Origin of the sequence: Streptomyces sp. NPDC091292, from assembly GCF_044757265.1 — a bacterium.
Classification (GTDB): domain Bacteria; phylum Actinomycetota; class Actinomycetes; order Streptomycetales; family Streptomycetaceae; genus Streptomyces.
On record NZ_JBIVUQ010000008.1, the window covers coordinates 115,344 to 341,058 of the forward strand.

Consider the following 225,715-nt stretch of genomic DNA (forward strand, 5'->3'; position numbering starts at 1 on the left):
AGGATCACCAGGTCACGGGACATGACCTCGGACAGCTGCGTGAAGCGGTCCACGCCGGTCAGGTCCTCGTCGGTGACGACACCGACCGGGCGGTGCTGCTCGTCCACGACCACACCGGCGTTGTGCGCGCGCTTGGGCAGCAGCGCGAGCGCGTCCGCGACCGTCTGGTGCGGGGCGAGCACGATGGGGGTGTCCAGGACGAGGTGGCGCTGCTTGACCCAGGAGATGACGTCGGTGACGACCTCGATCGGGATGTCCTGCGGGATGACGACGAGTCCGCCGCGCCGGGCGACGGTCTCGGCCATCCGGCGGCCGGCGATCGCGGTCATGTTCGCGACGACGAGCGGGATGGTGGTGCCCGTGCCGTCCGGCGACGCCAGGTCGACGCCCTGCCGGGAGCCCACCGCGGAACGGCTCGGCACCATGAAGACGTCGTCGTACGTCAGGTCGTACGGAGGCTGGAGGTCATTGAGGAAACGCACGTGCCGCTCATCCCAGTCGATCAGAGGTGGCCCCCGGACAGGTCAGCCGGGGGGAAGAGCACGTACTTCAGTGTCCCATGGCGGCGGGAATGCCCATTCCGGGACGATCATCCAGGCGTCGCCGACCCGCCGTCGTCGGATCCTCCAGGATCGCGGCCCGGGTCGCGGCCCGGGTCGCCGAGGGCGAGCAGGATCTCCATCCCGGTGTCCTGGCCACGCCAGTACGCGACGGCGTCCGCGAAGACCTCCTGTGCGGTGCCCCACTCCTCGGGCCGGGCCTGCGCATACGTCTGCCAGCCCGTGACGAGGAGGACCCGGCCCTGAGCGGGCGGGGCCCAGGACAGGTCGGTGAGGCAGTCGGCGAGCGCGTCCCAGTTCCGGCCGAACCAGTCGGGCAGGTCGAGGGCGCGGGCGCAGCGCTCCATGAAGGCGGCCTTGTCGGCGACGCCCCGGAGGTCGAGCCGTGTCGTGGTCCAGTCGCTCGCGCGCAGTGCCTGGGTCAGGGTGGGCCCGGCCGTCATCGCAGTACCGCCTTGAAGGACGCGTAGTGGTCGTCGGTGTAGTAGATCTCGCCGCCGTCACCGCTGACGAGGCGCCGCGCGCCCCGGTCCCGGGAGCCGGGCGTGGGAACGGTGTACTCGTGGTAATACCCGCGCTGGTGCTGTGGCAGCAGCCGCTCGAAGTTCCCGAAGACCGCACCGTCCTTGGCGTACGGGAACGGGCCGCCCTTGTCGATGAGGCGGAGGGTGTCACGGGCCTCGGCGGGCAACCGGTCGGCGGCGACGGTGGCCATGCCGTGCGCCCAGCCGGGGGCGGTGACGGAGGAGGCGGCCGGTCCGGCGCCCTTGTCGGCGGCGCCGCATCCCACCAGTCCACCGGCGAGACCGGCCAGGGCCATCAGGAAGATCAGGACGATCGGGAGGGAGTGACGGACACTCCGCGCGGACGGGCTCCGGGCCGACTTCAGCACCATGACACCGTTCTTCAGCACCATGACACCGATGCTGGCACGCACCCCCGCGTCCGGCCCGTCATCCCTCGCCGTCGGGGTCCTCGCGGGCGAGCGCGGGGCGCGGCGGGGGTCCGGCCGCCATCAGGTAGTCCGCCGCGGCGGTGTCCGTGACGAGGCTGGTGACCAGGCCCGAGCGGAGCACCGCGTCGATCGCGGGGGCCTTGCGCTGCCCGCCCGCGATGGCGATGACCTCGGGGATACGGCGCAGCCGGTCGGCCTCGACCGTTATACAGCGCTCCCCCAGGTCCCGCCCGATCCGGCGGCCCTCCGCGTCGAAGAGGTGCGCCGACATCTCGGCGGCGACCCCGAGCGAGGCGTAGTGGGAGCGCTCCTCGTCCGTGAGCATGTCGTGGACGGTGGAGATACCGGCCTCCCAGGAGCCGATGGAGACGCAGGCGACGGTCACCTTGTCGAAGTACTCGAAGGCGCGGGCGATCCCGGTCTGATGGCGCAGCGCGGTGGCGGTGGCCGCGTCGGGCAGCAGCATGGGCGCGTAGATGGGGTGGGCGTCGCCGCCGGACACCTGGGCGGCCCTGCGGACCGCCTCGACGGAGCCGCGCTCGGCGGTCCCGGCGTCGTAGACACCCGTGAGCTGCACGACCGTGCAGGGCGGCAGCCGGTCGAGCGCCGCCGCCATGTGGATGGTCGAGCGGCCCCAGGCCAGACCGAGGACATCGCCCTCCGCGACCAGCTCACCGAGGAGGTCGGCGGCGACCTCGCCCAGGTTCTCGGGGTCGGGCGACTCCTCGGCCTCGGCGGGTGACTCCACGACCACGGCGTGCCGCAGGCCGTAGCGGGCGCGCAGCATGTCGGAGCGCTCCGCGTCCAGCTCGGCGGGTACGCGGATCTCGATGCGGACGAGATCGCGCTCCAGAGCGGTCTCCAGGACCCGGGCCACCTTGAAGCGGCTCACGCCGAACTCCTCGGCGATCTGGATCTTGGACTTGCCCTCAAGGTAGAAGCGGCGGGCCATGGCCGCCGCCTGCACCAGCTCGGCGGGTCCCATCCGCAGAGCTGATCGGCCCGCCGACAAGCCAGTCACGGCTTTCTCCTCACTGCTGTTCACAACCTGGATTCGCCGTTCATCCTTGCAGATCCGGCGTACTTGATCAGCCCTGAAGGACGGCGTTCACGTTCCCGTGGCTCAGTGGTCGCATGCCCATGCCGCGCCCGCGGTGGCCACCTCCGCACGGGTGCGCAGTGCACGTACCGCGTCGGCGGGGTCGGCGGCGCCGTACACCGCGGAGCCCGCGACGAAGACGTCCGCGCCCGCCTCGGCGCACCTCTCAATGGTGGAATCCGAGACTCCGCCGTCCACCTGGAGCCACAGCTCCAGGCCGTGCTTGGTGATCAGCTCCCTGGTCCGGCGGATCTTCGGCAGCATGATGTCGAGGAACGCCTGCCCGCCGAAGCCGGGCTCGACCGTCATGACCAGCAGCATGTCGAGTTCCGGGAGCAGATCCTCGTACGGTTCGATCGGGGTTGCCGGCTTCAGCGCCATGGAGGCGCGGGCGCCCTTGGCGCGGATCTCCCGCGCCAGCCGCACGGGCGCCGCCGCCGCCTCGACGTGGAAGGTGACCGACCCGGCGCCCGCCTCGATGTACTGCGGGGCCCAGCGGTCGGGGTCCTCGATCATCAGATGGCAGTCGAGCGGGGTGTCCGTGGCGCGCGCCAGGGACTCCACCACCGGGACCCCGAGGGTGAGGTTGGGGACGAAGTGGTTGTCCATCACGTCGACGTGGAGCCAGTCGGCGCCCTCCACCGCGCGCGCCTCATCGGCGAGACGGGCGAAGTCGGCGGAGAGAATACTGGGATTGATCTGCGCGGCCATGCCTCAAGCCTGCCATGCCCGACGCACCTCGCCCGCGTCGGTCCGTACCAATCCTTTACTAAGACACTGCGTGCCGCGCCACCTGGTTGGTACGGGGGGATATGGCGACGAATACGGCACGGGGTGCCATCTCTTGTCGCGTATGCGCAGCCGGACACACGTCCGCCCCGGCCGGGCGGTGCGCGGCCGGGGCGGACTTCTTACAGGTGATCAGGCTCGGAGCGAGTCGATCGCCTGGTTGAACGTCTTCGACGGGCGCATCACGGCCGCCGCCTTGGCCGGGTCGGGCTGGTAGTAGCCGCCGATGTCGACCGGGGAGCCCTGGACGGCGATCAGCTCGTCGACGATGGTGCTCTCCTGCTCGCCGAGCACCTTGGCGAGCGGCGCGAACGCCTCGGCGAGCTGGGCGTCGCCGGTCTGCCGGGCCAGCTCCTGCGCCCAGTACAGGGCGAGGTAGAAGTGGCTGCCCCGGTTGTCGATGCCGCCCAGCTTCCGGCTCGGCGACTTGTCCTCGTTGAGGAAGGTGCCGGTGGCGCGGTCCAGGGTGTCGGCGAGCACCTGTGCGCGGGCGTTGCCGGTGGTGGTCGCCAGGTGCTCGAAGCTGACCGCGAGCGCCAGGAACTCACCGAGGCTGTCCCAGCGCAGGTAGTCCTCCTTGACGAGCTGCTGCACGTGCTTGGGGGCGGAGCCGCCGGCGCCGGTCTCGAAGAGCCCGCCGCCGTTCATCAGCGGGACGACCGAGAGCATCTTCGCGCTCGTGCCCAGCTCCAGGATCGGGAACAGGTCGGTCAGATAGTCACGCAGCACGTTGCCGGTGACGGAGATCGTGTTCTCGCCCCGGCGGATGCGCTCCAGCGAGAACGTGATGGCGTCGACCGGGGCCAGGATCTCGATCCGCAGACCCTCGGTGTCGTGCTCCGGCAGGTACCGCTTGACCTTCTCGATCAGCTGGGCGTCGTGCGCGCGGCCCTCGTCGAGCCAGAACACGGCCGGGTCACCGGTGGCGCGGGCGCGGGTGACGGCGAGCTTGACCCAGTCCTGGATCGGCAGGTCCTTGGTCTGGCACATCCGGAAGATGTCACCGGCGCCCACGGCCTGCTCCAGGACCACGTTCCCGGCCGTGTCCACGACACGCACGGTGCCGGTGGTGGCGATCTCGAACGTCTTGTCGTGGCTGCCGTACTCCTCGGCCTTCTGCGCCATGAGACCGACGTTCGGCACCGAGCCCATGGTCGACGGGTCGTACGCGCCGTGGGCGCGGCAGTCGTCGATGACGGCCTGGTAGATGCCGGAGTAGCTGCTGTCGGGGAGCACCGCGAGGGTGTCGGCCTCCTCGCCGTCCGGGCCCCACATGTGCCCGGAGGTGCGGATCATGGCCGGCATGGACGCGTCCACGATGACATCGCTGGGGACGTGCAGGTTGGTGATGCCGCGGTCCGAGTCGACCATCGCGAGCGCGGGGCCCTCGGCGATCTCGGCCTCGAAGGACGCCTTGACCGCGGCGCCGTCGGGCAGCGTCTCCAGGCCCTTGAGGATGCCGCCGAGGCCGTCGTTCGGGGAGAGCCCGGCGGCGGCCAGGGTCTCGCCGTACGCGGCGAACGTCTTCGGGAAGAACGCGCGCACCACATGGCCGAAGATGATCGGGTCGGAGACCTTCATCATCGTCGCCTTGAGGTGCACCGAGAACAGGACGTCCTCGGCCTTGGCACGGGCGATCTGCGCGGTCAGGAACTCACGCAGCGGCGCGACACGCAGCACGGACGCGTCGACGACCTCGCCCGCGAGCACCGGCACGGACGCGCGCAGGACGGTGGTGGTGCCGTCGTCCCCGGCCAGCTCGATGCGGAGCGCACCGGCCTCGGTGACGACGGCGGACTTCTCGGTGGAGCGGAAGTCGTCGGTGCCCATGGTGGCGACGTTCGTCTTCGACGCGGACGACCAGGCGCCCATGCGGTGCGGGTGCGCCTTGGCGTAGTTCTTCACCGACGCGGGCGCGCGGCGGTCGGAGTTGCCCTCGCGCAGCACCGGGTTCACGGCGCTGCCCTTGACCTTGTCGTAACGGGCGCGGATGTCGCGCTCCTCGTCGGTCTTCGGGTCGTCCGGGTAGTCCGGCAGCGCGTAGCCCTGCGCCTGCAGCTCCGCGACGGCCGCCTTCAGCTGCGGGATCGACGCCGAGATGTTCGGCAGCTTGATGATGTTCGCGCGCGGCGTCTTGGCCAGCTCGCCCAGCTCGGCGAGAGCGTCATCGATACGCTGCCCTTCCTGGAGATACTCCGGGAAACCGGCGATGATCCGCCCCGCCAGCGAGATGTCACGGCTGTCCACCGTGACCCCGGCGGTCGAGGCGTACGCCTGGATGACGGGCAGGAACGAATACGTCGCCAAGGCCGGGGCCTCGTCGGTGTGCGTATAGATGATGGTCGAGTCAGTCACCGGGTGCTCCGCTCCACTCCACGTCTGCGACATTTCCACGTCTGCAACATTGCTCGACATCAAGATATCCCGACCCCCACCCACTCTCGACAGGGCCCTGTCGGCCGCACATCGCGAGACACGCACCGGCTCGATACGACCGGCCTGATGCGACCGGCTGGATACGACCAGGGGCCGATTGGCGCACCGGAAGGTGTCCCGAGGTTCTGGCAACCCCGGATTGGCATATGCATGAACCAGCGAAGGCGGCTGAAAAGGGAGAACCGCGTGACACCCCGAAGCAGTGAAGCGATCCCGTGCCCGTTCGACTTCAGCGAGGGACTGGACTTCGACCCCGCACTCGCGGCGCTGATGGCCCGCGACTCGCTCCCCCTGATCAGACTTCCGTACGGCGACCGCGACGCGTGGCTCGTCACCGGGTTCGACAGCGTGCGCCAGGTGACCAACGATCCCCGGTTCAGCCGGGCGGAGATCACGGGATGCGACTATCCGCGGCTGACGCCGGAACCCATCGTCTCGCCGGAGTCGATCAATGTGATGGACCCGCCGGACAGCAGCCGCCTCAGACGCCTGGCGTCGCAGGCGTTCACCACCCCGCACGTGGACCGGATGCGGCTCGACATCTCCCGGCTCGCCGACACCCTCCTCGACGAGATGGCCGGCCAGGGGCGCCCAGCGGACCTGGTCCGCCATCTGTCGAACCAGCTCCCGCAGCTGACGATCTACGACGTCCTGGGGATCGCGCGCGACGACTGGCCCCGGATGCAGCGCTACACCCACCAGCTCCTCGCCACAGGTCCGGGCAGCCGCGAGACCGCCGCGAGCGCCAAGGCGGAGCTGCGGAGCTACTTCGGCGCCCTGGTCGCCGAGCGGCGGCGCTCCCCGGGGCAGGACCTGATCAGCGCACTGGCCGCGGCCAAGGACGGCGAGGACGCGCTCGACGACGGGGAGTTGGCGGTCATGGCCCTGACGCTGGCGCTCAGCGGCCAGGACACCGCCACCTGCCAGATCAGCAACATCGCGTACGTGCTGCTGACCCGCCCCGACCTGATGCGCCACCTCAGGAACCGCCCGGAGACACTGACCGACGTCCTGAACGAACTGCTCCGCGTCATCCCCTTCCGCAAGGGCGTCGGCATTCCCCGCGTCGCCCTGGCGGACGTGGAGATGGACGGCGTACGGATCAAGGCCGGCGACTTCGTCCATGTCTCGTATCTGACGGCGAACCACGACCCCGCGCGCTATCCGGACCCGCACGCCATCGACCCGGACCGGCCGCCCGCCCCGCACATGACCTTCGGCTGGGGCGGACACCGGTGCATCGCCGTCCCGCTGGCCATGGCCGAGCTGGAGGTCGCGATCGGACGGCTCCTGGAACGGTTCCCGGCGCTGCGGCTCGCGGTCCCCCCGGACCGGATCCGCTGGGACACGCACACGATCCGGCGCTTCCCGCTGGAGCTGCCGGTGACCTGGTAGCCGCCGTGGATGGGTCCGCCGTGGCTCAGTCCGTGCGCCGCAGCAGCGCCAGGTACATCGCGTCCGTGCCGTGCACATGCGGCCAGAGCTGGATGTCGGGCCCGTCGCCGAGCGCGGGGACGCCGGGCAGCAGCGGGCGGGCGTCGATCAGTTCGGCGCCGCCCCGGTGGGCGAGGACGTCGTCCACGACGGCCCGGGTCTCCGCGAGATGCGGGGAGCAGGTCGCGTAGCCGACGACTCCGCCGACCCGGGCGGCGTCCAGCGCGTTCTCCAGGAGGGACCGCTGAAGCGGCGCGAACCCGGCGAGGTCGTCGGGGCGCCGCCGCCAGCGGGCCTCGGGACGGCGGCGCAGGGCGCCGAGCCCGGTGCACGGCACGTCGACCAGGACCCGGTCGAAGGAGCCGGGCCGCCACGGCGGGCGGGTCCCGTCGGCGGCGATGACCTGGTACGGGCCCGGGTTGCCCGCGAGCGCCTGGGCGACGAGCCCGGCGCGGTGCGGCTGCTTCTCGGCGGCGAGCAGCGCGGCGCCGCGTTCGGCGGCGATCCCCGCGAGCAGCGCGGCCTTGCCACCGGGGCCGGCGCAGCCGTCGAGCCACCGCTCGTCGCGGCCTTCGACGGGCGCGTGCGCGAGGGCGAGCGCGACGAGCTGACTGCCCTCGTCCTGGACACCGGCCCGGCCTTCGCGCACCGCGTCGAGCGCGCCGGGCTCCCCGCCCTCGGTGAGCCGCACGGCATACGGCGACCAGCGGCCCGGCAGCGCCCGCTCGCCGAGGCCGTCGAGCAGTTCACCGGCGCCGATCCGGCCCGGCCGGGCGACGAGGGTGACCTCGGGCCGCTCGTTGTCGGCTTCGAGCAGCTCCTCGATCCCGGCCCGGCCGCCGCCGAGCGCGTCCCACAGCGCCGACACGACCCAGCGCGGATGCGAGTGGACGACGGAGAGATGGTCCTCGGGGTCCTCGTCGTACGGGGGCGCGACCAGCTCCAGCCAGCCGTCGAGGTCGTTCCCCGCGATCTTGCGGAGCACGGCGTTGACGAATTTGGCGCGGCCGTCGCCGAGGACGACCCGGGCCAGCTCGACGGAGGCGGAGACGGCGGCGTGCGAGGGGATACGGGTGCCGAGCAACTGATGGGCGCCCAGGCTCAGGACGTCCAGGACGGGCGGGTCCACCTCGCGCAGCGGCCGGTCGACGCAGGCCGAGATCACGGCGTCGTAGGTGCCCTGGCGGCGCAGCGTCCCGTACACCAGCTCGGTGGCGAGGGCGGCGTCCCGGTCGTCGAAGCCGCCCTTCTCCCGGGCCCTGCGCAGCAGCGGCGGAAGGACGAGATTGGCGTACGCGTCCCGCTCGTCGACGGCCCGCAGCGCCTCGAAGGCGAGGATCCGAACGGGGTCCTTCTTGGGGCGGCGGTAGGGCTTGCCGCCCTGTTTGCCGGGGTGGCGACGCGGCTGCTCGTTCACGAAAAGGTGCTCCGGGGAAGAGGGGACGTGCACCGACCAGCGTACGTCGTGGCCGGGCCTCGCCCGCTCTCCCCCGGAGCACCGTCTTCTACGGGCCTTCTACAGTGAGCCCAGCCGCTCCAGTGGGAACGGCGGCCGGGCCAGCGGCAGCACCGCGAGCCGGGTCAGCGGCAGTGCGTTGTCATCGCCGGCGGTGCGGTTGGCGTGCAGGACACCGCAGCCGGTGCAGCGGTGCACGAGCACCCACTCGCCGTCCCCGCGTACGGATATGGCGAGCGGTTCCATCCGGGCGCCGCAGTCGGCGGCCCGGTCGCCGGGGGTGTCGTCGAGGTGACGGCTCCACAGGCAGTTCGGGCAGTGGTTGCGGTGACCGGTGCCGGCCGCGGTCATGGGCACGTCGAGGCCGCAGTGAAGACAGCGGAAGGACTCGGCGCGCGCCTCGACACGGGCTCTCGCGGAGGTGTTACGGACTCTTCGCGAGGTGTCCCCGGATCGTGCCGGGGTGCCGGACGCTCTGTCGGGATTTCTGTCAGCGTTTCTGTCTGGGGTTCTTCTGGTGGTGCGGGACATCGTGGAAACGACTCCTGGGCGCTACGGAACGGACACGGGCAGCTGCCTTCCGGCACATGCTCAAATCCGCCTCGCTCCCGGGCAGTTCACACCGCGGTGACGGGTTCCCTCCCTCGGACGCGAGAACGGTCCCGTGGGGCCCGGGGCATACAACACCACCTTCTGGTTCGGATCAGACTCTCCGATGAGACCCCGGCACCGCCCTCCACGGCAACTCATTTACGGGCGTCCGCGAACACTCCGCGAACCGTCAGCGCACCCCCAACTCCTCGCCCTCGGCGATCCGTACCCCCCGCGCCCAGTCCGCCGCACGCATCGGCTTCTTGCCCTGCGCCTGGACCCACAGCAGCTCCACGGCGAACGAGCCCGTGCCCACGTACACATTGTTCTTGCCGACGGACAGCGCGCCGGGTGCGAGATCCGTGCGGTCCGGGGCCAGGGTGACCTGGATCAGCTTGAGCCGTTCGCCGCGGAACACCGTCCAGGCACCGGGCGCGGGCGTGCAGCCGCGCACCACGCGGTCCACCCGGAGCGCGGGCGCCGCCCAGTCGACGTGGGCGTCGTCGACGGTGATCTTCGGCGCGGTCGTGATGCCGTCGGCGGGCTGCGGTACGGCCTTGAGGGTGCCGTCCTCAATGCCGTCCATGGTCGCGGCGAGCAGTCCGGAGCCGGCGAACGCGAGCCGGGTGAGCAGGTCGCCGCTGGTGTCGGTGGGCCGGACCTCCTCGGTGACCGTGCCGAAGACCGGGCCCGAGTCGAGGCCCTCCTCGATCAGGAAGGTCGAGGCGCCGGTGATCTCGTCGCCGGCCATGACCGCGTGCTGCACAGGTGCGGCGCCACGCCAGGCGGGCAGCAGCGAGAAGTGCAGATTGACCCAGCCGTGCACCGGGACGTCGAGGGCGACGCGCGGCAGCAGCGCACCGTACGCGACGACCGGGCAGCAGTCGGGCGCGATCTCGCGCAGCCGTGCGAGGAACGCCTCTTCGCGTGGCCTCCCCGGCTTCAGCACCTCGATCCCGGCCTCTTCGGCGCGCTGCGCGACGGGGCTCGCGACGAGATGGCGACCGCGTCCCGCGGGTGCGTCGGGACGGGTGACGACGGCCGCCACCTCGTGCCGGCCGGAGGCGATCAGGGCGTCCAGGGCGGGTACGGCGACCTCGGGGGTGCCTGCGAAGACGAGCTTCATCGGTGGCTGTCGGCCTCTCGGGCAAGGTTCGTGACGGGCAGCGCACCAGTCTATGGGCGCACGGCGCGGGGTACGCCGGGGGCGTACGGGCGCCCGCGCGCCCTGCGCATATGCCCTTGCGCCCCGGCACCGTGACCACATACCGCGTGAAGCGTTGGTCAAGAAAGAGTTGACAACAGCGGGTCGCGGTCGCGGCCCGATCCCCTTTCACCGCCGGTTCGAGAGGCTTGTTCATGGCCGACCACGCCACCCACGACGCACAGGCACGGGCCAGCCTGCACCTGTTGGTGCGGGACATCGAGCGGGTCCGCCGACAGGTGGACGCGCTGCGCACCCTCACCGCCCAACTGGGCAATGTCTACCGCCCGCGCCGCTCCGGCCCGTCCACGGGCTTCGTCGTCTACGGCCGGGCTCCCGCTCCCACCGTCCGGCTCGCCCAGGAGCTGCGGGACAGCGTCGAGACCCTGGTCACGGCGGCCGTGGACTTCGACCGTTCGCTGGGCTTCTCGTGGGACGCGGTGGGCTCGGCGCTCGGCGTGACGAAGCAGGCGGTGCACCGGCGGTACGGGGCGCGGCGGGCGGCGGCGCAGGCAGCGGCGGACGCCGAGCGGGCGACCGAGCGGACCCCCGAGCCGTCGGGCTCGCGTCCGGTCGGCGTCGGGGCCCCGCTCCCGTCGGTCCCCGCCGCCCGCTCCATGCCGACGCAGCCCCTGTCGGGCAGCCCCACCACCCTCCGCGACGACCCCCGCCCGGGAGCCTTCCCCGGCCCCCGCAACGGCTGACGCCACCGCAGAGCGGCTGCTGGGACAAGAGCGACCCAGCAGCCCGCGGGGGCCGGGCGTACTCCTACGGGCCGGCGAGCCCGTTCCCGCTATCCGATGTCGGGCGGATCGATCCGTACCCGCACCGCTCCCCCGTTCCCCCCGGCGCCCCGCGCCGCCAGTGCGGCCTGGGCGACCTTCAGGGCGGTGGCCAGCGCGGCGCCGCTCCCCCGTGGCACCCGCACCAGCGCCCGCTCCCATCGCTCCCCGGGCGGGGGCGCCCCGACCCGCCGCGCGGCCGGGCGCCCGGCCTCCACGACGGGCAGCGGTACCGGGCCCAGCACCTCGGCGTCGGCCGGGAGTTCGACCGAGGCGAGGAAGTCCGCCACCGCTTCGGGCGGTCCGGAGACCGCCGCCATCCGTGACACGGGCGGGAACCCCAGCTCGGCCCGCTCCGCCAGCTCCCGCACGGCATGGCCCACCGGGTCCCACCGCACCAGCGCCTGCACGGGCCGCAGCGTCGGCTCGGCGACGACCACGACGGTGCCGCCCGCGCCCTGGTCCCGTACCAGCGAGGCGGCGCCGATCCAGTGCCGCAGCGCTTCCTCGCCCGCGCGCAGATCGGGCCGGCCGAGCATCGCCCACCCGTCGAGGAGCAGCGCGGCGGCGTACCCGCCCTCGGCGACGGGTTCCGCGCCCGGTGTGCTCACGACGAGGGCGGGGGCGTCCGGAACGGTGTCCAGGATCTGTTCCCGCCCCGATGTCCGCACCGGCACCGCGGGAAAGGCCCGGCCCAGCTCCTCGGCCGTGCGCCGGGCGCCGACCACCTGGGCCCGCAGCCGGAACCCTCCGCACTCGGGGCAGTGCCAGCCGCCCTCCTCCCGCCCGCACCATCCGCACCGCAGCGCGGCGGTGCCGTCCCGCGCCTCCAGCGGTCCGGCGCAGTGCCGGCACCGGGCGGGCTCCCGGCACCGCTCGCAGGCGAGCCGGGGTACGTAACCACGCCTGGGCACCTGGACGAGGACCGGTCCGTGCCGCAGGCCCTCGCGGGCGGCCTGCCAGGCGAGGCTGGGCAGCCGGGCGGCGCGCGCGGCCTCGTCGCGCGCGAGGTCGGCGTCGCCCACGGTGCGCACCAGCGGCGCGGCGGCCCGCACCTGTGCGCGGTCGGCGACGAGGGGTCGCGCCCAGCCGCTCTCGACGAGCTGGGCGGCCTCGACGGTGCAGCCCACGTCACCGAGCAGGAAGCCGCTCCGGTCGTGCGCGGCGCGCAGCAACAGCACTTCGCGCGCGTGGGGTTGGGGCGCGTGCGGCTCGCTGTGGCTGGAGTCGCCGTCGTCCCAGATCGCGACCAGGCCGAGGTCCCGTACCGGCGCGAACATGGCGGCGCGGGTGCCGACCACGGCCCGCACGGAACCGCGCCGCACGGCGAGCCACTGCCGGTACCTCTTCTCGGGCCCGGCGTCGGCGGTGAGCACGGCGTGGTGTCCCGGTCCGAGGAGCGCGGTCAGCGCGGCGTCGACGCGGGCGACGACCCGGCCGTCCGGTACGACGACGAGCGCGCCGCGCCCCGAGGCGAGCGTCGCGGCGACGGCGCGGGCGAGTTCGTCGGCCCACAGGGGCCCCGGAAGCGCGTTCCACACGGCGCGGGGCGCGCCCCCGGTCGCGAGGGCGTCCAGGAAGGCGGGCCCTCGTCCGTACCGCGCCCAGGACCCGGGGTCGGGTGCCGGGGGCGGCGGCAGGGGGTCGGGGGACGGCTTGCCCTCCGCGCGGGCGTTGCGCGGCGGGACCGCGAGCTGGAGGACGTCGGCGAGGCTTCCCGCGTACCGGTCGGCGACGGCCCGTGCCAGGGCGAGCAGTTCGTCCCCGAGGACCGGCTCGGGCGACACGACCTGGGCGAGCGCGGCCAGCGGCCCGGAGTACTCCGATACGGCGACCCGCTCCACGAGGAACCCGTCGACCAGACCGCCGCCCTCGCGCCGCCCGTCCCGCACCTGATGCCGCCCGGCCCCGAACCGCACCCGCACCCGCACCCCGGGCTGCGCCTGCTCGTCCAGCTCGGCGGGGACGGCGTAGTCGAAGTACCGGTCGAGATGCAGCACACCCTTGTCCACGAGCACCCGCGCGACAGGCAGCTCGCCGGCCAGCGCGGCCCCCCGCCAGGTCCGCGGCTTGGCCCGAGGCACCTTGGCCTGCCGCACACTCTCCCGAATCAAAGCCAACTGCTCAGGCACACCCCCACCACCCCCCTGCCCCTGCCCGTCACCGCTGCTCACACCAGCATTCCTACCAGACGGCTCGGACAGTGGCGGGGCGTGTTCCGGGCGCCGACGCGTCGAGGCCGGACACCCCCGCGGGGATGTCCGGCCTCGTGGTACGACGCGGTCGCGGCGGGCGGCTACAGCCCCGCCGCCTCCCGCAGGGCGTCCACCCGGTTCGTCGTCTCCCACGTGAAGTCCGGGAGTTCGCGGCCGAAGTGGCCGTACGCCGCGGTCTGGGCGTAGATCGGGCGGAGCAGGTCGAGGTCGCGGATGATCGCGGCGGGGCGGAGGTCGAAGACCTCGGCGATCGCGGACTCGATGCGCTCCGTGTCGACCTTGTTCGTGCCGAAGGTCTCCACGAACAGGCCCACGGGCTCGGCCTTGCCGATGGCGTAGGCGATCTGGACCTCGCAGCGGGACGCGAGACCCGCGGCGACGACGTTCTTGGCGACCCAGCGCATCGCGTACGCGGCGGAGCGGTCCACCTTGGACGGGTCCTTGCCGGAGAAGGCGCCGCCACCGTGGCGGGCCATGCCGCCGTAGGTGTCGATGATGATCTTCCGGCCGGTGAGTCCGGCGTCGCCCATCGGGCCGCCGATCTCGAAGCGTCCGGTCGGGTTCACCAGGAGGCGGTAGCCCTCGGTCTCCAGCTTGATGCCGTCGTCCAGGAGCGCCTTCAGCTCCGGCTCGACGACGAACTCGCGGATGTCGGGGGCGAGCAGCGAGTCGAGGTCGATGTCCGACGCGTGCTGCGACGAGACCACGACCGTGTCGAGGCGGACGGCCTTGTCGCCGTCGTACTCGATGGTGACCTGAGTTTTGCCGTCGGGCCGCAGGTAGGGGATGGTCCCGTTCTTGCGGACCTCGGACAGGCGCCGGGACAGGCGGTGCGCGAGGTGGATGGGGAGCGGCATCAGCTCGGGCGTCTCGTCGCACGCGTAGCCGAACATCAGGCCCTGGTCGCCGGCGCCCTGCTTGTCCAGCTCGTCGCCGCCCTCACCGCGCGACGCGCCCTCGACGCGCTTCTCGTACGCCGTGTCGACGCCCTGCGCGATGTCGGGGGACTGGGAGCCGATGGACACCGACACGCCGCAGGAGGCGCCGTCGAAGCCCTTCTTCGATGAGTCGTAGCCGATCTCAAGGATCTTGTCGCGCACCAGCTGCGCGATCGGCGCGTACGCCTTCGTCGTGACCTCTCCGGCCACATGCACCTGGCCGGTGGTGATCAGCGTCTCCACGGCGACCCGGGAGGTCGGGTCCTCCCGCAGAAGCGCGTCGAGAATGGTGTCGCTGATCTGGTCAGCGATCTTGTCGGGGTGACCCTCGGTCACGGACTCCGAGGTGAAGAGACGGCGGGACACATCGCTCCCTGGGGTTGCAGCGGCTGCTGGCTGTTCATGGGCGGACCGGCCGGAGGCTGCGCCCGGCGTGGTCCGACTTCAGTTTATCGGTCGCGCTCGTCCGCCGGACCAGGTGTCTCGCCACGTGGGAGCCCTGTGACCTGCGGCACTGGCATTCTGCGGTACTGCGTACTCCTCCACCAGACGGAAATCCGGATTCTAGGGGGGTCACCCGTATCCGGTGGCCGTATCCGGCGGAGCGGTCTCGATTCTTACCCAGGAGGCGTCGTTCACGCACCGGGCGCGCCGGTCGCACCGCCGGTCAGCCGCGCGACGACGAGGTCCCAGACGGTGTCGGCGAGGTCTTCCTTCGGGCCGTACGGGACGGGGGTCTCGGTGCCGTCGGCGCCGAGCACGACGGCCTCGTTCTCCTCGGCGCCGAAGGTCTTGCGCTCCCCCACCTCGTTGACGACGAGCAGGTCGGAGCCCTTGCGCCGGAGTTTGGCGCGGCCGTTGCCGAGGACGTCGTCGGTCTCGGCGGCGAATCCGACGATCACCTGCCCGGGGCGCGGGCGGTCCCCGGAGATCTCGGCGAGGATGTCCGGATTACGGACCAGCGCGACGGCTTCGGGCTCCTGGCCGTCCTTCTTCTTGATCTTCCCGGTGGCGTACACGGCGGGGCGGAAGTCGGCCACGGCGGCGGCCATCACCACGGCGTCGGCGTCGGCGGCGGCCTTGAGTACGGCCTCGCGGAGCTGGACGGCGGTGCCGACGGGGACGATGTCGACACCGGCCGGGTCGGGCAGTGCGGTGGTGTTGGCGGCGATCAGGGTGACACGGGCGCCCCGGGCGGCGGCGGTACGGGCGAGCGCGTAGCCCTGTTTGCCGGAGGAGCGGTTGCCGAGGAAGCGGACGGGGTCGAGGGGTTCGCGGGTGCCGCCCGCGCTGATGACGACATGGCGCCCGGCGAGGTCGGGTTCGCGGACGCCGCGTACCAGGATCCGGCGGCAGAGGGCGAAGATCTCGGCGGGCTCGGGGAAGCGGCCCTTGCCGGTGTCGACACCGGTGAGGCGGCCGACGGCGGGCTCGATGACGACGGCGCCGCGCCCGCGGAGGGTGGCGACGTTCTCCTGGGTCGCGGGGTGTTCCCACATCTCGGTGTGCATCGCGGGCGCGAAGACGACGGGGCAGCGGGCGGTGAGGAGGGTGTTGGTGAGCAGGTCGTCGGCGAGGCCGTGGGCGGCCTTGGCGAGCAGGTCGGCGGTGGCGGGGGCGACGACGACGAGGTCGGCGCCCTGGCCGATGCGGACGTGCGGGACCTCGTGGACGTCGGACCAGACCTCGGTGGACACGGGGTGCCCGGAGAGCGCCGACCAGGTCGCGGCGCCGACGAAGTGCAGCGCGGCGTCGGTCGGCACGACCCGTACGTCATGGCCCGACTCGGTCAGCCGGCGCAGCAGCTCGCACGCCTTGTACGCGGCGATGCCACCGCTGACCCCCAGAACGACCTTCGGTTGGTCCACCGTCTCTCCCCAGGCTCGGCTTCGCATACGCGCGCGGTGACGCCCGTACTCACCCATGACACACCACGGGCCCGGCGGTCGCGCCGCCGGGCCCGTGGGGAAGGTGCGAAAACTACTGAGCGGGGCCTTCGACGGCCTCGGAGGTCAGCAGACCCGCGTTGATCTCGCGCAGGGCGATCGAGAGCGGCTTCTCGTGGACATGCGTGTCGACGAGCGGACCGACGTACTCCAGCAGGCCCTCGCCGAGCTGGGAGTAGTACGCGTTGATCTGGCGCGCACGCTTGGCCGCGTAGATCACGAGGCTGTACTTCGAGTCCGTGGCCTCAAGCAGCTCGTCGATCGGCGGGTTGATGATGCCCTCGGGCGCGGTAATGGAAGAGGACACGCTCTACCTTCCGAAAAGGGGGGGGTGGGATCAGAAAAGATCACACTACGTCCATCAAGGCTAGCAGCTCACGCGCCACGTCCTCGACGGAGGTGTTGACGAGGGTGGTGTCGAACTCGGATTCGGCGGCCAGCTCGACCCGGGCGGCGGCGAGGCGGCGCTCGATGACGTCGGGCGCCTCGGTGCCCCGGCCGGTGAGCCTGCGGACCAGCTCCTCCCAGGAGGGCGGTGCGAGGAAGACCAGCTGGGCCTCGGGCATCGACTCGCGGACCAGGCGGGCGCCCTGGAGGTCGATCTCCAGGAGGACGGCCTCGCCGGCGTCGAGGTGGGCGTGGACGGCGCCGCGCGGGGTGCCGTAGCGGTTGCCCGCGAACTCGGCCCATTCGAGCAGTTCGCCATTGGCGACGAGCTTGTCGAACTCCTCGTCGGCGACGAAGAAGTACTGCACGCCGTGCTTCTCGCCGGGGCGGGGCTTACGGGTGGTGGCCGACACCGAAAGCCATACCTCGGGGTGTGCTTTGCGCAAATGCGCGACGACCGTGCTCTTGCCGACCCCGGAGGGGCCGGAGAGCACGGTCAGCCGCGGACGTACGTCCGGGGGTACGGGGGACGTCCCCCGGGATGTTGCAGCCATGGAGCGATTATCCAGGTTCTCGGGGGTGCCCGGGAACGTCAGGCGGGGCCCCCGCCGAACTCGCGCTCCAGGGAGGCGATCTGGTTGGAGCCGAGGCCCCGTACGCGGCGGCTCTCGGAGATGCCGAGCCGCTCCATGATCTGCTTGGCGCGGACCTTGCCGACGCCGGGCAGGGACTCCAGGAGGGCGGAGACCTTCATCTTGCCGATGACGTCGTTCTCCTGGCCCTGCTTGATGACCTCGTGAAGGGAGGCGCCGGAGTGCTTGAGTCGATTCTTGACCTCGGCCCGCTCCCGGCGAGCCGCGGCGGCCTTTTCGAGCGCGGCTGCGCGCTGTTCAGGGGTAAGGGGCGGAAGAGCCACGCCTACGTCACCTCGGATGTCGAACTGTCGGATACGGACCGGTGAGGAACCTAGTCGCCCCACACCTGGGGAGCAACGAGCAACGCTCTCGCCCGTTTCTCCCCCACTGCCTGGAGGGCGTGGGAGGTGCCCTCACTCGACGGAGACTAGCGGCCAGGACCCTCGGAGTCAGCGAGAACAACGGAAAAGTCCTGGTCAGCCTCAATCTAGCTGGACATTCTGGGGCAAAAAGCCCCGGATTCGGGGAGGGATCCGACCAGGACACCCGTGCGACACGGCCCGCGCGCGTCCGACACGGCACGAAATTCGAAGGCTGCCCAACCCCGGACCCCCCGAAACGCGCGCCGCACGACCCACCTACGCCTCGCGCAGCGCCTCCCGGACCTCCTCCGCGAAACGGGCCGCCGAGATCCGCAGCGCGCTCACATCAGGACCGTGGCGCAGGACCCCCCGGCTGACACTCGGCACCACATTGCGCACCGACCGCCCGAACACCCCCGGAAGGTCCGCCGGGGTCGCGCCCTGGGCACCGATACCGGGCGCGAGGAGCGGTCCGTCGACGGCGAGGTCGTACGAGGACAGATCGCCGAGGGTGGCGCCGACGACCGCGCCGAAGGAGCCCAGGGGCGCGCCGCCCGCGATCTCGGGGGCGTTCTCGGCGGCGAGGTGGGCGAGGATGCCCGCGCCGACGGTCCGGCCGTCCGCCCCGCGCGCGTGCTGCACCTCGGCGCCCTCCGGGTTGGAGGTGAGAGCGAGCACGAACAGTCCGGCGCCGCTCTCGCGCGCGAGGTCGACGGCGGGCCGCAGGGAGCCGTAGCCGAGGTAGGGCGAGACGGTGAGCGCGTCGGCGAACAGGGGGGCGCCCTTGCTGAGGAACGTCTCCGCGTAGGCGCTCATCGTCGAGCCGATGTCGCCGCGCTTGGCGTCCAGGACGACGAGGGCGCCCGCCGCGCGCGCGTCCTCCACGGTCCGCTCCAGGACGGCGATGCCCCCGGAGCCGAACCGCTCGTAGAAGGCGCTCTGCGGTTTCAGCACGGCGACCCGGTCGGCCAGCGCCTCGACCACGGTCCCGCTGAACCGCTCCAGACCGGCGATGTCGTCGCCGAGCCCCCAGTCGCGCAGCAGGGACGCGTGCGGGTCGATGCCGACGCACAGCGGCCCGCGCGTGTCCATCGCGTGCCGCAGCCGCGTACCGAAGGGAACGAAGGCGTCCGACGGGTCTGTGGGGCTCATGCGGGTGTCCTTACGTCGGCGCCGACGGCCTCGGCGAGTGTGGCGTACGGGGAGGTGCGCAGGCGGGCGGCGAGGCCCCGGTGGATCGCTCGGGACCAGAAGGGACCTTCGTAGACGAAGGCGCTGTAGCCCTGGACCAGGGTGGCGCCGGCCAGGATGCGCTGCCAGGCGTCCTCGGCGTTCTCGACGCCGCCGACGCCGACCAGGGTGATGCGGTCCCCCACGCGCGCGTAGAGGCGCCGCAGCACCTCCAGGGAGCGGGCTTTGAGGGGGGCGCCGGAGAGGCCGCCCGTCTCCCGTACGAGGGCCGGGTCGGAGGTCAGGCCGAGCCCTTCGCGCGCGATGGTGGTGTTGGTGGCGATGATGCCGTCCAGGCCGAGGGCGACGGCGAGGTCGGCGACGGCGTCGATGTCCTCGTCCGCGAGGTCGGGCGCGATCTTCACCAGGAGCGGTACGCGGCGGCCCGGCACGCTGCGGTCGGCGGCCTCGCGGACTGCCGTGAGCAGCGGGCGCAGGTGGTCGACTGCCTGGAGGTCGCGCAGGCCCGGTGTGTTCGGCGAGGAGACGTTGACGACCAGGTAGTCCGCGTGGCGGGCGAGGCGTTCGGTGGACTTCACGTAGTCCGCGGCGGCCTCCAGTTCGGGGACGGTCTTGGTCTTGCCGATGTTGACGCCGACCGTCGTCCGGAAGACGGGCCTGCGGGTCGCGAGGCGCTCGGCGACGGCCGTGGAGCCCTCGTTGTTGAAGCCCATGCGGTTGACGAGGGCGCGGTCGGGGACCAGCCGGAACAGTCGGGTACGGGGGTTGCCGGGCTGTGCTTCGCCGGTGACGGTGCCGATCTCGACGTGGTCGAAGCCGAGCATCGCCATCCCGTCGATCGCGACGGCGTTCTTGTCGAAGCCCGCGGCGAGCCCGAACGGGCCGTGCATGCGCAGCCCGAACGCCTCGGTGCGCAGCTCCCGGTGGCGGGGCGCGAGCAGGGCGGCGAGGAGGGTGCGCAGGACGGGGACGCGGGCGGCGAGCCGGATCCAGCGGAAGGCCAGGTGGTGGGCGCGCTCGGGGTCCATCCGGCGGAAGACGAGGTCGAAGAAGAGTCGGTACATGGCGGTGTCCTCGTGAGGGGTGGCCTCGCGGCCTCAGGAACGGAGGGTGGCCTCGTGGAGAGGGGGACACCGTTTCCGGTGTCCCCCTGGGAAATGACTAGTCGCGGCCCGCGGTCAGATGTTCCGCGTGTTCCTGGAGGGAACGGACGCCGACGTCGCCGTGGTTGAGCGCGTCGATGCCCTGGACGGCGGCGGCGAGCGCCTGCACGGTCGTCAGGCACGGCACGGAGCGCGCCACGGCGGCCGTCCGGATGTCGTAGCCGTCGAGCCGGCCGCCGGTGCCGTAGGGCGTGTTGACGATGAGGTCGACCTCGCCCTCGTGGATGAGCTGGACGATCGTCTTCTCGCCGTTCGGGCCTTCGCCCTCGCTCTGCTTGCGCACGACGGTGGCGTTGATGCCGTTGCGCTTGAGGACCTCGGCGGTGCCGGAGGTGGCGAGCAGTTCGAAGCCGTGGGCGACGAGTTCACGCGCGGGGAAGATCATCGAGCGCTTGTCCCGGTTGGCGACCGAGATGAAGGCGCGGCCCTTGGTGGGCAGCGGCCCGTAGGCACCGGCCTGCGACTTGGCGTACGCCGTGCCGAAGACCGAGTCGATGCCCATGACCTCGCCCGTCGAGCGCATCTCGGGGCCGAGGACCGTGTCGACGCCGCGGCCGTGGATGTCGCGGAACCGTGACCACGGCATGACGGCCTCCTTGACGGAGATCGGCGCGTCCAGCGGGAGGGTGCCGCCGTCGCCGTGGGCGGGGAGCAGTCCTTCGGCGCGCAGCTCCGCGACGGTGGCGCCGAGCGAGATCCGGGCGGCGGCCTTCGCCAGCGGCACCGCGGTCGCCTTCGACGTGAAGGGGACGGTGCGCGACGCGCGCGGGTTGGCCTCCAGCACGTAGAGGATGTCCCCGGCCAGCGCGAACTGGATGTTGATCAGGCCCCGGACGCCCACCCCGCGCGCGATGGCCTCGGTCGAGGCGCGCAGCCGCTTGATGTCGAAGCCGCCGAGGGTGATCGGGGGCAGGGCGCACGCCGAGTCGCCGGAGTGGATCCCGGCCTCCTCGATGTGCTCCATGACACCGCCGAGGTACAGCTCCTCACCGTCGTACAGCGCGTCCACGTCGATCTCGATGGCGTCGTCGAGGAAGCGGTCCACGAGGACGGGCCGGGTCGGCGAGATCTCCGTGGACTCGGCGATGTACGACTCAAGCCGGGCCTCGTCGTACACGATCTCCATGCCGCGCCCGCCGAGCACGTACGAGGGCCGGACCAGGACCGGGTAGCCGATCTCGTCGGCGATGGCCTTGGCGCCCGCGAAGGTGGTGGCGGTGCCGTGCTTCGGCGCGGGCAGGCCCGCCTCGGCCAGCACCTGTCCGAAGGCGCCGCGGTCCTCGGCGGCGTGGATGGCCTCGGGCGGGGTGCCGACGACGGGGACGCCGTTGTCCTTGAGCGCCTGGGCGAGGCCGAGCGGGGTCTGGCCGCCGAGCTGGACGACGACTCCGGCGATGGGCCCGGCCAGGGACTCGGCGTGCACGATCTCCAGGACGTCTTCGAGGGTCAGCGGCTCGAAGTACAGGCGGTCGGAGGTGTCGTAGTCCGTCGAGACGGTCTCCGGGTTGCAGTTGACCATCACGGTCTCGTAGCCCGCGTCGTGCAGCGCGAAGGAGGCGTGCACGCACGAGTAGTCGAACTCGATGCCCTGGCCGATGCGGTTGGGCCCGGACCCGAGGATGATCACTGCGGGCTTCTCGCGGGGCGCGACCTCGGTCTCCTCGTCGTAGGAGGAGTAGAAGTACGGGGTCTTCGCGGCGAACTCGGCGGCGCAGGTGTCGACCGTCTTGTAGACCGGGCGTACGCCGAGCGCGTGCCGCACCTCGCGGACGACGTCCTCGCGCAGGCCCCGGATCTGGGCGATCTGGGCGTCCGAGAAGCCGTGCCGCTTGGCCTCCGCGAGAAGGTCCGGGTGGAGCTTCTCGGCGGCGGCCAGTTCGTCCGCGATCTCCTTGATCAGGAAGAGCTGGTCCACGAACCAGGGGTCGATCTTGGTGGCGTCGAAGACCTCGCCGGGGGTGGCGCCGGCGCGGATGGCCTGCATGACGGAGTTGATACGTCCGTCGGTCGGCCGTACGGCCTCTTCGAGGAGCTGCTTCTTGTCGCCGGGCTCGCCGGTGAACGTGAACTGCGAGCCCTTCTTCTCCAGGGACCGCAGGGCCTTCTGAAGGGCCTCGGTGAAGTTGCGGCCGATGGCCATGGCCTCGCCGACGGACTTCATGGTGGTGGTCAGCGTGGAGTCGGCCGAGGGGAACTTCTCGAAGGCGAAGCGGGGTGCCTTCACCACGACGTAGTCGAGGGTCGGCTCGAAGGAGGCCGGGGTCTTCTCGGTGATGTCGTTGGGGATCTCGTCGAGGGTGTAGCCGACGGCGAGCTTCGCGGCGATCTTCGCGATCGGGAAGCCGGTCGCCTTGGACGCGAGCGCCGAGGACCGGGAGACGCGCGGGTTCATCTCGATGACGATGACCCGGCCGTCCTCGGGGTCGACCGCGAACTGGATGTTGCAGCCGCCGGTGTCGACGCCGACCTCGCGGATCACGGCGATGCCGATGTCCCGCAGGATCTGGTACTCGCGGTCGGTGAGCGTCATCGCCGGGGCGACGGTGATGGAGTCGCCGGTGTGGACGCCCATCGGGTCGAAGTTCTCGATGGAGCAGACGACCACGACGTTGTCGTGCTTGTCGCGCATCAGCTCCAGCTCGTACTCCTTCCAGCCGAGGATGGACTCTTCGAGAAGCACCTCGGTGGTCGGCGACAGGGTGAGGCCCTGTCCGGCGATGCGGCGCAGCTCTTCCTCGTCGTGCGCGAAGCCGGAGCCCGCGCCGCCCATGGTGAAGGAGGGGCGGACGACGACGGGGTAGCCGCCGAGCGTGTCGACGCCGCCGATGACGTCGTCCATGGTGTGGCAGATCACCGAGCGGGCGGACTCGCCGTGCCCGATCTTCGCGTGGACGGCTTCCACGACCTCCTTGAACAGCTCGCGGTCCTCGCCCTTGTTGATGGCTTCGACGTTGGCGCCGATCAGTTCGACGCCGTACTTGTCGAGGGTGCCCGCCGCGTGCAGGGAGATGGCGGTGTTCAGCGCGGTCTGGCCGCCGAGGGTGGGCAGGAGCGCGTCGGGCCGCTCCTTGGCGATGATCTTCTCGACGAACTCGGGGGTGATCGGTTCGACGTAGGTGGCGTCGGCGATCTCCGGGTCGGTCATGATCGTCGCCGGGTTGGAGTTGACGAGGATCACCCGCAGGCCCTCGGCCCTGAGGACGCGGCACGCCTGGGTGCCGGAGTAGTCGAACTCGGCGGCCTGTCCGATGACGATCGGTCCGGAACCGATGACCAGGACGGACTGGATATCGGTGCGCTTAGGCACGCTGGCCCTCCCTCAGGACGGTGTCCATCAAAGACGTGAAGCGGTCGAACAGGTAGGCCGCGTCGTGCGGGCCCGCCGCCGCTTCGGGGTGGTACTGGACGCTGAACGCCGGCCGGTCGAGGAGCCGCAGCCCCTCCACCACCTGGTCGTTCAGGCAGACATGGGAGACCTCGGCGCGGCCGTAGGGCGTGTCGCTGATCCGGTCGAGGGGCGCGTCGACGGCGAAGCCGTGGTTGTGCGCGGTGACCTCGACCTTGCCGGTGGTCCGGTCCTGCACGGGCTGGTTGATGCCCCGGTGCCCGTACTTCAGCTTGTACGTGCCGAAGCCGAGGGCGCGGCCGAGGATCTGGTTGCCGAAGCAGATGCCGAACAGCGGGGTGCCCCGGTCCAGGACCTCGCGCATGACGGCGACGGCGTGGTCGGCGGTGGCGGGGTCGCCGGGGCCGTTGGAGAAGAACACGCCGTCCGGCGCGGTGGCGTACACGTCGTCGGCGGTCGCCGTGGCAGGCAGCACGTGCACCTCGATGCCGCGCTCGGCCATGCGGTACGGGGTCATGCCCTTGATGCCGAGGTCGACGGCGGCGACGGTGTAGCGGGCGGTGCCGAGCGGCAGGGGCGCGCCGTCGGGGCCGAGCGCCGGGACGACGTACGGCTCCTTGGTGGCGACCTCGGCGGCGAGGTCGGCGCCCGCCATCTCGGGGGCCTGGCGGACCTCGGCGAGCATGGTGCCCTCGTCGGGCAGGGCGTTGCCGGAGAAGATGCCGACGCGCATGGCGCCGCGCTCACGCAGATGCCGGGTGAGGGCGCGGGTGTCGACGCCGGAGATCCCGACGACGCCCTGCGCGGCCAGTTCCTCGTCGAGGGAGCGCCGGGAGCGCCAGTTGGACGGCGTGCGCGCGGGGTCGCGGACGACATAGCCCGCGACCCAGATGCGCCGGGACTCGGGGTCCTCGTCGTTGACGCCGGTGTTGCCGATGTGCGGGGCCGTCATGACGACGACCTGGCGGTGGTACGAGGGGTCGGTCAGCGTCTCCTGGTAACCGGTCATGCCGGTGTTGAAGACGGCTTCCCCGAAGGTCTCGCCGACGGCTCCGTAGGCGCGGCCCCGGAAGACGCGGCCGTCCTCAAGTACGAGTACGGCGGGAGCCTTGGCTCCTCTGGTGGGGGTCGGCTGCGGTTGCGCGCTCATCGGTCGGCGCCTTCCGTGGTGGGGTCCATGGTGTGGTCTGCGGTGGGTGTCAGGGCGGTGAGGGCTTCGACCCAGGCGGGGTGCTCGGCGGCCCGGTCGGAGCGGAAGCCGGAGTCGATCAGCCGGTCGCCGTGCTCCCAGGTGACGACGAGGAGTCCGCCCTCGGTGAGGACCTTGCCGGCGATGCCCTTGTCGAGCCGGGCGCCGCGCAGCCGGTCCGCCGGGACGAAGAAGTCGGCGGCGCCGGGGCGTACGACGTCGAGGCCCGCGTCGGTGAGGGTCAGCTCGGCGCGCGAGCGGGTGCCGAGGCCGTGCGCCACGATCCGGTCGAGCCACTGCCCGGCGGTGGTCGAGCCGTGGTAGCGACCGCTCATGGCCAGTGTCGCCGGGCCGGTCTCGGACGGCACGCCCGGCAGCTCGGGAAGGTCGCTCTGGAGGGTGGCGCGCCACTTCCAGCCCTCGCGCATCAGCCAGTAGACGAGCGCGACGAAGAGGGCGAGTCCGACGAGCCAGCCGATGCGGGCGGCCCAGTCGGTGACGTCGGCCGACTTCTGCTCGGCGGCGAGCGCGGCGAGCGCTTCGACGTTGCGGAGGGGTGTGTGAGGTGTCACGCGAGCTTCCCGTCGACGAGCGTGGCGCGGCCCCGCAGCCAGGTGTGGGTCACGCGCCCCGGCAGCTCACGACCCGCGTAGGGGGTGTTGCGGCTGCGGGAGGCGAAGCCCGCGGGGTCCACGGCCCCACGGTATGCCGGATCGACCAGGGTGAGGTTGGCGGGCTCACCCTCCGAGACGGGCCGGCCGTGTCCGCTCAGCCGGCCGATCTCGGCGGGCCGCAGCGACATGCGGTCGGCGACGCCCGCCCAGTCGAGGAGGCCGGAGTCGACCATGGTGTGCTGCACGACGGAGAGCGCGGTCTCCAGGCCGACCATGCCCATGGCGGCGGCGGCCCACTCGCAGTCCTTGTCCTCGTGCGGGTGCGGGGCGTGGTCGGTGGCGACGCAGTCGATGGTGCCGTCGGCCAGGGCCTCGCGCAGCGCCATCACGTCGGCCTCGGTGCGCAGCGGCGGGTTGACCTTGTACACGGGGTCGTAGCTGCGGACGAGTTCGTCGGTGAGCAGCAGGTGGTGCGGGGTGACCTCGGCGGTGACGTCCCAGCCCTTGGACTTGGCCCAGCGGACCAGTTCGACGGATCCGGCCGTGGAGAGGTGGCAGATGTGGACGCGGGAGCCGACGTGGGCGGCGAGCAGGACGTCGCGGGCGATGATCGACTCCTCGGCGACGGCGGGCCAGCCGCCGAGGCCCAGTTCGGCGGAGACGACGCCCTCGTTCATCTGGGCGCCCTCGGTGAGCCGGGGCTCCTGCGCGTGCTGGGCGACGACGCCGCCGAACGCCTTCACGTACTCCAGGGCGCGCCGCATGATCACGGCGTCGTCCACGCACTTGCCGTCGTCCGAGAAGACCATGACGCCGGCGGCGGAGTCGTGCATGGCGCCGAGTTCGGCGAGCTTCTTGCCCTCCAGGCCGACGGTGACGGCGCCGACGGGCTGCACATCGCAGTAGCCGTGTTCGCGGCCCAGGCGCCAGACCTGCTCGACCACGCCCGCGGTGTCCGCGACGGGGAAGGTGTTGGCCATGGCGTGCACGGCGGTGAAGCCGCCGGTGGCGGCGGCCCGGGTGCCGGTGAGGACGGTCTCGGAGTCCTCGCGGCCCGGCTCGCGCAGATGGGTGTGCAGGTCGACCAGGCCGGGCAGCAGGACGTGTCCCTCGGCCTCCACGACGGTGGCGCCGTCGGCGTCGATGCCGTCGCCCACGCGCGCGATGGTCCCGCCGTCGATCAGTACGTCCCGAGGCTCGCCGCCGAGCACCTTCGCACCACGGATCAGGGTCTTGCTCATGTCGCTTACTTCTCCTCGGTACGGGTGTGGGTGACGGCGGGTTCGTTGCCGCCGAGCAGCAGATAGAGGACCGCCATGCGGATGGAGACACCGTTGGTGACCTGCTCGACCACGGTGCAGCGCGGGGAGTCGGCGACCTCGGCGGTGATCTCCATCCCGCGGACCATCGGCCCGGGGTGCATCACGACGGCGTGCTCGGGCATCCTCGCCATCCGGTCGCCGTCGAGCCCGTAGCGGCGCGCGTACTCGCGCTCGGTGGGGAAGAACGCGGCGTTCATCCGCTCGCGCTGCACCCGCAGCATCATTACGGCGTCCGACTTGGGCAGCACGGCGTCGAGGTCGTACGAGACGTGGCAGGGCCAGCGCTCGACGCCGACGGGCACCAGGGTGGGCGGGGCGACGACGGTGACCTCGGCGCCGAGGGTGTGCAGCAGGTCGACGTTGGACCGGGCGACGCGGCTGTGCAGGACGTCGCCGACGAGGGTGATGCGCTTCCCGGCGAGGTCCTTGCCGATCCCCTCGTCGCGGCCGACGAGCCGGCGCCGCATGGTGAAGGCGTCGAGGAGGGCCTGGGTGGGGTGCTGGTGGGTGCCGTCGCCCGCGTTGATGACGACGGCGTCGATCCAGCCGGAGGTGGCGAGCCGGTAGGGCGCTCCGGAGGCGCCGTGCCGGATGACGACGGCGTCGACGCCCATCGCCTCCAGGGTCTGCGCGGTGTCCTTCAGGGACTCGCCCTTGGAGACCGACGAGCCCTTGGCGGTGAAGTTGATGACATCGGCGGAGAGCCGCTTCTCGGCCGCCTCGAAGGAGATCCGGGTCCGGGTCGAGTCCTCGAAGAAGAGGTTGACGACGGTACGGCCGCGCAGGGTCGGCAGTTTCTTGATCGGCCGGTCGGCGACCCGGGCCATCTCCTCGGCGGTGTCGAGGATCAGGACGGCGTCGTCGCGGGTGAGGTCGGCGGCCGAGATGAGATGACGCTGCATCTTTCAGGCTCCGTAAGGCAGTTCAGGACATCGTGGGCCCGGGGGTCGTCCCCGGTGGGGCACGGCGGAGGGGCGCGTGCGGGTGCGTACGGCGGCGGTGCGGGCGGGTCCGTGTCACCGGACGGGCCGGGGGGCCGTACGCGCGGGGCTACTGCTCGCCGACGGGCGCGGGCGACTTCAGACCGAGCAGGACGGTGTCGCGGCCGTCCTCCTCGGCGAGCTGGACCTTGACGGTCTCGCGCAGCGAGGTGGGGAGGTTCTTGCCGACGTAGTCGGCTCGGATGGGCAGTTCGCGGTGGCCGCGGTCGACCAGGACGGCGAGCTGGACGGCGCGGGGGCGCCCGATGTCGTTCAGGGCGTCGAGCGCGGCGCGGATGGTGCGGCCCGAGAAGAGCACGTCGTCGACGAGGACGACCAGGCGGCCGTCGATGCCGTCGGCGGGGATCTCGGTGCGGGCCAGCGCGCGCGGGGGGTGCATGCGCAGGTCGTCGCGGTACATGGTGATGTCGAGGGAGCCGACCGGCACGGCGGCACCGGTGATCTCGGCCAGTTTGGCGGCGAGCCGCTGCGCGAGGTGGACCCCGCGGGTGGGGATACCGAGAAGCACCACGTCGTCGGCGCCCTTGGCGCGTTCGACGATCTCGTGGGCGATGCGGGTCAGGACCCGTGCGATGTCGGGGGCCTCAAGAACGGGGCGGGCGGCATCGGGGCTGCTCGTGTCCGGGTTGATCCTGTCCGGGCTGTTCGCGTTCGGGCTGTTCACATCCATGGGAGCCATGGGAAACAGACCTCCTTCTCCGCCTCACGGGACGGACCTTAAAGGACGTCGGATTTGCGCCACTCAGATTAGCAGGCCGCCTGTTCCCCCTGTTCACCCCCTCACCGTGCGCCTCGGGCCGGGGCAGGGAAGAGTCGGTGCTGACCATTCGGCTTGACGCATGCAAGTCACGCTGCGTAACCTCACAGTGAGTCACCAGCCGCGCGGCCCAGCCGCTCGATGACACAGTGTCCGGGAGCTATATGTCCAGCGAATACGCCAAACAGCTCGGGGCCAAGCTCCGGGCCATCCGCACCCAGCAGGGCCTGTCACTCCACGGCGTCGAGGAGAAGTCCCAGGGACGCTGGAAGGCCGTCGTGGTCGGGTCGTACGAGCGCGGGGACCGTGCCGTGACCGTGCAGCGCCTGGCCGAGCTGGCGGATTTCTACGGTGTGCCGGTGCAGGAACTGCTGCCGGGCACCACTCCGGGCGGGGCCGCAGAGCCGCCGCCGAAGCTCGTTCTGGACCTGGAGCGGCTGGCACATGTGCCGGCCGAGAAGGCGGGCCCGCTGCAGCGGTATGCCGCCACGATCCAGTCCCAGCGAGGTGACTACAACGGCAAGGTGCTGTCGATCCGCCAGGACGACCTGCGCACCCTCGCCGTCATCTACGACCAGTCGCCGTCCGTCCTCACCGAGCAGCTGATCAGCTGGGGCGTGCTGGACGCGGACGCGCGCCGTGCGGTGGCCCACGAGGAGGGCTGACACCCCACCGCTCACCTGAAGAAACGTGCCGCCGGGCGGCGACAAGTCACCCGATCGGCGTAACGACCAGGGAGGGCCCGCAGCATCTCGCTGCGGGCCCTCCCTGGTCGTTCTCCCGTGCTCCGGACAGGTCCGGTCGGATCCGGTCAGGATCCGGTCAGGCCTCCTCGCGCCGAAGGCTCGGCTTGAGGTCCTTGAACCGGCCCAGGAGTCCGTTGACGAAGGCGGGTGAGTCGTCCGTGGAGAACTCCTTGGCGAGCTGCACTGCCTCGTCGAGCACCACGGCGTCGGGGGTCTCGTCGACCCAGATCAGCTCGTACGCCCCGAGCCGCAGGATGTTGCGGTCGACGACGGGCATCCGGTCCAGCGTCCAGCCGACCGCGTACTGCGAGATCAGCTCGTCGATGCGGGCCGCCTGGGTGGCGTACCCCTCGACGAGCTGCATCGTGTACTCGCTGACCGGCGGCTGCCGGGTGTCGGTCCGCGAGTGCCGGATCCAGTCCCCGAGGACCGTGACGACGTCGGCGCCGCGCTGGTCGCCCTCGAAGAGGATCTGGAAGGCACGCTTGCGGGCCGTGTTACGAGCAGCCACGGTTAGCTGTTCACCCGGCCGAGGTAGTCGCCCGAGCGCGTGTCCACCTTGATCTTCTCGCCGCTGGTGATGAAGAGCGGGACCTGGATCTCGTACCCGGTCTCCAGCTTGGCGGGCTTGGTGCCGCCGGTGGAGCGGTCGCCCTGGACGCCCGGCTCGGTCTCCGCGATGACCAGCTCGACGGCGGCGGGCAGCTCGACGTAGAGCACCGAGCCCTCGTTCTGCGCGACGACGGCCTCGAAGCCCTCGATCAGGAAGTTGGCGGCGTCGCCGACGGACTTGCGGTCGACGTGCAGCTGGTCGTACGTGTCCATGTCCATGAAGACGAAGTACTCGCCGTCCATGTACGAGAACTGCATCCCGCGCTTGTCGACAGTGGCCACCTCGACCTTGACACCGGCGTTGAACGTCTTGTCCACCACCTTGCCGGACAGCACGTTCTTCAGCTTGGTGCGGACGAAGGCCGGGCCCTTGCCTGGCTTGACGTGCTGGAACTCGACGACGGACCAGAGCTGGCCCCCGTCGAGCTTGAGCACCATGCCGTTCTTGAGGTCATTCGTGGAAGCCACGGTTGCGGAATCTCCTGGACTGACGTGGACGACCAGGGCGCCCGCGTCCGGCTCCTCAGCGACGGCTGAGGCTAGAGCGCGAGCAGCTCCTTGGTCGTGATGGTGAGTAGCTCGGGTCCGCCGTCCGCCTCGGGGCGGACGACGAGCGTGTCATCGATCCGGACTCCGCCCCGGCCAGGGAGGTGAACCCCCGGTTCGACGGTGACCGGCACACAAGCGTCCAGTTTACCCATGGCCGCGGGGGCGAGCTGCGGCTCCTCGTCGATTTCGAGTCCGACACCGTGTCCGGAGACGGGTGCGAGGCCCTCACCGTGCCCCGCCGAGCCCAGTACTTGGCGGATCGCGCGGTCGACGTCGCGGCAGGCGGCGCCGGGCACCAGGGCCTCGCGTCCGGCGCGCTGAGCGGCGAATACCAGGTCGTACAGCTCGATCTGCCAGTCCGCGGGCGAGGTGCCGATGACGAAGGTACGGCCGATCTCGCAACGGTAGCCGCGGTAGGTGGCGCCGAGGCAGACGGAGAGAAAATCACCCTCCTCGACCCGGCGGTCGGTGGGGCGGTGGCCGCCGCGTCCGGCGTTGGGTCCGGTGCCGACGGCGGTGGGGAAGGCCGGGCCGTCGGCGCCGTGGTCGACGAGGCGGCGCTCCAGCTCCAGCGCGAGATGGCGTTCGGTGCGGCCGACGAGGATCGATTCGAGGAGTTCGCCGAGCGCCTGGTCGGTGATCTCGGCGGCGATCCGCAGACAGGAGATCTCCTCCTCGTCCTTGACGAGCCGCAGCTGCTCGACGGCGCCGCCGAGGTCGCCGAGGCGCAGCCGGGGCGCGACGGAGCCGAGTGCGCGGTGCCGGGCGACGGTCAGATGGTGCTCCTCGACGGCCAGGGACTCCACGCCGAGCGAGGCGGCGACTCCGGCGGCGGCGACGGCCGGATCCCCCGCGGGCGCGGGCAGCAGACGGGTGCGCAGGGTGTCGTCGGGGCGGCCGGGGGCGGTCTGTCCGGCGGGCGGTGCCGCGCACAGCAGCAGGTCCTCTCCCCCGCCCACGAGGAGGACGGCGCCCTCGGGCGCGGGTCCGGCGAGATAGCGGACGTTGGCGGGCCGGGAGACCAGAGCCGCCGCACTGCCGCCCGCCGCGCACCGCTCGCGCAGCCGCTCCCGGCGGACCGCGTACACCTCTGACATGACCCGAGCCTACGAGCGCCGCCGGAAGTCGGCCCGGTCAGTGCGTCCGACCGGGCGGCGGGAAAGCGCCGGGGAGCGTGGTGAGGAGTGCCGCGAGGGCGGGTGCTACGGCGGTGAGGACGGCCGGGTCACCACTGCGGGGGGCTGGCGATGGAGCGGGCCAGTACGTCGTCGAGGACGCGGGCGGTGGCCGGGACGTCGAGCTGGGAATTGTCGATGATCGGCAGCCCCGATCCGTACCAGCCGGCCATCCGGCCATGGATACGGGCGACTTCCTCGTCGGTGAGGCGGCGGTTGCCGCTGCGCTCGGCGTTGCGCTCCAGGACGATCTCCAGGCCCGGCAGCAGGACGACGGGCAGCAGCCCCGGTCCCACATGCCGTTTCCAGCCACCGAGCCCGACGACGGGCCGGTCGGGGAAGACGGCGTCGTCGAGGATGCACGAGATGCCGTTGGCCAGGAAGTTACGGGCGGCGAAGCCGCAGGTGCGGCGGGCCAGGCGGTACTGGGCCTCCGAATGGTCGTTCCACCCCGACTGCGGGTCGGCGAAGCCGGAGCGCACCCATTCGCGGACGTCGTCCAGGCTGATGTGCGCGGTGGGGACGCGGCGGTGGTCCGCCCAGTACTTGGCGACGCTGGTCTTGCCCGCGCCGGCCGGCCCGATGAGCAGCACGGCGAGGGTGATCCCGGCCAGGTCGGTGCCGCCGGGGGCGGGCGGCGGACTCGGCATGGCCACGGGTCCGCCGGGCGGCAGCTGCATATGTCCGGTGGTCTCGGGCGAGGGGGGTATCGGCCCGTACGGCGGGCCCGCGTGGTGCTGCGGGGCCGGTGCCCGGGGCGGGGTGCCGGGGGCGGGCGGGCGGCCGGGGACATGGGGCGGTGCGGGCGCGTGCTGCGGGGCGCCGGCCTGCGGCGGGGCGCCCGGCGCCGGGGGGTGCGGTGCGGGGGCGTGCGGCCGGGGTGCCGGGGAGTGGGGCGGTGGGGGGCTGCCGGGCGCTCCGGCGGTTCCCGGTGGCGGGCCCGCGGGGGCGGGGCCCGGGTGTCCTCCCGGGTGGTGCGCGGCCGATGACCAGCCGTCGGCCGGTCCCTGCCCCGGTCGGTGGGGCGGCGGCAGCGGAGACCCCCCTGCGTGCTGCATCCGGTGCCACTCCGTCTCGTACAGGCAACTGGCGCTGGCGAACGGGCCGTACAGCCCCGGTCCGCTACCGAACGGTACCTGCCCCGGCCGCCGTTGTGTGAACGGCCGGGGACACCGCGAAGTGCCCGGAAGCCGGGTGGCTTGTTCCCTTCGGTCGCGACCGCCGACGATGCGGTCGCGTACCGCCGGTTACTCGGCCGTTTCTTCTGCCGCGGCTTAACCGGATCACCCGGCCCACTCGGACTGCCCGGCCTACGGGGACTGCCTGGCCTACTTGCCGACTTCGCCGTAGGCGGCGAGCAGGACGGCCGGGTCGGGGCCCTCCAGGACGGTGGGCTTGGCGAGGCCGTCGAGGACGATGAACCGCAGCAGGTCGCCCCGGGACTTCTTGTCGACCTTCATGGTCTCCAGGAGCTTGGGCCACTGGTCGTAGCGGTAGCTGACGGGCAGTCCGACGGCTTCCAGGATCGTGCGGTGCCGGTCGGCCGTCGCGTCGTCAAGGCGTCCGGCGAGACGGCCGAGTTCGGCGGCGAAGTGCATCCCGACCGCGACGGCGGCGCCGTGCCGCCACTGGTAGCGCTCGTTCTTCTCGATGGCGTGCGCGAGGGTGTGACCGTAGTTCAGGATCTCCCGCAGCCCGGACTCCTTCAGATCCCCGGACACCACCTCGGCCTTGACCTTGATGGACCGCTCGATCAGCTCGGAGGTGTGCGGCCCCGCGGGGGTGCGGGCGGCTTCCGGGTCCTCCTCGATCAGGTCGAGGATCACGGGGTCGGCGATGAATCCGGCCTTGATGATCTCGGCGAGCCCGGACACGTAGTCGTTCACGGACAGCGAGTCCAGGGCGGCGAGGTCGCACAGCACACCGGCCGGCGGGTGGAAGGAGCCGACGAGGTTCTTGCCTTCGGCGGTGTTGATCCCGGTCTTGCCGCCGACCGCCGCGTCCACCATGCCGAGCACGGTCGTCGGTACGGCGATCCAGCGCACCCCGCGCAGCCAGGTCGCCGCGACGAATCCGGCGAGGTCGGTGGTGGCGCCGCCGCCGACCCCGACGATGACGTCGCTACGGGTGAACCCGGACTGGCCGAGCGCCTTCCAGCAGTACGCGGCGACCTCGGCGGTCTTCGCCTCCTCGGCGTTGGGCACCTGGATGGCGACGGCATCGAAGCCCTGGTCGGCGAGGTCCGCGCGCAGCGCCTCGCCGGTGCCTTCGAGCGCTTCGGGGTGGATCACGGCGACGCGCTTGGCCCGGCCGCCGATCAGCACGCCCAGCTCACCGAGCAACTGGCGTCCGATCAGCACCTCGTAGGGCTCGGTGCCGGCGGTACCGCCGATCTGGATCCGGGTGAGTGCCTGCTCGGTCATTCCTTCTCCTGCCGGGGTTCCGCGTCGTGGTCCGGATGCTGGTCGCCGGGTCCTGCCGCCTTCAGCTCCAGGGCGTCGAGGACCGCGTGGGCGACCTCGTCGGGGGTGCGGCCGTCCGTGGCGACGACGGCCCGTGCGACGTCGGTGTAGTGGTGGCGGCGCGCTTCCATCAGTTCGCGCCACTGGCGGCGCGGGTTGACGGCGAGCAGCGGGCGGGCCACGTTCAGGCCGGTGCGCTTCACGGCCTCCTCGACGTCCATCGACAGATAGACGACGGGGTGCGCGGCGAGCAGGGCGCGTGTGTCGGCGTCGAGGACGGCGCCGCCGCCGAGCGAGAGGACGCCCGGATGGTCCGCGAGGGCGGTACGGACGGCTTCCTTCTCGGCGGCGCGGAAGTAGGGCTCTCCGTCGTCCACGAAGATGTCCGAGATGGGGCGGCCCTCGGCGGTCACGATGTCGTCGTCGGTGTCGCGGTACGCACAGCCCAGCCACTCGGCGAGGAGTGCGCCGACCGTGGACTTGCCCACGCCCATCGGCCCGACGAGGACGACGGCGGGCCCGGTCACGGCGGTCACCGGATGTGCAGGTTGTCGAGGTACGAGCGGACGTTGCGCCGGGTCTCCGGGACGCTGTCGCCGCCGAACTTCTCGGCGACCGCGTCGGCGAGGACCAGCGCCACCATCGCCTCGGCGACGATGCCGGCCGCCGGGACCGCGCACACGTCGGAGCGCTGGTGGTGGGCCTTGGTGGCCTCGCCGGTGGAGACGTCGACGGTGGCGAGGGCGCGCGGCACCGTCGCGATGGGCTTCATCGCGGCCCGTACGCGCAGGAGTTCACCGGTGCTCAGGCCGCCCTCGGTGCCGCCGGAACGGCCGGTCGAGCGCCGGATGCCGTCGTCCGTGGAGACGATCTCGTCGTGCGCCTGCGAGCCGGGGACCCGGGCGAGGCCGAAGCCGTCGCCGACCTCGACGCCCTTGATGGCCTGGATGCCCATGAGCGCGGCGGCGAGCCGGGCGTCGAGGCGCCGGTCCCAGTGCACATGAGAGCCGAGGCCGACCGGGACACCGTACGAAAGGACCTCGACGACGCCGCCGAGGGTGTCGCCGTCCTTGTGGGCCTGGTCGATCTCGGCGACCATCGCCTTCGACGCGTCGGCGTCGAGGCAGCGCACCGGGTCCGCGTCGAGCTTCTCGACGTCGGCGGGTACGGGGAGGACGCCGTACGGGGCCTTCGCGGACGCCAGCTCCACGACGTGGCTGACGATCTCGATGCCGGCGGTCTCCTTGAGGTAGGAGCGGGCCACCGCGCCGAGCGCGACGCGGGCCGCGGTCTCCCGTGCGGAGGCGCGCTCCAGGATCGGGCGGGCCTCGTCGAAGCCGTACTTCTGCATGCCCGCGAGGTCGGCGTGGCCGGGCCGGGGGCGGGTGAGCGGGGCGTTGCGCGCGAGCTGGTCGAGTTCGGCCGGGTCGACCGGGTCGGCGGACATGACCTGTTCCCACTTGGGCCACTCGGTGTTGCCGACCATGATCGCGATCGGGGAGCCGAGGGTGAGGCCGTGCCGGACGCCGCCGAGGAACGTGACCTGGTCCTGCTCGAACTTCATCCGGGCGCCGCGTCCATAGCCGAGGCGGCGGCGCGCGAGGTGGTCGGCCACCATCTCCGTGGTGATCGGGACGCCGGCGGGAAGTCCCTCCAGCGTCGCCACCAGTGCGGGGCCGTGCGACTCCCCCGCGGTCAGCCAGCGCAACCTGCTCAACGGTGCTCCTCTTGCTCGCGCCTGGATCGTGCGGCGGCGCGGCCGGGGTACGCACCCCTGCCCCGCCCCCTCGATCCTCCCACGTCCGGGGAAGAGCCCACCCACAAGGTCCACCACGCGGACAGCGCGGAGGCCGTCCCGGGGCGGGGAAAGGACCGGTCAGCGGTCCTTCAGGGCGCGCTCCCCGGCGTGCCGCATCGCCGCCAGTGGTCCCGTCGCCACGCCGGTCATCTGCTCCACCTGGAGGACGGCCTGGTGGACGAGGAGGTCGAGCCCGCCGACGACCGCTCCGCCGTACGCGGACCACCGCGCCGCGAGCGTGGTGGGCCACGGCTCGTAGAGCACGTCGAAGAGGGTGGCGGGCCGGCCCGGCACCTCGGCGGCGAGGGCGTCCGTCGCGCCCGCGGGGGTGGTCGCGATCACCAGCGGGGCGCGCAGCGCCTGCCCGGCGTCCGCCCAGTCCGCCGTCCGTACGTCGAGATCGAGCCGTTCGCCCCACTGCCGCATCTCGGCGGCCCGCTCGGGCCCCCGGACATAGGCGACGACCTCACCGGTGCAAATCCGGGCCAGGGCGGCGAGCGCCGACGACGCGGTGGCCCCGGCGCCGAGCACGGCGGCGCTCTCCACGCTCTCGACCCCGCGCTCCCGCAGCGCCGCGACCATCCCGGGGACATCGGTGTTGTCGCCGGTCCGGCGCCCGTCCTCGGTGAAGACGACGGTGTTGACGGCCTCCACGGACGCCGCGGTCGGGGTCACCGCGTCGAGGAGCGGGATGACGGCCCGCTTCAGCGGCATCGTGAGCGACAGTCCGGCCCACTCCTCGCCGAGCCCGTCGAAGAACCCGGGCAGCCCGGCCTCGTCCACCTCGAAACGGCCGTACGTCCAGCCGTCGAGGCCCAGCTCCTCGTACGCGGCCCGGTGCAGCACCGGGGAGAGGGAGTGCGCGATCGGCGAACCGAGCACGGCGGCCCTGCGGCGCTTCACGCGCACGGTTTCGTCGGCCCGCTCCCTCTCCCGCTCCCGCTCAGCCGTCGTTCTGCCGTCGTTCATTGAATTCCTGGACCAGTTTCTCGTGCTCGGCCAAGGTCGTCGTGAATTTGGTCGTCTTTCCGTCGATGGAGATGAAGTACATCCAGTCGCCGCCATCGGGATCGATTGCCGCCTTGAGCGCATCATCGCCCGGGTTGCCGATCGGCCCCGGCGGCAGCCCCGTATTCACATAGGTGTTGTACGGGTCCTGGAAGTTCCGGATTTCCTTCGTCGAAATGTCGATCTTGCTCTGACCCTTGGCGTAGTTGTACGTCGAGTCGAATTCGATTTTCCCGTTGCTGGAGGTGTTCGTCTCCTTGAGGCGGTTGTACACGACGGCGGCCATCTTCTTGAAGTCGTCGTGCGTCATGCCTTCGGCCTGCACCAGGCTCGCGACGGTGACGAGCTGCATCGGGTCCTTCAGACCGACACCCGCGGCCTTCTTCGCCACGTCGTACTCTTCGTACTTCGCCTTGGCCTGCGCCACCATCTTCTTCAGCACGTCGGCCGGCTTCATACCCTTGGCCACGGGATAGCTGGCGGGGTAGAGGAATCCTTCCAGCGGATCCTTTATGTCCTTGTTCGTATTCGCCCAGGACGGGAGTCCGAGAGACTTGAGATCCTTCTTCGCGACGTCCTTCGTGGTGCCTTCCGGCAATTGGAGCCGCTTGTCGATCTCCTCGTACACCCAGGCGTTCCTTCGGCCTTCCGCGATGATGAGGTTGTTACGGCTCTTCGGGTTGAGCATCAACGCGACGGCGCTGTCGGCGGACATCTGTTTGTTCATGGTGTAGACGCCGGCCTGGATCGAGTTGCCCTTCGGGTTCTGCGCCTGCGCGGCCACGAACGCGTCCACGCTCTTGACGACGCCGGCCTCCTTGAGCCGCTGCCCGATGGTGTAGCCGAGCGCGCCCTTGGGGATTTCGACGACGACGGTCGTGGAGGTTCCGTCGCCCGCGAAGTCCGGGGCCTTGCCGAACTTGTGCTGGTAGAACTGGTAGCCGAAGTAGCCCACACCGCCGAGTCCGCCCCCGAAGACCAGGGTGACGACCAGGCAGGCGCAGCCGCTGCGACGCTTCTTCCCTTTGCCTTTGCCGCCGCGCCCGCGCCGGTCCCCGCGTCCGCCGCGCCGGCTGCGGGACTCGTCCTCGGCGTCGTCGTCCTCGTCCTCGCCGGAGAAGAAGGCGTGTTCGCCCTGGTCGGGTCCCGGATCCCAGTCCGGCTCGGGTTCGGGGGCGGGCTTGCGCCGGGCGGGCGGCTCGGGCGGCGGGTACGCGTCGGGGGTGCCGTAGTAGTCGGGGTGCTCGCCGGTGTATCCGGGGTGCCGTCCGCCGTAGGGGTCGGCGGGGTCGGCGCCGTACGGCAACTGGCCGTGGCTTCCGGTGTCCCAGGTGCCCTGGTACTGCTGGTCGTACCCGGTCTGCTGCTGGCCCTGGACCGGGTGCTGACCCTGGGCCTGATGCTGACCCTGGGCCTGATGCTGCCCGGTGCCCCACTCGTCGTACTGCTGCTGCGGCTGCTGGGGGTGTTGCGGCTGCTGAGGATGCTGGGGCTGCTGCGCCTGCTGACCGTAGTGCTGCTGCTCGTACTGCTGCGGCTGCTGCTGCGGGTACTGCTGCCCCTGCCCCTGCCCCTGCTGGGGATACCCCTGCTGCGGATACTGCCCCTGGGGCTGCTGCTGCTGGTGCGGCTGCTGCGGATACTGCTGCTGCGGCTGGCCGCCGTAGGGCGCCTGGCCGTCGGCCACCTGCTGCCCTCCCCATCCGATGTCCCCGTACAACGGGTCCTCCGGATGCCACGGTTCGGAGCCTGGGCCCCGGCCATACTCAGTCATCGATCCCCTAGAGCCGCGAGGCGGCGGCTGCTGCTGGGCGCGGGGCACGGCATCGCATCCACCTCTTGCTGTGCGGCGGCTGTTCGAACACCGCCGCATCGCGCGGAACGTTACCGTATCGCGATCAGATGACCACTTCGACGCCCTCACCCGGCGGATTGCCTGACGCCCGTTCGGACTCCAGGGCGCTCTGGAGGATGACGACGGCCGCCACCTGGTCGATCACCGACCGCCCCTTCTTCGCGTTCACGCCCGAAGCACGCAGCCCCTGACCGGCCGTCACCGTGGTCATCCGCTCGTCCACGAGCCGGACCCCGACGGGCGCGATCCCCCGGGCGAGTTCCCCGGCGAACGCGCGGACCTTGACCGCGGCCGGTCCCTCGCCCCCCTTGAGGGAGCGCGGGAGTCCGACCACGACCTCGATGGGCTCGTACTCCTCGACGAGTTGACGCAGCCTCCGGTGGGCGGCCGGGACATCGCGTCCCGGCACGGTCTCCACCGGGGTGGCGAGGATCCCGTCGGGGTCGCAGGAGGCGACCCCGATCCGGGCGTCCCCGACGTCGATCGCGAGGCGCCGGCCGCGGCGCATCAGGAGGCGGTGTCCGCGACGAGGCGTTCGACGGCGTCGACGGCGTCACCGATCGCGGCCGGGTGCTGGCCGCCGCCCTGGGCGACGTCGGGCTTGCCGCCCCCGCCGCCGCCGAGGGTCTTCGCGGCCGTACGGACCAGGTCACCGGCCTTGAGCCCGCGCTCGCGCGCGGCCTCGTTGGTGGCGATGACGGTCAGCGGCTTGCCGCCCACGGCGCTGAACAGGGCGACAACGGCGGGGCGTCCGCCCTGGATACGGCCACGCACGTCGAGGACGAGGCGGCGCAGATCGTCGGCGGTGGTGCCGTCGGGGACCTGGCCGGTCACCAGGGCGACACCGCGGACGTCCTTGGCGCTCCCGGCGAGACCGGCGGCGGCCTGGAGGACCTTCTCCGCGCGGAACTTCTCGATCTCCTTCTCGGCGTCCTTCAGCTTGGCGAGCATGCCGGCGATCTTCTCGGGCAGCTCCTCGGAGCGGCCCTTCACCAGCTCCTGGAGCTGGGCGACGACCGTGTGCTCGCGGGCCAGGAAGTTGTAGGCGTCGACGCCGACCAGGGCCTCGATACGCCGGACACCCGAGCCGATCGAGGACTCTCCGAGCAGCTTCACCAGGCCGAGCTGGGCGGTGTTGTGGACATGCGTACCGCCGCACAGCTCCTTGGAGAAGTCGCCGATGGTGACGACCCGCACCCGCTCGCCGTACTTCTCGCCGAACTCGGCGATGGCGCCCTGCTTCTTGGCCTCGTCGATGCTCATGACCTCGGCCTGGACGTCCAGCTCGCGGGCCAGCACCTCGTTGATCTTCTGCTCGACGTCCCTGAGGACCGTGCCGGGCACGGCGGACGGGGAGCCGAAGTCGAAGCGGAAGCGGCCGGGCTGGTTCTCGGAGCCGGCCTGGGCGGCCGTCGGGCCGAGGGCGTCGCGCAGCGCCTGGTGCGTGAGGTGCGTGGCGGAGTGGGCGCGGGCGATGGACGTACGGCGGCGGGTGTCGATCGTGGCGTGCGCGGCGGCACCGACGGTGACCTCGCCGACCTGGACGACGCCCTTGTGCACGTACACCCCGGGGACCGGCTTCTGACAGTCGCGGACCTCGACCACGGCGCCGGTGTCGAGCCGGATGCGGCCCGTGTCACCGATCTGCCCGCCGCCCTCGGCGTAGAACGGGGTGCGGTCGAGGACGATCTCGACCTCGTCGCCCTCGGTGGCGGCGGGTGAGGAGACGCCGTCGACCAGGATGCCGACGACGGTGGACTCGCCCTCGGTGTCGGCATAGCCGATGAAGTCGGTCGCGCCGGAGACGTCGGCGATGGCGCGGTAGGCACCGAGGTCGGCGTGGCCGGTCTTCTTGGCGAGGGCGTCGGCCTTGGCGCGCTCCCGCTGCTCCTTCATCAGGCGCCGGAAGCCGCTCTCGTCCACGGAGAGGCCCTGTTCGGCGGCCATCTCCAGGGTGAGGTCGATCGGGAAGCCCCAGGTGTCGTGGAGCAGGAACGCCTTGTCGCCGGCGAGTACCGTGCCGCCGCCGGCCTTGGTGTCGGTGACGGCCGAGTCGAGGATGTTGGTGCCGGCCTTGAGGGTCTTGAGGAAGGCGGCCTCCTCGGCGAGGGCGACGGTCTCGATGCGCTGCCGCTCGCCCTCCAGCTCCGGGTACTGCTCGCTCATCGACCGGATGACGGTGTCGACCAGCTCGCCGGCGACGGGTCCGGTGGCGCCGAGCAGGCGCATATTGCGGATGGCGCGGCGCATGATGCGGCGCAGGACATAGCCCCGGCCCTCGTTGCCGGGGGTGACGCCGTCGCCGATGAGCATGACCGAGGTGCGCATGTGGTCGGAGACGACGCGCAGCGAGACGTCGCTGGTGTGGTTCTCGCCGTACCGCACGCCGGTGAGGGCGGTGGCCTTGTCGATCACGACCCGTGAGGTGTCGATCTCGTACATGTTCTGGACGCCCTGGAGGATCATCGCGAGGCGTTCGAGGCCGAGGCCGGTGTCGATGTTCTTGCTCGGCAGGTCGCCGAGGATCTCGAAGTCCTCCTTGCCGGTGCCCTCGCCCCGCTCGTACTGCATGAAGACGAGGTTCCAGATCTCTACGTACCGCTCGTCGTTGACGGCGGGGCCGCCCTCTTCGCCGAACTCGGGGCCGCGGTCGTAGTTGATCTCGGAGCAGGGGCCGCAGGGGCCCGGGACACCCATGGACCAGAAGTTCGGGCCCATGCCGAGGCGCTGGATGCGCTCGGCGGGGACGCCGATGGTGTCGCGCCAGATGCGCTCGGCCTCGTCGTCGTCCTTGTAGACGGTGATCCAGAGCCGCTCCGGGTCCAGGCCGTACCCGCCGTCCGCCTGCGAGCTGGTCAGCAGCTCCCAGGCGTACTTGATGGCGCCTTCCTTGAAGTAGTCGCCGAAGGAGAAGTTGCCGCACATCTGGAAGAAGGTGCCGTGCCGGGTGGTCTTGCCGACCTCTTCGATGTCCGGCGTGCGGACACACTTCTGCACGCTGGTCGCGCGGTCGTACGGGGGCTTGACCTCGCCGAGGAAGTACGGCTTGAAGGGGACCATGCCCGCGGGGACGAGGAGCAGCGTCGGGTCGTCCGCGATCAGCGACGCCGACGGCACGACGGTGTGCCCGCGCTCCTCGAAGAAGCGCAGCCAGCGGCGACGGATTTCAGCCGACTCCATCAGTGGTCCCCATTTCTGGTCGTTCCTTTGTGCGAGTACGTATGTCCGATGGCGCGGGTCCCGGCGGGCCGGCCCTGGAGTGCGGCGGTGGCGCGCTGCGGGGGCAGCTCGCCGTCGACCGGCGCGTCCAGGCCGAGCGCCTCGCCCAGCTCCGCCTCGCGCTGGACCATGCCGTCGCGGACGTCGAGGGCGAAGTCCTTGAGGCGGTGGCCCGCGTCGAGCGCCTTGTTCGCCGCTTGCGCGGCAAGGCTCTCCGGGGTGAGCTGCCGGAGCTTGCTGTGCACCTTGGTGGTGGCCCAGACGCCGGCTGCGGCGCCCGCGGTGAACCAGAACGTACGGCGGAACATCGCTGCGTCAGTCCTTCTTCCGCTTGCCCCGCCGCCCGGTCGGGACGGCTCGGCCCACGATCACGGTACGCCGGGACGGCTGGGTGGGCGGGTTCGTCGCGGGTGCGCTCTTGCGGCCGATGGCCCGGCGCACTCCATAGCCGAACGCCGCGACCTTGACCAGCGGGCCGCCGAAGGTGGAGGCGACGGTGGAGGAGAGCGCGGAGGCGTTCGACGTGACTTCCTGGACGTCGGACGCGATGGCGTCGACGCGGTCGATCTGGGTCTGTGCGGAGCGCACGGCCATGGAGGCGTCAGCGAGGAGCGGTACGGCCTGGTCGGTCACGTCCGCGACGAGTTTGGTGGTCGCCCTGAGCGTCTGGGCCAGCCTCGCCAGCGCCACGGCGAGGAAGGAGACCAGGATCGCCCAGAAGACGGCCACCAGAATCCCGGCAACCTCTCCACCCGACACGGTGCACCGCTCCTTGAGACTTCGGCCCCGGAACCTGGGATCCAGGGCGCTGTGAACATCGAAAAGTGTTTCCCGAGCCTATCGCGCCCATCGCGCCGCTCCCTACCGGATTACCGGCGGCGGGCGCGGGGAGTTGGCGCGAAGCGATTGTACGGAGTGTTTACACGCGGGTACGCTCCGTACCTCATGCGACGCTCTCGGCGCCCAGGCTCCTGGACGAACGATTCTGCACGGCTTTCAGGGACTTCACGGATCTCCACGATGAACAGCGGTCTCCCGTTGGAACTCAACGCCTTTGTCGGACGCTCCACCGAACTCGCGGGCCTGGCGGACGCGCTGACGGCCTCTCGCCTGGTGACCGTCACCGGGGTCGGCGGGGTCGGCAAGTCGCGCCTGGCCGCGCACGCGGCGGCGGGCCTCGCCCCGCGCGACGGTGTGCGACTGGTCGAACTGGCGCCGGTACGCGGCACGGAGCTGGTGGAGTACGCGGTCCTGGAGGCGCTGGGACTCACCGATCACACGTCGCGGCCGGCCCGTGAGGTGCTGCTCGACTGGTTCGCGGACCGTGAACTGCTTCTCCTGGTCGACGGGTTCGAACATGTGGTGGACTCCTGCGCGGCGCTGCTGCGGGAACTGCTGGGCCGGGCGCCGGGGCTGCGGGTCCTGGCGACCGGGCGCAGACCGCTGGCGGTCACCGGTGAACAGGTGTTCCCGGTGGGTCCGCTGCCGGAGCGGGACGCCGTCGCGCTGTTCGTGCGGCGCGCGACCGCGGTGGTGCCGGGCTTCGCGCTGGACGACGGCAACCGTCGTGACGTGGAGGACGTGTGCCGCCGTCTCGACGGCATTCCGCTGGCGGTGGAGCTGGCCGCGGGCCGTCTTTCCGCCCTGTCGCCGGGTCAGGTGCTGCACCGTCTGGACGACCGGTTCCGGCTGCTGACGGGCCGTGGCCGGGGTGCGCTGCCCCGGCACCGGACGCTGCGTACGGCGATCGGCTGGAGCCATGAGCTGTGCACGCCGGAGGAGCGGTTGCTGTGGGCGCGGCTCTCGGTGTTCTCGGGGCCGTTCGACCTGGAGGCCGTCGAGTACGTGTGCAGTGGTGACGGGCTCTGCGCGGACCAGGTGCTCGATGTGCTGACCGAGCTGATCTCGCAGTCCGTGGTGGGCCGCGAGGACGGTCCGGCGGGGGCGCGTTACGCCATGCTCGACACGGTGCGCGCGTACGGCGCCGAGTGGCTGGAGGCGACGGGGGACGCGGCCCGGCTGCGGCGCCGGCACCGGGACTGGTTCATGGGCCTTGCGACCTGGTGCGAGCTGGACTGGTTCTCGCCCCGGCAGGCGGAGGTCGCCGCGCGCGTGGAGGCGGAGCTGCCGAATCTGCGGATCGCCCTGGAGTTCTCGCTGAACGAGCCGGGCGAGGCGCATCTGGGTCAGCATCTGGCGGGGACGCTGTGGTTCTACTGGGTGGGCTGCGGGCGGCTGTCGGAGGGCCGGCACTGGCTGGAGCGGAGCGTGGAACCGGACGACGGGTCCGGGCCCGGCGCCGCCGACGACTACACCGAGGCGCGGCTGAAGGCGCTGTGGGTGCTCGGGTATGTCGCGATCCTCCAGGGCGACGTGGTGCCCGCGCTCGCCGCGCTGCACGAGTGCCGGGCGGAGGCGGAGCTGACGGGCAACGCCACGGCGGTCGCCTATGTCGAGCACCGCACGGGCTGTCTGGCGCTGGTCACGGACGACGCCCGGCGCGCGGAGGAGCTGCTGCGTTCGGCGCTGGGCCAGTACCAGGAGATCGGCGAACTCAACAGCAATGTGCTGATGGCGCAGGTCGAGCTGGCGATGTCGCTCGTCTTCCAGGGCGACGTCAAGGAGGCGGTGGGCCTGTGCGAGGACGTGCGGCGGGTCTGCGAGGACCACGGCGAGCGGTGGACCCTCGCGTACGCCCTGTATGTCCTGGGGCACGCGGCCTGGGCGTCCGGCGATCTGGGGCAGGCTCGGCGGCTGCTTGAGGAGTGTCTGGCCATCGACCACGCGTTCCACGATCTGCTGGGCACGGTCCTGGCCGTGGAACTGCTCGCGCTGATCACGGAGTCGGAGGGCGACCCGGTGGAGGCGGCGGTGCTTCAGGGCGCGGCGGCCCGCATGTGGCCGTCGGTGGGCCTGCCCCTGTTCGGCTCGCAGCACTACAACGCGCCGCACGAACTGTGCGAGGAGCGGGCTCGCGCGCGGCTGGGCGACGTCCGGTACGACGAGTGCGTACGGGCGGGGGCGCGGCTCGGTACGGACGCGGCGGTGGCGCGGGCGCTGGGCAGGGGTGGGGAGCGGCCTCACCGGGCGCTGCCCGGACCGCGTGCACAGGCGCCGGGGTCCCCGGGAACGCGAGAGCCCTCCGCCTCCCCGGCTCCGAAGAGCGGGGAGACGGCGGGCTGAGGCGCTAAGGCTGGTACCGCGTCCGGGTCAGCGGGCGTAGTACTCGACGACGAGCTGCTCGTCGCAGATCACCGGGATCTCCTTGCGCTGCGGGTCGCGGTCCAGACGGAACGCGAGCGCGCGCAGGTTGACCTGGAGGTAGCGCGGGGTCTCGCCGTCGGGGGCGAAGCCGCCCTCGCGGGAGACCTGGAACAGCGACTTCTCGCGGGACCGCTCGCGGACCATCACGACATCGTCGGGACGGACGCGGAAGGACGGCTTGTCGACCTTCTTGCCGTTGACCTCGATGTGGCCGTGGACGACCATCTGGCGGGCCTGGTAGATGGTGCGGGCGATGCCCGAGCGCAGGACGAGCGCGTCGAGGCGGCGCTCCAGCTCGATGATCAGGGCCTCACCGGTCTTGCCCTGGACCTTGCTGGCACGCTCGTACGCACGCACGAGCTGACGCTCGGAGACGTCGTACTGGGCGCGAAGGCGCTGCTTCTCCAGCAGTCGGACCTTGTAGTCCGAGTTCTGCTTGCGGCCACGGCCGTGCTCACCCGGGGGGTAGGGACGGGCCTCGAAGTACTTGACGGCCTTCGGGGTCAGCGCGATGCCGAGGGCACGCGACTTCTTGACCTTGGGGCGGGACTGGTTCGTCACGAACCGAACCTCTCTTGTCTGTGAAAAATCGGCTTCACCAGGGTTAGGGAGGTCGCATCCGCAGCCTGGGGAAACCCGTCGTGACCTGCCGTTTCGGGCCGGTCGGGCGGGCAGCCGCTCCCCTGGTCTGGGCACATACGTGCAGCACGCGAGTGGCCCACCGACCGCCGTGGGTACGGGGTGGTGGGCTGCCCGCGACACCGTTCGACGGTGCGCGACGCTCCTGGATCACCCGGCCCGGGGGCCGGGGCTCCGGCTGCTTGTCCCGTTCTGGTGATGCCGGTCGGAACCGGACACGGGACGCAGCGCTGCGGGAGAGTTTACCGGGTCGGCGGGGTGGTGCGGACCGGGTGCCCGTCAGTCGCCAGCCGTGCGTCGTGCCCGTCAGTCGTCCGTCGTCCCCGGCTGCTCGCCCTTCAGTCGCTCGCGGACCCGCTCGACCACATCCGCGTACCGCGCCTCGGCGCCGTACCGCGTGGGCCGGTAGTAGCGCCTGCCCTCGACGGCCTCCGGGGCATACCGCTGGGCCGCGATGCCGCCCGGGACGTCGTGCGGGTACACATAGCCCTGGGCGTGGCCGAGTTTGGCGGCGCCTTTGTAGTGGCCGTCGCGGAGGTGGGGCGGTACGGGTCCGGCGAGGCCCTTGCGGACGTCTTCCATGGCGGCGCCGATGGCGAGGGTCGCGGCGTTGGACTTCGGGGCGAGGGCGAGGGCGATCGTCGCGTGGCTGAGGGTGAGCGCGGCCTCGGGGAAGCCGATGAGGGCGACGGCCTGGGCGGCGGCGACGGCGGTCGGCAGCGCGGTGGGGTCGGCGAGGCCGATGTCCTCACTGGCGGAGATCATCAGGCGCCGGGCGATGAACCGGGGGTCCTCGCCCGCCTCGATCATGCGGGCCAGGTAGTGCAGGGCCGCGTCGACGTCGGAGCCCCGGATGGACTTGATGAGGGCGCTCGCCACGTCGTAGTGCTGGTCGCCGTCCCGGTCGTACTTCACAGCCGCCCGGTCGACCGACTCCTCCAGGGTCTGGAGGGTGATCTCGGGCTCGCCCTTGGCGATCGCGGCTCCGGCACCGGCCTCCAGGGCGGTGAGGGCGCGGCGGGCGTCGCCGCCGGCGATGCGCAGGAGGTGCGCCTCGGCACCGTCGGCGAGCGTGACGGCTTCGCCGAGGCCGCGCTCGTCGGTGAGGGCGCGGCGGAGCAGTCCGCGCAGGTCCTCGTCGGTGAGGGGTTCGAGGGTGAGCAGGAGGGAGCGGGACAGGAGCGGGGAGATCACCGAGAAGTACGGGTTCTCGGTGGTGGCGGCGATGAGGGTGACCCAGCGGTTCTCGACGGCGGGCAGCAGGGAGTCCTGCTGGGCTTTGCTGAAGCGGTGGATCTCGTCCAGGAAGAGGACCGTCTCCTTGCCGTACCCGCCCGTGGCCCTGCGGGCGCCCTCGATGACCGCGCGGACCTCCTTGACGCCCGCGGTGATCGCGGACAGCTCCACGAAGCGTTTGTTGGTGGCCTTGGAAACGACATAGGCGAGGGTTGTCTTGCCGGTGCCGGGCGGGCCCCAGAGGATCACCGACGAGGGTCCGGCGGGGCCGCCGCCGCCTTCGCCGACGAGGCGGCGCAGGGGGGCTCCGGGCTTGAGCAGATGCTGCTGGCCGACGACCTCGTCAAGGGTGCGCGGGCGCATACGCACGGCCAGGGGGCTGCTCGCCGGGTCCTTCTCCTGGCGTTCTTCGGCTGCGGCGGTGAACAGATCGGGCTCCACGTGCTGAACCCTATGTCACCCCACCGACAGTCCGGCCGGGCCCCGGATTCCGGGGCCCGGCCGGGCCTTACGCGCGCGTGGGGCGGTCGGTTCAGCTGGTCCAGAAGTCCCACCAGCGGGTCAGGATCAGCATGCCGATGATCCCGACGTGCAGGACGGGGAGGACCCAGGTGAACTCGCCGAAGAAGCTCCGCAGCCAGCCTGGTGCCGGGATGAATCCCTTGCGGATGTTGAAGGAGGTCACGTACCAGAACATGACGATGGTGGCGACCCAGGCGAGGCAGCACCACAGGCACAGGGAGCTGATGCGGTAGAGGGACTGGTACTGGAGCCAGGTGCAGAAGCCGACGCCGAAGAGGGTGCCGGCGTTGAAGGTGAGCCAGTACCAGCGGGGGAAGCGGGCACGGCCCAGCAGGCTCATGCCTACGCAGATCACGACGGCGTAGGCGGCAAGACCCAGCATCGGGTTCGGGAACCCGAACGCCGACGCCTGCTCGCTCTTCATGATGTTCCCGCAGGACACCACCGGGTTCAGGCTGCACCCCGGCGTGAAGTTCGGGTCTTCGAGCAGCTTGAACTTGTCGAGCGTGATCACCCAGGACGCGAGCAGCCCCGCCGCACCCGTGATCACCAGAAGCAGCGCGAGGGCATGGCTCCCACCGACCGCGCCGGACGGGGCTTCCGGCCCGTCGGGCGTGGAGGAGGCGCTGTTGCCTGCGGTCGTCGTCTTGGTCATCACGCCGTTCCGTCATTCGAGTGGTCGCCGGGGCACGGTCATTGTGCCGTACGCGGACAGGTGTCCACCGTTCGATGGACATAAGAAGGTACGTCCGGAGGTCCCGGAGCCCCGGATTCGGCGGGAGGCTCCCTGACATGACGGAAAGTGCCATGAGAAGCACCACGGAACGCGCCGCCGAGCGCACCGGGGAGCGCGCGACAGGGACCGCGGCGGGGCTCGCGGTGGACGTACGGGGACTGCTCAAGCGCTATGGCGAGGTGACCGCCGTGGACGGCGTGGATCTCGCGATCCGGGAGGGCGAGGTCTTCGGCATCCTCGGCCCGAACGGCGCGGGCAAGAGCACCACCGTCGAGATCCTTCAGGGCAACCGCACCCGCGACGGGGGGCAGGTGCGTGTGCTCGGAAGTGATCCCGGGACGGCGGGCCGGGAGTGGCGCGCGCGGGTGGGCGTCGTCTGGCAGGACGAGTCGGCGCCCGCGGAGCTGACCGTCCGCGAGACCGTGCGCCACTTCGCCCGCTACTACCCACGGCCGCGCGACCCGGAGGAGGTCGTCGCGCTGGTCGGTCTTGAGGCGAAGGCGGGCAGCCGTGTCAAGGCGCTCTCGGGCGGCCAGCGGCGACGGCTCGACGTGGCGCTCGGTGTGATCGGCGGGCCCGATCTGCTGCTGCTCGACGAGCCGACGACCGGGTTCGACCCGGCGGCCCGCCGGCAGTTCTGGGAGCTGATCCGGCGGCTCGCGGACGAGGGCACCACCATCGTCCTGACCACGCACTACCTGGAGGAGGCGGAGGCGCTCGCCGACCGGCTCGCCGTGATCGCGAAGGGCCGGGTCGTCGCCGAGGGCGAACCCGCGGAGCTGCGCCACCGGTACGGGTCGGATGCCACCGTGGAGTGGCAGGCGGACGACGGATCACCGCGCGCGGAGCGGACGACGACCCCTACGCGGACGGTCGCGGAGCTGGCGCGCCGGTTCGACGGGGAGATCCCGGGGCTTCGGGTGAGCCGCCCCACCCTGGAGGACGTGTATCTGCGGCTCACGGGACAGGAGGAGCAGGCATGAGCGGCACAGGCGTGAGCGGCACGGCCATCGACACGGCGGCCGACGCCGACCGTTCCCGTACGGACCGGTTGCCGAGCGCCTGGAGCCTGGGTCTGGCGCGCGGGGCGCTGGAGGTGAAGCAGTTCTTCCGGCTGCGCGAGCAGGTGGTGTTCACGTTCGCCTTCCCGATCGTGTTCCTGTTCCTGTTCGCGTCGATCTTCGCCGACACCATGGAGAACACCGGCTCCACGGCGTCCCAGCACTATGTGGCGTCGATGATCGCCTCGGGGATCATGGCGACGAGCTTCCAGTCGCTCGGCATCTCGATCGCCGTGGAGCGGGACGAGAAGGCGCTGCGCAGGCTGCGGGGCACCCCGATGCCGCCGGCCGCGTACTTCCTCGGCAAGATCTGGCTCGTCCTGGTGACCGGCGTCCTGGAGACGGCGCTGCTGCTGCTGTTCGGTACGACGGTCTACGACCTCGACCTGCCGTCGACCGCGGACAAGTGGCTGACCTTCGGCTGGATCTTCGTCCTGGGGCTGACCGCGTGCGCGCTGCTCGGGATCGCGGTGAGCAGTGTGCCCAGGTCGGCGAAGAGCGCGAACTCCGTGGTCGTGCTGCCGTTCCTGGTGCTCCAGTTCATCTCCGGCGTCTACATCCTGGTGGACACGCTTCCGCACTGGATGCTGGGGATCGGGGCGCTGTTCCCGCTGAAGTGGATGGTCCAGGGGCTGCGCGGGGTGTTCCTGCCCGAGACCGCCGCCGTCCTGGAACCGGCGGGCAGCTGGGAGTTCGGCCATATCGCCCTGGTGCTCGGCGCCTGGTGCGTCGGAGGATTGCTCCTGTGTCTGCTGACCTTCCGGTGGAAGAACCGGGGCGAGAACTGACGGCCGGTTCCCCGGCGGCTCCCAGGGGCGCCGACGCGTACGGCCTGCGTCGGCGCCCCTGGGACGCGTACTTCGCCGTCGTCTGGGCCGCCACGGTGGTGTTCACGCTGAGCGCCCCGGAGCCGGACCTTCCGATCCGGCTGACCGCCGCCGGCGTGTTCACGCTGCTCGTGCCCTGGTACATCGGGGCCGGGCGGCGCACGCTGGGTGTGCCCGACAGCGACCCGGAGCGTCCGAGGCGCGCGGTGCGGTACATCGCCGGGGCCGTGGTCCCGTTCGTGGTCGCGGCGGCGCTGGTCGGCGAGGTCCGGCTCGCGACCTTCGCGCTCGGGCCGCAGTGCTTCATGCTGCTGACGCTCCGCCAGGCGATGGTCGCGGTGACCGTCTTGAATGTGGTGCCGGTGACGGGGTGGGCGCTCCTGTGGCGCCCGCCGTGGGAGTCCGTCTTCTTCAACTCGGTCTTCGCGCTGGTCACGCTCACGTTCTCGGCGGTGATGGGCGCCTGGGTGATCCGGATCATCGACCAGAGCGTCCATCGCGCCGATCTCATCGCCGAACTGGCGGCGAGCCGGGAGGAGATCGCGCGGCTGTCGGCGGTGCAGGGGGCGCTGGCGGAGCGGGAGCGGATGTCCCGCGAGATCCATGACACGCTCGCGCAGGGGTTCACCAGTCTGGTCATGCTGGTACAGGCCGTCGAGGCGGAGCTGGACCACGACGTGCCGCAGGCCCGCCGCCATCTGGGGCTGATGGCGGAGACGGCGCGGCAGAACCTCGCCGAGGCCCGCGCCCTGGTCGCCGGGCGGGCCCCCGCCGACCTGGACGACGGCTCACTGCCGGACGCGCTGCGCCGTCTCGCCGCCCGGCACGAGGCTCCGGCCCGGGTCGAGGTCACCGGCCGGGCACGCCCCGTACCGGCCGGCCTTGAGGTGGTGGCGCTGCGCTCCTGTCAGGAGGCGCTGGCCAATGTGCGCAAGCACGCGGGCATCGGCGCCGCCGTGACCCTGACCCTCGACTACGCGGACGACGCCCTGACCGTCGGCGTACGCGACACCGGCCGCGGCTTCGCGCCCGAGGCCCCGGAGCACGACGGCTCCGCAGCGGACGCCACGCGCGCGGGATACGGTCTGCGGGGGCTGCGGGCCCGTGCGGCCGAGGTCGGCGGCCGGGCCGATGTGTTCAGTGTGGTCGGCGAGGGCACGACCGTGATCGTCCGGCTCCCGGTACCCGCGGCGCCGGAGCCGGGGACCGCACCGGAGTCCCCGTCCGAAAGGAGCGCGCCGTGATCCGTGTCGTCCTGGCCGACGACCACCCCGTCGTCCGTGAGGGGCTGCGCGCGATGCTGAGCGCCGAGCCCGATCTCGATGTCGTCGGCGAGGCGTCGAACGGGCCGCGCGCCGAGGCGCTCGCCGCCGAACTGCGGCCGGACATCGTCCTGATGGATCTGCGGATGCCGGGCGGTGACGGCGTCGACGCGATCGTACGGATGTCGGAGGCCGGGCTGCCGTGCCGGGTGATCGTGCTGACCACGTACGAGTCGGACCGGGACATCCTGCGGGCGGTGGAGGCCGGGGCCGCGGGCTATCTGCTCAAGGACATGGCGCGGGGTGAGCTGGCCGACGCGGTACGGGCCGCGGCGCGCGGTGAGACCGTGCTCGCGCCGTCGGTCGCCGCCCGGCTCGTCGACCAGCTCCGCACCAGGCCGCAGCGGCCCCGGCTCTCGGAGCGTGAGACCGCCGTACTGCGACTGGTCGCCGAGGGCTGCACCAACGCGGAGATCGGGCGCCGGCTGCACATCGGCGAGTCGACGGTGAAGACGCATCTGCTGCGCGCCTTCGGCAAGTTGGGCGTGGACGACAGGACGGCGGCCGTGACGAGCGCGATGCGCCACGGCCTGCTCTGACTCCACCCTTGCACCGGGCCCCCGTACCCGTATCCGCGTGAACGAGGGGGCCGGGCGGCGCACGCCACCCGGCCCCCTCGACGGACTTCCAGGAACCCGCTCAGGCGAGCAGCGACCGCAGCTTGTCCACGACCGCGTCCAGCGCGACCGCCTCCTGCTCGCCGGACTCCATGTCCTTGAGCTGCACGACGCCCTCGGCGAGATCCCGCTCACCGGCCACGACCGTGTACCGCGCGCCGCTGCGGTTGGCGCTCTTCATGGCCGACTTCAGCCCCCGGCCGCCGTACGAGAAGTCGGCGGCGACGCCCTTGCGGCGCAGCTCCGTCACCGTCGCGAACAGGACCCGGCGGGCCTCCTCGCCGAGCGGTACCGCGAACACGCTGGTCGCCGGGGGGAGTTCGAGGGTGATGCCCTCGGCCTCCAGGGCCAGGACCGTACGGTCCACGCCGAGCGCCCAGCCGACGGACGGCAGCGAGGGGCCGCCGATCATCTCGGACAGACCGTCGTACCGCCCGCCGCCGCCCACCGCGGACTGGGCGCCGAGACCGTCGTGGACGAACTCGAACGTCGTGCGTGTGTAGTAGTCGAGCCCGCGGACCAGCCGGGGATCGTCCTCGTACACGACGCCGGCGGCCGTGATCAGGGCGCGGACCTCGTCGTGGTAGGCGCGGCACGCGTCGCACAGGTAGTCCACGAGGAGCGGTGCGCCCACGAGCTGCTTCTGCACGTCGTCGCGCTTGTCGTCGAGGACCCGCAGCGGGTTGATGTCGATCCGCCGCCGGGTGTCCTCATCCAGGTCGAGCCCGCGCAGGAAGTCCTGGAGCGCGGTGCGGTAGACCGGGCGGCACTCCTTGTCGCCGAGCGAGTTCAGCAGGATGCGGAAGTTCCTGAGGCCGAGCGAGCGGTACGCCTGGTCCGCCAGGATGATCAGCTCGGCGTCGAGCGCCGGGTCCTCGGCGCCGATCGCCTCGGCACCGACCTGCGAGAAGTGGCGGTAACGGCCCTTCTGGGGGCGCTCGTAGCGGTAGTAGGAGCCCGAGTACCAGAGCTTGACGGGCAGGTTGCCGAGCTTGTGGAGGTTGGCCTCCAGGGCCGCGCGCAGCACGGACGCGGTGCCCTCGGGGCGCAACGCAAGCTCGGAGCCGCCCTTGGTGGTGAGGGTGTACATCTCCTTGGTGACGATGTCGGTGGACTCACCGACACCGCGCGCGAACAGTTCGACGCTCTCGAAGCCGGGTGTCTCGATGTAGCCGTATCCCGAACTGCGCAGGGGCGCCGCGATGGCTTCGCGCACCGCGAGGAAGGCGGCGCTCTGCGGCGGGATCAGGTCGTACGTGCCCTTGGGGGCCTTGAAGGTGCTCACGGAAGGTCTCGTCACATTCCTCGTCGAGGAGCCGGGTCGCCGGCTCCCTGGCCGGCCGCCACCTGCCGCAGATACGGGTTGGCGGCGCGCTCACGGCCGATGGTCGTGTGGTCGTTGTGACCGGGCAGCACCACGGTCGAGTCGTCGAGCGGCAGGCACACACGGGCCAGCGACGCGACCATCTCGTCCATGTCACCACCGGGGAGGTCGGTGCGTCCGATGGAGCCGGCGAACAGCAGGTCGCCCGAGAAGAAGACGGACGGGACGTCCGTGGACTCGGGCACCTGGAAGGTCACCGACCCCTTGGTATGGCCGGGCGCGTGCGCGACGGAGAAGTCGATGCCCGCGAGTCTCAGCGCGGCGCCGTCGGTCAGCTCCCGCACGTCGTCGGGCTCCCCCACGGTCAGCTCGCCCATCAGCGGCATCCCGATGGAGCGGCCGAGTGCCTTCTCGGGGTCGCTCATCATGTACCGGTCGCTCGGGTGGATCCAGGCCGGGACGTCATGCGCTCCGCAGACCGGGACGACCGAGGCGACATGGTCGATATGGCCATGGGTGAGGAGGACGGCGACGGGCTTGAGCCGGTGCTTGGCGAGGGCGTCCTCGACTCCCTGAGCGGCCTGGTGGCCCGGGTCGATGATCACGCACTCCTCGCCTGCGGCGGGGGCGACCAGATAGCAGTTGGTGCCCCAGGCCCCGGCGGGAAAACCGGCAATGAGCACGATCGTCCTTCGGTTCTCGTCCGGTGGTTCTCGTCCGGTGTACCGGACCGCGGCACCTCGTCCGGAGAGGGTGCGGCGGATCAGAGCCTACCGGCGCTGCCGATTACACAGCGAACCCATATACGGTACGGGACACACGCAGGCGGTCAGGCATTCGAGACGTACGAGGAGACAACCCGGTGGTCACCCAGGATCAGCGGCGGCGGCAGCTCGCCCGGGAGAAGTTCTTGCGGCAGCAGCAGCGGCGCGAGGGCGCGCGGCGCAGGGCGCGAACCCGTAACGCGGTGATCGGAGCGGCCCTGGCCGTGGTCGTCGCGGGCGGTGCGGTGTCGTATGCCGCGGGAGCGTTCGACGCCGACAAGAAGAAGGACACGGCGGGCTCCGAGCCCAGCGCGACTCCGAGCAGCAAAGCCCCGGAGGACCCGTGCGAGAAGGCGGCGCCGGGCGACGTGAAGAAGCTCAGCTACAAGAAGGAACCGGCGCTCACTGTCGACAAGTCGGCCTCGTACACGATGAAGCTGGCGACGACGTGCGGTGACATCGACATCGCGCTGGACGCGAAGAACGCCCCGCGCACGGTGAACTCGTTCGACTTCCTCCTCAACAAGGGGTATTTGGACCACACGAAGTGCCACCGCCTCACCACGGCGGGCATCTTCGTGCTCCAGTGCGGCGACCCCGAGGGCAGCGGCATGGGCGGGCCCGGCTACACGATTCCCGACGAGAACCTGAAGGACAAGCGCCTGAAGGGCAATGTGTACCCGGCGGGCACGGTCGCGATGGCCAACCAGTACAACGGCCAGACGAAGGAGGGCCGCGACACCGGTGGCAGCCAGTTCTTCCTCGTCTATCAGGACAGTCAGCTTCCGCCTGACTACACACCGTTCGGCACCATTTCCGATTCGGGTATGAAGGTCCTGAAGAAGATCGCGGACGCCGGTGAGAACACCGGCCAGGGCGACGGCGGGCCGAACGCGACGGTGGTCATCGACAAGGCGACCGTGGTGAAATCCTGACCGCCCAGCGCGTAATTTCGGTCGCGCGGGATGCGGACAGCCGCCCCGCCGGTCGCCTAGATTGGCCGTGACGAAACTGTGGACGATGCCCGGGGGCCGCAGAGGTCCCCGCGGGCATCATGTGGAGGAGGCGCTGTGAGCAGCGACCCGTGGGGCCGCGTCGACGAGACGGGGACCGTGTACGTGCGTACGGCCGACGGCGAGCAGGTCGTCGGTTCCTGGCAGGCCGGCTCTCCGGACGAGGCCCTGGCCTACTTCGAGCGCAAGTACGAGGGCCTGGTCGTGGAGATCGGCCTCCTCGAACGTCGGGTGAAGACCACCGATCTGTCCGCCAAGGACGCCCAGACGGCCATCGACCATCTGCGCCAGCAGGTCGACGAGCACCATGCCGTGGGGGATCTCGCCGCGCTGCGTGCCCGCCTCGACAAGCTCGTGGAGTCGGTCGACGCGCGCCGCGAGGAGCGCAAGGCCGAGAAGGCGAAGCAGTCCGACGAGGCACGGCACGCGAAGGAAGCCCTGGTCACCGAGGCCGAGGAGCTGGCACAGAGCGAGCAGTGGCGGGCGGCGGGTGAGCGGCTGCGGTCCCTGGTGGACACCTGGAAGGGGCTGCCGCGCCTCGACCGCAAGTCGGACGACGAGCTGTGGCACCGTTTCTCGCACGCGCGCTCGGCGTTCTCGAAGCGGCGCAAGGCGCACTTCGCGTCGCTGGACGCGCAGCGCGAGGAGGCCAGGAAGACCAAGGAGAAGCTGGTCGGCGAGGCCGAGGCGCTGTCCGCTTCGACGGACTGGGGTCCGACGGCGGCGCGCTACCGCGACCTGATGTCGGAGTGGAAGGCCGCCGGGCGGGCGCAGCGGGAGCACGAGGACGATCTGTGGAACCGCTTCCGCGGCGCCCAGGACGTGTTCTTCGCGGCCCGCAGCTCGGTGTTCGCGGAGCGTGACGCCGAGCAGACGGAGAATCTGAAGCTCAAGGAGGAGCTGGCCGAGGAGGCCGAGAAGCTCGTCCCGGTCTCCGATCTGAAGACGGCCCGTGCCGCGTTCCGCTCGCTCAACGAGCGGTGGGAGGCGATCGGTCATGTGCCGCGCGACTCCCGCCCGAAGGTCGAGGGCCGGATGCACGCCGTGGAGCGGGCGCTCCAGGAGTCCGAGGAGACCGAGTGGCGCCGGACGAACCCGGAGGCACGCGCGCGTGCCGCGGGTCTGACCGGTCAGCTCCAGGCCGCCGTGGACAAGCTCCAGGGGCAGATCGAGACGGCGCGTGCCCAGGGGAACAACGCCAGGGCCGACAAGCTCCAGAAGGAGCTGGAGGGCCGCCAGGCCCTCCTGGACCAGGCGCTGAAGGGCCTCCAGGAGTTCGGCGGCTGACAGCCCCGATTCTGATGAGGGTGGCCCCGGTGCACAGTGCACCGGGGCCACCCTCATCTGTGGAGTGTGCGGTTCACGGCCTGCGGGCCGACGTCACCCGGTACACGTCGTACACGCCCTCCACTCCCCTCACCGCTTTCAGGACGTGCCCCAGGTGCTTGGGGTCGCCCATCTCGAAGGTGAAGCGGGAGGTGGCCACGCGGTCACGGGAGGTCTGGACGGCCGCGGACAGGATGTTGACGTGCTGGTCCGACAGGACGCGCGTGACGTCCGACAGGAGCCGGGAGCGGTCCAGCGCCTCGACCTGGATGGCGACCAGGAACACCGACGACTGGGTGGGCGCCCACTCGACGTCCAGGATCCGCTCGGGCTGCTTGGACAGGGACTCGACGTTGACGCAGTCCGCGCGGTGCACCGAGACCCCGCTGCCCCGGGTGACGAACCCGATGATCGGGTCGCCCGGCACCGGCGTACAGCAGCGGGCCAGCTTGACCCACACGTCGTCGACGCCTTTGACGACGACACCCGGGTCGGCGTTGGAGCGGCGCTTGCGGCCGTGCCCGCGCGCGGGAGGTGCGCTTTCGGCGATGTCCTCGTTGGCCGCCTCCTCGCCGCCGAGGGCCTGGACGAGTTTCTGTACGACGTTCTGCGCGGCCACATGGCCCTCGCCGATCGCCGCGTACAGCGAGGAGATGTCCGGGTAGCGCATCTCGTGCGCCAGGGTGACGAGGGAGTCGCCGGTCAGGATGCGCTGGATCGGCAGGTTCTGCTTGCGCATCGCGCGCGCGATGGCGTCCTTGCCCTGCTCGATGGCCTCGTCGCGCCGCTCCTTGGAGAACCAGGCGCGGATCTTGTTGCGGGCGCGGGGCGACTTGACGAAGCCGAGCCAGTCGCGTGAGGGTCCCGCGCCGGGCGCCTTGGAGGTGAAGACCTCCACCAGATCGCCGTTGTCCAGCGTCGATTCCAGGGGGACCAGACGGCCGTTGACGCGGGCCCCTATGGTGCGGTGGCCCACCTCGGTGTGCACGGCGTACGCGAAGTCGACGGGGGTCGCGCCGGCCGGCAGCGCTATCACGTCGCCCTTGGGCGTGAAGACGAAGACCTCGTTGCGGGAGAGGTCGAAGCGCAGGGACTCCAGGAACTCGGAGGGGTCCTCGGTCTCCTTCTGCCAGTCGAGGAGCTGCCGCAGCCACGCCATGTCGTTGACGGCGGCGCTGTCCTTGCCGGACTTGCCCGCCGAGCCGCGGGGCGCGTCGGTGCGCACCTTGGAGGCCCCGGCGACCGCTTCCTGCTTGTACTTCCAGTGCGCGGCGATGCCGTACTCGGCGCGGCGGTGCATGTCGAAGGTGCGGATCTGGAGTTCGACGGGCTTGCCGTTGGGCCCGATCACCGTGGTGTGCAGCGATTGGTACATGTTGAACTTGGGCATCGCGATGTAGTCCTTGAAGCGCCCGGGAACGGGGTTCCAGCGCGCGTGGACGGTGCCCAGGGCCGCGTAGCAATCGCGGACGGTGTCGACGAGGACCCGGATGCCCACCAGGTCGTAGATCTCCGCGAAGTCACGGCCGCGGACGATCATCTTCTGGTAGACGCTGTAGTAGTGCTTCGGGCGGCCCGTGACGGTCGCCTTGATCCGAGCGGCGCGCAGGTCGGCCTGGACCTCGTCGGTCACTATGGCCAGGTACTCGTCCCGCTTGGGGGCACGCTCGGCGACGAGCCGCACGATCTCGTCGTACATCTTCGGGTAGAGGATCGCGAAGGCGAGGTCCTCCAGCTCCCACTTGATGGTGTTCATGCCCAGCCGGTGGGCCAGCGGGGCGTAGATCTCCAGGGTCTCGCGGGCCTTCTTCTCCTGCTTCTCGCGCTTGAGGTAGCGCATGGTGCGCATGTTGTGCAGGCGGTCGGCGAGCTTGATCACCAGGACGCGCGGGTCCTTCGCCATGGCGACGACCATCTTGCGCACGGTCTCGGCCTGCGCGGCCTCGCCGAACTTGACCTTGTCCAGCTTGGTGACGCCGTCGACGAGGAGCGCGACGGTGTCGCCGAAGTCGCGGCGCAGGGTGTCCAGGCCGTACTCGGTGTCCTCGACGGTGTCATGCAGCAGACCGGCCATCAGGGTCGCCGGGTCCATGCCCAGCTCGGCGAGGATCGTGGTCACGGCGAGCGGGTGCGTGATGTACGGGTCGCCGCTCTTGCGCTTCTGGCCCCGGTGCCAGCGCTCGGCGACCTGGTAGGCGCTCTCGATCTGGCGCAGGGTCGCCGTCTCGATCTTCGGATCGTTGCTGCGCACTATCCGCAGCAGAGGTTCGAGCACCGGGTTGTACGGGTTGGAGCGCTGCACACCGAGACGGGCGAGCCGGGCCCGTACACGGTTGGACGAGCCCGAGCGCGGTGTCGACTGGCCGCTGCCGCCCGATCGGGCCGGGGGCTTGGCGGCAGGGGTGCCGGGAGCGGGTGCCGGGGCGGTGGCGGGAGACGCGGCCTCGGGAGCGGGGGGCGCCGGGGCGGCCGGGCCCTCGGCCGCGGCCGGCTTCGGACGTGACGGCTCCACCGCCTGGTCGCTCCGTGTGTGCTCCACGGGCGTCCCGTGCTGCGCGTTCTCCGCGTGCTTGACGGGGGCGGTTACGGGCGCCGCTGCCTGCTGATCGGGCTTGGCGGCAAGTGGCTGGGCCTCGTCTGGCAAGGGCGCTCCTCGTGCGCGATCCGGGTCCCCCGGTCAGGCCCCGGAGAGCCCATGGTATCGACCTCGGGCGATCGGCTCCCCTTCGGCGGGAGAGAGGGCCGCTCACCACCGCTGTGGGAGCCGCTGTGGGGGCCGCTGTGACGGCTCGTACGGGTGAAACGCGGGAGGCGGGCCCCGGATTCCTCCGGGACCCGCCTCGCGTGCGTACGAGCACCTCGGTCAGAGGGTGATCAGGGCCTCCAGCGGTGCGCCACCGAGTGACGGTTCCAGACGGGCACGGCCGCCGAGGAAGCCCAGCTCCATCAGGACCGCGACCCCGACGACCCCGGCACCCGCACGGCGGATCAGGGACAGCGAGGCCTCGGCGGTGCCGCCGGTGGCCAGGACGTCGTCGATGACCATGACGCGGTCGCCCGCCGACAGGTCCTCGGCGTGCACCTCGATCTCCGCCGAGCCGTACTCCAGGTCGTAGGTCTGGCTGAGCGTCGCGCCCGGGAGCTTGCCCGCCTTGCGGACCGGGATGAAGCCGACGCCCGCGCGGACGGCGACCGGGGCGCCCAGGATGAAGCCGCGGGCCTCCAGGCCCACGATCTTCGTGGCGCCCTGGCGGACGGTGATGTCCGCCAGGGTGTCGGTGAGCGCCGTGAACGCCGCCGGGTCCGCGAGGAGCGGCGTGATGTCCTTGAACACCACGCCCGGCTCCGGATAGTCCGGGACGTCGCGGATACGGCTCAGCAGCAGGTCACTGATCCCGGTCATCGGCGCTTCCCCGAGGGCCGGCCACGGCCCCGGCCGCGCGAGGAGGGCTGGGTGCGCTGCCCGCGCGGGCCCACCACGGCGGGCGCCGCTCCGTCGTCATCGTCGGGACCGGCGTCATCGAGCCCGTCGTCCGGCTCGCCGTCCTGCGGCGTCCGCACCCGCGCGGTCTCGGCGTCCCTGGCGGCTGCCGCGCGCTTGGCGAGGACCCGCTTCTTCAGGGCCTTCATCTGCGGCTCGCGCTCCTTGAGGTCGGCGACGAGCGGCGTGGCGATGAAGATCGACGAGTACGCGCCGGCGGCGAGGCCGACGAACAGTGACAGCGAGATGTCGTTGAGCATGCCCGCGCCGAGGACACCGCCGCCGATGAACAGCAGGCCCGCGACCGGCAGCAGCGCCACGACCGTGGTGTTGATCGACCGGACCAGGGTGCTGTTGATGGAGCGGTTGGCGACCTCGCTGTAGGTCCAGCGGGTCTGTTTGGTGAGGTCCTTCGACTGTTCCTTGAGGGAGTCGAAGACGACCACCGTGTCGTAGAGCGAATATCCAAGAATGGTCAGCAGACCGATCACCGTACCCGGGGTGACCTCGAAGCCGACCAGGGCATAGACCCCGACAGTGATGGTGATGTCGTGGATCAGGGCGATCAGTGCCGCGATGGCCATGCGCCACTCGAAGGCGATCGCCAGATAGATCACCACCAGGACCATGAACACGGCGAGACCGGTCCAGGCCTTGTTGGCGATCTGCTCGCCCCAGCTGGGGCCGACCAGGTCGGCGTTGATGTCGTCCGACTTGACGCCGAGTTCCTTGGACAGCTCGGCCTTGATCTGGTCGGACTTGGCGGTGTCCACGCCGCTGATCTGGATGCGCAGGCCGCCGGTGCCCAGCTCCTGCACGATCGCGTCGTGCCCGGAGACCGTGGAAGCCGTGTGCTCGGCGTCGGAGGCCGAGACGCTGGTCTTCGGGGTGGTGAAGACGGCGCCGCCCTGGAACTCGATGCCCATGTTCAGGCCGCGGACCGCGAGGCCGACGATGGCCGTGATGGTGATGAGGATCGAGACCGCGTACCAAATCTTGCGCTTGCCGACGAAGTCGTAGCCGACCTCGCCGCGGTAGAGCCTGGCGCCCATGTGGCCGAGTCGCGACATGTCACGCCTCCTTCGGGTCGACGGGGGCGGCGGTACGGGTACGGCGCAGCGGTGGTTTGGCACCGAGCCGCTGCGGGTCGAGGCCCGACCAGGAGTGGCCACTGGCGAAGAACTTCTTGCGGGCGAGCAGCGTCATCAGCGGCTTCGTGAACAGGAAGACCACCACGACGTCGAGCAGGGTGGTCAGGCCGAGCGTGAACGCGAAGCCCTGGACCTTGCCGACGGTGACGACGAACAGCACCGCGGCGGCGAGGAACGACACGAAGTCGGAGACCAGGATGGTGCGCCGCGCGCGCGGCCAGGCGCGCTCGACGGCGGGCCGCAGGGTGCGGCCCTCCCTGATCTCGTCCCGGATCCGTTCGAAGAACACGATGAACGAGTCCGCTGTGATACCGATCGCGACGATCGCGCCGCAGACCGCCGGGAGGTTCAGCGCGAAGCCGATCGCCGGGCCGAGGAGCGACATCAGCACATACGTCAGGGCCGCGGAGACCAGCAGCGAGGCGATGGCGATGAGGGACAGGCCGCGGTAGTACACGACCAGGTAGATGATGACGAGCGCGATGCCGATGGCACCGGCGATGAGGCCCGCCTGCAGCTGCTCGCCGCCGAGGGCCGCGGTGACGGTGGTGACGCTCTGCTCCTCGAACGTCAGGGGCAGGGCGCCGTAGGACAGCATGTTGGCCAGGTCCTGCGCGGACTGCTGGTCGAAGCTGCCGGAGATCTCGGCGTTGCCACCCGTCAGCGCCTGGTTGACGTACGGGTCGGAGACGACCTCGCGGTCGAGGACGATGGCGAACTGGTTCTGCGGGGACTGCTTCGCGGCGAGCGCACCGGTGATCTTCGCGAACTTGTCCGAGCCCTTGCCCGTGAAGTCCATGGTGACTTTCCAGCCCGCGGCACCCTGCGTGTCGAAGACGGCCTTGGCGCCCTTGACGTCGGTGCCCTCGACCTCGGCCGGGCCAAGGATGTACTTCTGCCACTGGCCCTGCGAGTTCTTGCCGCAGGCCACGGTCGGGTCCTCGGGCTTGACGCCCTCGCCGGCCTTGGCGCGCGCCTCGGTGTTGGTGCAGTCGAGCGCGGTGAACTCCTGCTCCAGCTTGGCCGCGGCGGCGTCGGTGGCCGGGTCGCTCGACGGCGTCGCGGACGGGTCGGCGCTGTCCGACGCACCGGGCGTCGGCGAGGCGTCGGCCTTCAGGGCGCCGGTGACGGCGCGGCCCTGCGTGGTGGCGCTCGACGACGGGCTGCCGGAGTCGGACGGCTTCGCCGACGGCGTGCCGGAGGAGGTGGCCTTGTCGCCCGACGAGGAGGCGGACGGGCTGGCGGAGGGGTCGGGCGTGGGCGCGCCGGCCGCGAGGGTCAGAACGGGCCGGAAGTAGAGCTGGGCGGTGGTGCCGACCTGCTCACGGGCCTGCTTCTCGTTCGTCCCCTTGGGGATGTTCACGATGATGTTGTCGGAGCCCTGGGTCTGCACCTCGGCCTCGGAGACACCGAGGCCGTTGACACGGCGCTCGATGATGCCGACGGCCGTGTTCATGTTGGTCTTGTTGACCGCGTTCTTCTGGCCCGGCTCGTTCTTCGCCTTGAGCGTGATGCTCGTACCGCCGGCGAGGTCGATGCCGAGGCGTGGGGTGTTGTGCCCCGAAAGGAACATCCCCCCGGTGAGCGCCACGATGGCGATCAGGATGAGGACCAGTGAGCGTCCCGGCCTGCTCTGGGCGCTCGAACTCCGGCCCTTCTTGGGTGCTGCCACCTTCTCGTTCTCCCTCTTCGGCCGCTTCGCGCGGGGTGGGCGCCTGCGGCCGGTCACTGGTCTGGAGATACGGCGCGAAACCCGCACGGTCCGGGGACAGCGGCGCAGGAGCGGGCGCGCCGCGGTCTCCGGTCGTGGCTACTTCGCGTCGGACTCGCCGTCGGTCTTCTTCGGCTCCGCCTTGTCGGCGACGGCCTTGTCAGCGGTCTCGTCCGCGTCGGCCTTGTCGGCGGCGGCGGTGGCTTCGCCGGCCTCCGCGGGGGCGTCGTCCTTCTTGTCGAAGTCGACGCGCGCCTCGTCGGGGTCGGCGGGAGCGTCGGCGTGCTCGTCGCTCTCCGTGAGGGAGGAGGCGTCGTCCGGCACGAGAGAGCCGTCGACGTCGAGGTCCTCGGTGGTGCCGTGAACGATGCGGTTGTACTCGTCGTCCTCCAGGACGGCACCGATGGCGTTCTTGGCGAAGATCAGGTGGACGCCCGGGGCCGCTTCGACGAGGACCGTTTCGTCACTGACCTCCTTGACCGTGGCATACATGCCGCCGATCGTTCGGATGCCGGATCCGGGCTGCATCTGGTCCCGCATCTGGCTGGCCTGCTGCTGCTTGCGCTTGGCGGACCGGGTCATCAGGAACATGGCCCCGATGAGCACGATGAACGGGAGGAGGGTCACGAGACTCACGGGTCGGAACTTCCTTCAAGCGACCGCGCTGCTGAGCGGCCTGGTGGTCGGGGGTTGTGTACACCGTCGTGCAAGGGCGGCATCGGCGGAGTCTAAGCGAGTCCGCACGGATGGAACAACGCTCAGCATGGCACCGGGGTTCCTGACCCGGAGAGTACCTTGGCCGTCACGCCCCGAACAGGTCCGCTTGTCCGTTTCCGCCGGGGGCCCGGGGTGGTGGGGTGAGGCCGAGGTGTGCCCAGGCCGCGGGGGTGGCGACCCGGCCACGGGGGGTGCGGGCGAGCAGGCCCTCGCGGACGAGGAACGGTTCGGCGACCTCTTCGACGGTCTCGCGCTCCTCACCGACCGCGACGGCGAGGGTCGACAGGCCGACGGGCCCGCCGCCGAAGAGTTTCAGCAGGGCCTCCAGGACGGCGCGGTCGAGCCGGTCGAGTCCGCGGGCGTCGACCTCGTACACGGCGAGTGCGGCGCCCGCGATGTCGCGGGTGATGTCGCCGTCGGCCTTCACCTGGGCGTAGTCCCGTACGCGACGCAGCAGGCGGTTGGCGATACGGGGGGTGCCGCGGGAGCGTCCGGCGATCTCGGCGGCGCCTTCGGTGTCGATCTCCACGTCGAGGAGGCTCGCGGAGCGGTGGACGACCCGCTCCAGCTCCGCCGGCTCGTAGAACTCCATGTGGGCGGTGAAGCCGAAGCGGTCGCGCAGCGGGGGTGGCAGGAGTCCCGCGCGCGTGGTGGCGCCGACGAGGGTGAAGGGGGGCAGTTCGAGGGGGATGGCGGTGGCGCCGGGGCCTTTGCCGACGATGACGTCGACGCGGAAGTCCTCCATGGCCATGTAGAGCATTTCCTCGGCGGGCCGAGACATCCGGTGGATCTCGTCGAGGAAGAGGACCTCGCCCTCCTGGAGCGAGGACAGGATGGCGGCGAGGTCGCCCGCGTGCTGGATGGCGGGGCCGCTGGTGATGCGGATCGGGGCGCCCATCTCGGCGGCGATGATCATCGAGAGGGTGGTCTTGCCGAGGCCGGGGGCGCCGGAGAGCAGCACGTGGTCGGCGGTGGCCCCGCGCGCGCGGGCGGCCCGCAGGACGAGGTCGAGCTGTTCGCGGACCTTCTCCTGGCCGATGAACTCGTCCAGGTCCTTGGGGCGCAGCGCGGCCTCGACGGCCTGGTCCTCGCGGTCGGCGGACGCGCCGACGAGCCGGTCGGCGTCGGCCGTCCCGGCCGCGTCGGAGGCGTCGGCGCCCTCGGAGGGCGTCTCGTCCCAGTTCATCAGGTGTGCCTCGCGGGTCGGTGGGGCGGTCTTACGGATGGTCGGCGGGGGTCGGCGGGTCGCTGCTCAGCGGGTCCGGTTGAGGGTCTGGAGCGCGGCCTTCAGGAGCTGTCCCACCTGGGGGGCGCCGTCGGCGGCCTCGGCCTGCGGGGTGACGGCGGTGACCGCTTCGTCGGCCTCGCGGGTCGCGTACCCGAGGCCGATGAGCGCGGCGTGCAGTTGGTCGCGCCAGCCGGTGGTGACGGGGGCGCCGACGCCGGTGGCCGTGCCGAGGGGTTCGCCGAGGCGGTCCTTCAACTCCAGGAGGAGTTTCTGGGCGCCCTTCTTGCCGATGCCGGGGACGGCGGTGAGGGACTTCTCGTCGGCGGTCTTGACGGCGCGGCGCAGGGCGTCGGGGCTGTGCACGGCCAGCATGGCCTGGGCGAGCCGGGGGCCGACGCCGCTGGCGGTCTGGAGCAGTTCGAAGGTCTGCCGCTCGTCGTCGTCCGCGAAGCCGTAGAGGGTGAGGGAGTCCTCGCGCACGACGAGCGAGGTGGCGAGCTTCGCCGGCTGTCCCAGGCGCAGGGTGGAGAGGGTGTTCGGCGCGCACTGGACGGCGATGCCGATACCGCCGACCTCGACCACCGCGGTGTCGGGGGCGAGCGCGGCGACCTGGCCGCTGACGAACGCGATCATCGGGTGACCTTCCGTACGGTTGTCGGTGCCTTGCGGGCCGCCGCGTGCGCCTGCTGGAGGCGGTTGAGGGCGGGGGCCCGCCAGATGTGGCAGATGGCGAGGGCGAGCGCGTCGGCGGCGTCGGCCGGTTTCGGCGGTGCGTCGAGCCGCAGCAGCCGGGTCACCATGGCGCCGACCTGTGCCTTGTCGGCGCGACCGCTGCCGGTGACGGCGGCCTTGACCTCGCTGGGCGTGTGCAGGGCGACGGGCAGGCCGCGCCGGGACGCGCAGAGCATGGCGACGGCGCTGGCCTGGGCGGTGCCCATCACCGTCCGTACGTTGTGCTGGCTGAACACCCGCTCCACGGCCACGTATTCGGGCCGGTACTCGTCGAGCCACCGCTCGATGCCCGCTTCGACGGCGACGAGCCGGGGTCCGACGTCGGCGTCCGACGGGGTGCGCACCACGCCGACGCCGAGCATCGTCAGCGGACGTCCGGGAACCCCTTCCACGACGCCGATGCCGCACCGGGTCAGCCCCGGGTCCACGCCGAGGACGCGCATGCCCACCCCCTCCTTCGCTCACCTGTTTGTGCAGGCTATCGGCTCGCACCGACAACGCGCGGACGGGCCGACGGGGGCGTGTCCCCTTCGGCCCGTCCAGGTACGCGACTTGAGCCCGCGTCAGGCGTCGACCTTCTCCATGATCTCGTCCGAGACGTCGAAGTTGGCGAAGACGTTCTGCACGTCGTCGCTGTCCTCCAGGGCGTCGATCAGCTTGAAGATCTTCTTGGCGCCCTCCTCGTCCAGCTCGACCTGCATGGTCGGGACGAAGTTGGCCTCGGCCGAGTCGTAGTCGATCCCGGCGTTCTGGAGCGAGGTGCGCACGGCGACCAGGTCGGACGCCTCGCTCAGCACCTCGAAGGACTCGCCCAGGTCGTTGACCTCCTCGGCGCCCGCGTCGAGCACGGCACCCAGGACGTCGTCCTCGGCCAGCTCGCCCTTGGGGACGATGACGACGCCCTTGCGGTGGAAGAGGTACGAGACGGAGCCCGGGTCGGCCATCGAGCCGCCGTTGCGGGTCATCGCGACCCGGACGTCGGACGCGGCGCGGTTGCGGTTGTCGGTGAGGCACTCGATGAGCACCGCGACCCCGTTGGGGCCGTAGCCCTCGTACATGATCGTCTCGTAGTCGGCGCCGCCCGCTTCGAGACCGCCGCCGCGCTTGATCGCGGAGTCGATGTTCTTGTTCGGGACCGACTGCTTCTTGGCCTTCTGCACGGCGTCGTACAGCGTCGGATTGCCTTCGAGGTCGACGCCGCCCATCCGCGCCGCGACCTCGATGTTCTTGATCAGCTTCGCGAAGAGCTTGCCGCGCTTGGCATCGATCACGGCCTTCTTGTGCTTCGTCGTGGCCCATTTAGAGTGGCCGGACATCTGCCTGTCTCCTTCGCGTAACCCGTCTCTGTACGAACTCCGGAGATCCTACAAGGATCGCGGCATCCGGTTCTCGCGCACCATGTCGACGAACAGCCCGTGGACACGGTGGTCCCCGGTCAGCTCCGGGTGGAACGAGGTGGCGAGGGCGGTGCCCTGGCGTACGGCGACGATGTGGCCCCGGTGTTCGGCGAGCACCTCGACGGAGGCGCCGACGGACTCCACCCAGGGAGCGCGGATGAACACTCCCTCCACAGGATCGCCCTCGACGCCTGTGACGTCGACCGCGGCCTCGAAGGACTCGTTCTGCCGGCCGAAGGCGTTGCGGCGGACGATCATGTCGATGCCGCCGAACGTCTCCTGGCCCGAGCGCGGGTCGAGGATCTTGTCGGCGAGCATGATCATGCCCGCGCAGGTCCCGTAGACGGGCATGCCTTCGCGCACACGCGCGCGCAGGGGCTCCATCACGCCGAAGAGGACGGCCAGTTTGGAGATGGTGGTGGACTCGCCGCCCGGGATGACCAGGCCGTCGATCTCGGTCAGCTCCTCGGGCCGCCGGACCGGCCTGGCCACGGCGTCGGCCGCGGCCAGGGCGATCAGGTGTTCCCGTACGTCGCCCTGGAGGGCCAGAACGCCTATGACGGGTGCGTCGGGCATGGGTGGCTACCAGCCGCGGTTGGCGTAGCGCTCGGCCTCGGGGAGGGTGTCGCAGTTGATGCCGACCATGGCCTCGCCGAGGTCGCGGGACGCGTCCGCGATGATCTTGGGGTCGTCGTAGAAGGTGGTCGCCTTCACGATCGCGGCGGCGCGCTTGGCGGGGTCGCCGGACTTGAAGATGCCGGAGCCGACGAAGACGCCCTCGGCGCCGAGCTGGCACATCAGGGCGGCGTCGGCAGGGGTCGCGACACCGCCGGCCGAGAAGAGGACGACCGGGAGCTTGCCCAGCTCGGCGACCTCCTTGACCAGCTCGTAGGGGGCGCGCAGGTCCTTGGCGGCGGCGTACAGCTCGTTGTTGTCGTAGCCGCGCAGCCGGGCGATCTCGTTCTTGATCTGCCGCAGGTGGCGGACGGCCTCGACGACGTTGCCGGTGCCGGCCTCGCCCTTGGAGCGGATCATGGCCGCGCCCTCGGCGATCCGGCGCAGGGCCTCGCCCAGGTTGGTGGCGCCGCAGACGAAGGGGGTGGTGAAGGCCCACTTGTCGGAGTGGTTGACCTCGTCGGCCGGGGTCAGCACCTCGGACTCGTCGATGTAGTCGACGCCGAGCGACTGGAGGACCTGGGCCTCGACGAAGTGGCCGATGCGGGACTTGGCCATCACGGGGATGGAGACCGCCGCGATGATGCCTTCGATCATGTCCGGGTCGGACATACGGGCCACGCCGCCGTCCTTGCGGATGTCCGCCGGGACCCGCTCCAGGGCCATGACGGCGACGGCACCCGCGTCCTCGGCGATCTTCGCCTGCTCCGGGGTGACGACATCCATGATCACGCCGCCCTTGAGCTGTTCCGCCATACCGCGCTTCACGCGCGCGGTGCCGGTGGCGGGGGTCTCGGTGGGCTGGTCGTTACGGGGAAGCGTGCTGGACACGGGTGACCTCACTCTGTGACGAGGGTTGCTGCACGACTGAGGAAACCTTCGCCGGGCAGTCCACTACAAGGGCCAATGAACAGCCGGTGGATCGTTTTGCCCGTCCCCCACCGGAAGCCCTATCGCGCCCCTACGCGCGCGTGAGACGCAGGTCACCGCCCCCTTGGCCACGTGTCGGCTCCGCGCCTTCGCCACGTGTCGGCTACACGCCCGCGCGGTCCGCGAGGGCCACCGGCGGCTCGTCGTCCATCTCGAAGGCCATCGGGAACGGCGCGTGTCCGGCGAGCCGGAACCAGCGCACTTTGCGGTGCCGGCGCAGGGCCCGTGCGGCGCGTACCGCGTCGTTGTGGAAGCGCCGGGCCATCGGGACCCGGCGGACGGCCTGCGCCAGCTCCCCCGCCGCGGCCTCGCCGCCGGGCGCCTCACGGACCGCCTCGACCTGCTGGGTCTCGCCGAAGACCGCGCGCAGCGCCTGGCTCAACTCGCTCTCGGCGACCTCGCGTTGCTCCTCCTCGGCCTGCCGTGCCGCGTGCGCCGCCTCGTACAGGACGATCGACGCGGCCGGGTCGAGGACGCCGGAGGTGGCGAGTTCCTGGGCGACGGACGCGCGGCGCAGCAGTTGGGCGTCGAGCGCGGCGCGGGCCGCGTCGATCCGGGCGTGCAGCCTGTCGAGCCGCCCGGCGGTCCAGCTCAGATAGAGCCCGATCGCGCACAGGACGACCGCGATCAGGATCAGGGTGGTGGTCACTGTCAGTCCCGTCCCAGGCCGAGGCGGGCCCGCAGACCCGTGGTGCGTTCGTCCGCGGCGACCGCGGCGGCGCCGTCCGTGACCGTCTCGTAGACGGACAGGATGTCGGCGCCGACCGTCGACCAGTCGAAGCGGCGGACGTGCTTGCTGCCGCGTTCGCGCAGCTCCTTGCGGCGCTGCGGGTCGTCCAGGAGGGCGATCGCGGCGGTCGCGAGGGCGTCGGCGTCCTCGTTGGCGAAGAGTTCACCGGCGGCGCCCTGGTCGAGGACCTGCGCGAAGGCGTCCAGGTCGGACGCGAGCACGGGCGCGCCCGCCGACATGGCCTCCACCAGGATGATCCCGAAGCTCTCGCCGCCGGTGTTGGGCGCCACGTACAGGTCGACGCTGCGCAGCAGCCGCGCCTTGTCCACGTCGCTGACCATGCCGAGGAACTCCACGCGCGCGTGCATCTCGCGCGGCAGGGACTCGACGGCCTCCTTCTCGTCGCCGCGCCCCGCGACCAGGAGCCGGGTACCGGGCCGCTCGGCGAGGATGCGGGGCAGCGCCTTCATGAGCACCGGCAGGCCCTTGCGGGGCTCGTCGATGCGGCCGATGAAGCCGATGGTGCCGCCCTGCCACTCCTCGCGGGGTTCGGCGTCGGCGAAGAAGTCGACGTCGACGCCGTTGGGGATGACCACCGCGTCCCCGCCCAGGTGTTCGACGAGGGTCCGGCGGGCGTACTCGCTGACCGCGATCCGGGCGCTGATCTTCTCCAGCGCGGCCTGGAGGATGGAGTACGCGGCGACCATCGCGCGCGAGCGCGGGTTCGAGGTGTGGAAGGTGGCCACGATGGGTCCCTGGGCCGCCCAGCACGCCAGCAGCCCGAGGGACGGCGCGGCCGGCTCGTGGATGTGGATCACGTCGAAGGTCCCGTCGTGCAGCCAGCGCCGTACCCGGGCGGCCGACAGGAACCCGAAGTTGAGGCGCGCGACGGAGCCGTTGTAGGGCACCGGGACGGCGCGGCCCGCCGAGACGACGTACGGCGGAAGCGGTGTCTCGTCGTCGGCGGGCGCGAGGACGGACACCTCGTGCCCGAGGCGGATCAGATGCTCCGCGAGGTCCCGGATGTGGAACTGGACGCCGCCCGGCACGTCCCAGGAGTACGGGCAGACGATCCCGATCTTCACGGCGTCCCCTTGCCCGGCCCTTCCGCGGTGTCCGCGCCCGGCTCCTTCGCCGGATCGAGGTCCGCGAGCCACAGCCGCTGCAACATGTGCCAGTCCTCCGGATGGTCGGCGATCCCCGCGGCGAAGGCATCGGCCAGCGCCTGTGTCATGACAGACGTCTTCTCCGCGCGCGTACCTGACGCGGGTACCTCGACGGGTGCGTGGACCTGGCCCCGCATGACGGGTGTCTCGTCGTACCAGAGCGTGACGGGCAGCAGCACCGCGCCGGTCTGCTGGGCGAGCAGTGCGGGTCCCGCGGGCATCCGGGCGGCCGACCCGAAGAAGTCGACCTCGACGCCCGACGCGGACAGGTCGCGGTCGGCGACCAGGCAGACCAGGCCGCCCGCGCGCAGGCGCCGGGCGAGCGTCCCGAACGCGGCGCCGCCGGTGTGCGGCAGCACCTCCATGCCCAGGCCCTCGCGGTAGGCGACGAAGCGGTCGTACAGCGTCTCGGGCCTCAGGCGCTCCGCCACCGTCGTGAAGGGGGTCTCCAGGGCCGTGGTGACCCACGCGCCGGCGAGGTCCCAGTTCCCGAGGTGGGGCAGCGCGAGGATCACGCCGCGTCCGGACGCGAGCCCGTCCGTCAGGCGGTCGATGTCCTTGACCTCGACGCCGCCCCTGATCCGCTCGGCGCTCCACGCGGGCAGCCGGAACGACTCCATCCAGTAGCGCAGGTACGAGCGCATGCCCGCGCGCGAGAGCGCGGCCAGCTCGTCCGGGCTCGCGCCCGGCACCACGCGCGCGAGGTTGGCCTCCAGGCGTTGCACACCCTTGCCGCGCTGCTTCCACGCGGCGTCGGCGACAGTGCGTCCCAGGCGGACGGCGACGGGCTCGGGCAGTCGCTTGACGGTGGCCCAGCCGAGTCCGTACAGCCGGTCCGTCACCTGCTCACCGAGAGGGCTCACGAGGGCGCCCCGCTGCTCGGCGAGGGCGTCGCGGCGTCGGCCTCGGCGGCCTCCCTGCGGACGGTGACGACCCGCTGGACGAGCGTGACCAGGCTGCCGACGGCGACGGCCCACAGGGCGATCGGCAGCAGCACCTGGATACCGGGGACACCGAACGCGTGCAGGCCCGCCAGGCCGGCCGCGACCAGGGAGATCACCAGCCGCTCGGCCCGCTCGACCAGACCGTTCACGGCGACGGGCAGTCCGATCGACTCCCCGCGCGCCTTGGTGTACGACACGACCTGGCCACTGGCCAGACAGAAGATCGACACCGCGCACAGGACGTTGTTGTCGCCGTTGCCCGCGTACCAGAGCGCGAAACCGCCGAAGACGGCGCTGTCCGCGACGCGGTCCAGGGTGGAGTCCAGGAAGGCGCCCCAGCGGCTGGAGCGGCCGAGCTGGCGCGCCATGTTGCCGTCGACGAGGTCCGAGAAGACGAACAGCGTGATGACGACGGTTCCCCAGAAGAACTCGCCCCGGGGGAAGAAGACCAGTGCTCCCGCCACCACCCCGGCCGTGCCGATGAGGGTCACCGCGTCGGGGCTCACCCCCCGGCGGATCAAAAACGCGGCGAACGGTGTGAGAACACGCGTGAAGAAAGCACGCGCGTACTTGTTCAGCATGGCCTTCCCGAGGGTCGGTGGGCCGCGCGGCCCCTACTGGCCACCGGCTGGCCCATCGTAGTCACGCGCGCGGGGGTGCGACCGCCGGGCACCGTGCCCCTCTCGCCGCGTACGACGTATGGACGCACCATGACGGGAGTGCGAAGCTCGAAAGCACCGCGGGCGTCGCTGGAGCCGCCGTCGACGCGGCCTCGCGTGTCCGCGCCCCACAGGGACCTCACCGTGCACGACCTCGGGAGGCAAGTCATGGGCGACAAGGCGAACGCACACCCCGGAGCCGCCGGCAGGGCGGTAACGGCCGACCACCCCGCGTCCGTACGGAATGTGGTGCTGGTCGGCCACAGCGGATCGGGCAAGACGACACTGGTGGAGGCCCTCGCGCTGACCGCGGGGGCGGTGAACAGGGCGGGCCGTGTGGAGGACGGCGGCACCGTCTCGGACTACGACGAGATCGAGCACCGGCAGCAGCGCTCGGTGCAGCTCTCCCTGGTGCCCGTCGCCTGGGACGGGTACAAGATCAACATTCTGGATACCCCCGGATACGCCGACTTCGTCGGAGAGCTGAGGGCCGGTCTGCGCGCGGCGGACGCGGCCCTCTTCGTCGTCTCGGCCGCGGACGGCGTGGACGGCTCGACCCGCATGGTCTGGGAGGAGTGCGCGGCCGTCGGCATGCCCCGCGCCATCGTCGTGACACACCTGGAGGCGGCCCGCGCCGACTTCGACGAGATGACCCGCGTCTGCGCGGAGACCTTCGGCGGCGACGACCCCGACGCGGTACTGCCGCTCTACCTGCCGCTGCACGGCGATCCGGCGCCGGACGGGCACGCGCCCGTGACTGGCCTGATCGGCCTCCTGTCGCAGCGGCTCTTCGACTACGCGTCCGGGGAGCGCAAGGAGTCCGAGCCCGGCCCCGAACAGCTACCGCTCCTCGCGGAGGCCCGCAACCGGCTGATCGAGGGAATCATCGCCGAGAGCGAGGACGAGTCCCTCATGGACCGGTACCTCGGCGGCGAGGAGATCGACGTCAAGACCCTCGTGGACGACCTGGAGCGCGCCGTCGCGCGCGGGGCGTTCCATCCGGTCCTCGCGGCGGCACCCGCGGCGGACGGCGCCAGGCAGGGGCTCGGCACGGTCGAACTCCTGGAACTCGTCACGGGAGGGTTCCCCACCCCGTTGGAACGCCCGACGCCCGCGGTGTACACCACGCGGGGCGCGTCCCGCCCGCCCGTCGACTGCGACCCGGACGGTCCGCTGGTGGCCGAGGTCGTGAAGACGGCGTCCGACCCGTACGTGGGCCGGGTCTCCCTGGTACGGGTGTTCTCGGGCACCCTGCGCCCCGACGAGACGGTGCACGTCTCCGGGCACGGACTGGCGGACCGGGCCCACGCGAACGGCGACGGGGACCGGCGCAACGGCGACCGGCAGGCCGCGCTCGACCCGCACGACCTGTACGACCTGCACGAGGCCGATGAACGGGTCGGCGCCCTGACCGCGCCTTTCGGAAAGCAGCAGCGCTCCCTCGCCCAGTGCGTGGCGGGCGATCTGGCGTGCGTCGCCAAGCTGCACCGCGCCGAGACCGGTGACACGCTGTCCGCGAAGGACGACCCGCTGCTGATGGAGCCGTGGGACATGCCGGACCCGCTGCTTCCGCTGGCGATCCAGGCCCACAGCAAGGCCGACGAGGACAAGCTCTCGCAGGGCCTTTCGCGGCTGGTCGCCGAGGATCCGACGATGCGCCTGGAACAGAACCCGGACACCCATCAGGTGGTCCTGTGGTGCCTGGGCGAGGCCCACGCGGACGTGGCCCTGGAGCGGCTGCGCAGCCGCTACGGCGTCCAGGTCGACGTGATACCGCACAAGGTGTCCCTGCGCGAGACGTTCGCCGGCCGGTCGGCGGGGCGCGGGCGGCACGTCAAGCAGTCCGGCGGGCACGGGCAGTTCGCGATCTGCGAGATCGAGGTGGAGCCGCTGCCCGGCGGCTCGGGCATCGAGTTCGTGGACAAGGTCGTCGGCGGCGCGGTGCCGCGCCAGTTCATCCCGTCCGTCGAGAAGGGCATCCGCGCGCAGGCCGCGAAGGGCGTCGCGGCGGGCTATCCGCTGATCGACATCCGGGTCACGCTGCTCGACGGCAAGGCGCACTCGGTGGACTCGTCGGACGCGGCGTTCCAGACGGCGGGCGCGCTGGCCCTGCGGGAGGCCGCGGGGGACGCCACGATCCACCTCCTGGAACCGGTCGTGGAGGTACAGGTCCTCATCGGCGACGACGACGTGGGCTCGGTGATGAGCGACCTGTCGGGGCGGCGCGGCCGGGTCGTGGGCACGGAGCAGGCACCGGGCGGGCGCACTCTCGTACGGGCCGAGGTCCCGGAGATCGAGATCGGCCGGTACGCGGTGGACCTGCGGTCGCTGTCGCACGGCACCGCCCGCTTCAGCCGCGCCTACGCCCGCCACGAGCCGATGCCGGCCCACCTTTCGGAACGGATCCGGGAACAGGCGCAGGACACCACGTAGCGAACGGGGGCAGGACACCCGGTAGTCGGGCACACGGGCCCGTACCTCATCGGCGACCGCATGCGGTGCCGCCCGCCGAACTTCCTTACGCGGCGGGCGGGTCCGGTCCCGCGTCCGGATCCCGGTACCGCTGACGGATGTCAGTGTCCCCGGATACGCTGATGACCTGATCAAGTCGATCACCGGATCAACAGGTGTGCGGGCCGGGGAAGTCGGGAAAAGCCGCAGCAGCGGGTGCAGGCGGCGAGGGGGCGGCAGTGGCGGACGACGTATTCGACTTCAGGCCCGGGGCACAGGTTCCGCTCGCGGGCTCGGCGGGCCAGACCGCGGCGACCCAGGCCCTGGCGTCGGCGGCGTACCGCGACGACAAGGTCGACAAGATCCTTGAGGCCAACAGCGACTGGCACCAGTCGACGGTCTCGAAGGGGCCCAAGTGGGCGACGCTTTTCGAGCCGAACCTCGGTGAGGCGTTCGCGCGCGCCGTCCAACTGCGGATGCTCGGCGGCGCCCGCAAGCCGCTCATCCAGTCCTTCGGGATCGAGCCGCAGACGGTCGTGGAGCACTGCCTCGCGGCCAACCGCATCCGCAAGGAGCGCGACAGTTGGCTGACCGCCGTCATGGTGCTCTGCGGGCTGATCTTCCTGCCGGGCCTGCTGATGTGGCTGCTGGTCTTCCAGATCCGCAGGATGATCGACAAGAGCAGCAACAAGCGGGCGTCCGCGCTGGCCACCGCGGTGCTGGTGGCCGCGGCCGTGTTCGCCGTGATCTTCCTGATCCGGCTCCCCTTCGACGGCTTCTGGGCGTGGTACACGCGGGGCGCGGTCGTCATGCCGGTCGTCGGCTGGCTCTGGGCGAAGCAGATCTGCGAGCGGACCGCGCGCGATCTGCGCGCGCGCTGGGACAGCCTGCTGTCGGGCGGCGGCATCGGCGCGAAGATCCCCGAGGCGGTGCCCACCGATCCGAACCAGACGGCGGCCGAACAGCTCCGCCAGAGCCTGGCCCGGCTCAGCGCCGAGCAGCAGTCCAACTCGGTCTTCTACGCGGGCCCGAAGGGCATTCTCGGCATGGGCACCCGCTGGGGAAGCTGGCAGCTCGCCGAGGATCTGACGCCCCGTGAGCCCGGCTCCGAGATCCACCCGTTCCGCAGCTGGGACGTCATCCGCTCGGTGCACGACCAACTCCGCATGCTGGAGCGCGGCCCGCTGCACACCGGCGGCTTCCCCACCCCGTCGATCCGGCACTGGATCGTGACGCCCATCGGCGAGGGCGCGAAGGCGGTGTCCCGGCCGTCGGGCACGGACGTCGACGCGTTCCAGATCAAGAACCACGAGATACAGCGCATCTGCAACGAGCAGCAGTTCGGCAGCGGCGACCGGCACTATCTGGGCGTCCAGTTCACCCTCTGGGACGGCCAGTTGGTGATCACGATGCTCATCACGGTCACCGTGCTCCACCAGACGCTCCGCATCGAGGTCACGGGGCACGCCCTGGGCCCGGTGCACCCCTTGTTCACGAGCGGCCCCGCGGCGAAGACCAAGGAGATATCCAAGGCGATCAAGTTCTGGGAGACCAGGACCCGCAATCTGCCGCTCGTCGAAACGGGCGAAGTGGTACGGCTCGCAGCGCGCGCACCCTTCACCTGGTATCCGCCGATCCTGGACTTCCTCGGCGGCTCCCTGGGACTGCCCGAGCCCTTCGGACTGCGGCACGCCTGGGCGGACAAGCCGTGGCGGCACCGCTTCATGGCCGACGACGCGCTGCGCGCGGCCACCCCGGTCCTGCGGGTGGTCCACGCGGCGGCGATCAAGGTCCTCGAAGAGAACGGCGTGGACACCGAGAAGTTCGGCGCCCGTTCGGGCTTCCTCAGCGGCGCGGTCCAGGACCCTTCACCTCGGAAGGCGGACGTCTACGACGCGTAGCGCTCCGCGGGTTGAGCGGGGAACGGTGCCCGGGGACAACGGTGCGGGGGGGGACGGTGCGGAATCGACGCGCCGGCCGGTCGTGGCTGGCCGCGCAGTTCCCCGCGCCCCTGAAGAGCGGCCCTTGCGGGCGCTCCATCAGGGCGCCACAGCACAGCGCTCCATCACCCCGCCCTTCAGGCCGTGTCCGGCCAGGCGTCGGCCAGGAGCTTGCGGGTGTCCGCGAGAAGTTGCGGCAGCACCTTCGTATGGCCGATGACGGGCATGAAGTTCGTGTCCCCGCCCCAGCGCGGCACGATGTGCTGATGCAGATGCGCGGCGATCCCGGCGCCCGCGACGGTGCCCTGGTTCATGCCGATGTTGAATCCGTGCGCCCCCGAAGCGGAGCGCAGCGTGGTCATCGCCTGCTTGGTCAGCGCCGCGAGTTCGGCGGTCTCCGGCGGGGTCAGATCGGTGTAGTCGGCGACGTGCCGGAAGGGCACGACCATCAGGTGGCCGCCGTTGTACGGGTAGAGGTTGAGCACCGCGTAGACATGCTCACCGCGGCGGATGATCAGGCCGTCCTCGTCGGACTTGGCCGGGATCGAGCAGAAGGGACACCCGTCCTCGACCCCCGGCCCGGTCGGCTTGTTCTCCCCCTGGATGTACGCCATCCGATGGGGCGTCCACAGCCGCTGGAACGCGTCGGGCGTCCCTACTCCGCTCTGCCGCTCCGGCTCACTCGTCTCCATGCTGAGCAGCATATGACCCCCGGGAAGTGAGACCTCCCGGGGGCCGACGGCGATCAGCGCGTCACACCTGTACGCGGCGCTCCACCACGTCCACCAGCTTGGCCAGCGCCTGGTCGCGCGGGATGCCGTTCTCCTGTGAGCCGTCCCGGTAGCGGAAGGAGACCGTACCGGCGTGCATGTCCTCGTCACCGACGATGATCATGAACGGGACCTTCAGCTTCTGCTGCGTCCTAATCTTCTTCTGCATCCGGTCCGACGACGCGTCCACCTCGACCCGCAGCCCCTGGCGCTTGGCCTCGGCGGCGAACTCCTGGAGGTAGGGGATGTGCGCGTCGCCGACCGGGATACCGACCGCCTGCACCGGGGACAGCCAGGCCGGGAACGCACCCGCGTAGTGCTCAAGGAGCACCGCGAAGAACCGCTCGATCGACCCGAACAGCGCCCGGTGGATCATGACGGGGCGCTGCTTGGAGCCGTCGGGCCCGGTGTACTCCAGGTTGAAGCGCTCGGGCAGGTTGAAGTCGAGCTGCACGGTCGACATCTGCCAGGTCCGGCCGATGGCGTCCTTGGTCTGTACGGAGATCTTCGGCCCGTAGAAGGCGGCGCCGCCCGGGTCGGGGACGAGCGGGAGGCCCTGCTTCTCCGCGACCTTGCGCAGCGTCTCGGTGGCCTCTTCCCACACCTCGTCCGAGCCGACGAACTTCTCCGGGTCCTTGGTGGACAGCTCCAGGTAGAAATCGGTCAGACCGTAGTCCCGGAGCAGGTTCAGCACGAAGGTCAGCGTCGAGTCCAGCTCGTCCGCCATCTGCTCCTTGGTGCAGTAGATGTGCGCGTCGTCCTGCGTGAAGCCGCGCGCACGGGTCAGACCGTGCACGACGCCCGACTTCTCATACCGGTACACGGTCCCGAACTCGAAGAGGCGCAGCGGCAGTTCACGGTACGACCGGCCGCGCGCGTCGAAGATCAGGTTGTGCATCGGGCAGTTCATGGGCTTGAGGTAGTAGTCCACGCCCTCGTCGAGCTGCATGGGCGGGTACATGCCGTCCGCGTACCAGTCGAGGTGCCCCGAGGTCTCGAAGAGCTTCCCCTTGGTGGCGTGCGGGGTGTAGACGAACTCGTACCCCTCCTCCTCGTGGCGGCGGCGCGAGTAGTCCTCCATGACCCGGCGGATGATGCCGCCCTTGGGGTGGAAGACCGCGAGGCCCGAGCCGATCTGCTCCGGGATCGAGAAGAGGTCCAGCTCGGCGCCGAGCTTGCGGTGGTCGCGCTTCTCGGCCTCGGCGAGGAACTCCAGATGGGCCTTCAGCTCGTCCTTGGACGGCCACGCGGTGCCGTAGATCCGCTGGAGCATGGGGTTCTTCTCGCTGCCGCGCCAGTACGCGGCGGCGTTGCGCATCAGCTTGAACGCCGGGATGTTCCGGGTCGTGGGCAGGTGCGGGCCCCGGCAGAGGTCCTTCCAGCACAGGTCGCCGGTCTTCGGGTCGAGGTTGTCGTAGATCGTCAGCTCGCCCGAGCCGACCTCGACATCGGCGCCGTCGTCGTGCGAAGCGGAGCCCTTGATGCCGATGAGTTCCAGCTTGTACGGCTCGTCGGCCAGCTCCTCGCGCGCGTCGTCGTCGGTGACGACGCGCCGGGAGAAGCGCTGTCCGCGCTTCTGGATCTCCTGCATCTTCTTCTCGACGGCCTTGAGATCCTCGGGCGTGAACGGCTTCTCGACGTCGAAGTCGTAGTAGAAGCCGTCCTTGACCGGCGGACCGATGCCCAGCTTGGCCTCGGGGAACAGCTCCTGCACGGCCTGCGCCATGACGTGCGCGGTGGAGTGGCGCAGGATGTTCAGGCCGTCCTCGGACGAGATCTCGACGGGTTCGACCTCGTCGCCGTCCGCGACCGCGTACGCCAGGTCCTTCAGCTCGCCACCCACGCGCGCGGCGATGACGGTGCGCTCGCCGGTGAAGAGGTCGGCGGCCGTGGTGCCCGTCGTCACCGCGCGCTCTTCCCGCTCGGAATCGCGTTGGATGATCACGCGGACGTCTGACACCGGTCTCTCCTGACTGAAGGTGGGGGCGGCACCGAACCCTGGTGCGCGCGCACCAGGAATCGTACCGATCGACGGGACCCCACCGCGAAACGGCCGCCGGGCCCCGTCCCACGGCGGTCAGTCCCCGCTGCACGCCTCCTCGAAGAAGTCCAGATTCTCCTGGAGCGCCTTCATCAGCCGGTCCCGCTCGGCCTCGTCCACCTGGACGGGGACCACCCCGTGGGCGCCGGTGAGTCTGCGGAAGCCGCCCCGGCTCTCCAGGCGCCCGTGCACCCGGATCGGCAGCCCGACCAGATGGGCGTGGCCCGCTATGCGGTACGACTCCTCGTCCAGGGTGATCCGTACATGCGGCACCTCCGCGCCCGCGAGGACCCGCAGCCGTACGTTGCCCTCGCCGCGCGGTCCCGAGCGCCGCATCCGCACCACGGCGCCGGTGAGCCGCACCGGCACCGACGGCTCGTCGCGCAGATAGCGCTCGCTCGCGGCGCGCAGCGCGGGCAGATCGCCGGGCGAGAACTCGACGGGTTCGGCGGTCGCCGCGCAGTCCTCCGGCACTCCGGCCGCCGGCGACCATTCGACGGCGATCCGGGCCCCCTCCGTGCCCCGGACGAGCGCGATCACCGCCTCGGTCAGCTCATGGCTGACGCCCGCTTCGACGGCGCCGTCGAAGGCGTCCATGCCGCCGGTGGCGCGCCGGTAGTCGATTGCCTCGCGGGTGGCGTACAGGGCCTGGTGGAGCCGGACGGAGAGCGGGCGGCCGGTGCCGACGGGTACGAAGGCGGTCAGCAGGCGCCCGCCGGGCGCGGCGCCCACCAGGACGCTCTCCAGGGACGCGGCGGCGGGTCCGCGGTGTCGGGCGCCGTAGTACCCGGCACGTCCGCGCACGGCGAGGGCGCCCGCGAGGAGCATCAGCCGGGCCGCCGTACGCAACTGCTCCTCGGCGGGCCAGGTCGCGGCGCCCGCGGGGCCGGTCGGCACATCGCGCCACCAGCGGATCTCGTCGCTGGGCACGGCGAGGCCGACGAGTACTTCGCGCGCGGAGGGCGTGCCGCTGCGCAGCAGGGCGTCCAGGGCCTCGGCGAGCAGGTCGTCGCTGTCGGGGAAGGCGCGGGTCTCCGGCACGAGCAGGCTGGTGCGTCCGGCGCCGGGTCCCGGCGGGGTCCAGCGGGCGTAACGCCCGGGGGCGCCGCCGCGCCGCCGCCAGCCGTGCCGGTCGAGGAGCGCGCCGAGCACGGCCGGGTCGACCTGGTCGGGTGGCGGCGCCTGGGACCAGACGCTCGCGAGGTCGACGGGGTGCGGCCGGGCGGGCGGTACGGCTTTCACGGGTGAGGGTCCGGATTTTGCGGGTGGGGGTGTGTCGGCGGGGCGTGGGGTCACGGTCTGCCTCCCGTTCCGACCCGCGTCATGATCTCGCAGAGCGCCCGGTCGTCGAAGATGCGCGAGGTCGGCACGCGCACGGTGGTCCTGGTCCGGCCGGTCACGGCGTGGCCCGCGAGGTTCGTCCAGTAGCAGCAGTGCCGCAGGTCGAGCCGGTCGTGGCCGGCGCGCAGCCAGTCGTCCTGGGAACGCGGCACCAGCATCACGACGAGGATCTTGTGCACGGAGACCGGGGTCCGCGCGAGCTTCACCAGATGCGCGTTGTCCAGCGTGAACGAGAACGCCGCGCCCGGTGGGTTCGGCGGTATCTGGTAGGTGCACTTGAGCTGCACCTTGATGGTGACTTCGTCGTCGACCGTGTGCCCGGGGGCGCTGTGGCTGACGTGCCAGTCGATGCCGTTGTCGGGAAAGGGCTGGGAGAGGGAGCATCCGGCAGCCGCCGCGACGGCGTGCAGATATCCCACCTGCAAGGTCTCCATGCACGCGGTGGCGGCGAGGGTGCCACGCGGTGCCGTCCGCTCGGGCAGCAGCCCGCCCCTTTCGGGCTGCGCGATCGCCATGTCCAACAAGCCTTCCACATCGGATGGATGGGCGGCCGGGCCTCTCAACTGCTCCGGCCTGTATCTGTGTTGTCTCCGCGCGGCGTACGGAACAAACAGCACGGGTATCACCGAAACGGGCAGAGAAGGCAGGTCAACTGCCTGAGGTGAACGAGGAGTTGTGTGCGTATGACGCGCTGGTACGAGGGCCCTCTGGTCGCCTTCGACACGGAGACGACCGGCGTGGATGTGGAGACCGACCGGATCGTGTCGGCCGCCGTCGTCTTCCAGGAGGCGGCGGGGCTGCGCCCCCGGGTGAGCCGGTGGCTGGTGAATCCGGGGGTGCCGGTGCCCGCGGCGGCGACCGCCGTGCACGGGCTGACGGACGAACAGCTGACGCGCAACGGCCGCTGGCCGTCGCCCGTCATGGAGGAGATAGCCAGGGAGCTGGGCGAGCACAGCGCGGCGGGCCGCCCGCTCGTGGTGATGAACGCTCCGTTCGATCTGACCCTGCTGGACCGCGAGTTGCGCCGCCACCGCGCGTCGTCGCTCGCCCACTACTTCGAGCGGTCGCCGCTGTGGGTGCTCGACCCCCGGGTCCTGGACAAACACCTGGACCGCTACCGCAAGGGCCGCCGCACCCTGACCGACCTGTGCGCGCACTACGACGTGGAGTTGCAGGGCGCGCACGAGGCGGCGGCGGACGCCCTGGCGGCGCTGGATGTCGTGCGGGCGGTGGGCCGCCGGTTCGCCACCCGTCTGGACCGGTTGGCGCCGGGTGAGCTGCACACCTTGCAGGCGGTGTGGCACGCGGCGCAGGCGCGGGGGCTCCAGGCGTGGTTCGCGCGCTCGGGCACGCAGGAGGCCGTGGATCCTGCATGGCCGCTGCGCCCCGAACTCCCGGCCGCCGCCTGAGCCCTGGGCGCCCGGATCCGGGGTGCGGACAGCGGAAAGCCGGTCCGTCTGCTGACGGACCGGCTTTTCCCGGTGGGCGATACTGGGTTCGAACCAGTGACCTCTTCGGTGTGAACGAAGCGCTCTCCCACTGAGCTAATCGCCCGGGAACGGACTGAACCATACAGGTCCCGGCGGGTTTCCTTCAAACCGCTTTCGGCCGATCCGGCCGTTCCGGCCCGTCCGGCCCGTCCGGCCGCTTCAGCCGTGCGGTCAGTCCGCGGCGGCCCGCGCGCATCATCCAGGCGTGGTTGAAGAGGAACACGGGCCGGCCGGGCACGGCGAGCCGGCGCAGCAGGGCTTTGCGGACCTCGACCTCCTGGTCGTAGCGCGCGCGGGTGCCGGTCCCTCCGGCGCTGACGGTCCAGCGGGCCCAGCCCTCCAGGTCGCCGTCCATCGCGATCTCCAGGACCCCGGCGACCGGATCGCGGCGTACCTCCGTGGCGGTGACGACGAGGTCGTACGGCAGCAGGGAGCGGAAGCGGGCGGTGCCGCTGCGCTCGTCGACGGGGACCACCTCGCGGACCTGCGGCCACCACCGGGGGTACGCCTCGGCCTCCGCCAGGACGGCGTAGACGGCGGCCGGTCCGGCCGGGAGGTCCCAGACGCTGCGGAAGCGGTAGTGGCACCAGTTCACGCGCCGGTTCACGCGCCGGTTCATGCGCCGAGTCAGGCACGGAGTCATGCCCCGATTCTGGCCCGCCGACGGCGCGCGGCGGGGCAGACACCCGTACAGCGGAGGAATCCGCGTACACGGGTGAGGCGGGAATCTGAGTACGGGCTGAGTATCCGCGCTCATGCCGGGCGCCGCGTCCCGCACGACACTCCCTGGCATGACGAACTTTCCGCCCCCGGCCGAGGAGCTGCGGGCCCTCGACCTGGAACTGCGGCAACTCGACGCCCGCAGAACCCAGTTGCTGGCCCGCCGCGCCTGGCTGCTCGGCGCCCTCCAGGCGGCGTCGCGGCAGCCGGCGCCCGCCTGGGGCCCGCCCGCCCCGCGCGCGTGGGGCGCCCCGGCACCGACGGCGGCCAACGGGTCCCGGCCGGAGGCGGGGGCCCCGGGCGTGCAGAACCTGCTGCTCGTCCTCGGCGGCGGCCTCCTGACCATCGCGGCCATCGCCTTCACGGTGGTGAGCTGGGGCCACCTCGGCATCACGGGCCGCTCGGCCGTACTCGGCGCGGTGACGCTCGCGGCGCTCGGCGTCCCGGTGCTGCTGTTGAAGAGCGGGCTGCGGGCGACGGCGGAGACGGTGGCGGGGCTCGGCCTCGCCCTGACCGCGCTCGACGCGTACGCGCTGCACGAGCTGGCGCTCCCCGGGACGTCCGGGACCGGCTTCACGGCCGCCGCGATGGCCGTACTCGCCGTGGTGTGGGCGGCGTACGGGCTGTGGCTGCGTGAGCTGCGGCTGCCGCTGCCCTCGGCCGTCGCGGCCGTCCAACTCCCCCTGTTCCTGTGGGGCACGGCGGCCGGGGCCGGTGCGCACACGCTGACGGCGGCGCTGCTGGCGACCTGCGCGTTCGACGCGGCTCTCGCGCTGCGGACGGACGACCGGGCGACCCGGATCGCGGCGGCCGTCGGCGCGCTGGTGACCGGCGCGTGGGGTGTGCTCGCCGCGGGCTGGCTGTCCTGGGTGGTCTCGGACCTCCCCGACGCGGCCGGTGCCAGTGCGCTGCTCGCCCTGGCCGCCGTGATCGCCTTCGCGGTGGCGTACCGGGTGGAGCACACGGGCATCGCCTTCGGTACGGCGCTCTCGGGCGGCCTCCTGTCGGTGGCGGCGCTCGGAGGCGTACCGGCCGAGATGCTGACGGGCGCCCCCTCGTGGACGGTCCCCCTGTATCTGCTCTGCGGGCTCGCGGTGGGAGCGGTGGCGCTGCGGCCGTGGGCACCCGCCGAACTCCCCTTCCCTGACGGCGCGTTCCGGCGCGGCCTCGCCGCCGCCTCCGCGACCGTGCCGGCGGTCGCCGTGCTGTGGACGCTGCCGTCGCTCGCCGTGGCGGCCCTCGGTCCGGTGAACCTGGCCGACGCGGTGTGGTCGGGCGTGCCCTCGGACATCCTCGACGGGTCCGCGGCCGGCGTCCCCCTGCCGGACGGAGCCGCCGTGTGCGTGACCCTCGCGGCCGTCACCGGGGTGCTGTACGCGCTGGCGCGCCGCGCCGGCCGACAGCACGCCCGGTACCAGCCCCTGTCCGCCGGAACCCTGGCCATCGCCTGGGCGACCCTCTTCCTCCTGCCGAGCGCCCTCTCCCTTCCGTACGCGGCGGTGGTGGCGGCGCAGATCGCCTTGACGGCGGGCCTGCTGACGGTCGCCGCGACGACACGCACCACGGACGCGAGCACGAACACGGGTACGGGTACGGATACAGGCGCCGCTGCGGGTACGGGTACGGGCGCCACGGCAGCGGAGCCGGATGCCTCCCCGCTCGGAACCACCCCCCGCTCCCTCCCCGTACTCCCCCTCACCGCCCACCTCCTCGCCCTGGGCACCTCGCTCAGCATCGCGTGTCTCGCGCTCGCGACAGAGGCGGCGACGCTCGCCACGCTGGCGGCCCTGACGGTCCTGTTCGCCCTGTCGTGCCTGCGCACGGCCCGGAGCGAGGACCCGCTCCCGGCGCAGATCTCGGCGGGCGGCGCGTTCGTGTACGCCACCGGTCTTGCCGGTGCCGTGGGTGGCTCGGCCGGGTGGGCGCACGCGTCGACCGCCCTGCTCGTCCTGGTGGTTCCGGTGGCAGCCGCGCTGCTCGCGGCCCGGCTCGGCAGGCACCCGCTGACGGCGGTCGTGGAGTGCGCGGGCGCGGCGGCGGGCCTCCTCGCGATCGGCCTGGCCGCCGAGGACCCGCCGATGCTGGCCCTCGTCCTCGCCCTGTGCGGGGTCGTCTGCGCGGGTACGGCGGTCCGCGACGACCAGCGGAGCGCCGGATACGCGGCCGGGGCGCTGTTCGTCCTGGCGACCTGGGTGCGGCTGGGCGCGTGGGAGGTGCGGACCCCGGAGGCGTACACGATTCCGGTGACGGTGCTCGCACTGGCGGTCGGTGTGCTGCGCCGGCGGCGCGACCCGGAGGCGTCGTCCTGGGTGGCGTACGGGCCGGGGCTCGCGGCGACGCTGCTGCCGAGCCTGGTGGCGGCCTGGGGCGACGGCGACTGGCCGCGTCCGCTGCTGCTCGGGGCGGCGGCTTTCGTGATCACGCTGGTGGGTGCCCGGCAGCGCCTCCAGGCGCCGTTGGTGCTCGGTGGCGGTGTCCTCGCGCTGGTCGCCCTGCACGAACTCGCCCCGTACATCGTCCAGATGGTCGGCGCGCTCCCCCGCTGGCTGCCGCCGGCGCTCGCGGGTCTGGTGCTGCTGGCGCTCGGGGCCACCTATGAGCAGCGGTTGCGGGACGCGCGGCGGATGCGGGACGCGCTCGGGAAACTCCGCTGAGGGGTGCGCCGCCGAGGGGTGCACCGTCCGGGTGAACGAGGCGTCAAGCTGATTACCGGTCAGCTGATTAGCGGTCAGATTCCCGGACGGTAACCGAAGTTCCCGATTCCGGGAATTCACAGGAAATGAGTTCCGGCCTTTTCACGGCCCGGCCGGACGAGGAAGTTCCGCACAAAAGCCCGCGGCCCGGAGGCTGAAAACCTCCGGGCCGCGGGTCCGGGTGGGCGATACTGGGTTCGAACCAGTGACCTCTTCGGTGTGAACGAAGCGCTCTCCCACTGAGCTAATCGCCCGGACGCACGGAGAACATTACCGCATGTCAGCGGGTGCCTCCGACAGCCCCGACACCCGATGACGTCACCCGATGACGGGGCCCGCCGACCGTCACCCGAGAAGTCACTCCTTGATGTTCCAGGGCATCTCCAGGCCGAACTTCCAGAGGTAGATCCCGCAGAGCACCGCCACGATGACCAGGCCGATCGCCGTGAGGATCATGTTGCGGCGGCGCACCTTCGGGTCGAGCGCGCGCTGTGCCGCCTCGGTGACCTTGCGCTTCGTCCACCGGAGCACCAGCTGCGCCCAGACGAACTCGGTCGCCCAGATCGCCATGCCCCCGAAGATCACCAGCCAGCCGGGCCCCGGCAGGGGCAGCATCACGATGCCAGCGGCGACCACGGCGAGACCGACGATGAACACGCCGACCTGCCAGCTCAGGTGCAGCGTCCTGCGGGCCTGGATGAACCCCGGAGCCCGGGAACCCAGCTCCCGCTCCGCCTTCGACCCGTCGGCTCCGTCGACCGCCAAGGCGCCCTCCCGCACTCCGTCACTCCCCGTATTCATACGCCTAAACCTACCGGAGCGAATCCGGTCACCGGAATGGTCCCTCAGGACGAACAATCACTCCGCCGTACGAGGTACCTAAAGACACGCAAAACTCCCAGAGGGGTTTACAACGGCACCGTAGGTGGCATGTCGATTTCGCCGACGTGCGAATCCCCGAGCGCACACTGAGCGAAAGGCCCTGGCGCTTATGAACACCACGGTCAGCTGCGAGCTGCACCTGCGCCTCGTTGTGTCGAGCGAGTCCTCACTGCCTGTACCCGCAGGACTGCGGTATGACACGGCCGATCCCTACGCCGTGCACGCCACCTTCCACACCGGAGCCGAGGAGACCGTCGAGTGGGTGTTCGCCCGCGACCTCCTCGCCGAGGGCCTGCACCGGCCCACCGGCACCGGAGACGTCCGAGTCTGGCCGTCCCGTAGCCACGGACAGGGCGTCGTCTGCATCGCCCTGAGCTCCCCGGAGGGCGAGGCTCTGCTCGAAGCCCCGGCGCGGGCCCTGGAATCGTTCCTCAAGCGAACCGACGCCGCCGTGCCACCCGGCACGGAGCATCGCCACTTCGATCTCGACACGGAGCTTTCCCACATCCTGGCCGAAAGCTAGGCACCGCCTGCCGACAGCCACGCGATCAGCCCGACGCCGCCCGACTCGGGGAGGCGGCGCGGGCCACGACAACCGAATACGGCACACACCGGCGCCGTCGCCGCGGGATTCCGCGGGGGCGGCGCCGGTGCGTCGGGGGCGGCCGAGGGCGCGCGGGCCCGTACGGCGTGTCGCGAAGCCGCTAGCATCGGCTCGCATCGGCGGGCGTGAGCCCGACCCCCATGCCAGGGAGCGAATCGTGCTGATCACCCACGACACCCGGTGCGCGCTCGACACCGTGGTCGATCTGGTGAACTCCGCACCGGAGGACGACACCGGCGACACCGGCGACCGCGGCACATCGGGGAGCAACAAGTCCGACAGGACCGACAAGGCCGATGGCCTCGCCGATGTGACGGCTCTTGGCGAATTCGTACGAAAACACGAGATCAGCGATGTGGGGACGCTCACGGAGCGTGACCTCGCGGCGGTCCACCGGGTGCGCGATCGGTTCGCTCAGGTGTTCGCCGAGCCCGAGCCGCGGGCGGCGGCCGGACTCATCAACGAACTGGTCGCGGCGGCGGGCACGACGCCCCGGCTCACCGACCACGACGGCTACGACTGGCACATGCACTACTTCGCGCCCGGTGCGTCCGTCGCCGACCACCTCGCGGCCGACTGCGGGATGGCGCTGGCGTTCTTCGTGGTGGCCGGTGAGCAGGAGCGGCTGCGGCGCTGCGAGGCGCCGGACTGCCGGCGGGCCTTCGTGGACCTCTCCCGCAACCGTTCGCGCCGCTACTGCGACAGCCGAACCTGCGGTAACCGACTGCATGTGGCCGCGTACCGGGCCCGCCGCAAGGAGGCCGCGGGCTGAGACCCGCCACTGACGGCGGGAACGGATCGCGGGTCACAGCAGGAACAGGTCGTGCAGCGCTGCCATCAGCAGCAGGATCCCGATCACGGCCAGGAAGATCATCAGCGGCGGTTGCGAGAGGGCGAACAGACATCCGCGCCGCTCCTCCGGCACGGGAGCGGGAGGCCGGGGCACGGCGACCGGAGGGGCGACGGTACGCGGCGGGGTGCCGGTGTCCGTCGGGGCGATCGGACATGTCGTCGGGGCGGTACGCGGCGGGGGAACCAAGGCGGTCCGAGTGGCCGCGTCGCCCCGGGAAATCGTGTCGTGGGGAGCCGTTTCGATGGGGGCGGCGCCGCTAAGTGTGGTGTCGAGCATCTCCGGCCGATGATGACGCAGCGCGGCCCCACTCGGCGATCAACACGCCCGGAATGGCAGGGAGTTCATGGGTATCGGTGACCACATCGTGAGACGCCGCAGGGAGAACACCCCCAAGTGAACCGACCTCTTCTCACATACTGAGACGCCGCACAGGCAGCGGCCCGCCGGACGGCCGCCGGACGGTCAAGGGGGAACGATTCGGCTCAGATGCCGTGCTTCTTCAGGATCGCTTCGATGTCGCTGAAGTCGTCCGTGCTGCCCGAAGCGGGCTTCGACGCGGGCTTCGACGCCGGCTGCGCCTCGGGGCGCCCGGCGGCCTGGCCGAGCGAGGGTGCGGAGGCGGCCGGTGCGACGGCCTCCCGCTTGGCGGCCTTCGCCGCCGCCCTGCGTTCCTTACGGGTACCGCCCCGGCGGCGCTCCACGGCCCGCGTGGTCATGAACAGCACCCACGCGACCGCGAGCACGCCGAAGCCCGCCCAGGCGGTGGGGCTGAACGCGGTGTCGACCGCCCACTTCACGGCTCCGGTCATCACCAGACCGGCGGGGACCAGCGCATACGCGACCAGCCGTGTCGCCGTGAGAAAACGCTTGCGGTAGGCGGTGACCGCAGCGATGCCGAGGCCGGCCACGGCCAGGGCGGAACACACGGTCTCGGCAATCATCCGGTCCTCCAGGCGGGTGGTCGGGCTGGGACGGTTCGTCCCCCTCCATCGTGCACCGTCCCGGTCCGGTCGGGCCACGGTCCGGCGACAGCTCAGGGAGATCTCCGGGTTCCGGATCATCCCCAGGTCCCGGTTGGGGCGCCCCGCAGCGGGCTGGGAGACTGGCCCCATGAGTGACCCCAGCACCCCGAACACCCCGAACACGCCGACCAGCGCTCCCCGCCCCGTCCTGGACCTCTGGTGCGAACTCCAGTGCCCCGACTGCCGCACCGCCCTCGACGACGTGCACGCGCTGCGCGCCCGCTACGGGGACCGGCTGGAGATCAGGCTGCGGCACTTCCCGCTGGAGCGGCACAAGCACGCCTTCGCGGCGGCGCAGGCCGTGGAGGAGGCCGCCGAGCAGGGGCAGGGCTGGGCGTACGTCGAGGCGGTACTGGCCCGGGTGACGGACCTGGACCGCCGGGGCGAGGCGCTTCTCCTGGACGTGGCCCGCGAACTGGGCCTGGACGCGGACGAGTTCGACACCGCGCTCATCGACGGCCGGCACATCCTGATCGTCGACGCGGACCAGGCCGAGGGCAAGGCGATCGGGGTCACCGGCACACCCACGTACGTCATCGACGGGGAGCGGCTCGACGGCGGCAAGAGCCAGGACGGGCTGCGCGAGCGGATCGAGACGATCGCCGACCGGCTGCTGGCGAACACCTGACGCCCACCGCGCCGGTCGGCCACGAGCCCGCTACAGCAGCGCCTTGTACAGGGAGATCCGCTCGGTCTCGTAGCCGAGCGAGTCGTACAGCGTGCGGGCCGGGGTGTTGCCCGCGAAGACGTTGAGGCCGAGGACGGTGCGGCCCGCGGTCAGGGCGTGACGCTCGGCGAGCAGCATGAGGGAGCGGCCATGGCCCTTGCCGCGGTGCTGTTCGGCGACCTCGACGTCGTAGACATAGGCGTCGTCGGCGCGGACGGCCACCCACAGGATGCCGACGGTCTCGCCGTCCTGTTCGAGGACGCTGAAGACCATGCCGGGGGTGTCCGCGCCCCGCGGCAGTTCCGTGGCGTGATCGCGCTCGGTCTTCGCGCGCGCCTCGGCCTCGGGCACACCCCGGGTGATCCAGTCGCGCGCGTACTCCTCCTTGCTGCGCTCCTCCCACACGGCGAACTCCGCGCCGGTCATCGGGCGGGCCCGCACGCCGTCCGGCAGCGTGGGCGCGGACGGGCCGACCCGCTTGCGCATGGCGCGGTTGCGCTCGACGTACCCGAGCGCGCCCGCGAGCCCCAGCGCGGCCCCGGCCCCGGCGGGCACGGTCACCTCGATCCGTGTGCAGCCCCAGCCGCGCACGATCTCCTCGGCCGCGAGCGCGGCGACCGTGCCACGGCCCCGGCGGCGGTCGGGCTCGTCGATGCCGAGATGGTCGATACGGGCCACCGTGGGCCCGAAGCGCCGGTCCGTGCTGAGGTCCGCCACTCCGACAGGACGGCTGTTCACACACACCTGGTAGTGGCGGGACAGCGCTCCGTCGGCGGCGCGTTCGAGCGGCCCGGTCGGCCGCAGGGTGGTGGTCATCAGAGGAGTTCTACCCACGGCGGCGCCCCCTCGCATCCCGTTTTACGCGCCCCCCGCGCGCGGTACGTCACGGATCGAGGTCGTTCCCCGCGCGCTCGTCGAAGATCCGCATCGCCTTGGCCGTCACCGGGCCCGGCGCGCCCGGGAGTTCACGGCCGTCGACCCGGTGCACGCCCTGCACGTCGCGGAGCGTGGACGTGAGGAAGACCTCGTCGGCCCGCTCCAGGACGTCCAGCGGCAGATCGGTCTCCTTGGCGCCCGTCCAGGCCACGGTCAGCGCGCGCGTGATGCCCGCGAGGCAGCCGGACGCGACGGGCGGGGTGTGGATCTCGCCGTCGATGACGACGAACACATTCGATCCGGTGCCCTCGCAGAGCCGGTCGGCGGTGTTCCCGAACAGCGCCTCGGACGCGCCCTGTTCACGGGCGCGCGCGAGCGCGACGACGTTCTCGGCGTACGAGGTCGTCTTGAGCCCGGCGAGCGCACCCCGTTCGTTACGGGTCCACGGGACGGTGATCACGGCCGTCGCGTCGGGGCGCCGATGAGCCTCGCCGAGCGCGACGACGAGCGTCGGACCGTGCTCGCCGCGGTCGGAGCCGAGCGGCGACTCGCCGCCGGTGTAGGTGATCCGCAGCCGGCCGAGCGGCATCGGCTGGGCGTCGACGACGGCCGCGCACGCCCGGCGCACCTCGTCCAGGTCGGGCTCCGGCAGCCCGAGGCCGCGCGCCGAACGGGCGAGCCGGTCGAGGTGCCGGGTGAGGGCGAACGGCCGTCCGTCGACCGTCTTCACGGTCTCGAAGATGCCGTCGCCCACGGTCAGTCCGTGATCGAAGACGGAGACGCGGGCGGAAGCGGCGTCCCGGAGCCCTCCGTCGAGCCATATCTTCACGAAAGGGTCCCTCCGCTCTCCGCGCACAAGCCGTTCGCCGTGTACGCGCCGTTCTCCGTGTAGGTCCCCGACGCTACCGCCAGCAGCCGGGACGCCTTCAGCTCGGTCTCCCGCCACTCGCGCTCGGGGTCCGAGCCCCAGGTGATGCCCGCACCCGTACCGAAACGGAGGAGGCCCGCGGCGCGGTCGATCCAGAAGGTGCGGATACCGACGGCGAGGGCAGCCGTGCCACGGTCCGCGTCGACCCAGCCGATGCCCCCGCAGTACGGGCCACGGGGAGCGGTCTCCAGGGCGTCGATGATCCGCAGCGCACTGGACTTGGGGGCGCCGGTGACGGAGCCGGGCGGAAAGGCCGCCGCGAACAGGTCGGGCCAGCCGGCGCCGTCGGGCAGTTCGCCCCGGACCGTCGAGACGAGATGGACGAGCCCCGGGTGCTTCTCCACGACGCACAGGTCGGGCACGGTCACCGAACCGGTCGCGCAGACCCGTCCGAGGTCGTTGCGGACGAGGTCCACGATCATCACGTTCTCGGCGTGGTCCTTCTCCAGGAGGTCCGCCTCGGTGCGTCCGGTGCCCTTGATCGGCCCGGACTCGATGGTCCTGCCGGTGCGGCGCAGGAAGAGTTCGGGCGACGCGGTGGCGATCTCCACGCCGTGCTCCGGCAGCCGGATCGTTCCCGCGTACGGCGCCGGATTGCCGCGCGCGAGCAGCGCGGTCAGGGCGTCGACGTCGGCGTCCGGGGCGACCGGCGCGGACAGCACCCGGCAGAGGTTGGCCTGGTACACCTCGCCCGCCGCTATGTGCTCCCGTATCCGCCGCACTCCGGCCGTGTACGCGGCGCGGTCGAGCGACGACGTCCAGTCGCCGACGGCGGGTCCACGCCACGCGCCGGGCACAGGAGCGGGCACCGGCACCTCGCTGACCTGGGCGAACCGTGCACAGACCAGCCGCCCGTCGAAGTCCGCCGACACCGCCCAGAAGCCATGGGAATCCAGTGCGGCGGGGTCGCTGGTGACATCGCGGAGGCCGGTGGCGAGGAGGCCACCGAAGCGGGCCATCGGAACGGGGTGGTGCACGGCTGCCAGTCTAGAGCGGTGACCTGCGGGTGCCCGGGGGCGGTCGCAGGGCAGCACGCTGCGTAAACGCGTTTTTGTGCTGGCCCCGGAATCCGCTAGAGTTCAACACGTCGCCGGGCCCGCGCGAGCGGACCCGAAACGACAGGCGGACGTAGCTCAGTTGGTAGAGCGCAACCTTGCCAAGGTTGAGGTCGCGAGTTCGAACCTCGTCGTCCGCTCAGGAAGTGGGGATCCTCCCGGACCTCACGACTCCTGGTGGAGTGGCCGAGAGGCGAGGCAACGGCCTGCAAAGCCGTCTACACGGGTTCAAATCCCGTCTCCACCTCCAAGGACGATTAGCTCAGCGGGAGAGCGCTTCCCTGACACGGAAGAGGTCACTGGTTCAATCCCAGTATCGTCCACTGGACCCCGCGAGGGGTTCCCGCGCGATTAGCTCAGCGGGAGAGCGCTTCCCTGACACGGAAGAGGTCACTGGTTCAATCCCAGTATCGCGCACGCACACGCAGGAACCGCAGGTCATCGACTTGCGCCTTGCGCGATTAGCTCAGCGGGAGAGCGCTTCCCTGACACGGAAGAGGTCACTGGTTCAATCCCAGTATCGCGCACCAGCCGAAAGCCCCCGGTCGTCCCAGACGGCCGGGGGCTTCGTCGTGCCTCTGCGGTCAGGCTCCCGCGCTCAGACTCCTGCGCTCAGGAGGAGAAGAGCATGCGGCCGAAGCTCTTCTGACGGTGGTGACCGTAGTGGCCCCCGTGCGAGCCGTGGCCGCCGTGCTGGGCGCCCCAGGCGGGCGCGGGCGCCGACGGATACGCCTGCGGTGCGGCCGGCGGCGGGGCGGGCTGCGACCACTGGGTCTCCAGCCGGGTCAGGGCCTCCAACTCGCCGTAGTCGAGAAATATCCCCCGGCAGCCACTGCACTGTTCGATCTGGACACCGTTGCGGTTGTACGTGTGCATCGGCGCATGACACTTGGGACACTGCATCGTCCGCTCAACTCCCACCCAGTTGGTACGACTTCGCCGGAACCCTTCCCGGATCCGGTTGTCCGCACCCTACTTCGTGGTCGGCCGGGCCAACTCCACCGGGACCGTGGCCATACGGACACACGTATCAATGACCGCCTGTTCGATCTCGTCCAGCGCGCGGCCCTCCGTCACCGCCCTGACCACGGCGAGCGCACCGGTCTGCACCGTCAGGGCGCGCGCCGCCACATCCAGCGCGGGCCACGGGTCGCCCTCGCCGATCCCCGGCACGGCCGGGCCGCCCTCCTGTTGGTACGCGGTGAGGAAGCGGTTCCATTCCTCGGGCGCCAGCAGTCCGCAGGCGTGCCAGGCGGCCGGGCGGGCGAGGTCCCACGCCGGGTCGCCGAGCCCGAGGTCGTCGATGTCGATGAGCAGCCAGGGACCACCGCCCGCCCGGCCGCGCAGCAGTTGGCCCAGGTGCAGATCGCCGTGGCACAGGATCCGCGACGGCGGCATCGGCGCCTCGTCGCGCGCCCACGCCGGCAGCGTCGACCAGGCCCGCTCCAGCGGAGCGGCGGCCGGATGCGGGCCCGCCGCCCGGAGCCGGTTGAGCGCGCGGGCGGCCTTGGCGGGCCCCCGCATGGGCGGCAAGGGGCGTACCGGGGTGCGGTGTTGACGGGTGCCGGGTGGGGCGGCGTGCGCGAGGGCGGCCGTGTCGGTGCGGTGCAGCCGGGCGAGGAGGGTGCCCGCCTCGGCCCAGGGCGCGTCCTCGGGTGCCGTCGGGTCGACGGGGGCGCCGTACGGCCAGAGGGTGACGAGCCTGCCGTGCAGGTCGACCGGGTCGGGCCGCAGTGGTGGGAGCAGGATGCCGGTGAGCGAGGGATGGGCGGCGACGGCGGTGCGCAGGGCGAGCAGCCCGGGGTCGGTGCCGGGGGCGTGGGCCTTGGCGACCGTGTCGCCGTGACGGACCACGGTCGCGTCGTCACGGTCGGCCAGGACGGTGTCCCCCGTCCCGCAACCGCACCCCGTTCGCCCACGATCACCGCCGCGATCATCCCTGCGGTCATCCCTGCCGTCATCCCTGCGACGGACGTCGTCCTCGCGATGGACAGCGCCGCGCACCTTGGCCTGGAGCGCGCGCAGCACCTCTGCGGCCACCGGTTCCCCTCCCCCGCGGTCATGCCCCGCGCGGATGCGGCCGGGCATGCCGTGAGCGTACGCAACCGGGTCCGGACGCCCGTGTCCAGGAAAAGCAATGCCCGCGCAGCTCCCCAGCTGCGCGGGCATTTGTGCCGTCCGCCGCACCCCCGTCCCCACGGGGTTTCATGGCCGGATGTCCCCGCCCGGACCGCTCTTCCGGGCCTGGGGCGCCGCTCAGCGCCCCAGCATCACGCCCACGGACGACGCTTGTGTGACCACTGCGTCCCAGCCGCCGAAGACGACTACGAGCAGGGCCGCCAGAGGAAGGACCATGGCCGTCGCCACCAAGGGGTGACGCTGACCGGACCGGCGTGTACCGAACGCGGCGTACGCCTTGCGTCCCTGGGTGCGGATCAGTGCCCGCGGTGCCGTGTCCGCCATGATCCCTCTCCTGATCAAGTCATTCCGAAGCTCTTCCCGGGGGCTCACGCACCCGGTCCGCAGCTCTTCTGTTTGGCAGCGACGGGTGCCTGACCTCGGGGGACGAGTACCGCACCCGCCGCTTGACAACAAATCTAGGTGCGCGGGCCGCCTGGGTCGTCATGCCCTCGTACCGATTGGCGGGCCTCCCGGAGGATGACCGATCACTTGCCGCCTACTCCCCTGGGTGGAGACGCCGATGAGGGTCTCGGGGTCTTCCCGGAGGGGACGGCGCGAGGCCGCCCACTCCGGGCTCCACGCTCCTGGGCCCCGCGCTCCTGGGCCGACCGTTATGAGGCCGACCGCTACGAGGCCGGCCTCTCCGAACCGTCCTCCCTGGGGACGGGCTGCTCGACCAGGGCCAGCACCCGGGTCGCCATGAAACGTGCCGTCCGCACCACCGTCCCGTTGCGCGTGACTTCGCTCACTTCGACCACTCCCCTGCGCACCGCCGTCTCCACCCGGCGGCCCGCACGACTGGCCACCACCTCATAGGTACGTGTCGTGTCCCCGGCGTCCACGACTATCTCCACCCGGTCACCCTTCACAGGTCCAATCCCCCTTCTGCGACGGACGGTTGGGAAACGCGGCCCCGGTGACGAGGCTCGTCCCCGCTCGACCTGACCATCCTTCAAGTTTCCCACCCGGCACTGACAATCGATCCGTGTGCGAGGGCGCGGCCTCTGCGCGCACCCGGCCCGCGGTACGTAAGCTGTGGCTCGTCAAACGGACCGGGCAGCGGGGATGAACATGGCGATGATGCGCCTGAGGCGCGAGGACCCGCGTGTCGTCGGCTCGTTCAGGCTTCACCGGCGGCTCGGCGCGGGCGGGATGGGCGTCGTCTATCTGGGGTCCGACCGCCGTGGCCAGCGGGTCGCGCTGAAGGTGATCCGGCCGGACCTGGCGGAGGATCAGGAGTTCCGGTCGCGCTTCGCACGCGAGGTGTCGGCGGCACGGCGGATCCGCGGCGGCTGCACCGCGCGGCTGGTCGCGGCGGACCTGGAGGCCGACCGGCCCTGGTTCGCCACGCAGTACGTGCCGGGCCCGTCGCTGCACGACAAGGTCGCCGACGAGGGCCCGCTGACGGCCGCCGACGTGGCCTCGGTCGGCGCGGCCCTGTCCGAGGGACTGGTCGCGGTCCATGAGGCCGGGGTCGTCCACCGGGACCTCAAGCCGTCGAACATCCTGCTGTCCCCGAAGGGCCCGCGGATCATCGACTTCGGTATCGCCTGGGCGACCGGCGCCAGCACGCTCACGCATGTGGGCACGGCGGTCGGCTCCCCCGGCTTCCTCGCGCCCGAGCAGGTGCGCGGCGCGCCCGTGACCCCGGCGACGGACGTGTTCTCGCTGGGCGCCACGCTGGCGTACGCGGCGACCGCCGACTCGCCTTTCGGGCACGGCGGTTCCGAGGTGATGCTGTACCGCGTCGTGCACGAGGAACCACAACTGGGGGCCGTCCCGGACGCGCTCGCCCCGCTCGTAAGGGCGTGCCTCGCGAAGGATCCCGAGGAGCGGCCGAGCACCCTGCAACTGTCGCTGCGGCTCAAGGAGATCGCCGCGCGCGAGGCACAGGGCCTGACGGACACCCGCCCGCCCCCGGCCCGCGGCGAGCCCGACCGTCCGACGGGTCGGCTCGCCGAGGAGTACGCGGAGCAGCGCACCCAGCGGCGTACCCAGGGCGGTACGCCCCCGCCGCGCACCGGACCCTCGCGGCCCCACCCGTCGTCACCCTCGTCGGCATCGTCGGCGTCCTCATCGTCGTCGGCGTCGCGGTCGAACACGCGACCGCCCGCGCCGCGCTCCACCCGGTCCGGCGGCCGTCCCGCGCCGCGCAGTGGCGCCGGGCGCCCGGGGCCGCGTACCACCGGCACCGGGCTGCGCCCCGCCAACCCGAGGCTGCTGCGGCAGCGGCTCATCGTCTTCGTCGTGGTGACGCTGCTCGTGGCCCTGGGCATCGCGGCGGCGCAGGGCTGCCAGGGTCCCGCGCGCGGGCTCGGGGACGTACGGGACGTCCTCAAGTCGCAGCAGACAGCGGCCCCCGCACCGCTGGAGTAGCGCGGGACCGGGCGTCAGAACTCTCCGGTGTCCGCCATGGTCGTCATCGTCGCGGACAGGGTCCGTACGAACGCGGCCTTGGTGTGCCGGGCCTGCGGGGTTTCGACGTACAGGGAGTTGACGTACAGACCGGTGTCGTTGCGGTGGAACCAGAAGCAGATGCCGTTGGTGCTGGACGCCCAGATGTGTTTTCTCGCCTTCAGGGCCGTGTGGTGTTCCGCTCCCGGGGCCTTGCGGAAGTCGAGGTACGAGAAGAAGTTCACGGCGTACGGCCAGGACCGCAGCGACGCGTACTCCGGGGCGAGCAGGTGCCACACCTTGACGAACGGGACGCCGATGTTGCTCAGCATCTCGGTGGACGCGGCCCGCACCCGGCCGATGACCTCGGTGAAGTCGTCGCCCGCGACGGAGAACTCGATGGGCAGGGTGTTCACGAACCAGCCCATGGCGTGGGCGTAGGAGCCCCGGCCGCGCTCACTGACCGGCATCAGCCCCCGGTACACGTCCGGCCCGCCCTCCTTCCTCAGGGCGACGGCGACGGCCGCGAGCACGCCCATGTACGGCCTCCCGCCGGCCGCCAGACAGCGGGCCTCCAGCGCGTCGACGGCTGCGGCGGACAGGAGCGCGTCGGTCTCGTTGAGCGTCGGGTACATCCGGCCCGGCTCGACGCCCAGGTCGAGGGGGAACGGCGGGAAGAAGCCGCCGTTGTGCGCCATGAACGTCTTCCAGTACCCGAGGCGGCTGTCGTCCGCGTCGATCGACCGGCCCAGGAGGCGCTGTTCCTGGCCGAAGGTGAGATAGCTGCCGGTCTCGGGGAACTCCGCCGCGCGGTCCCGGGAGCACGCCTCGTACGCGGTGGCGATGTCGTGCACGGCGATCGGTGTCGACATGCCGTCCGACACGAGGTGGTCGAAGGCGAGGTACACCGTCGTGGACGTGTCCCTGATCACCGCGCCCATCACGAACAGCGGCCAGGACAGCGTGTCGATGCGCTCGAAGGACTCGGACAGATACGTCCGGATCTTCTCGGGGCAGTCGACGTGTCCGAGGTCGAACGGTTCGAGGGTGACCTCGTCCGGGCCCAGCGGCTCGCAGGTGAGATCCCCGGCGAGCTGCCGGAACTCGCACCGCAGCACCTCGTGACGGCGGACGAAGTGGTGCAGCGCGGCGTCCAGGGCCGGCCGGTCGAGCGGGCCGTCGATCTCGAAGCTGGCGGCGACGTAGGAAGAGATCGGGTCACCGGCGGTGCGGCCGTCCTGGGCCGTAGTGAAATGTTTCTCCTGGTTGTACGAGGCGATTTTGCGCCGTTGCGCGGGGACGGGGGCCGGTACGGATGCCGGTGCCGCTGTCGGGGCGGCGGGTCCGGGCGTGGGCGTGGGGTCGGCGGCGCGGGTTCTCGTGGACCGCAGCCGCCATTCCACGACCTGCCCGGGTGCGACATCCAGTTCTGCGATGGGGGCCTGAAGCACCGATGAACGCCCTTTCCGTAGTTGCGTCCAGGTTCCTCGGCCCAACGAGCCAACCGGCGGCGCGGCAACGGGTGGGGGTCAGAAGCGCACTACGACAGGCCCTAGAGCTGGGGTCGTCCCGTCGCCACCGCGTAGAAGGCGACGGCCGCCGCCGCGCCCACGTTGAGGGAGTCGACGCCGTGGGCCATCGGGATGCGGACCCATTCGTCGGCGGCCACCAGGGCCTGGGTGGAAAGCCCTTCACCCTCGGCGCCGAGCATCAGGGCCACCCTCTCCATCCGGTGCGGCGCCGCCTCGTCGAGGGTCGCGGCCTTCTCGTCGGGGGTCAGCGCGAGCAGGTTGAAGCCCGCGCCGCGCACCGACTCCAGCCCCTTGGGCCAGGACTCCAGACGCGCGTAGGGGACGGAGAAGACGGCGCCCATGGAGACCTTCACCGATCTGCGGTAGAGCGGGTCGGCGCAGTCCGGTGACAGGAGGACGGCGTCCATGCCGAGTGCGGCGGCGCTGCGGAAGATGGCGCCGATGTTGGTGTGGTCGTTGACGGCCTCCATCACGACGACACGGCGCATGGTGCGGAGCAGGTCGTCGGCGGTCGGCAGGGGTTTGCGCTGCATGGACGCGAGGGCGCCCCGGTGGACGTGGTAGCCGGTGACCCGCTCGGCGAGTTCGGGGCTGACCGCGTAGACGGGTGCGGGGAGTTCGTCGATGACGTCGCGCATGACGTCGACCCACTTGGACGACAGGAGCATCGACCGCATCTCGTAGCCGGCGTCCTTGGCGCGGCGGATGACCTTCTCGCCCTCGGCGATGAACAGGCCCTCGGCGGGCTCGCGTTTGCGCCGCAGCTCCACATCGGTCAGCCCCGTGTAGTCACGCAGGCGCGGGTCGTCGGGATCCTCGACGGTGATGAGATCGGCCACAGAGTGATACTGCCTTGTCCTGGGTGTGGTGCCAACGGCTGGACGGGGATCGTGTTACTCGTGGTTACGTGAGGTGTCTCTCGGGGCGCCCGGGACGCCCGGTCCGACCCTGACGACCTCGCCGATGACGATCACGGCGGGCGGCCGTACCTCATCGGCGACGACGGTGTCCGCGACGGTCGCCAGGGTGGCGTCGACCCGGCGCTGGGCGGCGGTGGTGCCCTCCTGGACCAGGGCCACCGGTGTGTCGGCGGGCCTGCCGTGGGCGATGAGCGTCTCGGCGATCCGGCCGATCTTGTCGACGCCCATCAGGACGACGAGGGTGCCGCGCAGCCGGGCGAGCGCGGGCCAGTCGACCAGGGAGCGCTCGTCGTCGGGTGCCACATGGCCGCTGACCACCGTGAACTCATGGGCGACCCCGCGATGCGTGACGGGGATGCCGGCGGCGCCCGGCACCGAGATCGCGCTGGAGATGCCGGGCACGACGGTGTACGGAATCCCGGCCGCGACGAGCGCCTCGGCCTCCTCCATGCCCCGGCCGAAGACGAACGGGTCGCCGCCCTTGAGCCGCACCACGGACCGGCCCGCCCTGGCGTGCTCGACGAGCGCGTTGTTGATGGCCTCCTGCGCCATGTACCGGCCGTACGGGATCTTCGCGGCGTCGATGACCTCGACGTGCGGCGGGAGTTCGGCGAGCAGGTCGCGGGGGCCGAGCCGGTCGGCGATGACGACGTCGGCCTCGGCGAGCAGCCGGCGGCCACGGACCGTGATCAGGTCGGGATCGCCGGGGCCGCCGCCGACGAGGGCGACCGACGCGGTGCGGGTGCGGTGGTGCGGGGCGACGAGGGTGCCGTCGCGCAGGCCCTCGACCACGGCGTCCCGCACGGCGGCGGTATGGCGCGGGTCGCGGCCCTGGGCGTCCGTGGTCAGGACGGCGACCGTGACACCCTCGCTGTGTCCGGTCGCCGGGGTCCAGGCGGTGGCCGCGTCGGCGTCGTCGGAGCGTACGCACCAGACGCGGTGGGCCTCGGCCTCGGCGGACGCGCGGACGTTCGCCGCGCGGTCGCTGGTGGCGATCAGGGCGTACCAGGCGCCGGCGAGGTCGCCGTCCTCGTACGCCCTGCGCAGCCAGGTGATCTCGCCCGCGTCCGCCATCGCCTCGACGGACGGGGTGACCGCCGGGGAGACGAGGACGAGGTCGGCGCCCGCCGCGATCAGTGCCGGGAGGCGGCGCTGGGCGACCTGGCCGCCGCCGAGGACGACGACACGGCGGCCGGTGAGGCGGAGCCCTACGGGGTAGGGCGGGTGCGGGGCGTTCGCTGGCATGGCGGTGCGGCTCCTCGTACGGCCCGCTGCGGCGCGGGAGCGGGGGTGACGTGCGGTGGGTGCGTGGCGGCGGCGCGGGGGCATGTCGTCGCGGCGGGCAGTGGCAGTGGGTCGTGGCGGTGGGTCCACGATACGGCGCCGCCCCGCGCCGGTCGTGGCGTGAGGCGGCCCGCCGCGCCGCCGTGCCCGGCGGCGGCCGTGGCTACTTCTCGGTGACTCCGGCCGAGTCGAAGGTCGCCACCTCGTGCATCGCGCGGGCCGCGCTCTGCACCAGCGGCAGGGCGAGCAGGGCGCCGGTGCCCTCGCCGAGCCGGAGGTCGAGGTCGACCAGGGGGCGCAGGCCGAGCTTGCCCAGCGCGGCGACATGGCCGGGCTCGGCGCTGCGGTGGCCCGCGATGCACGCGGCGAGCGCCTCGGGCGCGATGGCGCGGGCGACCAGGGCCGCCGCACCGGCGCTGACCCCGTCGAGCACGACGGGCGTCCGCAGGGACGCGCCGCCCAGCAACAGGCCGACGATGGCGGCGTGTTCGAGGCCGCCGATCGCCGCGAGCACCCCGATCGGGTCGGCGGGGTCGGGCTGGTGCAGCTCCAGCGCGCGCCGTACGACCTCGGTCTTGCGGGCCAGCGTCTCGTCGTTGATGCCGGTGCCCCGGCCGGTGACCTCGGACGGTTCGGCGCCCGTGTAGACGGCGATGAGAGCGGCGGACGCGGTGGTGTTGGCGATGCCCATCTCGCCGGTGAGCAGCGCCTTGTTGCCCGCCGCCACCAGATCGCGGGCGGTCTCGATGCCGACCTCGATGGCGGCCTTGACCTCGTCGCGGGTGAGCGCGGGCCCGGTGGTCATGTCGGCCGTACCGGCCCTGATCTTGCGCGGCAGGAGCCCCGGGGTCGCGGGCAGGTCCGAGGCGACGCCCACGTCGATGACGCAGACCTCGGCGCCGACCTGGTGCGCGAACGCGTTGCAGACCGCGCCGCCGCCGAGGAAGTTGGCGACCATCTGGCCGGTGACCTCCTGCGGCCAGGGCGTGACGCCCTGGGCGTGCACCCCGTGGTCGCCCGCGAAGATCGCGACGGCCGCGGGCTCCGGAATCGGCGGCGGGCACATCCGGGACAGGCCGCTGAGCTGCGCGGAGATGATCTCCAGCATGCCGAGCGCGCCGGCCGGCTTGGTCATCCGCTTCTGCCGCTCCCACGCCTCGCCGAGCGCCTTGGCGTCCAGCGGCCGGATGCCGGCGACGGTCTCGGCGAGCAGGTCGTGGGGCTCCTCACCGGGCAGCAGCCGGCGGCCGTACGTCTCCTCGTGGACGACCCAGGACAGCGGGCGGCGCTTGGACCAGCCCGCCTGCGACAGCTCGGGCTCCTCCGGGAACTCGTCGACGTATCCGACGCACAGGTACGCCACGACCTCCAGGTGTTCCGGCAGGTCGAGGGCGCGGACCATCTCGCGCTCGTCGAAGAAGCTGACCCAGCCGACGCCCAGGCCCTCGGCGCGGGCGGCGAGCCACAGGTTCTCGACCGCGAGCGCCGAGGAGTACGGCGCCATCTGCGGCTGGGTGTGACGGCCGAGGGTGTGCCGGCCGCCGCGTGTGGGGTCGGCGGTGACGACGATGTTCACCGGGGTGTCGAGGATGGCCTCGATCTTGAGTTCCTTGAACTGCTTCGCGCGGCCCTTGGGCAGGGACTTGGCGTACGCGTCACGCTGGCGCATCGCGAGTTCGTGCATCGCCTGCCGGGTGTCGGCGGAGCGGATGACGACGAAGTCCCAGGGCTGCGAGTGCCCGACGGACGGCGCGGTGTGGGCGGCCTCCAGGACCCGCAGCAGCACGTCGTGCGGGATCGGATCGGGGCGGAAGCCGTTGCGGATGTCACGGCGTTCCCGCATGACGCGCAGGACGGCTTCGCGTTCGGCGTCGTCGTAGCCGGGTGCGGGGGCTCCCCGCGCGGGGGCCGGGCGGGGCGCGTCGGAGGCACCGTCGTCGTCGGCGGTACGGGTGTCCATGGTGTCCGGGGACTGCGCGGCCAGGGGTTCGGGCGCGTCGTCCTGGTCCGCCGGTTCCGGGAGCGGGGCTTCGCCGGTACGGGGGGCGGGGAAGGGTACGTCGGCCGGGGGGCCGGTGTGGGAGGCGTCCGGGGCGTCGGTGCCGTCGGTGCCGTCGGTGGCCTCGGCGCCGTTCGGCGCTTCGGGGGTGCCGAGGTCCGTCGGGGCGTCCGGGGCGAGGGCGGTGAGGGGCGTGAGGGGCCCGGGGGCGTCGGGTGCCCCAGGCTCCTCACGGACGCCGGAAGCCTCGGACGCGTCGGGTGCGTCGGCTGCGTGGGGTACATCAGGTCCGTCGGGTGCCATGAAGGGCGTGTCCGGTACGGCCTCTTGCGCCTCGGGGGCGGATTCGGCCGGGGCTTCGGGCACCGTGTTCGACACGACGGACACCGGCCCGGGTACGGGCTGCGCGCCAGCGGCTTCCTCGGTCACCGCTGCTTCCGCGACCGGCGCCTCGGCAACCGGCTCCCCGGAAATCGGCTCCTCGGGGACCAACTCCCCTTGCGGACCCGCTTCCGGACCGTCCTCGGCGACCGGCTCCGAAGCCTCGGGCGCCGCGACGGCGGCGGGCGGCATCGCGACCGGCAGGCCGCCCCCGTTCTCGTCACCGGCCACCGGCACCACGCGCAGCGCGTGCGGAGGAGTGGGCGCCAGATGGGGTGGGGTCGGGACGGTGCCGTCGACCGGCACGAACTGGCCGATGGTCCCGGAACCGGATGCGTCGGCGGGCCGGGTGAAGTCGACACCGGAGGACGCGGCGAGGTGGACGTCGGCCTCGGTGACCGGCACCTGCTGAGGTCCCTGAAGCCGCTGCGTACCGTCGCCGGGCACCACCCCGTTCACCGGTGCCGCGTGCTCGCCCAGTGGTCCGGCGTCCATGGTCTGCGTGGCGTTCGCCATCTCCGGAGCGGGCGGGAAGGCCGTCGCGGGAGGGGTGGCGGAGGCGGGCGCGGGGGCGGCTTCGGGTACGAAGTCCGGAACGACCGTTTCTGCCGGTGTGCCGCCGGGGCCGCCCGATGTTCCGTTGCCAGATGTTCCGTTCGGGGGCAGCGGCGACCAGGGCGCGCCGCCCTGGACCGGGATCTCGCCGAGCTGCGGTCCGGGCAGCGGGGCCGCGTCGCGCGGGATGTCCAGGTACTCGGGGCCGGTGGTCGGGGGGCTCTGGTGGCGGACCTTGACGGCGCTGCGGCGGCTCCCGGCGGGTCCCCGGTCGGACAGGGAGCGCACGGGGCTCGCGGCGGCGTCGGGCAGGGGCGGGCCGAGGTGGAGCGGACGGCGGGCCGGGCCGGACTGGGGTGCGGAGGCGGAGACCTCACCGAGGTCGACGGATCCGCTGTCCGGTCCGGCCGACCCCTGCGCCACGGGCACGGGAACGGGGACGGGCTCGTGCGGGGCCTGATCCGAGGCCGGGGCCGGGGTCTCGGCGGGGTCGACCGTGACCGGGGTGTCCACGGCGGCGGCCGGGTCGGCAAGGGGAGCCGGTTCGGCGCCGGGAATCTGCTCCGGCTGTGGCGGCTGGGGCGCGAACTGCGGGTTCGCGTACTGCTCCGGGTCGAACGGATCCGTTTCGAACGGGTCGGGCTCCAGCGACGTCGGGATCGACGGCACCACCGTCGTATGCGTCACCGGCGGGTACGCCACGGCACCGTCCGGTACGCCGGGCATGCCCGCGCCCCCGGTGGACGGGCCGTCGCTCCAGGCGCCCTGGGCGCCCGGCATCAGCAGGAGGTCGTCGTCTTCGGCGGGAGGCTCGGCGGGGTCGAGGTAGGTGTAGGCACCCGGCGCCTGGACGCCCGACTGCCCTGCTCCCAGGTCCTGGACGGACCCGGCAGCGACCCCCTCGCCGGCACTCTCCGGCAGTCCCTCGCCCGGGATCTGGCCGGTGTCGGTCATGCGTACCCCTCGCCCATCGGTAGTGCTTCTTCGACCGTCCCCGGCCTTGCCGGGGTGGCCCGCCTGCCCGGGGCGGCGCACCGACCGCCCTCCTTCAAGAACGAGCGGGCACGCCACGCGGCACGAACGGTCCGTCGGCAACGGCGCCCCTGCCGGCAGTCCGGCCTCAGCCATTGTCCCGGTTCGCCCCCGCCCCGGCACCTGGTTCCGGCACGGTCCACTGTGGACTGCGCCACGTCGCGCGTCCTCCGGTCCGCTGTATCACACACCACCCAAAACGGGCGGGTTTTCCGGACATTGGGCCACGAAGCCCTGGGTGGTCCGGCGCGGTACAACGATCGGCCAGCCTACCTCGCGCCCCGCCGGGCGAGGATCACGGGGCGCGGTCGGGGAGGCGTCCGCAGAGCAGGAAGGCGACGGTGCGTTCCTTCTCGGACCAGGCCCGGGTGTCCAGTTCGACGGACTGGAGAAGCGCGCACTCCACCTCATAACCGTGTTCGGTCAGGCCCCTGCCGACGAGTTCGGCGGCGTCGCGTGTCGCGGCGTGCGTGACGATACGGGCGGGGCGCCGGTCGGCGACCGCGGAGACCACGTCCGCTCCCCCGCCCCCGACGCGTACGACATCGGGTTCGGGCAGGTCTTCGAGGATGTGCGGGGCGGTGCCGTGCACGATCTGGAGCTGGACGCCGAAGCGGCGGGCGGTCGCGGTGGTGCGGGCGCAGGCGTCGGGGTCGCTGTCGACGGCGATGACGGCGGCGCCGAAGCGGGCCGCCTCGGTGGCGAAGGCGCCGCTGGCGGAGCCGATGTCCCAGACGAGGTCGCCCACGCGGGGCCCGGTGCGGGCGAGTTGGGCGGCGCGCAGCAGGTCGTTCTCGCCCTCGTGCGGCGCGGTGCCGTAGGTGGCGGCGGGCAGGGCCCAGCCCCGGGGTGCCGTCACGGGTTCGCGCCCCGCGATCCAGGCGGACTCGGGTCCCGCGGTGGGGGTGCCGCCGATGACGATGACGACGTTGGGGTCGCGCCAGGCGTGGTCGGCGGCCTTGTCCGAGGTGACGACGGTGACGCGTTCGCGGGTGGTGCCCAGCTCCTCGCAGATGACGAAGGTGCGGTGGACGCCTTCGAGGAGGAGGCCGAGTTCGGCGGGTCCGGCGCCGGGTGAGGTGAGGACGGCGACCTTGGTGTGGGCGCGGCACACGTTCACGGCGCGGCGCAGCGTACGGCGATGGGCGACGACCACTTCGGCGTCCTCCCAGGCCATTCCGGCGCGCGCGAACGCCTGTGCGACGGAGGACACGGCGGGGACGACCTCGACCTCAAGCCCGAATTCGGGGCCGTGCAGGGTGCGGACGACGCCGAAGAAGCCGGGGTCGCCGTCGGCGAGTACGACGGCGGTGCCGCGGTGGCCGGCGATACGGCGGGCGGCGAGGGCGACGCTGCCGAGCCGGATGCGTTCGGCAGCGGGCGGGATCTCGGGGAGTGCGAGGTGGTGGGCGGCTCCGGCGACCAGGGTCGCGGCGCTCAGCGCGGAGCGTGCCGCGTCGGTGAGGGGCGAGCCGTCCCAGCCGATCACCGTGACCCGGTCGGCCATCGTCGTCAGTCTCCAGGGTCTCGGGTCGTCCGCTGTCCCGGTCGGGTTCGTCCGGGTGTGTCCGGCTGTCCGGGTGTCCGGCAGGTGGTGGGGGGCGTATGGGCACCTGAGGGTACCGGGCGCGGCTGTGGTGGGTCGCAGGCGCCCTGGGCCGGGGGCGGGTGTCCTGGTGGCGGGGCCGGGCGGGTGCTCAGTTCCAGTCGGCGTAGGCGGTGAAGCCGTCGGCGTCGGCGAAGTGGTCCGGGACGCCGTCGAGGTCCTCGGGCAGCAGGCTCCACACGATGAGATCGGTACGGGTCGGGGCCCAGCCGCCGTCGTCGGTTCTGGCTCGCGCTATCCAGGCGTTGCGCAGGACGCCTTCGCTGATGCAGCCGATGCGCTGGGCGACCTGCTGGGACGCGGTGTTCGCGGCGGCGGTCCGCAGTTCGAGGCGTTCGAACTTCTGGTCGTGGAAGAGCCAGTGGGCGACCGCGAGCGAGCCCTCGGAGGCGTAGCCCTCGCCGCGTGCCCAGGGGGCGACGACGTACGAGAGTTCGGTGGCGCGGATCTGCCAGTCGGTGTTGCGCAGGTGCACGATGCCGACGAGGCGCTGGGTGAGGAACTCGCTGACGGCGAAGACGATGCCGTGGCCCCCGGTGCGTTCGGCGGGCGCCAGTTCGTCGACCCAGGCGCGGGCGTCGGCCTCGGCGTAGGGCTGGGGCACGGAGGTCCACATGGTGACGAGTTCGTCGTTCATCATCTCGGTGAGGGCCGGGACGTCCGCTTCCTCGAACGGGCGCAGCACCAACCGCTCCGTGCTGATGGAGATGTCGGGGAAGGTGGTAGTCATGGCGCCGCTCCGTAACCCTCAGGAACCTTCAGGTCTCTGCTGAATGCTCCAGCATGCAGCATCCGGGCGCCGGATCGCACCACGGGGTCCGGCACCGAGTGGTGACGGACCCCGTGCGGGTGGCGGGTTCAGCCGCCAGTGACGGGCAGTACGGAGCCCTGGTAGGTGTCGCGGATGAAGCGTGCGACCTCGGGCGAAGTGAGCAGCGCGGCCAGCTTCTTGACCCGTGGGTCGTCCTCGTTGCCGTGTTTGACGGCGAGGACGTTGTTGTACGGGTTGTCCTGGACGGATTCCAGGAGGATGGCGTCCTTCTTGGGGCTGAGGCCCGCGTCGAGCGCGTAGTTGTTGTTCACGACGGCGGCGTCCACGTCGTCGAGGGAGCGCGGCAGTTGGGCCGGGTCCAGCTCCTTGATGACGAGTTCCTTCGGGTTGGACGTGATGTCGGCGGGGCTCGCGTCCGGTCCGGCGTCCTTCCTCAGCCCGATGACGCCCTCGCCTGCGAGGAGTTGGAGGGCGCGGCCCTCGTTGGTGGTGTCGTTGGGGACGGCCACCGTGGCTCCGTCGCGCAGCTCGCCGATGTCGCCGGTCTTCTTGGAGTACACGCCCATGGGCGGCAGGTACACCTCGGTGACCGGTGTCAGCTCCGTGCCCTTGGACTTGTTGAAGTCGTCCAGGTACGGCTTGTGCTGGTACAGGTTGGCGTCGAGTGAGCCTTCCTGGAGCGCGGTGTTCGGCAGGACGTAGTCCGTGAACTCCTTGATCTCCAGGTCGAGTCCGGCCTTCTTCGCGAGGTGGTCCTTGACGTAGGCGAGGACTTCTCCGGCCGGGACGGCGGTGGCGCCGACGACGAGCGTGCCGCCGTCACCACCGCCGTCCGACGAACCGGAGTCCGAACCGGAGCCCGAGTCGAAGCCGCAGGCGGTGAGGCCCAGGGCCAGGGCGGTGCCGGTCGCGAGCAGGGTCAGCGTCCGTGAGCGCTTGACGGCGCGCATGGCTAGAAGGCCGGTACGACGGCGCCGTCGTACTTGTCCTCGATGAACTTCTTGACCTCGGGCGAGGTGAGGAGCTTGGCGAGCTTCTTCACGCGCGGGTCGTCCTCGTTGCCCTTCTTGACGGCGAGGAAGTTGCCGTACGGGTTGTTCTGGGCGCTCTCGGCGGCGATGGCGTCCTTGGCGGGGCTGAGCTTGGCCTCGATGGCGTAGTTGCCGTTGATCACGGCGGCGTCGACGTCCTGGAGGGAGCGCGGCACGATGGCGGCCTCCAACTCCTTGAACTGGAGGTTCTTCGGGTTGTCGACGATGTCCTTGGGGGTCGCCTCGAAGCCGACGCCGTCCTTGAGCTTGATGAGGCCGTTGTCGGCGAGCAGCTTCAGGGCGCGGGCCTCGTTGGTGGTGTCGTTCGGCAGGGCGATGCTCGCGCCGTCCTTGAGGTCCGTGAGCTTCTTGACGTTCTTGGAGTAGACGCCGAGCGGCTCCAGGTGGACCGTCGAGCCGGGCACGGCCACGATGTCGGTGCCGTTCTTCTTGTTGAAGTCGTCCAGGTAGGGCTTGTGCTGGAAGTAGTTCGCGCCGATCTCGCCCTGCTGGACGGCGGTGTTCGGCGTGACGTAGTCGGTGAACTCCTTGACCTCCAGCTTGAGGCCCTCCTTCTTCGCCAGGTTGTCCTTGACGTAGGTGAGGATCTCGCCCTGCGGGGTGGGGGTCGCGGCGACGGTCAGTACCGCGTCGGAGTCGGCGCCGGCGCCGGCCGGCGACTTCTCGGAGCCGCAGGCGGACAGGCCCAGGGTGAGGGCTCCGGCGGCGAGGACAGCGGTGGTGATCTTGGTGGTGTTACGCACGAAAAGTGCCTTTCTCATGGGTGGTGCCTGCCCCGCGCGGATGGTGCGGGGCGAGTTCGGGGGGGTGGTGGAGTGGGGCCCTGAGGGGGTGCTCAGCGGACCTTCACGGGGTCGGGTTCGGCGACCACGTCGCTCGGGGTCAGGGCGGGCGGGGTCTTCCCCGGTGCCGCGCCGCGCAGCAGCCGCAGCCGGGGCGCGGGCCCGGAGTGGCCGCCGCGCCGGTGCAATCTGCGGGCCGTGTGGTCGCCGGCGAACTGGATGACGGAGATGACGACGGCGAGGATGCCCACCGTGATCCACATCAGTCCGGACTCGAAGCGCTGGTAGCCGTAGCGGATGGCGATGTCGCCGAGTCCACCCGCGCCGACGGTGCCGGTGATCGCCGAGTAGCCGATGAGGGCGACGACCGTGGTGGTGGCGCCGGAGATCAGCGACGGCAGCGACTCGGGGATCAGGACGCTGCGGACGACCTTCCAGGTGCTGCCGCCCATCGCCTGCACGGCCTCGACCAGGCCGCCGTCCACCTCGCGTACGGAGGTCTCCACGAGGCGGGCGTAGAACGGGATGGCGCCGATCGCGAGCGGCACGATGGCGGCCGTGCGTCCGATGGTGGTGCCGGTGATCAGCCGTGTGAAGCTCATCAGGGCGACCATCAGGATGATGAACGGCATCGAGCGGGCGATGTTCACTACCTGCCCGATGACCTTGTTCACCACCGCGTTCTGGAGCATCCCGCCGCGGTCCGTGAGGACGAGCAGGATGCCGAGCGGCAGCCCGGCGGCGACGGCGATCAGCGTCGACCAGCCGACCATGTACAGGGTGTCCCAACACGCCTGTTCAAGCAGCGGCTGCATCTCCGACCAGGTCACTTGGCACCTTCCTTCACCGTGGCGTGCTGTCCGACGACCTCGATCTGGAGGCCCTGCTCACGCAGGAAGCCGACCGGTACGACGTTGTCCTCGTACCGTCCGGGCAGTTCGATGCGCATCCGGCCGACCTGCTTGCCGCCGACGGTGTCCATCGCGGCGCCGAGGATCGAGATGTCGATGTTGTAGGTGCGGGAGAGCTGCGAGATGACGGGCCGGGTCGCCGCCTCGCCGTGGAAGGTGACGTCCACGACCGTGCGGTCATCGCCGGTGGCGTCGCCGCTGACCGGGAAGAGCGCTTCGGCGAGCTGGGAGCCGGGCGTGGCCAGGAGTTCCCCGACGGTGCCGGACTCCACGATGCGGCCGTGTTCCATGAGGGCGGCGGAGTCGCAGACCGTCTTGACGACGTCCATCTCGTGGGTGATGAGCAGGACGGTCAGCCCCAGTTGCCGGTTGAGGTCGCGCAGCAGGTGCAGGATCGAGCGGGTGGTCTCGGGGTCGAGGGCGCTGGTGGCCTCGTCGGAGAGCAGCACCTTGGGGTCGCCGGCCAGGGCGCGGGCGATACCGACGCGCTGCTTCTGCCCGCCGGAGAGCTGCGCCGGGTAGGCCCCTGCCTGGTCGGCGAGTCCGACGAGGTCGAGCAGTTCCAGCGCCTTGCGGGAACGTTCCTTCCCTGAGACGCCAAGGATTTCGAGGGGCAGTTCGACATTGGCGCGGACGGTGCGTGAGGACAGCAGGTTGAAGTGCTGGAAGACCATGCCGATACGGCTGCGGGCCTCGCGGAGTTCGCGGCCCGCGCGGGGGCCGCGCCCGGCGAGGGCGGTGAGGTCCCGGCCGTCCACGGTCACGGTGCCGGAGGTGGGGCGTTCCAGGAGGTTGACGCAGCGGATGAGCGAGGACTTGCCGGCGCCGCTCTGGCCGATGACGCCGTACACCTCGCCTTCGCGTACCTGGAGGTCGACGCCGTCCAGGGCGGTGACCTCGCGGTCACGCGAGCGGTAGACCTTGGTGAGGCCCTGAGTGGTGATCACTGGGTTTCCGTCACTGTCGAGTGCGCGGCGCTCTGTGGGGCACCGGGCACGGGGCATTCGTGTGGGGGCATTCGCGTGGGGGGCGCGACACGGTTCCCGCGGGGCGGGTGGACCGGAGGGGAGCCGTGCGCTCGGGGCGGACCTGTCAGCCCCGCCGGACCTCGGGGGTCCGGTCAGGGGGCGTACGGTCCGGGGCACAGCTCAGCGGTCTCGCTTCGGGGCGCGAGGCCGGCTGCGGTACGGGGGCCCTCAGAAGGCGCACATTCGACACATACAGCGAGCACCGGGCGTCATCATCGCCTCGGTCGCAAGGGTGCGGCTGCTCGTCGTGGTCATGCGGGCAAGTAAAGCAGACGTGAGGACGACACCCGGCATCGCTGTCCGTATGGCGGACACACGTGGACAGGTACGGGACGCCGTCGCCGGACCGCACTCCACCGCCCCTGACCAGCACAGACACAGGGAAGGCTCACTTCCGCCTCGCTCCGTCCTCCGGCTCCGGTGGATCAGGCGTGTGGTCAACGCCACGGCGGGGGCGGCGGTCCCGGGGCCGGGGACTTCGGTCCGAATGGCCCGTAATAGGGTCGCCGCATGCTTGATGCCCTGACGATCGCGACCGCCGTGGCCGCGCTCGTGCTCGCCGCGTGGTGCGGCTTCGCCGCCTACCGGGACCAGCCGACCAAGGACTGGCACTTCATCGGGATGGCCGTGGTCTCGCTGTTCGCCGCGGTGCAGTTGGTCGTGGGCATCGTCCAGTTGGCGCGCGGCGAGCAGCCGGAGCAGGGCACGACGATCTTCGTGGCGTATCTGCTGGGCGCCTTCGCGTGCGTACCGGCGGCCGGGTTCATGTCGCTCGGGGAGCGCACCCGGTGGGGCTCGGTGACGGTCGCGGCCGGCGGAGTCGTCCTCGCCGTCCTCGAAGTACGGCTCTACGACATCTGGGGAGGCTGAGATGACGGTCGAGCAGGAGAACGGACAGGGCGCGCGGCGGAAGCTGATCTCCGGTCCCGGCACGCTACTGGTGTGGCTGTACGGCGTGATGGTCGTCGGCGCGGTGTCGCGGTCCGTCGTACAGATCGCGACGGAGTTCGACCACGCGCCGCTGGCGTACTCGCTGTCGGCGGCGGCCGGTGTGGTCTACGGCTTCATCACGTACTCGCTGGTGCGGGGCGGCGAACGGGCGAGGAAGGCGGCGCTGGTGTGCTGCGCCGCCGAACTCGTGGGCGTCCTGACCGTGGGCACCTGGACCCTCGCGGATCCCTCGGCCTTCCCGGACGCGACGGTCTGGTCGGACTACGGGATGGGGTACTTGTTCATCCCGGTGCTCCTCCCGGTCACGGCGATGTTCTGGCTCCGCACCGCCCGCCCCGCCACCCCGTAGCCACCTGCTGAGCCACCCTCTAGGCGCTGGCGGCGAACGCCGGTGCCTCGATCGTCTTCGACAGGGTCACCAGGGTCAGCCGCTCGTCGACCTGCTCCGAACCGACCGGCGCGTACCCGTGCTTGCGGTAGAGGCGCAGATTGTGGTCGCTACGGTGCCCGGAGAAGAGCTGGTACCGCTTGACGGTGCCGATGGACCCCAGCCGCTCCTCGATCGCGGCGAGCAGCCGTCCGCCGAGACCGTGCCGCTGCATCCGCGGGTGCACGATGAGCTTGTTGATGTGTGCGGTGCCGTCCGCGCCGAGGGTGCCGCGGACCGAGGCGACCACCTCGTCGCCGAGCCGCGCGACCAGCACACTGCCACCGCTCAACTCCGCCCGAATGGAGTCGAGCGGCTGGGTGAGCGGTTCGATCGAATAGTCCCCGTACAGCTCTGCCTCGCGCTGGTAGCAGAGATATTGCAGTTTGAGGATCTGTTCGGCGTCCTGCTCGGTCGCCGCAGAGATGGTCACGCTCATGCCCATGTGTGCATGCCTCCCGCTCACCTGCTCCACCGGTTGTCTAACGCTCCTTTCCCCGTCGTTCAGGAGCTGCAACCTCCGCCGTGAGCATTCTGCGCAGACATCCCAGGCATCGGGAACGTTCCGGCCCCAGACTGCCCTGTGACATACCCAACTCTCCTGCGATTTCCCGGTAGGTGAGGTCCTTGGGAGACAGAAATGCAGCCACCAGACCGGGGCAGCGGCCGGGCAGTCTCCGTACGGCGGCGTACAGGGCACGGGTCCGGTCGGCCGTCAGGGCGCGCTGCTCGGGGCCCGAGCGGGTGTCGGCGGGCTCGGACGTGTAGGGCCGTTCGTGGCGGGCGGGGCGGCGCAGCCGGCGGGCCTCGGAGCGGACGGCGTGCCGGAGCCAGCCGGGCGGGTCGGTGGGCGGCCCGTCGTCGGCGAGGCGTTCCAGGAGGCGCAGCCATACGGCCTGTTCGAGATCGCCCGGTTCGGTGCCGGAGGCGTGGGCCTCGGCGGACGCCTCGGCGGCGAGCAGCGGGCGCAGGGCGCCGACCAGGGCGTACGGGTCGTCAGTGGCCGTCTGTGCGGGGGTGGATGCGGGCGTCCGTGTGGGCGTCGATGCGGGCGTCGGTGTCATGTCGGGCGGGACGCCGACGCCCCGGCAGGAGGTTGCCGGGGCGTCGGTGCTCCACCCCCATCGGGGGTGTGCGGTCAGCGGTTGACGAAGTCGGCGCGGGCGAGGAGCGCCGTGTCGCCGTTGTCCGAGAAGATGCCGTCGATGCCGGTGGCGAAGTACGCCTGGAAGGCGCCGAAGGCGTCGCCGTAGGCGTTGGGGTCGGTGCCCTTGCGGAAGTCGGCGGGCAGGAAGCTGTTCTCGTTGCGCAGGGTGTACGGGTGCAGGATCAGCCCGGCCTTGTGCGCGTCCCGTACCAGCGTGGTCGGCTGCGTGAGCTTGCCGCTCGCGTCCTTCGGGATGATCAGGTCGAGCGTGGGGCCGAGGCCCTTGGCGTAGGTGGCGATCCACTTCAGGCCCTCGGGCTTGACGAGGTCGTCGGTGGTGCGGGGGTCGCCGGAGACAACAAAATCCCAGGGCTTGCTGCCCGCGCCGGACAGCAGGACCACGCCCGGCGCGTCCACCAGACGGGCCAGCCGCTCGATGCTGCTGGGCTCGAAGGACTGGAGGAAGTTGGGCGCGGTGCGGCGCTGGCGGCCGTACTTGCGCAGCAGCTTCGCGAGGGGCTCCTCCAGGCCGAGGCCGAGGCCGCGGAAGTAGGTGGGGTGCTTGGTCTCGATGTGCAGCCATACCGGCTTGCCCCGCTTGCGGCCCTCACGGTCGGCCCACTGGAGGACCTCCTCCATGGTGGGCACCTCCCAGCGGCCGTCGTAGAGGGTGTTGTGCTGACGGGTGCCGGGGATCCGCTCCTTGGCGCGCAGCGTCTTCAGCTCGGCGAGCGTGAAGTCCTCCGTGAACCAGCCGGTGAGCTTCACTCCGTCGACCGTCTTGGTCGTCTTGCGCCCCGCGAACTCGGGGTGCGCCGACACATCGGTGGTGCCGGTGATGTCGTTCTCGTGACGGCACACCAGATGCCCGTCCTTGGTGGGGACGAGGTCCTGCTCGATCACGTGCACGCCCATGTCGAGGGCGAGCTGGTACGAGCCGATGGTGTGCTCGGGGCGGTAGCCGCTGGCGCCCCGGTGCCCGATGATCGTCGGCACCGGCAGGGACGGGAAGCCGCCGCCCTGGCCGTGCCGTTCGTCCGCTCTCGCCACCGCGGGCAGCCCCACGACGGCACTCGCCGCGCCGAGCGCCGCCGCGGCACCCAGCACCGAGCGCCGTGTCGCCCGCCCCTGCTCGTCCGACCCCTGCGTACCCATGAGTACTCCTCCCGAACGACTGTTCCGCCGACTGCGGTGCGATCGTAGGTGGCGGGGAGTGACCGGAGGGAGACGTGGGCCGGAACGGACGGGTGAGGTCAGGTGGCCGATCCGTGCGTATCGGCCATCCTCGCGCGGCGGGTGACGGTGCGTCGGCCGAACGGGCCCTGCGCACATCAGGACGCATGAGGGGCGACTACGCGCCAATGGCCGATCCGGCGTATCCGGTCTGCGTCATATCACGGAGGTGTCGGGGACGCGACGCCACGCAAGGCCAGGTCAACAATGCGTAACCACTCCGTGAACCCGATGTGCGAACGGACCGTGCTCGCGAGTATCGTCCTCACCTGCACAGACTTCGACAGACCGCGACTGGCGCAGCCGTCGAACCCCGACCCCGGAGGGCCCGTTGTCCCGTTTCGCGCTGATCAAGGCAGTGCTCGGACCGATCATGCGCCTGATGTTCCGGACCCGGGTGGAGGGCGCCGAGAAGATCCCCGCGACCGGTCCGGTGATTCTGGCCGGAAACCATCTGACGTTCATCGACTCGATGATCCTGCCCCTCGTGTGCGACCGGCAGGTGTTCTTCATCGGCAAGGACGAGTACGTCACCGGGAAGGGCATCAAGGGGCGGCTGATGGCCTGGTTCTTCACGGGCGTCGGCATGATCCCGGTGGACCGGGACGGTGGACGGGGCGGTGTCGCGGCCCTCATGACGGGGCGTCGCATCCTGGACGAGGGCCGGATCTTCGGCATCTACCCGGAAGGCACGCGCTCCCCCGACGGGCGGCTGTACCGGGGGCGTACGGGGATCGCGCGGCTCACCCTGATGACGGGGGCGCCGGTGGTGCCGTTCGCGATGATCGGCACGGACAAGCTCCAGCCGGGCGGCAAAGGGCTCCCGCGCCCCGGTCGGGTGGCGGTCCGCTTCGGCGAGCCGATGGAGTTCTCGCGCTACGACGGCATGGACCGCGACCGCTACGTCCTGCGCGCGGTCACCGACGAGGTCATGACGGAGGTCATGCGCCTGTCGGGCCAGGAGTACGTGGACATGTACGCAACCAAGGCGAAAGCTGCGTGAGCTTTTAGACCGGTCCACTCCCCGCCGCCCCCCATTCCGCCGAACCCGCGCCGTGGCGGCTTGTCACCATGGCGGCGGCCCACGGCTCCGCCGCGACGAGCGAACCCGCGCGATCGGGGCTGGTCGCCACGACGGGAACACGCCTCCGCCGTGAGGAATGAACCGAACCGCTTCACCCGCCCCCATTTCGCCGAACCCTCGCCGTGGTGGCTTGTCACCGTGGCGGCGGGAACACGGCTCCGCCGCGAGGACGCTCCGCCCGCCACGCACTCCGCCGAACCTGCGCCGCCATGGCTTGTCGCCGCGAGGAACCACCCGACCCGCTCCGCCCGCCACCCAATCCACCGAACCCGCGCAGTCGTTGTCACCGTGGCGGCATCCACGGTTCGCTGCGAGGAACCACTCGACTCGCTTCACCCGCCGCCATTCCGCCGAACCCGCGCCATCGGGGCTGGTCGCCGCGACGGCGGGAACACGGCTCCGCCGCGAGGGCGCTACCCCCGCCACCCAAGCCACCGAACCCCCGCCGTCATGGCTCGTCGCCGCGACAGCGATTCACGGCTCCGCCGCGAGGAACCACCCGACCTGCCCCGCCCGCCCCCATGCCGCCGGGCCCGCACATGGTTGCTGGTCTCCGCGCCGTAGGTCCGCGGCTCCGCCGCGAGGAAGCACCCGCCCCGCTCCGCCACCCAATCCAGCGAACCCGCCCAGTCGTAGCGCGCCGTCGCGCCGGTGGCCCCCAGCTTCGCCGTCAGGAACCACCCCACCCGCTCCACCGGACCCGCGCCCGTAGCGGCTTGGCGCCACGCGCGGTGGGATCGCGGCCCGCCGTGGAGGGCTGAGGAATCACGGCCCCGCCGCGACAGCGGGACGCGCCTCTCCCCCACGGCGGAGCCGTGATCCCGCCGGAGCGGTGGCGCGCCACGACGGTGCGAGTCCGGCGGCATTCACGGCGGCGGTCAGTGCTCCACCGACTCCACCCCACCCGACGCCTCGCGACAGCGGCCACTCCTCCGCCGACACCCCGCGGCAGCGATCAGTGCTCCGCCCGTTCCACCCCGTCCTCCAGCTTCTGGCCCCGCAGCAGGAACCACGCTGCGATCGCCGTTGCCAGCAGGACCGCCGCTCCCGCGCCGGCGGCGATTCTCATGCCGTCCACGAAGGCCTCCTGGGCCGCGGCCAGGAGGGGTTCGGCCGTGTGCGGGGGAAGTCCCCGTACCGCCTCCACCGCTCCGCCCAGCGACTCGTGTGCCGCCGATGAGACGTCGGCCGGGGTTCCGGCGGGGACCGTGAAGTCGCGGTACACACCGGTGACGATGGAGCCCAGCAGCGCGATGCCGAGTGCCGCGCCGAGTTCGTACGCCGTCTCCGAGACGGCGGACGCGGATCCGGCCTGCTCCTTGGGCACGCTGGAGAGGATCACGTCGGCCGTGACGGTGAAGGAGAATCCCGCACCGACACCGACCATGAGCAGGACCGCCCCGAGCATCGGATACCCGGTGGACTGGCTCAGCACGGTCAGCGCGGCCAGCGCGAGCCCGATCGCCGCGAGCCCCAAGGCCACCACGCTCCGTACGGAGTACCGCCGGGCCACCCGGCCCGCGACGAGCCCGGCGACCACCGCACCCACCGCGGCGGGCAACTCGGCGAGCCCCGCCTCGAACGGCCGCCTGCCCTGCACCAGTTGCAGGAACTGAGACAGGAAGAAGACCAGGCCGGACAGGCCGAGGATGGTCAGCAGGTCGGCGAGCACCGCTCCGGAGAAGCCCCGGTGCCGGAACAGCCGCATGTCCAGCAGCGGCGCGGGCAGCGTGAGCTGGCGCCGTACGAACCAGACGAGCGCGACGACACCGAGCACACCGGTCGCCCCGGCGACCCCGTTCGGGCCGTGCGTGGCCGCTTCCTTGATCGCGTACACCACGGAGACCATGCCGACGAGGGACAGGACGACGCTGATCAGGTCCCACGGACCCGGCTTCGGGTTCTTCGACTCGGGCAGCAGCTTGTAGCCGACGACGACCAGGACGGCCATCACGGGCAGGTTGATCAGGAAGACCGAGCCCCACCAGAAGTGTTCCAGCAGGAATCCGCCCACGACGGGCCCGACGGCCGTACCGGCGGACGCCATCGCACCCCAGATACCGACGGCGAGGCTCCGCTCGCGCGGATCGTGGAAGAGGTTGCGGATGAGCGCGAGCGTGGACGGCATCAGCGTCGCACCGGCGACACCGAGCAGCGCACGGGCGAGGATCATCATCTCGGGCGTCGTCGCGTACGCGTTGAGCACCGAGACGCCGCCGAACGCGAGCGCGCCGATGAGCAGCAGCCGCTTGCGGCCGATACGGTCGCCGAGGCTGCCCATGGAGACCAGCAGACCGGCGATCACGAACGAGTAGACGTCGCCGATCCAGAGCAGTTGGTTGCCGGACGGCTTCAGGTCCTCGCTGATGTAGGGCGTGGCAAGCCCGAGTACGGTCGCGTCGACCGCGACGAGCAGCACCGCGAGGACGAGGACGGAGAGCGCGAGCCAGCGACCTGGCCGGTACTCCACCGCCTCCGTCCCGGGAGTCCGCTGCTGCGTGCTGGTCATGGTGTCACTCTCCGTCGTGCGCCGCCGAGCAACAGCTCGGCGATCATGAATGGAAGGTCTTTCGCGGCCATCCGTCCGTCCTGGACGCACCAGGTGGCGGAGCTGATGAGGCCGTAGAGCGCGTCCGTCAGCCAGGCCGGGGTCAGATCGATACGGAACTCGCCGCTCTCCTGGCCGCGCTGGAACAGTGCCGAGATCCGGGCGTCGAGCCGGGCCCAGCCCTCGTTCTGCGTCTCGCCCTCGAAGAGCTGGTTCTCGGAGTTGAGGAAGGCGAGCAGACCGGCCACGGGTTCCACCGCGCCGACCAGCCGCCGCAGCGCCTCTTCCGCGCTGCCCTCACCGAGCCGTGCCGCGTCCAGCGCGGCCTCGCACTCGCGGATGCCCAGGTCTTCCAGGGCCCGGACGAGGGCGTCGCGCCCGGCGAAGTGCCGGTGCAGGGTCGCACGGCTGATACCGGCGGCCCGCGCGACCTCGTCCATGGTGGCGGTGGCTTTACGGGTGAGCAGGGCGGCGGCGTTGCGCAGCATCTGTTCGCGATCGACGGACATGAGACGAGAGTAACGCACATGAGACATCATTGTCTCATCGGATTTTCGTACGAGCCAGGAGAGGAGCGGGTCTGTCGGGGGGATGCTTCTGCGTATGAAGCCGTTGAAACCGCTGCTGCTGCTCGACATCGACGGACCGCTCAATCCGTATCTGGCGCTGTCGGGCCCGGTACCGGACGGCTACACGCTGTACCGGACGCGTCCGGAGAGCTGGACCCAGTCGCCGTATCTGCCGGTACTGCTCAATCCGGACCACGGAGAGCGGCTGCTCGGCCTGACGACGCGCTTCGAGCTGGCGTGGGCGACGACGTGGAAGGACGAGGCCAACGAGTGGATAGGGCCGAAGCTGGGGCTGCCCCGGCTGCCCTACATCGACTGGCCGGAGATGCACGGCGCGGCGCCTGACGGTACGTACTGGAAGACGCAGTACGTGGTGGCGTACGCGGCGGGGCGGCCGTTCGCCTGGGTGGACGACGAGATCACCGCGCGCGACACGGGGTGGGTCACGGACCATCACGGCGGCGCGGCGCTGCTGCGGTGGGTGCATCCGGGCACGGGGCTGACGCGGACAGACTTCGAGGCGCTCGCCGGGTGGGCCGGCGAGCGCCTCGGGTAAGGGGGCCGGTCAGGAAGCCTGCCGCCCGGAGACCTGCTGCCGGGCGTCCGCCCACGTCCGCTGGACGGCGAGGTCGGCCCGGACCTCGGTGAGCTGCACCGCGACCGCCGACGGCGCCGTACCGCCCCGCCCGTCGCGCGATGCCAGCGCGCCCGGCACGTCGAGGACCGTCCGGACCTCGGGCGTCAGATGCGGGGAGATCTTCGCGAACTGCTCGTCCGTGAGCTGGTCCAGCTCGATGCCCTGCGCCTCGCACTCCTTCACGCACTCGCCGGCGACCTCGTGCGCGACGCGGAACGGGACGCCCTGCTTGACCAGCCACTCGGCGATGTCGGTGGCGAGCGAGAAGCCGGCGGGCGCCAGCTCCGCCATGCGCTCCCGATGCACGGTGAGCGTCGCCATCATGCCGGTGAACGCGGGCAGCAGGACCTCCAGTTGGTCGCAGGAGTCGAAGACGGGCTCCTTGTCCTCCTGGAGGTCGCGGTTGTACGCGAGCGGGAGGGCCTTCAGGGTGGCGAGCAGGCCCGTGAGGTTGCCGATGAGCCGGCCGCTCTTGCCGCGCGCCAGCTCGGCGATGTCCGGGTTCTTCTTCTGCGGCATGATCGACGAGCCGGTGGAGAAGGCGTCGTGCAGGGTGACGAAGGAGAACTCCTTCGTGTTCCAGATGATGACCTCCTCGGCGATCCGGGAGAGATCGACGCCGATCATCGCCGTGATGAACGCGAACTCGGCGGCGAAGTCGCGCGACGCGGTGCCGTCGATGGAGTTGCCGGACGAGCCGTGCTCGAAGCCGAGGTCACGGGCGACGGCCTCGGGGTCGAGGCCGAGCGAGGACCCGGCGAGCGCGCCGGAGCCGTACGGGGACACGGCGGTCCGCTCGTCCCACTGGCGCAGCCGCTCGGCGTCCCGGGAGAGCGCCTGCACATGGGCGAGCACATGGTGCGCGAACAGCACGGGCTGGGCGTGCTGGAGGTGGGTGCGGCCCGGCATGGCGACGTCCGGGTGCGCGTCGGCGAGGGAGACCAGGGCTTCCTGGAGGTCGGCGATCAGACCGCCGATCACGCGCGCGTGGTCGCGCAGATACATCCGGAAGAGGGTGGCGACCTGGTCGTTGCGGGAGCGGCCCGCGCGCAGCTTGCCGCCGAGGTCGGGGCCGAGCCGCTCCAGGAGGCCGCGCTCCAGGGCGGTGTGCACGTCCTCGTCGGCGATGGTCCCGGTGAAGGAGCCGTCGGCGACGTCCGCTTCGAGCCGGTCGAGTCCGGCGAGCATCCGCTCCAGTTCGTCGGCGGTGAGCAGGCCGGCCTTGTGCAGCACGCGCGCGTGGGCACGCGATCCGGCGATGTCGTACGGCGCGAGGCGCCAGTCGAAGTGGACGGAGGCGGAGAGTTTCGCCAGGGCCTCGGCGGGGCCGTCGGCGAACCGGCCACCCCACAGCCGGACGTCACCGCTGTTGCTGCTCACGTGCTCTGCTCCTCACGGCAGTTGATGTGCGACCGCCTCCCCGCCGGGCGCGGACGCACGAGGCGTGGGCGCACGGGGCGGGGAGGCGGGGAAACGCTATCGGCTGATCCGGTTACGTCGGATCCGGTTACGCGAGGTCCCGCTTGGCGGCGATCTTCGAGGACAGGCCGAAGATGTCGATGAAGCCCTGGGCCTTGGACTGGTCGAAGGTGTCGCCCGAGTCGTAGGTGGCGAGGTTGAAGTCGTACAGCGACTGCTCGGACTTGCGGCCGGTGACGACGGCGCGTCCGCCGCTGAGGGTCATCCGGATGTCGCCGGTGACATGCTGGTTCGCCTCGTTGACGAAGCCGTCCAGGGCGCGCTTGAGCGGCGAGAACCAGAGGCCGTCGTAGACCAGCTCGCCCCAGCGCTGCTCGACCTGCCGCTTGTAGCGGGCGAGTTCACGCTCGACGGTGACGTTCTCCAGCTCCTGGTGGGCGGTGATCAGCGCGATGGCGCCCGGCGCCTCGTACACCTCGCGGGACTTGATGCCGACGAGGCGGTCCTCGACCATGTCGATCCGGCCGATGCCCTGGGCGCCCGCGCGCTCGTTGAGCTGCTGGATCGCCTGGAGCACGGTGACCGGCCTGCCGTCGACGGCGACCGGGACGCCCTCCTTGAAGGAGATGACGACCTCGTCGGCCTCGCGCGGGACGGCCGGGTTCTGCGTGTACTCGTAGATGTCCTCGATCGGCGCGTTCCAGATGTCCTCCAGGAAGCCCGTCTCGACGGCGCGTCCGAAAACGTTCTGGTCGATGGAGTACGGGGACTTCTTGGTGGTCGCGATCGGGAGGTTCTTCTCCTCGCAGAAGGCGATCGCCTTGTCCCGTGTCATCGCGTAGTCACGGACCGGGGCGATGCACTTGAGGTCGGGCGCGAGGGAGGCGATGCCGGCCTCGAAACGGACCTGGTCGTTGCCCTTGCCGGTGCAGCCGTGGGCGACGGTCGACGCGCCGTGCTTCCGCGCGGCGGCGACCAGGTGCTTGACGATGGTCGGGCGGGACAGCGCGGACACCAGCGGATAGCGGTCCATATAGAGGGCGTTGGCCTTGATCGCCGGGAGGCAGTACTCCTCGGCGAACTCGTCCTTCGCGTCCGCGACCTCGGCCTCGACGGCGCCGCAGGCGAGCGCGCGCTTGCGGATGACGTCCAGGTCCTCGCCGCCCTGGCCGACGTCCACGGCGACGGCGATGACCTCGGCGCCCGTCTCCTCGGCGATCCAGCCGATGGCGACGGAGGTGTCCAGGCCTCCCGAGTAGGCGAGTACGACGCGCTCGGTCACGGGTTTCTCCTCACAAGTGCATTCGCTGATATGCATGAGTATGCACTGCCCTGCATGATTCGTCAATCCGCCCCGTCGGGCGCGCCCGGACGGATGCCGGGCGGGCACACCAGGGGCAGATACTTAGGCGCGCAAACCATTAGACATTCGAACGACATCGCTCGATAATCGGTGGACATGGGAAAGACTTATGAACGCATCGACGGCCGCCTCCGTACGTTCATCGAGGCGCAGCCCGTCTTCTTCACGGCGACGGCGCCCCTGTCCGGCGACGGCACCGTCAATCTCTCGCCCAAGGGCCTCAGCGGCTCGTTCGCGGTGCTCGACGCGCACACGGTGGCGTACCTCGACTTCGCGGGGAGCAATGCGGAGACGATCGCGCACCTCCGGGAGAACGGCAGGATCACCCTCATGTGGTGCGCCTTCCAGGGCCCGCCGAACATCGTCCGGGTGCACGGCCGGGGCGAGCCCGTCTTCCGCGACGACCCCCGCTTCCCCGAGCTGGTCGGGCACTTCCCCGGCATCGACCCCACCCCGCACGGACTGCGCGCCGTCATCGTGGTCACCGCCGACCTCATCCGCGACACCTGTGGGTACGCGGTGCCGTTCATGGCGTACGAGGAGGACCGCGACCTGCACGGCAAGCGCTTCGCGCGCGAGGACGACACCTCACTGAGCGCCTACTTCGAGAAGAAGGACCACGTGGCGACGAGCCTGGACGGCCTACCCGGGCTGCCGTTGCCGCTGCCGGGCCGTACGTTCTGAGGCATGCGCCTCGGTGTCACCGCGATCCTGTCCGCCGCCCTGCTCACCCTGGGCGCCGCCCCGCCCGGCGCCGCGTCCGGTCCCGCGTCCGGCGGCGGCCCCGGACCGCTGCCCGCGCGGATGGCGGACACCGGTGGCGGCAGCCAGCTGATCACCGCTCAGGCCGAGCGCACGGACTCCACGACCGGGACGGTCACCTGGTGGGATCTGCGCGACGGACAGTGGGTCGCGGCCGGTTCGGCGCAGGCCCGCTTCGGCGCCAAGGGCCTCACCGAGGGCGGCTCCCGCCAGCAGGGCACCAATACGACACCGACCGGGCTGTACGACCTGCCGTTCGCCTTCGGCATCGAGCCCCCGCCCGACGGGACGGCGACCCCGTACCGGCCGGTCCGCGAGACGTCCTGGTGGTGCCAGGACAACGACTCGCGCTCCTACAACCGCTGGACCGAACCGCGCCCGGCGGACTGCCGGGCCACCGAGTCGGAACACCTCGTCACCTACGCGGCCCAGTACGCGCACGCCCTGGTCATCGGCTTCAACTACGACCGTCCGGTTCGGGGCAGGGGCGCCGGCATCTTCCTCCACGTCAACGGTGAGGGCGCGACGGCGGGCTGTGTGTCGGTCCCGCACGAGGCGATGCGCCGCATCCTGACCTGGGCCCACCCGGACCGCGCACCGCACATCGCGATCGGAACGGAGTCCGGGGAGACGGCCCTGACCCGGTATTAGCTTCGGCGACCCGCCTACCGCCTTCAGTGCGCCTTCTGCGCGAGCCCCAGCAGATGGTCCGCCAGCGCCTGACCCCCCGTAGCCTCCCTGCTGATCAGCAGCAACGTATCGTCACCCGCGATCGTGCCCAGGATGTCGTGGAGTTCGGCCTGGTCGATGGCCGATGCGAGGAACTGGGCGGCGCCGGGCGGCGTCCGCAGGACAACGAGGTTCGCCGACGCCTCCGCCGAGATCAGCAGCTCCCCGGAGAGCCGCCGCATCCGCTCCTCCTTCGCCGACTCCCCCAGCGGTGCGCGCGGGGTGCGGAATCCGCCCTCGCTCGGGACCGCGTAGATGAGGTCGCCGTCGTTGTTGCGGATCTTGACCGCGTTCAGCTCGTCCAGGTCGCGGGAGAGCGTCGCCTGGGTGACGTTCAGCCCGTCGTCGGCGAGGAGCTTCGCGAGCTGGCTCTGGGAGCGGACCGGCTGCCGGTTGAGGATGTCCACGATCCGGCGGTGGCGTGCGGTGCGGGTCTGCGGCACGGCGGGGCCCGCGTGCTCGTTGTCCTGCTGCGCCTGGTTCATCTTCGTTTCATTCTCCGGCTCGTCCGTCCCCGTGGGCTGCGTCGAGAACGCCGGGCAGGGCCCCCAGGAACGCGTCCACCTCGTCGTCGCGGACGTTCAGCGGCGGCATCAGCCGTACGACATCGGGTGCGGGCGCGTTGACGAGGAAGCCGGCGTCCTGGGCCGCGCGCTGCGCCTGCGGTGCGAGCGGTCCGGTGAGCACGATACCCAGCAGGAGGCCCGCGCCCCGGACATGGCTGATCAGCGGATGCCCCAGGGACTCGATTCCGTCCCGCAGCCGCTCACTTGTCCGCTTGGTGTTCTCCAGGAGTCCGTCGGCCGCGACGGTGTCGAGTACGGCGAGTCCGGCGGCGCACGCGACCGGGTTGCCGCCGAACGTCGTACCGTGCTGGCCCGGCTTCAGCAGGTCGGCCGCCGGGCCGAAGGCGACGGTCGCGGCGAGCGGCAGACCGCCGCCGAGAGCCTTCGCGAGTGTGACGACATCGGGCTCGACGCCCTCGTGGGCCTGGTGGGCGAACCAGTGCCCGGTGCGGCCGATCCCGGTCTGCACCTCGTCCAGGACGAGCAGGGTGCCGGTGGCGCGGGTGATCTCGCGGGCCGCCCTGAGGTAGCCGGCCGGGGGCACGACGACGCCGTTCTCACCCTGGACCGGCTCGATGATCACCAGTGCGGTGTCCTCGGTGACGGCGGCCCGCAGGGCGTCGGCGTCGCCGTACGGGACGTGGGTGACGTCGCCGGGCAGCGGGCGGAAAGGTTCCTGCTTGCCGGGCTGGCCGGTGAGGGCGAGGGCGCCCATGGTGCGGCCGTGGAAGGCGCCCTCGGTGGCGACCATGTGGGGGCGTCCGGTCAGCCGTCCGATCTTGAAGGCGCCCTCGTTGGCTTCGCCGCCGGAGTTGCAGAAGTACACGCGTCCTTCGCGCCCGAAGAGCTGGAGCAGGCGTTCGGCGAGGGCGACGGGCGGTTCGGCGACGAACAGGTTCGACACATGGCCGAGCGAGGCGATCTGCTCGCTCACGGCCCGGACGACCGCGGGGTGCGCGTGCCCGAGCGCGTTCACGGCGATCCCGCCGACGAAGTCGAGGTATCCGGTGCCGTCGGCGTCCCACACCCGGGTGCCCTCGCCGCGGACCAGCGGCAGCCTCGGCGTGCCGTAGTTGTCCATGAGCGAGCCCTGCCAGCGCCGGGTGAGGTTGTCGTTGGCGGTCATGCGTCCCCCTCCTCGTCCGGCACGACCATCGTGCCGATGCCCTCGTCGGTGAAGATCTCCAGCAGGATCGAGTGCTGGACCCGCCCATCGATGACGCGGGCCGTGCGGACGCCGCCCCGTACGGCGTGCAGACAGCCCTCCATCTTCGGGACCATGCCGCTGGCCAGCTCGGGCAGCAGCTTCTCCAGTTGGCTCGCGGTGAGTCTGCTGATGACCTCGTCGCTGCTGGGCCAGTCCTCGTAGAGGCCCTCGACGTCGGTGAGGACCATCAGTGTCTCGGCGTTCAGGGCGGCGGCGAGGGCCGCGGCGGCCGTGTCGGCGTTGACGTTGTAGATGTGTCCGTCGTCGCCGGAGCGGGCGATGGACGAGACGACGGGGATCCGGCCGTCGTCGAGGAGAGCGGTGATCGCGCCGGTGTCTATCCGGGTGATCTCGCCGACGCGGCCGATGTCGATCCGTTCGCCGTCGATCTCGGGGCGGTGCCGGACGGCGGTGATGGTGTGGGCGTCCTCGCCGGTGAGGCCGACGGCGAAGGGGCCGTGCTGGTTGAGCAGCCCGACCAGTTCCCGCTGGACCTGTCCGGCGAGGACCATCCGTACGACGTCCATCGCCTCGGGTGTGGTGACGCGCAGGCCCGCCTTGAACTCGCTGACCAGGCCGTGCCGGTCGAGCTGGGCGCTGATCTGGGGGCCGCCGCCGTGCACGACGACCGGCTTGAGGCCCGCGTGGCGCAGGAACACGACGTCCTGCGCGAAGGCGGCCTTGAGGTCGTCGTCGATCATGGCGTTGCCGCCGAACTTCACGACGACGGTCTTGCCGTGGTGCCGGGTCAGCCAGGGCAGCGCCTCGATGAGGATCTGCGCCTTGGGGAGCGCGGTGTGCTTGCGGGTGCTCATGACGAGTACGCGCTGTTCTCGTGGACGTAGTCGGCGGTGAGGTCGTTGGTCCAGATCGTCGCGGTCTCGGAGCCGGCGGCGAGGTCGGCGGTGATGACGACCTCGCGGTAGCGCATGTCGACCAGGTCGCGGTCCTCGCCGACGCCGCCGTTCTTGCAGACCCAGACGCCGTTGATGGCGACGTTCAGCTCGTCGGGTGCGAAGGCGGCGGACGTGGTGCCGATGGCGGACAGCACCCGGCCCCAGTTCGGGTCCTCGCCGTGCAGGGCGCACTTGAGGAGGTTGTTACGGGCGATGGAGCGGCCCACGAGTACGGCGTCGTCCTCGGTCGCCGCGTTGATCACGTCGATCCGGATGTCCTTGCTCGCGCCCTCCGCGTCGCCGATGAGCTGGCGGCCGAGGTCGTCGCAGACCTGCCGTACGGCCTCGGCGAACGCGTCCTGGTCGGGGGTGATGCCGGACGCGCCGGAGGCGAGCAGCAGCACGGTGTCGTTGGTGGACATGCAGCCGTCGGAGTCGACGCGGTCGAAGGTGACCCGGGTGGCGGCGCGCAGCGCCTTGTCGAGGGCCGGCGCTTCGAGGTCGGCGTCGGTGGTGAGGACGACCAGCATGGTGGCGAGGCCGGGGGCGAGCATGCCCGCGCCCTTGGCCATGCCGCCGACGGTCCAGCCGTCGCGGGTGACGACGGACGTCTTGTGGACGGTGTCGGTGGTCTTGATGGCGATGGCGGCCTTCTCGCCGCCGTGCTCGCTGAGCTGGGCGGCGGCGGTCTCGACGCCCGGCAGCAGCTTGTCCATGGGCAGCAGCAGGCCGATGAGCCCGGTCGAGGCGACGGCGACCTCACCGGCGCTGTGGCCGAGCGTCGCGGCGACCTTCTCGGCGGTGGCGTGGGTGTCCTGGAAGCCCTGAGGTCCCGTACAGGCGTTGGCGCCACCGGAGTTGAGGACCACGGCGGAGACCTGGCCGCCCTTGAGCACCTGCTCGGACCAGAGGACCGGGGCGGCCTTGACGCGGTTGGAGGTGAAGACGCCCGCGGCGCTCAGGCGGGGCCCGGTGTTGACGACGAGGGCCAGGTCCGGATTGCCGTTCTGCTTGATCCCGGCGGCGATGCCCGAGGCGGTGAAGCCCTTGGCAGCGGTGACACTCACGGTGCGACTCCGATCGTGGAAAGTCCGGTGGTCTCTTCGATTCCCAGGGCGATGTTCATGCTCTGGACGGCACCGCCCGCGGTGCCCTTGGTGAGGTTGTCGATGGCGCTGATCGCGATCACGCGGTGCGCGGCGGCGTCGTACGCGACCTGGATCTGTACGGCGTTGGAGCCGTACACGGACGCGGTGGCGGGCCACTGCCCCTCGGGCAGCAGATGGACGAAGGGTTCGTCGGCGAACGCCTTCTCGTACGCGGCGCGGACGGACTCGGCGGTGGTACCCGGCTTCGGCCGCGCACTGCAGGTGGCGAGGATGCCGCGGGACATCGGGACGAGCGTCGGCGTGAACGAGACGGTGACGGGTTCGCCGGCCGCCGCGCTGAGGTTCTGGATCATCTCGGGCGTGTGCCGGTGCCCGCCGCCGACACCGTACGGGGACACGGAGCCCATGACCTCGCTGCCGAGGAGGTGCGTCTTGGGGGCCTTGCCGGCGCCGGAGGTGCCGGAGGCGGCGACGATCACCGCTTCGGGTTCGAGCAGACCGGCGGCGTACGCGGGGAACAGGGCGAGCGAGACGGCCGTGGGGTAGCAGCCGGGCACCGCGATGCGCTTGGACCCCTCCAGCGCACCGCGGCCACCCGGCAGTTCGGGCAGGCCGTAGGGCCAGGTCCCCGCGTGCGGCGATCCGTAGAACCGCTCCCAGTCGGCGGCGTCCCGCAGCCGGAAGTCCGCGCCCATGTCGATGACGAGGACATCGGGGCCGAGCTGTTCGGCGACGGCGGCGGACGCGCCGTGCGGCAGTGCGAGGAAGACGACGTCGTGCCCGGCGAGGGCGTCGGGGGTGGTCTCCGCGAGGACGCGGTCGGCGAGCGGGAGCAGCTGCGGTTGCAGTGCGCCCAGCCGCTGTCCGGCGTTGGAGTTCCCGGTCAGCGCCCCGATCTCGACCCCGGGATGCCCCACGAGCAGCCGCAGCACCTCCCCACCGGCATACCCACTGGCCCCCGCCACCGCGACACGCACCACCATGAATCCTCCTCCTGGAGGGCATGACTATACGCATCTATGCACGTTTATGCAATGCCGCCGGGTGGGACCGCAGACCGGCTGTGACTGAGCGCTTCAGGTGGCGGGTGAGCGCTTGAGTTGGCGGAGGCGGGAGGAGGACAGGATCGAGGCCAGGTGCACGACGACTGTCACCCATGTGACCAGGTCACGCTGGATTCGCCTTCGAGACCGACCCCTGACCCACTATCCCGCGCTTCGCGGCGGTAGCCGTTGTGTGATCCGGTTGAACAAGTCCCTCAGCGGCTCGCCGATGTCCTGACCGAACTCGGTCAGCCCGTAGGTGACCTGGGGCGGCGTCGTCGGCTCCACCTTCCGCCAGACCAGGCCGTCCTGGACCAGCGCGCGCAGGGTCTGAGCGAGCATCTTCTCGCTGATGCCCCGGATGGTGTCGCGCAGCTCGTAGAACCGAAGATCGTTGCTTCGCAAGGAGATGAGCACCCAGACACCCCACCTGCTGGTCACGTGATCGACCATGTCACGCGCGGGGCAGTCGGTGTGAAACACCTCATACCCATTGCCCGCCTCGGCTGGCTCCACCTGCATACCTTCCCTCATGTCTGGAGCTTACCTCTGGGTATGTTCTTACGAAAAGTAAGCCTGGCTCCTAGCGTCAATTACCGCAGCGCACAACGGACTAGGAGCTGAAGATGATCGTGGTGACCGGAGCTACCGGCAATGTGGGCCGACCTTTGACGCAGGCCCTGGCGGAGGCGGGTGAGCAGGTGACGGCGGTGTCACGGCGGGCGGTGGCGATGCCGGACGGAGTCCGGCATGTGGCGGCCGACCTGGCCGAGCCGACTGGCCTCGCACCCATGTTGGACGGGGCAAAGGCTCTGTTCCTCTTGCTGTCCGGCGACCTTCACGCCCCCACAGCCAGGCCGACCGACATCATCGGCCTGGCTGCGGCCAGCGGGGTTCGCCGGGTCGTCCTGCTGTCTTCGCAGGGCGTGGCGACCAGGCCGCTCGGCCCGTCGCGGGTCGCGATGCGCACGGTGGAGGACGCGTTGCGGGAGTCCGGCCTGGACTGGGCCGTACTGCGACCGGGCGGTTTCGCCTCCAACGCCTTGGCCTGGGCGGAGTCCGTCCGCACGCAAGGGATGGTCGCCGCGCCCTTCGGCGACGTGGGGGTGCCGGTCGTCGACCCGGCGGACATCGCCGAGGTCGCGGCGGCCTGCCTGCTGGACGACCGGCACACCGGCGGGGTGTACGAGTTGACCGGGCCAGAGGTCATCACGCCGCGTCAGCAGGCGGAGGAGATCGCCGCCGCGCTCGGCTCGCCCGTGCGGTTTCACGAACTCACCCGCAGTGAGGCCAAAGCCGCGATGACGGAGTTCGTGCCGATGGAACTCGCCGACGACACCCTGGACATCATCTCCGCCCCGAACCCGGCCGAACTGCGGATCAGCCCGGATGTGGAACGAGTCCTCGGCCGTGCCCCGCACCCCTTCAACGGCTGGGTCGCCCGCAACATCGCCGCTTTCCGCTGAGGCACGACTCTCAACTGAAGCACCCGGGCAGCCTCGTGCGGCTGCGACCGCACGAGGCGCCCACCTCCGTACCGCCGCCGTCGCCGGCGCGCGAGGCGCCGAGCCGCGCAGGCCCTCAGGCCAGGCCCTGCCGAACAGACCGCCGCAGGTTGCAAGAAGCGTGACCAGATGGTTCCAACAAGCGTGTCCCGCAGAATCAAGACCGCCAGGTCACCACACCACGCTGGTTCCATCTATCGTGTCCCGGCTCAGGCCGGGGCCTGCCTCTCACCCGTGCCGGGTGCCGGGCCGCCCCCGAAGCCGGCTACGGTCCGGCTGCGCCGGCGGGGCTTCCGGGGCTTTCGGGGCTTTCGGGGCTTTCGGGGGGAGGGGTGACGGCCCATGCCGCCTCGATCATCCGGAAGATCTCGTCGAGCGCGGTCTGCGGATCGGCCGCCTCACGGGCCAGCGCATAGGCGTCGATCACGAATCTGGCGATGGCCCGGCAGGCCGTGGCGGTCTGCGACAGGGCGGGATCGGCGGCGATGGCCGTCGCCAGTGCCTCCGCGTGGCGCAGCCTCATCGACTCCTCGTACTCCCGCAGGGCGGGTGAGGCGTCGATCATGCGCCAGATCGGGGTGGCGCTGTCCGCCGTGCAATGTCGCACCAGGGCCTGGACCTCGCGGCGCAGCGCCGGGATGAGCGGCTCATCCGCCCGGCCCGCGACCGCCCGCGCGAGGCGTAGCTCGAAGTCTTCGTCCCGCTCGAACACCAAGGCCTCTTTCGAGGCGAAGTGGGAGAAGACCGTGGTGACGGCCACGTCGGCCTCGGCGGCCACGTCACGGATGCCCACCGCGTCGAAGCCGCGCTCCAGGAAGAGCCGCAGGGCGGTGTCGGCGATCTTCTGGCGGGTCGCGGCTTTCTTGCGCTCACGGCGCCCGGTCGGCACGGTCATGATCTGACACTACCAGGTACAAAACCCGAACCGTTTTTAAACACTAACCGTTAGTGTTACGGTCTGTCACATGAAGAAAGTGAGCTTCGCCGAGTTCGGCGGTCCGGACGTGCTGCGCCTCGTGGACGCCGAGGAACCCCATGCGGGCCCCGGTCAGGTACGCATCGCCGTGCGGGCGGTGGGCGTGAATCCCGTCGACTGGAGGATCCGCGAAGGCCAGGTCCTGGGGGCGCATCCGATCGAGTTGCCCTCCGGAGTCGGGCTGGACGCCGCCGGGGTGGTGGACGAGGTCGGCGAGGGCGTGCAGGGGGTCGAGGCCGGCGACCATGTGTTCGGTGAAGGATCAAGCACCTATGCCGAGTTCGCCGTGCTGTCGGCCTGGGCCCGTATGCCCGAGGGGCTGACGTTCGAAGAGGCGGCCGGGTACCCCTCCGTGGTGGAGACGGCGCTGCGCATCATCCGCGAGGTCGACGTGCGGCCCGGACAGACACTGCTGGTCAGCGGAGCGTCCGGAGGAGTCGGATCAGCGGTGCTGCAGATCGCCCACGACCGCGGCATCACGGTGATCGGCACGGCTGGGGCCGCGAACCAGGGCTATCTGCGCGGCCTGGGCGCCCTCGCCACGACGTACGGCGAGGGCTGGGTCGAGCGAGTGCGGCAGCTCGGCCGTGTCGACGCGGCTCTCGACCTGGCCGGCTCGGGTGTGATACCCGAGCTGGTCGAGCTGACCGGGGATCCGCAGAAGGTGATCTCCATCGCCGATCTCGGTGCGGCGGCGCTCGGTGTCCGATTCTCCGGCGTGGCCGGGAGCGTGCCGGAAGCGCTCGCCGAGGCCGTCGACCTCATCTCGCGCGGAAGACTCCAGATCCCGGTCGAGAAGTCGTACACGCTGGCCGAGGCCGCGGCGGCGCATGTCGACAGCCAGGCCGGCCACGCGCGCGGGCGCCGGGTCCTGATCATCTGAAAGCCGGACCTGGGCGGACCTGGCCTGGCCTGAAGATGCCGTCGCGTCGGTGGAGCGGGTGCATACGATCGGCGGCATGGCGCTGCGACCTGTTCAAGTGAACGTGAAGGCTCTTGATGCCCCGGCGGTCGGCCGGTTCTGGGCGGAGGCGCTCGGCTGGAGTGCGTACAGCCCCGGCGTGACCACCTACGTCGGACCCGCCGGCGGCCTCGCCTGGCCGGACCCGGTCGTCGTCGGCATCGACGTCGTTCCCGTCCCGGAACCCAAGACACCGACGAAGAACCGTGTGCACCTCGACCTCGCCACCACCTCCGCGGCCCATCAGACGGAGTTGGTCTCCCGCCTCCTCGCGCTCGGTGCGACGCCCGCCGACGTGGGCCAGGGCGACGCCGTGCCCTGGTCGGTCCTCGCCGACCCGGAGGGCAACGAGCTGTGCGTGCTGGAGCCTCGGGAGGTCTACCGGGACACCGGGCCGATCGCCGCGGTGGTGGTCGACTGCGTGGATCCGCGGGCCATGGCCCGGTTCTGGGGCGCGGCGATCGACTGGGCCCTGCACGAGGTGGCCGACGACCGTGCGGTGCTGCGTTCCGCCGAGGAGGTCGGCCCGTACCTCGAATTCCTCCGCACGCCCGGTGTGAAGACGGTGCCGGACCGCGTCCATCTCGACCTGCTGCCGTACCCCGGGGACGACAAGGAGGCGGAGGTGGCCCGGTTGCGGGGCCTCGGCGCGACGGATCTCGACCTCGGTCAGGGCGATGTCCCGTGGACGTGTCTGGTCGACCCTGAGGGTCACGAGTTCTGCGTCCTCGCACCGTCCTGACGCGGGGCTTGAGTGGACGCGGAGTTCTCCGCCGCCTCCGCCTGGCGGTGACGCCTCCACCACGACCCGGTGTTCCGCGTGCTCCGCGGCCCGGCCCGAGGCGGTCTCCGGCTCAGGGACGTCCCCCCCTGCTCACCGAGGCCCTGCCCCCCACTCGGACCCGTCACCCGACGAAACCGCAGCGGACGCGCGGCGGCCCGGCGAACTCTCGCCACGGGAACTCCAGGTACTGGCCGAGCTGACCGCCGTCCGCACCGACAAGGAGATTCGAACTCAGTCACCTCAGTCACCTCAGTCACCTCAGTCGAAGGCCGCCACGAGACGGACATCCTCCGCACCGAAGCGCTCCGCCAGGGCCTTCATCACGGCGAAGACGTGTCTCCAGTGGGACTCCCCGCCCAGGACGGCACCGGCCGTCAGCGGTTCGTACGTGCACCGCAAGTCATCGGTGATCCACTCCGTGCAGGAATCGGCGCCGTCCAGCCCGTGCGGTCGGGGACCCACCTCGGCGACCAGTTCCGGGGGCCATGCGGCCGGTACGAGCTGCTGGCGCCGCGTCGAGGGCAGCGACGGCGACGACCACGTCAGCCGACCTGCGTAGTACTCGGGACCGGACGCCGGATCCAGGCCCGCGATGTCGGCCCAGCTCACCCAGGTGGCCCCCGTCATCGCACCTTGCGCCACCCACGGTTCCAACTGCGCCCGCAGGCTGCTCGACAGGTCATCGGGAAGACCACGGTCTGCGGCGAGGGGGCGATGTCCCGCGTAGTTGCGCACCCCGAAGAGACAGCCGAAGGACGCGTAGTCGTTCTGGGAGTACAGCGGCCAGAGATCCATCGCGATGGGTCAGGTCCGGGGTGGTCGGCTGAGCCAGTGGGGTTTTGTCGTCCAGGCGAGGAGGCGGCGGCCGGGCGGTGTGTCGGTCGGGGTGCCCGACGCTGCCTGCCGCAGGCCGGTCAGCGCGGGGGCGAGGCGTGCCGCTACGTGGGCAGGGTGCCGGGCCGCTTCCTCGGTCAGTTCGGCGATCACCCGGGCCTGCGTCGCCGGGTCGCACAGCGACAGGTGGAACACCATCTGGCGCCATGCGTACGCCGCGTCCTTGATCATGGGCAGGGGCCGCCGGTTGTTGTGGACGCGTGCCGTCGTCCGGCAGACGGTGGTGAAGCTGCGGCGGGACAGGTCCTCCCAGCCGGGTGCGGGGCGGATGCCGACGCGGGCGACCAGGGTGGCCAGGTTGTGGGTGGTGAGGATCTGGGCCTGCTCGACGATCATGCCGTTCGCCGCGACCGACCATTCTCCGGACCCACCGGCCCGCCCGGTGCACAGCTCCGCGAACCCGGGAGAGGTCCGGGGCCCCCGCCCCCGCGTCGGCGTCTGCGTCTGCGTCTGCGTCCCGTCCCTCTGGGCTTGCGCGAGGGCACGGACGGCCGCGTAGTCGATGTCGTAGTACCGCTCGTACAGGGTGCCGCCGAGCAGGTCGGCGGCGACCTGGGCCGCCGCGAGGAACTTCGGAGCGAAGGTGCCCATGAAGATGTCGGCGGCCAGTTCCTCCACGAAAGGCGCGTCGAGTCCGGCCTGCCGGGCGAGTACGCCGAGTTCCCGGATCAGCGGGTTGGGCAGGAGGGTGCCGGGGAACGCCTGCACGGCCAGTTCGCCGAGCTGCCGCAGCGCGGTGCGCGCCGCGTCCCGGCCGTCCCCGCCGGCGCGGTGCCCGGCCGCCGCCCGCACCCAGGGCAGTTCCTCGACCCGCACCTGCCCCGCGAGGTCGAGCAGGAGCAGGGAGCGGCGGTTGCGGAACGCCCGGTAGTTCGCGGCGATCAGGGTACGCAGCGCCTCGTCCGCGTACGCCTGCGCGCTGGTCACGGCCACGAGCTGCGGCACCAACTCGGCCAGGACCTCGGCCGATGGCACCACACCGCGCTCCACGAGCGTCCCGATCGGGGCGCTCAGCGCGGCCTCCACCGTATGCCGGACCGGCGCGGGCACCGGTGTCCCGGCGGGTATCCCGGTCTCCTCCGCCTCGCGCGCCGACACATCGGCGACCAGCGGTGCCACGTCGGCCACGCCCGACTCCCGCGGAAGGCCGGACAGCCGGCGCAGCACGAGCTGGGTCACGGAGATGTACGAGGGCCGGGCCGCCTGCGCCGCCTGGCGGGTGCGCAGTTCGGTGTGCCGGGCGGACCCGGGCAGTCCGCGCCGCCGCACCATGGACTCGACCGCATGCCGGAGCAGCCCCAGCCGCCGCGGGTCCAACCGCCGCCCGGTGACGGCCACTTCGAGGGCGCCGCGCAGAATGCCCAGGTTCTCCTTCGGGTCCCGGTGCTTGGTGCAGCGGGTGTGGGTCGCGGCCAACTCCCGGTACCGGCGGAGAAGTTCCGTACCGCGCCGCCGCCAGGCATCGTCGGGGGCGCGGTCGAGCACGCGGCCGCCGGCCGTCTCCAGCCAGTGGGCGAGGAGTTCGTCGCCGAACGGCTGCCAGACGGACAGCGCCTCGCGCTGCGTCTCGATCGCCTCGTTCGGCTGCCGGAGGGCCAGGGCGGCGCCGGTGTCGCCGGCCGTGCGCCGGTGGACCGCCTCCGCGTCCGGCACGGGCAGTTCGGACGGCCGGGGTGTGAAGCGGAGCCGGTCGGCGAACGGTTCCAGTTCGTCGACGAGGTCCAGCGCACCGGTCGCGTCGCCTGCCCGCACCAGCCACGCCACGGTGAGCAGCGCGGCCTCCTCGGGCACGGCGATGTCGTAACGGCCGCTGTCGAGGAGGGTGTTGAGCCGGTTCAGGCCCGGCTCGGTGAGGCAGTACGCGAAGAGCGCCCCGCGCCGCTCGGGCACCCCCGCCCGCGCCGCCGCCTCACGCTCGTACGGCTGGAGCGGGCCTCCGGCACGGGCGGCGGACGTCGCGAAGCCGCCCCGGACGACCTCCGGGGTCACCCAGGCGGGCAGCCCGGCGACCGGCGTACGCGAGCCGATGGACAGGGTGCCGTCGGCGATTCCGGCGAGGACGGCGCGCCAGCGGGCGACGCGGGTCTCGGCGCGGCGTCGGGTGTCCGGGTCGCCGTGGGTCAGCGAGGTCGCGAAGGCGCGGGCCAACTGACCCTGCGGGTAGGTCGCGGAGATGTGGGTTCCGGATCCGGTTCCCGACTCGGTTCCGGTTCCGGATTCTGTTCCGGATTCGGCGGAATGCTGCTGCCCAGCGTCGTCGTTCATAAGCCGACGTGGCGGGTTCCGCCCCCGCGCCCTCCGGGTGAAGAGCCCGGTGCTCTGCTGCTGAGCTACACGCCGATGGGACGTGAGGTTAGACGCCCGAGCGGGGGCCCGTACAGCGCATTTTCCCGGGGCCTGGACTCCTCCAGGGCCCCACGCTCCCCGCCGCCCCCGCTCAGACCCCCACATACATCGCGAGATGTTCCGCGGTCAGTGTGGCGCGGCCCTTGACCAGGTCCGTCGGTGTGCCCTCGAAGACGACGGTGCCGCCGTCGTGGCCCGCACCCGGGCCCAGATCGATGATCCAGTCGGCGTGCGCCATGACGGCCTGGTGGTGCTCGACCACGATGACCGACTTGCCGGAGTCGACCAACCGGTCCAGCAGGCCGAGCAGTTGCTCGACATCGGCGAGGTGGAGGCCGGTGGTCGGCTCGTCCAGGATGTAGACGCCGCCCTTCTCCGCCATCCGCGTCGCCAGCTTGAGCCGCTGCCGCTCACCGCCGGACAGCGTGGTCAGCGGCTGGCCGAGGGTGAGGTAGCCGAGCCCGACATCGGCGAGCCGGTCGAGGATGCGGTGCGCGGCCGGTGTGTGCGCCTCGCCGGCGCCGAAGAACTCCCGGGCCTCGGTCACCGGCATCGCGAGCACCTCGCTGATGTCACGGCCACCGAGGTGGTGGTCGAGGACCGACGCCTCGAACCGCTTCCCCTCGCAGTCCTCGCAGACGGTGGAGACGCCGGCCATCATCGCCAGGTCGGTGAAGATGACGCCGGCGCCGTTGCAGGTGGGGCAGGCGCCCTCGGAGTTGGCGCTGAACAGCGCGGGCTTCACACCGTTGGCCTTGGCGAACGCCTTGCGGATCGGTTCGAGCAGCCCCGTGTACGTCGCCGGGTTGCTCCGCCGCGAGCCCTTGATCGCGCTCTGGTCGATCGACACCACCTCGTCCCCGGTGGGGATCGACCCGTGCACGAGCGAACTCTTGCCGGAACCGGCGACCCCCGTGACGACGGCCAGCACCCCGAGCGGAATGTCGACGTCGACATCGCGCAGGTTGTGGGTCTTCGCGCCACGGATCTCCAGCGCCCCGGTCGGCGTGCGTACGGTGTCCTTGAGCGCGGCCCGGTCGTCGAAGTGGCGCCCGGTGACGGTGCCGCTGGTCCGCAGGCCCTCGACGGTGCCCTCGAAGCAGACGCCGCCACCCCCCGTACCGGCGCCGGGGCCGAGGTCCACGATGTGATCGGCGATCGCGATCGTCTCGGGCTTGTGCTCCACGACGAGAACGGTGTTCCCCTTGTCGCGCAGCCGCAGAAGGAGGTCGTTCATCCGCTGGATGTCGTGCGGATGCAGACCCGCGGTGGGCTCGTCGAAGACGTACGTGGTGTCGGTGAGCGAGGAGCCGAGGTGGCGGACCATCTTGACGCGCTGCGCCTCGCCGCCCGACAGCGTGCCCGACGGCCGGTCCAGGGAGAGGTAGCCGAGGCCGATCTCCACGAACGAGTCGAGGGTCCGCCCCAGCGTGGTGAGCAGCGGTGCCACCGACGGCTCGTCGAGGCCGCGGACCCAGGCGGCGAGATCACTGATCTGCATCGCGCAGGCGTCGGCGATGCTGATCCGCTTGATCTTCGACGACCGGGCGCCCGCGCTGAGCCGGGTGCCGTCGCACTCGGGGCAGGTCGTGAAGGTGACCGCCCGGTCCACGAACGCCCGGATGTGCGGCTGCATCGCCTCCCGGTCCTTGGACAGGAACGACTTCTGGATCTTCGGGATCAGCCCCTCGAAGGTGAGGTTCACCCCTTCAACCTTCACCTTGGTCGGCTCCCGGTGGAGGAAGTCCTGCATCTCCTGCTGGGTGAACTCACGGATCGGTTTGTCCGGGTCGAGCAGCCCCGACTCCGCGTAGACCCGCACGGTGAAGAAGCTGTCCGACTTCCAGCCGGGGATGGTGAACGCGCCCTCGGCGAGCGACTTCGAGTCGTCGTAGAGCTGGGTGAGGTCGATGTCGGAGACCGTGCCCCGGCCCTCGCAATTCGTGCACATGCCGCCGGTGCGGTTGAAGACCGCCTTCACCGCCTTCTTGGCACCGCGCTCCACGGTGATCGCACCGCTCGCCCGGACCGAGGGGACGTTGAAGGCGAAGGCGCCGGGCGGGCCGATGTGCGGCTTGCCGAGCCTGCTGAAGAGGATGCGCAGCATGGCGTTGGCGTCGGTGGCCGTGCCGACCGTGGAGCGCGGGTCGGAGCCCATCCGCTGCTGGTCGACGATGATCGCGGTCGTCAGCCCTTCGAGTACGTCGACCTCGGGCCGCGCCAGCGTCGGCATGAAGCCCTGCACGAACGCGCTGTACGTCTCGTTGATCAGCCGCTGCGACTCCGCCGCGATGGTGTCGAAGACCAGCGAACTCTTGCCCGACCCCGACACCCCGGTGAACACCGTCAGCCGGCGCTTCGGGATCTCGACGCTGACGTCCTTGAGGTTGTTCACGCGCGCGCCGTGCACGCGGATCAGGTCATGGCTGTCGGCGTCGTGCCGCTCGGGCGCCCGCGCGTCCGTCCTCTGGGCCTTGCTCATCGTCTCTCCATCTGTGGGGCGGGTCCGCCTGCGCGGTCCTCCGTCGGCATGCCGTCGACGCTACGAGACGGCGCCGCACGACGCTTCTCCGATCCTGACCGGATCACGGATCGTGGGGTCGTGGATCACTGCTCTCGCCGAGTGCACCGCTCTTCCGGTGGCCGCCATCGTACGGCGGCGCGACGGGCGGATCGCCGGCGCCGTGATCAGCGCTCGCGGACTCCCCCAGCGCCGGGTATCAGCTCCGCCGCCACGTCGATCGGCAGTGACGGGTTCCCGGCCGCCGCCTCCACCACCTGCCAGTCGGGGTCGGTGAGCAGCCCCGTGACGACCGGGGGCGGGAGGGCCGGGTGGCCTGCGGCACGGCGCCTCGCGTCGCGGTCGGCCAGGCAGGCGAGGAGGGCGGGGGCCGTCGCGTCGGGGTGCCGGGCGATCTCGCGGAGCGCCTTGCGTACCGCCCGCCCGTGCCGGGTCAGTTCCTCAAGGAGCGCCGGGGACGCGGCCGGGTTGGTCGCCACCTTGGCGACGACCTGGGCTCCGTACCGGTCGACCATGGCGCGCAGCTGTGCCTCGGAGAGGCCCGGGTGCGGGGCGACGGACTTGGCCACCTTCGCGTCGGGGTCGCCGGCCAGCGCGTCGCGGATCGCGGCCGGCAGATCGCGGCGCTGGGCCACCAGCATCCGTACGGCCGGGTTCGGCGCCTGGGCCAGCGTCTCGACCTCGGCGGGAGTGGCGGCGGCGATCCTCGGGAGCAGGGTGGCGCGGATCTTGACGGCACCGGCCAGGTCGGCGAGGACGTCGAGCGGTACGTGCGGGTGGTGGGCGAGGGCGCGGCGCACATCGGGGTCGGGGTCACCGGCCAGCCCACGCATTACGGTGTCGCCGATCGCGGGGTTCCCGGCGAGGTCGGCCCGGACGCCGGGCGCCGGGCGCCGGGTCGACGGCGAGCCGCCCGCTCACCTCCGACGGCAGATCGGAGCGGCCGGCCAGCGTCCACCGCAGGATCATCGAAGGGTGGTCGGCGAATCCGACGACGGCCCAGGTGGGCGTGGCCGGGTTCCGCAGGGCCGCCTCCTGTGTCGTGCGTGGTGGACTCGTGGGAGCCGTCGCAGGCGGCGCCCGGCAGCAGATCGCAGTCGGGGTGCGGGCAGTGCGGATCGTGGGTGTAGGGCGTCTCTTCGCGGTCGCAGACCAGACATCGCAGGGCGGGAGGCAGCCCTTCGCCGGTGAGCAGCGCCGCCAGTACGGGCGGGGGTGTCCCCTCGTTGCACGCCACCGCGCGACGGACCTCGGCGTGGGGATGCGAGGCAAGTGCGGCGGCCGTCTCAGGCGCGGCCGAGAACGCCAGCTCCGCGACCACCCGTACCTCCGTGTCCGCCGCGAGCGTCCGCACCACGTCGGCCGGGAGGCCGGGGCAGGCCGCCAGCTTCTCCCGTCGCCCGGCATCCGGATCCGCCGCGAACATACGCGCCCACTCCGGCCTCCCGGCGCCCTCGTGGAGCAGGGCGAGAGCGGCGTACGGATGGGTCGCGGGGTCGATGTCGGCGGCGGTCGACCGGCCCTCGTACGCGAGCTGTACGGCGCTGTCCGGCACGCGTGCCGCCAGCGCGACCGCCTGGTCGCGGGTGAGGTCCGGGCGCAGGGCGAGGTCCGATGCGATGTCGGCGTCCGCGACCGCGATGAGGCGGTCGACCAGCTCGTCCGGCAGGGCCGGGTGGGTGGCGAGTCCGCACAGGAGAGGGTTCACAGGGGGCATCCTGTCGCGCCCGTAGGGTGGGCGGGTGAGCAAGAGAAGCCGCCTGCGCCGCCTGACAGTCGGGGAGGTGACCTGGCTGTGGTCCGTGCGGCACACCTGCCGGGAGTGCCGCGAAGCGCTGACCCTCCGCGCGGAAGGAAGTGACGCGATGCTGCGTCTCGTGTTCTACGGGGGTCCCGGCCGCGCTGTCGCCGGCTATCCGTTGCATACGGGGGCGGTCTGCGCCGCCGGCGTCACGCTCAACCTCCATGAGCCGGGCGTCGTACGCCGATTCGTGGACGAGGCGGTGGCGCGTGAGGTGCTGCCGGTTCCCCGCGGGGTGAGGGAGATCGACGGCTGGCCACTCTTCGACACGCTGACGGCCGGCGACTGACCCCACCGGCCCCTCTCCTCGCGTACGCCGCTCAGGCCGGGGCAGGGAACGCGAAGCGTACGCCGGTCAGTTCCTCCGACACGTCCCAGAGGCGGCGGCCGGTCTCGGGGTCGGCGGCCGTGGCTGACGGGCGCACGAGCGTGGGCGCACCGCGCAGTTCGGCCGGACCGTCGGGGCCGATGAACTGGCCGCTCTCCACGCCCGGTTCGGTCGCCGCGTACAGCTGTGGCAGCGCGCCGCGGTCCGGACGCTGGGCGAACAGCGGGTTGCCGATACGGCCGAGCACCACCCGCCACAGGCCGACCGGCGTACCGCTCTGAAGGTTGGTCGCGGTGTAGCCGGGGTGGGCGAGCAGGCTGCGCACCGGGCTGCCGGCCTCGGCGAGGCGCCGGTGGAGTTCCTGGCCGAAGACGGCGTTGGCGAGTTTCGACTGGTTGTAGAAGCCCATGGGTGAGTAGTCGCGTACGCCGTGGAGGTCGTCGAAGCGGAGCCGTGCCGAGCGTGAGCGGTGGTTGACCGAGCTGACCGTGACCACCCGGGGGTCGTGCCCGAGGGTCAGCAGGTCGAGCAGCAGCCCGGTGAGTGCGAAGTGGCCGAGATGGTTGCAGGCGAACTGCACCTCGTGCCCCTGTGCGCTCAGTGAGCGGGGCGGTGCCATCACTCCGGCGTTGTTGACGAGCACGTCCAGGTGCCGGTGGTCGGTGTGCAGGCGCTCCGCGAAGGCCCGGACCGAGTCGAGGTCGGCCAGGTCGAGGTGGCGTACCTCCAGGTCGGCGTCCGGCAGTTCGGCGGTGATCTCCGCGACCGCCCGGCGGCCCTTCCCCTCGTCACGCACCGCGAGGATCACGCGCCCGCCGCGCCGGGCGAGCGCCCGGGTGGTCGCCAGACCGAGGCCGCTGTTGGCCCCCGTGACGACGAACACCCGCTTGGTCTGGTCCGGAATCCGGTCCACGGTCCACTGCTTGCTCATCATATGGCACATGCTGCCCTCAGTGGCACTTGGTGTCAATACGCGCCTAGGTGTCACTGGAGGCATGGCGTTACGATGGCGCCGTGAGCCCCCGCCCAGAAGTCCGCCCGGAAGTCACCCGTGACGCCCGCCCCGGTATCCGCGCCGATACGCGCCCCGATGTGAGCCTCGCCCAGCGCAAACGGCAGTTCGTCTCGAACGAGTTGACCGAGGCGGCACTGCAACTGCTCGCCCTGAAGGGGTTCGACGCGGTCACGGTGGACGAGATCGTGGCCACCGCGGGCGTCTCGAAGCGCACGTTCTTCCGGTACTTCGCGTCCAAGGAGGACGTGGTCGTCCAATTCCTGGCCGACATGGGCACGGGGATGCGTGCGGAGCTGGCGGACCGGCCCGCCGGGGAGCGGCCGTCCGAGGCGCTGCTACGCGCCGTGTCGGTCCCCATCGCCGCCTGCGCGGACCACTCGGAGCGGGCCCTGCGGGTGGTCCAGCTGATTCTCCGTACGCCCGCTCTGCTCGCCCGTTTCCTGGAGCGTCAGGCGCAGTGGCGCGACGATCTGGCGGCGGAGTTGGCGCACCGCCTGGATCTGGACCCCGCCGCCGAGCTGTATCCGCGGCTGGCCGCCGGGATGGCGCTGACGGCCTTCGACGCCGTACTGCACCGCTGGAGCGGCAGCGACGCGACGGAGGACCCGCTCGCGCTGCTCGACCGGGCGTTCACCGTCATCGCTCCGGCGCTGGACGCGGTCCAGCCCACGTAGCACGCAGGTAGAGCGCACGTAGATCGAGCACACGCGCAACCCGCTGGCAGACCCGGGCGGCTGCCGGTCATCATGAACACCATGGAGCATCGGAACACCGACTGGATCACCGTCGCGGCCTACGAGAACGCGCCGGGCCGTCCCCGGCCCTTGGCGGCCGTGCGCGCTTGACTGCGTGACCGCGGCATCGACTGGATGCCCTTCGGCCGGGAGGAGATCCGTTGGGACCTGTCGTGCGGCGTCGGTGCCGACGGCCACTGGCACGGCTGGTTCACCGTCCGCGTGCGTGCCGACGCCCTTCGGCGGCTGGGGCTGCATCCCGACCAGCCCACCTCCGAGGTCACCGGCCCGTCCCCGCCCGGCTGGTGGCATGCCGCCGCGGAACGCGGCGGGCCGGGTCGGACGGGGTTCGGCGGCGGATGACGAAGCGCGGTGGGCGCGGCCTCCCGCTCGTCAGCGCTTGCGCGCCACCGCCCCGTACATGGCGATGGCCGCGTCGTCGACGCCGTCCTGCTCGGGGCCCGGCCGCCAGGTGTGGACCTGGGTGACGCCGGGCTCGACCAGGTCCATGCCGTCGAAGAAGGCGGTGGCCGTCGGCAGGTCGCGCAGCACCATGGGCATGCCCTGCTGGTTGTACTCGTCGGCCACCCGGCCGACCTCTTCGGGAGCGAAGTCGGCGGTGCCGATGGTCATCGCGAGGAAGCTGCCCGGCGCCAGCGGTTCGAGCAGCCGCTGGACGAGGCGCTGGTCGTCGGGGGGCAGGATGAAGTGGAGAATCCCGATGATCATCAGGCCGACCGGCTCGTCCAGATCGATCAGCGCGCGGAACTGAGGGCTGTCGAGGATGGCGTCCGGGTCGTGCATGTCGGCGTCGACGTAGGCGGTCCTTCCCTCGGCCGACCCCTGGAGGAGGGCTCGGGCGTGGGCGAGGACGATGGGGTCGTTGTCGACGTAGACGATGTGCGAGGCCGGGTCGACCTCCTGCACGACCTCGTGCAGGTTCGGCGCGGTGGGCAGACCGGTGCCGATGTCGAGGAACTGCCGGATGCCCTGCTCCTTGGCGAGGTAGTGCCCGGCGCGGTGCATGAACCGCCGGTTCTCCCGCATGTGCACGGGCAGCGCCGGCCAGTGCCGGCACATGGCGTCTCCCGCCTCCGCGTCGACCTGGTAGTGGTCCTTGCCGCCCAGGATGTAGTCATAGACCCGCGCGGAATGGGCGGTCGAGGTGTCGATCCGATCGTCTCCGCCTGCGCTGTGCATGACCTGCTCCGTTCGCCGCCGACAGTGCCCTTTGAACGCTACAACGCACCGAACCCCCAGTCGAACAGCCTGGCGGCCACAGAAAGTTCGCCCCCCTTACCCCTCTGCCCCCTCGCCCTACCCCTCGCCCAACGTCCAGGCCCGGAACCCCGCACTCTCCGCAAGCGACGTCAGCTCCTCCGCCCGAGCCCCCCGCAGGCACACCACCGGATAGCAGTCCGACTCGATGTCGAGGACGGCGAGCGCCGCGCCGACCTCCCGGTAGTGCCTGCCGCAGACCTCCAGGAACTCGTACGTCGGCAGGTTCGTGTCGCCTGCGTCGAGCAGGACCCACGGGTCGGCGGACGGGCGGGACGCGAGCGTTCCGAGCCGGGCCCGGATCTCGCGCGGGTCCTCCTTCCAGTCGAACTCGGCGAGCAGCCGGTGCCTGTCGAGGGCGTCGACCAGCGCGATCCACGCCAGATCGGGTATCGGCTCGTCGATGCCCCGGTCGTCCAACTCGTCGGCGTACGTGCGGAGATAACCCGCCGGGTCGTCATGGGCGTGCAGTACGCGCTCCGCCACCTCCGGGTGCGCGGGGGCGAGCAGGGCCGCCGCGGCGGCCAGGGACGAACGGACTGCGTCGGTGCCGGACACGGCTCTGCTCCTTCGATCGGCGTCTCCGTCAGGCACCCTGCCACAGGGGTACGACAATGCAGCGGCCGTCGACCGGGTCGGCGCGCTAGGCTGCGGGCCGCTCGAACGAGCGCTGGTGGGGGGCGGTCCCGGCGAGGGGCCGTCAAGGGGAGGGGACTGTCGTGGTGGAGTCGAGTGCTGTCGTGGGACGGGCGAGAGCGTGCCCGGAGTGCGGGGCGGACGTGCCGGAGGATCCCCGGTTCGTCGCCTGGTGCGCCGGGTGCGGTTGGAATGTGGATCCGAGCCCGCAGGACCCGGCGCCGGGCCGGGTGGAGGCCGTACGGCGCCGCCTCGCGCACCGGCACGGCGAGCACCTGCTGGCCGAGATGGAGACGTCGCCCGATCCGCGCCCCCGCCGCGACACGGCGGGCGTCGTCGCGTACGGCATCGCGCTGGCCGTGCATCTGGTCACGGTGGTCCTGGCCGTCGCCGGGGTGCTGCTGGTGGTCCTCGGCTGGAGCACGGTGGTGCGACCGCTCGTCGGGGCCGTGCTGTTGATCGTCGCCTTCGCGCTGCGGCCCCGTTTCGGCCGGCTGCCCGACGACACCCCCGTCCTCTCGCGCGCCGAGGCGCCCCGGCTGTTCGCGCTGATCGACGAGGTCGCGGCCGTCGCGGGCACCCGTGGCGTGGACGCGGTCGCGGTGGGCTCCGAGTTCAACGCGAGCGTCACCACGTACGGGCTCCGGCAGCGGCGGGTGCTGCGGGTCGGCCTCGGGCTGTGGGAGGTCATGAGCTGGGAGCAGCGCGTCGCCGTGCTTGGGCACGAGGTGGGTCATTACGCGCACGGCGACACCCGGCACCAGCGGGTGATCGGCGGCGCCCTGCGGTCGCTGGCGCTGTGGCTGCACATGCTGTCGCCCATCGAGTCGCCGAGCCTGGTCGAGCGCTTCGCCAACGCCCTGATGTTCCTGCCGCGCTGTGCCGTACGCGGCGTTCTGCTGCTGCTCGACCATCTGACGATGCGGGCGTCGCAGCGGGCCGAGTACCTCGCCGACCGGACGGCCGCCCGCGCCGGTTCGACCGCCGCCGCGACGGAGCTGATGGATGTCCTGCTGCTGGGGAGCGCGGTCGGCACCGAGCTGCGGCGCGCGTCCGTCGCCGCGCAGACCAGGGGCGTTTCGGGGGGCCGTACGGAGGTGGCGGACGGGCTGTGGGAGCGGCTGGCCGCGCACACCGCGTCGGTGCCGGAGCGCGAGTACGAGCGGCTGCGCCGGGTCGCCGCCCTGCGCGGCCACAGCGTGGACGCGACCCACCCGCCGACCCATCTGCGCCGCCGGTGCCTCGCCGACGGCGAGCAGTCGGCGGCCTTGATCACGGTCGACCGGGCCATGGCGGACGCGGTGGCCGGTGAACTGGCCGCCGCCCGCGCCAAGCTGGCCCGCCAGGTCGTACGCGACTACGCGGGCTGATCCGGCGCCCCCGATCCCCCCGGCCGGGTCGTGCGTAAGCTCGGACGTGCCGCGCGCAACGGCTTTGCGCGGCGGAAACGGAAGGGATCGTGGGCGAGTACCGGAGCGTGCCCGACGTGCTGGCGTATCTCGCCGGGCGGTGGCGGGTGGAGCGGGTGGTCCGCGATCTGGCGGGCGGGGCGGCGGGTGAGGTGGCCGGTGAGGTGGCGGGGCGGTTCACCGGCACCACCGACTTCTCACCCCTGGAACCGGCCGCTTCCGCCCATGGCCGCCCCGGCCTGCTGCACCACGAATCCGGCACCTTCGTCTGGCAGGGCGTCGCCCGCCCCGCCGAGCGCACCCTCCGCTACCTCCCGGGCGACCCCGCCGGCACGGCCCGCGTCGAGTTCTCCGACGGACGCCCCTTCCACGACCTGGACCTGCGCACAGGCCACTGGGTGGCCGACCACCCCTGCGCGGCGGACCTCTACCGGGGCACCTTCACGGTCGACGGCGACGACGACTGGCGCACCGAGTGGCGGGTCCGCGGCCCGGCGAAGGACCTCGTCCTGAGCACCACGTACCACCGCGACAACGCGTACGACACTGACAGCAACACGTACGCCACTGACAGCGCTACATCGTCGGTCCCCCGTCGAGCCGCAGACTCCACTGCCCCGGGCTCCCCGTGAGGGTCACCGTCGACAGCGGCAGCACGTCGATGCTCCAGTACGTGGGCGGCGCCGCCTTGAGCGCGTAGACGAGGGCCGCCCGCACCACCGTCGGTTCGGCGACGGCGACGATACGGACCCCGTCCTCGGCGGGGCGGGTGTCGAGCCAGTGCCCTATCCGGGAGATGAACGTCAGCAGCGACTCACCACCGTGCGGCGCCGCCCGCGGGTCGCCCAGCCACTGGTCGACCGCCTCGGGTTCATGCGCGGTCACCTCGGCCAGGGTGCAGCCGCGCCAGCGGCCCATGTCGCAGTCGCTCAGGGCCGGTTGGACGAGGGGGGCGAAGCCGAGGGCGGTGCCGGTGGCGCGGCTGCGCGGGGTCGGTGAGCAGTAGCGCAGCTCGGCGACGCCGAGGGGGACCAGGGCCTGGGCGGCGAGCTGCACCTCGTACCATCCGGCCTGGTCGAGCGGCCGGTCGTCGTCGAAACGTTCCGCGAGCAGCGAGGAGCTGCGAGCGGTGGCGATCAGCGTGACGCGAACCTGCATGCCGTGATCGTGGGGCCGCTGAAACGTCCAGGTCAAGGCTTTACGGATGGTAAGGGTCCGTCGCCCTCTGACCCCGTACCTCGTCCCACGCCGCGCGCACCCTCCGTACACCCTCGGTGATCTCGGAGAGGCCCGCGACGCCCGCGAAGCACAACCGGACGTGGGCGGCGGGCGGTTCGGCGCAGAAGTACGGGCGGCCGGGGGCGACGGCGACCCCGTGGCGCAGGGCGGCGGCGGCCAGGGCGGCCTCGTCGGTGCCGTCGGGCAGGCGAAGCCACAGGTGGTAGCCGCCGGACGGGATGTGCGGGACGGCGAGGTCGGGCAGCGCCATCCGCAGGGCGGCCGTCATCCGGTCGCGCCTGCTCTGCAACTCCTCGGAGACCGCGCGCAGATGGCGCGGCCAGGCGGGCGATCCGACGAGTTCGAGTGCCGCCTCCTGCAAGGGCCGGGGGACGAAGAAGTGGTCGACCACCTGGATGGCGCGCAGCCGCTCCAGGACCGGGCCGCGCGCGACGAGCGCGCCGACGCGGAAGCTCGGCGAGGTCGCCTTGGTGAGCGAGCAGACATGGACGACGACACCGTCCGGGTCGTCGGCGGCCAGCGGGGGTGGCAGCGGCCCGGAGTCCCGGTGGACGAGCCGGCGTACGAAGTCGTCCTCCACGACGAACGCCCCGGCGGCGCGGGCGATCCGCAGGACCTCGGCCCGGCGGTCCGGGGCGAGGACGGCGCCGGTCGGGTTCTGGAACAGCGGCTGGCAGACGAAGAGCCGCGCGCCGGTCGCCCGGAACGCGTCGGCGAGGAGCCGTGGCCGTACGCCGTCGGTGTCGACCGGGACCGGCACCGGACGCAGCCCGGCGGCGCGGGCGATGGCGAGCATGCCGGGGTAGGTGGGCGACTCGACCAGGACGGGGGCGCCCGGGGGTGCCAGGGCCCGGAGGGCGGTGGTGAGGGCGGACTGACCGCCCGAGGTGATCAGGACCTCGGCCGCGGTGATCGCGCCGCCGATCCCCCGCGCGAACCATTCGCGCAGCTCGGGCAGTCCGTCCACGGGCGGGCGGCCCCAGGCGCCGGGACGGCGTCCGGCGCGGGCCAGGGCCGCGGCCATCGCGCGTTCGGGCTGGAGCGACGGGTGCAGATAGCCGCCGTTGAACTCGACGACTCCGGCGGGCGGGGCGGCGAGCGTGACCAGCACCCCGGACGCGTCGACCGCGCGGGGCACCGCCTCGGTGGCCGCGTCCGCGCTGAGCGCGACCTCCTGCCAGGACGTGTCTCCGCCGCGCGCGAGGGGGGTGCGGGGTCCGGCGCGGAAGGCTCCGGCGCCGGGCCGCACCACGACCAGGCCCTCGGCGGCGAGCTGGGCGAGGGCGCGCGAGACGGTGACCGGGCTGACGCGGAACCGTTCGACCAGGTACCGACTCGACGGCAGCTTCTCATCGGGAGAGTAGCGGTCCAGCTCCTGTCGCAGCCGTTTCGCCAGTTCACCCACACTGCTACGCTCGTGCATGACAGCACAGGATAGCGCTACTCCCGCCGGGTCGATATCAGTTCACGGCGGCGGACCCCTCGGTGCGGACCCCGTCCCGGACCACAACCCGTCCCGCCGCGGCGGCACGCTCCTCGCGGCCCTCGGCGTCGTCGCCTTCTCCCTCACCTTCCCCGCCACCGCCTGGGGCCTGGAAGGCTTCGGGCCCTGGTCCCTCGTCACGGTGCGCAGCGTCATCGCCGCCGTCATCGCGGGCGGCTGTCTGCTCGCGCTGCGGGTGCCCGTACCGGCGCGCCGCCACTGGGCCGGACTCGCCGTCGTCGCCGCCGGTACGGTCCTCGGCTTCCCGCAGCTCACCACGCTCGCCCTGGAGACCTCCACCACCGCGCACGCGGCGGTCGTCGTCGGCCTGCTTCCGCTGACGACCGCGCTGTTCTCGGCGCTGCGCATCGGCACCCGGCCGTCCCGTACGTTCTGGATCGCGGCGTGCGCGGGCGCCGCGGCGGTGATCGCGTTCACGGTCCAGCAGAGCGGCGGCGCGCTGACCGGCGCCGACGCCTACCTCTTCGGGGCGCTGCTGATCTGCGCCGCCGGATACACCGAGGGCGGCAGGCTCGCGCGGGTGATGCCGGGCTGGCAGGTCATCGCCTGGGCCCTCGTCCTGTGTCTGCCGCTGACCCTGCCCGGCGCGCTGGTCGCGCTGTCGCTGGAGCCGGTCCAGCTCACCGCGCACAGCGTCGCCGGGCTGCTCTGGGTGGCGGCCGGATCACAGTTCGTGGGGCTGGTCGTCTGGTACCGGGGCATGGCCGTGATCGGCATCCCCAAGGCGAGCCAACTCCAGCTCGCGCAGCCGCTGTTGACCCTGGTGTGGTCGGTGTTCCTGCTCGGCGAACACCTCACGCCGGCCGCGCCGCTGACGGCGCTCGCGGTGCTGGTGTGCATCGCGGTCACCCAACGGGCACGCGGCTGACGTTCCCGTGGAGCGGCCGATGTCCTCCTGAGGGCCTATGCCCTACTGAGCCGTGTCAGGGCCCTGGACAACGTCCTACTGAGCCGTGTCCGGGTGCTGGACAACGCAGTCGGGACCCGGTGACATGACCGCCTCGTGCCCGTCCTGGAAGCGGACGCGGTACGGCGGTTCGCCCTGGGACCCCATGACCTCGACGATCTCGACGACCTTGTCGTGCTGGCCCACGATCCTGCCGTGCACCAGCAGATGGTCACCCTTGGTTGCATGCATCGGAGCGCCCTCCTCGTACCGTGGCGAGGGGCCCTCTGGCGGCCCGCCCGTTGCCGGTGTTCCGTGGCCTGTCCGTCGGCGTCAGTCTACGACCGGACCGGGCGCCGGGCCCGGCGCCCGTAGTGGTCGGCGACCACACGAGCCATCGCCCCACTCGGATCGGCCAGCACTTCCTTGCCCGAGAAGTAGACGTGCCCGCCCACCTCCGGGTGCCGGGCGGCGAGGGTGAGATGGCGGGACAGCTCGGCCGGGTCCTGCCAGGGCGCGGGCTGCGCCGGGTCGCCCGCCTTGTACAGCGCCTCACCGACGTAGAGGCCGACGCCGGTGCCGGCGGCCACCTCCGCCCACCAGGGCAGCAGCTTCGCGTAGTCCGCGCCGGCGAAACCGATGTTCCAGTACAGCTGCGGACAGATGTAGTCGATCCAGCCCTTGCGGACCCAGCCACGGGTGTCCGCGTGCAGGTCGTCGTAGCTCTGGGCGCCGCGGGTGTCCGAGCCGAGCGGGTCGCTCGACGCGTTGCGCCAGATACCGAAGGGGCTGATGCCGAGCCGGACGCCCGGCCGGGTCCGCCGGATCCGGTCCGCCGTCTCGGTGACGAGCCGGTCGACGTTGGCGCGGCGCCACGCGGCCCGGTCCGGGAAGCCGCCGCCGTGCGCGGCGAAGGCGGCGTCGTCGTCGAAGACCTCTCCGGCGACCGGATACGGGTAGAAGTAGTCGTCCCAGTGCACGGCGTCCACCGGATAGCGGCGTACGGCGTCGAGCATCGCGTCCTGGACGAAGCTCCGTACCTCGGGCAGCCCCGGGTTGTAGTACAGCTTGCCGCCGTACGGCACGATCCAGTCCGGGTGGACGCGCGCGGGGTGGCTCGCGACCAGCCGCGACGGGTCGGTGTGGTTGGCCACCCGGTACGGGTTGAACCAGGCGTGCAGCTCCAGGCCTCTGCGGTGCGCCTCGGTGACGGCGGTGCCCAGCGGGTCCCAGCCGGGGTCGCGGCCCTGGACCCCGGTGAGGTACTGCGACCACGGCTCGTACGGCGAGGGCCACAGCGCGTCGGCGGTGGGCCTGACCTGGAGGATCACGGCGTTCAGCCGGCGCTCCACCGCGCCGTCGAGGAAGCGCAGGAGTTCCGCGCGCTGCTCGGCGGCCGGGAGTCCGGGGCGTGAGGGCCAGTCCCGGTTGGTGACGGTCGCCAGCCACATCCCGCGCAGCTCGCCGCCCTGCGGGACACCGCCCGCCGCCCCCGGACTGCCGCGCCGCCGCCCGGCGGCCCCGGCGCCCACGACCCCCTCCGCCGCCGCGTCCCCGGCGACCGTGAGCCCGGTCAGCACGATCCCCGCGGCCGTCGCGAAGCCCCTTCGGGTCATCCGCCCCATACATCGCTCCTGACGTCTTGCCTGGTTTCCGCCGCCCAGCATGCCCGACCCGGCCGGATGCCCGGACCCGGTCGGATGTCCGTCCGGAGATCCGGAGTACGGTGCAGGCCGGGGCGGGCGCCGCCACCCTACGAGGGTGCTGCCTGCCTAACACGTTCACGAAGGGGACGAAGTGACCGACACTCTCGCCGACATCACACGCGTCGGAGTGGTGGGCTGCGGCCAGATGGGGGCGGGCATCGCGGAGGTGTGCGCGCGGGCCGGGCTGGACGTCAAGGTCGCCGAGACCACCGGCGAAGCCCTGGAGATCGGCCGTACCCGGCTGTACAACTCCCTGTCCAAGGCCGCCGAGCGGGGCAAGATCAGCGAGGCGGAGCGGGATGCGACGCTGGGGCTGCTGAGCTTCACGACCGACCTGGGCGAGTTCGCCGACCGTGATCTGGTGATCGAGGCGGTCGTCGAGAACGAGCAGGTCAAGACCGAGATCTTCCAGGTGCTCGACCAGGTGGTGACCCGGCAGGACGCGATCCTCGCCTCCAACACCTCGTCCATCCCGCTGGTGAAGCTGGCCGTGGCGACCTCGCGCCCCGACCAGGTGATCGGCATCCACTTCTTCAACCCGGCCCCGGTGCAGAAGCTCGTCGAGCTGATCCCGGCGCTCACCACGTCCGAGGGCACCATCAGCCGGGCGCAGGCGCTGGTCGAGAAGGTGCTCGGCAAGCACGCGATCCGCGCCCAGGACCGCTCGGGCTTCGTCGTGAACGCGCTGCTCATCCCGTATCTCCTCTCCGCGATCCGGATGTTCGAGTCGGGCATCGCGAGCCGCGAGGACATCGACAACGGCATGGAGCTGGGCTGCGCCCATCCGATGGGCCCGCTGAAGCTGGCCGACCTGATCGGCCTGGACACGGTGGCATCGGTCGCGGACTCGATGTACGCCGAGTACAAGGAGCCGCTGTACGCCGCTCCCCCGCTCCTCCAGCGGATGGTCGACGCGGGCCGCCTGGGCCGCAAGTCCGGCTCGGGCTTCTATCCGTACGCCTGACCGCTCCATTCGTACATCTGACCGCTCGGCCCGTACGCCCGACCGCTCTGCCCGTACGCCCGACCCGGCCGGCCCGTACACCTGACCGCTCTGGCCGGTTCTCCACGGTCGGCCGGATCCGTGCGGTCAGCCGCTTCCGTGCGGCCGAGCCGGAGGAAATCGCGGTCCCTGCCTCCGCTTCCGGCCACGCTCCGTAGTTCTCACCGTCTCGGGCCCGGCGCTCTCACGAGTGCCGGGCCCGAACCGTTCGCACGGGGTGCGAGCACCGGGCTCGCATATGCCCTCCGCACACGCTCCCGCCGCGCCCACCAGGCGTGTTGACTTTCGATGCATGTGAAAGGGATGTGACGACCACCGAAAGGAGCGGACTCGTGACCACCGACCAGGACCATCCCATGGCCGCGGAAGACGTCGCGGAATTACGTCGCCGTCTCGATGTGGGCCTCGCCCATATGGAGGGACGGCTAGCACTGCTCACCCAGCGTGATGAACAGACCGCCAAGGACCAGGACGAGCTGAGCGTACGGGTCACCGCACTGGAGCACACCCGGTGGCCGCTGCCCGCGGTCGCCGCACTCACCGCTTTCGGCGCCCTCGTCGTGACCGTGTGGCAGGCCCTGGGCCGTTAAGGCGTCAGGGCCTGACCCCGGCGGGCGGTGGGCCGTCCTGTCCCAGGCGCAGCTGGTGCAGGAGCAGCAGGGCCGCCGCCATGTTGGCGGCCGGGACCTCGCCCCGGGCGACCATGTCCGGCACGAGTTTGAGCGGGACCCACTCACGGCGGTCCGACTCGAAGTCGTCCACGGGATGGCCGACGTACGCCCCCTCGTCGGCCCAGAAGATGTGGTGCCGGGCATCGGTGAGCCCGTTCGACGGCTCGACGCTCATCAGATGCCGTAAGGGCCCCGGCCGCCAGCCGGTCTCCTCCTCCAGTTCGCGGGCCGCCGCGACCGCGATGTCCTCGCCGTCCTCGACGACGCCCGCGGCGAGTTCCCAGCCCCAGCTGTCGGTGATGAAGCGGTGCCGCCACAGCAGCAGGACCTCGTTCGCGTCGTTGACGACCGTGGCGACCGCGACGGGCCGCATCCTGATGAGGAAGTGGTCCAGATGCCGGCCGTCCGGCAGTTCGACATCGGCCAGGTTCACGCTGAACCAGCGGTTCTCATACACAGTTTGTTCGCTTTGTTTCGTCCACTGCACGGTTCTGCCACCTTCCTGGGAGTAAGTGGCAATATCGCAGCAGGAACGAGAGGGCAGGGGTATGCCGTGCTCAGAGCGGTGCGTGCGGCGCGCCGCCGGGGCCACGGCGCGGAGCGCCCCGCACAGGCGTCCTACAGGGGTACGCGGAGCGCCCTGTCGATGAGTTCGGCGGCCTCCGCTGTGCCCGCGCAGCCGCCGCGCATCAGTTGGGCGCGCACCTCGCGCAGCCGGTCGCGCAGCCGCTGGGACTCCATGCCCCGGGCCTGTTCGGCCATGTCGACGGCGGTGGCGGCGGCCTTGTCCGCGTGGCCCTGGCGCAGTTCGATCTGGCTGAGCATGGCGAGCCGGTGCACCCGGCCCCGGTCGTGCGCCGGGGTGTCCACGGCCGCTTCGGCGTGCTCGGCGGCGGCCCGCAGATCACCCAGGCTGAGCAGCGCCTCCGCCACCTGGACGTTGACCAGGCCCGGTTGGACGTATCCGGTCTCGTCGGGCTCGTGGCCCCGGCGGATCCGGTCGGCGGCTGACTCGGCGCGTCGGATGCAGGCCAGGGCGCCGGCCCCGTCGCCGAGGTGCGCGTACGCCTTCGCCTGCATCGCGTACAGGTCGGACGCGAGCGCGGGTGTGATGTGCCGGCCCGCCGCGCGCAGGGCGGCCTCCGCGAAGGCGACGGCCTGCCGGTGCTCGCGCATGAACAGCGACTGGTTGACGAGCAGCGCGATGACATACGCGCCGAGACCCCGGTCGCCGCTCGCCTTGGCCAGGCGCAGCGCCTGGTGGAAGTAGCGCTGAGCGAGGCCGTGCGCGTCGGAGTCGTACGCGCAGATCCCGGCGATGGCGACCAACCCGCCGGTGGCGCGGTGGAGTTGGCGGCCGGTGGCGTCGGTGTAGCCGCCGCGCAGCAGGGGCGCGGTCTCGGAGGTGAGGAAGCCGACGATGCGGGTGCGGGTCGCTATGCCGCCGGCCTTGCGGTACATCTGCTCGTAGTGCGCGCGGGCGGCCCGCAGCATCTCGATGTCGGCCATGCCGACGTGCTGGCGTCCGCCGCGCGACACATCGACGTCCTCGGGCGGGTTCTCCCACTCCCATACGGGCATCACGGCGGGCGTTCCGGTGACAGCGGGGGCGCCCAAGAGGTGCGGGCGCTGCTGCTCGTCGGAGCGCCACAGGGCGGTGGCGCGCTCCACGAAGCCGGACAGTGTGGAGCCGTGGACGGCGGCCGGACGGCCGGGGACGCCGAGGCCGATGTCGTCGAGGGTGACGGGCCGGTGCAGCCGGGCGGCGAGCACCTCGCAGATGAGGTCGGGCACCTGGCCCCGGGGCCGCTGGCCCTTCAACCACCGGGCGACGGCGGTGTGTTCGTACCGCAGGGCGAGTCCTCTGGCGCGGCCCGCCTGGTTGACGTGCGCGGCGAGTCCCGCGTGCGAGACACCGGCCTCGTCGAGTATCGCGTCGAGCAGGGTGTTGGGCTGCATGATGCCCTCCGGTGCCTCGGTGCGGACAGCGTAGTGGACTGTGACGCTCAGTGGAGCGGAGTTCACACGGGGTGTGAAGCGAGTGCGCGCATCCGCAGCGTGCGCGCTCTGTCGCCGGGGGTGTCGGGGGCGATTGACTTCAGGCACCTCGTCAGAGAGGCCGGTCGGGCCGCCGGCTCCCCCTCGTACAGTGCGGCGGCCCCGCCGTCCGCGCCGTCCGCCCCTTCGCCGCCTGCCCGACACACGCGGCCGGGCGGACGGCGCGCCCCGCGCTCAGGTCGCCCGCTGCGCGGGCCGGCGTATCGGTTCGCCTTGCTGGACCACCACGCGCCTGCGGTCGTTGGCCAGCACCAGAAGCGCGCCGTCGTCGGCGGGCAACCCGCCCGCGTGCCGCAGGAGTTGGGCGAACACGGCGTGGATCAGGGCCTGCGGGACGACGGGCCGCACGCGTACCGCCTCGGCGAGCGCGGTGTGCAGCGGGAAGAACCGGCCGCGCCGGTCCCGGGCGTCCTCGACGCCGTCGGTGTGCAGGACCAGCGCCTCGCCGGGGCGCAGCCGCCCGCAGCGCACCAGCGGCAGATCGGCGGGGAGCGGGAACGGGCCGAGCGGTGGCAGGGGTTCGCCTCCCGCGAGCCGTTCCGCGCGTCCGCGCGGGCCGCGCGGTCCCGGCGTGGACGACAGCAGATAGGGCCAGGGATGGCCGCAGTTGAGGGCGACGACCTCGCCGTCGGGCCGGATCTCCAGGAGCAGCAGGGTGACGAACTCCTCGGCGAGCGGACTGTCGGGCTCCGCTCCGCCGCCCGCGGGGTGCTCGGCGCGTGAGCGCTCCCGCAGGTGGCGGGCGAGCGCGCGTTCGAGGCGGCGCAGCACTCCGGCGAGTTCGGCCTCGTCGTGCGCGGCCTCACGGAAGCTGCCGAGGACGGCGGCGACGGTGGACAGGGCGCCGAGCCCGTGCCCCCGGACGTCGCCCATCACGACGCGTACGCCCTGCTCGGTGGTCAGCACCTCGTACAGATCGCCGCCGACCCCCGCGCCCCGGTCGGCGGAGAGTTGACCGCCGGCGACGGCGAGCCCGTCGACGCGGGGCGGCAGGGGCCGCAGCAGGACGTTCTGCGCGGCGTGCGCGATCTTCCGCATCTGCCGCAACTCCCTGAGCAGGGTGTGACGGATGTGGAGGACGAGGCCGGTGCCGACGGCGAAGAAGACGGCGCTGCTGACGATCCGCGCACCGAGCCCCGTCTCCTGGGCCAGCGGACAGGCCATTTTGTACGTGATCGCCACGGCGCCCCAGAGAGTCGGCAGCCCCAGCGAGAGCCCCCGGCGCAGCCGCCGGGGGTCGCCCCGAAGCGCCAGGACCCGGAGGGGGCCCGCGCGGACGAGGGCGCGGAAGGCGGCCCGGGTCCTCGTCGGGAGCCTCGCCCCAGCGGGAGCCCCAGCCCTACTACGGATCATGCCGCCGGCCCCCCTAGTACGACCGGATCGATTGTGTCCACCGCATGCCCCGATCGGGCCACCTCGCCCGGACTTGTCACCCGAAGGAATGAAACAGCCGCGGAACGGCCACCACGGCCCGCGGGCCGCCGGACACAGGAGCCGACGACACGGGAGCGCGCCCCGCACGTGCTGTGCGGGGCGGGCTCCCGGGTGGCGGGATCAGGCCCCTCGCAGGACCGCTCCGCAGCGCTCCGCAGCGACGGTGACCGCCGTGTCGCGGGCCGTCGTCGCCTCCTCGACCGTCAGGGTGCGGTCGGCGGCCCGGAAGCGGAGGGCGTAGGCCAGGGACTTCTTGCCGGAGCCGACCTGTTCACCGGTGTAGACGTCGAACAGGCGGAGGGATTCCAGGAGTTCACCGGCGCCCTCGCGCAGCGCCCGCTCCACGTCGGTGGCCGGGACCGAGGAGTCCACGACGAGTGCGACGTCCTGGGTGGCGACCGGGAAGGTGGAGATCCGGGGTCCCCGCGGGACGCCTGCGCTCGCCCCCTCTACGAGGTCCAGGTCGAGCTCCATGGCGCACGTGCGGTCGGGCAGGCCCAGGGCCTTCACGGTGCGCGGGTGGAGTTCGCCCGCGTGCCCGGCGATCCGCTCGGCGCCGTCCACGACGACGGCCAGTTCGGCGCACCGGCCGGGGTGCCACGGACCGTACTGCCCTTGCCGCACGATCAGTTCGGTGCCGGACTCGGCGGCGACGGTCCGTGCCGCCTCGACCGCGTCGGCCCAGTCGGCGGGGCGCCCCTTGCCCCACCAGCCGGCCTGCTCACGGGCGCCCGCGAGGACGACGGCGACATGCCGGGGCTGGACGGGGAGCGCGGCGGTGAGCGACGCGATCTCCTCGTCGGTGGGGCGGCGGTCGACGGGCAGCCGCCCCGCGATCCGCTGCTCCTCGCGCGGGTGGAAGACCAGGCCGGTCTCGAACAGGGCGAGGTCGTGGCTGCCGCGCCCGTCGTTGCGCCGCAGCGCGGCGAGCAGACCGGGCAGCAGCGTCGTACGGAGGGCGGGCTCCTCGTCGGAGAGCGGGTTGACGAGCGTGACGACCCGGCGGTCCGGATCGTCGGCGGCCAGGCCGAGCTGGTCGAAGACCTGCGTACCGAGGAAGGGGTAGTTCAGCGCCTCGACATATCCGGCTCCGGCGAGCGCGCGGCCGACGCGGCGGTGTGTCCGCTGGCGGTCGGTGAGGCCGCGGCCCGCGGGGGGCTTGGGCAGCGTCGAGGGCAGGTTCTCGTAGCCCTCCAGGCGGATGACCTCTTCGGCGAGGTCGTTCGGGTCGGTGAGGTCGGACCGCCAGGACGGCAGCGTGACGATCAGCTCGTCCTGCCCGTACACGTCACAGCCGACCTCCTGGAGTCGGCGTACGACGGTCTCGCGGCCGTACGCGACGCCCGCGACCTTGTCCGGGTGGTCGGCCGGGATGGTCAGGGTGCGCGGTGCGTGCGGGGCGACGACCTCGGTGACGCCCGCGTCGGCGGTGCCGCCGGCGAGGAGGACGAGGAGGTCGACGGTGCGCTGGGCGGCGGCGGACGCGGCGAGCGGGTCGACGCCCCGTTCGAAGCGCTTGGACGCCTCGGACGCCAGCTTGTGGCGGCGGGCGGTGCGCGCGATCGAGAGCGCGTCGAAGTGGGCGGCCTCGATGACGACCTCGGTGGAGCCGGTGGTCTCACCGGTCTCCGGGTCGGTGACCGGGTCGGCGATCTCGGTGTCGGCGCCGCCCATGACGCCCGCGAGACCGATCGGGCCGCGGTCGTCCGTGATCACCAGGTCCTCGGGGTCGAGGACCCGCTGCGCGCCGTCGAGGGTGGTGAGCTTCTCGCCGGGTGTGGCGCGGCGCACCCCGATGGTGCCTTCGATCCGGGTCCGGTCGTAGGCGTGCAGGGGCTGGCCCAGCTCCAGCATCACGTAGTTCGTGATGTCGACGGCGAGGGAAACGGGCCGCATCCCGGCCTTCTGGAGGCGGCGGCGCAGCCAGATCGGGGAGCGGGCCTCGGGGTCGAGTCCGGTGACGGTGCGCGCGGTGAAGCGGTCGCAGCCGCGCGGGTCGGCGACCTCGACCGGGTAGCCGTACGCGTTCGGCCCCGGCACGTCGAGGAGCGCCGGGTCACGCAGCGGCAGGCCGTACGCGGTGGCGGTCTCGCGGGCGACACCGCGCAGCGACAGGCAGTAGCCGCGGTCGGGTGTGACGGCGATGTCGAGGACCTCGTCGACGAGTTCCAGCAGCGCGATCGCGTCGGTGCCGACCTCGTGCTCGGGCGGCAGGACGATGATGCCCTTGGTGCCGTCGTCGCCCATGCCCAGCTCGTCGCTGGAGCAGATCATGCCGCGCGACACATGCCCGTACGTCTTGCGCTCGGCGATCGCGAAGCCGCCGGGCAGCTCCGCGCCGGGCAGCACGACGACGACCTTGTCGCCGACGGCGAAGTTCCGGGCGCCGCAGACGATCTCCTGCGGCTCCCCGGTGCCGTTGGCCTGGCCGACGTCGACCGTGCAGAAGCGGATCGGCTTCTTGAAGCCGTCCAGCTCCTCGATGGTCAGCACCCGGCCGACGACGAGGGGGCCCTTGAGGTCGGCGCCGAGCTGCTCGACGGTCTCGACCTCAAGGCCCGCGGACACGAGCTTGGCCTGTACGTCACGGCCGGTCTCGGTGGCGGGGAGGTCGACATACTCCCGCAGCCAGGAAAGCGGGACCCGCATCAGATCTCCATCCCGAACGGCCGGGTGAACCGGATGTCACCCTCGACCATGTCTCGCATGTCTTCGACGTTGTGGCGGAACATCAGCATCCGCTCGATCCCGAACCCGAAGGCGAAGCCGCTGTACTTCTCGGGGTCGACCCCGCAGGCGACGAGCACGCGCGGGTTGACCATGCCGCAGCCGCCGAGTTCGATCCAGCCTTCGCTGGAGCAGGTGCGGCAGGGCCGGTCGGGGTGGCCGACGGAGGCGCCCTTGCACACGTAGCAGAGCATGTCCATCTCGGCGGACGGCTCGGTGAAGGGGAAGTAGTTCGGGCGCAGCCGGGTCGTCATGTCCGAGCCGAACAGCGACTGGACCATGTGGTCCAGGGTGCCCTTGAGGTCGGCCATGGTCAGGCCCTCGTCGACGGCGAGCAGCTCGATCTGGTGGAAGACCGGGGTGTGCGTGGCGTCCAGCTCGTCGGTGCGGTAGACGCGCCCCGGGCAGACGATGTAGACGGGCGCCTCGCGGGCGAGGAGCGCGCGGGCCTGCACGGGCGAGGTGTGGGTGCGCAGCACCACACCGGACTCGTCGCCGTGGGTCTCCCCCGGGCCCTGGACGAAGAAGGTGTCCTGCATCTGCCGGGCGGGGTGGTCGGGCGTGAAGTTGAGGGCGTCGAAGTTGAACCACTCGGCCTCGACCTCGGGGCCTTCCGCGATCTCGTAGCCCATGGCGACGAAGACGTCGGCGACACGGTCCATGAACGAGGTCAGCGGGTGGCGGGCGCCGGCCGGGACCCGGTCGTAGGGCAGCGTGACGTCCACGGCCTCCTCGACCAGGACGCGGGCGTCCCGCTCGGCCTCCAGCTCGGTCTGCCGGGCGGCGAGCGCCTTGTTCACGGCGCCGCGGGCCTGGCCGACGCGCTTGCCCGCCTCGGCCTTGGCCTGCGGGGGCAGTGCGCCGATCTCGCGGTTGGCGAGGGCCAGCGGCGAGGTGCCGCCGGTGTGGGCGACCTTGGCCTCCTGGAGCTGTTCGAGGTCGCCCGCGGCGGCGAAGGCGGCGAGCGCCTCGTCCCGCATGCGCTCGATCTCTTCCGGTTTCAGTGCCTCGACCTCAACAGGGTCGTACGACTTGTTCGGTGCCGACATCTCTTCCCGTGCTTCCGATTGGCTGGCGGATGGTCCCCGTCCCGGCTCAAGGGCGCGCCGTCCCTGAACTGGAGACGCTTCGTCTCGGATCTGGGGACGCAAGGTGCCAAAGGCCGAGTCTAACGGGGGTGAGAGGCACCCAGGGAACGGGCGTGGTGGCCCGGGGTGCGGGCTCCCGGGTGGCTCTCGGGGTACGCGGAGGCCCGTGGGCGGCGGCTCAGCTCAGATAGGCCGGAGCGCTCACGGGCAACGTAAATCGGAACTGGGCGCCTCCGGCGGGCCCCCGGCCGACCGTGATGGTGCCGCCGTGGGCCTCGACGATGCCCTTGACGATGTACAGGCCGAGCCCGGTGCCGCCGCGCTTGCTGCCCCGCCAGAAGCGGGTGAAGACACGGTTCATGGATTCCTCCGGGATGCCTGGGCCCTCGTCGCTGACCGTGACCGCGGTGCCGGCGCTGCCGGGTTCGCGGGGGCTCGGTGCGGGCTCCACGTCGATACTGACGGTTCCCTCGCCGTGGCGCACGGCGTTTTCCAGCAGGTTGCTCAGGACCTGGTCGACCTTGTCGGGGTCGGCCCACAGGTCGGGCAGGGGCTGCTGGAGCCGGACGAGGAAGCGGTCGGCGGGCTGTCCGGCGGCGACGTGGGCCTGGATGTGGCGGCCGACGGCGGTGCCGATGTCGACGGGCTGGCGGCGGACCTCCAGGCGCCCGGAGTCGATGCGGGAGATGTCGAGGAGTTCGGCGATGAGCCGGGTGACGCGGTTGGCGTCGGCGTCGACGGTCTCCAGCATGAGCCGCTTCTGGTCGTCGGTGAACCGTTCCCATTTGGCGAGCAGGGTCGCGGTGAAGCCTTTGACGGAGGTCAGCGGGGAGCGCAGTTCGTGGGCGACGGTGGCGATGAGTTCGGCGTGGCTGCGTTCGGTACGGCGGCGGGCCTCGGTGTCGCGCAGCGAGACGACGACCCGGCGAACGGGTCCGGTGGGTACGGTGCGCAGGTAGCGGGCGGAGACGAGGACTTCCCGGCCGCCGGGCAGCAGGAGGTTGCGTTCGGGCTGTCCGACGCGGATGGCGAGGCCGCCGTAGGGGTCGGTGAGCTGCCACCAGCGGCGGCCCTCCAGGTCCTCCAGCGGGAGGGCGCGCTCCAGGGGGGTGCCGAGCGCGGTGTGGGCGGGGACGGCGGTGATCCGGGCGGCGGCGGCGTTGAAGGTGACGACACGGCCGGCCTCGTCGGCGACGACCAGTCCGTCGGGGAGGTCGTCCGGCGCGATGCCGAGCGCCGTGGAGGCAGCGTGGGCCTCCGTGGCGCCACTGGTGCCGACAGACATGTTCCCGTACCCCACCTCTCGAACCGGTGCAGTGGGCGACCGAGTTGGTCACCCTACTAGTCGCCGGTCGTCGGCTACCAGTCACTCAGCGGCGTGGTACGGGCGGTGTGCTCAGGCCCGGCAGCCGCCGTCCGTGCGCTGGGCGCGTGCGGACGCGTAGAGACATACGGCCGCGGCGGTCGCGAGGTTCAGGCTCTCGGCGCGGCCGTGGATGGGGACGCGGACGACGGCGTCGGCGAGGGCGCGGGTCTCCTCGGGCAGGCCCCATGCCTCGTTGCCGAAGATCCAGGCGGTGGGGCCGCCCATGGTGCCGCGGTCGAGTTCGGTGTCGAGGTCGTCGTCGCCCGCGCCGTCGGCGGCGACGATCCGCACGCCGGCGTCCTTCAGCCGCCGCACGGCGGCGTCGACGGGGACGCCCACGGCGACGGGCAGATGGAACAGGGAGCCGACGGAGGCGCGGACGGCCTTGGGGTTGTAGACGTCCACGGAGGCGTCGGTGAGGACGACGGCGTCGGCGCCCGCGGCGTCGGCGCAGCGCAGCACGGTGCCGGCGTTGCCGGGGTCGCGGACATGCGCGAGTACGGCGACGAGCCGGGGCCGGGCGGCGACGATCTCGGGGAACGGGGTGTCGAGGAAGCGGCAGACGCCGACGAGCCCCTGGGGGGTGACGGTGGTGGAGATGTCCGCGATCACGGCTTCGTCGGCGAGGTGGACGCGGGCGCCGACCGTACGGGCGGCGGCGACGATGTCGGCGTACCGCTCGGCGGCCTCGACGGTGGTGAACAGTTCGACGAGCGTGGCGCCCGCGGCCGAGGCGTGCGCGGCGGCCTCCCGTACGGCCTGCGGCCCTTCAGCGAGGAACAGCCGCTCCTTGCCCCGGAAGTTCCGCCGGGCCAGCCGCCGTGCGGCGGCCACTCGGGCGGAGCCGGGGGAGATCAGCTCGGGCGTTGCGCCGGGCATCGCGAGTCACCTCGTCTTGGAGCGGGGAGAGGTGCCGATACCGCACCACACAACACAGCGGACCCGCAGACACGAAGCCCGCGGGTCCCTGAACGTCTTCGTCCGGCTGAGCCGGCGCGGCGTCACGCAGCCTTGGGAGCGTTGACGTCGCTCGGCAGGGCCTTCTGCGCGACCTCGACGAGCGCCGCGAACGCGTTGGCGTCGTTGACGGCCAGCTCGGCGAGGATCTTGCGGTCGACCTCGACGTTGGCGGCCTTCAGACCCTGGATGAAGCGGTTGTAGGTGATGCCGTTGGCGCGGGCAGCGGCGTTGATCCGCTGGATCCAGAGCTGACGGAAGTCGCCCTTGCGCTTCTTGCGGTCGTTGTAGTTGTAGACCAGGGAGTGGGTGACCTGCTCCTTGGCCTTGCGGTACAGGCGCGAACGCTGACCGCGGTAGCCGCTGGCGGCTTCGAGGATCGCCCGGCGCTTCTTGTGGGCGTTGACTGCCCGCTTGACGCGTGCCACTTGTTAACTCCTTGTAGCGGGGCCGTGGTGGTCGTCACACGGCCCGGTATCGATTGGGTCCCGGTCCTGGCGTCGCGGTGCCCCCGTCACCGGGGGCCGCGACGTCACTTGCCGAGAAGCTTCTTGATCTTCTTGGCGTCGCCCGGGGCCATCTCGGCGTTGCCGGTGAGGCGACGCGTCACGCGGGACGACTTGTGTTCGAGCAGGTGGCGCTTGCCGGCGCGCTCGCGGAGCACCTTGCCGGAGCCGGTGATCTTGAAGCGCTTGCTGGCACCGCTGTGCGACTTGTTCTTCGGCATGGCGCCGTCTCTCCTCGTCAGGGGCGTTCCGGTGCCCGGTCGTGAAACCGGGCACGGTGGAACGTCATATGGATCGGTGGGCATCCCTGGACTGGTGTCCCTGGACTCCCGGGACTCGCGTCCTGGGCACCCGGGGCATACGCCCCGGGGTCACGCCTCGGCGGAAGCCTCGGCCGGGGCCTCGGCCTCGGCGAAGTCCTCTTCGGCGGCGTTCTGCGAGCGACCCGGGTGGGCCTTCGCTTCCGCCTTCCGGGCCGCCTGGGCCTCACGGGCCTCGGCCATCGCCTCGGTCTTCTTCTTGTGCGGACCGAGAACCATGATCATGTTCCGGCCGTCCTGCTTCGGGTTCGACTCCACGAAGCCGAGGTCCTGGACGTCCTCCGCGAGCCGCTGCAGCAGCCGGTAACCCAGTTCCGGCCGGGACTGCTCGCGACCACGGAACATGATCGTGATCTTGACCTTGTCGCCCTGCTTGAGGAACCGGACGACGTGACCCTTCTTGGTGTCGTAGTCGTGCGGGTCGATCTTCGGCCGGAGCTTCATCTCCTTGATGACCGTGTGCGCCTGGTTCTTGCGCGCCTCACGGGCCTTCATGGCCGACTCGTACTTGAACTTCCCGTAGTCCATGAGCTTGCACACGGGCGGGCGGGCGTTCGCCGCGACCTCGACCAGGTCCAGGTCGTACTCCTGCGCAAGCTCCAGGGCCTTGGCAAGCGGGACAATCCCGACCTGCTCGCCGCTGGGACCGACAAGTCGCACCTCGGGAACGCGAATCCGGTCGTTGATGCGGGGCTCGGCGCTGATGGATCCTCCTCGGTAGCACCTACGCGACGGTCTGGCGGACAGCCGCGTAACGTCTGTGTTCGTAAAGACCTAACCGAGCCGGCGCATGAAAAATGCCCCGGACGATCACAGCGGGGCTCCTTGCGTACCGGAACACCGCCGCTCGGTCGCGGGGCGTACATCGGGCGGGCCGCGTCGCACTGGACGGGGTCGCCTGACCGGTGACCCGACACCCGTGAGGGCGGTCAGGTGGGAGAGCGGAGCCTCCACTTGTGGGCCGGGCGCGCTGACATGCTGGGGGCGCGTCCGACCGGTCGTTACACCAGGTTAGCAGTTCGCGCCGGAGCGGGCCAATCGCGGCGCCGGGCCGTCACCCGGCCGCCCGGACCTCACTCGGATGCCGTGCGGGGCTGGGCCTATCGTGTGGGGCATGAGTGACGCCACCCTTGACAGCCAGGCCGAGCGTACCGATGGTCCGGCCCCCGACTTCGACAGCATGACCCGTGACATCGCGGACGTCCCCGCGGTCGAGGTGATCACGACGGTGGCGGTGCACCTGATGAGCGCCGCCGCGGTGAACCTGGGCCTCGCGGAGGACGGCGCGGCCCACAAGGACCTGGACGAGGCGCGGAAGCTGATCCATTCGCTGGCGGGTCTGATGGACGCGGGCGGCACGGAGATCAGCTCGTTCCACGCGGCGCCGCTGCGGGACGGTCTGAAGTCGCTCCAGTTGGCGTTCCGTGAGGCGTCGCTGGTCGCGGACGAGCCGGGTCAGGGTCCGGGCGAGAAGTACACGGGCCCGGTGTACGGCTAGTCATCCGGCCGGCCGTCCGGCCGGTCATCTGACGTAGAGGGGCTCGCCCGGTGGGGTGCTGCCGGCCGGCAGGAGTGCCAGGTCGAGGCCGCGTACCAGGCGGGCCCTCAGTGTGTCGTCGGCGGCGAGCGCCCCGGCGATCCGCCGGACGGTGTCGGCGGGCGCGGCCGTCGGGTCGAGGACGAGGGCCAGGGTGCCGTCGGCGGTGCCGGGGCCCAGGTGGGCGCGGAGCACGGCGGGCTCGGCGGCGACGGCGGCGCGGACGGCGCCGGTGACGGCGGGGTCGGCGAGCGGATCGCCGCTGGTGCGGCCCTCGGCGAGGGCGAGCAGGGCGGGTCCGGTGATCTCGTAGGCGACGGGTCCCGCGAGGTCGAGGACGACGGTGTCGGCCTTTTCGTGCGCGGCGGCCTGGAGGGCCTGGTGCAGGGGTACGGCGACGGGGCGGGCCTCGGGGTCCCAGCGGGCCAGTGTCCCGGTCGAGGTGAAGGCGGGCAGGGCGGTGCGGTCGCCCGCCTTGAGCGTGGGGACCGCCATGTCGCTGGTCTTCTCGCGGCGCAGCCCGTTCTCGTCCTGTTCGACCTCGCCGAGCACGGAGACGACCGGGACCAGCAGGCGGGCCCCCTTGAGCGCGGCCAGGACGGGCCCGTGGGCCGTGCGGTCCTGGGCCCAGGCCGCGAGTGCCGCGGTCAGCCGGGGGTCGGCGGAGCCGTCGTCGTCGGAGAAGCCGGGGTCGGGGATGTTCTTGTTCGCCACGATGGTCGACCCTACCGAGGGGGGCGGCCCGCGGTTTTCCGGGGGACCTGTCCCGGTGGCCGCTCATTTTTCTCAGCGGTTCCTGACCTCTCTCTCATGATTTACACAGAAACGGCACGAAGCATCCGGGCATGTACCGGCACCGGCTTCCCCTCGCGGCGTGCGCATTCGCCACGCTCATCGGCTCCCTCATAGGCTGCTCCGCCATGGACCGCGCGCAGGCCGTGGCGTCCACCTCCATGGTCCCGACGTCGTCGGCCGCCCAGGTGTCGGCACCCACGGCGGGCGCGACCACGGCGACGGGCAAGGGGGGTGCGGTGGATCCGGACAAGGTGCTCGCGAAGGCACTGGCGGGCGTGGCGACCGAGGGGAAGGCCCGCTACTCGGTGGCGGTGGCGTCGCTGGACGGGGCGGGGAGCGTCGCGCGGTACGGGGCCGGGACGGCGTACGACACGGCGAGCATCGTGAAGGTCGACATCCTGGCGGCAGTGCTGCTGCGGGCGCAGGACGCGGGGCGCCCGCTCACGGCCCAGGAGCGGACGCACGCGACGGCGATGATCCGCAGCAGCGACAACGCGGCGGCGAACGCGCTGTGGGAGACGATCGGCGGGGCCAAGGGCCTGGACGCGGCGAACGCACGTCTCGGGCTGACGGGGACGAAGGGCGGCGCGGGCGGCCGGTGGGGGCTGACGCGGACCACGGCCGACGATCAGATCAAGCTGCTGCGGGCGGTGTTCGCGACCGGGACGGGTGACGCGGTGCTGACCAAGGCGTCGCGCGCGTACGTCCAGGATCTGATGGGGCGGATCGCGGCGGACCAGGACTGGGGGGTCTCGGCGGCGGCCGACACGGACTGGGCGCTGAAGAACGGGTGGCTGCCCCGGACCGCGACCGGCCTGTGGGACATCAACAGCATCGGGTGGGTGACGGTGAACGGGCACCCGTATCTGGTGGCGGTCCTGTCGGACGGCAACGCGTCGATGGACAAGGGCGTCGCGCTGGTCGAGCACGCGGCGGTGACGGCGGTCGGCGCGCTGGCCAAGTCGCGGGTCTGAGAGGGCTCAGACGAGGGGGCGGTGGCCGGGTCGGCGGCGGCCTCGCCACAGGTAGACCGCCGTGGCGAGCAGGGCGACGCCCAGGCCGCCGGCGAGGGGTCCTGCCCAGCCGGTGACCGAGGTGTCGGACGGGTCGTCGGGGCCGGTTCCGAAGTATGTCTCGCCGTACGCGGCGGCCCGCAGCTCCGGTTTCAGCTTGCCGCCCTCGGCGATCGCGGCGGCCGGGTCGACCAGGCCGAAGCCGCGTGAGTCGTCACGGCCGCCGTGGGGAGCGTTGCGGGCCGTGTCCTCCAGGAGCCGTTTGATCTGCGCCGGGGTCAGGTCGGGGTGGGCCGCGCGGACCAGGGCGACCGCGCCCGACACGAAGGCGGACGCCGCGCTGGTACCCCAGCCCTCGTAGTAGCGGCGGTCCGGGTCGACGAGGACGACGTCGACGCCGGGCGCGCTGACGGTCGCGTACCAGCGGCGGGTGGAGAAGGAGGCGCGGGTGCCGTAGCGGTCGACGGCCGTCACCGCGATCACGCCGGGGTAGGCGGCGGGGTACGAGATGTGGTCGCCCTTCTCGCCGCCGTTGCCGGCGGACGCGACGACGACGGCGCCCTTCTTGAGGGCGTACTGGACGGCGGCGTCCTCGGCCGGTTCGGGGTGGGCCGACTCGGAGTCGTCGCCGAGGGAGAGGTTGATGACGTCGGCGCCCTGGTCGGCGGCCCAGCGGATGCCTTCGGCGAGGGCGCCGCCCCGGTTGTCGCGGGCCTTCTTGCGGGACGGGTCGCCGTCCTCCAGGATCACCCGGACCGGCAGGATCCTGGCCTCGGGCGCCATGCCCATGACGCCGTCCTCGGCGCCCGCGCCATGGCCGTGACCGGCGATGATGCCCGCCATCGCGGTGCCGTGCCGGGCCCAGGACCGGTCGCCGCGCGAGGCGCCGAAGCCGACCAGGTCCTTGCCGGGCACGACGTTGCCCTCCAGGTCGGGGTGCTGGTCGTCCACGCCCGTGTCGAGGACGGCGACGGTGATGCCCTTGCCCTTGGTGGTCCGCCACGCCTGCTCGGCGTGCAGCGCCTCCAGGCCCCATTCGCGGGCGCGGATGCTGTCGGCGTGGGCGGCGGTGGCGGGCAGCAGGGCGACGACGGCGGCGAGCAGGGCGGCTGCGGTGCCTGTGGCGACGGCGCGGGCGGGCCGGGCGATGCGTGCGGCTCGGACGTGGGGGGTCATGTGGGTTTCTCCGTGGCGGCTGCGACGGTTTTGCGCAGGCCGCGTTCGACGCGGTCGGCGATGCCCTGGGCCTCGTGGCCGAGGCCGGCCTGGGCCGGGGCTGTGGTGGTGCCGGCCTTCATGGCGTCGGCGGCGGGCTGTGGATCGGTCACGGTCCGTCCGTCGGCGAAGCCGGAGACCGCGTAGACGACGACGGGCGCGTCGGAGAGTACGGACAGCGTCCAGGAGGCCCGCTGCCGGTCCCCGAACCCTTCGGCGAGGGTGCCCTTGGCCGCGTAGGGGCGGGGCATGAGGTCGCTGCGCCGGTCGAGCCCTTCCGCGGTGAAGCGTTCCCGCAGGGTCTTCATGCCGTCGGCGTCGGCCTTGGTGAACAGCAGCCCGACGGTGGTGACATGGCTGCGGGTGGCGTCCGTGTACGTGGCGCGCAGCAGCCGCAGACAGCCGGCCGGGGCGAGTGCCTTGCGCAGCAGTGGGTCGAAGGCGTTCGCACAGGTGCTGTCGGGTGCGACGGCGATCCGGGTCCAGGTGCGGTCGGCGCCGCCGGGTCCCGCGCCCTCGCCTTTGAGCACGGGTGGGAAGAGCTGGTCGACGGGGGTGCTGTGCCAGAGGCTGTCGGCGGCGGCGTAGGCGTTGCGGCTGTCCGCGGCGGCGGTGCTGTCGCCGGTCAGCCAACTCCCGGTCACAGCGCCGCCGATGAGCCCGAGCCCGAGGACGACACAGGCCGCGGCGGCGGCTGCGCGGGGGCGGACCCGGGGACCGACGGGGCGCAGCCGGGTGGTGTCGTCGTCGGGGATGCCGGGTCCGGTACCGGGCGGCGCGAACGTGACGAAGGGGCGTCCGGCGCCGGGCCCTGGGGTGAGGTCGACGGAGCCGACGGTGCGGCGGAGGGGGCGGGCCGGGGGACGGACGGGGGGCGGGGTGGCCAGGGGGGTGCCGGCGGCCGGGCGCACGGGCGGCGGCAGGTCCGGGAAGCGGGCCGAGGGCGACGGAGGCGGCGGGGAGGTGGGCGCTGGGGGCGATGCCGGCGGCGCGGACGGCCGGGGCGGTGTCTCGTCGGCCGGGGTGGCGGGGCGCGGGAGGAGCGTCGGGAAGCGCGGCGCCGACGGGGTGTCCCCGTGCCCGGTCTCGTCCGCCTCGTGCGCGCCACCGGAGGTGCCGGGTGCGCGGGACGGTGCCGGTGGTGGTACCCGGGGTGGCCGGGGCGGAGGTGGCGGGGTCGCGGGGCGCGGAGGGAAGGGGGGCCGACGCGCTTCCGTGCTCATGCACCCCCCGTTTCTCGCGGCCGGGCCTCCACCCGGCCGGACTGCTGGACCCGGGCGCGCTGCCCGGAACCCGTACCGGGCGCCGTACCCGGACGTCCGCACCCGGTCCCGTACCCCGGAGCCATACGCCGAGGCGTGCACCGGGCGCCGGGGCGGGGCCCACGCCAAGGCTTCCCACGTCCGGGCGTCCGCACGCGGGACCCTGTGCGCGCGCCGCCGGTGAAGGTGGCGCGCCCGCGGGCGGACCGCTCCGACAAGCCGGTTCCGTTCCCGCGTGCGCGTCACTCTACGGGCTGATCCCCGCTCTGCGGGAACCGGTCCGCAGGCCAGGGTTGTTCTGCCCGGAACGTCCCCCTACCCAGGGGTAATCACGTCTGGCAGGCTTCGGTCATGACTGCCCGTACCGCCGATCGGGCCCGCTACGACCGGGCCACCGCCGATCTCGACGCCCCCGTCGCGATCGTCGATCTGGACGCCTTCGACGCCAATGCCGCGGATCTGGTCCGCCGGGCGGCCGGTAAGCCGGTCCGGGTCGCGAGCAAGTCCGTGCGCTGCCGCGCCCTGCTGGAACGGGCCCTGGCCCGGGACGGTTTCGCGGGGATCATGTCGTTCACGCTGGCCGAGTCGCTGTGGCTGGCCAGGTCCGGGTTCGATGACGTCCTGCTCGCCTATCCGTCGGCCGACCGGGCGGCGTACGCGGACCTCGCGGGCGACCCGAAGCTCGCGGCGGCCGTGACGGTGATGATCGACGACCCGGCGCATTTGCGGTTCATCGACGCGGCGCGCGACGGCGGGCGCGAGGAGATCCGGGTCTGTCTGGAACTCGACACCTCGCTACGGCTGTTCGGCGGCCGGGTCCGGATCGGCGCCCTGCGTTCCCCGCTGCGCTCCCCCGCCCAACTCGCGGAGCTGGCCCGCTCGGTGGCCCGGACGCCGGGCTTCCGGCTGGTGGGCATCATGGCGTACGAGGGTCATGTCGCCGGTGTCGGCGACGCGGTGGCCGGCCGGCCGCTGCGGTCGCGGGCGATCCGGCTGATGCAGAGCGCCGCGCGCCGGGAGCTGGCGGTGCGGCGGGCGGAGGTGGTGCGGGCGGTGCGGGCCGTGGCGCCGGATCTGGAGTTCGTCAACGGCGGCGGTACGGGCAGTGTGCAGCACACGGCGGCCGAGGACGCCGTCACGGAGATCGCGGCGGGCTCGGGTCTGTACGTGCCACGGCTGTTCGACAACTACACGTCGTTCAGCGGGCGTCCGGCCGCCCTCTTCGCACAGCCGGTCGTCCGCAGGCCGGGCGTGGGTGTGGTGACCGTGCTCGGTGGCGGCTATCCGGCGTCGGGGCCCGCGGGCGCCGACCGGCTGCCGGTGCCGTATCTGCCGGAGGGGCTGCGCTACGACCCGCAGGAGGGGCCGGGCGAGGTGCAGACCCCGTTGATCGGGTCTCCCGCCGACGATCTGCTCATCGGGGACAAGGTGTGGTTCCGGCACGCGAAGGCCGGTGAACTGTGTGAGCGGTTCGACGAGGTGCGGCTGATCGAGGGCGACCGGGTGACGGCGACCGTGCCGACGTACCGGGGCGAGGGACACACCTTCCTCTGATACCGCTCCCCTGATGCCGCTTCCCCTGATGCCACCCGCCAACGGGGCTACGGCAGGGGTTCCATGCTCTGGCCGACGCCGCCGCCGGTGTCCGCGTCGTGCACGGACCGGATGCCCTTGGTGATCCTGTCCATGTCGGCGAGCGCCGGCCCGTCGGGTCCGGCGTCGAAGGCGTATCGGATCATGACCATCGACTCGGTGCCCACGCTCGAAGGGAACGCGAGCGACTGCACGTAACCCCCGGGCCCCAGCTCGGTCTTCACCCGCCAGCGGACGTAGTACCCGGTCCGTCCGGCCACCGCGACCTGGCCCGCCTTGACCTGCTGGTGCGAGGTGATGCCGTGGAAGGGGCGGCGGTCGATGGTGTCGCGGTCGTACCAGTCGTCGGCCGCGTCCTCGATGTCCTGGAGGGCGAGGACGCGCGGGGACTTCTCGTCGTTGGCGGTCACCGTGCGGGACATCACGGCGCCGTGGCGGCAGACGCCGCTGTCGCCGGGGCAGTCGTAGGTGCCGTCGGTGGACATCACCATGGTGTCGTCGGTGGTGAACTTCGGCCGGACCCAGCCGTCGAGCAGGGGCAGGGTGATGCCGTTGAGTTCGTCCACGACCACCGCCGGGTCGTCGGCCGAGGGTTCGGATGTGGACGGCGACGGGGTCGGGGTGTTCTCGTGCTCGGACGCCCCGGACGAGGACGGCTCCCCCGATGGGGAGTCCACCGCCTTCGGATCGGGGGTGTCGTCCCCGCCGCCGAGCACGACGACGCCGGTGACGATCGACGCCACGAGGACCGCTCCGGCGACGGTGAGCGCGACCAGCCGGGCGCGCCGCCCGCCACCCGGGGGTGCCGGAACCGGCGCCTCCGCAGGCGGCTGCCGGTGTTCCGTCCATCCGGTCCCGTCCCACCAGCGCTGTACGGAGGGTGCCGACGGATCCGGGTACCAGCCGGGCGGAGGCGACATGGTCATGCGGAAACTCTAAGGTGCCGCGCGAGCCTCAGTACACCGTGTCCGCCTGGTCCGGCACCGTCGAGCCGTCGCCGCGCAGGAGCGGACCGCCGCCTCCCCGGGGCTCGTTGTACGCGGTCGTCGCACACGGATAGCCGCCGGGCTTGCGGGGCAGCGGGGCGAGGAACATCGGGTTGACGATCCAGCGGCCGTCGGCGTCGTCGTACGCGCGGCACATCAGCTCGGCCTTGTTCCGGTTGAGGACGAGGTGCGCGCCGGTCGCGTCGCCGACGAACGTGACGTCCGTGTCGGCGTCACCCGCGCCGAGCGCGATCCGCCGCTGCCAGGGCTGCCGCTGCCAGGCGGCGGCGCCCCGTACGCCGAAGATCTCCTGATTGATCCAGCACCGTTTCCCGTCGATGTACGGGATGGCGTCGCCCCGGCCCGCCGGCACCCCGCCGCAGCCCTCGTTGCGGGGCGTGATGCGGCCCCGGCGGTCGAGGACCGAGCGGATGGCGAGGGTGTGGTCCGCGTCGACGCCGACGCCCCGGGACCACACCTCGGTCACCGGTTCCGATCCCGCCGACACGATGAACACGTCGAACCCGGCGCGCCGGAGCGTGCGGATGAGGTCACGCTGCTGGTCGTAGTAGCGGACGTAACCGGAGATCTCATGGGTGCCGACGGTCCGGGTGGCGCCGACGGGCGCGGCCAGTGCCTCCGTACGGGCCCGCTCGGCGTATCCGGTCAGCTCGCGGACGGTACGGCCGGCGAAGAGCTGGGGCACCCAGGCGTACTGCGGCACCGTGCGCCGGTGGTTCCAGTCGCCCGCGAATCCGGCGGCGCCGCTCATGGTGCGGCCGTTCTCGCGCAGCTCCCAGATCTCGTCGGCGCAGCGGGTGTTCGCCGAGGTGGGGAGCGGGGAGCCGACGGGTACGGAGGTGCCGCAGGCCCGGGTGAGCGCCCGGTCCGCGGTCTCCGTGAGCCACTGGCCGGCATCGCGCCAGCTCTTCGGGCGGAGGATCTTGTCGTGCCGCAGCGCCCAGCCGAGGGTCGCGTCGGTGACGTCGTTCTTGGTGACGGTGTTGTCCCAGTCGAAGGCGGCGACCGGACGGCCCCCGCGCCCCGTCCCGGCGCAGACGCCGCGCTCGTCGATCACCCGCTGAAGCAGGGCGCGGTTCTCGCCGTACCAGGGGAGGTCCGTGGAGAGGCGGGGGCAGGGGCGGGCGGTGGGGGCGTGGGCGATGGCCGGGGACGGGAGGGCCACGGCCGCCAGTGCGGCAGCCGCGGCCAGTGTCGACGCGAGGGCTCTTCTCTTGTACATGGGCTTGTGCATGGGTTTGTGCATGGGTTTGTGCATGGGACCCGGACCGTACACGGGTCCGTGGCCCGCACCCGGGAGGCGCGGCACCGCGCCTCTTCAGGGGCGCGGGGAACTGCGCGACCGGCCACGACGGACCCGCAGCCGGCCGAGAGCCCTCCGGTGGACCCCCTAGAGCGGTGTCACGTACGCGCCGGAAATCCCCCCGTCCACAAGAAAGTCCGTCGCGTTCACGAACGACGAGTCGTCGCTCGCCAGGAAGGCAACAGCGGCAGCGATCTCCGTGGCCTCCGCGAACCGGCCCACCGGGATGTGGACGAGGCGCCGGGCCGCCCGCTCCGGGTCCTTGGCGAACAGTTCCTGGAGCAGCGGGGTGTTGACGGGCCCCGGGCAGAGGGCGTTGACGCGGATGCCCTCGCGTGCGAACTGGACGCCGAGTTCCCGGGACATCGCGAGGACGCCGCCCTTGGACGCGGTGTACGAGATCTGTGAGGTCGCCGCGCCCATCCGGGCCACGAAGGAGGCGGTGTTGATGATGGAGCCCTTGCCCTGGCGGCGCATATAGGGGAGAGCGGCCTTGCAGCACAGGTACACGGAGGTGAGGTTGACCTCCTGGACGCGCTTCCAGGCGTCGAGTCCGGTCTCCAGGATGGAGTCGTCGTCGGGCGGGGAGATGCCCGCGTTGTTGAAGGCGATGTCGACCGAGCCGTAGGTGTCGTACGCCGTCTTGAACAGCGCTTCGACCTGGTCCGCGTCGGTGACGTCGACCTTCACGAAGGTGCCGCCGACCTCGTCGGCGGCGGCCTTGCCCGCCGTCTCGTCGATGTCGCCGCAGACGACGTGCGCGCCCTCGGCGGCGAGGCGGCGCGCGGTGGCCAGGCCGATGCCGCTGCCGGCGCCGGTGATGACGGCGGTGCGGCCCACCAGGCGGCGGCAGATGTTCTCGGTGTCGGTCATGGTCGTTCAGGCCTCCGTGCTGAGGAAGACGTTCTTGGTTTCGGTGAAGGCGGTGAGGGCGTCGGGTCCGAGTTCGCGGCCGAGCCCGGACTGTTTGTAGCCGCCGAAGGGGGTCCAATAACGCACGCTGGAGTGCGAGTTGACGGAGAGGTTCCCGGCGGCGACGGCCTTCGAGAGGCGCAGGGCGCGGCCCACGTCGCGGGTCCAGATCGAGGCGGCGAGCCCGTAGTCGGTGGCGTTGGCGAGGCGTACGGCGTCGTCCTCGTCGGTGAAGGGCAGGACGACGGCGACCGGTCCGAAGACCTCTTCGCGAGCGGCGGGGGCGTCGGGGGCGAGGCCGGTGAGGACGGTCGGGGCGCACCAGAAGCCGGGTCCGTCGGGTGCGGTGCCCCTGATGGCGGGCTGGTCGTCGGCGAGGTAGGAGCGGACCCGGTCGAGCTGGGCGCGGGAGATCAGCGGGCCCATCTGGGTCTTCTCGTCGGCCGGGTCGCCGACCACGACGGAGGTGATGCCGGGGGCGAGGAGGTCGAGGAAGCGGTCGTACACCGATGCCTGGACGAGGATGCGGGTGCGGGCGCAGCAGTCCTGGCCGCTGTTGTCGAGGAAGGACATCGGCGCGGCGGTCGCGGCGGCCTCGATGTCGGCGTCGGCGAAGACGATGTTGGGGCTCTTGCCGCCGAGTTCGAGGGTCACGCGTTTCACCCGGTCGGCGCACTTGGCCATGATCCGTTTGCCGACGCGGGTGGAGCCGGTGAACACGATCTTGGCGACGCCTGGATGCTCGACCAGGGCTTCGCCCGCGATGTCGCCCGCGCCGGGCAGCACCTGGAACAGCCCTTCGGGAAGTCCGGCTTCCAGGCCGAGTTCGGCGAGCCGCAGGGCGGTCAGCGGGGTGGTCTCGGCGGGCTTGAGGAGGACGGCGTTGCCGGCGGCGAGCGCGGGCGCGGTGCCCCAGGCCGCGATGGGCAGCGGAAAGTTCCAGGGCGCGATGACGCCGACGACGCCGAGGGGTTCGAGGATCGTGATGTCCAGGCCGCCGGGTACCGGGATCTGGCGCCCGTTGAGGCGTTCCACTCCCCCGGCCGCGTAGTCCAGGAGGTCACGGACGTTGCCGGCCTCCCAGCGGGCGTTGCCGATGAGATGGCCGGCCTCGGTGACCTCCAGGCGGGCCAGCTCCTCGATGTGCTGGTCGACGGTGGCGGCGAAGCGGCGCAGCAGCCGGGCCCGGTCGGCGGGGGCGAGGGCGGCCCAGGTGCGCTGGGCGGCCGTGGCGCGGACCACGGCCGCGTCGACATCGGCCGCCGTGGCGCCGGGGACGGTCGCGATCACCTCCTCGGTGGCCGGGTTGAGCACCTGGAGGTCGTACGGGTTCGACAAGACGTTCCTCACATGCGTTCGAAGGAGCGGCGTAGCTCCCAGTCGGTGATCGCGGCGTCGAAGGCGTCGAGTTCGACGCGGGCCATGTTGCGGTAGTGGTCGACGACCTCGTCACCGAACGCGGCCTTCGCCACGGGGCTGTTCTCCCAGAGTTCGGCGGCCTCGCGCAGCGTGGTGGGGACGTGCGCGTAGTCGGCGGCGTACGCGTTGCCCGCGCAGGCGTCGGGGAGTTCGAGTTTCTGCTCGACGCCGTACAGGCCTGCCGCGATGAGTCCGGCGACGGCGAGGTGCGGGTTGACGTCGCCGCCGGGGAGCCGGTTCTCGAAGCGGGTGGCGGGTCCGTGGCCGACGACGCGCAGGGCGCAGGTGCGGTTGTCGTGGCCCCAGGCGACGGCGGTCGGCGCGAAGGAGCCGGGCTGGAAGCGCTTGTAGGAGTTGATGTTCGGCGCGTACAGCAGGGAGAAGTCGCGCAGGGCGGCGAGCTGCCCGGCGAGGAAGTGGCGCATCAGCTCGGACATGCCGTCGGTGCCGTGGCCGCCATGGGCTCCGTCGCCCGCCATCACGTTGCGGCCGTCCGCGTCGGTGAGCGAGAGGTGGATGTGGCAGGAGTTGCCCTCGCGCTCGTTGTACTTCGCCATGAAGGTCAGCGAGACGCCTTCCTGGGCGGCGATCTCCTTGGCGCCGGTCTTGTAGATCGCGTGCTGGTCGCAGGTGGTCAGGGCCTCGTCGTAGCGGAACACGATCTCGTGCTGGCCCGGGTTGCACTCGCCCTTGGCGGACTCGACCGTGAGGCCGGCGGCGGCCATCTCGTTGCGGATGCGGCGCAGCAGCGGTTCGACGCGGCCTGTGCCGAGTACGGAGTAGTCGACGTTGTACTGGTTGGCCGGGGTGAGGCCGCGGTAACCGGAGTCCCAGGCCTGTTCGTAGGTGTCCTTGAAGACGATGAACTCCAGCTCGGTGCCGACCTGCGCGGTCAGGCCGAGCGCGGCGAGCCGGTCGAGCTGGCGGCGCAGGATCTGGCGCGGGGCGGCGACGACCGGGCCGCCGTCGTTCCAGGCGAGGTCCGCGATCAGCATCGCGGTGCCCTCGTTCCACGGGACGCGGCGCAGCGTGGCGAGGTCCGGGTGCATGGCGAAGTCGCCGTAGCCGCGGTCCCAGGACGACATGGCGTAGCCGTCGACGGTGTTCATCTCGGTGTCGACGGCGAGGAGGTAGTTGCAGCCCTCCGTGCCGTGTTCCAGCACCTCGTCGAGGAAGAAGCGGGCGGCGAACCGCTTGCCCTGGAGCCGCCCTTGCATATCGGGGAACGCCAGGACGACAGTGTCGATCTCACCGGCGGCGACGAGGGCGCGCAGCTCCTCGACGCCGAGCGGTGGTGTGCGGTCTGCCACGGGACGGGCCTCCTTCGGTCAGCCGGGGCAACATAAGGTATTGCCGAGAACCTTTGCTTGGGAAGGGGGTGCGGGCGAATGCGTCCGGATGCCGAGGACCGCCTGACGCCGATACTCCGGCCGGTGCGCGCGGGGAACGGTTTCGAGGAGGCGCTTGAGCAGATCCTCCAGGTCGTACGGCTGGGTCTGGTGCCGGGCGGGGAGCGGCTGCCCGCGGAGCGCGAACTGGCCGACCGGCTCGGCATCAGCCGGGTGACGCTGCGCGAGGTCCTGAAGGTGCTCCAGGACCAGGGCCTGGTGGAGTCGCGGCGCGGGCGGTACGGCGGCACGTTCGTCCTGCCGAGGAGCGAGGAGCCGGGCGAGGAGGAGTTGCGGCGCAGGATCGGACAGATCGACGTCGAGGACGCGCTGCGCTTCCGTGAGGTCCTGGAGGTCGGCGCAGCGGGGCTGTGCGCGGCGCACGGCCTGACGGACGAGCAGGCGGCGCGGCTGCGGGACGCGCTGGCCCGGACGCACGACGCGCCGCTCGCCGACTACCGGCGGCTGGACACGCTGCTGCATCTCACGCTGGCCGAGCTGAGCGGGTCGCCGACGCTGACCGCGCAGTACGCGGCGGTCCGGGCGACTGTCAACGACCTGCTCGACTGCATCCCGCTCCTGGTGCGCAACCTGGAGCACTCGCAGCGCCAGCACACCGCGCTGGTCGAGGCGGTGCTCGACGGGGACGCGGACGGGGCGCGGGAGATGATGCGCGAGCACTGCGCGGGGACGGCGGCGCTGCTGCGGGGATTCCTGACGTGAGCCGGCGGGTGCCGGAGCGGCCGTTTACGGCGACGTAACGCACGGGTCTTGCTTTCTGACGCCCCGCACCGCAAAGGTATGGCTCCGTTCCATTGAGCCGCGTCCACCGCCCGCCCCGTGGGGAGTCGTGCCATGTCCCTGGATTCCACCCGAGAACGTTCCGCCGAACCGGCGGACGACTATCTGGACCGCAGAACCCTGCGCCGCGGCAGCGCGGGCTGGCTGCTCCTGACCGGACTCGGCGTGGCGTACGTCGTCTCCGGCGACTACTCCGGCTGGAACTTCGGCCTGGCGCAGGGCGGTTTCGGCGGCCTCGCCATCGCGATGGCCCTGATGGGCGTGATGTACGCCTGCATGGTGTTCTCGCTCGCCGAACTGTCCTCGGTACTGCCCACGGCGGGCGGCGGCTACGGCTTCGCCCGCCGCGCCCTCGGCCCCTGGGGCGGCTTCCTCACCGGCACCGCGATCCTCATCGAGTACGTCCTCGCGCCCGCCGCGATCTCCATCTTCATCGGTGACTACGTCGAATCCCTGGGCCTGTTCGGGCTGACCTCGGGCTGGCCGGTGTATCTGGCGTGCTTCACCGTCTTCATCGGCATCCATCTGTGGGGCGTCGGCGAGGCGCTGCGGTTCAGCTTCGTGGTCACCGGGATCGCGGTGGCGGCGCTGCTCGTCTTCGCCGTGGGCGCCTTCATGGACTTCGACGCGTCCCGGCTGAACGACATCGCCGTGGAGCCGGACGCGTTCGGCGCGAACTCGTGGCTGCCGATGGGGCTGCTCGGGATCTGGGCGGCGTTCCCGTTCGGGATGTGGTTCTTCCTGGGCGTCGAAGGGGTGCCGCTGGCCGCCGAGGAGACCAAGGACCCGGCGCGGACGCTGCCCCGCGCGATCCGCTGGTCCATGGGCATCCTGGTGGTCCTCGCGCTGCTCACGTTCTTCGCGTCGGCGGGCGCGCGCGGCTCGGACGCCCTCCAGGAGGCGGGCAATCCGCTGGTCGAGGCGTTGCAGCCGGACGGCGAGGCCACCGTGCTGAGCCGGATCGTCAACTACGCGGGCCTCGCGGGCCTGGTGGCGTCCTTCTTCTCGCTCATCTACGCGGGCTCCCGCCAGCTCTTCGCGCTCTCCCGGGCGGGCTATCTGCCCCGCTTCCTGTCCCTGACGAGCAGCCGCAAAGCGCCCTGGCTGGGGCTCCTGGTCCCCGGCGCGATCGGCTTCGCGCTGGCCGCCGCGACGGGCGACGGCGCCCGGATGCTGAACGTCGCCGTGTTCGGCGCCACCATCTCGTACGCGCTGATGTCGCTGTCGCACATCGTGCTGCGGCGCCGGGAGCCGGGGCTCGCGCGGCCGTACCGTACGCCCGGCGGTGCGCTGACCTCGTCGGTGGCGCTGGTGCTCGCCTGTGCGGCGCTGGTGGCGACGTTCCTGGTGGACGTGGTGGCCGCGTTCATCGCGCTCGGCGTGTACGCGGTCGCCGTCGCCTACTTCGGCCTGTACAGCCGTAAGCGTCTGGTGGCGCGCGCCCCGGAGGAGGAGTTCGCGGCGCTGGCCGCCGCCGAGGCAGAGTTGGCACGCGACAGGTGAGGGGCCGGTGACGGGTCGGTGACGGGTGTTTGGAGGGCCGAGTGGAGGAGGGTGGCGTGAGCAGGCCGCTGATCGGGGTCAGCACGTATCGGGAGAGCGCGCGCTGGGGTGTGTGGGAGCTGGAGGCCGCGCTGCTGCCGATCGGCTACCCGCGCCTCGTACAGGCGGCGGGCGGGCTCGCCGCGCTGCTCCCGCCGGACGACCCGGCCGCCGCCGCGGCGACGGTGGCGCGGCTCGACGGCGTGGTGATCGCGGGCGGCCCGGACGTGGAGCCCGTACGGTACGGCGCCGCCCCTGAGCCGCGTACGGGACCGCCCGCGCGGGACCGTGACGCCTGGGAACTCGCCCTGATCGACGCGGCGCTGGCGTCGGGCACCCCGCTCCTGGGGATCTGCCGGGGCATGCAGTTGCTGAACGTCGCCCTCGGCGGCACCCTCGTCCAGCATCTCGACGGGCACGTCGAGGACACCGGCGTCTTCGGCACCCACCCCGTGACCCCGGTCGCGAGCACGCGGTACGGGGATCTGGTGCCGTCGGAGTCGGCCGTACCGACCTATCACCACCAGGCCGTGGACCGGCTCGGCTCCGGTCTGGTGGCGTCGGCGCACGCGCGCGACGGGACCGTGGAGGCCGTCGAACTGCCCGGCGCGCACTGGGTGCTCGGTGTGCAGTGGCACCCGGAGATGGGCGAGGACCTCAGAGTGATGCGAGCCCTGGTACGGGCCGCAAAGCCAGCCTCGTCCTGAGCCAGTCGAGGGCGGCGACGCCCTGCGCGTGCTGGAAGGCCCGCACCGTCGGCAGCCCCGGCGGGGCGGGCTTGCGGGCGTGCGACACGAAGAAACCGGCGAGCGCGGCGAGGGCCACGGTGACCGCGTCGGGGTCGGCGGCGCGGCCCAGCGGATGCCCGGTGAACGTCGCCTCGGGGTCGGGGCCGCCCTGCGCGCGGACGCACGGCAGCATCACCAGGAGGTCGAACCAGGGCGCGGCGAGCGAGGCGTGCGGCCAGTCGACGAAGACCACCCGTTCGTCGGTGAGCAGCATGTTGTCGGCGCGCAGGTCGCCGTGCGCGAGGGTGGTGCCGGCCACCGCCTCGGGCCAGGGCGCACTGAACTCCGCGAGGGCGCCGAGATGCCGGGCGACCCACGGGTCGAGTCCGCTGATGTCGTCGGCGTCGGTGAGGTCGCGCCAGCCCCGGAAGTCGCCCGCGACGCGGTCCACGACGGGCGGGGCGTCCACCGGGGACGGGGTCAGGGCGGCCGACAGGCCGTGCACGGCGTCCAGGACGCGCCCGAACTCGTCGTCCCGCCAGGGGACATGGGGCTGGTGTCCGGGGACGTCCTCGAAGACGAGGGCGACCCAGGTGCCGTCGTCGTAGGAGCCGAGCAGCCGGGGCGCCGCGATGTCGTCGGGGAGCGCCGCCGCGTGCCGGGCCTCGGCGCGGTGCATGGTCGGGCTGATCGGATTGGCCGCCGTGCTCACGGCCTTCACGAACGCGGCCCTGCCCGATGCCGTGCTCACCCGCGCGGCGACACCCGGCGAGAAACCGCCGCGCTGGGTCGCCGCGGTCGCGACCGGGTCACCGAGAATGTCCGCGACGGCGTCCCGGACCCGGCCCGGGAGATGCTCCCAAGGGATACGGGCGCCGCTGGCCGGTGGCGCGGTAGGGGTCATGGACGCATCGTCCTGCGTCCCCCGGGTCCGCGCCAATCGAATTACGGCCGGAGCGGCGCGGCTCCGCTCCGCCGTACGCGGGTCAGACACGGCCGCTCCGGGTCAGCGACAGCAGGTCGCGGGCGGGTCCCGTGGGGCGGTGCCCGGTGGGCCAGACCGCTTTGAGGTCCCGGGCGAGGCGTACGCCCTCCAGGGGAATCCGGACCAGTCGGCGGGCCGCCAGCTCCTCGCCCACGGCGAGTTCGCTGAGGACCGCCGGGCCCGCTCCCCCGACGGCCGCCGACTTCACCGCCGTGGTCGACGACAGCTCGATCAGGGGCCGGGCCAGGCCGCCGAGCGCGGTGTCCAGGACCTCCCGGGTGCCGGAACCCTCCTCGCGCAGGATCAGCGGCGTACGGGCCAGCTCCGCACCGTCCAGGATCCGGCCGCGCCGGGCCCACGGGTGGCCGGGCGCGGTGACGACGACGAGCCGGTCGTGCCCGATGACGACCGTGTCCAGGCCCGGCGGCAGGCTCAGGCCCTCCACGAACCCGAGGTCGGCGGCGCCGGACAGGACGCGGGCGGCGACGGCGGCCGAGTTGCCCGCGCGCAGCGAGACCGCCGTGCCGGGCCGCCCGGTGCGCAGCGCGATCAGCCAGCCCGGCAGCAGATACTCCGCGATCGTCATGCTCGCGGCGACCCGGAGCCGGGACTCCCGGTCGGCCCGCAGCGCCTGGGCGCCCGCGTCGAACGCCTCGGCCGCCTCGACCACACGGCGGGCCCAGTCGGTGACCAGGGCGCCCGCGTCCGTGAGCCGGGAGCCGCGCGGCGACCGGTCGACCAGGGCCACGCCGAGCTGCCGCTCCATGGACCGGATCCGGCCGCTGGCCGCCGGCTGGGTGATCCCCAGCTCCCGCGCCGCCCGCCCCAGACTGCCGAGCCGCGCGACCGCGAGCAGCAGCTCCAGGGCGCCGAGGTCGGGGACGCGGTGGGCGAGCGGGGGGCGGTCGGGGCGGGTGGCCGGGGCGGGCGCCGGGGGCGGGTCGGGCGCGGCGGGCGCGGCGGGCGGGTTGAGCGGGTCCGGCTCGGCGAGCGGGTCGGGCGATTCCGGCGGGTCGAGAGGGTCGGGCGGGTCAGTCATAAGTCCAGGTTATGTGCCCATAGGGGCGTGGTCCCTGGTGCGGGTCCGGTCCGGGCGGGAGCGTGGGGTTCATGGTCACCGTCGCCCAGCCCCGTACCCCCGCCGCCACCCCCTCGACCGCCCCCGGCCCCCTGTTCCGGCTGCGCACCGGTGTCCGGCATCTCGGCCCCAACTGGTACGCCTCCGTCATGGGCACCGCGATCGTCGCCACCGCCGGGGCGGGGCTGCCGGGTCCGGTGGGCCGGGTGCCGGGGCTGCGGACCGCGCTGACCGGGGTGTGGGCGCTGTCCCTGCTGATGCTCATCGCGCTGCTCGCCGCCCGCGCCCTGCACTGGGCGCACCACCGCGACCAGGCCCGCGCGCACCTCCTCGACCCGGCGATGGCGCCCTTCTACGGCTGTCTGTCGATGGCGCTCCTCGCGGTCGGCGGCGGCACTCTCGTGGTGGGCCGGGACTGGATCGGCGAGCGGGCGGCGGTCTCGCTGGACGTGGTGCTGTTCACGGCCGGGACGGTGATCGGTCTGGCGGCGGCGGTGGCGATCCCGTACCTGATGGTGGCGCGGCACCGGATCGAGCCGGGGCAGGCGACCCCGGTGTGGCTGCTGCCGGTGGTGGCGCCGATGGTGTCGGCGGCCCTGGGCCCGCTCCTGGTGCCGTATCTGCCGGCCGGGCAGCCCCGCGAGACGCTGCTCCTCGCGTGCTTCGCGCTGTTCGGGGTGAGTCTGCTGGCGACCCTGGTGATGCTTCCGGTGATCTTCGCCCGGCTGGTGACGGCGGGCCCGCTGCCGCTCGCGCTGACCCCCACGCTGTTCCTGGTCCTGGGGCCCCTTGGCCAGTCCACGACGGCCGTGCAGAAGATCGCCGACGCGGCGCCGGGAACCGTCCCGGGCCCGTACGCGCACGGGTTCTCGGTGTTCGCCGTGCTCTACGGGGTACCGGTCATGGGCTTCGCGCTGCTGTGGCTGGCGCTCGCCTCGGCGCTGGTGCTGCGGGCTTGGCGGCGCGGGATGCGGTTCGCGATGACGTGGTGGGCGTTCACGTTCCCCGTCGGCACCTGTGTCACGGGCGCCGGGGCGCTGGGCGCGCACACGGGTCTCGCGGCCTACGACGGGCTCGCGGTCGCGCTGTACGCGGTGCTGGTGGCGGCCTGGGCGGTGGCGGCCGTGCAGACGGTGCGGGGGCTGGCGGCCGGCCGGCTGCTCAGCGCGCCGCCGCGGCCCGCAGCGCCGCGCGGATGACGTCGGGCGCCCGCTCCAACGACGGCCCGTACCAGGTGAGATGGCGTCCGCTGACGAGCGCGGCGGGCACATCGAACGCCTCCGGGCCGTCGTCGGCCGTGAACCGGTACGGCTCGTCCGGCAGCACCACCAACTCGGCGCCCCTCGCCCGCAGTTCACCGATCGGGATCTTCGGATAGCGCTCCGCGTGGTCCGCGTAGAGGTTGTCGACGCCGAGCCGGGCCAGGACGTCTCCGGCGAAGGTGTCCCGGCCGACGACCATCCAGGGGCGCCGCCAGACGGGGATCACCGCGCGCGTGCGCGATGCCGGTTCCGGCAGCCGGGCCCAGGCGTCCTCGGCGGCGTCGAGCCAGCCGGGCCGGGAATCGGCACCGCACGCCCTCAGCACCCGGTCCAGCTCGCGGAACGCCTGCGGGAGCGTCCGCACCTCGGTGACCAGCACCTCGGTCCCGGCCGCGCGCAGGGCGTCCAGGTCGGGGGCGCGGTTCTCCTCCTCGTTGGCGATCACGAGGTCAGGGGCGAGCGCGAGGATGCCGGGCACATCGGGATTCTTGGTGCCGCCGATCCGGGTCACGTCGAGCCCGGCGGGGTGGCTGCACCAGTCCGTCGCCCCGACCAGCGCCCCCGGCAGGGTCTCGGCGACCGCCTCGGTGAGCGAGGGCACGAGGGAGACGACACGGGGGCGGTCCGGCGGGGGCATGGTGCTCCGATTCACGAACGGTGTTTCACGGGCGGTGATTCATGGGCGGTGATTCACGGGCGGTGATTCACGGGCGGTGACGGTCGGCGACCGCGTCGATGTGCTCGGCGACCGCGACGACCAGCACCCGGGTGTCCGGGACCGTGGCCCGCCAGCGGTGCCGTACCCCACCGGTGAGGTACAGCGTGTCGCCGCGCCCCAGCCGGTACGCCCTGCCCTCGGCCTCGATCTCCACGGCGCCGTCCGCCACGTACAGCAACTCGTCGTTGCGGTGCTGGAATTCGCGGCCCGCGTCATGGTCGCCGGTGAACTCCATCGCGTGCAACTGGTGGTGGCCGCGGACCAGTGAGCGGGAGCGGGCGTCGGGCGCCGGGGCGGTGTCCCGCGCGGTGCCCTGGGCCGTGCCGTCGGTGTCCCGTACGACGTCGACCGTGGCCGCCGGATCGCCCGCCGCGAGGAGTTCGACGGCCGTGGTGCCCAGGGCGTCGGCGACCTTCTCCAGGGAGCGCATGCTGGGGCGCGCCCGCTCGTTCTCGACCTGGCTCAGGAAGGGCACCGACAGACCGCTGCGCGCGGCGACGACGGCGAGGGTGAGTTCCAGGGCCCGGCGCCGCCGCCGCACGGCCGCGCCCACCCGCGGTGTCTCCTTGTCGTCCATCGCTCCGGCTCCCTCCTCTGCCATCGTGCCGCTGCCGCCGTGCCGCTGTCGCGCCGTGAGGTCCGCTCGCGGTCCCGTCAGGTGTGTGCTGTCCTGTCAGGTGTTTACGGTCCTGTCAGGTGTTCTGCACCCTACGCATGTTCGGCAAACAGCCGTCGCCAGTACAGCAGCTCTCCAGCCGGTCCGGGGCGCCGCCCGGGAAAACGGCGGAGGGGCGACCCGCCGTGAGGCGGGCCACCCCTCGGGTGCGGATCGGTCGGGTCAGGCCGTGGGAGCCATGCGTTCCGGCATCTCCGGGTGCTGCTCCAGCCAGGCCTTGACGGCCTCTTCCTCCTTGCCGGCGCCGCGCTTGTGGATCTCGTTCTCCAGCCCCGCGAGTTCGGCCTCGCTCAGCTTGAACTTCTTGAACCACTCGGTGAGCTGCGGGTACTGCTCGGGGAACTTCTCGCTGGCGACCGTACGGATGGTGTCGCCCTTGCCGAACAGGCCCTTGTCGTCCTTGAGCTTGGTCAGGTCGTACTCGTTGTAGGACCAGTGCGGGGTCCAGAGCATGACCGCGATCGGCTCCTTCTTGGCGTACGCGCGCTTCAGCTCGGCGAGCATCGCGGGCGTCGAGCCGTCGACGACCTTGAACTCCTTGTCCAGGCCGTAGCCGGGCAGGACCTTGTTCTTGAGGATGTTCATGGTCTCGGTGCCGGGCTCGATCCCGATGACCCTGCCGTTGAACTCCCCGCCGCGCCCCTTGAGATCTTCCAGCGACTTCACGCCCTTCACATACGAGGGCACCGCGACCTCAAGGGAGGTCGGGCTGTACCACGTACCGAGGTCGTTGAGTTTGTCGCCGTACTTGTCCCAGTACTTCTTCTGTGTGTACGGCAGCCAGCCGTCGAACTGGACGTCGAGCTGTCCCGCCGCCAGTGCCGTGTACATCGGGCCGACCGCGAACTGCTTCAGGTTCATGCGGTAGCCGCGGTCCTCCAGGACCGCCTTCCACAGATAGGTGACGGCGATGTCCTCCTCCCAGGGGAACCACGCCACGTTCAGCGGGCGGGCCGCCTCACTCAGGTTCTTGCCCTGCGTGGTCGAACCGCCGGGCAGCGGCGCCCACTTGTCGACCAGGCCCGGGTTCGCCTTCAGCCAGGTGCGGACGGCATCCTGCTCCTTGCCCTTGCCGGCCTTCTGGATCTCCGCCTCCAGTCCGGTGAGCTGCTTCTCGGTCATCTTGAAGTTCTTCAGCCACGCCCCGACCTCGGGGTTGTCCTTCGCGAACCCCTTGCGCGCGAGCGTGTGGACACCGTCGCCCTTGCCCCACGACACCTTCGGGTCCTTGAGCTTCTTCAGGTCGAAGTCGCTGTACGCCCAGTGCGGCGACCAGAGCGTGACCGCGATGGGCTCCTTCTTGGCGTACGCGCGCTTCAGCTCGGCGAGCATCGCGGGCGTCGAGCCGTCGACGACCTTGTACTCCTTGTCCAGGCCGTAGTCCCCCAGGACCTTGTCCTTGAGCAGGCCCATCATGCCGGCGCTCGGCTCGATGCCGACGATGCGGCCCTTGAAGGTGTCCGCCTTGCCCTTGAGGTCCTCCATCGAGTCGATGCCGTCGACGTAGGAGGGCACGGCGATCTCCAGCGAGGTCGGGCCGAACCAGGAGCCCATGTCCTCCAGCTTGTCGCCGTACTTCTTCCAGTACTCGGCGTGCGTGACCGGCAGCCAGGAGTCCGTCTCGAAGTCGATCTGCCCCTGCGCGAGCCCGGTGTAGAGCGGCCCGGCGGTGTACTGGGTGGTCTCGACCTCGAAGCCGCGCTGTTCGAGCATCTCCTTCCAGAGGTACGTGGACGCGATGCCCTCGTCCCACGGGATGTAGCCGATCTTGAGCTGCTTGCCCTTGCCGACGTTCCCGGACGCCTCGGCGGTCTGGGACGGGCTGGAGCCGAAGATGCCCATGCCCCCGGCGACCAGCGCCAGGACGATCACGCCGACGACGGCGACCGCCGGGCGGGGCCGGTGGTTCCAGATCTTCAGGCCCTCGGCGGCGCGCGCCTTGGCGGCGGCGCGGCGGCCCAGGGGGGAGATCTGGCTGCCGAGCGCGCCGGTCATCCGGTCCAGGTAGATGGCGAGGACGACGATGCCGAGGCCGGCCTCGAAGCCGAGGCCGATGTCGAGCTGGCCGATGGCCTCGTTGACGGCGCCGCCGAGACCGCCGGTGCCGACCATGCCGGCGATGACGACCATGGACAGGCCCAGCATGATGACCTGGTTGACGCCGGCCATGATCGTCGGCAGCGCGAGCGGCAGTTGCACGCGCAGCAGGGTGTTGCGGGGTGTCGTACCGAACGCGTCGGCGGCCTCCACGAGTTCCGCGTCGACCTGCCGGATGCCCAGCTCGGTCATGCGGACGCCGGGGGCGAGCGCGAAGATCAGGGTGGCGATGACTCCGGCCGGTACGCCCATGCCGAAGAAGAGGATCGCCGGGATCAGCAGGACCATCGACGGCATGGTCTGCAAGAGGTCGAGGACCGGGCGCACGACGGAGCTGACGGTCTTCGAGCGGGCCGCCCAGATGCCGAGGGGCACGGATATGACCAGGGCGATGACGGTGGCGACGATCACCAGGGACAGGGTCGACATCGCCCGTTCCCAGAGGTCCATCGAGTCGATCAGCGCGAATCCGGCGAAGGCGAGGACGCCCGCGACCAGGCCGCGCAGCCACCAGGCGAGCAGCGCGAAGATGCCCGCGAGGAGCAGCGGCTCGGGCGCCGTGAGCACCGCGTTGACGCCGTCGTACATGCCCTCGACGACCGTCTTGACGGCGTCGAAGAGCCAGGACATGTGGGTGACGAGCCATTCGACGCTGCTGTCGACCCAGTCGCCGAGGTGGATCCTAGGCACCGGCGATCACCTTCTTGCCCTGGTCGCGCGGGGCGTCACAGGGGCCGGGGGCGCCGTTCTGGTCGCCGAGGAAGCCGACGAGCCGCTGCTGCGGGACGACGCCCACGATGTGCCGTTCCTTGTCGAGGACGGAGACGGCGTGGGACACGCGCGCGCTGATCGCGCACAGCTCACCGAACGGGGTGTCGACGGTCGCCGTCTCGCAGGTGCAGGTGCCCTCATCGCCCACGAGGTCGGTGGTCATCACGGAGGCGGCCGTGAGGACGCGGGAGCGGTCGACGTCCTGGGTGAACGCGGCGACGTAGTCGTTGGCCGGGGTGACGAGGATGTCCTCGGCGCTGCCGGTCTGGACGATGCGTCCGTCGCGCATGACGGCGATCTGGTCGCCCAGACGCATGGCCTCGTTGAGGTCGTGCGTGATGAAGACGATGGTCTTCTTGAGCCGTTTCTGCAGCTCCAGGAGCTGGTCCTGCATGTCGCGCCGGATCAGCGGGTCGAGCGCGCTGAACGACTCGTCCATGAGCAGCAGGTCGGCGTCCGTGGCGAGCGCGCGGGCGAGGCCGACGCGCTGCTGCATTCCGCCGGACAGCTCGTCGGGCCAGGACTCCTCCCAGCCCGCGAGCCCGGTGAGTTCCAGGGCTTCGGTGGCCCGCCGCTCCCGCTCGGCGCGCGCGACGCCCTGTACCTCCAGGCCGTACGCGGCGTTCTCCAGGACGCTGCGGTGCGGGAAGAGGGCGAAGTGCTGGAAGACCATGCTGATCTTCTGGGAGCGGACACCGCGCAGATCGCGCGCGCTCAGCCCCGTCAGGTCCTGACCGTCGAAGCGGACCCGGCCCGCGGTCGGCTCCAGCAGTCCGTTGAGCATGCGCAGCAATGTGGACTTGCCGGACCCGGACAATCCCATGACGACGAAGATCTGGCCGGGTTCCACGGTGAAGGACGCGTCGATGACGGCGGCGGTGGTCCCGTCGGCGCGCAGTTCCTCACGGTCTCCGCCAGTGCGGAGCCGTTCCACGGCGGCATCGGGTCGTCTGCCGAACACCTTGAACAGGTGTTCGGCTTCAAGCCTGGACACATAAACCTCTCGGGTCGAACCATGACGGCCCGCCTCCCCCGCCGGCGGGCCGTGGAGCCGCGGGTTCCGCCCGCCTCACCGGGCTCGCGTCTGGCTGAAAACGGTCCTGGTTCGCTCCGGGTGCGCGCCTGCCCCGCTTCGACCGGGGCAAACACAGGAGTGGCCCAGTTCACAGTTCGTCCCTTTCTGTCCGGTGCGGGCGGCCGAGGGCGGCTGTCGGTGGGGTGCGGCATGATGCGGACGTGACTCAGCGAACGCGACGGCTCATGCTCCTCGACTCCGCTTCCCTGTACTTCCGGGCCTATTTCGGGGTCCCGGAGTCCGTGCGGGCCCCGGACGGCACCCCGGTCAACGCGGTGCGGGGGCTGCTCGAATTCATCGACCGGCTGGTCAAGGACCACCATCCGGACGATCTGGTCGCGTGCATGGACGCCGACTGGCGCCCGCAGTGGCGGGTCGACCTCATCCCGTCGTACAAGGCGCACCGGGTCGCCGAGGTCACCGAGTCGGGCCCGGACACGGAGGAGGTCCCGGACACCCTGTCGCCGCAGGTGCCGGTCATCGAGGCCGTCCTGGACGCGCTGGGCATCGCCCGCGTGGGCGTCGAGGGGTACGAGGCGGACGATGTGATCGGCACCTTCACCGCCCGCGCCTCGGGCCCGGTCGACATCGTCACCGGCGACCGCGACCTCTACCAGCTCGTGGACGACGCGCGGGGCGTCCGCGTCCTGTATCCCCTGAAGGGCGTGGGCACCCTCCAGCTCACGGACGAGGCGGTCCTCCGCGAGAAGTACGGCGTGGACGGTTCGGGGTACGCCGATCTGGCCACGCTGCGCGGCGACCCCAGCGACGGTCTGCCCGGTGTCCCCGGCATCGGCGAGAAGACGGCGGCGAAGCTGCTCGCCGAGTTCGGCGACCTGGCCGGGATCATGGCCGCCGTCGACAAGCCCACCGCCCGCCTCACCCCGTCGCAGCGCAAACGGCTGCACGAGTCCCGCCCGTACATCGCCGTGGCGCCGACGGTCGTCAAGGTCGCCGACGACGTACCGCTGCCCCCGGTCGACACGGCGCTCCCCCACGCCCCGCGCGACCCGGCGGCCCTCGACACGCTCGCGACCCGCTGGGGCCTCGGCGGCTCCCTCAACCGGCTGCTCACCACACTCCAGACGTGACGCCCCTCCCCCGAGGCTTCTCCCCTTGAGGCTCCCTTCTCATGAGGCTCCCTTCTCACAGGACGAGGTGTTAACTTAGGTAAACCTAAGTAATTCGTGATCAGGGGAGGCCGCATGGCAGAGCGACCGGCACGCAAGGCGCCGACCACCCACCTGGGAGAGGTCGTGCGCACCGAGTGGCTCACCCCGCACATGGTGCGTGTGGTGCTCGGCGGTGACGGGCTCGCCGAGTTCTCGGCGGGCGAGTGCACCGACCACTATGTGAAGCTGCTCTTCGCGCCCGAGGGCGTGACCTATCCGGAGCCCTTCGACATCCAGCAGATCCGCGCGGACCTGCCGCGCGACCAGTGGCCCGTGACCCGTACGTACACCGTGCGCGCCTGGGACGCGGCCACCCGCGAACTCACCCTCGACTTCGTCGTCCACGGCGACGAAGGTCTCGCCGGACCGTGGGCCGCGTCCGTACAGCCCGGCGCCACGGTACGGCTCCTCGGCCCCGGCGGCGCCTACGCACCGGACGCCGGCGCCGGCTGGCATCTGCTCGCCGGTGACGAGAGCGCGCTGCCCGCCATTGCCACCGCCCTGGAGGCGATGCCCGAGGGTGCGGAGGTCCGTGCCTTCATCGAGGTGTCCGGGCCCGAGGAGGAGCAGAAGATCGACTCGGCGGCCGAGGTCGTCTGGCTGCACCGCGAGGGGCGTCCGGTCGGCGAGGCCCTGCTGGAGGCCGTACGTGCCCTGGACTTCCCCTCGGGTCGGGTGCAGGCGTTCGTCCACGGCGAGGCCGGCTTCGTGAAGGAGCTGCGCCGGCTGCTGCGGATCGACCATGGCGTACCCCGCGAGGACCTGTCGATCTCGGGCTACTGGCGCGTCGGTCACAACGAGGACGGCTGGCAGGCGTCGAAGCGGGAGTGGAACGCGCGGGTCGAGGCCGAGCAGGAGACCACCGAGCCCGCGGCCCCCTGACCGACTCCCGGCACGCCGCACCGGCACCCCACGCAGGTACGCGGTGCCGGCACCCCGCACCGGGCCCCCGCCCCGGCCGCTACACGGACCGCTGGTACGCGCGGAAGGTCCGCGTCGACAGCCACACCGCCACCACGGCGACGGCGAGCAGCGCACCGCCCCTGGTGAGGACGGTCCCCCAGTCCGCGTCGGCGGCCATCGCCGAACGCCCGGCGACTATCGCCCAGTTGAGCGGGTTGAAGTCGGCCATGTCCCGCATCCAGCCGGGCATCTGCGACGGCGCCATGAAGGCGGACGACAGGAACGTCAGCGGCAGCAGCAGAAAGGTGTTGATGCCGATGATCGATTCGCGCTGCCGCACCAGCATGCCGACGACGTTGGACAGCGCGCCGAACACCGTGCCGAGCAGGACCGAGGCGACGATCAGGACCACCACGCCGATGGCCCCGCCCGGGTAGTCGGCGCCGCCGAGCCTGCCGAGCGCCACGATCACCAGGGACTGGAGTGCGGTCGTCAGGCCCTGTTGCACCACGTTCGCGTTCATCAGGGCGCTGCGGCTGACCGGTGTGACCAGGAAGCGGTTGAGTGTGCCGCGCTCTATTTCCTCCAGCGTGCCCATCCCGGCCCACATGTTGGAGCTGAGGGCGCTCATCACCACGATGCCGGGCACCAGGTAGTCGAGGTAGCTGGTGGTGCCGAAGCCACCCAGCTCGACGACCTTCTTGAAGAGGTTCCCGAAGAGGAACAGCCAGACCGCGGGCTGGATCAGCATCAGCACGAGATACGCGGGCTGCCGCAGCACCGCCATCAGTTGACGCTGCGTCATGTACCAGGTCTGGGTCAGGGTCGCCGTACTCATCGGGCACCTCCGACGGGGGCCGGCTCGGCGCCACCGTGCGCGACGGCGCCCACTGCGGCTGCCGACTCGGCCTCGGCCTCGGAGTAGCGGCGTCCGGCGTAGCGCAGATAGACGTCGTCCAGGGACGGGCGCGCGACGGTGGCCGCTGCGACGGCGACCCCGATCCGTTCCAGCGCGGTGAGCAGCGCGGGCACGGCCGCCGCTCCGTCGTCGGCGCGGGCGCTGACCCGGCGCCCGTCGATCAGTACCTCGTGCACCCCGGACAGACCGCCGAGCGCGCCGCGCAGCAGGGTGCCCCCGCCGTCGCCGACGGCTTCGCGCAGCTCCAGGTGGACTGCGTCGCCGCGCAGTTCGCCCTTCAGGAGGTCGGGGGTGCCTTCGACGACGACCCGGCCGCGGTCCACGATGGCGATACGTTCGGCCAGCCGGTCGGCTTCTTCGAGGTGGTGCGTGGTGAGCAGGATGGTCAGGCCCTCGTCGCCGGTGAGCCGTGCGATCTCGTCCCACATCGCGGTGCGTGCCTCGGGGTCGAGTCCGGTCGTCGGCTCGTCCAGGAACAGCACTTCGGGCCGGTGGACCAGTCCGAGCGCCACGTCCAGGCGCCGCTGCATGCCACCGGAGTACCCCTTGACCTGGCGGTCCGCCGCGTCAACAAGGCTGAAACGGTCGAGCAGTTCACCGACGCGGCGGTTGAGGGCCGGGCCCCGCATGCCGTGGAGCCTGCCCTGTAGGCGGAGGTTCTCGCGGCCGGTGGCGACCGGGTCGGCGCCGGACTTCTGGGCGACGACGCCGATCGCGCGGCGCACCCGGTCCGGGTGGCGCAGCACGTCGTGTCCCGCGACGGTGGCGGCGCCCGAGTCGGGGCGGGCGAGGGTGGTGAGGATCTTGATGGTGGTGGACTTGCCGGCGCCGTTGGGCCCGAGGAGCCCGAAGACCGTGCCCGGCTCGACGGTGATGTCCATACCGGCCAGGGCGGTGACCTCGCCGGGATAGGTCTTGATCAGTTGACGCGCCTCGACCGCGGGCGCACGTGTACTCATGTCGACAGCTCTCCTGTGTGAGCGGTTGTCTCGGACGGGCCGAGCCGAAACCGCGGGAAGAGCGCCGGGCTATCCTGGGTGTGCCGCACCTCGATCGCCTGGCCTGCTTCACCGTGGGTCCGGTCCGGGGTTCGTGACCCTGGCGGGGACTGCTGCAACAGCTCCTGCCGGGGTCTTTTTCACGGGCTTTGTGTGACGCGGGGACTTTCCGGAACCGATCCGGGATGTCTTCGGGATCTCTCCAGGTCCCCTCCGGGGTCTCTCTGGGACCTCCCTCAGGTCGGATCCTGGAGTTCGCCGAACTCCGGTGGCAGTTCGCCGGTCTCGTGGAAGCGGCGCCAGGCGTCGACGCCGTCCAGAGAGCCGGTGTGGATCTCCTTGAGGAATCCGCCGACCCACTCCACCTGGGCCTCGATCATGTGAAGTTGGTACTCGACCTCCACCAGGAAGAGCCGGGGCACCGTCTCGTACAGCTTCGCCAGGCCGCCGCGGACCCCCGCCGCCTCCACCTCCAGCTTGGCCAGCCGCTCCTCCAGGAGTTGGGCGGCCTCGTCCGGGTGTATGACGCCCATCAGGGACAGGGCGGTCTCGAAGATCGGGTATTCACGGGCGGGGACGGCGAGCAACTGGGACAGCCACTCGGTCATCTCCTCGCGCCCCGCGTCCGTCAGGCCGTAGAGGGTGCGCTCGGGGCGGTTTCCCTGCCGCTGCACGTCGGTGATCTCGACGAAGCCGTGCTTCTCCAGGTTCTGCACCACCGTGTACAGCGAGCCGTAGTTGATCTTCGTGCTCTGGTCCTTGCCCTGGCGCCGCAGGGTCTGCGCGATCTCGTACGGATGCATGGGCTTCTCGGTGAGCGCGACCATCACGGTCAGCGCCAGCGGATTGCTCAGCTTGCGGCGTTGCGACGCCATCGGTGACACCTCACTTTCCCCCGCCCACACGCGTACGACACCGACATCGATCGCCAGCATCCTCGTAACCGAATATCCGAGTACGAACATATCGCGAGTTCACGACTGGCGTCAATACACGATGTATCGCGAATCAAAGCGGGAGGCATGGCGTGGCGCAAGGCTCGACGCAGGGTGCAGCGCAAGGGGTTGGCTGAAGCGGTCAGGGCCGCCGCTTGTAGGTGCCCGGCGTGTGGCCGAAGGCGCGGCGGAACACGTCGATGAACGCGCTGGTGGAGGACCATCCGCAGCGATGGGCCACCGCCGTCACCGGCACGTCGTCCGCCAGCATCCGCAGGGCGTGGTAGAGCCGAAGCTGCGTACGCCACTGCGGAAAGGTCATGCCCAGCTCTTCACGGAAGAGGCGGCTGAGGGTCCGCTCCCCCGCCCCCGCGCCACTCGCCAGCGCGGCCAGGGTGCGCGGGTCGGCGGGGTTGTCGTGCAGGACTCCGCAGACGGCCCTGAGGCGAGGGTCGGTGGGGGCGGGCAGCTGGACGGGCTCCTGCGGGGAGGCGCGCAATTGGTCGAGGAGGACCGCCCGCAGGCGCGACGCCTCCGCGCTGTCGTCCCGCGGGTCCCTCGTGCACGCGAGGATCAGCTCCCGCAGCAGCGGGCCGACGGCGAGCACCGTGGGGGCGTCGAGGGCGAGGGGGTTGGCGTCGGGGGGCAGGCCGAGCAGGTGCAGGTCGAGGTGGCCGTGGGCGCGGTGGGAGTGGACGCATCCGGCGGGGACCCAGATGGCCCGGTTGCCGGGGGCGAACCAGGTGCCGACGTCCGTCGTGACGGCCAGGACGCCGGAGCCCGCGTAGATGATCTGGTGGTCGTCGTGGCGGTGGGCGTCGATGCTCTCCCCCGGAGCCAGCGCCTGCGTGCGGGTGGGCGCCTCGGGGGTGTGGCGGACGGAGCGCCGGGCGGAGTGGCGGATGTTCGGCATACCTTGGCATTTTATTGGAAGCGCGCCACATCGCGCCCTGGCGACGATGGCGACGTGTCCCCATACAAGGTGTCCTCACACAAGGTGTCCTCACACAAGGTGCCCGCGCACCAGATGTCACGCGCCGAGTCCGAGTCCCGGCCCCGGCCCCCGTCACGGTCCGGGTCCGTCACACTGCTCTCCTTCGGGCATGCCGGCGTGGACATCTATCAGGGCGCCGTCGCCGCCTTGGTGCCCTTCTTCGTCTCCGAACGCGCCTACTCCTACGCCGCCGCCTCCGCCGTCGTCCTCGCCGCGTCCCTGCTGTCGTCGGTGGTGCAGCCGTTGTTCGGGGTCCTCACGGACAAGTGGGCCATGCCGTGGCTGCTGCCGGTGAGCACGCTGGCGGGGGGCGCCGGGGTCGCGCTCGCCGGAGTCAGCGGTTCCTACGGGGTGACCCTGACGGTCGTCGCGGTCTCCGGAATCGGGGTCGCCGCCTACCATCCGGAGGCCGCGCGCGTGGCGCGTCTCGTCAGCGGTGGCAGCCACTCCGCGATGGGCTGGTACTCCCTCGGCGGCAACCTCGGCTTCGCCGCCGCACCCTTCCTGGTCTGGGGCGTCATGGCCGTGGGCGGCCTGCGCGCGTCGCCCCTGCTGATCGTCCCCGCGCTCGCCGGGGCGGCGCTGACGCTGGCCGCGCTCCGGGGCGTCAAGGCCCGCGCCACGGCGACGGGATCCACGCGCGCGGGAGACGTGATCGGCCAGGACGACTGGGCGTCCTTCCTGAAGTTGTCGGGGGCCGTCGTGTGCCGCTCGATCGTCTTCGTCGGCCTCAGCGCGTTCATCTCGCTGTACGTGCGGCAGCGCGCCGGCGGCGGGGACGTCTCCGGCACGGTCGCGCTGGTCGTCCTCTACCTCGGCGGCGCGGTGGGCACCGTGGCGGGCGGAAAACTCGCCACCCGTTACGGCCGTGTCCCGGTCGTCCAATGGTCGTACGCCCTGACCGTCCCGGCCGTCGCGGGCGTCGTCCTCGTACCCGGCCCGCTCCTGTACGGGTGCATCGCCCTGACGTCGGCCGGGCTGTATCTCCCGTTCTCCCTGCACATCACCCTCGGCCAGGACTATCTGCCCCGGCGCGTGGGCACGGCGAGCGGCGTCACCCTGGGCCTGACCGTGAGCATCGGAGGCATCGCGACGCCCCTCATCGGCGCCGCCGCCGACGCCACCTCACTCCAGACCGCCCTCGCCCCACTGATCGCCCTGCCCGCCCTCGGCTGGCTCCTCCTGCGCACCCTCGCCGAGCCCACCACGCTGGAAACGGCCACGCACGACGGGGCCGTGAACGACCAGGCCACACACGCCGGGTCCACACACGCCGGGTCCACGCACGACCGAACCGGGACCGGCCCCGACGCGCACCCGCCAACACCCGCCACCCCCGCCAACGCCCCCGACACCCCCACCATCACCCCCGCCGCACCCACCGATGCACCCACAAAAACCACACCCCGAGCCCCACGAAAATGACCGCCCCGACGACCCCCGCCGCGCACAGCCCGCCGGTGAACGCGTCGTGCGCCGCCCGCAGCAGGCCGGACGCGGCCCGGTCGGGGAGGCGTTGCGCCGCGCCGACCGCCCCGGCCACCGTCTCCCTCGCCTGGTGCGCCGCGCCCTCGGGCAGCCCGGCCGATGTCGCGTCGGCCACCGGATCGGCCATCCGCTGCCGATAGAGGCCGGCGCCCACCGCGCCGAGCACCGCCATGCCGAGCGACGCGCCGAAGAAGTTGCCGGTCTCCGACATCGACGCGGCCGAACCGGCCCGCTCCGCGGGCACCGCGCCCATGACCACGCCGGTGCCCAGGCCTCGGTCGACCGGATCACCGACCACCACCGGCTGCACGCGGTCCGCGCGCACCTCCTGGAGCGGGCCGGCGACCACCCGGCGGCGCGGGCGTTCTACCGGCGCGCCGCCGACGGCACGTCCAGCCTCGCCGAGCGCCGCTACCTGGAGGCCCGCGCCGCCCGCCTGGCGTGAGGAGTTGGGCGCCGGCCCGACACGGACGGGACACGCGGCCGAAACAGCGTCTCCCTAATTTCTGTCAACCGACAGGAATCGCCGAAAGCAGGTGCCGCCGTGACGTCCACCGCTCCCTCAGAGGTACGCCCGGACCCGCCCGAGCCCCACTCCAAGCCCGCACCCGCGAAGGCCACCACCCCCCACGACGACGGCTCCCTCGGCGAGTTCGGCTACCGCCAGGAGCTGCACCGCAGCCTCGGCCGCTACGCCTCCTTCGCCGCCGGGTTCTCCTTCATCTCCGTACTGACGACGGTGTTCCAGTTCTTCGCGGTGGGCTACGCGTTCGGCGGCCCGGTGTTCTTCTGGGCCTGGCCGGCCGTCCTGGTGGGCCAGTTGGCGGTGGCCGCGTGCTTCGCCGAACTCGCGGCGCGCTATCCGATCTCGGGCGCCATCTACCAGTGGGCGTCCCGCCTCTCGAACCTCACCTTCGGCTGGTTCGCCGGGTGGATCATGGTGATCGGGCAGATCGTCGTGGTGGCCGCCGCCGCGCTCGCGCTCCAGATGGTGATGCCGCCGCTGTGGTCCGGTTTCCAACTCGTCGGCGGCGACCCGTCACCGACGTCGGCATCGGGCGCGGCGAACGCGGCGATACTCGGCGTCGTCCTGCTGACGCTGACGACGCTGGTCAATGTGGTCGACAACCGGGTGATGTCCGTGATCAACCGGGTCGGGGTGACCGCCGAGATCGTCGGCGCCGTCCTCATCGCCGCCCTGCTCCTCACACACACCGAACGCTCCCCCGGCATCACGTTCCACACCTCGGGCGCGGCCCAATCGGGCCTGTTCGGTGCCTTGTTGGTGGGCTCGTTCACGGCCGCGTACGTGATGATCGGGTTCGACAGCGCCGGTGAGATGAGCGAGGAGACCCGGCATCCCCGGCGCACCGCGCCCCGGACGATTCTCACGGCGCTCGGCGCGGCGGGCCTGCTCGGCGGGCTCCTGGTGCTCGGCGGGCTGCTCGCGGCGCCCAGCCTCACCGACGGGCGGCTCGCCGTGGACGGGATGAGCTACGTCCTCACCAGCAGCCTGGGCGACGGCGTGGGCCGGCTGCTGCTCGCCGACGTGGTCGTGGCGATCGCGGTCGGCACCCTCGCGATGCAGACCGCCGCGTGCCGGATGCTGTTCTCGATGGCACGCGACGGTCAGCTACCGGGCTCCCGGCTGCTCGCGAAGGTCGACCCGCGCACCGGGATGCCGAGCGGCCCCGCCCTCGCCGTGGGCGCCGTCGCCGGGGCGCTGCTGCTGCTCAACTTCGCGTCCCCCGAGGCGTTCCTCGCCCTCGGCACGACGTGCATCGTGATGCTGTACCTCGCGTACGCGATGGTGACGGGCCCGCTCCTGGTACGAAGGCTGCGCGGCGACTACGCAGGCCGCGGCACCGACGAGACCGGGCGCCCCTTGTTCTCGCTGGGCCGCTGGGGCGTCCCGGTCAACGTACTCGCGCTGCTGTACGGCCTGTTCATGACGGTGAATCTGGCGTGGCCGCGCGCCGAGGTGTACGACCCGGCGGGCGGGCACTGGTACTTCCAGTGGTTCACGGTGCTGTTCCTGACCGTGTCGCTCGCCGCCGGGGCGGCCTACCGGATGTACCGGCGCCGCGCCGACCACCGTTCACCCGCCGCGCCTCAGCCCTCCGGCGCGCCCGCCGGGTCCGCGTCCAGGGCTCCGGACCCGGCGTCGTCGTAGCGCGACAGCGTCACGGTGTCCGCCTCGAAGCCGAATCGCTCCCAGTAGGCGCGCGCCCGCAGATCGTCCGCGCAGACCTCGACCCGCAGGGTTCCCGCGCCGCGCTCCTTGAGGTGCGCGAGGGCGGCGCGGGCGAGGGCGCGGCCTGTGCCGTGGCCTCGGTGTGCGGGGACGACGTAGAGGCATTCGACGCGGCCCAGCGGCGGGGGCAGCAGACCGTCGCCGTGGTCCAGGGCGCCGTTGACATAGCCGATGACGGCGCCGTCGACCACGGCGACCAGGCAGAACGCCTGGTGGTGCCAGGCGGCGGTGCTGAGCATGCGGCCGATGCGGGCCTCACCGCCCGGGGGCAGCGGACCGCCGTCGGGGGTCTCCTGGGCCATCCGGTTCCAGAGCGCGGCCACAGTCGGGCCCTCGCTCTCGGTGATGCGCCGGATCAGTGTTCCGGTGTTCATATGTCCTGCTCCTCCTCGGGTTCGTCTCCTGGGTTCCGGTGGGGTGCACCGGGCAGGAGGCGCCCGAGGGCGGGCAGGCGTGCGGTGTCAGCGTCAACCTGGCATGGATTCACCGTAGCCCGGCGGCGGTGCGGCGTCAGCCCGTACGCGTGCGTGGAGGTGCATGTCGTGCCAGCCGTCCTGGTGGAGCAGGGCGGACCGCTTGGTGCCCTCCAGCGCGAACCCGGTCTTGTCGGCGACGCGGCAGGAGGCTTCGTTTCCGGTGGCGTGCAGGAGTTCGATGCGGTGGAAGCCGATGTCGTGGAGGGCCCACCGGGACAGTGCGGTGACGGCGATCGGGGCGACCCCGCGTCCCCGGGCGGCCGGCACGGTCCAGTACGCGATCTCGGCCGCGCCGTCCTCCAGGGCGACGCACCGCAGGGCGACCCGGCCGGCGATCTCGTCGGACTCCGCGTCGGCGACGGCCCAGAACGCGTGCCGTTCCCCGGTCCACGACGTACGCCACTCCTCGATCCAGCCGCGCACCTCGTCCTCGGAGTCCGCCGCGCGCGCGTGCCACTGGTGCATCAGCGGGTCCTGGAACGCCGCGAACACGGCCGGCGCGTCCTTCGGCTCCCAGGGCCGCACCCGCAGGCCCGACGCCACGGGGAGTACGGGCTGCTCGCGGCCGGCGAACGTTCCTGGAGGGAGGACATCGGGGATCAAGGACGGCATACGGTCATCGTGCCACCGGGCCACGACCGCCCGACACCGAATTTCCCACCGCCCCCGATGGCTACGCTGGACCCGATGACCCGCTCCCGCCCCGTTCCCCCTTCCCCCCTCCCTCAGCGCGAGGGGGTCGACGCCGTCCGGCTGCGGCTGCCCGCCGACGGGACGTGGGACACCGTCCGCGACCACCTGGTGGACCGGCTCGCACCGCCCGCCGAGGTGATCGACGGCATGCTGCGGGACGGCGCCTTCGTCACCGCCGACGGCACCCCCGTACGGCCCGACACGTCGTACACGCCCGGTCTGTGGCTGTGGTTCCACCGGGACCTGCCGCCCGAGGTGCCGGTGCCGTTCCCGCTCGACGTGGTGTACCGGGACGCGCACATCGTCGTCGTCGACAAGCCGCACTTCCTCGCGACCACCCCGCGCGGCAGCCATGTCACCGAGACGGCGCTCGCCCGGCTCCGGCGCGACCTGAACCTCCCGGACATCGGCGCCGCCCACCGTCTCGACCGGCTCACGGCGGGCCTGGTCCTGTTCACGGTGCGCCCGGCCGAACGCGGCGCCTACCAGACCCTGTTCGCCGAGAAGCGGATCCACAAGGAGTACGAGGCCGTCGCCCCGTACGACAAGGAGCTGACGCTGCCGCGTACCGTGCGCTCCCGGATCGAGAAGGAGCGCGGGGTGATCGCCGCCCGCGAGGTGCCCGGTGAGCCGAACGCGGAGAGCCGTGTCGAACTGGTCGAGCACCGGGCGGGCCTGGGCCGCTACCGGCTGCTGCCCCGCACGGGGCGTACCCATCAGCTACGGGTGCACATGAGCACGCTGGGCGTGCCCATCGTCGGCGACCCGGTGTACCCGGTGGTGGCCGGCCCCGTGCCGGACGGTGACTTCCGGCGTCCGCTGCAACTCCTCGCACGGGTACTGGAGTTCACGGATCCGGTCACGGGACGGGCCCACCGGTTCGTCAGCGGCCGGACCCTGGAGGCGTGGCCCGCGCCTCCAGGGACGACCGGCACCGGTCAGTAGCCGCGCCACCACCGCACGAGCCGCGCCCAGGCACCGCGCGGCGCCGGGACAGCGGGCTCGTCGGGCGTGGGCGCCGCGACCTGCGGCGGCAGAGGCGCCGGCGGGGCGGGACGCTCCTGCCGGGGCACGTCGGCCGACGACGGGCTCGACACCTGCCAGTCGGTACGCGCGGTCTGCGCGCCGCCCATGCTGGGCCGGGCCATCACGTCCTGCGGCGGCTTCGGCGCGAAGGTGACCGGCAGCTCCACGAGGTGCCGCGAGAGGATGGACGACCGCCACTCCAAGTCGTCCTCGTCCACCGCGAGTTGCACATCGGGCAGCCGCATCAGGAGCGCGTCGACGCCGGTGTCGGCGATGGCGCGCCCGATGTCCTGTCCGGGGCACTCGTGGGGCCCGCCGCTGAACGCGAGGTGGGAGCGGTTGCCCTGCATGTTCGCGGCGAGGTCGGGCCGGATCGACGGGTCGACGTTGCCGGGCGCGATGCCCATGATGAGGCCGTCGCCCGCGCGGATGTGCTGGCCGCCCAGCTCGGTGTCCTGCTTGGCGAAGTAGCCCACCATCGCGGTGAACGGCGGCTCGTCCCACAGGGTCTGCTCCACCGCCTCGGGCACCGTCATCTGGCCGCCGCTGAGCTGGGCGCGGAACCGCGGATCGGTGAGGACCATGCGCAGGACGTTGGCGATGAGGTTGGCCGTCGCCTCGTACGCGGCGATGAGGACCAGCCGCAGGTGCTGCGCCACCTCGTCGTCGGTGAGGCGGGACTCGTGGCCGATGAGTGCGCTGGTGAAGTCCTCCTCGGGCTGGGCGCGGCGCCGCGCGACGAGATGCATCATCGCGCCCATCACGTACTCGTTGCTGGCGATGGCCGTCTCGGTGCCCTTGATCATGTCGCGGGCGGCCTGCACCATGCGTTCGTTGTACTCCTCGGGCATGCCGAGGATCTCGCACATCACGGCCATCGGCAGTTGCTCGGCGAACTGGCTGACCAGGTCGGCGCGGCCCTCCTGGCAGATGTCGTTGACAAGGCGCTGGCTGTAGCGGTTGATGTAGCGGCGTACGCCCCGGTGGTCGATCGTCGACATGGCGCCGGTGACCGCGCCGCGCAGCCGCTGGTGCTCGGCGCCCTCGGCGAAGCTGCAGATCGGCTGCCAGGAGAAGACGGGCGCCAGCGGGTGGGTGGGCCCGGCGGTGCCGTCGCGGACGGCCGACCAGATACGCGCGTCGCGGTTGAACGTCGACGGCGTGCTCGTCATGTGGAGGTTCTCGCTGTGCCCGAGCACCACCCACATCGGTACGTCGTTGTGGATGAACACGGGCGCGACCTGGCCGTGCTCGGCGCGCAGCTTCTCGTAGAGGCCGGCGAGGTCGGTGTCCGCCTCGGGGCCGTACAGCCGGCGCCGGCCGGGTGTGCCGGAGGAGGACGTCAGGCCGTGCGCGGGGCAGCCCGGCGGTGGGTTCGGGCCGGTGTCGTCCATGCCGGGGAAGCGGTGGGAGGGAGTCGTCACGGGGGTCGCTCCGAGGTTCCGGGGTCCGGTGGATATGTGGATATGCGGATGGGGGTACGCGGACATGAGGGGCGGGTCGGCAGAGGGGCTGCGCTCAGGCGGAGGTCACCGTCAGCGAATGCAGGAAGTGCATCAGCGTCATGAGGACATCCCGGCTGGACGCCTTCTTGCGGGCGTCGCATTTGACGATGGGGATGTCGTCGGACAGGTCGAGCGCCTTACGCAACTCCTCCACCGGGTAACTCGGCGCGTCGGGGAAGTCGTTGACGGCGATGACGAACGGCACGCCCCGCTCCTCCAGGCGCCCTATGACGTCGAAGCTGACTTCCAGGCGCCGCGTGTCGATGAGCACGACGGCGCCGAGCGCTCCTTCGAAGAGGCCGTTCCACAGGAACCAGAAGCGTTCCTGCCCCGGAGTGCCGAACAGATACAGCACCAACTGGTCGGTGATGCTGATCCGTCCGAAGTCCATCGCGACGGTGGTCGCGGTCTTGGTGTCGGAGCCGTAGTTGTCGTCGACTCCTATACCGGCCTGCGTCATCGTCTCTTCGGTGGTCAGCGGGCGGATCTCGCTGACGGCGCCCACCATGGTGGTCTTGCCGACCCCGAATCCGCCCACGATCACGATCTTCACGGCCGCGGACGCGGTGTCCGGCAGATGGTCCTCTTCGCGGGGACCCGTGATCGTCTCAGAGCCTTTGAAGTCCATGCATCACCGCTTCGAGAAGGGAACGGTCGGGCAGCGCGGAACGCACGATCGGGGCGCGCGCCTGGACCAGTTCGGCCGCCAGCAGCTCGGTCAGCAGCACGGTCACCACGCTGAACGGCAGATTGAGGTAGGCCGACAGCTCGGCCACGGACAAGGGGGACTTGCACAGCCTCAGGACGGTGGCCTGCTCGGGCTGGGCGGTCGGCGGCGGGTCGGCACGCGCCACGATCAGGGTGACGAGGTCGAGTTCGGCCCGCTCCGCACCTTCCGGGCCGCCCGTGATGACGTACAGCCGTTCAGGGTCCTTCTCCTGACCGGGTAACGGAGTGCGGCGAGCGCGTTGCGGAGGAGTCATACGGTCTGCCCGTCACGCCTCGGCGGGCTCGTCAGGTGGGCGCCGATCCGGACCACGAGATCACGCATACGGTTGCTCATCAGGCCCGCGTCGACGGTCTCGTCGGCGAGGACGGCGAGGTAGGCGCCGGCGCCCGCGGCCATCAGATAGAAGTAGCCGCCGCTGACCTCGATGATGACCATCCGCATCCGGCCGTCGCTGTCCGGGATCTCCGCGGCGACCGCGGAGGCGAGGCTCTGCAGCCCGGCGCAGGCGGCGGCGAGCCGGTCGGCGGCGTCGGGTTCGCCGCCGTAGCGGGCGATCCGGAGGCCGTCGGCGGAGAGCACCACGACCTGCCGGGTCTGCGGCACGCCGTCCGCCAGTTCCTTGAGCATCCAGTCGAAATTGGCTCGCTGCTGGATCACTTGCGGTCCCCCTCGTCCACCACGTCGTCGTGCTCCGGGCGTGCCTGCGGCTGCGGGCCGTCCCACGGGTCGTGCCCGGTACCACCGGGACCCTTGATGCCGTTCATGAACGCCTCGACCCACAGGCCCGGTTCGGGATCGTCCGCAGGGTCGGACGACGGGGGCGGCGGCATGTTCCACGGGCTGGGTTCACCGGCGGCCTCCGCCGCCTGCGCGGCGGCGGCCTCCGCATACCGCTGGCTGAGCGGGGTCTTGACGCGGCTGCGGCGCTGCGGCAGCCCGTTCGGCGTCCACTCGGTGACCACGGGCACGTCGTCGTCCATGGTCGCCGTCAGCGGCAGGTCGTCGACGGGGCGCCGGGGGCCCGTGGTGGGGCGGCGCTTCTTCGCCTTGCGCTTGAGTTCTTCCATCGGCGACCCGTCGTCGTTCACGCGGGGCACGGCGGTGGCGCCGATGCCGTGGGCGAGACCGGGCGCGGGGCCGGTGGTGAGCATGTCGCGCGGCACGATGAGGACGGCGCGGACGCCGCCGTACGCGGACTGCCGCAGCGAGATCTGCATGTGGTACATCTGCGAGAGGCGGCCGACGACGGCCATGCCCAGGCGCGGGGTCTCACCGAGGTCCTTCAGGTCGATACCGGCCTGGGCCTGGGCGAGCATGCGCTCGGCGCGCAGCCGGGCCTCCTCGCTGAGGCTGACGCCGCCGTCCTCGATCTCGATGGCGATCCCGGTCTGCACCTCGACGGCGGTGACGTGCACCCGGGTCTGCGGGGGCGAGTACCGCGTCGCGTTGTCGAGCAGCTCCGCGCAGGCGTGGATCAGGGGCTCCACATGGGTGCCCTTGATGGCGACCTTGGCGATGGAGTGCAGGTCGATGCGCCGGTATTCGAGGATCCGGGACATCGCGCCGCGCAGCACGCTGAACAGCGGTACGGGCTTGGGCCACTGGCGGCCGGGGCGGGCGCCGCCGAGTACCGCGATGGAGTCGGCGAGCCGGCCGATCAGCGCGGTGCCGTGGTCGATGCGCAGCAGGTCGTCGAAGACCTCGGGGTTGCGCCCGTGGTCCTCCTCCATCTCGCGGAGCTCCGCGGCCTGCTGGTGGACGATCGCCTGGACGCGCCGGGCGACGTTGACGAAGGCGCGCTGCGTGGACTCACGCATCGCCTCTTCGTTGTCGACGATGGTCAGGACGTCGCGCAGCAGTCGGCGCTGGGCGTCGGGCAGGTCGCGGTAGGCGGGGTCGCCGTCCACGACGGCCGCGATGACCTCGTTCGGCGACTCGCCCTGGCGGAGCCGGAACAGCGCGTCGGGCAGGAGCTGCCGGCCGAGGTGGGCGGTCTCGGCGTCATGGGCGGCGATCCGCCCTTCGAGGTGCTCGATCCGGCGGGCGTGCTCGGCGCGGAGGTTCCGCAGCGCGCGCCCGCGGCGCACGACCTCGGATGCGACCGCGAGGACCAGGAGCGTGCCGATGGCGCCGCAGAGTCCGACGGCGAGCCGGGCCGGCTCCGTGACCAGGGCGACGGAGGCCCCTGTCACCGCGGCCATCAGGACCGCCGGCAGCAACAGCACGCGGACGTAAGGAACTTCTCGGCCACCGGGAGGCGCTTGAACACTCACCATGTATGCCCTCTAAGACAGTCGGCTGGGGGAGGTGTCGGGGGGAGGTCTGGGGGTTGGCTGGATGACAAACAAACGCGCGAATCCTGCTCAACTCAGCGCGCTGCGGGCGAGCTTAGTCCCGCCGGAACATCGCCGTGTCATATTCCGCAAGCACCGGAAATGCCGGTGCGGGGGCGGTTAGACTCGGCCCATTTGCACGCTGGGAGACGGTTCGCACACGTGGAGTAAGGAAGTGCGGTCGTACGATAGCCGGTCCCCTGCGTGGGTGAACAAGGGGGCGCCGAAAGGCGGTCGGAACGAGTTGTGTGGATCTTGCGGGGATCTCGGGGGCTGCTGGTTGTGGCTTTGTCCAAGGGCGCGGCTTTGTCCAAGGGCGCGGCTTTGTCTAAGGGCGTCGCTTTCAGAGTCCTGCGATACGCAGGGCCGCGTCCGCCGTGGCTTCGGCGAACGCCGACACGGCGCGCTCCGGATCGGACCGGTGGACCAGGATGACACCCTCGATGAGCCCGAAGACGAGGTCGGTCCGCAGCTCCAGCTCACTCTTCGCGAGCGCGCCGCCGGGCGGGGTCTCGGCGAGCAACTGCCGGTAGGCGTCCTTGAGTTCGGCCCGTACGGCGTGGAACCCGGCGAAGCGTTCGGCGCGCACCTCGGGCAGCAGATAGAGACCGCCGAGGTTGTGCGGACCGCCGCACAGCAGTTCCACGTCGGACCGGCACAGCCGGCGGAGCCGCTCGGCCGCCGGTTCCGAGTCGTCCGCGAGGAGCCGCCGGGCCAGCGCGAGGGAGGGTGTGACGGTGGACTCCAGGAGTTCGGCGAGCAGGTCTTCCTTGCCGGAGACGTAGTGGTACATGGTGGCCTGCCGCATGCCCGCGCGTTCGGCGACGGCCCGGGTGGTGGTGGCCGCGTAGCCACGGGTGGTGAACAACTCGGCCGCCGCGCTCAGGAGTTCGTCGCGGGGGGACAGGCCGCTGTCGGGGCGCCGGTCGGCGCGCGGGCGGCCGACCCGGCGTACGACGGACCCGGCGGGGCCCGCGTCCTCGGGCCCCTGGCCCATGTCCCTCGCCTCACCGGTCCCCATGTGTCCGATCCTCGCACACCAGGACGGTGCCGCCGCCGGGCCGGTGAGCGCGGTGAGGGATCGGTAACCACGCGGCAACGCCGGGGCAATGGCGGCGACCCGGCCGGCTCCTAATTTCTGTCGACCGACAGAAATGCCGAGCCGGAAGGTCACGCGATGGCGACAGCGACCACCCACGGAGCACGCGACCACGCCCGCGCCCAAGAGGGCAACCGCGCCGACGCCATGCCGGTCGTCCCGGCGAGCGCCTGGCCCGATCCCCCGTGCGCAGCCGGTCATCTGGTCTGGGCCGAGACCGTCGCGGGCGGCGGCTCCACGCACCGGGTCCTGGCCCGGGGCACGGAGCTGCGCCTGACAGACCTGACCGGGGACGCCTGCGCGCATCTGCTGCTGTTCGCCGCCGACCGTCCCTGGGAGCGCCTGAACACCGCCGACACGGTCAAGGTGCAGTGGAACGCCTACCTCGGCGAGCACCGGCTGCTCCTCTCCGGCCAGGGCCGCGTCCTCGCCTCCGTGACCGCGGACACCTCGGGACGCCATGACGCGCTGTGCGGCACGTCGACGCTGGTCCGCAACTCCCGCCGGTACGGGGACGGTTCACCGCAGTCCGGCTCACCCGCCGGGCGCGAGCTGTTCAAGCTGGCGGCGGCCAAGAACGGCCTGTCGGCCCGCGATCTGCCGCCGTCGCTCTCCTTCTTCCAGGGCGTGACGGTACGCGAGGACGGCACCCTCGAATTCACCGGCTCGGTGGGCCCCGGCGGCAGCGTCACGCTCCGCGCCGAACAGGACGTCACCGTGCTCCTCGCGAATGTGCCGCACCCCCTGGACCCCCGTACCGCCTATGTCTCGGGGCCGCTGGAGGTGCTGGCCTGGCGGGCCGCGCCGACCGCGCCCGGCGATCCGCTGTGGGAGGCCACGCCGGAGGGCCGCCGGGCCTTCCTGAACACCGCCGGGTTCCTGGCCTCCAGGGGGATCGCATGAACAGCCGCTCCGCCACCGTGACCAGCCCTTCCCCCGTCGTGAGCCGCCGTTCCTCCGTCGTCCCGGCGCGCGCCCCCTGGTCGGCCGTGCTGCCCGCCGGCGCCTCGCTGACCGTCACCGATCTGCGCGGCAACCAGGCCGTCGACTTCCTGGTGTACGACGCCGGGGACACCGCCGTCCGCTACAGCGCCCCCGACACCCTCCAGGCACAGGGCTCCCTCTTCCTCACCACGGGCAGTGTCCTGATGTCGAACGAGCACACCCCGCTGATGACGGTCACCGAGGACCAGGTCGGCCGGCACGACACGGTCGGCGGCGCCTGCTCCAAGGAGTCGAACACGCTCAGATACGGGCATCACACCTGGTCCCAGCACGCGTGCGTGGAGAACTTCCTCGCCGAGGGCGGGCGTTACGGACTCGGCGCCCGCGACCTCGTCCCCAATGTCAACTGGTACATGAACGTGCCCGTCGAACGGGACGGCACCCTCGGCATCGTGGACGGCATCTCCGCGCCGGGCCTGCGGCTGACCCTGCGCGCCGAGACGGACGTCCTCGTCCTGGTCTCCAACTGCCCCCAGATCAACAACCCGTGCAACGGCTTCGAGCCGACACCGGTGGAGATGACCGTGACCGCCGACGACACCGGGGCCACCGCATGACGGTCAACACCTTCGACACCTTCGACACGCTGCTTGTCGCCAATCGCGGGGAGATCGCCGTACGCGTCCTGCGTACCGCCCGTGAGCTGGGACTGCGTACGGTCGCCGTGTACTCCGACGCGGATCGCGGCGCCCCGCACGTCCGGCTCGCCGACTCGGCGGTGCGGCTGGGGCCCGCGCCCGCCAAGGAGTCGTATCTGGACGCCGATTCGGTGCTGCGGGCGGCGAAGGACTCCGGTGCGGGGGCCGTGCACCCGGGGTACGGGTTCCTGTCCGAGGACGCCGGTTTCGCGCGGCGCTGCGAGGACGCCGGGATCGTGTTCGTGGGACCGACGCCCGGCCAACTGGAGCTGTTCGGCGCCAAACACACGGCGCGCGCGGCGGCCGAGGCGGCCGGCGTGCCCCTCGCACCGGGGACCGGACTGCTCGACGGGCTGCCCCGGGCGCTCGCGGCGGCGGACCGGATCGGCTACCCCGTGATGCTGAAGGCGACCGGCGGGGGCGGCGGCATCGGAATGTCCGCGTGCCACTCCCCCGACGAGCTGACGCAGGCGTGGGACCGCCTACAGCGGGTCGCCGCCGCCTCCTTCGCGTCGGCCGGGGTGTTCCTCGAACGGCTGGTCGAGCGGGCCCGGCACATCGAGGTCCAGGTGTTCGGCGACGGCGAAGGCCGCGTCGTCACCCTCGGGGACCGCGACTGTTCCCTCCAGCGCCGCAACCAGAAGGTCGTGGAGGAGGCCCCGGCGCCCGGCCTGCCCGACGCGGTCCGCGAGCAACTGACCATTTCCGCAAGGGAGTTGTGCGCAAGCGTGGCCTACCGGTCGGCCGGGACCGTCGAGTTCGTCTACGACGCGGCGCGCGAGGAGGCGTACTTCCTGGAGGTCAACACACGGCTCCAGGTCGAGCATCCGGTGACCGAGGAGATCCACGGTGTGGACCTGGTCGCCTGGATGCTGCGCCTCGCCCAGGGCGACACGGGCGTGGTACGGGACCCCGGTCCGGCACGCGGGCACGCCGTGGAGGCCCGGATCTACGCCGAGGACCCGTCCCGCGACCACCGGCCGAGCGCGGGCCTGCTGACCCGGGTGGCGTTCCCCGACGGCGTCCGGGTCGACGGCTGGATCGAGACGGGCACCGAGGTGACGACCGCGTACGACCCGATGCTCGCGAAGGTCGTGGCGCACGGCGCCGACCGGGCCGATGCCCTGGCGAGGCTCGACACGGCGCTCGCCGCAACCCGCGTGGACGGCATCGAGACGAACCTCGGTCTGGTGCGGGCGGCGCTCGCCGACGGCTCGTTCCGCACGGCCGCGCATACGACGGCGACCCTGGCGGGTGTCACCGATCCGACGCCGCGCATCGAGGTGACGGCGGGCGGGACGCTGACGACGGTCCAGGACTGGCCGGGCCGTACGGGGTACTGGCAGGTCGGGGTTCCGCCGTGCGGGCCGATGGACGACCTGTCGTTCCGGCTCGGCAATCGCGCGCTCGGCAACCCCGAGGGCGCCCCGGGCCTCGAATGCACCCTCCAGGGCCCGACGCTCCGCTTCACCCATCCGACGACGGTGTGTGTGACGGGCGCCCCGGCCGAGGTGACCGTGGACGGGGTCCCGGTGGCGCGGTGGGAGCCGGTGGCGGTGCCGGCCGGTTCCAGCCTCGCGGTCGGGGCGCCGTCGGAGCACGGGCTGCGGACGTATGTGCTGTTCGCGGGTGGCGGGCTCGACGTACCGGACTTCCTGGGGTCGGCGTCGACGTTCACGCTGGGCCGGTTCGGGGGGCACGGCGGGCGGGCGCTGCGGACGGGCGACGTCCTGCGTCCGGCCCGTACCGGTGACCTTTTGGGGGTACGCGTACCGGTCGACCGGCGGCCCGTGTTCGGGTCGGTCTGGGAGATCGGCGCGGCCGAAGGACCCCACGCGGCACCGGAGTTCTTCACCGAGGACGACATCCACGCCTTCTACGCGGCCGACTGGAAGGTCCACTTCAACTCGGCCCGCACCGGCGTACGGCTGATCGGCCCGAAGCCCCGCTGGGCGCGCGCCGACGGCGGCGAGGCGGGCCTGCACCCGTCGAACATCCATGACACGCCGTACTCGGTCGGCGCGGTCGACTACACCGGCGACATGCCGGTGCTCCTCGGCCCCGACGGTCCGTCGCTCGGCGGCTTCGTCTGTCCGGCGACCGTCGTCAAGGGGCAGCGCTGGAAGCTGGGGCAGTTGCGCCCCGGCGACACCGTGCGGTTCGTGCCCGTGACCGTCGAGGCGGCGGCCCGGCTGCGCGCCGCGCCCGCCGCACGGCCCGTCGCGGACCGGGCCGCCCTCACCGACGGCGGCGTCCTGGCCCGGCACGACGACGTCACGTACCGGCGCGGCGGCGACGACAATCTCCTCGTCGAGTTCGGGCCCATGCAGCTCGATCTCGCCCTGCGGATGCGGGTGCACGCGCTGATGCGGGCCGTGGAGGCCGCGCGGCTTCCGGGCGTCACCGAGGTCACGCCCGGAATCCGTTCCCTCCAGATCCAGACCGATCCGGATGCCGTCCCGCAGTCCGAACTCCTCGACACGGTACGGCGGATCGTGTCCGGTCTGCCCTCGGACGATGACCTGGTGGTGCCGTCGCGGACCGTGCACCTCCCCCTGTCCTGGGACGATCCGGCCACCCGGGAGGCGATCGCCCGCTATATGGCCGGGGTCCGTGACGACGCGCCCTGGTGCCCCTGGAACATCGAGTTCATCCGTCGCGTCAACGGTCTCGCCTCCGTCGACGACGTGTACCGCACGGTCTTCGACGCCGAATATCTCGTCCTCGGTCTCGGGGACGTCTATCTGGGCGCCCCGGTGGCGACCCCGCTCGACCCGCGCCACCGCCTGGTCACCACCAAGTACAACCCGGCGCGCACCTGGACCGCCGAGAACTCCGTCGGTATCGGCGGCGCCTATCTGTGCGTGTACGGGATGGAGGGCCCCGGCGGCTACCAGTTCGTCGGCCGGACCACGCAGGTGTGGTCCGGGTGGCAGCAGCGCGGCGCCTTCGCCCCCGGTTCGCCCTGGCTGCTCCGCTTCTTCGACCGCGTCAAGTGGTACCCGGTCGGCCCGGACGAACTCCTCGACCTGCGCGCCGACATCGTGTCCGGCCGTTTCGTCCCCCGGATCGAGGAAGGGACGTTCTCGCTGGCGGAGCACCGCCGGTTCCTAGCCGAGAACGAGGACGAGATCCTGGCGTTCCGAGCCGATCAGGCCGTCGCGTTCGGCAGGGAGCGGGCGGCGTGGGAGGCGGCGGGCGAGTTCACGCGCGCCGAGTCGGCGGCGGCTCCGGTGCCGACGGCCGCCGAGGTGACGGTGCCGGAGGGCGGCCGGCTGATCGAGGCGGAGTTCGCGGCGTCGGTCTGGCAGGTGAACGTGTCCCCCGGCGACACGGTGACGGAAGGTCAACCCCTCCTGACCCTGGAAGCAATGAAGATGGAATCCCGAATCCACGCCCCACACCCGGGCACCATCACCCAAATCCTCACGACCCCGGGCGCCCAGGTAGAACCAGGCACGCCACTACTCATCCTCACCCCGTCGCTCTGACCTGTCTGTGGGCAGCTGTCGCAGAGGCCCCTGCCCCGTCCGTGGGCAACCACCGCAGAAGCCCCTGCCCCGTCCGTCGGCAACCACCACAGAAGCCCCCACCCCGCCTGTGCGCACCCACCACAGAGTCCCTGCCCCGTCCGTGGGCACCCACCGCAGAAGCCCCTGCCCCATCCGTAGGCACCCACCACAGAAGCCCCCACCCCGCCTGTGCGCAGCCGCCGCACAAGTCCCTGACCTGTCTGTGGGCAGCTGTCCCGCTGGGCGGGACGGGTGGGCACAGACCCACCACCGGGCCGCGCCCGAAGAACCAACCCCAAGGACCCCGATGCCCGGACGCACAGTTCACCGAGTCACCGCCGCCTACACCCGCATCCGAGAGGAAAGTCGCCCCGAAATCTGGATCACCCTCCGCGACGAGAAAACGTTGACCGAGGAGGCCCGGTATCTGGACACCCGTACCGCCGCAGGCGAACACCTCCCCCTCGCCGGCACCCTCCTCGCCGTGAAGGGCAACATCGACGTGGCGGGCCTCCCCACCACGGCGGGCTGCCCCTCCTACGCGTACCACCCCACGACGGACGCCCCGGCGGTCGCCCGCCTCCGCGGGGCCGGCGCCCTGGTCCTGGGCACCACGAACCTGGACCAGTTCGCCACGGGCCTGGTCGGCACCCGCTCCCCGTACGGCGCCGTCCGGTGCGCCCACGACCCCACCCGCATCAGCGGCGGCTCCAGCTCCGGTTCGGCGGTCGCGGTCGCCCTCGGCATCGCCGATCTGGCCCTGGGCACCGACACCGCGGGCTCCGGCCGGGTACCCGCCGCCTTCAACGGCATCGTCGGCCTCAAGCCGACCCGCGGTCTCGTCCCCGTGGACGGCACCGTCCCGGCGTGCGCGTCGCTGGACTGCGTGTCCGTCTTCGCCCGTACGCTCCCGGAGGCCGAACAGGCCCTGGCCCATCTGATCACCGGCCCCGCGACCGCGCCGCCACCGCGCGCCCCCGGCCCCTGGCGCGTGGCCGTCGCCGGACCGGACGGGCTCGGCGAGCTGGACGACGGCTGGGCGGAGGCGTACGCGGCGGCGGTCGACCGGCTGCGTGATGCGGGCGCCGAGGTGCGGACGGTCGATACGGCGCCGTTCACCGAGGCCGGGGTCCTGCTGTACGAGGGCGCGTTCGTGGCCGAGCGGTACACGGCGGTGGGCGAGTTCGTCGCTCAGGGTTCGGCGGACCTGGATCCCACGGTCGCCGGAATCATCACCCGCGCGGGCACCGTCCCCGCCCACCGCCTCTTCACGGACCGGGACCGTCTCGCCGTACTGCGCGCACAGGCCCTGACTCGGCTGGGCGACGCGGACGCCCTGCTCCTGCCGACCGCACCGGGCCATCCGACGCTCGCCGACGTGGCCGCCGACCCGCTCGGCGCCAATGCCCGCCTGGGCCGTTTCACCAACTCCACGAACCTGTTCGACCTGGCGGCCGTCGCGGTCCCGGCGGGCGAGGTGCGCGGGCTGCCGTTCGGCGTGATGCTGATCGGCCCCGCCCACACCGACGAACGCCTCGGACAGCTCGCCCGGCTGCTGGCGGAGCCCACGCGGGTCGCGGTGGTCGGCGCCCACCTCACGGGCCAGCCCCTCAACCCCCACCTCCTCGCCCTCGGCGCCCGCTGGGAGCGCACGACACGCACGGCACCCGTCTACCGCCTCCACGCCCTCGCCACGACACCGCCCAAGCCGGGTCTGGTGTACGTCGGTCCGGGCGGCGGCGCGCCGATCGAGGCGGAGGTGTGGCGCCTGCCCGCCGAAGGTCTGGGCCGGCTGACCGCCGCGCTGCCCCGCCCGATGACCATCGGCCGGATCGAACTCGCCGACGGCACCTCCGTCCCCGGCTTCTTCTGCGAACCCGCCGCCCTCGACGGCGCGAAGGACATCACGGCGTACGGGGGCTGGCGCGCGGCGCTGTCTGCCGTCGGCGAATCTGCTGCGGGCCGAGATTCCTCGGCCGGGGGCACCGCCCGGCCGACAGTGGAGTGAACGCGCGGCGATCAGGGGCCGCGCCACTCCGAGGAGGACCGATGGCGCCACTGACGACCGGCCGGAACCCGGCCCTGACCCCACGAGCCGAGGACGGCGACACGCCTCCGACCCGGTTCGACGACCATCTCGCCGCGCAGCTCCTCACCCAGCGGATCGTCTTCCTCGGCACCCAGGTCGACGAGGTCTCCGCGAACCGGGTCTGCGCCCAGTTGCTGCTGCTGTCCGCCGAGGACCCCCGTACGGACATCAGCCTGTACATCAACAGCCCCGGCGGCTCGGTGACGGCCGGTCTGGCGATCTACGACACGATGCAGCTCATCCCCAACGACGTGTCGACCCTCGCGATGGGGTTCGCCGCCAGCATGGGGCAGTTCCTGCTCACGGTCGGCGCGAAGGGCAAGCGCTTCGCCCTGCCGAACGCCCGCATCATGATGCACCAGCCGTCCGCCGGCATCGGCGGCACCACCGCCGACATCGCGATCCAGGCGGAGAACCTCGAATTCATGAAGCAGTCCATCGAGCGGATCACCGCCGAACACTCCGGCCAGTCCGTCGAGACGATCTCCCGCGACGGGGACCGCGACCGCTGGTTCACCGCGGCACAGGCCAAGGAGTACGGCATGGTCGACCGGGTGGTCGACTCACTCGACACGGTCCGTCCGGCGGGCGACCGGCGACGGATGGGACTCTGACATGGGCCAGTACACGATCCCGACGGTCGTCGAACGCACCACGCAGGGCGAAAGGTCCTACGACGTCTACAGCCGGCTCCTCTCGGAACGGATCATCTTCCTCGGCACGGAGATCGATGACGGCGTCGCCAACGTCGTCATCGCCCAGCTTCTCCACCTGGAGTCGGCGAGCCCCGAGTCCGAGATCGCGATCTACATCAACTCGCCCGGCGGCTCCTTCACTTCGCTGATGGCCATCTACGACACGATGACCTTCGTCCAGGCACCCATCTCGACGTTCTGCGTGGGTCAGGCGGCGTCGACCGCGGCGGTGCTCCTTGCGGGCGGCGACCCGGGTCGGCGGTTCGTCCTGGAGCACGCGCGGGTGCTGCTGGGTCAGCCCGCGAGCGGCGGTCGGCAGGGCACCGTCTCGGACCTCAGCCTCCAGGCGAAGGAGATGCTCCGCATCCGCGCACAGGTCGAGGAGGTGCTGTCCCGGCACACACCGCACGACGTGGCGACGCTGCGCGCGGACATGGACCGGGACAAGGTGTTCAGCGCCGAGGAGGCCGTGGCGTACGGCCTCGCCGACGAGGTCCTGGGCCGCAGAGTCGTACGAGCCACCTGACCCCTGGACCGTGTCGGCTCAGGCGGCCAGGCACATCCCGCCGTAGCGCGAGGTGTTCGGCGCGCTCTGCGGCCTGCGGCCGGTGGTGTGCCTCACGGCGGTGAGGCGCACCAGCTCGCCGTGGGTCAGGGCGAGCAGACCGGCGAGGTCGAGGCCGAGCGCGCGGGCAGCGGCGGCGAGGACTTCGGACGAGGCCTCCTTGCGCCCCCGCTCCAGCTCGGAGAGGTACGGCATGGAGATACGGGCCGCTTCGGCGACGTCCTTGAGCGTGCGCTGCTGCGCGAGCCGTTCACGCCGGAGGACGTCCCCGACGAGGTCCCTCCACAGCGGTTCTCTCGGGGCGGGCGTCGCTTCCGGCCGGGCGGCCACCGGGGCGGGGCGCAGCGGGACGACACGGGCTGGGTTCGGCACCTGAGGGGTCACCTGTCCAGGGTAGAAGCGCGCCGCCGGACGAAAAGCAGGTGGCGTTCCGCCCTGAGGGGAATCTAGGGTCCGCCCATGTCTTCATCGCTCCGCCTGGAAGAGATCACTCCGGCCAACGTCGAGGCGGCCTGCCGCCTGTCCGTACGCCCCGACCAGCAGGATCTCGTCTCCCCCGTCGCCTGGTCACTGGCAGAGGCGTACGCCCAGCCGGAGGTCGCCTGGCCCCGCCTGATCTTCGACGGCGACCGGCTCGTGGGCTTCGTCATGGCCTTCTTCGGGGTCCGCTTCTACCCGGACGACCCGTCCGACACCGCCCGGGACGGCATCTGGCGCCTGAACATAGCGGCGGACCAACAGGGTCATGGATACGGCCGTTTCGCAGTGGAGTCGGTCTGCGAGGAGATCCTCCGCAGAGGCGGCAGTACGGCCACGGTGACGTACAACCCCCGCCCCGGCGGCCCCGAACCGTTCTACCGGGGCCTCGACTTCCACCCCACCGGCAGAACAAGCGGCACCCAACTGGTGGCGGAACGCCCCCTACCGCCAATCACGCAACCCCCCGCCTGAGCCCCCCGGGGGGACCCATCTTCAAAAAATGGCCAGATCACCCCCACCCACCCAAGATCTGGCCATTCCCCAAACCAGCCCCCTCCCCCAACCCCAAAGCCCAACGCGCGGACCCACACCCAACACACCGAAGCCCCACCCACTACCCAACCCCTCGCCCCCCCCGGCGCCCCCTCCCCCAACCCAAAACCAACATCACCCCACCGACGAGTAAGCCACCACCCCCCGCAGCAACCCATCCACAGCCCGCCGCGCATTCTTCGCCACGGTCGACCCCTCCGCCCCCACAGGCGCCGCCGCCGAGATCTGCCCCAGCACATCGATGACCTGCTTGCACCACCGGACGAAGTCCCCCGCCGGCATCTCGGCCTCACGCAACACCTCGTCAAGCCCCCGCCCGGACGCCCACATGTACGCGGCCCACGCGAACCCGAGATCGGGCTCACGCTGCCCGACCCCCTCGGCCTGACTGATCTTGAAGTCCTCCTCCAGGGCATCGAGCCGCCCCCAGATCCGGACCATCTCACCGAGCGCCGCCTTGGCCTGCCCGGACGGCAGCTTCGGCGCCATCGCGTCGTCCCCGACCCGCGCCTCGTACACCAGGGCGGAGACACACGCGGCGAGTTCCGCCGGATTCAGCCCCTCCCACACCCCGGCCCGCAGACACTCACTGGCCAGCAGGTCCAACTCGCCGTAGAGCCGGGCGAGCCGCTTGCCGTGCTCGGTGACCTCATTGCCCCGCAGATAGTCGAGTTCGGTGAGGAGCGCGACGATCCGGTCGAACGTACGGGCGATGGTGTTGGTGCGGCCCTCGATCCGCCGCTCCAACTGCGTGGTGTCCCGCATCAGCCGGTGATACCGCTCGGCCCACCGCGCGTGGTCCTCCCGTTCGGAGCAGCCATGGCAGGGATGGGCGCGGATCTCCGTCCGCAGCCGGGCGATCTCCCGGTCGTCCGCGGCGGCGGCCCGCTGTTTGCGGTGCCGGTCGGGAACGATGTGCCCGGCCTTGGTGCGCAGCGCGGACGCGAGATCGCGGCGGGACTGCGGCGAGCGCGGATTGAACGACTTGGGGATCCGCATCCGCTCCAGCGCCTCGACGGGCACGGGGAAGTCCATCGAGGCCAGCCGCTTGACCTGCCGCTCGGCGGTCAGGACGAGCGGCCGGGGCCCGTCGTGCTGGTCGAGGCCCCGGTGACCGTTGGACCGCCCGGCGGGCAGCCCGGGGTCGAGGACGAGCGCCAGACCCGCGTACTTCCCGGTCGGGACATGGATGACGTCGCCGGGCTTGAGCTTCTCCAGGGCCTCGGCGGCGGCGGCCCGCCGCTGCACCGCACCCTGCCGCGCCAACTCGGTCTCGCGGTCCTTGAGTTCACGGCGCAGCCGCGCGTACTCCTCGAAGTCGCCGAGGTGGCAGGTCATCGACTCCTTGTAGCCGTCGAGCCCTTCCTCGTTGCGCTGGACCTGGCGGGAGATCCCGACGACGGACCGGTCGGCCTGGAACTGCGCGAACGACGTCTCCAGGAGTTCCCGCGAGCGGTGCCGCCCGAACTGCTCCACCAGATTGACGGCCATGTTGTACGAGGGCTTGAAGCTGGAGCGCAGCGGATACGTACGGGTGCCGGCGAGGCCCGCGAGATGGTCGGGGTTCATCCCGCGCTGCCACAGCACGACGGCATGACCTTCGACGTCGATGCCGCGGCGGCCCGCGCGCCCGGTGAGCTGGGTGTACTCGCCGGGTGTGATGTCGGCGTGCTGCTCACCGTTCCACTTGACGAGCTTTTCCAGGACGACCGAGCGGGCCGGCATGTTGATGCCGAGGGCAAGCGTCTCGGTCGCGAAGACGGCCTTCACCAGGCCGCGTACGAAGAGTTCCTCGACGACTTCCTTGAAGGTGGGCAGCATGCCCGCGTGGTGCGCCGCGATACCGCGCTCCAGGCCCTCCAGCCATTCGTAGTACCCGAGGACATGGAGGTCTTCGGAGGGGATGGACGCGGTGCGCTCCTCCACGATCTCGCGGACCTTCGCGCGCGCGTCCTCGTCGTTGAGCCGCAGCCCCGCGTACAGACACTGCTGTACGGCCGCCTCGCAGGCCGCGCGGCTGAAGATGAACGTGATCGCGGGCAGCAGCCCCTCGGAGTCGAGCCGCTCGATGACCTCGGGCCGGCCGGGGGTCCACACCCGCGACCGCTGCCTGCGGTCCCGCTCGCGGTCGGCCTCGCGCATGTTCCTGCCGCGCCGCCGGTCCCTGCCGTACGAGGGCCGGCCGGCCTCCATGGACGCCATTCGGGTGAGGTCGGGGTTGACGGCCTTCTTGTGGCCCTCGCCCTCCTCGAACAGGTCGTACATCCGGCGTCCGGCGAGGACGTGCTGGAACAGCGGGACAGGCCGGTGCTCGGAGACGATGACCTCGGTGTCGCCGCGGACCGTGTCGAGCCAGTCGCCGAACTCCTCGGCGTTGGACACGGTCGCCGAGAGGGAGATCAGGGTGACCGACTCGGGGAGGTGGATGATCACTTCCTCCCAGACGGCGCCGCGGAACCGGTCGGAGAGGTAGTGCACCTCGTCCATGACGACATAGCCCAGGCCGAGGAGGGTCTGCGAGCCCGCGTACAGCATGTTCCGCAGGACCTCGGTCGTCATCACGACGACCGGGGCGTCGGCGTTGACGCTGTTGTCGCCGGTGAGGAGGCCGACCTTGTCCGCGCCGTACCTCCGGCAGAGGTCGGAGTACTTCTGGTTGGAGAGCGCCTTGATGGGCGTCGTGTAGAAGCACTTCTTGCCCTGGCCGAGCGCCAGATGGACGGCGAACTCGCCGACGATCGTCTTGCCGGAGCCGGTGGGCGCGGCCACGAGGACGCCCTTGCCCGCTTCGAGTGACTGGCACGCCTCGATCTGGAAGGGGTCGAGGCCGAAGTCGTACATCTCGCGGAATCCGGCGAGTGCGGTGGCCTGCTCGGCGGCGCGCCGGCGTGACGCCGCGTACCGCTCGGCCGGGGAGAGGTCCTCTGTCATCGTGCTTTCGAGCCTACCCGCCCCCTCCGACAGAGGACGATCATTATCGGGATCGGCACGTACGTACTGGTCAGCGCGGTGCCCCACGGACAGCGACGAAAACGGCCGGCCACACCCCCGGGGGCGCGGCCGGCCGTTCCACGGTTCCGGCGAGTCAGCTCACCTGTCACTCACCTGTCCCGCACGTACGACTCGCACATGACTCATATATGACTCACGTCACATCATCGAAGCCGTTGATCCGATCGCCCCGGTCCCGGTCGGACGACGCCTGCTCGGGCAGCGCCCGACGGGCGGACACGGGCTCGACATCGTCGATGTCCTCCACCGTGAGATCCAGGTCGGACGCCTCGTCGTCGCCCGGCCCCTCGGCCTCGACCCGGGCCTTGCGCCGGTCGTTGAGCAGCGAGAATCCAGTGGCCAGGAAGTACAGCACCCAGATCGGTCCGGCGAGCATCATCATCGTCAGCGGGTCGGTGCTGGGCGTCGCGACGGCGGCGAAGATCGTGATGCCCATGATCATGCCGCGCCACCAGCCGAGCATCCGTTTACCGGTGAGGATGCCGGTCAGGTTGAGCATCACCAGGAGCAGCGGCAGTTCGAAGGAGAGCCCGAAGACGATCACCATGCGGGTGATCAGGTCGAGCAGATCGTCGAGCGGTAGCTGGTTGTCGAGGTCGGCTGGCGAGAATTCGAGCAGGACCTTCGCCATCGTCGGCAGCGTCTTGTACGCGAAGAAGGCACCGCCGAGGAACAGCGGGGCTCCGGTGGCGACGAACGCCATCGCGTACTTCTTCTCGTGGCGGTGCAGACCCGGGGCGATGAACCCCCACAGCTGGTAGAGCCAGACCGGCGACGCGAACACCACACCGGCGGTGAGGGAGACCTTCAGTGCCAGCGTGAACGGGGTGAGCAGACCGTTCAGGACGATGCGGGCACAGGTGCCGCTCCGCTGCTGCGCCAGCTCCGAGAAGGTGGCCTCGCATCCGACGGAGTTCAGAATCGGGTTCGTGAAGAACTCGATCATGTCCTTGTAGAAGAAGGCGGCCACGATCGTGAAGGCGATGATGGCCAGTACGGCTTTCGCGAGCCGGTTGCGTAGCTCACGCAGGTGCTCCGCGAGGGGCATCCGCCCCTCGGGATCCTTCTCCTTCTTGCGGGCAGACTTGAGCAACCCACGTCCTCATCTCGTGCGGCAGGCCGGTGATGACCGGCCCTGCGTCAGCGCTGCGTCGTCGTGTCCGTCGGCTCGGTCACCGGGCGTGAACTGGTCACGTCACCGGGCGCGGCCTGGATCGTCCGCGGTGCGGCGGGCTGCTCCTGCTTCGGCGGGTCGGCTGGGGCGGTGGCCTGGTCGCCGCCCTCCGACTTCATCGCCTTGGCCTCGCTCTTGAGGATGCGGGCGGACTTGCCGAGGGAGCGGGCCATGTCAGGAAGCTTCTTCGCGCCGAAGAGGAGCAGGATGACGACGAGAATCAGAGTGATCTCAAGCGGGCCGAGCCTTCCGAACATAAGCGTTTACCTTCTCACCGAGGCGGCGTGGGCGGGGTGCTGCCCGATCGGTCGGACTGACGTCCGACCGCCGTGCTGGCAGCGATCGTAACGCGCAGGGGTTAACGCTGGGCAATCCCTGTGCGTACTCCCAGTTCGCGGCCCGCGCCTCGTTCGTCGGGCCGTGCGAGTGCAGCCTACCTGCCGACCCTCTGCACCCAACAGGTCACGGCACCGACTTGATCGTCACGCTCACAGGGCGTCATGGCCGGCGCGTGCGGCGCCGGCCGCAGCCCGTTCGAGGTCGTCGGCGGCGCGGCCGATCCGGCTTGCGGCGTCGGCGACTTGGCGGCCGAGGCGCTGGGCCTCCAGGAAGACGCGGACGGCGAGGACGCCGAGCACGGCGAGGCCGAGGAAGCCGACTGCGATCGCGAGCATCGCCCAGAACATGCGCCGAGCCTAGACGGTCGAGTGGAGCCGGAGCGTCCGGACCCCGCCGCCGGTGAGGAGTTCGACGATGCGGTCCCCCGCGGGTTTGCGGACGGCGGCGCCGCACTCGGGGCAGGTGAAGGAGTAGAAGGTGGTGCGGTGGGAGGCGCCGATGGCCAGGCGCAGGGCCCCGGCGGAGAGTTCGAAGTAGGCGCGGCAGTCGGGGCAGGCGGCCTTGAAGAGTGCGGGAGCCTCACACGACAGGCTTGGCATTCCCGGCATTCCAGACATCTCGGCCATTCCGGCTACTTCATGAGATTTCAGTACCTTGGTGGGCGACATCGGTGAATCGCTCAACGTCCTGGCTCCTGCCGGTCGTAGGTCCCTCCGGACACGGCCCCCCGAGGCGCCGTCCCCGCCTCCGCGGGCGCCGCCCCGGCCTCCTCATAGGCCGCGAGCGCCTCACGCGCCGCCTGCCGCGCGCTGTCCGCGAGATCCTGCGGCGCCACGATCCGCCCGTCCCTGCCGAGCCGCAGCGCGAGCCTCCGCAGCGACGCCGGATCGGGCGTGCGCAGAGTGATCCGCAGCCCCCCTTCGGCCAACTCCTCGGCACTGTCGTGCGGGTAGTACTCGGCGACCCAGCGGCCCCCGGGACTCACCTCGACGATCACCTCGGGGTCCTCGGCGGCGGGCTGCACCAGAGCCTCCGACAGATCGCGCAGCTCTATCTCGGGCGGCGCGGACGGCTCGTCGAGCACCTTGATCTCGGCGACCCGGTCGAGCCGGAAGGTACGCCGGGCCTCGGAGCGGCGACACCACGCCTCGACATAGGTGTGTCCGACACTGACCAGCCGGATGGGGTCGATCTCCCGCTCGGTCAGCTCGTCACGCGCGGGAGAGTAGTACCGGATCCAGAGCCGGCGGCGCTCGGAGATCGCCCGGTCGACATCGGCGAAGACACCGCCCTCGGACTCGAAGGTGACCGAGAGCCGGGAGCTGGCGCCCGCCGCCTCGCCCGCAGCCGTCTCCAGCTTGGCGGTGGCCCGCACCAGCGCCTGCCGGTCGCTCTCGCGCAGCCCCGGCAGGGTCGTCACGGCGCGCGCGGCGACGAGCAGGGCGGTCGCCTCGTCGGCGGAGATCCGCAGCGGCGCGGCGGCCTCCGCGCTGAGGGCGCCCGGGTTGCGCCACCAGATGCGGTCGCCGTCCGTGTCGATGTCGAGGAGGTCCCCGCCCCGGAAGCTGGTCCCGCACAGCGGCAGTACGTCGAGATCGGAGATCAGCTCGTCCTCGGTGATCCCGAAGGCGCGGGCGACGTCCTCGACGCGGGCGCCGGGCCGCTCCCGCAGATAGGTGACGAGGGACAGCATCCGGCGGGTCTGGTCGATGGCGTTCGCCGGGCGCGCGGGTCTGGTCGGTTTCGCTGTCACGGTCGTCGGTCTCCCCCCTCAGCCCCTGGCCACGGCGCGCAGCCGGTCCAGCACGTCGGACCGCAGCTCGGCGGGTTCCAGGACCACCACATCGGGTCCGAACTCGACGAGCCACGCGTCCAGCCCGTGCCCGTACGGAATCTCCAACTCGTCCCACCCGTCACCGAGTTCCCGTACCGACTCGGCCTTCGCCCGAAGGGGGTACCCGGAGCCCGTCCGCAGCCGGATCCGGGCGCTGCGGTCGGCGGTCTCGCCCGCCCAGCTCGCCACGGTCTCCCGCACGGTGACGACATCCGGTACGGCGGCGGTGTACTTCCCGGCGCGGGTGCGGACCCGGCCGGTGATGCGCGAGAGCCGAAAGACCCGCTCGGCGCCCCGGTCACGGTCCCAGCCCGCGAGATACCAGTGGCCGCGCCAGCACTCCAGGGCCCAGGGTTCGACCTGCCGGGGCTCGGGGCGCGCGGCGGTCGCCTTGCGGTAGTCGAACAGCACGGTCCGCCGGTCACGGCAGGCGAGCATCAGCGGTTCGAAGGCGGCCTCGTGCACGGGGATCCGGGGCTCCAGCGCGCTGTGTGCCTCGTACGGATCGACGTCCTCGGGGAGTCCGGCGGCGCGGAGCTTCTGCAGGGCGCCGCTGGCGGCCCCGGCGAGCCGGGCCTGCTGCCAGACCTTGGCGGCGAGGCCGAGAGCCGCGGCCTCCTCGGCGTCGAGCGAGACGGGCGGCAGCCGGTTGCTGTCACGGCGGGCGAGATAGCCGACTTCGCCGTCGAGGTTCTCCACGGTCTCGATGACCAGGCCGAGTTCGCGCAGATCGTCCTTGTCACGCTCGAACATCCGGCTGAAGGACTCGTCGGAACCGGCCGCGCCCTTGCCCGGCCGGAAAGCCTCGACATACGCCTCGATGGAGTCACGCAGCTCGCGCTTGCTGAGCGGACGCCGCGTGCCGAGCAGACACAGCGCCAGATTCATCAGCCGCTCGGCCTTGGAGATGGCCATCGACGCCTTACGTCCTCTCGTTCGCTTCCGCCCGATGACCGTACCGCCCCGAAGTGCCGTGGCAAAAGCGGAGGGCCCACGCCCGAAGGCATGGGCCCCACACCTGACCGTAAGTGATCGGTAACGGCCGCGGTCAGACCGCGACCAGGTCGCACACGAAGATCAGCGACTCGCCCGGGGCGATACGGCCACCACCGGCGCCACGCTCGCCGTAAGCGAGGTGCGAGGGGATGGTCAGCTTGCGACGGCCGCCCACCTTCATGCCCTGTACGCCCTGGTCCCAGCCGGCGATGACCTGGCCGACGCCGAGCTGGAACTCAAGGGGAGTACCGCGGTTCCAGCTCGCGTCGAACTCCTCGCCGCTGGAGAAGGCCACGCCGACGTAGTGGACGGAGACGGTGTCGCCCGCCTTGGCCACCGGGCCGTCGCCCTCCCAGATGTCCACGATTTCGAGGTCCGTCGGGGCCGGACCCTCGGGGAAGTCGATCTCGGGCTTGTCGATGCTCACGTCAAATGCTCCTGCTTGGTACGGATCGGCAACGCGGACAGTCTTACATCTTCGCCAGAATGTCGACGGAGAAGACGAGCACGGAGTCCTTCTTGATCGAGCTGCCCTGCGGCGGGTTGTCGCCGTAGCCAAGGGCGGGCGGGACCACGATCAGCACCCGGCTGCCGACCTTCTTGCCGGTCAGCCCCTGCGCCCACCCCTTGACGACCTGCTGGAGCGAGAACTGCGCGAGCTGGTCCCGCGCGTACGAGGAGTCGAACTCCTTGCCGTCGGCCCACAGCACGCCCTTGTACTGCACGAGGAGCTGGTCGCTGTCCTTGACGACACCGCCGTCGCCCTCGATCACGTACTCCGAGACGAGCTTGGTGGGCGCCGCCTTCTTCGGTACGTCGATGGACGGCGCCTTGCCGTCGGTGTTGGTCCCGACCTTCGGCAGGTCCGCGTTGCCCTGCGGAACGTCCTTGCCCTTGGCGGAACTCTTCGCGTTGTACGTCTCCACGATGTCGACGACGAAGACCAGCGTGTCGGTGCCCTTGATACCGGCCTGCGCGTTGCCGTCCTTGCCGTAGCCGAGTGCCGGCGGAATGGCCAGCTCGACCCGGCTGCCGACCTTCTTGCCCACCAGCGACTGGTCCCAGCCCGGGATGACCTGGCCGACGCCGATCGGGAAGAGGGTCGGAGCGCCGCGGTCGTAGGAGTTGTCGAAGACCTTCGCGGTGTCCCAGATCTGGCCGAGGTAGTCGGCCTGGAGGTAGTCACCCTTGGCGACGACGGTGCCCGAGCCGTCGATGACCGTCTTGACCGCGAGATCCGACGACGGGGTGCCCGTGCCCTTCGCGACGGTGGGTTTCTCACCGAACTTGGTACCCGCGGTGATGTCGGGCACCGGGCCGTTCACGATCTTCGCCGTGGGTTCGGTGGAACCGGACGGCGAAGGGGACGAACTGCTGCTGGACTTGCTCTTGTCGGACTCGTCACCACATCCGGCGAGCGTGAGCAGTCCGGCCGGAACGGCGAGGAGAAGAGAACGTCGGCGCACGGTGGGGGCCTCGTATCGATCGATCTTGTTGATGGCGTGCGCGCAACTCTACGGGTAGCGAAGGGCGCCGTACCGGGAAGGTACGGCGCCCCGCGTTGCGTTCCGGAACAGGGTCCGGACGGTTGATCACATTCCGGCGATGAGTTTCTCCACCCGGTCGTCCACGGAACGGAACGGGTCCTTGCACAGCACGGTGCGCTGCGCCTGGTCGTTGAGCTTGAGGTGCACCCAGTCGACCGTGAAGTCCCGGCGCTGTTCCTGCGCACGCCGGATGAAATCACCGCGAAGGCGCGCCCGAGTGGTCTGCGGTGGCACCGACTTGCCCTCGAAGATCTTCAAGTCGTTGCAGATACGGGCGGCTTGTCCGCGCTTTTCCAGGAGGTAGTAGAGACCACGACGGCGGTGGATGTCGTGGTAGGCGAGGTCTATCTGCGCGACCCGGGGGTGCGACATGGTCATGTTGTGCTTGGCGCGATAGCGCTCGATGAGCTTGTACTTCATGACCCAGTCGATCTCGGTGCCGATCCGGTCGAGATCCTCGGACTCGATGGAGTCGAGGGTGCGGCCCCACAGCTCCAGGACCTGCTCGACCACGCCCGTGCGGATGCCGCGCCGCTCGCAGAAGTCCAGCGCCTTCTCGTAGTACTCGCGCTGCACCTCCAGGGCGGACGCCTCCCGGCCACTGGCCAGACGCACCTTGCGGCGGCCCGTGATGTCGTGGCTGACCTCGCGGATCGCCCGGATCGGGTTCTCCAGGGTCAGATCGCGCATCACGGTGCCCGCCTCGATCATGCGCAGCACCAGGTCGGTGGCGCCGACCTTGAGCAGCATGGTCGTCTCGGACATGTTCGAGTCACCGACGATGACGTGCAGCCTGCGGTAGCGCTCGGCGTCGGCGTGCGGCTCGTCGCGGGTGTTGATGATGGGCCGGGAGCGGGTCGTGGCGGAGCTGACGCCCTCCCAGATGTGCTCGGCGCGCTGGCTGACGCAGTAGACGGCGCCGCGCGGGGTCTGGAGCACCTTGCCCGCGCCGCACAGCAGCTGCCGGGTGACGAGGAAGGGGATGAGGATGTCCGCGAGGCGCGAGAACTCTCCGTGGCGGGCCACCAGATAGTTCTCATGGCAGCCGTAGGAGTTGCCTGCCGAGTCCGTGTTGTTCTTGAAGAGATAGACGTCGCCCGCGATTCCCTCCTCGTGCAGGCGGCGTTCGGCGTCGACGAGCAGACCTTCCAGAATGCGCTCGCCGGCCTTGTCGTGCGTGACCAGCTCGGTCACATTGTCACATTCGGGGGTTGCATATTCCGGATGTGATCCGACGTCGAGGTACAGACGGGCGCCGTTCCGCAGAAAGACATTGCTGCTGCGGCCCCATGACACGACACGGCGGAAGAGGTACCGCGCCACCTCGTCAGGAGACAGACGGCGCTGTCCCCTGAACGTACATGTGACGCCGTACTCGTTCTCCAGCCCGAAAATGCGGCGGTCCATGACTGAACATTACGCCTGATGCCCTGCACTGAAACCGGGTTCGGCCGCACCGTTTCGATCATTTTCCGATGACCCCGCGACACCTGCCGTACGC

Annotated in this window: 207 protein-coding genes, 8 tRNA genes and 2 pseudogenes (2 of these 217 only partly in view); 59 read left to right on the plus strand and 158 right to left on the minus strand. The window is 71.7% G+C overall.

The window, feature by feature from the left end:
* The 6 genes from ACIQNU_RS22720 to ACIQNU_RS22745 all read right to left on the minus strand — a co-directional run.
* Positions 1-482, minus strand: partial view of a GuaB1 family IMP dehydrogenase-related protein gene (locus tag ACIQNU_RS22720; RefSeq protein ID WP_401369269.1) — the 5' portion only. 961 nt of this gene lie to the left of the window's left edge; only the first 482 of its 1,443 coding nucleotides appear in the window; its start codon is at positions 480-482; the stop codon falls past the left edge of the window.
* Positions 483-589: 107 nt separating this feature from the next.
* Positions 590-1,003: a barstar family protein gene (locus ACIQNU_RS22725; protein WP_401369271.1), complete on the minus strand. Its 414-nt coding sequence runs from the start codon at positions 1,001-1,003 to the stop codon at positions 590-592.
* Entirely contained in the window at positions 1,000-1,380 is a 381-nt protein-coding gene (locus ACIQNU_RS22730; RefSeq protein WP_401369908.1) for a ribonuclease domain-containing protein, read from the minus strand. The genes ACIQNU_RS22725 and ACIQNU_RS22730 overlap by 4 nt, the downstream gene beginning before the upstream one ends.
* A gap of 133 nt (positions 1,381-1,513) precedes the next feature.
* Entirely contained in the window at positions 1,514-2,560 is a 1,047-nt protein-coding gene (locus tag ACIQNU_RS22735) for a sugar-binding transcriptional regulator (protein ID WP_401369273.1), read from the minus strand.
* Positions 2,561-2,638: 78 nt separating this feature from the next.
* On the minus strand, positions 2,639-3,325 hold the full coding sequence (gene rpe / locus ACIQNU_RS22740) for a ribulose-phosphate 3-epimerase (RefSeq protein ID WP_401369276.1): 687 nt from the start codon (positions 3,323-3,325) through the stop codon (positions 2,639-2,641).
* A gap of 210 nt (positions 3,326-3,535) precedes the next feature.
* The gene (locus ACIQNU_RS22745) at positions 3,536-5,758 is read right to left on the minus strand and encodes an NADP-dependent isocitrate dehydrogenase (RefSeq protein WP_401369279.1); all 2,223 of its coding nucleotides are present in this window, start codon (positions 5,756-5,758) and stop codon (positions 3,536-3,538) included.
* A 267-nt stretch (positions 5,759-6,025) separates the two neighbouring features.
* On the opposite strand from ACIQNU_RS22745, the gene ACIQNU_RS22750 reads away from it, so the two are divergent.
* On the plus strand, positions 6,026-7,234 hold the full coding sequence (locus ACIQNU_RS22750; RefSeq protein WP_401369282.1) for a cytochrome P450: 1,209 nt from the start codon (positions 6,026-6,028) through the stop codon (positions 7,232-7,234).
* 25 nt (positions 7,235-7,259) lie between these two features.
* Here ACIQNU_RS22750 and ACIQNU_RS22755 read toward each other — a convergent pair whose 3' ends face one another.
* The 3 genes from ACIQNU_RS22755 to fmt all read right to left on the minus strand — a co-directional run bounded on the left by ACIQNU_RS22755 (position 7,260) and on the right by fmt (position 10,446).
* Entirely contained in the window at positions 7,260-8,690 is a 1,431-nt protein-coding gene (locus ACIQNU_RS22755) for an RsmB/NOP family class I SAM-dependent RNA methyltransferase (RefSeq protein ID WP_401369285.1), read from the minus strand.
* 99 nt (positions 8,691-8,789) lie between these two features.
* Entirely contained in the window at positions 8,790-9,260 is a 471-nt protein-coding gene (locus ACIQNU_RS22760; protein WP_401369288.1) for an RNHCP domain-containing protein, read from the minus strand.
* Positions 9,261-9,510: 250 nt separating this feature from the next.
* On the minus strand, positions 9,511-10,446 hold the full coding sequence (fmt, locus tag ACIQNU_RS22765; protein ID WP_401369291.1) for a methionyl-tRNA formyltransferase: 936 nt from the start codon (positions 10,444-10,446) through the stop codon (positions 9,511-9,513).
* A 233-nt stretch (positions 10,447-10,679) separates the two neighbouring features.
* Between fmt and ACIQNU_RS22770 the strand changes: the two genes are divergently transcribed.
* Entirely contained in the window at positions 10,680-11,228 is a 549-nt protein-coding gene (locus tag ACIQNU_RS22770; protein ID WP_401369293.1) for a hypothetical protein, read from the plus strand.
* A gap of 89 nt (positions 11,229-11,317) precedes the next feature.
* On the opposite strand, the gene ACIQNU_RS22775 is transcribed toward ACIQNU_RS22770, so the two are convergent.
* From ACIQNU_RS22775 to pyrR, 14 genes are all read right to left on the minus strand, one after another.
* Complete coding sequence (locus ACIQNU_RS22775; RefSeq protein ID WP_401369296.1) at positions 11,318-13,480, minus strand: primosomal protein N'; 2,163 nt, start codon at positions 13,478-13,480, stop codon at positions 11,318-11,320.
* 122 nt (positions 13,481-13,602) lie between these two features.
* Positions 13,603-14,826, minus strand: a complete 1,224-nt coding sequence (metK, locus tag ACIQNU_RS22780) for a methionine adenosyltransferase (protein ID WP_401369299.1) — start codon at positions 14,824-14,826, stop codon at positions 13,603-13,605.
* 269 nt (positions 14,827-15,095) lie between these two features.
* The gene (coaBC, locus tag ACIQNU_RS22785) at positions 15,096-16,355 is read right to left on the minus strand and encodes a bifunctional phosphopantothenoylcysteine decarboxylase/phosphopantothenate--cysteine ligase CoaBC (RefSeq protein ID WP_401369302.1); all 1,260 of its coding nucleotides are present in this window, start codon (positions 16,353-16,355) and stop codon (positions 15,096-15,098) included.
* Between the two features lie 85 nt (positions 16,356-16,440).
* Positions 16,441-16,713 carry a DNA-directed RNA polymerase subunit omega gene (rpoZ, locus tag ACIQNU_RS22790; protein WP_003982715.1) on the minus strand — a complete coding sequence of 91 codons (273 nt, stop codon included), beginning with the start codon at positions 16,711-16,713 and terminating at the stop codon, positions 16,441-16,443.
* Between the two features lie 40 nt (positions 16,714-16,753).
* On the minus strand, positions 16,754-17,347 hold the full coding sequence (gene gmk, locus ACIQNU_RS22795; protein WP_401369304.1) for a guanylate kinase: 594 nt from the start codon (positions 17,345-17,347) through the stop codon (positions 16,754-16,756).
* A gap of 38 nt (positions 17,348-17,385) precedes the next feature.
* The gene (locus tag ACIQNU_RS22800) at positions 17,386-17,709 is read right to left on the minus strand and encodes an integration host factor (RefSeq protein ID WP_003956414.1); all 324 of its coding nucleotides are present in this window, start codon (positions 17,707-17,709) and stop codon (positions 17,386-17,388) included.
* Between the two features lie 357 nt (positions 17,710-18,066).
* Positions 18,067-18,942, minus strand: coding sequence for an orotidine-5'-phosphate decarboxylase (gene pyrF / locus ACIQNU_RS22805; protein ID WP_401369307.1), 876 nt, complete (start codon positions 18,940-18,942; stop codon positions 18,067-18,069).
* Complete coding sequence (locus tag ACIQNU_RS22810) at positions 18,939-20,045, minus strand: quinone-dependent dihydroorotate dehydrogenase (protein WP_401369310.1); 1,107 nt, start codon at positions 20,043-20,045, stop codon at positions 18,939-18,941. Before ACIQNU_RS22810 ends, pyrF begins: the two co-directional genes overlap by 4 nt.
* Positions 20,046-20,142: 97 nt before the next feature.
* On the minus strand, positions 20,143-23,451 hold the full coding sequence (gene carB / locus ACIQNU_RS22815) for a carbamoyl-phosphate synthase large subunit (RefSeq protein WP_401369313.1): 3,309 nt from the start codon (positions 23,449-23,451) through the stop codon (positions 20,143-20,145).
* The gene (gene carA / locus ACIQNU_RS22820; RefSeq protein WP_401369316.1) at positions 23,444-24,640 is read right to left on the minus strand and encodes a glutamine-hydrolyzing carbamoyl-phosphate synthase small subunit; all 1,197 of its coding nucleotides are present in this window, start codon (positions 24,638-24,640) and stop codon (positions 23,444-23,446) included. Before carA ends, carB begins: the two co-directional genes overlap by 8 nt.
* Entirely contained in the window at positions 24,637-25,251 is a 615-nt protein-coding gene (locus ACIQNU_RS22825; RefSeq protein WP_401369319.1) for a hypothetical protein, read from the minus strand. Before ACIQNU_RS22825 ends, carA begins: the two co-directional genes overlap by 4 nt.
* A complete protein-coding gene (locus tag ACIQNU_RS22830) occupies positions 25,248-26,534 on the minus strand; it encodes a dihydroorotase (RefSeq protein WP_401369322.1) in 1,287 nt (428 codons plus the stop codon). Before ACIQNU_RS22830 ends, ACIQNU_RS22825 begins: the two co-directional genes overlap by 4 nt.
* 5 nt (positions 26,535-26,539) lie before the next feature.
* Positions 26,540-27,517, minus strand: coding sequence for an aspartate carbamoyltransferase catalytic subunit (locus ACIQNU_RS22835; protein ID WP_401369324.1), 978 nt, complete (start codon positions 27,515-27,517; stop codon positions 26,540-26,542).
* Positions 27,518-27,665: 148 nt separating this feature from the next.
* The gene (pyrR, locus tag ACIQNU_RS22840) at positions 27,666-28,286 is read right to left on the minus strand and encodes a bifunctional pyr operon transcriptional regulator/uracil phosphoribosyltransferase PyrR (RefSeq protein WP_401369911.1); all 621 of its coding nucleotides are present in this window, start codon (positions 28,284-28,286) and stop codon (positions 27,666-27,668) included.
* 251 nt (positions 28,287-28,537) lie between these two features.
* Here pyrR and bldD point away from each other — a divergent pair, with 251 nt between their 5' ends.
* Positions 28,538-29,038 carry a transcriptional regulator BldD gene (gene bldD, locus ACIQNU_RS22845; RefSeq protein ID WP_017945577.1) on the plus strand — a complete coding sequence of 167 codons (501 nt, stop codon included), beginning with the start codon at positions 28,538-28,540 and terminating at the stop codon, positions 29,036-29,038.
* 157 nt (positions 29,039-29,195) lie between these two features.
* On the opposite strand, the gene nusB is transcribed toward bldD, so the two are convergent.
* The 13 genes from nusB to ACIQNU_RS22910 form a co-directional block, all read right to left on the minus strand.
* Complete coding sequence (gene nusB, locus ACIQNU_RS22850) at positions 29,196-29,630, minus strand: transcription antitermination factor NusB (protein WP_401369327.1); 435 nt, start codon at positions 29,628-29,630, stop codon at positions 29,196-29,198.
* 2 nt (positions 29,631-29,632) lie between these two features.
* Positions 29,633-30,199 (minus strand): elongation factor P, encoded by a 567-nt coding sequence (gene efp / locus ACIQNU_RS22855; RefSeq protein WP_401369330.1) that lies wholly within the window; start codon positions 30,197-30,199, stop codon positions 29,633-29,635.
* A 71-nt stretch (positions 30,200-30,270) separates the two neighbouring features.
* Entirely contained in the window at positions 30,271-31,377 is a 1,107-nt protein-coding gene (locus ACIQNU_RS22860; RefSeq protein ID WP_401369333.1) for an aminopeptidase P family protein, read from the minus strand.
* A 128-nt stretch (positions 31,378-31,505) separates the two neighbouring features.
* On the minus strand, positions 31,506-32,513 hold the full coding sequence (locus ACIQNU_RS22865) for an AAA family ATPase (protein ID WP_401369335.1): 1,008 nt from the start codon (positions 32,511-32,513) through the stop codon (positions 31,506-31,508).
* A 270-nt stretch (positions 32,514-32,783) separates the two neighbouring features.
* Positions 32,784-33,878, minus strand: a complete 1,095-nt coding sequence (gene aroB, locus ACIQNU_RS22870; RefSeq protein WP_401369338.1) for a 3-dehydroquinate synthase — start codon at positions 33,876-33,878, stop codon at positions 32,784-32,786.
* Positions 33,875-34,411: a shikimate kinase gene (locus tag ACIQNU_RS22875; RefSeq protein ID WP_401369913.1), complete on the minus strand. Its 537-nt coding sequence runs from the start codon at positions 34,409-34,411 to the stop codon at positions 33,875-33,877. Before ACIQNU_RS22875 ends, aroB begins: the two co-directional genes overlap by 4 nt.
* 38 nt (positions 34,412-34,449) lie before the next feature.
* Entirely contained in the window at positions 34,450-35,634 is a 1,185-nt protein-coding gene (gene aroC, locus ACIQNU_RS22880; protein WP_401369341.1) for a chorismate synthase, read from the minus strand.
* A 159-nt stretch (positions 35,635-35,793) separates the two neighbouring features.
* Complete coding sequence (locus tag ACIQNU_RS22885; RefSeq protein ID WP_401369344.1) at positions 35,794-36,684, minus strand: shikimate dehydrogenase; 891 nt, start codon at positions 36,682-36,684, stop codon at positions 35,794-35,796.
* Positions 36,659-38,497 (minus strand): endolytic transglycosylase MltG, encoded by a 1,839-nt coding sequence (gene mltG / locus ACIQNU_RS22890; RefSeq protein WP_401369346.1) that lies wholly within the window; start codon positions 38,495-38,497, stop codon positions 36,659-36,661. Before mltG ends, ACIQNU_RS22885 begins: the two co-directional genes overlap by 26 nt.
* 124 nt (positions 38,498-38,621) lie before the next feature.
* Positions 38,622-39,086: a Holliday junction resolvase RuvX gene (ruvX, locus tag ACIQNU_RS22895; RefSeq protein WP_401369349.1), complete on the minus strand. Its 465-nt coding sequence runs from the start codon at positions 39,084-39,086 to the stop codon at positions 38,622-38,624.
* On the minus strand, positions 39,086-41,758 hold the full coding sequence (alaS, locus tag ACIQNU_RS22900) for an alanine--tRNA ligase (RefSeq protein ID WP_401369352.1): 2,673 nt from the start codon (positions 41,756-41,758) through the stop codon (positions 39,086-39,088). The genes ruvX and alaS overlap by 1 nt, the downstream gene beginning before the upstream one ends.
* A complete protein-coding gene (locus ACIQNU_RS22905; RefSeq protein WP_401369355.1) occupies positions 41,758-42,105 on the minus strand; it encodes a hypothetical protein in 348 nt (115 codons plus the stop codon). Before ACIQNU_RS22905 ends, alaS begins: the two co-directional genes overlap by 1 nt.
* A gap of 7 nt (positions 42,106-42,112) precedes the next feature.
* Positions 42,113-42,556 carry a DUF948 domain-containing protein gene (locus tag ACIQNU_RS22910; RefSeq protein ID WP_401369357.1) on the minus strand — a complete coding sequence of 148 codons (444 nt, stop codon included), beginning with the start codon at positions 42,554-42,556 and terminating at the stop codon, positions 42,113-42,115.
* Between the two features lie 261 nt (positions 42,557-42,817).
* On the opposite strand from ACIQNU_RS22910, the gene ACIQNU_RS22915 reads away from it, so the two are divergent.
* Positions 42,818-44,980 carry an ATP-binding protein gene (locus ACIQNU_RS22915; protein WP_401369360.1) on the plus strand — a complete coding sequence of 721 codons (2,163 nt, stop codon included), beginning with the start codon at positions 42,818-42,820 and terminating at the stop codon, positions 44,978-44,980.
* A gap of 27 nt (positions 44,981-45,007) precedes the next feature.
* On the opposite strand, the gene rpsD is transcribed toward ACIQNU_RS22915, so the two are convergent.
* The 3 genes from rpsD to ACIQNU_RS22930 form a co-directional block, all read right to left on the minus strand.
* A complete protein-coding gene (rpsD, locus tag ACIQNU_RS22920) occupies positions 45,008-45,622 on the minus strand; it encodes a 30S ribosomal protein S4 (RefSeq protein ID WP_401369363.1) in 615 nt (204 codons plus the stop codon).
* Positions 45,623-46,006: 384 nt separating this feature from the next.
* Positions 46,007-47,377 carry a replication-associated recombination protein A gene (locus ACIQNU_RS22925; protein WP_401369366.1) on the minus strand — a complete coding sequence of 457 codons (1,371 nt, stop codon included), beginning with the start codon at positions 47,375-47,377 and terminating at the stop codon, positions 46,007-46,009.
* A gap of 91 nt (positions 47,378-47,468) precedes the next feature.
* Positions 47,469-48,113: a vitamin K epoxide reductase family protein gene (locus tag ACIQNU_RS22930; RefSeq protein ID WP_401369368.1), complete on the minus strand. Its 645-nt coding sequence runs from the start codon at positions 48,111-48,113 to the stop codon at positions 47,469-47,471.
* A gap of 152 nt (positions 48,114-48,265) precedes the next feature.
* On the opposite strand from ACIQNU_RS22930, the gene ACIQNU_RS22935 reads away from it, so the two are divergent.
* The 4 genes from ACIQNU_RS22935 to ACIQNU_RS22950 are packed head-to-tail and all read left to right on the plus strand — an operon-like array spanning position 48,266 to position 51,943.
* Positions 48,266-49,177 carry an ABC transporter ATP-binding protein gene (locus ACIQNU_RS22935; RefSeq protein ID WP_401369370.1) on the plus strand — a complete coding sequence of 304 codons (912 nt, stop codon included), beginning with the start codon at positions 48,266-48,268 and terminating at the stop codon, positions 49,175-49,177.
* The gene (locus tag ACIQNU_RS22940) at positions 49,174-50,043 is read left to right on the plus strand and encodes an ABC transporter permease (protein WP_401369373.1); all 870 of its coding nucleotides are present in this window, start codon (positions 49,174-49,176) and stop codon (positions 50,041-50,043) included. The genes ACIQNU_RS22935 and ACIQNU_RS22940 overlap by 4 nt, the downstream gene beginning before the upstream one ends.
* Positions 50,001-51,326 carry a sensor histidine kinase gene (locus ACIQNU_RS22945; RefSeq protein ID WP_401369376.1) on the plus strand — a complete coding sequence of 442 codons (1,326 nt, stop codon included), beginning with the start codon at positions 50,001-50,003 and terminating at the stop codon, positions 51,324-51,326. Before ACIQNU_RS22940 ends, ACIQNU_RS22945 begins: the two co-directional genes overlap by 43 nt.
* Complete coding sequence (locus ACIQNU_RS22950; RefSeq protein ID WP_401369379.1) at positions 51,323-51,943, plus strand: response regulator; 621 nt, start codon at positions 51,323-51,325, stop codon at positions 51,941-51,943. Before ACIQNU_RS22945 ends, ACIQNU_RS22950 begins: the two co-directional genes overlap by 4 nt.
* Before the next feature lie 100 nt (positions 51,944-52,043).
* On the opposite strand, the gene hisS is transcribed toward ACIQNU_RS22950, so the two are convergent.
* Positions 52,044-53,306 (minus strand): histidine--tRNA ligase, encoded by a 1,263-nt coding sequence (gene hisS / locus ACIQNU_RS22955; protein ID WP_401369381.1) that lies wholly within the window; start codon positions 53,304-53,306, stop codon positions 52,044-52,046.
* Between the two features lie 11 nt (positions 53,307-53,317).
* Complete coding sequence (locus ACIQNU_RS22960; RefSeq protein WP_401369384.1) at positions 53,318-54,028, minus strand: MBL fold metallo-hydrolase; 711 nt, start codon at positions 54,026-54,028, stop codon at positions 53,318-53,320.
* Between the two features lie 179 nt (positions 54,029-54,207).
* Here ACIQNU_RS22960 and ACIQNU_RS22965 point away from each other — a divergent pair, with 179 nt between their 5' ends.
* A complete protein-coding gene (locus ACIQNU_RS22965; protein ID WP_401369387.1) occupies positions 54,208-55,044 on the plus strand; it encodes a peptidylprolyl isomerase in 837 nt (278 codons plus the stop codon).
* 135 nt (positions 55,045-55,179) lie between these two features.
* The gene (locus ACIQNU_RS22970) at positions 55,180-56,409 is read left to right on the plus strand and encodes a DUF349 domain-containing protein (RefSeq protein ID WP_401369390.1); all 1,230 of its coding nucleotides are present in this window, start codon (positions 55,180-55,182) and stop codon (positions 56,407-56,409) included.
* Positions 56,410-56,482: 73 nt separating this feature from the next.
* On the opposite strand, the gene ACIQNU_RS22975 is transcribed toward ACIQNU_RS22970, so the two are convergent.
* The 15 genes and pseudogenes from ACIQNU_RS22975 to pgsA all read right to left on the minus strand — a co-directional run bounded on the left by ACIQNU_RS22975 (position 56,483) and on the right by pgsA (position 71,947).
* Entirely contained in the window at positions 56,483-59,092 is a 2,610-nt protein-coding gene (locus ACIQNU_RS22975) for a RelA/SpoT family protein (protein ID WP_401369393.1), read from the minus strand.
* 219 nt (positions 59,093-59,311) lie between these two features.
* On the minus strand, positions 59,312-59,851 hold the full coding sequence (locus ACIQNU_RS22980) for an adenine phosphoribosyltransferase (RefSeq protein ID WP_401369395.1): 540 nt from the start codon (positions 59,849-59,851) through the stop codon (positions 59,312-59,314).
* Positions 59,848-60,999 (minus strand): protein translocase subunit SecF, encoded by a 1,152-nt coding sequence (gene secF, locus ACIQNU_RS22985; RefSeq protein WP_401369398.1) that lies wholly within the window; start codon positions 60,997-60,999, stop codon positions 59,848-59,850. The genes ACIQNU_RS22980 and secF overlap by 4 nt, the downstream gene beginning before the upstream one ends.
* 1 nt (position 61,000) lies before the next feature.
* Positions 61,001-62,752 (minus strand): protein translocase subunit SecD, encoded by a 1,752-nt coding sequence (gene secD, locus ACIQNU_RS22990; RefSeq protein WP_401369401.1) that lies wholly within the window; start codon positions 62,750-62,752, stop codon positions 61,001-61,003.
* A 138-nt stretch (positions 62,753-62,890) separates the two neighbouring features.
* Positions 62,891-63,427, minus strand: coding sequence for a preprotein translocase subunit YajC (gene yajC, locus ACIQNU_RS22995; RefSeq protein ID WP_401369404.1), 537 nt, complete (start codon positions 63,425-63,427; stop codon positions 62,891-62,893).
* Positions 63,428-63,593: 166 nt separating this feature from the next.
* Positions 63,594-64,694: a Holliday junction branch migration DNA helicase RuvB gene (gene ruvB, locus ACIQNU_RS23000; protein WP_401369406.1), complete on the minus strand. Its 1,101-nt coding sequence runs from the start codon at positions 64,692-64,694 to the stop codon at positions 63,594-63,596.
* A 66-nt stretch (positions 64,695-64,760) separates the two neighbouring features.
* Positions 64,761-65,369, minus strand: coding sequence for a Holliday junction branch migration protein RuvA (ruvA, locus tag ACIQNU_RS23005; protein ID WP_401369409.1), 609 nt, complete (start codon positions 65,367-65,369; stop codon positions 64,761-64,763).
* Entirely contained in the window at positions 65,366-65,911 is a 546-nt protein-coding gene (ruvC, locus tag ACIQNU_RS23010) for a crossover junction endodeoxyribonuclease RuvC (protein WP_401369412.1), read from the minus strand. Before ruvC ends, ruvA begins: the two co-directional genes overlap by 4 nt.
* A gap of 120 nt (positions 65,912-66,031) precedes the next feature.
* Positions 66,032-66,784, minus strand: a complete 753-nt coding sequence (locus tag ACIQNU_RS23015) for a YebC/PmpR family DNA-binding transcriptional regulator (protein ID WP_401369415.1) — start codon at positions 66,782-66,784, stop codon at positions 66,032-66,034.
* A 48-nt stretch (positions 66,785-66,832) separates the two neighbouring features.
* Positions 66,833-67,441 carry a pyridoxal 5'-phosphate synthase glutaminase subunit PdxT gene (pdxT, locus tag ACIQNU_RS23020; RefSeq protein WP_401369418.1) on the minus strand — a complete coding sequence of 203 codons (609 nt, stop codon included), beginning with the start codon at positions 67,439-67,441 and terminating at the stop codon, positions 66,833-66,835.
* Positions 67,442-67,447: 6 nt separating this feature from the next.
* The gene (gene pdxS, locus ACIQNU_RS23025) at positions 67,448-68,371 is read right to left on the minus strand and encodes a pyridoxal 5'-phosphate synthase lyase subunit PdxS (protein WP_401369421.1); all 924 of its coding nucleotides are present in this window, start codon (positions 68,369-68,371) and stop codon (positions 67,448-67,450) included.
* A gap of 202 nt (positions 68,372-68,573) precedes the next feature.
* Entirely contained in the window at positions 68,574-69,119 is a 546-nt protein-coding gene (locus tag ACIQNU_RS23030; protein ID WP_401369424.1) for a hypothetical protein, read from the minus strand.
* Between the two features lie 2 nt (positions 69,120-69,121).
* Complete coding sequence (locus ACIQNU_RS23035) at positions 69,122-70,285, minus strand: glycosyltransferase family 4 protein (RefSeq protein ID WP_401369427.1); 1,164 nt, start codon at positions 70,283-70,285, stop codon at positions 69,122-69,124.
* Positions 70,282-71,229 carry a phosphatidylinositol mannoside acyltransferase gene (locus tag ACIQNU_RS23040; RefSeq protein ID WP_401369430.1) on the minus strand — a complete coding sequence of 316 codons (948 nt, stop codon included), beginning with the start codon at positions 71,227-71,229 and terminating at the stop codon, positions 70,282-70,284. Before ACIQNU_RS23040 ends, ACIQNU_RS23035 begins: the two co-directional genes overlap by 4 nt.
* A pseudogene (pgsA, locus tag ACIQNU_RS23045) lies at positions 71,226-71,947 on the minus strand (phosphatidylinositol phosphate synthase). Before pgsA ends, ACIQNU_RS23040 begins: the two are co-directional and overlap by 4 nt.
* Before the next feature lie 190 nt (positions 71,948-72,137).
* On the opposite strand from pgsA, the gene ACIQNU_RS23050 reads away from it, so the two are divergent.
* Positions 72,138-74,402, plus strand: a complete 2,265-nt coding sequence (locus ACIQNU_RS23050; protein ID WP_401369432.1) for an elongation factor G-like protein EF-G2 — start codon at positions 72,138-72,140, stop codon at positions 74,400-74,402.
* Between the two features lie 257 nt (positions 74,403-74,659).
* Positions 74,660-76,321, plus strand: coding sequence for a hypothetical protein (locus ACIQNU_RS23055; RefSeq protein WP_401369435.1), 1,662 nt, complete (start codon positions 74,660-74,662; stop codon positions 76,319-76,321).
* 176 nt (positions 76,322-76,497) lie between these two features.
* On the opposite strand, the gene ACIQNU_RS23060 is transcribed toward ACIQNU_RS23055, so the two are convergent.
* From ACIQNU_RS23060 to ACIQNU_RS23075, 4 genes are all read right to left on the minus strand, one after another.
* Complete coding sequence (locus ACIQNU_RS23060) at positions 76,498-77,052, minus strand: HIT family protein (protein WP_401369437.1); 555 nt, start codon at positions 77,050-77,052, stop codon at positions 76,498-76,500.
* Between the two features lie 61 nt (positions 77,053-77,113).
* Positions 77,114-79,090, minus strand: a complete 1,977-nt coding sequence (gene thrS / locus ACIQNU_RS23065; RefSeq protein WP_401369440.1) for a threonine--tRNA ligase — start codon at positions 79,088-79,090, stop codon at positions 77,114-77,116.
* A gap of 117 nt (positions 79,091-79,207) precedes the next feature.
* A complete protein-coding gene (locus ACIQNU_RS23070) occupies positions 79,208-80,413 on the minus strand; it encodes a hypothetical protein (protein WP_401369915.1) in 1,206 nt (401 codons plus the stop codon).
* 50 nt (positions 80,414-80,463) lie between these two features.
* Positions 80,464-81,027, minus strand: a complete 564-nt coding sequence (locus ACIQNU_RS23075; protein ID WP_401369441.1) for a DUF4365 domain-containing protein — start codon at positions 81,025-81,027, stop codon at positions 80,464-80,466.
* A gap of 168 nt (positions 81,028-81,195) precedes the next feature.
* Here ACIQNU_RS23075 and ACIQNU_RS23080 point away from each other — a divergent pair, with 168 nt between their 5' ends.
* The gene (locus ACIQNU_RS23080) at positions 81,196-81,921 is read left to right on the plus strand and encodes a 3'-5' exonuclease (RefSeq protein ID WP_401369443.1); all 726 of its coding nucleotides are present in this window, start codon (positions 81,196-81,198) and stop codon (positions 81,919-81,921) included.
* Between the two features lie 73 nt (positions 81,922-81,994).
* Here the strand turns inward: ACIQNU_RS23080 and ACIQNU_RS23085 are convergent.
* Positions 81,995-82,066: transfer RNA gene (locus tag ACIQNU_RS23085), tRNA-Val, on the minus strand.
* A gap of 39 nt (positions 82,067-82,105) precedes the next feature.
* Positions 82,106-82,597, minus strand: a complete 492-nt coding sequence (locus ACIQNU_RS23090) for an SRPBCC family protein (protein WP_401369917.1) — start codon at positions 82,595-82,597, stop codon at positions 82,106-82,108.
* Between the two features lie 196 nt (positions 82,598-82,793).
* Here ACIQNU_RS23090 and ACIQNU_RS23095 point away from each other — a divergent pair, with 196 nt between their 5' ends.
* Positions 82,794-85,376, plus strand: a complete 2,583-nt coding sequence (locus ACIQNU_RS23095) for an SCO7613 C-terminal domain-containing membrane protein (protein WP_401369446.1) — start codon at positions 82,794-82,796, stop codon at positions 85,374-85,376.
* Between the two features lie 221 nt (positions 85,377-85,597).
* On the opposite strand, the gene ACIQNU_RS23100 is transcribed toward ACIQNU_RS23095, so the two are convergent.
* Both ACIQNU_RS23100 and ACIQNU_RS23105 read right to left on the minus strand, forming a co-directional pair.
* A tRNA-Val gene (locus ACIQNU_RS23100) sits at positions 85,598-85,669 on the minus strand.
* Between the two features lie 103 nt (positions 85,670-85,772).
* Entirely contained in the window at positions 85,773-86,216 is a 444-nt protein-coding gene (locus ACIQNU_RS23105) for a TIGR02611 family protein (protein WP_401369447.1), read from the minus strand.
* A gap of 190 nt (positions 86,217-86,406) precedes the next feature.
* Here ACIQNU_RS23105 and ACIQNU_RS23110 point away from each other — a divergent pair, with 190 nt between their 5' ends.
* The gene (locus ACIQNU_RS23110) at positions 86,407-86,820 is read left to right on the plus strand and encodes an SsgA family sporulation/cell division regulator (RefSeq protein ID WP_003959770.1); all 414 of its coding nucleotides are present in this window, start codon (positions 86,407-86,409) and stop codon (positions 86,818-86,820) included.
* 238 nt (positions 86,821-87,058) lie between these two features.
* Positions 87,059-87,673: a CGNR zinc finger domain-containing protein gene (locus ACIQNU_RS23115; protein ID WP_401369450.1), complete on the plus strand. Its 615-nt coding sequence runs from the start codon at positions 87,059-87,061 to the stop codon at positions 87,671-87,673.
* Positions 87,674-87,706: 33 nt separating this feature from the next.
* Here the strand turns inward: ACIQNU_RS23115 and ACIQNU_RS23120 are convergent, their stop codons facing one another.
* Positions 87,707-88,030: a hypothetical protein gene (locus ACIQNU_RS23120; RefSeq protein ID WP_401369968.1), complete on the minus strand. Its 324-nt coding sequence runs from the start codon at positions 88,028-88,030 to the stop codon at positions 87,707-87,709.
* 206 nt (positions 88,031-88,236) lie between these two features.
* Positions 88,237-88,695 carry a hypothetical protein gene (locus tag ACIQNU_RS23125; protein ID WP_401369452.1) on the minus strand — a complete coding sequence of 153 codons (459 nt, stop codon included), beginning with the start codon at positions 88,693-88,695 and terminating at the stop codon, positions 88,237-88,239.
* A gap of 169 nt (positions 88,696-88,864) precedes the next feature.
* Between ACIQNU_RS23125 and ACIQNU_RS23130 the strand changes: the two genes are divergently transcribed.
* A complete protein-coding gene (locus tag ACIQNU_RS23130) occupies positions 88,865-89,404 on the plus strand; it encodes a DsbA family protein (RefSeq protein WP_401369454.1) in 540 nt (179 codons plus the stop codon).
* Between the two features lie 30 nt (positions 89,405-89,434).
* Here the strand turns inward: ACIQNU_RS23130 and ACIQNU_RS23135 are convergent, their stop codons facing one another.
* The 3 genes from ACIQNU_RS23135 to ACIQNU_RS23145 all read right to left on the minus strand — a co-directional run bounded on the left by ACIQNU_RS23135 (position 89,435) and on the right by ACIQNU_RS23145 (position 92,206).
* The gene (locus ACIQNU_RS23135; RefSeq protein WP_401369457.1) at positions 89,435-90,259 is read right to left on the minus strand and encodes a GNAT family N-acetyltransferase; all 825 of its coding nucleotides are present in this window, start codon (positions 90,257-90,259) and stop codon (positions 89,435-89,437) included.
* A 67-nt stretch (positions 90,260-90,326) separates the two neighbouring features.
* On the minus strand, positions 90,327-91,148 hold the full coding sequence (locus ACIQNU_RS23140; protein WP_401369460.1) for an aminotransferase class IV: 822 nt from the start codon (positions 91,146-91,148) through the stop codon (positions 90,327-90,329).
* The gene (locus tag ACIQNU_RS23145; protein ID WP_401369920.1) at positions 91,145-92,206 is read right to left on the minus strand and encodes a chorismate-binding protein; all 1,062 of its coding nucleotides are present in this window, start codon (positions 92,204-92,206) and stop codon (positions 91,145-91,147) included. The genes ACIQNU_RS23140 and ACIQNU_RS23145 overlap by 4 nt, the downstream gene beginning before the upstream one ends.
* Before the next feature lie 163 nt (positions 92,207-92,369).
* Here ACIQNU_RS23145 and ACIQNU_RS23150 point away from each other — a divergent pair.
* The 5 genes from ACIQNU_RS23150 (at position 92,370) to ACIQNU_RS23170 (ending at position 92,832) form a co-directional block, all read left to right on the plus strand.
* Positions 92,370-92,442 (plus strand) — tRNA-Gly (locus tag ACIQNU_RS23150).
* Positions 92,443-92,478: 36 nt separating this feature from the next.
* A tRNA-Cys gene (locus ACIQNU_RS23155) sits at positions 92,479-92,552 on the plus strand.
* Between the two features lies 1 nt (position 92,553).
* Positions 92,554-92,625, plus strand: a tRNA-Val gene (locus ACIQNU_RS23160).
* 22 nt (positions 92,626-92,647) lie between these two features.
* Positions 92,648-92,719 (plus strand) — tRNA-Val (locus ACIQNU_RS23165).
* 38 nt (positions 92,720-92,757) lie between these two features.
* Positions 92,758-92,832 (plus strand) — tRNA-Val (locus tag ACIQNU_RS23170).
* An 82-nt stretch (positions 92,833-92,914) separates the two neighbouring features.
* On the opposite strand, the gene ACIQNU_RS23175 is transcribed toward ACIQNU_RS23170, so the two are convergent.
* The 4 genes from ACIQNU_RS23175 to ACIQNU_RS23190 form a co-directional block, all read right to left on the minus strand.
* The gene (locus ACIQNU_RS23175; protein WP_389896105.1) at positions 92,915-93,205 is read right to left on the minus strand and encodes a zf-TFIIB domain-containing protein; all 291 of its coding nucleotides are present in this window, start codon (positions 93,203-93,205) and stop codon (positions 92,915-92,917) included.
* Between the two features lie 69 nt (positions 93,206-93,274).
* Complete coding sequence (locus ACIQNU_RS23180) at positions 93,275-94,390, minus strand: phosphotransferase (protein ID WP_401369463.1); 1,116 nt, start codon at positions 94,388-94,390, stop codon at positions 93,275-93,277.
* Positions 94,391-94,558: 168 nt separating this feature from the next.
* Entirely contained in the window at positions 94,559-94,765 is a 207-nt protein-coding gene (locus tag ACIQNU_RS23185; RefSeq protein ID WP_389896107.1) for a hypothetical protein, read from the minus strand.
* A gap of 344 nt (positions 94,766-95,109) precedes the next feature.
* Complete coding sequence (locus tag ACIQNU_RS23190) at positions 95,110-95,352, minus strand: hypothetical protein (RefSeq protein WP_401369465.1); 243 nt, start codon at positions 95,350-95,352, stop codon at positions 95,110-95,112.
* A gap of 196 nt (positions 95,353-95,548) precedes the next feature.
* Between ACIQNU_RS23190 and ACIQNU_RS23195 the strand changes: the two genes are divergently transcribed.
* A complete protein-coding gene (locus ACIQNU_RS23195) occupies positions 95,549-96,859 on the plus strand; it encodes a serine/threonine-protein kinase (RefSeq protein WP_401369922.1) in 1,311 nt (436 codons plus the stop codon).
* Positions 96,860-96,873: 14 nt separating this feature from the next.
* On the opposite strand, the gene ACIQNU_RS23200 is transcribed toward ACIQNU_RS23195, so the two are convergent.
* The 10 genes from ACIQNU_RS23200 to ACIQNU_RS23245 form a co-directional block, all read right to left on the minus strand.
* Positions 96,874-98,328 carry a condensation domain-containing protein gene (locus ACIQNU_RS23200; RefSeq protein WP_401369468.1) on the minus strand — a complete coding sequence of 485 codons (1,455 nt, stop codon included), beginning with the start codon at positions 98,326-98,328 and terminating at the stop codon, positions 96,874-96,876.
* Positions 98,329-98,429: 101 nt separating this feature from the next.
* A complete protein-coding gene (locus ACIQNU_RS23205) occupies positions 98,430-99,248 on the minus strand; it encodes a TrmH family RNA methyltransferase (RefSeq protein ID WP_401369470.1) in 819 nt (272 codons plus the stop codon).
* 54 nt (positions 99,249-99,302) lie between these two features.
* Positions 99,303-100,574, minus strand: coding sequence for a uroporphyrinogen-III C-methyltransferase (gene cobA, locus ACIQNU_RS23210; protein WP_401369473.1), 1,272 nt, complete (start codon positions 100,572-100,574; stop codon positions 99,303-99,305).
* 202 nt (positions 100,575-100,776) lie between these two features.
* A complete protein-coding gene (gene cobT / locus ACIQNU_RS23215; protein ID WP_401369476.1) occupies positions 100,777-104,502 on the minus strand; it encodes a nicotinate-nucleotide--dimethylbenzimidazole phosphoribosyltransferase in 3,726 nt (1,241 codons plus the stop codon).
* A 373-nt stretch (positions 104,503-104,875) separates the two neighbouring features.
* Entirely contained in the window at positions 104,876-106,087 is a 1,212-nt protein-coding gene (cbiE, locus tag ACIQNU_RS23220) for a precorrin-6y C5,15-methyltransferase (decarboxylating) subunit CbiE (RefSeq protein WP_401369479.1), read from the minus strand.
* A gap of 190 nt (positions 106,088-106,277) precedes the next feature.
* Positions 106,278-106,916 (minus strand): GNAT family N-acetyltransferase, encoded by a 639-nt coding sequence (locus ACIQNU_RS23225; RefSeq protein WP_401369481.1) that lies wholly within the window; start codon positions 106,914-106,916, stop codon positions 106,278-106,280.
* Positions 106,917-107,044: 128 nt separating this feature from the next.
* Positions 107,045-107,908, minus strand: a complete 864-nt coding sequence (locus tag ACIQNU_RS23230; protein ID WP_401369484.1) for a MetQ/NlpA family ABC transporter substrate-binding protein — start codon at positions 107,906-107,908, stop codon at positions 107,045-107,047.
* Positions 107,909-107,910: 2 nt separating this feature from the next.
* Positions 107,911-108,753 carry a MetQ/NlpA family ABC transporter substrate-binding protein gene (locus tag ACIQNU_RS23235; protein WP_401369925.1) on the minus strand — a complete coding sequence of 281 codons (843 nt, stop codon included), beginning with the start codon at positions 108,751-108,753 and terminating at the stop codon, positions 107,911-107,913.
* A gap of 92 nt (positions 108,754-108,845) precedes the next feature.
* Positions 108,846-109,622, minus strand: coding sequence for a methionine ABC transporter permease (locus ACIQNU_RS23240; RefSeq protein ID WP_401369486.1), 777 nt, complete (start codon positions 109,620-109,622; stop codon positions 108,846-108,848).
* Positions 109,619-110,650: a methionine ABC transporter ATP-binding protein gene (locus ACIQNU_RS23245; RefSeq protein WP_401369488.1), complete on the minus strand. Its 1,032-nt coding sequence runs from the start codon at positions 110,648-110,650 to the stop codon at positions 109,619-109,621. Before ACIQNU_RS23245 ends, ACIQNU_RS23240 begins: the two co-directional genes overlap by 4 nt.
* 591 nt (positions 110,651-111,241) lie before the next feature.
* Between ACIQNU_RS23245 and ACIQNU_RS23250 the strand changes: the two genes are divergently transcribed.
* Both ACIQNU_RS23250 and ACIQNU_RS23255 read left to right on the plus strand, forming a co-directional pair.
* Positions 111,242-111,601 carry a hypothetical protein gene (locus ACIQNU_RS23250; RefSeq protein WP_401369489.1) on the plus strand — a complete coding sequence of 120 codons (360 nt, stop codon included), beginning with the start codon at positions 111,242-111,244 and terminating at the stop codon, positions 111,599-111,601.
* A gap of 1 nt (position 111,602) precedes the next feature.
* Positions 111,603-112,031, plus strand: coding sequence for a hypothetical protein (locus tag ACIQNU_RS23255; RefSeq protein ID WP_401369491.1), 429 nt, complete (start codon positions 111,603-111,605; stop codon positions 112,029-112,031).
* Positions 112,032-112,050: 19 nt separating this feature from the next.
* On the opposite strand, the gene ACIQNU_RS23260 is transcribed toward ACIQNU_RS23255, so the two are convergent.
* The 3 genes from ACIQNU_RS23260 to ACIQNU_RS23270 form a co-directional block, all read right to left on the minus strand.
* Positions 112,051-112,554, minus strand: coding sequence for a GNAT family N-acetyltransferase (locus ACIQNU_RS23260; RefSeq protein ID WP_401369494.1), 504 nt, complete (start codon positions 112,552-112,554; stop codon positions 112,051-112,053).
* Positions 112,555-112,591: 37 nt separating this feature from the next.
* Positions 112,592-113,092, minus strand: coding sequence for a sigma-70 family RNA polymerase sigma factor (locus tag ACIQNU_RS23265; RefSeq protein WP_401369927.1), 501 nt, complete (start codon positions 113,090-113,092; stop codon positions 112,592-112,594).
* Between the two features lie 155 nt (positions 113,093-113,247).
* Positions 113,248-114,411: a glycerophosphodiester phosphodiesterase gene (locus tag ACIQNU_RS23270; protein ID WP_401369497.1), complete on the minus strand. Its 1,164-nt coding sequence runs from the start codon at positions 114,409-114,411 to the stop codon at positions 113,248-113,250.
* A gap of 409 nt (positions 114,412-114,820) precedes the next feature.
* Between ACIQNU_RS23270 and ACIQNU_RS23275 the strand changes: the two genes are divergently transcribed.
* The gene (locus ACIQNU_RS23275; RefSeq protein ID WP_401369499.1) at positions 114,821-115,492 is read left to right on the plus strand and encodes a lysophospholipid acyltransferase family protein; all 672 of its coding nucleotides are present in this window, start codon (positions 114,821-114,823) and stop codon (positions 115,490-115,492) included.
* 1,036 nt (positions 115,493-116,528) lie between these two features.
* On the opposite strand, the gene ACIQNU_RS23280 is transcribed toward ACIQNU_RS23275, so the two are convergent.
* Both ACIQNU_RS23280 and ACIQNU_RS23285 read right to left on the minus strand, forming a co-directional pair.
* Positions 116,529-118,082 (minus strand): MFS transporter, encoded by a 1,554-nt coding sequence (locus ACIQNU_RS23280; RefSeq protein WP_401369502.1) that lies wholly within the window; start codon positions 118,080-118,082, stop codon positions 116,529-116,531.
* On the minus strand, positions 118,079-118,630 hold the full coding sequence (locus tag ACIQNU_RS23285; protein WP_401369504.1) for a TetR/AcrR family transcriptional regulator: 552 nt from the start codon (positions 118,628-118,630) through the stop codon (positions 118,079-118,081). The genes ACIQNU_RS23280 and ACIQNU_RS23285 overlap by 4 nt, the downstream gene beginning before the upstream one ends.
* Before the next feature lie 103 nt (positions 118,631-118,733).
* Between ACIQNU_RS23285 and ACIQNU_RS23290 the strand changes: the two genes are divergently transcribed.
* On the plus strand, positions 118,734-119,246 hold the full coding sequence (locus ACIQNU_RS23290) for a hypothetical protein (protein WP_401369930.1): 513 nt from the start codon (positions 118,734-118,736) through the stop codon (positions 119,244-119,246).
* Between the two features lie 9 nt (positions 119,247-119,255).
* On the opposite strand, the gene argH is transcribed toward ACIQNU_RS23290, so the two are convergent.
* On the minus strand, positions 119,256-120,707 hold the full coding sequence (argH, locus tag ACIQNU_RS23295; RefSeq protein WP_401369506.1) for an argininosuccinate lyase: 1,452 nt from the start codon (positions 120,705-120,707) through the stop codon (positions 119,256-119,258).
* 127 nt (positions 120,708-120,834) lie between these two features.
* Complete coding sequence (locus ACIQNU_RS23300; protein ID WP_401369509.1) at positions 120,835-122,028, minus strand: argininosuccinate synthase; 1,194 nt, start codon at positions 122,026-122,028, stop codon at positions 120,835-120,837.
* A 177-nt stretch (positions 122,029-122,205) separates the two neighbouring features.
* Between ACIQNU_RS23300 and ACIQNU_RS23305 the strand changes: the two genes are divergently transcribed.
* Both ACIQNU_RS23305 and ACIQNU_RS23310 read left to right on the plus strand, forming a co-directional pair.
* Positions 122,206-122,793 carry a pyridoxamine 5'-phosphate oxidase family protein gene (locus ACIQNU_RS23305; RefSeq protein ID WP_401369515.1) on the plus strand — a complete coding sequence of 196 codons (588 nt, stop codon included), beginning with the start codon at positions 122,206-122,208 and terminating at the stop codon, positions 122,791-122,793.
* 3 nt (positions 122,794-122,796) lie between these two features.
* A complete protein-coding gene (locus tag ACIQNU_RS23310; RefSeq protein ID WP_401369518.1) occupies positions 122,797-123,522 on the plus strand; it encodes a L,D-transpeptidase in 726 nt (241 codons plus the stop codon).
* Between the two features lie 23 nt (positions 123,523-123,545).
* Here ACIQNU_RS23310 and ACIQNU_RS23315 read toward each other — a convergent pair whose 3' ends face one another.
* The 6 genes from ACIQNU_RS23315 to ACIQNU_RS23340 form a co-directional block, all read right to left on the minus strand.
* Positions 123,546-124,085, minus strand: a complete 540-nt coding sequence (locus ACIQNU_RS23315) for an arginine repressor (RefSeq protein ID WP_401369521.1) — start codon at positions 124,083-124,085, stop codon at positions 123,546-123,548.
* Positions 124,086-124,092: 7 nt separating this feature from the next.
* Positions 124,093-125,292, minus strand: coding sequence for an acetylornithine transaminase (locus ACIQNU_RS23320; RefSeq protein WP_401369523.1), 1,200 nt, complete (start codon positions 125,290-125,292; stop codon positions 124,093-124,095).
* Positions 125,289-126,188, minus strand: a complete 900-nt coding sequence (gene argB / locus ACIQNU_RS23325) for an acetylglutamate kinase (protein ID WP_401369526.1) — start codon at positions 126,186-126,188, stop codon at positions 125,289-125,291. Before argB ends, ACIQNU_RS23320 begins: the two co-directional genes overlap by 4 nt.
* Positions 126,185-127,336: a bifunctional glutamate N-acetyltransferase/amino-acid acetyltransferase ArgJ gene (gene argJ / locus ACIQNU_RS23330; protein ID WP_401369527.1), complete on the minus strand. Its 1,152-nt coding sequence runs from the start codon at positions 127,334-127,336 to the stop codon at positions 126,185-126,187. The genes argB and argJ overlap by 4 nt, the downstream gene beginning before the upstream one ends.
* Positions 127,333-128,361 carry an N-acetyl-gamma-glutamyl-phosphate reductase gene (argC, locus tag ACIQNU_RS23335; protein WP_401369530.1) on the minus strand — a complete coding sequence of 343 codons (1,029 nt, stop codon included), beginning with the start codon at positions 128,359-128,361 and terminating at the stop codon, positions 127,333-127,335. The genes argJ and argC overlap by 4 nt, the downstream gene beginning before the upstream one ends.
* A gap of 222 nt (positions 128,362-128,583) precedes the next feature.
* A complete protein-coding gene (locus ACIQNU_RS23340) occupies positions 128,584-128,955 on the minus strand; it encodes a winged helix-turn-helix transcriptional regulator (protein WP_401369533.1) in 372 nt (123 codons plus the stop codon).
* Between the two features lie 92 nt (positions 128,956-129,047).
* Between ACIQNU_RS23340 and ACIQNU_RS23345 the strand changes: the two genes are divergently transcribed.
* On the plus strand, positions 129,048-129,887 hold the full coding sequence (locus tag ACIQNU_RS23345; RefSeq protein WP_401369536.1) for an SDR family oxidoreductase: 840 nt from the start codon (positions 129,048-129,050) through the stop codon (positions 129,885-129,887).
* 304 nt (positions 129,888-130,191) lie between these two features.
* Here ACIQNU_RS23345 and ACIQNU_RS23350 read toward each other — a convergent pair whose 3' ends face one another.
* Complete coding sequence (locus ACIQNU_RS23350) at positions 130,192-130,821, minus strand: TetR/AcrR family transcriptional regulator (protein WP_401369539.1); 630 nt, start codon at positions 130,819-130,821, stop codon at positions 130,192-130,194.
* 70 nt (positions 130,822-130,891) lie between these two features.
* On the opposite strand from ACIQNU_RS23350, the gene ACIQNU_RS23355 reads away from it, so the two are divergent.
* Both ACIQNU_RS23355 and ACIQNU_RS23360 read left to right on the plus strand, forming a co-directional pair.
* Positions 130,892-131,785 (plus strand): NADP-dependent oxidoreductase, encoded by an 894-nt coding sequence (locus ACIQNU_RS23355; protein ID WP_401369542.1) that lies wholly within the window; start codon positions 130,892-130,894, stop codon positions 131,783-131,785.
* Positions 131,786-131,861: 76 nt separating this feature from the next.
* Positions 131,862-132,605 (plus strand): VOC family protein, encoded by a 744-nt coding sequence (locus tag ACIQNU_RS23360; protein WP_401369544.1) that lies wholly within the window; start codon positions 131,862-131,864, stop codon positions 132,603-132,605.
* A 300-nt stretch (positions 132,606-132,905) separates the two neighbouring features.
* On the opposite strand, the gene ACIQNU_RS23365 is transcribed toward ACIQNU_RS23360, so the two are convergent.
* The 5 genes and pseudogenes from ACIQNU_RS23365 to ACIQNU_RS23385 form a co-directional block, all read right to left on the minus strand.
* Complete coding sequence (locus ACIQNU_RS23365; RefSeq protein WP_401369547.1) at positions 132,906-133,442, minus strand: hypothetical protein; 537 nt, start codon at positions 133,440-133,442, stop codon at positions 132,906-132,908.
* Between the two features lie 9 nt (positions 133,443-133,451).
* Positions 133,452-135,806, minus strand: coding sequence for a hypothetical protein (locus ACIQNU_RS23370; protein ID WP_401369550.1), 2,355 nt, complete (start codon positions 135,804-135,806; stop codon positions 133,452-133,454).
* A 3-nt stretch (positions 135,807-135,809) separates the two neighbouring features.
* A tRNA-Lys gene (locus tag ACIQNU_RS23375) sits at positions 135,810-135,881 on the minus strand.
* A gap of 97 nt (positions 135,882-135,978) precedes the next feature.
* On the minus strand, positions 135,979-138,369 hold the full coding sequence (locus tag ACIQNU_RS23380; RefSeq protein ID WP_401369553.1) for an ATP-binding cassette domain-containing protein: 2,391 nt from the start codon (positions 138,367-138,369) through the stop codon (positions 135,979-135,981).
* A 206-nt stretch (positions 138,370-138,575) separates the two neighbouring features.
* A pseudogene (locus ACIQNU_RS23385) lies at positions 138,576-140,116 on the minus strand (hypothetical protein).
* Positions 140,117-140,150: 34 nt separating this feature from the next.
* Here ACIQNU_RS23385 and ACIQNU_RS23390 point away from each other — a divergent pair.
* On the plus strand, positions 140,151-140,498 hold the full coding sequence (locus tag ACIQNU_RS23390; protein WP_401369556.1) for a hypothetical protein: 348 nt from the start codon (positions 140,151-140,153) through the stop codon (positions 140,496-140,498).
* Positions 140,499-140,529: 31 nt separating this feature from the next.
* Here ACIQNU_RS23390 and ACIQNU_RS23395 read toward each other — a convergent pair whose 3' ends face one another.
* The gene (locus tag ACIQNU_RS23395; RefSeq protein WP_401369559.1) at positions 140,530-141,471 is read right to left on the minus strand and encodes an oxidoreductase; all 942 of its coding nucleotides are present in this window, start codon (positions 141,469-141,471) and stop codon (positions 140,530-140,532) included.
* A gap of 158 nt (positions 141,472-141,629) precedes the next feature.
* On the opposite strand from ACIQNU_RS23395, the gene ACIQNU_RS23400 reads away from it, so the two are divergent.
* Complete coding sequence (locus tag ACIQNU_RS23400; RefSeq protein WP_401369933.1) at positions 141,630-142,226, plus strand: TetR family transcriptional regulator; 597 nt, start codon at positions 141,630-141,632, stop codon at positions 142,224-142,226.
* Between the two features lie 195 nt (positions 142,227-142,421).
* Positions 142,422-142,649 (plus strand): hypothetical protein, encoded by a 228-nt coding sequence (locus tag ACIQNU_RS23405; protein ID WP_401369562.1) that lies wholly within the window; start codon positions 142,422-142,424, stop codon positions 142,647-142,649.
* 30 nt (positions 142,650-142,679) lie between these two features.
* Here ACIQNU_RS23405 and ACIQNU_RS23410 read toward each other — a convergent pair whose 3' ends face one another.
* Positions 142,680-143,486: an SAM-dependent methyltransferase gene (locus ACIQNU_RS23410; RefSeq protein ID WP_401369565.1), complete on the minus strand. Its 807-nt coding sequence runs from the start codon at positions 143,484-143,486 to the stop codon at positions 142,680-142,682.
* Between the two features lie 117 nt (positions 143,487-143,603).
* Positions 143,604-144,122 carry a DUF6630 family protein gene (locus ACIQNU_RS23415; RefSeq protein ID WP_401369567.1) on the minus strand — a complete coding sequence of 173 codons (519 nt, stop codon included), beginning with the start codon at positions 144,120-144,122 and terminating at the stop codon, positions 143,604-143,606.
* A gap of 272 nt (positions 144,123-144,394) precedes the next feature.
* Here ACIQNU_RS23415 and ACIQNU_RS23420 point away from each other — a divergent pair, with 272 nt between their 5' ends.
* Together ACIQNU_RS23420 and ACIQNU_RS23425 are read left to right on the plus strand one after the other, a co-directional pair.
* Positions 144,395-145,570 (plus strand): M48 family metallopeptidase, encoded by a 1,176-nt coding sequence (locus ACIQNU_RS23420; protein ID WP_401369569.1) that lies wholly within the window; start codon positions 144,395-144,397, stop codon positions 145,568-145,570.
* Between the two features lie 89 nt (positions 145,571-145,659).
* Positions 145,660-146,241, plus strand: a complete 582-nt coding sequence (locus ACIQNU_RS23425) for a DUF6314 family protein (RefSeq protein WP_401369572.1) — start codon at positions 145,660-145,662, stop codon at positions 146,239-146,241.
* Here ACIQNU_RS23425 and ACIQNU_RS23430 read toward each other — a convergent pair.
* Together ACIQNU_RS23430 and ACIQNU_RS23435 are read right to left on the minus strand one after the other, a co-directional pair.
* A complete protein-coding gene (locus tag ACIQNU_RS23430; protein WP_401369575.1) occupies positions 146,186-146,767 on the minus strand; it encodes a histidine phosphatase family protein in 582 nt (193 codons plus the stop codon). The two genes, ACIQNU_RS23425 and ACIQNU_RS23430, sit on opposite strands and share 56 nt — an antisense overlap.
* A gap of 40 nt (positions 146,768-146,807) precedes the next feature.
* Positions 146,808-148,271, minus strand: a complete 1,464-nt coding sequence (locus ACIQNU_RS23435; protein WP_401369577.1) for a PLP-dependent aminotransferase family protein — start codon at positions 148,269-148,271, stop codon at positions 146,808-146,810.
* Here ACIQNU_RS23435 and ACIQNU_RS23440 point away from each other — a divergent pair.
* Positions 148,270-149,220, plus strand: a complete 951-nt coding sequence (locus ACIQNU_RS23440) for a DMT family transporter (RefSeq protein ID WP_401369579.1) — start codon at positions 148,270-148,272, stop codon at positions 149,218-149,220. The two genes, ACIQNU_RS23435 and ACIQNU_RS23440, sit on opposite strands and share 2 nt — an antisense overlap.
* A 75-nt stretch (positions 149,221-149,295) precedes the next feature.
* Here the strand turns inward: ACIQNU_RS23440 and ACIQNU_RS23445 are convergent, their stop codons facing one another.
* Together ACIQNU_RS23445 and ACIQNU_RS23450 are read right to left on the minus strand one after the other, a co-directional pair.
* Complete coding sequence (locus ACIQNU_RS23445) at positions 149,296-149,490, minus strand: DUF1918 domain-containing protein (protein WP_401369581.1); 195 nt, start codon at positions 149,488-149,490, stop codon at positions 149,296-149,298.
* Positions 149,491-149,576: 86 nt separating this feature from the next.
* Positions 149,577-150,863, minus strand: a complete 1,287-nt coding sequence (locus tag ACIQNU_RS23450; protein WP_401369582.1) for a glycoside hydrolase family 10 protein — start codon at positions 150,861-150,863, stop codon at positions 149,577-149,579.
* Between the two features lie 172 nt (positions 150,864-151,035).
* Here ACIQNU_RS23450 and ACIQNU_RS23455 point away from each other — a divergent pair, with 172 nt between their 5' ends.
* On the plus strand, positions 151,036-151,908 hold the full coding sequence (locus ACIQNU_RS23455; protein ID WP_401369584.1) for a 3-hydroxybutyryl-CoA dehydrogenase: 873 nt from the start codon (positions 151,036-151,038) through the stop codon (positions 151,906-151,908).
* 371 nt (positions 151,909-152,279) lie between these two features.
* On the plus strand, positions 152,280-152,537 hold the full coding sequence (locus ACIQNU_RS23460; RefSeq protein ID WP_401369586.1) for a hypothetical protein: 258 nt from the start codon (positions 152,280-152,282) through the stop codon (positions 152,535-152,537).
* Between the two features lie 4 nt (positions 152,538-152,541).
* On the opposite strand, the gene ACIQNU_RS23465 is transcribed toward ACIQNU_RS23460, so the two are convergent.
* The 10 genes from ACIQNU_RS23465 to infC form a co-directional block, all read right to left on the minus strand.
* Positions 152,542-153,105, minus strand: coding sequence for an NUDIX hydrolase (locus ACIQNU_RS23465; RefSeq protein ID WP_401369588.1), 564 nt, complete (start codon positions 153,103-153,105; stop codon positions 152,542-152,544).
* A gap of 131 nt (positions 153,106-153,236) precedes the next feature.
* Positions 153,237-154,577 carry a transcriptional regulator gene (locus ACIQNU_RS23470; RefSeq protein WP_401369590.1) on the minus strand — a complete coding sequence of 447 codons (1,341 nt, stop codon included), beginning with the start codon at positions 154,575-154,577 and terminating at the stop codon, positions 153,237-153,239.
* 273 nt (positions 154,578-154,850) lie between these two features.
* Positions 154,851-156,029 (minus strand): PP2C family protein-serine/threonine phosphatase, encoded by a 1,179-nt coding sequence (locus ACIQNU_RS23475; RefSeq protein ID WP_401369593.1) that lies wholly within the window; start codon positions 156,027-156,029, stop codon positions 154,851-154,853.
* 201 nt (positions 156,030-156,230) lie between these two features.
* On the minus strand, positions 156,231-158,759 hold the full coding sequence (gene pheT / locus ACIQNU_RS23480) for a phenylalanine--tRNA ligase subunit beta (RefSeq protein ID WP_401369595.1): 2,529 nt from the start codon (positions 158,757-158,759) through the stop codon (positions 156,231-156,233).
* The gene (gene pheS / locus ACIQNU_RS23485; protein ID WP_401369598.1) at positions 158,759-159,886 is read right to left on the minus strand and encodes a phenylalanine--tRNA ligase subunit alpha; all 1,128 of its coding nucleotides are present in this window, start codon (positions 159,884-159,886) and stop codon (positions 158,759-158,761) included. Before pheS ends, pheT begins: the two co-directional genes overlap by 1 nt.
* A gap of 217 nt (positions 159,887-160,103) precedes the next feature.
* Positions 160,104-161,210 (minus strand): ATP-binding protein, encoded by a 1,107-nt coding sequence (locus ACIQNU_RS23490; protein WP_401369601.1) that lies wholly within the window; start codon positions 161,208-161,210, stop codon positions 160,104-160,106.
* A 111-nt stretch (positions 161,211-161,321) separates the two neighbouring features.
* Positions 161,322-162,170 (minus strand): TrmH family RNA methyltransferase, encoded by an 849-nt coding sequence (locus ACIQNU_RS23495; RefSeq protein WP_401369603.1) that lies wholly within the window; start codon positions 162,168-162,170, stop codon positions 161,322-161,324.
* A 122-nt stretch (positions 162,171-162,292) separates the two neighbouring features.
* On the minus strand, positions 162,293-162,676 hold the full coding sequence (gene rplT, locus ACIQNU_RS23500) for a 50S ribosomal protein L20 (protein ID WP_020938960.1): 384 nt from the start codon (positions 162,674-162,676) through the stop codon (positions 162,293-162,295).
* Positions 162,677-162,780: 104 nt separating this feature from the next.
* Positions 162,781-162,975 carry a 50S ribosomal protein L35 gene (rpmI, locus tag ACIQNU_RS23505; protein ID WP_019065473.1) on the minus strand — a complete coding sequence of 65 codons (195 nt, stop codon included), beginning with the start codon at positions 162,973-162,975 and terminating at the stop codon, positions 162,781-162,783.
* Positions 162,976-163,125: 150 nt separating this feature from the next.
* Positions 163,126-163,779 (minus strand): translation initiation factor IF-3, encoded by a 654-nt coding sequence (gene infC / locus ACIQNU_RS23510; RefSeq protein ID WP_401369936.1) that lies wholly within the window; start codon positions 163,777-163,779, stop codon positions 163,126-163,128.
* A gap of 409 nt (positions 163,780-164,188) precedes the next feature.
* Here infC and ACIQNU_RS23515 point away from each other — a divergent pair, with 409 nt between their 5' ends.
* Entirely contained in the window at positions 164,189-164,572 is a 384-nt protein-coding gene (locus tag ACIQNU_RS23515) for a DUF1844 domain-containing protein (protein ID WP_401369606.1), read from the plus strand.
* A gap of 24 nt (positions 164,573-164,596) precedes the next feature.
* On the opposite strand, the gene ACIQNU_RS23520 is transcribed toward ACIQNU_RS23515, so the two are convergent.
* Positions 164,597-165,325 (minus strand): SseB family protein, encoded by a 729-nt coding sequence (locus ACIQNU_RS23520; RefSeq protein ID WP_401369609.1) that lies wholly within the window; start codon positions 165,323-165,325, stop codon positions 164,597-164,599.
* Between the two features lie 131 nt (positions 165,326-165,456).
* Between ACIQNU_RS23520 and ACIQNU_RS23525 the strand changes: the two genes are divergently transcribed.
* Entirely contained in the window at positions 165,457-166,380 is a 924-nt protein-coding gene (locus tag ACIQNU_RS23525; RefSeq protein ID WP_401369612.1) for a serine hydrolase, read from the plus strand.
* A gap of 6 nt (positions 166,381-166,386) precedes the next feature.
* Here the strand turns inward: ACIQNU_RS23525 and mycP are convergent, their stop codons facing one another.
* Together mycP and ACIQNU_RS23535 are read right to left on the minus strand one after the other, a co-directional pair.
* Positions 166,387-167,595, minus strand: coding sequence for a type VII secretion-associated serine protease mycosin (mycP, locus tag ACIQNU_RS23530; protein ID WP_401369615.1), 1,209 nt, complete (start codon positions 167,593-167,595; stop codon positions 166,387-166,389).
* Complete coding sequence (locus ACIQNU_RS23535; RefSeq protein ID WP_401369617.1) at positions 167,592-168,857, minus strand: hypothetical protein; 1,266 nt, start codon at positions 168,855-168,857, stop codon at positions 167,592-167,594. Before ACIQNU_RS23535 ends, mycP begins: the two co-directional genes overlap by 4 nt.
* Positions 168,858-169,247: 390 nt before the next feature.
* Between ACIQNU_RS23535 and ACIQNU_RS23540 the strand changes: the two genes are divergently transcribed.
* Positions 169,248-170,450: an amino acid deaminase/aldolase gene (locus tag ACIQNU_RS23540; protein ID WP_401369620.1), complete on the plus strand. Its 1,203-nt coding sequence runs from the start codon at positions 169,248-169,250 to the stop codon at positions 170,448-170,450.
* A 47-nt stretch (positions 170,451-170,497) separates the two neighbouring features.
* On the opposite strand, the gene ACIQNU_RS23545 is transcribed toward ACIQNU_RS23540, so the two are convergent.
* The 5 genes from ACIQNU_RS23545 to ACIQNU_RS23565 form a co-directional block, all read right to left on the minus strand.
* Entirely contained in the window at positions 170,498-171,409 is a 912-nt protein-coding gene (locus tag ACIQNU_RS23545) for a DUF2510 domain-containing protein (RefSeq protein WP_401369939.1), read from the minus strand.
* A 34-nt stretch (positions 171,410-171,443) separates the two neighbouring features.
* A complete protein-coding gene (locus ACIQNU_RS23550; protein WP_401369622.1) occupies positions 171,444-172,718 on the minus strand; it encodes a haloacid dehalogenase-like hydrolase in 1,275 nt (424 codons plus the stop codon).
* Positions 172,719-172,886: 168 nt separating this feature from the next.
* Positions 172,887-173,672: a 3-oxoacyl-ACP reductase gene (locus tag ACIQNU_RS23555; protein WP_401369625.1), complete on the minus strand. Its 786-nt coding sequence runs from the start codon at positions 173,670-173,672 to the stop codon at positions 172,887-172,889.
* Between the two features lie 6 nt (positions 173,673-173,678).
* Positions 173,679-175,049, minus strand: coding sequence for an aldehyde dehydrogenase family protein (locus ACIQNU_RS23560; protein WP_401369628.1), 1,371 nt, complete (start codon positions 175,047-175,049; stop codon positions 173,679-173,681).
* An 8-nt stretch (positions 175,050-175,057) separates the two neighbouring features.
* Positions 175,058-176,440: a glutamine synthetase family protein gene (locus tag ACIQNU_RS23565; RefSeq protein ID WP_401369631.1), complete on the minus strand. Its 1,383-nt coding sequence runs from the start codon at positions 176,438-176,440 to the stop codon at positions 175,058-175,060.
* Between the two features lie 78 nt (positions 176,441-176,518).
* Here ACIQNU_RS23565 and ACIQNU_RS23570 point away from each other — a divergent pair, with 78 nt between their 5' ends.
* The 3 genes from ACIQNU_RS23570 to ACIQNU_RS23580 all read left to right on the plus strand — a co-directional run bounded on the left by ACIQNU_RS23570 (position 176,519) and on the right by ACIQNU_RS23580 (position 179,568).
* A complete protein-coding gene (locus ACIQNU_RS23570) occupies positions 176,519-177,241 on the plus strand; it encodes a FadR/GntR family transcriptional regulator (protein WP_401369634.1) in 723 nt (240 codons plus the stop codon).
* A gap of 132 nt (positions 177,242-177,373) precedes the next feature.
* Positions 177,374-178,822 (plus strand): ethanolamine permease, encoded by a 1,449-nt coding sequence (gene eat, locus ACIQNU_RS23575; protein ID WP_401369637.1) that lies wholly within the window; start codon positions 177,374-177,376, stop codon positions 178,820-178,822.
* 56 nt (positions 178,823-178,878) lie between these two features.
* Entirely contained in the window at positions 178,879-179,568 is a 690-nt protein-coding gene (locus ACIQNU_RS23580; protein ID WP_401369640.1) for a gamma-glutamyl-gamma-aminobutyrate hydrolase family protein, read from the plus strand.
* On the opposite strand, the gene ACIQNU_RS23585 is transcribed toward ACIQNU_RS23580, so the two are convergent.
* On the minus strand, positions 179,519-180,493 hold the full coding sequence (locus ACIQNU_RS23585; RefSeq protein ID WP_401369641.1) for an aminoglycoside phosphotransferase family protein: 975 nt from the start codon (positions 180,491-180,493) through the stop codon (positions 179,519-179,521). The genes ACIQNU_RS23580 and ACIQNU_RS23585 overlap by 50 nt on opposite strands.
* Positions 180,494-180,575: 82 nt before the next feature.
* A complete protein-coding gene (locus ACIQNU_RS23590) occupies positions 180,576-181,613 on the minus strand; it encodes a LysR family transcriptional regulator (RefSeq protein ID WP_401369644.1) in 1,038 nt (345 codons plus the stop codon).
* Between the two features lie 71 nt (positions 181,614-181,684).
* Here ACIQNU_RS23590 and ACIQNU_RS23595 point away from each other — a divergent pair, with 71 nt between their 5' ends.
* Positions 181,685-182,851, plus strand: coding sequence for a TDT family transporter (locus ACIQNU_RS23595; protein WP_401369647.1), 1,167 nt, complete (start codon positions 181,685-181,687; stop codon positions 182,849-182,851).
* Here the strand turns inward: ACIQNU_RS23595 and ACIQNU_RS23600 are convergent.
* From ACIQNU_RS23600 to ACIQNU_RS23615, 4 genes are all read right to left on the minus strand, one after another.
* Positions 182,814-183,551, minus strand: a complete 738-nt coding sequence (locus ACIQNU_RS23600; protein WP_401369942.1) for a helical backbone metal receptor — start codon at positions 183,549-183,551, stop codon at positions 182,814-182,816. The two genes, ACIQNU_RS23595 and ACIQNU_RS23600, sit on opposite strands and share 38 nt — an antisense overlap.
* A gap of 67 nt (positions 183,552-183,618) precedes the next feature.
* Positions 183,619-184,209 (minus strand): helix-turn-helix domain-containing protein, encoded by a 591-nt coding sequence (locus ACIQNU_RS23605; RefSeq protein WP_401369649.1) that lies wholly within the window; start codon positions 184,207-184,209, stop codon positions 183,619-183,621.
* 261 nt (positions 184,210-184,470) lie between these two features.
* Entirely contained in the window at positions 184,471-187,035 is a 2,565-nt protein-coding gene (locus ACIQNU_RS23610; protein WP_401369945.1) for an ABC transporter permease/substrate binding protein, read from the minus strand.
* Positions 187,036-187,087: 52 nt separating this feature from the next.
* A complete protein-coding gene (locus ACIQNU_RS23615; protein WP_401369650.1) occupies positions 187,088-188,170 on the minus strand; it encodes a glycine betaine/L-proline ABC transporter ATP-binding protein in 1,083 nt (360 codons plus the stop codon).
* A gap of 266 nt (positions 188,171-188,436) precedes the next feature.
* On the opposite strand from ACIQNU_RS23615, the gene ACIQNU_RS23620 reads away from it, so the two are divergent.
* Both ACIQNU_RS23620 and ACIQNU_RS23625 read left to right on the plus strand, forming a co-directional pair.
* The gene (locus ACIQNU_RS23620; protein WP_401369947.1) at positions 188,437-189,342 is read left to right on the plus strand and encodes a 5'-3' exonuclease H3TH domain-containing protein; all 906 of its coding nucleotides are present in this window, start codon (positions 188,437-188,439) and stop codon (positions 189,340-189,342) included.
* 114 nt (positions 189,343-189,456) lie between these two features.
* A complete protein-coding gene (locus tag ACIQNU_RS23625; RefSeq protein ID WP_401369652.1) occupies positions 189,457-190,305 on the plus strand; it encodes a siderophore-interacting protein in 849 nt (282 codons plus the stop codon).
* Positions 190,306-190,384: 79 nt separating this feature from the next.
* Here the strand turns inward: ACIQNU_RS23625 and ACIQNU_RS23630 are convergent, their stop codons facing one another.
* The 4 genes from ACIQNU_RS23630 to ACIQNU_RS23645 form a co-directional block, all read right to left on the minus strand.
* The gene (locus tag ACIQNU_RS23630) at positions 190,385-191,164 is read right to left on the minus strand and encodes an ABC transporter permease (RefSeq protein WP_401369654.1); all 780 of its coding nucleotides are present in this window, start codon (positions 191,162-191,164) and stop codon (positions 190,385-190,387) included.
* The gene (locus ACIQNU_RS23635) at positions 191,161-192,204 is read right to left on the minus strand and encodes an ATP-binding cassette domain-containing protein (RefSeq protein ID WP_401369656.1); all 1,044 of its coding nucleotides are present in this window, start codon (positions 192,202-192,204) and stop codon (positions 191,161-191,163) included. Before ACIQNU_RS23635 ends, ACIQNU_RS23630 begins: the two co-directional genes overlap by 4 nt.
* 275 nt (positions 192,205-192,479) lie before the next feature.
* On the minus strand, positions 192,480-193,118 hold the full coding sequence (locus tag ACIQNU_RS23640; RefSeq protein WP_401369659.1) for a PadR family transcriptional regulator: 639 nt from the start codon (positions 193,116-193,118) through the stop codon (positions 192,480-192,482).
* Between the two features lie 202 nt (positions 193,119-193,320).
* Positions 193,321-194,091, minus strand: coding sequence for an AraC family transcriptional regulator (locus ACIQNU_RS23645; RefSeq protein WP_401369661.1), 771 nt, complete (start codon positions 194,089-194,091; stop codon positions 193,321-193,323).
* 114 nt (positions 194,092-194,205) lie between these two features.
* Between ACIQNU_RS23645 and ACIQNU_RS23650 the strand changes: the two genes are divergently transcribed.
* On the plus strand, positions 194,206-195,597 hold the full coding sequence (locus ACIQNU_RS23650) for an MFS transporter (protein WP_401369949.1): 1,392 nt from the start codon (positions 194,206-194,208) through the stop codon (positions 195,595-195,597).
* Here the strand turns inward: ACIQNU_RS23650 and ACIQNU_RS23655 are convergent.
* Entirely contained in the window at positions 195,536-195,985 is a 450-nt protein-coding gene (locus ACIQNU_RS23655; RefSeq protein WP_401369664.1) for a hypothetical protein, read from the minus strand. The genes ACIQNU_RS23650 and ACIQNU_RS23655 overlap by 62 nt on opposite strands.
* 219 nt (positions 195,986-196,204) lie before the next feature.
* Here ACIQNU_RS23655 and ACIQNU_RS23660 point away from each other — a divergent pair, with 219 nt between their 5' ends.
* Complete coding sequence (locus tag ACIQNU_RS23660; RefSeq protein WP_401369666.1) at positions 196,205-197,833, plus strand: amino acid permease; 1,629 nt, start codon at positions 196,205-196,207, stop codon at positions 197,831-197,833.
* Here the strand turns inward: ACIQNU_RS23660 and ACIQNU_RS23665 are convergent.
* Together ACIQNU_RS23665 and ACIQNU_RS23670 are read right to left on the minus strand one after the other, a co-directional pair.
* The gene (locus ACIQNU_RS23665; RefSeq protein ID WP_401369669.1) at positions 197,773-198,288 is read right to left on the minus strand and encodes a GNAT family N-acetyltransferase; all 516 of its coding nucleotides are present in this window, start codon (positions 198,286-198,288) and stop codon (positions 197,773-197,775) included. The two genes, ACIQNU_RS23660 and ACIQNU_RS23665, sit on opposite strands and share 61 nt — an antisense overlap.
* 93 nt (positions 198,289-198,381) lie before the next feature.
* Entirely contained in the window at positions 198,382-199,002 is a 621-nt protein-coding gene (locus ACIQNU_RS23670; RefSeq protein ID WP_401369672.1) for a GNAT family N-acetyltransferase, read from the minus strand.
* A 75-nt stretch (positions 199,003-199,077) separates the two neighbouring features.
* Here ACIQNU_RS23670 and ACIQNU_RS23675 point away from each other — a divergent pair, with 75 nt between their 5' ends.
* Entirely contained in the window at positions 199,078-200,028 is a 951-nt protein-coding gene (locus ACIQNU_RS23675; protein WP_401369674.1) for an RluA family pseudouridine synthase, read from the plus strand.
* On the opposite strand, the gene ACIQNU_RS23680 is transcribed toward ACIQNU_RS23675, so the two are convergent.
* From ACIQNU_RS23680 to ACIQNU_RS23705, 6 genes are all read right to left on the minus strand, one after another.
* Positions 200,022-201,503 (minus strand): cytochrome P450, encoded by a 1,482-nt coding sequence (locus ACIQNU_RS23680; RefSeq protein ID WP_401369952.1) that lies wholly within the window; start codon positions 201,501-201,503, stop codon positions 200,022-200,024. The genes ACIQNU_RS23675 and ACIQNU_RS23680 overlap by 7 nt on opposite strands.
* Positions 201,504-201,627: 124 nt before the next feature.
* Positions 201,628-202,242: a GTP-binding protein gene (locus ACIQNU_RS23685; protein ID WP_401369677.1), complete on the minus strand. Its 615-nt coding sequence runs from the start codon at positions 202,240-202,242 to the stop codon at positions 201,628-201,630.
* Positions 202,223-202,597 carry a DUF742 domain-containing protein gene (locus ACIQNU_RS23690; RefSeq protein ID WP_389896313.1) on the minus strand — a complete coding sequence of 125 codons (375 nt, stop codon included), beginning with the start codon at positions 202,595-202,597 and terminating at the stop codon, positions 202,223-202,225. Before ACIQNU_RS23690 ends, ACIQNU_RS23685 begins: the two co-directional genes overlap by 20 nt.
* The gene (locus tag ACIQNU_RS23695) at positions 202,594-203,001 is read right to left on the minus strand and encodes a roadblock/LC7 domain-containing protein (protein ID WP_389896315.1); all 408 of its coding nucleotides are present in this window, start codon (positions 202,999-203,001) and stop codon (positions 202,594-202,596) included. Before ACIQNU_RS23695 ends, ACIQNU_RS23690 begins: the two co-directional genes overlap by 4 nt.
* Complete coding sequence (locus tag ACIQNU_RS23700; RefSeq protein ID WP_401369680.1) at positions 202,998-204,620, minus strand: ATP-binding protein; 1,623 nt, start codon at positions 204,618-204,620, stop codon at positions 202,998-203,000. The genes ACIQNU_RS23695 and ACIQNU_RS23700 overlap by 4 nt, the downstream gene beginning before the upstream one ends.
* A gap of 400 nt (positions 204,621-205,020) precedes the next feature.
* Positions 205,021-205,674: a TetR/AcrR family transcriptional regulator gene (locus tag ACIQNU_RS23705; protein ID WP_401369954.1), complete on the minus strand. Its 654-nt coding sequence runs from the start codon at positions 205,672-205,674 to the stop codon at positions 205,021-205,023.
* Between the two features lie 180 nt (positions 205,675-205,854).
* Here ACIQNU_RS23705 and ACIQNU_RS23710 point away from each other — a divergent pair, with 180 nt between their 5' ends.
* The 6 genes from ACIQNU_RS23710 to ACIQNU_RS23735 all read left to right on the plus strand — a co-directional run bounded on the left by ACIQNU_RS23710 (position 205,855) and on the right by ACIQNU_RS23735 (position 214,241).
* Positions 205,855-206,679, plus strand: coding sequence for an urea amidolyase associated protein UAAP1 (locus ACIQNU_RS23710; protein ID WP_401369683.1), 825 nt, complete (start codon positions 205,855-205,857; stop codon positions 206,677-206,679).
* On the plus strand, positions 206,676-207,338 hold the full coding sequence (locus tag ACIQNU_RS23715) for an urea amidolyase associated protein UAAP2 (protein ID WP_401369686.1): 663 nt from the start codon (positions 206,676-206,678) through the stop codon (positions 207,336-207,338). Before ACIQNU_RS23710 ends, ACIQNU_RS23715 begins: the two co-directional genes overlap by 4 nt.
* Complete coding sequence (gene uca, locus ACIQNU_RS23720; RefSeq protein ID WP_401369689.1) at positions 207,335-210,910, plus strand: urea carboxylase; 3,576 nt, start codon at positions 207,335-207,337, stop codon at positions 210,908-210,910. The genes ACIQNU_RS23715 and uca overlap by 4 nt, the downstream gene beginning before the upstream one ends.
* A gap of 328 nt (positions 210,911-211,238) precedes the next feature.
* Positions 211,239-212,939 carry an allophanate hydrolase gene (gene atzF, locus ACIQNU_RS23725; protein ID WP_401369692.1) on the plus strand — a complete coding sequence of 567 codons (1,701 nt, stop codon included), beginning with the start codon at positions 211,239-211,241 and terminating at the stop codon, positions 212,937-212,939.
* Positions 212,940-212,980: 41 nt separating this feature from the next.
* On the plus strand, positions 212,981-213,634 hold the full coding sequence (locus tag ACIQNU_RS23730) for an ATP-dependent Clp protease proteolytic subunit (protein ID WP_401369695.1): 654 nt from the start codon (positions 212,981-212,983) through the stop codon (positions 213,632-213,634).
* Between the two features lies 1 nt (position 213,635).
* The gene (locus ACIQNU_RS23735) at positions 213,636-214,241 is read left to right on the plus strand and encodes a ClpP family protease (protein ID WP_401369698.1); all 606 of its coding nucleotides are present in this window, start codon (positions 213,636-213,638) and stop codon (positions 214,239-214,241) included.
* Between the two features lie 18 nt (positions 214,242-214,259).
* Here ACIQNU_RS23735 and ACIQNU_RS23740 read toward each other — a convergent pair whose 3' ends face one another.
* The gene (locus tag ACIQNU_RS23740) at positions 214,260-214,664 is read right to left on the minus strand and encodes a helix-turn-helix domain-containing protein (RefSeq protein ID WP_401369700.1); all 405 of its coding nucleotides are present in this window, start codon (positions 214,662-214,664) and stop codon (positions 214,260-214,262) included.
* A gap of 75 nt (positions 214,665-214,739) precedes the next feature.
* Between ACIQNU_RS23740 and ACIQNU_RS23745 the strand changes: the two genes are divergently transcribed.
* Complete coding sequence (locus ACIQNU_RS23745) at positions 214,740-215,231, plus strand: GNAT family N-acetyltransferase (protein WP_401369701.1); 492 nt, start codon at positions 214,740-214,742, stop codon at positions 215,229-215,231.
* A gap of 195 nt (positions 215,232-215,426) precedes the next feature.
* On the opposite strand, the gene ACIQNU_RS23750 is transcribed toward ACIQNU_RS23745, so the two are convergent.
* From ACIQNU_RS23750 to ACIQNU_RS23800, 11 genes are all read right to left on the minus strand, one after another.
* Entirely contained in the window at positions 215,427-218,243 is a 2,817-nt protein-coding gene (locus ACIQNU_RS23750; RefSeq protein WP_401369704.1) for a DEAD/DEAH box helicase, read from the minus strand.
* Between the two features lie 214 nt (positions 218,244-218,457).
* Positions 218,458-219,417 (minus strand): twin-arginine translocase subunit TatC, encoded by a 960-nt coding sequence (gene tatC / locus ACIQNU_RS23755; protein WP_401369707.1) that lies wholly within the window; start codon positions 219,415-219,417, stop codon positions 218,458-218,460.
* A gap of 47 nt (positions 219,418-219,464) precedes the next feature.
* Entirely contained in the window at positions 219,465-219,755 is a 291-nt protein-coding gene (gene tatA / locus ACIQNU_RS23760; RefSeq protein WP_401369709.1) for a Sec-independent protein translocase subunit TatA, read from the minus strand.
* Between the two features lie 231 nt (positions 219,756-219,986).
* Complete coding sequence (locus tag ACIQNU_RS23765; protein WP_401369711.1) at positions 219,987-220,184, minus strand: hypothetical protein; 198 nt, start codon at positions 220,182-220,184, stop codon at positions 219,987-219,989.
* 9 nt (positions 220,185-220,193) lie between these two features.
* On the minus strand, positions 220,194-220,463 hold the full coding sequence (locus ACIQNU_RS23770) for a hypothetical protein (protein WP_401369714.1): 270 nt from the start codon (positions 220,461-220,463) through the stop codon (positions 220,194-220,196).
* Positions 220,464-220,516: 53 nt separating this feature from the next.
* Positions 220,517-221,530 carry a helix-turn-helix transcriptional regulator gene (locus tag ACIQNU_RS23775; protein ID WP_401369957.1) on the minus strand — a complete coding sequence of 338 codons (1,014 nt, stop codon included), beginning with the start codon at positions 221,528-221,530 and terminating at the stop codon, positions 220,517-220,519.
* A gap of 78 nt (positions 221,531-221,608) precedes the next feature.
* Entirely contained in the window at positions 221,609-222,586 is a 978-nt protein-coding gene (locus ACIQNU_RS23780; RefSeq protein WP_401369716.1) for a helix-turn-helix transcriptional regulator, read from the minus strand.
* A 133-nt stretch (positions 222,587-222,719) separates the two neighbouring features.
* Positions 222,720-223,094, minus strand: a complete 375-nt coding sequence (locus ACIQNU_RS23785; RefSeq protein ID WP_401369719.1) for an FKBP-type peptidyl-prolyl cis-trans isomerase — start codon at positions 223,092-223,094, stop codon at positions 222,720-222,722.
* A gap of 43 nt (positions 223,095-223,137) precedes the next feature.
* On the minus strand, positions 223,138-224,133 hold the full coding sequence (locus ACIQNU_RS23790) for an FKBP-type peptidyl-prolyl cis-trans isomerase (RefSeq protein WP_401369721.1): 996 nt from the start codon (positions 224,131-224,133) through the stop codon (positions 223,138-223,140).
* Between the two features lie 126 nt (positions 224,134-224,259).
* Complete coding sequence (pafA, locus tag ACIQNU_RS23795) at positions 224,260-225,621, minus strand: Pup--protein ligase (protein ID WP_389897022.1); 1,362 nt, start codon at positions 225,619-225,621, stop codon at positions 224,260-224,262.
* A gap of 9 nt (positions 225,622-225,630) precedes the next feature.
* Positions 225,631-225,715, minus strand: partial view of an MFS transporter gene (locus ACIQNU_RS23800; protein ID WP_401369724.1) — the final stretch only. 1,175 nt of this gene lie beyond the right edge of the window; only the last 85 of its 1,260 coding nucleotides appear in the window; its start codon lies off the right edge, out of view — the gene reads right to left on this strand; it ends in the stop codon at positions 225,631-225,633.

Coding starts and splice junctions, on each gene's coding strand:
- ACIQNU_RS22725 (WP_401369271.1), bottom strand. CDS start 1,003: ATGACGGCCGGGCCCACCCTGACCCAGGCACTGCGCGCGAGCGACTGG.
- ACIQNU_RS22730 (WP_401369908.1), bottom strand. CDS start 1,380: ATGGCCCTGGCCGGTCTCGCCGGTGGACTGGTGGGATGCGGCGCCGCC.
- rpe (WP_401369276.1), bottom strand. CDS start 3,325: ATGGCCGCGCAGATCAATCCCAGTATTCTCTCCGCCGACTTCGCCCGT.
- ACIQNU_RS22760 (WP_401369288.1), bottom strand. CDS start 9,260: ATGTCCCGCACCACCAGAAGAACCCCAGACAGAAACGCTGACAGAAAT.
- fmt (WP_401369291.1), bottom strand. CDS start 10,446: ATGAAGCTCGTCTTCGCAGGCACCCCCGAGGTCGCCGTACCCGCCCTG.
- ACIQNU_RS22770 (WP_401369293.1), top strand. CDS start 10,680: ATGGCCGACCACGCCACCCACGACGCACAGGCACGGGCCAGCCTGCAC.
- coaBC (WP_401369302.1), bottom strand. CDS start 16,355: ATGCGAAGCCGAGCCTGGGGAGAGACGGTGGACCAACCGAAGGTCGTT.
- gmk (WP_401369304.1), bottom strand. CDS start 17,347: ATGGCTGCAACATCCCGGGGGACGTCCCCCGTACCCCCGGACGTACGT.
- pyrF (WP_401369307.1), bottom strand. CDS start 18,942: ATGAGCCCCACAGACCCGTCGGACGCCTTCGTTCCCTTCGGTACGCGG.
- ACIQNU_RS22810 (WP_401369310.1), bottom strand. CDS start 20,045: ATGTACCGACTCTTCTTCGACCTCGTCTTCCGCCGGATGGACCCCGAG.
- carA (WP_401369316.1), bottom strand. CDS start 24,640: ATGAGCGCGCAACCGCAGCCGACCCCCACCAGAGGAGCCAAGGCTCCC.
- ACIQNU_RS22830 (WP_401369322.1), bottom strand. CDS start 26,534: ATGAGCAAGACCCTGATCCGTGGTGCGAAGGTGCTCGGCGGCGAGCCT.
- ACIQNU_RS22835 (WP_401369324.1), bottom strand. CDS start 27,517: ATGCAGCGTCATCTCATCTCGGCCGCCGACCTCACCCGCGACGACGCC.
- pyrR (WP_401369911.1), bottom strand. CDS start 28,286: ATGGATGTGAACAGCCCGAACGCGAACAGCCCGGACAGGATCAACCCG.
- bldD (WP_017945577.1), top strand. CDS start 28,538: ATGTCCAGCGAATACGCCAAACAGCTCGGGGCCAAGCTCCGGGCCATC.
- ACIQNU_RS22860 (WP_401369333.1), bottom strand. CDS start 31,377: ATGTCAGAGGTGTACGCGGTCCGCCGGGAGCGGCTGCGCGAGCGGTGC.
- ACIQNU_RS22865 (WP_401369335.1), bottom strand. CDS start 32,513: ATGCAGCACGCAGGGGGGTCTCCGCTGCCGCCGCCCCACCGACCGGGG.
- aroB (WP_401369338.1), bottom strand. CDS start 33,878: ATGACCGAGCAGGCACTCACCCGGATCCAGATCGGCGGTACCGCCGGC.
- ACIQNU_RS22875 (WP_401369913.1), bottom strand. CDS start 34,411: ATGGGCGTGGGCAAGTCCACGGTCGGCGCACTCCTCGCCGAGTGGCTG.
- ACIQNU_RS22885 (WP_401369344.1), bottom strand. CDS start 36,684: ATGAACGACGGCAGAACGACGGCTGAGCGGGAGCGGGAGAGGGAGCGG.
- mltG (WP_401369346.1), bottom strand. CDS start 38,497: ATGACTGAGTATGGCCGGGGCCCAGGCTCCGAACCGTGGCATCCGGAG.
- ruvX (WP_401369349.1), bottom strand. CDS start 39,086: ATGCGCCGCGGCCGGCGCCTCGCGATCGACGTCGGGGACGCCCGGATC.
- alaS (WP_401369352.1), bottom strand. CDS start 41,758: ATGGAGTCGGCTGAAATCCGTCGCCGCTGGCTGCGCTTCTTCGAGGAG.
- ACIQNU_RS22905 (WP_401369355.1), bottom strand. CDS start 42,105: ATGTTCCGCCGTACGTTCTGGTTCACCGCGGGCGCCGCAGCCGGCGTC.
- ACIQNU_RS22915 (WP_401369360.1), top strand. CDS start 42,818: ATGAACAGCGGTCTCCCGTTGGAACTCAACGCCTTTGTCGGACGCTCC.
- ACIQNU_RS22930 (WP_401369368.1), bottom strand. CDS start 48,113: ATGACCAAGACGACGACCGCAGGCAACAGCGCCTCCTCCACGCCCGAC.
- ACIQNU_RS22935 (WP_401369370.1), top strand. CDS start 48,266: ATGAGAAGCACCACGGAACGCGCCGCCGAGCGCACCGGGGAGCGCGCG.
- ACIQNU_RS22940 (WP_401369373.1), top strand. CDS start 49,174: ATGAGCGGCACAGGCGTGAGCGGCACGGCCATCGACACGGCGGCCGAC.
- ACIQNU_RS22980 (WP_401369395.1), bottom strand. CDS start 59,851: ATGACCGGGATCAGTGACCTGCTGCTGAGCCGTATCCGCGACGTCCCG.
- secF (WP_401369398.1), bottom strand. CDS start 60,999: ATGTCGCGACTCGGCCACATGGGCGCCAGGCTCTACCGCGGCGAGGTC.
- ruvB (WP_401369406.1), bottom strand. CDS start 64,694: ATGAACTGGGACGAGACGCCCTCCGAGGGCGCCGACGCCTCCGACGCG.
- ruvA (WP_401369409.1), bottom strand. CDS start 65,369: ATGATCGCGTTCGTCAGCGGCCAGGTCGCCGCGCTCGCCCCCGACACC.
- ruvC (WP_401369412.1), bottom strand. CDS start 65,911: ATGCGCGTCCTCGGCGTGGACCCGGGGCTGACCCGGTGCGGCATCGGC.
- ACIQNU_RS23015 (WP_401369415.1), bottom strand. CDS start 66,784: ATGTCCGGCCACTCTAAATGGGCCACGACGAAGCACAAGAAGGCCGTG.
- pdxT (WP_401369418.1), bottom strand. CDS start 67,441: ATGCCCGACGCACCCGTCATAGGCGTTCTGGCCCTCCAGGGCGACGTA.
- ACIQNU_RS23050 (WP_401369432.1), top strand. CDS start 72,138: ATGGGCGACAAGGCGAACGCACACCCCGGAGCCGCCGGCAGGGCGGTA.
- ACIQNU_RS23060 (WP_401369437.1), bottom strand. CDS start 77,052: ATGGAGACGAGTGAGCCGGAGCGGCAGAGCGGAGTAGGGACGCCCGAC.
- ACIQNU_RS23075 (WP_401369441.1), bottom strand. CDS start 81,027: ATGGCGATCGCGCAGCCCGAAAGGGGCGGGCTGCTGCCCGAGCGGACG.
- ACIQNU_RS23080 (WP_401369443.1), top strand. CDS start 81,196: ATGACGCGCTGGTACGAGGGCCCTCTGGTCGCCTTCGACACGGAGACG.
- ACIQNU_RS23095 (WP_401369446.1), top strand. CDS start 82,794: ATGACGAACTTTCCGCCCCCGGCCGAGGAGCTGCGGGCCCTCGACCTG.
- ACIQNU_RS23105 (WP_401369447.1), bottom strand. CDS start 86,216: ATGAATACGGGGAGTGACGGAGTGCGGGAGGGCGCCTTGGCGGTCGAC.
- ACIQNU_RS23110 (WP_003959770.1), top strand. CDS start 86,407: ATGAACACCACGGTCAGCTGCGAGCTGCACCTGCGCCTCGTTGTGTCG.
- ACIQNU_RS23120 (WP_401369968.1), bottom strand. CDS start 88,030: ATGCTCGACACCACACTTAGCGGCGCCGCCCCCATCGAAACGGCTCCC.
- ACIQNU_RS23125 (WP_401369452.1), bottom strand. CDS start 88,695: ATGATTGCCGAGACCGTGTGTTCCGCCCTGGCCGTGGCCGGCCTCGGC.
- ACIQNU_RS23130 (WP_401369454.1), top strand. CDS start 88,865: ATGAGTGACCCCAGCACCCCGAACACCCCGAACACGCCGACCAGCGCT.
- ACIQNU_RS23135 (WP_401369457.1), bottom strand. CDS start 90,259: ATGACCACCACCCTGCGGCCGACCGGGCCGCTCGAACGCGCCGCCGAC.
- ACIQNU_RS23145 (WP_401369920.1), bottom strand. CDS start 92,206: ATGGCCCGCTTCGGTGGCCTCCTCGCCACCGGCCTCCGCGATGTCACC.
- ACIQNU_RS23175 (WP_389896105.1), bottom strand. CDS start 93,205: ATGCAGTGTCCCAAGTGTCATGCGCCGATGCACACGTACAACCGCAAC.
- ACIQNU_RS23180 (WP_401369463.1), bottom strand. CDS start 94,390: ATGCCCGGCCGCATCCGCGCGGGGCATGACCGCGGGGGAGGGGAACCG.
- ACIQNU_RS23185 (WP_389896107.1), bottom strand. CDS start 94,765: ATGGCGGACACGGCACCGCGGGCACTGATCCGCACCCAGGGACGCAAG.
- ACIQNU_RS23195 (WP_401369922.1), top strand. CDS start 95,549: ATGAACATGGCGATGATGCGCCTGAGGCGCGAGGACCCGCGTGTCGTC.
- cobA (WP_401369473.1), bottom strand. CDS start 100,574: ATGCCAGCGAACGCCCCGCACCCGCCCTACCCCGTAGGGCTCCGCCTC.
- cobT (WP_401369476.1), bottom strand. CDS start 104,502: ATGACCGACACCGGCCAGATCCCGGGCGAGGGACTGCCGGAGAGTGCC.
- cbiE (WP_401369479.1), bottom strand. CDS start 106,087: ATGGCCGACCGGGTCACGGTGATCGGCTGGGACGGCTCGCCCCTCACC.
- ACIQNU_RS23225 (WP_401369481.1), bottom strand. CDS start 106,916: ATGACTACCACCTTCCCCGACATCTCCATCAGCACGGAGCGGTTGGTG.
- ACIQNU_RS23230 (WP_401369484.1), bottom strand. CDS start 107,908: ATGCGCGCCGTCAAGCGCTCACGGACGCTGACCCTGCTCGCGACCGGC.
- ACIQNU_RS23250 (WP_401369489.1), top strand. CDS start 111,242: ATGCTTGATGCCCTGACGATCGCGACCGCCGTGGCCGCGCTCGTGCTC.
- ACIQNU_RS23255 (WP_401369491.1), top strand. CDS start 111,603: ATGACGGTCGAGCAGGAGAACGGACAGGGCGCGCGGCGGAAGCTGATC.
- ACIQNU_RS23260 (WP_401369494.1), bottom strand. CDS start 112,554: ATGGGCATGAGCGTGACCATCTCTGCGGCGACCGAGCAGGACGCCGAA.
- ACIQNU_RS23270 (WP_401369497.1), bottom strand. CDS start 114,411: ATGGGTACGCAGGGGTCGGACGAGCAGGGGCGGGCGACACGGCGCTCG.
- ACIQNU_RS23280 (WP_401369502.1), bottom strand. CDS start 118,082: ATGACCAGCACGCAGCAGCGGACTCCCGGGACGGAGGCGGTGGAGTAC.
- ACIQNU_RS23285 (WP_401369504.1), bottom strand. CDS start 118,630: ATGTCCGTCGATCGCGAACAGATGCTGCGCAACGCCGCCGCCCTGCTC.
- ACIQNU_RS23305 (WP_401369515.1), top strand. CDS start 122,206: ATGGGAAAGACTTATGAACGCATCGACGGCCGCCTCCGTACGTTCATC.
- ACIQNU_RS23310 (WP_401369518.1), top strand. CDS start 122,797: ATGCGCCTCGGTGTCACCGCGATCCTGTCCGCCGCCCTGCTCACCCTG.
- ACIQNU_RS23315 (WP_401369521.1), bottom strand. CDS start 124,085: ATGAACCAGGCGCAGCAGGACAACGAGCACGCGGGCCCCGCCGTGCCG.
- ACIQNU_RS23320 (WP_401369523.1), bottom strand. CDS start 125,292: ATGACCGCCAACGACAACCTCACCCGGCGCTGGCAGGGCTCGCTCATG.
- argB (WP_401369526.1), bottom strand. CDS start 126,188: ATGAGCACCCGCAAGCACACCGCGCTCCCCAAGGCGCAGATCCTCATC.
- argC (WP_401369530.1), bottom strand. CDS start 128,361: ATGGTGGTGCGTGTCGCGGTGGCGGGGGCCAGTGGGTATGCCGGTGGG.
- ACIQNU_RS23340 (WP_401369533.1), bottom strand. CDS start 128,955: ATGAGGGAAGGTATGCAGGTGGAGCCAGCCGAGGCGGGCAATGGGTAT.
- ACIQNU_RS23345 (WP_401369536.1), top strand. CDS start 129,048: ATGATCGTGGTGACCGGAGCTACCGGCAATGTGGGCCGACCTTTGACG.
- ACIQNU_RS23350 (WP_401369539.1), bottom strand. CDS start 130,821: ATGACCGTGCCGACCGGGCGCCGTGAGCGCAAGAAAGCCGCGACCCGC.
- ACIQNU_RS23355 (WP_401369542.1), top strand. CDS start 130,892: ATGAAGAAAGTGAGCTTCGCCGAGTTCGGCGGTCCGGACGTGCTGCGC.
- ACIQNU_RS23360 (WP_401369544.1), top strand. CDS start 131,862: ATGGCGCTGCGACCTGTTCAAGTGAACGTGAAGGCTCTTGATGCCCCG.
- ACIQNU_RS23365 (WP_401369547.1), bottom strand. CDS start 133,442: ATGGATCTCTGGCCGCTGTACTCCCAGAACGACTACGCGTCCTTCGGC.
- ACIQNU_RS23370 (WP_401369550.1), bottom strand. CDS start 135,806: ATGAACGACGACGCTGGGCAGCAGCATTCCGCCGAATCCGGAACAGAA.
- ACIQNU_RS23380 (WP_401369553.1), bottom strand. CDS start 138,369: ATGAGCAAGGCCCAGAGGACGGACGCGCGGGCGCCCGAGCGGCACGAC.
- ACIQNU_RS23395 (WP_401369559.1), bottom strand. CDS start 141,471: ATGATGAGCAAGCAGTGGACCGTGGACCGGATTCCGGACCAGACCAAG.
- ACIQNU_RS23405 (WP_401369562.1), top strand. CDS start 142,422: ATGCCCTTCGGCCGGGAGGAGATCCGTTGGGACCTGTCGTGCGGCGTC.
- ACIQNU_RS23410 (WP_401369565.1), bottom strand. CDS start 143,486: ATGCACAGCGCAGGCGGAGACGATCGGATCGACACCTCGACCGCCCAT.
- ACIQNU_RS23430 (WP_401369575.1), bottom strand. CDS start 146,767: ATGCAGGTTCGCGTCACGCTGATCGCCACCGCTCGCAGCTCCTCGCTG.
- ACIQNU_RS23440 (WP_401369579.1), top strand. CDS start 148,270: ATGACAGCACAGGATAGCGCTACTCCCGCCGGGTCGATATCAGTTCAC.
- ACIQNU_RS23435 (WP_401369577.1), bottom strand. CDS start 148,271: ATGCACGAGCGTAGCAGTGTGGGTGAACTGGCGAAACGGCTGCGACAG.
- ACIQNU_RS23445 (WP_401369581.1), bottom strand. CDS start 149,490: ATGCATGCAACCAAGGGTGACCATCTGCTGGTGCACGGCAGGATCGTG.
- ACIQNU_RS23450 (WP_401369582.1), bottom strand. CDS start 150,863: ATGGGGCGGATGACCCGAAGGGGCTTCGCGACGGCCGCGGGGATCGTG.
- ACIQNU_RS23470 (WP_401369590.1), bottom strand. CDS start 154,577: ATGCAGCCCAACACCCTGCTCGACGCGATACTCGACGAGGCCGGTGTC.
- ACIQNU_RS23475 (WP_401369593.1), bottom strand. CDS start 156,029: ATGATCCGTAGTAGGGCTGGGGCTCCCGCTGGGGCGAGGCTCCCGACG.
- pheT (WP_401369595.1), bottom strand. CDS start 158,759: ATGCGGGTCCCGCTTTCCTGGCTGCGGGAGTATGTCGACCTCCCCGCC.
- pheS (WP_401369598.1), bottom strand. CDS start 159,886: ATGTCGGCACCGAACAAGTCGTACGACCCTGTTGAGGTCGAGGCACTG.
- ACIQNU_RS23490 (WP_401369601.1), bottom strand. CDS start 161,210: ATGTCTGTCGGCACCAGTGGCGCCACGGAGGCCCACGCTGCCTCCACG.
- ACIQNU_RS23495 (WP_401369603.1), bottom strand. CDS start 162,170: ATGCCCGGCGCAACGCCCGAGCTGATCTCCCCCGGCTCCGCCCGAGTG.
- rpmI (WP_019065473.1), bottom strand. CDS start 162,975: ATGCCGAAGAACAAGTCGCACAGCGGTGCCAGCAAGCGCTTCAAGATC.
- ACIQNU_RS23515 (WP_401369606.1), top strand. CDS start 164,189: ATGAGTGACGCCACCCTTGACAGCCAGGCCGAGCGTACCGATGGTCCG.
- ACIQNU_RS23525 (WP_401369612.1), top strand. CDS start 165,457: ATGTACCGGCACCGGCTTCCCCTCGCGGCGTGCGCATTCGCCACGCTC.
- mycP (WP_401369615.1), bottom strand. CDS start 167,595: ATGACCCCCCACGTCCGAGCCGCACGCATCGCCCGGCCCGCCCGCGCC.
- ACIQNU_RS23535 (WP_401369617.1), bottom strand. CDS start 168,857: ATGAGCACGGAAGCGCGTCGGCCCCCCTTCCCTCCGCGCCCCGCGACC.
- ACIQNU_RS23540 (WP_401369620.1), top strand. CDS start 169,248: ATGACTGCCCGTACCGCCGATCGGGCCCGCTACGACCGGGCCACCGCC.
- ACIQNU_RS23545 (WP_401369939.1), bottom strand. CDS start 171,409: ATGTCGCCTCCGCCCGGCTGGTACCCGGATCCGTCGGCACCCTCCGTA.
- ACIQNU_RS23550 (WP_401369622.1), bottom strand. CDS start 172,718: ATGTACAAGAGAAGAGCCCTCGCGTCGACACTGGCCGCGGCTGCCGCA.
- ACIQNU_RS23555 (WP_401369625.1), bottom strand. CDS start 173,672: ATGACCGACACCGAGAACATCTGCCGCCGCCTGGTGGGCCGCACCGCC.
- ACIQNU_RS23570 (WP_401369634.1), top strand. CDS start 176,519: ATGCGTCCGGATGCCGAGGACCGCCTGACGCCGATACTCCGGCCGGTG.
- eat (WP_401369637.1), top strand. CDS start 177,374: ATGTCCCTGGATTCCACCCGAGAACGTTCCGCCGAACCGGCGGACGAC.
- ACIQNU_RS23585 (WP_401369641.1), bottom strand. CDS start 180,493: ATGACCCCTACCGCGCCACCGGCCAGCGGCGCCCGTATCCCTTGGGAG.
- ACIQNU_RS23590 (WP_401369644.1), bottom strand. CDS start 181,613: ATGACTGACCCGCCCGACCCTCTCGACCCGCCGGAATCGCCCGACCCG.
- ACIQNU_RS23595 (WP_401369647.1), top strand. CDS start 181,685: ATGGTCACCGTCGCCCAGCCCCGTACCCCCGCCGCCACCCCCTCGACC.
- ACIQNU_RS23600 (WP_401369942.1), bottom strand. CDS start 183,551: ATGCCCCCGCCGGACCGCCCCCGTGTCGTCTCCCTCGTGCCCTCGCTC.
- ACIQNU_RS23605 (WP_401369649.1), bottom strand. CDS start 184,209: ATGGACGACAAGGAGACACCGCGGGTGGGCGCGGCCGTGCGGCGGCGG.
- ACIQNU_RS23610 (WP_401369945.1), bottom strand. CDS start 187,035: ATGTCCTGGCTCTTCGACGCCGTCAAGACGGTCGTCGAGGGCATGTAC.
- ACIQNU_RS23620 (WP_401369947.1), top strand. CDS start 188,437: ATGCTCCTCGACTCCGCTTCCCTGTACTTCCGGGCCTATTTCGGGGTC.
- ACIQNU_RS23625 (WP_401369652.1), top strand. CDS start 189,457: ATGGCAGAGCGACCGGCACGCAAGGCGCCGACCACCCACCTGGGAGAG.
- ACIQNU_RS23630 (WP_401369654.1), bottom strand. CDS start 191,164: ATGAGTACGGCGACCCTGACCCAGACCTGGTACATGACGCAGCGTCAA.
- ACIQNU_RS23635 (WP_401369656.1), bottom strand. CDS start 192,204: ATGAGTACACGTGCGCCCGCGGTCGAGGCGCGTCAACTGATCAAGACC.
- ACIQNU_RS23640 (WP_401369659.1), bottom strand. CDS start 193,118: ATGGCGTCGCAACGCCGCAAGCTGAGCAATCCGCTGGCGCTGACCGTG.
- ACIQNU_RS23645 (WP_401369661.1), bottom strand. CDS start 194,091: ATGCCGAACATCCGCCACTCCGCCCGGCGCTCCGTCCGCCACACCCCC.
- ACIQNU_RS23650 (WP_401369949.1), top strand. CDS start 194,206: ATGTCACGCGCCGAGTCCGAGTCCCGGCCCCGGCCCCCGTCACGGTCC.
- ACIQNU_RS23665 (WP_401369669.1), bottom strand. CDS start 198,288: ATGAACACCGGAACACTGATCCGGCGCATCACCGAGAGCGAGGGCCCG.
- ACIQNU_RS23670 (WP_401369672.1), bottom strand. CDS start 199,002: ATGCCGTCCTTGATCCCCGATGTCCTCCCTCCAGGAACGTTCGCCGGC.
- ACIQNU_RS23675 (WP_401369674.1), top strand. CDS start 199,078: ATGACCCGCTCCCGCCCCGTTCCCCCTTCCCCCCTCCCTCAGCGCGAG.
- ACIQNU_RS23680 (WP_401369952.1), bottom strand. CDS start 201,503: ATGGACGACACCGGCCCGAACCCACCGCCGGGCTGCCCCGCGCACGGC.
- ACIQNU_RS23685 (WP_401369677.1), bottom strand. CDS start 202,242: ATGGACTTCAAAGGCTCTGAGACGATCACGGGTCCCCGCGAAGAGGAC.
- ACIQNU_RS23690 (WP_389896313.1), bottom strand. CDS start 202,597: ATGACTCCTCCGCAACGCGCTCGCCGCACTCCGTTACCCGGTCAGGAG.
- ACIQNU_RS23700 (WP_401369680.1), bottom strand. CDS start 204,620: ATGGTGAGTGTTCAAGCGCCTCCCGGTGGCCGAGAAGTTCCTTACGTC.
- ACIQNU_RS23705 (WP_401369954.1), bottom strand. CDS start 205,674: ATGGGCCAGGGGCCCGAGGACGCGGGCCCCGCCGGGTCCGTCGTACGC.
- ACIQNU_RS23710 (WP_401369683.1), top strand. CDS start 205,855: ATGGCGACAGCGACCACCCACGGAGCACGCGACCACGCCCGCGCCCAA.
- ACIQNU_RS23715 (WP_401369686.1), top strand. CDS start 206,676: ATGAACAGCCGCTCCGCCACCGTGACCAGCCCTTCCCCCGTCGTGAGC.
- uca (WP_401369689.1), top strand. CDS start 207,335: ATGACGGTCAACACCTTCGACACCTTCGACACGCTGCTTGTCGCCAAT.
- atzF (WP_401369692.1), top strand. CDS start 211,239: ATGCCCGGACGCACAGTTCACCGAGTCACCGCCGCCTACACCCGCATC.
- ACIQNU_RS23730 (WP_401369695.1), top strand. CDS start 212,981: ATGGCGCCACTGACGACCGGCCGGAACCCGGCCCTGACCCCACGAGCC.
- ACIQNU_RS23735 (WP_401369698.1), top strand. CDS start 213,636: ATGGGCCAGTACACGATCCCGACGGTCGTCGAACGCACCACGCAGGGC.
- ACIQNU_RS23745 (WP_401369701.1), top strand. CDS start 214,740: ATGTCTTCATCGCTCCGCCTGGAAGAGATCACTCCGGCCAACGTCGAG.
- ACIQNU_RS23750 (WP_401369704.1), bottom strand. CDS start 218,243: ATGACAGAGGACCTCTCCCCGGCCGAGCGGTACGCGGCGTCACGCCGG.
- tatA (WP_401369709.1), bottom strand. CDS start 219,755: ATGTTCGGAAGGCTCGGCCCGCTTGAGATCACTCTGATTCTCGTCGTC.
- ACIQNU_RS23765 (WP_401369711.1), bottom strand. CDS start 220,184: ATGTTCTGGGCGATGCTCGCGATCGCAGTCGGCTTCCTCGGCCTCGCC.
- ACIQNU_RS23770 (WP_401369714.1), bottom strand. CDS start 220,463: ATGGCCGAGATGTCTGGAATGCCGGGAATGCCAAGCCTGTCGTGTGAG.
- ACIQNU_RS23775 (WP_401369957.1), bottom strand. CDS start 221,530: ATGCTGTCCCTCGTCACCTATCTGCGGGAGCGGCCCGGCGCCCGCGTC.
- ACIQNU_RS23780 (WP_401369716.1), bottom strand. CDS start 222,586: ATGGCCATCTCCAAGGCCGAGCGGCTGATGAATCTGGCGCTGTGTCTG.
- pafA (WP_389897022.1), bottom strand. CDS start 225,621: ATGGACCGCCGCATTTTCGGGCTGGAGAACGAGTACGGCGTCACATGT.